We start from the raw sequence: 225432 nt of genomic DNA, 5'->3' as shown, positions 1-225432 counted from the left end.
TGAAGCCCCCGTCCGACAACACGGTCAGGTGTTTCTTGACGGCCGCTCGGGTCATGTCGAAGCAATCTGTCAGTTGCGCGATTGTCATATCCTGCGATGCAAGCATCTGAACGATGTCCCGGCGCGTGGGGTCCGCAAGCGCGCGAAACGCGTTTTGGATTTGGTCAGGCATCCGTTTCCCCATATTCGATACCATTTGGTTTCATATTTATTCAATACCATATGGTATCACGTCAACCGTAATCTCTCCCTTGCAATTTGTTCATGAATTGTTCACATTTTTCCAATGACATTGGATCTACAACCCGGCCAGAAGCTAGCACGCGGCGTGGCGCGTCATCTCAGCGCGCACGGTTTTGTTTCTGTTGAGGAATTCGTGCCGGCGCGCGGGTTGCGTGTGGACGTTATGGGGTTGGGCCCCAAGGGTGAATTGTGGGTAGTGGAATGCAAATCCAGCCGAGCCGATTACCAATCGGATTCCAAGTGGCAGGGCTATTTGGAGTGGTGTGATCGGTTTTTCTGGGCCGTGGATACAGATTTTCCGACCGAGCTGTTGCCGCCTGAGACGGGGCTAATTATCGCCGATGCCTACGATGCTGAAATAATTCGAATGGCACCCGAGGATAAGCTGGCACCAGCACGTCGCAAAAAGATGATCCAGAAATTCGCCACAGATGCGGCCCGAAGACTGCACGCGTTGCGCGACCCAAGGCTTTGATACTTCAGCCTTTAACAGCCAGAGCAGCCTGAGCAGCAGCACGGATTTCTTCCGCAATTTCTTCGGCTTCGTCCGGTTCAAAGTCCATCGGAATCTCGACGCCATCCGCCTCAATGAACAGGCGTACCATACCTCGATCGGTTGGGCCGATCTGCAGATTTGCCTGAATGTCACGTTCGGTGTTGATGCTCATTTGCGCCTCCGGGGATGAGGGTCTGTGCTAGCGCGCAAAGACTTGAGAATCAAGACAGAGATGCGCTCAGATACAGTATGAACGATGTAGCAATCAGACTCTTTCGCGCGTCAGATGTGCCTTGGTTGGTAGAGCAGCACGCAATCCTATACGAGCGCGATGAAGGGTTCGACAAAAGCTTTGCCCGGTTGGTGCGCAAGATACTTGACGAGTTCGTGGCCAGTCATGATCCCAAATGCGAACGTGGTTGGGTGGCCGAGCAGGCAGGTGATCGCCTTGGGAGTATTTTTTGTGTCCGGCTAGATGAGGACACAGCGAAACTGCGGCTTTTTTTCCTGGTGTCAAAGGCGAGGGGGAAGGGGCTTGGCAAACGCTTGTTGCGCACCTGTATGAACTACGCGCGTGCTGTTGGTTTCACGAAGATGTCACTATGGACCCATGAAAGCCATAGGGCGGCTTGCGCGCTTTACAAAACTGAAGGGTGGCATTTGACGGACAGCAAACCAGTGCATTCCTTTGGGGTCGATCTTGTCGAACAAAGCTGGAAAATTCGGCTTTAATCCTCTTGCATTCCCCCGGCGCGTTCGGTAAATCGCCCCTCACGAGTGCCGCCTTAGCTCAGTTGGTTAGAGCGCTGGATTGTGGATCCAGAGGTCCCCTGTTCAAGCCAGGGAGGCGGTACCATTTCCTCGAAAAACGCGAAAAAAGAAACGCACAGGGCAGAGCCGTGCGCGTGTTGTGTTGCGAAAAGGTGCGCCGGGGTCAGCGCACCAGATTCAGCCTCAGTTTCATTTTACTGCGTTTGGCAACCGGCAGATGCCGGTTCAGACGCTTGTTGACCATTCCAAATCCCCAGATCACGGCCAGAGTCAGCAAGATGAAATAAAAGGCCAGAATCGGGTAGGGGACAAACGGATTGAAAGTTTTGTCCGCGAAATATCCCGCGTAATACAGAGCGTCCCCGCGCTGCTGCCAGACCGGGAAGGCCGAGAAGAAGACCAGCGTAGTTGCGTGGAACAGAAAAATCGCCTCGTTGGTGTAGGCAGGCCAGGCCAGCCGCAGCATGGTGGGCCAGATGATGCGGCGGAACCGTGGCCAGCCGGTCATGCCATAGGCGTCTGCGGCCTCGATATCGCCCTTGGGGATCGAACGCAGCGCGCCATAGAAGATCTCGCCCGAATAGGCTGCCGTGTTGAAGAACAGCACGATCAGCGCGCCCAACCAAGCGGATGTCAGGGCGTCAAGGAAGGGAAAATTCTGTTTGAGCGAGAGGAAGAAGAAATAGGCAAAGAAAAACTGGATAAACAGTGGCGAGCCTCGGAAAAGGAAGATGAACCATTCCGAAGGTTTGCGCAGCCATTTCTTTGTCGACGCTTTTCCCATGGCCAGTGCAGTGGCCAGAAAGAACCCGGTGATCAGCGCCATGATGCCGAAATAGATATTCCAGATCATGCCCGAGCCGATCAGGGTGAAGTGTTCGCATAGCGTGAAACCATCGCGTGGCAGCAACCGCTCACCAATCCCGATCGAACGCAGGCCGTAATCCTGAATAGTCTGAAGACAACTCATGCCGTCGTCTCCTTACGCAGCAACTCTCCGCCTGAGGTGGCCTGACCGTGCGACAGTCGGCGCATCAGGCGTTCCAGGCCAATCTCGGACACACGGGTCATTCCAAGGTAGAACACCAGCAGAGCAAGGAAGTACCACATACGCCAGTCACCATGGGGGTATTGGGTGAATTTCGGGTTCTTGATCGCGCCCAGCTCACGTGCCCAGTACACGATATCTTCGATGCCCAGCAGGAACAGAAGCGGCGTGGCCTTTATCAACACCATCCAAAGGTTGGATAAGCCGGGCAGGGCGTAAACCCACATCTGAGGAACCAGAACGCGCCAAAAGGTCTGGCGATTTGTCATGCCATAAGCAGCGGCCGTCTCTAGTTGTGCATGGGGAACCGCGCGCATACCGCCAAACAAGACGTTCGCTGCAAAGGCACCAAAAACGATCGAAAAGGTAATAACGGCCAGAAAGAACCCATAGGTTTCGTGGACCCATTCAGGGGATGTGCCCAGCGGCAATTTCGCAGCCTGACAGACGATAAAATCATTGCCTTGCCTAACCGGGTCCGTCCATTCGGGGCACAGAACTTTGTGTCGCGTCCATTCGAACGCCTGATCCAAAGCGATTACGAAGAACATGAAAAAGGCAATGTCAGGGACACCGCGCACGACGGCGATGTAGCCTTTGCCAAGCCATGCCAGCGGCAAAAAATGAGATCGGGCCGCCATCGCCCCAAGAAAGCCAAACCCCAATGCCACAGGCGCGGTGATTGCCAGCAGCAGCAGAACCTTGAAGAAGGACAGGTAGAACAGCCAATGGACACCGTTGGTCAGGTAACAGGAGAACCAACGGACCGTGCCGAGCGTTTCGGGATCAGTGCAGAACGAGAAAATGGCGGGCCTCTTTGACTTGCAAGGGCTCAGATGCGGCGCGCCCTGTGATCGGGCGCTCCGCTGAGGTTTGGATTAGAAGGTCGAAGACACTTCCCATTTGGTGATAAGCGCGTTCAGGCTGCCGTCATCCTTCATGGATTGGATCGCCGTGTTGAACTTTTCTTTCAGCTCACCGTCGGATTCGCGGATGCCCATACCGACACCGCCACCCAGCGGCACTTCGTCACCAACGAATACCATGCCCGAGCCGTCTTCGGTGAAGGGCGCCAGGAAGGATTTATCCGCCAGGACTGCATCCGCCTCACCGTTCTGAACGGCTGCGATTGTTTCTTCGGGGCTGGCGAATTCGACCAGAGTCGCGCCGGAATCGGCGACATAGCCCGCCTGAATGGTGCCGGTCTGCGCAGCGATCACACCACCGGCAAGATCAACGCCATCGGACATCGCAACATAAGCAGACGGATCCGGCGGCGTGTAGTTTTGGGTGAAGTCGATGACTTCGTCACGTTCGTCGGTGATCGACATACCGGCGATGATGGCATCGTAGTTGCCCGACACCAGGTTCGGAATGATCGAATCCCAATCGTTCTTGACCCATTCACATTCCAGGTCGGCGCGTTTGCACAGCTCGTCGCCCAGCTCACGCTCAAACCCGTCGATTTCGCCTGCATCGTTGACGAAGTTCCACGGAGCATAGGCGCCTTCCGTGCCAAGACGGACGGTGTCCGCCATTGCCATACCAGCGCCGAGCGCCAGGGCTGCTGTGGTCAGAATCAGTTTTTTCATTGGTTACTCCCCAGTTTGGTCCTGTCCGTTTATTAGGCCGCCTGTGTGGCGGATAGAAAGCCCTGAAGTCTCTTGGATTCAGGGGTGGTGAAGATGTCCTCCGGCAGACCTTCTTCTTCGATGAGGCCCTGATGCAGAAAGACGACATGGCTTGAGATATCAGCCGCCATCTTCATGTCGTGGGTCACAATGATCATAGTACGCCCCTCGGCGGCGAGATCCTTGATCACCTTAATTACTTCTTGCTCCAACTCGGGGTCCAGCGCCGATGTCGGTTCGTCAAACAACAGGGCTTCAGGCTCCATGCATAGCCCGCGCGCGATAGCAGCGCGCTGTTGTTGGCCGCCAGAAAGCTGGGCCGGGTAGACGTCGCACTTGTCGCCAATGCCCACTTTTTCCAGATACTTGCGGGCGCTGTCCTCAACCTCGGCCTTGTCACGCCCCAAAACGGTAACAGGGGCTTCCATCACGTTTTGCAGAATGGTCATGTGAGACCACAGGTTGAACTGCTGGAAAACCATCGACAGGTTCGTGCGGATACGCAGAACCTGCTTAGGGTCTGCGGGTCGGCGGTGATGGTCGCTACCTGTCCAGCGCACGGGTTCGCCCTTGAACAGAATCTCACCCTGCTGACTGTCTTCCAACAGGTTGCAGCAGCGCAGCAAAGTGGACTTCCCGGACCCGGACGAACCGATAAGCGATACGACGTCGCCCCGTCTTGCCGTAATATCCACCCCTTTCAGCACCTCAAGATTGCCGAAACTCTTGTGTAGGTTTTTGATCTCGATGACCGGAGTGGAATCTGTCACGGGCGACCTGAGTGTTGTTGGTGTTGGTGCGGTACTAGGGCTTAAATTTCAGCTCAATGCAATGCGCAAATGACACGATTGGGGGGCGAAGCCGTCAAATTGACCAGACGTTCTGGTCAAATCGGTCAGGGAATAAGCTGCTTGACCATGTTCGGAGAGGGGTTTGGAATAGCAAGATAGTCTTGCGCAGGTATGGTGATCAGGTCCAGCAGATGCAGAGCATTGCGGTCGCGGGGCGGCAGAGCGTTGATTGCGTGTCGGACAGCTTTGGCGACAGCGGTCGCGTCCTGTGTGCCCGAGGTGACATAGGGCAAGGCAGGGGTTGGTTCTGTCGCGTCGACATCGCGCAGTTCCGTTCCCAGTTTTGTGTGTTCTTTCAGCATCAACCACGTGAGCGCATCCAGTGCCGCAAAATCGGCTTCGCCTTCAGCCACAGCGCGGGCCGACATGGCGTGAGATCCGGTTTCCAGACCGGACAGAGGACACAATCCCATTTTTTCAAGATGAACCAAGGGGCCTGCCCAACCGGACTGAGACGTCGTCTCGTTATAGGCAAAGGTACCTCGGGAAAGGTCAGCAAGCCCGCGTGAATCCCGTGCGCGTGCCACAAATACCGATCGATAATGACCCGGTGGACAGCCAGACAGACCATAATCGGGCGTACCAACCAACTGAACGTGACCATATAGCCGCGTGCGAAAAGGCATACCGCAGGCCTGCGCGAACAACAAGTCAGGGTTTAGCCAGATATCCCAGGGTTCCGCATCGCGCGTAAGTTCAACCGGGCCGTAACCCAAAGCTGAGCGAATCAACGACCAGTAGCGGTCGTTGGCCGGCCGCAAGCTGGGCAAGTCGTACATGCCCAGCGCAGCGATCACGACTTGGCAGCCTTCTGTCGGGCAAGCGCCGAGTCTACGTCACTGACGCCCAAAAGATTTACCACAAGCCGTAAGAGCGAATCTTCTTCACCCGTCCGGTGTCCATCCGCCAAAGCAACCGACCACAAGGCGTGAACGACCGCGAGCCGGTCATCATAGGCAACGGCTTCTTTAATGGCACGTGTAAAACGCACAGTGTCCGGTGCCTCGGCTTCAAGATCTTCGGCACGGGCGCGCAAACCGGCGGCCTCGAAAGGGGACAGGCCATAGCGTTCCATGGATATCCGGTCGATGCGGGACATCTCGCTATCGGCATAGTCATTGTCAGAACGTGCGATCCGCACCAAAAGGGCCGTAAGCGCCAGGCGCGCATCATGATCGGGCAGCGGATCGGGCTGCGGGTTTGTCAGGCGGGACAGAAAATCACTAAACATGCGCCAGATATAAAGCGCCGTCAGGTCTCTTCCAAGCGTCTTTGCACGCGGCCACGGGCGGCTTGGCTGTCATTATAGCTTAGACCCATCGCAATCCGGGCCTCTTCGACGATTTTCATTTCGCCTTCGTCCGAGCTGCCATCGGCCAAAACGACTTCCCATAGTGCGTCTAAGGCGGCGAGACGTTCATGCAGATCGGTGGTCTCACGGATCAGCTTGCCGAATGTGTCCGTCTCAGGAGCGGCGGCGTGCAGTTTCTCGCAAGTTGCGCGAACCTTGGCGGCCTCGATCGCGTTGTGCTGATATAACCGCGCCAGAATGCGGTCGATCAAGCTGATTTCTTCCAGCTTATAGTCCCTATCCGCCTGCGCTACGCGCACCATCAGCGCCCCTAGCGCAAGCTCTGCATCAGGGTCAGGCAAATTGTCGTGTTGTGGCGGTCGGAACGCCTGAAAAAACTTTTTCAACATATCGCGAGGTTATTCCATATTTGGTAGCCCGCCAAGCACGGACTACCTGTCATAGCCATCCGTGATCATCAGACCACCATTGACGATCACAATACGCGAAAAAGCGCCAACAAAGCTCGGTTTTCAGCCGCCTTGCTGTAATGCCGCGCTTGCTTGTTCCTGCAACCATCCCAGCATTTGGCGATAGGGCACGGGGCCATGGCTGATACGTGCCACACCAAGCGAGGACAGAGTCGCCGTATCAGGTGTTCCGGGCAATGCGATAATGTTCACCGGCAGTTCGGTCGATTCGCAAAGCCGAGCGATCAATCCTTCGTCCTTAAGACCCGGTGCGAAGAACCCGCTTGCCCCTGCATCTGCGAAGGCACTGGCCCGTGCAATGGCTTCATCCAACATCGCATTGTCATGCTCTTCTGGCTTGGCCTTCAAAAACAAATCTGTGCGGGCGTTGATGAAAGCCGGAACGCCTGCCACGTCGCTTCCTTCACGCATCGCAGCCACCCGCGCGGCCTGGGTTTCAATGTCATAAAGATCATTGGTTCCAACAATTTGATCTTCGAAGTTAAAGCCGACGATCCCAGTCTCCAATGCACGCTGGACGTTGGCCGCAATTGCTACAGGGCTTTCGGCATAGGCACCTTCGAAGTCCAAGGTCACAGGCAAATCGACAGCTGAGACGATGCGACTGACATTGTCCAGCGCAAAGTCCATCGGGATATTCTGACCATCGCCGAACCCTTGAGCCATTGCGACCGGTGCACTGCCTGTCGCAATTGCCTTGGCACCGGCATCGCGCACGGCACCGGCGCTACCAGCGTCCCAGATATTGTAAAGGATCACCGGTGTGCCTTTTTGGTGCAGGGCAGCGAAACGTTCCGCTTGTTTGATCTGATCGGTCATGGCCGGTCTCCTGTCTCGTGTTCCACGGACAGTTAACCCTGTAAACAGGTGTTTCGAACAGAAAAATCCGAAACACCCGTCACGTTAAGGTGACTTAAACCAAGCGAGAAGTGTCCTTGGCCGCGCGGACGAAATCGCGAAACAAAGGGTGCGGATCAAACGGCTTCGACTTGAGCTCGGGGTGATACTGAACGCCGATGAACCACGGGTGATCGGACCACTCGACAATCTCGGGCAGACGGCCATCGGGCGACATGCCCGAGAAGTTCAAGCCCGCTTTTTCAAGTTGTTCGCGATATTTGATGTCGACCTCATAGCGGTGACGGTGGCGCTCCTCGATATTTGTGCCGCCGTAGACTTCTGCTACCTTTGACCCCTCGGCCAGAACCGCATCATAAGCGCCCAGACGCATGGTGCCGCCCTTGTCGTCACCCACTTTGCGTTCGACCTTGTGGTTGCCCTGCACCCATTCTTTCAGGTGATAGACAACTGGCTCAAAACGCTTTTTCCCGGCCTCATGGTCGAATTCCTCGGACCCGGCTTCGGTGATGCCCGCAGCGTTGCGGGCGGCTTCGATCACGGCCATCTGCATTCCCAGACAGATACCCAGATAGGGGACTTTATGCTCGCGGGCATATTGCGCCGCTTTGATCTTGCCCTCGGTTCCACGTTCGCCAAAACCACCGGGCACGAGGATGGCGTGGAAGCCCTCAAGATGCGGGGCGGCGTCTTCAGTATCGAAGACCTCGGCATCGACCCATTCGACCTTGACCTTGACGCGGTTGGCCATGCCGCCGTGGGTCAGCGCCTCGGCGATCGACTTATAGGCGTCTTCCAACTGAGTGTATTTGCCGACGATGGCGACCTTGACCTCGCCCTCGGCGTTGTGGATGCGGTCGCTGACATCTTCCCACTTCGCCAGATCGGGCTTGGGGGCCGGGCTGATCTGGAATGCATCAAGAACCGCCTGATCCAGACCTTCGCGGTGATAGGCCAGCGGCGCATCATAAATGGTCGACAGATCCTGCGCTGCAATCACGCTGTCGGAGCGCACGTTGCAGAAAAGCGCCAGCTTTTCACGTTCTTTCTTCGGAATCGGGCCTTCCGAGCGGCAAACCAGAATGTCGGGGGCCAGACCGATCGAACGCAGTTCCTTGACCGAGTGCTGGGTCGGTTTGGTTTTCAACTCGCCCGAGGCCTTGATGTAGGGCAGCAGCGTCAGGTGCATAAACATGCACTGACCGCGCGGCTTGTCCTGACTGAACTGACGGATGGCCTCAAAGAAGGGCAGACCCTCGATATCGCCCACGGTGCCGCCGATTTCACAAAGCATGAAATCGACCTCATCCTCGCCAATGGCAATGAAATCCTTGATCTCATTGGTGACGTGCGGGATCACCTGAATGGTCTTGCCTAGGTAGTCTCCGCGGCGTTCTTTCTCGAGCACATTCGAATAAATCCGACCCGAGCTGACCGAGTCGGTCTTGCGAGCAGCAACACCTGTGAAACGTTCATAGTGGCCAAGGTCCAGATCGGTCTCGGCCCCGTCATCGGTGACGAACACTTCGCCATGTTCAAAGGGCGACATCGTGCCGGGGTCAACGTTCAGATAGGGGTCCAGCTTGCGCAGGCGAACCGAATAGCCTCGCGCCTGCAACAAAGCGCCCAAAGCCGCCGAAGCCAGCCCCTTGCCCAAGGACGAAACCACACCACCGGTGATGAAAATAAAACGCGCCATGTTGTTCGGCTAGCTCCCGTGAGACGTCAAAATCAGCTGCCCGACGGTTTACGAAAAACCGCTGCATCACGGGACTTCACACATAAAGGATTCGCGCCCAAAGCGCAAGAGAACCGCAAGATGCTGTTGCAGTTCTCTTTCAGATTTCTAGGTTTTGTGGATCAGTTCGCTTGCGGGATCAGCGGCGCGTTGTCGCCCTGCGCCGGAGGCAGCAGATCATCTGCCGACGGAACCGCCGGTGTGCTTTCCTCGACCGGGGCAGGCGCCGGAACGCCCAGACGGTCGATGACCGAGCTGCCCGAGGATTTTTGCGCGGCGAGAATGGTCAGCGTGATCGAGGTGACGATAAAACACGCTGCCAGAATCCATGTGACCTTGCCCAACGCGGTTGCTGCTGCGCGGCCGGTCATGGCGCCGCCACCGCCGCCACCCATACCCAGGCCACCGCCTTCGGACCGCTGCATCAGAACAACGGCGATCAGGCCCAGAGCCAGAAGAAGATGGATGATGAGAACGACGTTTTCCATGGTGGTCCTGTACAGCGTGGCGTGTATCGCGTGGTACTTATGCAAGTTTGGTTCCGGGGGCAAGTCAGGACTTTGCATCACACCCCATGATGTGTCCTATCACAGCAAAGGGACTGGACAGATCGGCGAAAGCTGGCGCACCCTGCCGCCATGCCTCATGACGATCACGACCACCCGCACGCCCTTTTGCCACCCGAACCCGCTCTGCGCGTCAAGGCGCTGGAGACGATTCTGACCCGCAAAGGGTTGATTGATCCGGAGGCGCTGGATGAGATCATTGATACCTACCAGAGTAAGATTGGCCCTCAGAACGGGGCACGGGTTGTTGCAAAGGCTTGGCTGGACTCGGATTTCAAACGTGCTTTGATTGAAGACGCCACGCCCGTTGTCGCCGATCTTGGGTTCTATGGCCGTCAGGGCGAGCATATCTTGGTGGTCGAAAACACGCCCAAACAGCACAACATGGTCGTTTGCACGCTTTGCAGTTGCTACCCTTGGCCGCTGCTGGGAATCCCTCCGGGCTGGTACAAGTCTGACGCTTACCGTGCCCGCGCTGTGCGCGAACCGCGTAAGGTGTTGGCCGAGTTTGGCGTTACCCTGTCGGCTGAGACAGCCGTGCGGGTTTGGGATTCAACGGCCGAGATTCGCTATCTGGTCCTGCCGATGCGCCCCGACGGCACCGAAGGGCTGGACGAGGATGCCCTTGCCGCGCTCGTGACCCGTGACAGCATGATCGGCACCGGCTTACCCAAGGTGTCCGCATGACCCGCGTGCACGACATGGGGGGCCGCTTTGGAGATGGTCCGATCAACCCCGAGCCTAACGATGCCCCGGTCTTTGCCGAGGATTGGCACGGCCGCGCGCTGGCGGTGACGCTGGCCGCCGGGTTTCTGGGTCAATGGAACATCGATACTTCTCGGCACGCGCGCGAGAGATTGTCGCCCAAGGATTATGCTCGGTTCTCCTACTACGAAAAGTGGATTTCCGGCCTTGCCGATCTGTTGGTGGAAAAGGCCGTTCTGACTCGCGAGGATTTGTCAGAGGCGGGCTCAAACGATCCGCACCCTCTGGCCGCACGGATGCTGAAGGCTGAGGCGGTGGCTACCGCGCTTGCTAAGGGCGGTCCGGCAGATCGCCCGTCGGACGTGCCGGTCGCGTTCGAGATCGGGCAACAGGTGCGCACCGCCCATCCTGCGGCCAATCGCAAGGTCGATGGCGGGCACACGCGCCTACCGATTTACGCCTCTGGCGCAACAGGGCGCATTCTGCGTCTGCATGGCACCCATGTTCTGCCGGATTCCAGCGCGCATGGTTTGGGCGAAGCGCCGGAACCTCTCTATGCGGTGGTTTTCTCGGCGTCAGAATTGTGGGCGGACCCGGAGAACCCAAGGGATGAGGTCGTACTGGACCTGTGGCAAAGCTATCTGGAGCCGGCATGACCAATTGCCCAAACCTCAGCGCCCCTGAACCTGTCTTCTCTGAGCCTTGGCACGCACAGGTTTTTGCCGTGACCGTAGCCCTGAACGAGGCCGGGCGACTCGACTGGCCCGATTGGGCAAGTATGTTCTCACGCACCCTCAAACAACACGGTCTTGAACGAGAGCTTGACGGGGGCGATGACTATTTCAACGCGTGGCTGGAGACGCTTGAGAACTTGCTTGCCGATCAGGGCACAGCGGCATTTGATGAGATATCGAACCTGCAGTCAGCATGGGAAGAAGCGTATCTGACAACGCCGCACGGGCAACCTGTGCATTTACGGCAAAGCGGGTAGGGGGCTCTGCCCCCGCCGCCCGTTCCGGGCGACTCCCCCGAGGTATTTGCGGCCAGATGAAGCAGGGGATCTGCTCTTCATCTGGCTAAAAATACCTCCGCCGGAGGCAGCGCGCGCAGCGCGGTTCAAAACTGCGGCGAATTATCGGTTTCCCTGCCGCGTTCTCCTCGCTATACGAGCGAGGTTTGATAATTCAGCGCAAAAGGACCGGGTATGGCCAATGTGGTTGTTGTCGGCGCCCAGTGGGGTGACGAAGGAAAAGGCAAGATCGTCGACTGGCTAAGCGAGCGGGCAGACGTGATCGCGCGTTTTCAGGGCGGGCACAATGCCGGGCATACTCTGGTCATCGAAGGCGAGGTCTATAAGCTGCACGCACTACCATCGGGCGTTGTGCGGGGCGGCAAGCTGAGCGTGATCGGTAATGGCGTGGTGCTGGACCCGTGGCATCTGCTCAAGGAAATTGGCACCATTCGCGCGCAAGGTGTCGAGATTTCGCCCGACACTCTGATGATTGCCGAAAATACTCCGCTGATCCTGCCGATTCATGGCGAGCTGGACCGGGCGCGCGAAGAAGCCGCCAGCAAAGGTACCAAGATCGGCACCACCGGCCGTGGTATCGGCCCAGCTTATGAAGACAAAGTGGGTCGCCGCTCTGTCCGTGTTGCTGATCTGGCCGATGAGGCGACGCTGGAGGCCCGAGTAGATCGTGCGCTACAGCATCATGATCCGTTGCGCAAAGGACTGGGTATCGAACCTGTGGACCGTGACGCGCTGATTGCGCAGTTGAAAGGGATCGCGGCGGAAATCCTGCCCTTTGCGGCTCCGGTCTGGAAAGTGCTGAATGAAAAGCGCAAAGCCGGCAAGCGCATTCTGTTCGAAGGTGCGCAGGGAGCCCTGCTGGATATCGACTTTGGCACCTATCCGTTTGTGACCTCTTCCAACGTGATTGCAGGGCAGGCCGCCACGGGTGTTGGTATCGGCCCGGGTTCGATCGACTTTGTTCTGGGCATCGTTAAAGCCTATACAACCCGCGTGGGCGAGGGTCCGTTCCCGACCGAGTTGGACGATGCAGATGGGCAGCGTCTGGGTGAGCGTGGACATGAGTTCGGCACCACCACCGGGCGTAAGCGCCGGTGCGGCTGGTTTGACGCCTGTCTGGTCCGCCAGACCTGCGCGACCAGCGGTGTGAACGGTATCTCGCTGACCAAGCTGGATGTTCTCGACGGGTTCGAGACGCTGAAAATCTGCGTCGGTTACGATTTGGATGGCGAACGTCTGGACTATCTACCCACTGCCGCGGATCAGCAGGCACGCTGCACACCGATTTACGAAGAAATGCCGGGTTGGAGCGAATCCACCGAAGGCGCGCGCAGCTGGGCCGACCTGCCAGCAAACGCGATCAAATATGTGCGCCGGGTCGAAGAACTGATCGAATGCCCGGTTGCCCTTTTGTCCACCAGCCCGGAGCGGGATGACACCATTCTGGTGACCGACCCGTTTGCCGACTGATGAGCGATAACGAGAAAACCGGCCTTAGCTATAAAGCCCGGCGGCGGTGGTCGCTGGTGCTTTTGCTGGTTGGGCTGCCACTGTACATCGTCGCAGTTGTGACTGTGGTCAACTGGTTGGACCGCCCACCGATTTGGCTGGAATTCCTGATCTACGTGGTGCTCGGTATTCTTTGGGCGTTGCCATTCAAATTCGTATTTAAGGGCGTCGGAAAAGAGGATCCGGATAATCCGTCTGAATAGGGCGGTTCTAACGGCCGCCCCTGACCTCAATTCTCGGCCAGGTCAGGATGGCCCGAGCGAGGGCGTGGTATTCGCCCGAGATTTCTTCGACCAGGCTGAAAGGCGTGGGCCATGGGGGGGTCAGGGTCGCCTCGACCTGACCCGTGACCAGTTTCAGATCGGCTTTGTGTTTAGACGCCAAGCGGCGCATTCTTTGGTTGGTCGCCAAACACATCATGTGAACTTCTCGAAACCCGCGATTTCGGGCGGCGGCAATGATCCGGGATAAAAGCGCGTCGCCGATGCCTCGGTCCTGCCAGGCGGTTTCTACGGTAAAGGCTAGCTCAGCCACCTGATTTTGGCGGTCTGGTACTGTTCGCAATTCCCCAACGCCGCGCAAACAGGAGTCGGGAAACGCACCGTACACCAAAGCACCGTCATCAAAGATCCGGCTTAGGTAAGCGTCCAGGAAGGTGCGGCTAACCGGAGCACCAAATCGCGATGCGAGTGCATCGGTGTCCAGGCTGTTGAAATGGCTTGTAACTTTCGGCGTATCGTAAATTCTTAGTCGTCGAATTGGTAGTTCATACATGGCTTAGCCTCTGCTTGAACAGTGTCTATAGGACTAGTTTCTACAGTTTCGATACTATCATTTTTCTGCACTGCAGCATAGCTGACGTTTCGTCATTCCCGCATTAATCCGCCGAGGATTGGAAAAGGCATAAAAAAGAGGCCCGAGAAAACTCGGACCTCTTTCATCTTTGTGTTTATTGGCCGTCAGCCCGCAGCGCGCTCGTCATCATCGGGTCGGAACCCGATCTGAGTAGAGGCCGCGAACCGACCACCCCCGGCTTTTTCGATTTTGCCGTCGCGCAAAAGCTGCCCAAACGAGCGTAGGCTCTCTTCTCGATTGAACTCATCCTGCTTCAATGAGCGGATTTTGTTCATAAGCTGCGGACGCGAGAATTGTTCCTGACCTTCGACAAAGGACAAGTAGGACGCTGCGGCCTCTAGAAGGTCCGGCAGGGATTGGGCACCCTGTTCCTGAGCATAAAGAGCAAATCCGCCTTCTTCGGTCGCGTTGTCTTGTTCCTGCGCTCGGACGCGGCGTGGGGTTACAGGGTCGTCAGATGATGCTTGTGTATCAACGCGCTGTTCAGCGACCAGTTTCAGTGGGGCCAGTGCCTCGGGCTGCGGACGTGTGCTTGTTACCTCAACCTCAGGGCGGCGGGGGCTGATGGACGAGGTCATATCCCGGTACTCGTCCTCATCGGCGTCCGCCAGAGTCCTTTCAGGTGCCTTGCCACTGCGTTCGGCTTCAGTCGCCGCGACGGCAGCGCGCAAATGCGAATAGGTCTCGCGCTGGTCGCTGGCTGCGGGGTCGTCCATTTGGACGTCGGCTTTGTCCATCAACCGCGACACGTCCTGGTCCATGCCGGATACGTCCGCGCCAGAGTCTGCAGCGCGCCGTGCCAGGAACTCTTCAACGTTCGAAATTTCGCTCAGCAGGTCTTCTTCGTCGTTTGCCGTCAGGAAACCTTCGGGAAGTACCTCTTCGTCTTCATCCTCATCCTCGGTCGCGGCCTCGTCATCCATGGCGCAATCGCTGAGGATGTTCACGATTTCTTCGTCTTCCTCAGGCGCATTGTCTTGAGAGGACGGTTCGTCCTGAAGATCAGTTTGTTCGAATCCGGCGGCTAGTTCGGTCTCTTCTTGTGCCTCCAGCGGTTCCTGCGCTACGGGCGGTTCGTTCACCCTCGCGGGTTCATCCATCGCAGGTTTCTGGTCTGGTTCCGCATGGTCTCCGAAGGCCGGTTCTTGTTGGAAAGCGGTGGGGTCTTCCTGTTTGGGTTCCTCCAGGGTTTCCTCGAAATCGGCACCTTGAAAATCAGGAGCTTCAGTCTCAAGAGTCGGGGTGCCTTGAGCCTCTTCTTCGAAATCCGAAGAGCTTAGGGTTCCAGCCGCAAACGCGGCCGCGACAGCGTCGCTGGGGCCGGCATCGGCATTCATCAGCGACGTTTCTTCGTCCTCGGCGTAGATGACTGTGTTTTCGTCGGTATGAGAAACCACGGCCCGAATGCGCTGAAGCTTGGCGGCAATACTGTCTGCTGCGAGTGGCTCTGCATTTGATGACGGGTCAGTTTCGGGCACAGTTGGTTCTTGCGCCCGTGCCGTGGGCGTTGGGAGCGGGGCAGAAGCGATGGGTGCGGGCGCGGGCTGATCTGTCGAGCGTAATACAAGCCCGTGATCGTCATGGCTGGCTTCGATCCGCCGCGCGGCATCACGCTGCGCAATACGCGCCAGCATTTCCGCATCCGGCTGAGGGGGCTCCGATCCGAAATAGCGATCTTCCGCAGCCAGATCGCGGAAGTACTCTGCAATCGCCTTCATCGTCTCGAAAGAGTCGTCGAAGCCTTCCAATGTGCATGAGAAGGTGCCGTAGGAAACGGTCAATACCTTGTTATTCTGTACCATCAGACGCACGTCCTTTACAAACTACGAGAGCCAACCCACCCGACAGAAGGTATAGCTGTTGACCCAGAACTATGCCCATGAACCTATCATTTTGTGGTCTCAATGTGTCCAAATCCGGGAAAAATGATCAATCTAGGAAAAAATATACCGATTGTGCGTACAAACGAGCCAGTTTTGTTGGTCGGCGGTGGACAAATCGGGCCGGAGGATCTGAATCAGACGCTGATTCGCGCCAAATGCGTCGTCGCTGCTGATGGTGGGGCAAATCATTTGATGCGATTTGGACTGGTTCCCGATGCCGTAGTTGGGGATTTTGATTCGCTTGAGGCCGTTGCAGAGGCTCAGATTCCACCAGATCGACTGTTTCGGATTTGTGAACAGGATAGCACGGATTTCGATAAGGCCCTGCGCAGCATAGATACGCCATTGGCGCTGGGCGTCGGCTTTCTGGGAGGGCGACTGGATCATCAGCTAGCGGTGCTTAACACTTTGTCTGTTAGACAAGATCGGCCTTGCATCTTGCTCGGATCGCATGAAGTCGTATTTCATGCGCCGCCTCAGATCTCGCTCAATTTAGGATCGGGCGATGTGGTTTCATTGTTTCCATTTCGGCATGTAACGGGGCGGAGTCAGGGGTTGGAATGGCCCATAGACGGTTTGCAGTTTGCTCCGAATGGGCAGATTGGGACGTCCAATCGTGCGGTGTCTGATGTGGAGTTGCAGATGGACGGGCCGGGTATGCTTGTGATGTTGCCGCGCGACGCTTTGGATCAGGTCATGCGGGCGTTTCTGTCGGGGCAGACCGGGCGCTGGCCCGCTCTCTTAGAATGACGTAAAGCCCCGAAGCGATCGTTATGGAGATGCCAACGGCGGCGATGCCGTTGGGCAGGTCACGGAAGATAAACCAGCCGAACAGGGTGGCCACCGGTATCTCAAGATATTGCATTGGGGCAAGTGTGGCCGAGGGCGCATAGCGCAGTGACCACGTCATGAACAGATGTGCCACCGTACCCAGCAGTCCAATGGCCCAAAGCAACACATACGTGTTGCCGGTCGGTGCGATCAAAGACAGTTCCCATGCACCCGCGGCGGTTCCGATCAGAAGAAACGGTAACATGATCACCGAGGCCATTACGCCAGATACCGCTTGCAGGGAAATCGGATCGGTCTGTTTGGCGATTTGCCGGGTGACCAGCATGAACAAGGCGAAAACAACAGCAACCACAAGCGGTAGCAAAGCCGCTGCGCCGACTTGCGCAAAGCTTGGCTGGATGACCAGCAAAGTACCAATGAACCCTACGATACACGCGATCAGGCGGCGCAGGCCCACTTCCTCTCCCAGCACGTATTTACCCAGCAAAAGCATGATGAAAGGCATAACAAAGACAATGGCGACCGCGTCCGCCAAAGGCAGGTATTGCAGAGACGTAAACATCGCGCTGATGCCGATGATGTGCAGAATTGTCCGCACAACCGTCAGCCGCAGCGCGCGGCCTTGCATCTTCCAAGCACGTCCAGTCAACGCAACCAGAGGTGCCAGTACCAACGCCTGAACGGCAAACCGGACGAACACCAACATGGCGACCGGTGTTGTCTCGCCCAGCTGTTTGGCCATCGCGTCGCCTGCGGGGGCGAGGATGCAAAAGCCAAGCATCAGCATGATGCCAAGAACGGGGCGATCGACTGTCATATCGATTACGCTAAGCCGTTTAAAGGGCCGATGAAAGCCGAAGCGTCAGCAGTTCGGTACGTTCACAGCAAGACCGCCCAACGAGGTCTCTTTGTATTTCTCGTGCATGTCATGGCCGGTTTGGCGCATGGTCTCGATCACCGCATCCAAGGGCACAAAGTGATGACCATCCCCGCGTAGCGCCAGTGAAGCTGCTGAGACTGCCTTGATCGCCCCAAGCCCGTTACGTTCGATGCACGGCACCTGCACCAATCCTGCAACCGGGTCACAGGTCATGCCCAAATGGTGCTCCAGTGCGATCTCGGCGGCGTTTTCTACCTGTTCGGGCGTTCCGCCCATAACCGCGCATAATCCGGCAGCGGCCATGGCGGACGCGCTGCCCACCTCGGCCTGGCATCCGGCTTCAGCCCCAGAAATCGAAGCGTTGAACTTAACCAGCCCTCCGATGGCCGCAGCAGTCAGAAGAAAGTCTTCGATGCGGCTTTCCGAGGCGCCGGGAACATGGTCAAGGTAATACCGCAATACGGCAGGTAGAACACCGGCAGCGCCATTGGTTGGGGCGGTGACTACCTGACCTCCGGCGGCGTTTTCCTCGTTCACGGCCATGGCGTAAACGCTCATCCAATCGTTGATTGTATGAGGCGCGTTCAGGTTCATGCCGCGTTCGGCCTGCAGCGCATCGTGGATACCCTTGGCCCGGCGACGCACATGAAGACCGCCGGGCAAAATGCCGTCGGTGGTCAGGCCGCGCTCGATGCAGTCATTCATCACTTGCCACAGCCGCGCAGTGCCTTTGGCAAAACTGTCTGCACAGCCGCGCGAGATTTCGTTGGCGCGCTTCATTTCGGCGATGCTTTTACCGCTGGCCTTGGCCATGTCCAGCATCTCGACCGCCGACTTGAACGGGAAGGGTACAGGAGCACCTTCGTCTGTCGCTTTGCCCTCTGCCAATTCTTCTTCGGTCAGAACAAAGCCGCCACCGATCGAGTAGAAGACCTGGCGTAGGATGACGTCGCCTTGTGCATCGGTGGCCATCAGGATCATACCATTTGCGTGGCCCGAAAGGTGATGTTCATAGTCAAAGATCAAGTCAGTCTTGGGATTGAACTCAAGCGTGGGCAGCCCCTCGGGGGAAACGCTGTGCGTTTCATGGATCTCGGCCAGCGCAGCCTCGGCCATGTCGTGGTCGTAGGTATCGGGCACAAATCCAGCGAGGCCCAGAATGGTTGCCCGGTCAGTTGCGTGCCCTACGCCGGTGAACGCCAACGAACCATGCAAAGACCCGCGCAGCCCTTTAAATTCGAAGGGCGACGCCCGCATCTGGTCTAGAAACCGCGCAGCGGCGACCATCGGCCCCATTGTGTGCGATGAAGACGGGCCGATGCCCACTTTGAACATATCGAAGACTGACAGGAACATATCAGATAGCAGAGCCTTCCGGAGGGTTAGCGTATGTGGGTGAGGTAAAGGGTGTGACCCCCAACCCCTCGGCCGCGATTGCGGCGCGCGTTGCAGGGCGGGTTTCCAAGTTCATCAGGATGTGTTGCAGGTGCGGTGTATCTGCCAGTTGGTACCAACTGTGATCCGAGCCCGTAGGATACAGCGCCATCCATCTCATCATACACGCAATGTAATAGGTCAAAGCAGATGGTGCGTCTGCCCGAAACCACTCGGGCGCGCCTTCGGCCACGGATTCAAGCAATTTCAGGTGATGGCGCAGGCGAGGCCGGATGCCTTCGCGCAGTGTTTCGGACTGAACTGCATCAATGTACTTGTCCGCGTAGAACAGAATCCGCATGTCGGCATGCAAGGTGTTCGAAGCGAAGAATAGCCATTTCAGAAACGCGGCGCGGTCCGGATTGTCGGCGGCGGGAGCCATCTGCTTGTGTGTGTCAGTTAACCAAAGCAGAATGGCGGCGGTTTCAAAAACCGGCCCTTGGGGCGTTTCAAGAACAGGGATCAACCCGTTGGGATTAAGCGCAAGATATGCGCTGCTGGCTTGCTGATTTCGGGCGCGGTCAACCAATACGGTATCGTAGGGCAGGCGCATCTCCTCCAGCACCAGCCGGATCACCAGCGAGGCGTTGTCAGGGGCGTAGTGAAGGCGATATCGCGTGTCCATGAAACCTATCTATACCGTACATCAATTCCCGAAAGTCTCGATTGCGACGTTTCCCATAGGAAACGCGTAGTTTGGCATTGGTTCGCTGAGGAATTGGCGGATTCGGTCTCGCAGTTGGTGCAGTCATTCCGTATAAGTTTCGGCAGCAAAACAGGGGGATGCTGCAATGACCGTAGGGATGTCACCCATCGACACGGCAAAATACGTCGCCGCGCGCCGTGCAGCCGACATGGTTCAGGATGGCATGCGGGTTGGGTTGGGCACCGGGTCGACAGCTGAATGGATGGTCCGCCGGTTGGGCGACAGGGTGCAGAAAGAGGGGTTGAAGATCAAAGGTGTTCCAACTTCGACCCGGACAGCCCAACTGGCGCGCGAGGTCGGGATCGAGGTTGTCTCGCTGGATCAGGCCGGATGGCTGGATATGACTATCGACGGTGCCGATGAGTTTGATCGGGAATTAAACCTAATAAAAGGCGGCGGTGGCGCGCATTTGCAGGAAAAGATCGTGGCGACTGCCAGCGATCAGATGGTGGTTATCGCGGATGCGGGCAAACAGGTCGAAACGCTGGGCGCTTTTCCTTTGCCCTTGGAAGTTATCCCCTTCGGCTGGCAAACGACCCGAACTTTGGTGGAGGAGGTTTTGGACACGATGGACGTCCTTGGAACCTCGACGACCCTGCGACTCAATGGTGAAGCTCCGTTTGTTACAGATGAAGGCAACCATATCCTTGATTTGCACCTGCAACGTATCGGAAACGCCCGACAGTTGGCGTTGGTTCTGAACCAGGTGCCGGGCGTCGTCGAGAACGGGTTGTTTATTGATATCTGCGACAAGGTTGTAATCGGGCATGGAAATGGTCGAGTAGAAATCCGGGATATCAATGAAGGAACGGTCGAGACCGAGCATTCGCCAGACAACAGCGAGAACTTATTTCTGGATATAGCGGACTAAACTTGGCCCGGTGATAGATTTTTTGGGCGACCAAGGGTTGGCAGTGCGGTATTCGACCCCAGATACTCAACGAATTTTGGCCTGACAAAAAGGAACTCAGGATGAGCTTTGACTATGATCTTTTCGTCATCGGAGGCGGCTCGGGCGGGGTCCGCGCAGCGCGTGTGGCGGCGGGCGAAAACGGGGCCAAAGTGGCCTTGGCCGAAGAAGATCGCTATGGCGGCACCTGTGTCATTCGGGGCTGTGTGCCCAAAAAGATGATGGTCTTCGCCAGCGAGTTTTCGAGCATGGTCGGCGACGCGCAGGCCTATGGTTGGGATATCCAACCCGGCGCGTTTGATTGGGATACGTTCCACGGCAAGCTGGTGACAGAACTGGACCGGCTGGAAGGTATCTACCGCAATATCCTGAAAAACAACGGCGTCGAAAGCTTTGACCAGCGCGCACATATCGTTGATGCACATACGGTTGAACTGGCCGACGGTACCCGCAAGACCGCCAAACACATCCTGATCGCCACCGGCGGTCGCCCGGTTGTGCCGGACTTCCCCGGGTCAGAGTTGGCGATCACATCGAACGAGATTTTCCACCTGCCGAAACTGCCCGAAAGCATTCTGATCGTTGGCGGCGGTTATATCGCCAGCGAATTTGCCGGGATCATGAACGGGTTGGGCGTGAAAACGACTCAGTTTTATCGCGGCGCGCAGATTCTGCGCGGCTTTGACGAAGAGGCGCGCGGTCTGATCTGTGAAGAGATGCGCCAGAACGGCATCGACGTGCGTCTGGGCACCAATGTGCTTGAGATGACGAAAGAGGGCGACAAGATCCGCGTCAAGGCCACCGACGGCACCGAGGATCAGTTCGACGTGGTCATGTACGCCACCGGTCGTGCGCCCAATGCAGATAACCTGGGGCTTGAGGCCGTAGGTGTTGAGCGTGGCCGTAAGGGTGAGATCATCGTTGATGAATACAGCCAGACCGGCGTGCCCTCGATTTATGCCATCGGGGATGTGACTGATCGTGTAAACCTGACCCCGGTTGCGATCCGCGAGGGCATGGCTTTTGTGGAAACCGTGTTCAAGGGCAACCCCACGCCCGTGGATCATGACCTCATCCCCACCGCCATTTTCACCCAGCCCGAAATGGGCACTGTGGGCCTGAGCGAGGAAGATGCCGCCGCGCAGGAGCCGATCGAGGTGTATGCTACTTCGTTCAAGCCAATGCAAAAGGCGTTTGCAGGTGGTACTCAGAGGGTTCTGATGAAGCTGATCGTGTCTCAGGCGACACGCAAGGTTCTGGGCTGTCACATTGTCGCCCCCGGCGCAGGTGAAATGATCCAGCTGGCCGGAATCGCCGTAAAAATGGGCGCGACCAAGGAAGATTTTGATCGGACGGTTGCGGTTCACCCAGTCATGGCCGAAGAGCTGGTGACAATGCGGCAACCTGTGCGCACTGCTTGATTTGCAACCGCGCGCACACAAGTTACAAGGGAACCCGTGATCACACGGTCCAACACAAGGGAATAGATACACATGGCGGGCAACAGCGGTGGCCCCTGGGGGGGCGGAGGCTCTTCTGGCGGCGGAGGAAATCGGGGTAACAACGGGAACGGGCAACGCCCGCCCGAAGGCGATGGCCCGCAGATCCCCGAGATCGACGAGCTGATGAAAAAAGGGCAAGAGCAACTGCGCGTTCTGATGGGCGGTCGTGGTGGCTCGGGCCGTGGCGGCAATGGTCAGGGCAGCGGGGGCGGCGGTCCCATCTTTACCAAAGGGACCATAGCAATTGGCGCGCTGGTCGCGGCCGGACTATGGGCGGCTGCAAGTTTTTACACAGTGAAACCAGAAGAGCAGTCGGTAGAACTTTTCCTGGGCGAGTTCTCCTCTGTCGGGAATCCTGGTCTTAACTTTGCCCCGTGGCCCTTTGTAACTGCAGAAGTCATCCCGGTTACGCGCGAACAGACCGAGGATATGGGCGGTGCACGCGGTAGCGATGATGGTCTTATGCTGACCGGCGACGAAAACGTGGTAGACATCGACTATCAGGTTGTCTGGAACATCAACGATCCGGCAAAATACCTGTTCAACCTGCGTGATCCGCGCCAAACCATCCAGGCTGTGTCGGAATCGGCGATGCGTGAGATTATTGCTCAAAGCGAGCTGGCGCCGATCCTGAACCGGGATCGTGGTATCATCGGTGAACGCCTGCAAGAGTTGATCCAGTCCACGATGGACAGCTACGATTCGGGCGTAAACATCATCCGTGTGAACTTTGACAAAGCCGACCCGCCGCAAGACGTGATCGCCGCCTTCCGTGACGTTCAGGCTGCCGCGCAAGAGCGGGATCGATTGCAGAACGTTGCTGACGCCTATGCCAACCAAGTTTTGGCGGAAGCCCGTGGTGAGGCTGCGCAGGTTCTGGAACAGGCCGAGGCGTATCGCGCTCAACAGATCAACAGCGCACAGGGTGAGGCCAGCCGTTTCAGTGCGGTTCTGGAAGAATACAGCAAGGCACCTGAAGTGACGCGCAAGCGCCTGTATCTGGAACGGATGGAGCAGGTTTTGGGAGATGTCGACAAGATCATCCTTGATGAGAACTCGACCGGTTCGGGGCAGGGAGTTGTACCTTACCTGCCGTTGAACGAACTGCGCCGCAATTCTGGGCAGGAGAGCAACTGATGCGTAAATCACCCATTATCCTCATCATCCTTGTAATTATCGGCGTCCTTGGACTGTCTTCGATCTTTATCGTCGATGAGCGCGAACGTGCTCTGGTTCTGCGGTTTGGCCGAGTTGTCGATGTCAAGGAAACGCCGGGCCTTGCCTTTAAACTGCCGATCTTTGATGAGGTCGTGCGCTATGACGACCGCATTCTGTCGATCGACGTACAACCGCTTGAAGTCACGCCTCTGGATGATCGACGTCTGGTGGTCGATGCCTTTGCCCGGTACCGGATCGCGGACCTGAACCAGTTCCGTCAGGCTGTTGGTACCGGTGGCATCCCGGTTGCCGAGAATCGTCTGGATAGCATCCTTCGTGCCGAGACCCGTGAGGTCCTGGGTTCGGTGTCGTCCCGCGATATTCTTAGTTCGGACCGGGCCGCACTGATGCTGCGCATTCGCAACAGCGCGATTGCTGAAGCACGCGCGCTGGGTGTGACTGTTATCGACGTACGTCTGAAAGCAACAGATCTGCCGCAGGCCAACCTTCAGGCGACCTTTGACCGGATGAAAGCCGAGCGGGAGCGTGAGGCCACCGATGAGCGCGCCCGTGGTAACGAGGCGGCGCAGCGTGTGCGGGCGCAGGCCGATCGTACTGTGGTTGAACTGGTCTCGGATGCAAACCGAGAGGCCGAGATCATTCGTGGTGAAGCCGACGCCGAACGCAACGCGATCTTTGCCGAAGCCTATGGTGCGGATCCTGAGTTCTTTGAGTTCTACCGTTCCCTGTCGGCCTATGAACAGGCGCTGCAGGGGGGCAACAGCTCGTTAGTTCTGAGTCCAGACTCTGAGTTCTTTAACTATCTGAAGTCGCCTTCCGGCCAAGGCGGTCGGTAATGGGCATGATCCTTCTGGCCTTCGGGCTGGTGTTGATTGTCGAGGGGCTGGCCTATGCGCTGGCCCCTTCGCTTATTGAGCGTATGCTCGAGGCGCTGCGTGCGTTGCCCGAACAAGCACGGCGACTGGCGGGGCTGCTTTGTGTGGTCAGTGGATTGGTGCTGCTGTGGGGCGCGCATCAGGTCGGGTTTTAACACAGGGTTTTCACTTGCCGGTGATTTCTCCGCGATCCTCAGTTGCGGGCTTGGCCAAACCGACTACATTGGTTGCCAAGGAGGAACGCCTAAGGGCGATCCAGTTAGAGTTGACGACAAGGAGTTCCCAAGTGCAGGCACAAGCGCGCAGTATTTCCGTCCGGCGGGACGAGGTTGTTGGTTTCACGCGGCTGATGTGGTTGGCCTTTGTCGGGATGCTGTTGGTTCTGGCGCAGACCGTCTCCGCGCAAGCACGGGGCGAAAGCCTTGCTCCTCTGGCCGAAAAGATCAGCCCGGCGGTGGTCAACATCACAACGTCAACTCTGATCGAAGGCCAATCCGGTCCTCAGGGGATCGTACCCGAAGGGTCTCCGTTTGAGGATTTTTTCCGCGAATTTCAAGACCGCGGGAATAATGGTCAGAACGCCCCGCGCCGCAGTAATGCGCTGGGCTCGGGATTTGTGATTTCTGAAGATGGGTTCATCGTAACCAACAATCACGTCATCGCAGAAGCCGATGAAATCCTAATCGAGTTCTTCCCCGGCGATGGCCAGCCTGTAAAAGAGCTGCCCGCCAAAGTGATTGGCACCGATGAGAAAACCGATATCGCGCTTCTTAAGGTCGAGGCGTCGGGGCCGCTGCAATATGTGCAGTTCGGTGACAGCGATGTGGCCCGCGTGGGCGATTGGGTGATTGCAATGGGTAATCCGTTGGGTCAGGGATTCTCGGTCTCGGCCGGTATCGTATCTGCGCGCAACCGGGCGCTCAGCGGATCGTATGATGACTACATTCAGACGGATGCCGCAATCAACCGGGGTAACTCGGGCGGTCCGCTTTTCAACATGGAGGGCGAGGTAATCGGAGTGAACACCGCGATCCTTTCCCCCAATGGCGGCTCGATCGGGATTGGTTTTTCGATGGCGTCAAACGTCGTGATCAAGGTCGTGGACCAGCTGCGCGAGTTCGGTGAAACGCGCCGTGGTTGGCTGGGTGTGCGCATTCAGGACGTGACCGAGGATATGGCCGAGGCGATGGGTCTGGACAAACCGGGCGGTGCGCTGATCAGTGACGTGCCGGATGGTCCGGCCAAGGACGCCGGGCTGCTGGCAGGCGACGTGATCCTCAGCTTTGATGGGGTCGAGGTCGAAGATACCCGTGGTCTGGTCCGTCAGGTTGGAGAGACCACAGTTGGCAAAGCAGTCCGTGTTGTGGTGCATCGCGACGGCGGAACGCAGACCGTTCTGGTGACGTTGGGCCGACGCGAAGACGCTGAGCGGTCTGAGAGCAGTGAAGAAGATGCGCCCGAAGCGCCGGTTGAAGAAAACGCCGATATTCTGGGCCTGACCATCTCACCACTGACGGATGAGCTACGGTCAGATTTGGCCTTGGATGCAGAGGCCGAAGGTCTTGTGGTGACCGAAGTTGATGAAGCGTCGGAAGCCTATGCCAAAGGTTTGCGCGCTGGTGACCTGATCACTGAGGCCGGGCAGCAAAAAGTGACATCGATCGAAGATTTCGAAACGCGCATGGTGGAAGCAGGCGAAGCAGGGCGCAAATCGTTGCTTCTGCTGGTACGTCGCGGCGGAGACCCTCGCTTTGTCGCGCTGAGTCTGGAACAGTAATCAACTTCCAAAAAACAGTGGAAGGCCAGAGCAAGCGCTCTGGCCTTTTGTTTTTCGCGCTTTTTTAAGACTGACCAATAGAAAGAGCCACGCGCCGGGGAAGGCACGTGGCTCTGATACAGGGAGAGGTCAGTGGACAGATATCGGGGATGATTCTCTGACCTCCTACGGTAACAGTTATTAAGATAGTCTTAACGAGTGGGAGAGTATGTGAAGCAGGTCACAGCCCGTCAGATCAAATCAGAATCTGCAAGTTCCCGCAGCGCGTCAAAGTCGTGGATCTTAAGGCCGCCGCGCGATGCCTCGACCACTTTGTCCCGCTTCCAGGTCGAGATCGTCTTTGACACTGCCTCTCGCGTTGCGCCAACGAATTCAGCCAGTTCGCTTTGCGACAGAGTGATGCGATTGCTTGCGTCGCCTTGCAGGTCAGACAGGTGCAGCAATTTACGTGCCAGACGGATCGGCATCGGCAAAAAGACCTGTTCGTTCAACTGAGAGCCCATCCAACGCATCCGCAATCCGGCCAGCCTGATCATATCAACGGCAAGGTCGGGGTGCTGACGAATCTGGTTCATGACGTCCTTGCGTCGGACTCGAAGAACGCGAGACGGTTCGGCGGCGGCAATGGTGGCGGTGCGTGGGCCGTTGTCGAACAGGCCGATCTCACCAAACACTTCTCCGGGTTTCATAAGGGTCAGAGACAGCTTGCGGCCGCTCATCGCCAGAAAGGAGACTTCAAGCGTTCCTTCAAGGATCGCATAGAGAGCGTCGCCCTCGTCCCCCTGTTCAAAAAGTACATCTCCTTGGGTCAAGGAGATCTCGGTCGCCTGAGCCGATAGCATGGTTCTCAGCCGGTCAGATGCCTCGGCCAGAAAGCCGGTGTTTGGAAAGGGCGTCATATTGGTGGTTTAACCCAAGGGATTGTGAGTGGTCCCACAACTTTTCACAGCAAACGCCTTTAGCCAAGGTTTTTGTGCACTTATTTTATATCAGAGCGACGTCCGCGACCTTCTGAACCTTCAGCCGTCCTGATTTTCATTTTGGTCGGGTTCTTCCATATACGTCTGCAACATGCTGAATTGCAGCATTAAAAACGCCATCAGCGCGATTGGAAACGCGAAGGTTTCGATTTTCACCCATAGATCAGTCGATAGGGTGCGCCACACCAGTTCATTCGCCACAGCAAGAACTGCGAAGCACCCGCACAGACGGCGGGTCAGTATCATCCACCCTTCGTGCCGCATCGGCAGCATCTCGTCCAGCACATAGGCCAAATAGGATTTGCCCTGCAGCAGGCCTATGCCAAGGATCGCGGAGAAGAACCCATAGACCAGCGTGGTTTTCATTTTGAAAAACCGCTCGTCGTTGAACCAGGCCGTCAAGCCACCGAAGAAGATCACCATGAACGCGGTGAATATCTGCATTCGGCTGAGTTTCCCGGTCAGTACCCAAAGAACAGCCATTGCCCCTAACATAAGCGGGACAAAGATAATGGTGGCCACGATGAACCCCGAGTATTCGGTTCCCGCGAATTCAAAGCTGTCGTCGCGCAGACGCAGGTAGATGAAAAAAAAGGCCAACGGAGGCCCAAGCTCCAGCGCCTGTTTCAGGAAAGGGTTGATCTCTTTTTTGCCTGTCATCACGGATTCCTGCTGCTTACCCGCCCATTTCAACTATTACGGCGCCAAGTGCAATCAATGCCATCAACGCAATCCGTCTGGGGCCGACGGTTTCTTTGAGGATCAACCAACCGATCAGTGCAGCAAATACCGTTGAGGTTTCACGCAGCACAGCGGCTTCGCCGACCTTGTCCAGTCGGGTGGCCAGCATGATCGAGCCAAATGACAGCGGCGCGATGATACCTCCGGCGAGTCCGCGCAGCATCAAAGGTCCAAGAGCCGGACGATGGATCATGGCCCGCCATCTGAGAAATGCGTAGAATGGCATCGCAGCCCCGTCGATCATGAAGAACCACGCCAGAAACGTGAAAGGATCCGCCGTGGCGCGGATGCCATAGGCGTCATAGGTTGTATACAGCGCCACGAACAGCCCCGTCGCGATGGCCAATGCAAGGGCAATGCCCAACGTCTCACGATTTGTTTCGAGAAATTTGAAGTTGTAGGCGGCCAGACCGAAGATACCGGCAAGAAGGACGGCGACTCCGAACCATTGGGTTCCGGTGAAGGTTTCACCGAACAAAAGATAAGCGCCGATGACGGTGAACAGTGGGCCGGTGCCACGTACCACAGGATAAACGACCGTGTACGATCCCTTGGTATAGGCCAACGCCTGAAGCGTTTTGTACAAGATATGGATCACCCACACGACGGCAAAGATGGGCCACATGTAGGGTTCAGGCCAGGGCACGACAAAAAGCGCAAAGGGGGCAGCCATCAGGCAATAGCAGGCGTCGATAGCCCCGCGCGACATCCAGGGGTCGTGGCGTCCCTTTTGTAACGCTCCGAAGGCTGCGTGCAGAAAGGCAGCCATAAGCGCCAGCGCCAGTGCCAACTGGTGACCTGCTTCGGTGCCTTCCAGTGATATCAGCCAGTCGCTCAATACAAGTGCTCTTTCACGGGTGGTGAGGCCGGGGGTTTTCCACCCCCGGACCCCCGAAGGATATTTTTAGCCAGATGAAGGGGCGGATCAGTTTTCCAGCCCAGTCAGGGCTGCGGCAAACTCTTCGGGATCGAAAGGCGCGAGGTCGTCGATCTGCTCACCAACTCCGATTGCGTGGATCGGAAGACCGAACTTGTCGGCCAGCGCGACCAAAACCCCGCCCTTGGCCGTTCCGTCGAGTTTCGTCATCACAAGCCCCGACACATCCGCCAGCTTGCGGAAGGTTTCAACTTGGCTGAGTGCGTTTTGCCCGGTGGTGGCGTCCAGTACCAGAAGGGTGTTATGCGGAGCGGTTTCGTCGACCTTGCGGATGACACGGACGATTTTGGCGAGTTCTTCCATCAGGTCTGTGCGGTTTTGCAAACGACCCGCCGTGTCGATCATCAGAAGATCCGCGCCTTCCTCTTGTGCTTTGGTGAGTGCGTCAAAGGCAAGAGAAGCAGGGTCCGAGCCTTCCGGAGCAGTCAGGACCGGCACTCCGGCGCGATCCCCCCAGACCTGCAGCTGTTCAACTGCGGCAGCGCGGAAGGTGTCTCCGGCGGCAATGACGACCTTTTTCCCGGCGGTTTTGAACTGGCTTGCGAGCTTGCCGATGGTTGTGGTCTTGCCGGATCCGTTAACGCCCACGACCAGCACCACCTGCGGGCGTTTTGGGTAAATAGGAAGGGGTTTCGCCACCGGCTCCATGACGCGGGCGACTTCTTGCGCCAGAAGCTGTTTGATTTCTTGCGTCGAGAGTTTGCGACCGTACCGCCCCTCGGCCATGTTCGAGGTTACGCGCAGGGCAGTGTCGACGCCCATATCCGAGGCGATCATCAGTTCCTCGAGCTGTTCCAGCATGTCGTCATCCAGCGCACGGCGGACAACGGTCTTTGGCTCACTTCGGCCAAACAGACGCCCCAGCACGCCTTTGGAAGACGTAGCTTCGGGAGGGGGTGGCGCTGGTTGTGGATCGGCAGGCGACGGGTCGGGCGTTTCGACCGGCTGCGGCGTGGGTACAGGGGCGGGTGTTGGTTGTGGTGCGGGTACTGGTTCCGGCGTTGGTTGAGGTACTTCCGGAACAGGTTCAGGCTGCGGTTCGGGCTCTGGTATGATCGGGTCCGGGGTTGTTGTTTCCTCGCCGCCATCCTCGACGATTGCGTCCAGCCCCTGTTCAAGGCGGGACGAGGATTTGAAAAGCTTGTTCTTTAGCTTTGAGAAAAACGCCATTTTTGGTCTCCGCAGGTGTTCCCCTCACCTAATGCGGATTCGCAGCGGTTGCAAAGGGTCAGGCAAACGCCAGCAGTAACCCCACCTGCGCCCCCCAGTACAATATCCAAATCGGATAGGGTGTAACTTTCCGAGATGGGTGGTTAGGGGGCAAAAGGAATTTCTCGGTGGCCAGGATCAGGTCTGAGGCGATGAAGGCAAGGGCAGCGGGCAAGGCCAACCACAGCGCGTCTGTATCCGGTAGGGTCAAAACCGCGATCCCCATCCCCAAAATGATCGGAATATAGGCAAGCACCGGGCCTTTCAGGTCACCTGCGCGCGGGGTCAGCAACGTGGCGGCAATAATACCCAAAACGATCAACGACCAGAACATGGCCGGTCGTTCCCAAATCAGGCCCGGGTCGCTGGACGGATGCGTGAGAAACAACGCAATATAGGCCAGATGCCCGGCGGCAAACGCTCCGATACCGGCCATGAAGGTCTGGTCCGTTTCGCGTGACAGTAACGCATCCCCGATTGCGCAAAGGGCAAGTGCCGTCGACAAGAGCAATGGCGCACCGCTGAAAACCGCAATGACGGCCAGTGTGCCAACTGAAGCGGTCTTAAAAAACGTTCTCGCCGTGCTGACAGGTTTTGGGGCCATTGGCATGTAAGCCAGCGCACAGGCGGATGCGAAAATCAGCAGAACAGTGGTCACGCGTTGGTCTCCGGGTTGGTGATCAAACCAGAACGCCATGATCATGCGGTCAATTCAACGGGTTACGTCAGGGCAGGGTGGTCTGACGCAATGGTAATTGGCCTTGTCTTCCGGCTTCTGACAGAATGACTGCATGCTGAGACACATCGTGATTCTTTTAGCCCTTTCCGCGCAGGCGGTCGGTGCCCAGACGGCCCTGTCCGGGTCCGAGTTCGATGACTATACACGCGGTAAAACCCTGTTTTACGGGTTTCAGGGCGAGGTTTACGGTGTCGAACGGTACCTGCCGAACCGTCGGGTGATTTGGTCCTTTTTGGATGGCGACTGCAAAGAGGGCGTCTGGTATGAGCAGGAGGATCAGATCTGTTTCCTCTATGAAGACAGGCTTGATCCACAATGCTGGCGCTTTACCCGGTCTGGCGCTGGGTTGATTGCTCAATTTGAAGGAAATCCCGACCAGACCGAATTGTATGAGGCCGAGGACATCGACGAAGAGATGATTTGCCTCGGGCCAGAGGTCGGAGTTTAAGTGTCACTTAGAACAATGAGCCTTGATCCGGTGCGTCTTTTTTAGGCGATTTTTTTGGTGCCGGTCGCGGCGCCTGCGGCTGTCCCGTGGTGAGCATACCATCGGCAAATTCAATCTCTAGTGCGTCGTGTTTTGCAGCCTGCTTCTTTGTGGTTATCACTTGATCGTCGGCTCGTACCACGGCGTAACCACGTTGCAACGTCGCCTTGTAGCTGAGCGTTTCGCGCAGGCGGTCCGTGGCCTCTAGCTGTTGCCGCATCCGGTCCAAACGCAGGGTGTGGGCCGCGCTCATCCGTTCGCTTAACCTCGAGAGAGTTTGGCGCTGCACCTCGATCTCGCGCTGGATGGGGCGCAGTGACAGGCGCGAGGACAGGTTGCGCGCCGCCTCTTGTCGGCTGCTTACAAGATTGCGCAGGGTTGAGGGCCGCAGATGGGCAGAGAGCCGCACCACTTGCAACTGGCGGTTTTGCACGCCGCGCTCCAGCGCTGGGGTTAAGCGATCTGCAATCAAATCAAGCCGTTGGCGCGGAGAGTTCAACAAGCTGTCCGGGCGCGGCAAGGCGCGGGACAAGTCGCGCAGGCGTTGGCTGCGGCGTTGCACGGCATCGGTCGCGGCGCGGGACAGGCGCGCGCTTTGCTCGCCGGTCCAGGCCAGTAGCTCCATTCGAACGGGCACAGCCAGTTCGGCGGCTGCAGTGGGTGTGGGCGCGCGACGGTCCGAGACGAAGTCGATCAGCGTTGTATCAGTTTCATGCCCCACAGCCGAGATCAGCGGGATCTCCGAGGCCGCAGCCGCCCGCGCGACCGCTTCTTCGTTGAAACCCCACAGGTCTTCGATCGATCCTCCGCCGCGGGCAACGATGATAAGGTCGGGGCGCGGCAGGGCACCTCCAGGCGAGAGTTGGTTGAAACCGTTGATCGCGTTGGCAACCTCGGGCGCGCAGTTCGATCCCTGCACGGCGACAGGCCAGATCAGCACCTTGCGCGGGAACCGGTCGCGCAGGCGGTGAAGGATATCGCGGATCACCGCGCCAGATGGTGATGTCACTACGCCGATGATCTGCGGTAGATAGGGCAGGGGTTTCTTGCGTTCAGGCGCGAACAGCCCTTCGGCCTCTAGCTGTTTCTTACGCTTTTCCAGCAACGCCATCAGTGCGCCTTGGCCTGCGACGGCGACCTCATCGACATTCAGGTTGTATTTCGATTGCGCGCCAAACGCGGTGAGACGCCCGGTTACAACGACCTCAAGCCCTTCTTCGGGCACCACGGACAGTCCCGAGATCTGACCCTTCCACGTGGTGCAAGCCAGCACGTTCCGGTCATCCTTGATATCATAGTAAAGATGGCCCGAGCGCGCCTTGAACACGCGCCCGACCTCACCACGCACACGGATTCGGCCAAAGGTGCTTTCCAGTGTGCGTTTTACCTCGCCGGAAATGTCGGAAACACTGTATTCAGGTGTGTTTTGGCCGGGAATGGGATCGTCAAGCAGGTCGGACATTTCAGCGCCTTGTGTCAAATGCCCACCCAGCTTAGAACGCGCGGAAGGCGAGGCCAAGCAGATCGGAGAGCAGTCATGAATATCCTCATTCTCGGGAGCGGTGGACGCGAACACAGCCTAGCCTGGGCGGTGATGCAGAACCCCAAGTGTGACCGTCTGATCGTCGCGCCGGGCAATGCCGGAATTGCTCAGATTGCCGATTGCGCGGCTCTGGACATCGAAAATGGCGGCGTTGTGGTCAGCTTTGCCGAAGACAACGCGATTGATTTTGTGATTGTCGGCCCTGAGGCCCCCTTGGCGGCTGGGGTTGCCGACCGCCTACGCGAAGCTGGTGTTCTTGTCTTTGGCCCCTCGGCTGCGGCGGCGCAGTTGGAGGCATCAAAGAGTTTTACCAAGGAAATCTGCGACGCCTCGGGCGCGCCGACGGCAGCCTATGGGCGCTTTACCGAGGCCGAGCCCGCCAAGGCCTATATCCGCGAACAAGGCGCGCCGATTGTGGTCAAGGCCGATGGTCTGGCCGCCGGCAAGGGCGTGATCGTGGCGATGGACGAAGCGACCGCGCTGGAGGCCATCGACGACATGTTTGGCGGGGCTTTTGGCGGGGCCGGGGCCGAGGTGGTGATCGAGGAATTCATGGAGGGCGAGGAGGCCTCGCTTTTCGTGCTGTGTGACGGAGAGGATATCCTGTCGGTCGGCACCGCGCAGGACCATAAGCGCGTAGGCGAGGGGGATACCGGGCTGAATACAGGCGGGATGGGAGCGTATTCTCCGGCTCCGGTCCTGAGCGCCGAGGTCGAAACCCGCGCGATGGAAGAGATCATCAAGCCGACCGTGGCCGAGATGAAAAAGCGCGGGATGCCGTTTCAGGGGGTTCTCTATGCGGGTTTGATGATCAAGGACGGGCAGCCGCGACTGGTGGAATACAATGTGCGCTTTGGCGATCCCGAATGTCAGGTGCTGATGATGCGCCTGGGCGCGCAGGCGATGGATCTGATGCATGCCGCAGCCGAGGGCCGTTTGCGTGAGGCGCAGGTGAACTGGGCCGATGATCATGCGCTGACCGTTGTGATGGCGGCTCAGGGATATCCGGGGTCTTACGAGAAGGGCAGTGTTATTGGCGGTCTGGACGGGCTGCCCGAGGACAGCAAGAACATGGTCTTTCATGCCGGGACCAAGGCTGCGGATGGGCAGGTATTGGCCACGGGTGGTCGGGTTCTGAACGTCACCGCTCGGGGCGAGACATTGCAGGAGGCGCGTGATCGGGCTTATGCGATGGTGGATGGGATTGACTGGCCCGGCGGGTTCTTCCGTCGTGATATCGGCTGGCGGGCTTTGTGATCTGATTTCCGGGCTGCGCCCGTCTCGGTTTTTTGGGGCGAGGGGCCAGCCCCTCGCGCTCCCCGGGATATTTGGGGTCAGATGAAGGACGGATCAGCAAGTGAGTGCGTTTGTTAGGTCACTGCGCTTCTTGAGGGGGCCAAGGTTGTTGGTTTGCCAGCCGTCTTGATAAGAAACGCCGACGATGGTGCTCCAGTCGGCGCTGGCGACGACCATCTCGAGGCCGGTGCCGCAAGCACGGATGGCGCTTGAGATGAAAGCCTCTCCAATTTTGTGGTTTGTCAGACCGCGCAGTGCCGCGATTTCGGTCAGAGCGCCATCTTTGAAGCGCCAGATGCGCAGGGTTTTGCTCAGGTGAGGGCGGTCGATATAGGCGATCTCGACGTAGCCGTCGCCGTCCAGATCGGCCGCGCCGATCGGTGCGAGCCAGCGGAAACGGGTGCCGATATGCGGGGTGGCGGCGATCTTTTCCCCGTGCGCGTTATAGATGGCGAGTTGTGCGCCTGTATCCTTCTGGGCTTCGACAACCAGAACTTCGAGCGTGCCGTTTTGATCAACGTCCGACAGCCGAGGCGCTAGATCTTCGAAAACACGGTCCTCGGGCAGGCGGATGGTCAGGGCAGATCGTTCCTTGGCGCCCGTCGAGCCTTGTGTGGCAGGCGTGTTTTCTATGGTAAGCTCAAGCGCTCCATATTCGATCTGATCCCCCAGGACGCCATGAGGATATCGGGTCGTGGGTTCGGTATAACGAGCCGCGACAATCGTATCTGCAATGGCAGGGGCTGTTGTGACCAACCACAAGCACATTGCCATAAGCGCGCCGCGAGACCTGCCTTGCCAGAGGCGAGAGAGTCGGCGCGGCGCTTTGGAGATCATCAGATCTGCTTCTCTGGCATCTGAACGACCAGACCGTCCAATGCGTCGGTGACTTTGATCTGGCAGGTCAGGCGGGACCGCGCTGGGTCGGGCTCAAACGCAAAGTCCAGCATGTCCTCTTCCATGTCGTCTTTGGCAGGCACTTTCTCGACCCAGTCAGGGTGGATATAAACATGACAGGTCGAGCAGGCGCAGGCGCCGCCGCAATCGGCCTCGATGCCGGGGATGTTGTTGTCACGGGCCCCTTCCATGACGGTCAGTCCGTTGGCGACCTCGACAGTGTGCTCGGTACCGCCATGCTCGACATAGGTGATCTTTGCCATTGCGTGCGTCTTCCTTTTACGATGTTCGAAACCTTCCTTAGTCAAGCCATTTAGGTCTTTCCACCCTCATTTGCGACTCGGGATGCCGCGACTGGACATTCCTGTGATATGTTCTATCTTTGTTCACATGCTTGTTGCCCCTGTTCGTCGTGCAGTTCCAAACCGAGACTGGCCGCGCCCACCGACCTGCCTGCCAGCCAATCGGCTGGACGATCCCCCCGATAACGCCCGTGTGACCGTGGCCGGGCTGGTGATCTTGCGGCAGAGACCGGGAACCGCCAAGGGCGTGATCTTTCTGACGCTTGAGGACGAGACCGGCATCGTGAACGTAGTGGTCTGGCGCGCGATGTACGAGGCGTTCCGTCGCGCGGTGATCTCGGGGCGGTTGTTGCGAGTTACAGGGCGGATGCAACGGGCGCATTCCGTGACCCATGTGATCGCGGAAGAGATCGAGGATATCTCGGGGATGTTGGACGTGTTGGTGCGGGGGGAGGGAGCCTAGGCGCTGCCATCCACTCCTGCCTTGTCCAAACGCCAGCGCTGATGCACAATTTCATCATTAGATGTTGGGCGCGCCGACAGACCACCACGTTACGCTTTGGGAGGAACGTGTCATGCCATCCAAAACCGCAGACTCCACACCGCCAGAGGACCTGACGCCCCAGCAGCAGGACAGGGCCGACGTCAATAAAATCACTGTCGACGATATAACCGCCTCGTTAAAAGCTGGCTTCTCTGACTTTCTGGCGCACCCGGTCATGAGCGGCTTTTTCGGTCTGTTCTATGCGGTGTTCGGAATTCTTCTGGTTTGGGTCATGGTCTGGCTGGGTAAGATCTGGATGATCATTCCGGCCATTGTCGGCTTTCCGTTGATTGCACCATTTGCGGCCGCTGGGCTGTACGAAATGTCACGCCGGCTGCAAAACAGAGAGGACTTCGGATGGTCTGAAATTCTGACCGTCATGGCCAATCAGCGAAAGCGTGAGATGGGCTGGATGGCCTTTGTTACCCTGTTCATATTCTGGGTGTGGGTTTACCAGATTCGGCTATGGCTGGCGATTATCCTACAGGACGCCTCTTTTTCGGACTTGGACGGGTTTCTGAACACCGTATTTTTCACTCCGCAGGGCTGGACGTTTCTTGCTGTGGGCACGGCCATAGGGGCATTTCTGTCAGCGGTCCTGTTCTCGACAACTGTCGTTGCCATGCCTATGCTGCTGGATCGCGAGACCAATTTCGTCTCTGCCATGCTCACATCAATCCGGGTTGTCACCGAGAACCCAGTGGTGATGCTGAGCTGGGCTGCGATCATCTCGGTCACGATGCTGCTGTCGCTGGTTCCGGCGTTTTTGGGCCTGATCTTTACACTACCGATCCTGGGGCACACGACGTGGCATCTGTACCAGCGGGCCGTCCCGCCGGTGGCGGATAATTCGCCCGCTGTCAGTACAAGCCACGCATCATCCGCAGGTTAGCAAGGCTTTTGGCCTAATTTACCGCTTGAACAAATTGCTCTGCGACTGCTTGTCTCGATGGTCCCCGCGCAATTCTGCATGTAGCGCCCGACCGGCCTGAACCCCGGGGCGGGCACTGACGGTTTCCAGCCAGCGGGTGAAATGTGGCTTGTCCTCCAGCACCTGTTGCTGGCCTTCCCACAGACTGGCCCAGCCCCAGATCGACATGTCTGCAATGGAGTAGAAATCGCCCGCGACATATTCGTTCTCGGCCAGCCGCCGATCGAGCACGCCGTAAAGCCTGCCAACCTCGGTGCGATAGCGATCCTTGGCATAGGGCAGGTCTTGTGGCGGGTTCAGTTGCGGGGCGTATTTCAAAAAGTGGTGCGCCTGACCGGCCATGGGTCCGACCCCGCCCATTTGCCACATCAGCCATTCCTCAACAGCGATCCGGTCACGCTCGGTCTTGCCGTAGAACCGCCCTGTCTTGCGTGCCAGATACATCAGGATGGCACCGCTTTCGAAAACCGAGATCGGCCTTCCATCCGGGCCGTCGGGGTCAACGATGGCCGGCATCCGGTTGTTGGGTGCGATTTTCAGGAATTCTGGGTCGAACTGGTCACCTTTGCCGATATTGATCAGGTGGGTGGTGTAGGGCAGGTCCATTTCTTCCAGCGCTATGGACGCCTTCCAGCCATTCGGCGTCGGCCAGAAATACAGATCGATCATAATGTCTCCTCAGCTTGAGGGGATCATGAGGCTTTCTGCGCAAAGGGCAAGAGGGCGTGTGGCCGGGGAAGCGCAAACAACCGTGACCAGCGTGGCGCTGGCAGGTCGGGCAGGCCAGTCTGCAGGCAACCCAGACACAAACGGTCGTCGTGGCGCAGCAACGTGTTATACAACCGCAAAACGCCCGGTCGAGTATAGCTTGACCAATGACAGATGCGACGCTGGGGCATGCCGACTGGCTGTACGACGCGGGACAGATGGGCCAAAGTTTGCGGACAATCCAGTTGTAGCGTGACAGCGTTTGGGGCTTGTAGCCCTGTTCCTATGCTACGGTCTCCACGTCGGGGTGGCTGGATCAGCCATTCATAAGCCATGTCAAACAGATCGTTTTCCCGGCTGGTCACATTAACGAATTCAGCAGATCGACCGGCCGGTGTGTCCAACGCACAAAGCGCTCGGCTTTGGTAGGCTGCCCCCGTCAACGAGATAATGCGGTTCAACGCCCCGGATCCAGAGTGGTGCAAAGCCTCAAGCGCCAGTTCGACACCCATTGAATGGCCGATGAAATGTATCGGTCTTCCCGGGTTCAACCGACGCAAATCGCGGATCAGCCCGGCCAATGCGCGACCGGCCTCGACGGCGCGACGACGCGCCGCCCATACTGGCCCCTGGGCGTTCCAGCCAAATGCGATCCCCAGCCCTTCATCAGCGAACCCCGCGCCGAACCCAAGCTGCTGTGGCCAGCTTGGACAACCAAAGTACGTACCATCCGGATTCAGGGCTAAAATATGTCGATGTGGGCAGGCTTTGGCGTCGTCGGGCCTGTATTTATACCCGTGGGTCATGATGACGACAGGGCCCGATACATCCCTTGTACGCCGCAGCACGCTATAGACGGGACGGGGGCTGCGATGGAGGGAAATCTGGTCGTCTTCGACGTTGATCCTGACTATTGGCATCTGCTCAGCCTCACACAAGATGTAGTGGTGCTCGTCTGTCATGACGCTATGACGATTGGGTGAAAGACAGGTTACAGAACCGTGACGTTGCACCGGTCAGGGTTGACGCCTTTGCAACTGCGGCGTAATGGCGTCAAGACCACGTGGCGATTTGATACCGGATTGCGGGCCACGCTAAACAACACCGCTAAAAGGTCAGGATGAAGGGCCCCTTTCGCTTGACCGCGTCTGGGGTTTTTTATTTGCGCGCCCAAACCGGGCCGAAAGGAATGACATGAGCGAGAACTGGAACAAACGCACACAAGCCGTCCATGGTGGCATCCGCCGCAGTCAGTATAACGAGGTGTCCGAGGCGATCTTTCTGACGCAGGGCTTTGTATATGATACCGCCGAGCAGGCCGAGGCCCGTTTTATCGAGACCGGCCCGGATGAGTTCATCTATGCCCGCTATGGCAACCCGACCGTGTCCATGTTTGAACAGCGTATTGCCGCTCTGGAAGGGGGCGAGGACGCCTTTGCCACCGCATCGGGCATGGCGGCTGTGAATGCGGCGCTGACCTCGATGCTGAAGGCGGGCGATCATGTGGTGTCGGCCAAGGCGCTGTTCGGCTCATGCCTTTATATTCTGGAAAACATCCTGACCCGTTTTGGGGTCGAAGTGAGTTTCGTAGACGGCACCGATCTGGACGCGTGGCAGGCTGCGATCCGTCCCGATACCAAGGCGGTGTTTTTCGAATCTATGTCGAACCCGACGCTTGAGGTGATCGACATCGAGGCCGTCGCCAAGCTGGCACATGCCGTTGGCGCGCTGGTGATTGTGGACAATGTATTCTCGACGCCCGTGTTCTCGCGCGCGATTCAGCAGGGTGCGGATGTGGTGGTCTATTCCGCGACCAAACATATCGACGGGCAGGGCAGGGCGCTGGGCGGCGTCATCATCGGCACCAAAGACTTCATCCGCGGCACCGTTGAACCTTATTTGAAACACACCGGCGGGGCGCTTAGCCCGTTTAACGCCTGGGTGATGCTGAAAGGGCTTGAGACGATGGCGCTGCGCGTCAACGCGCAGGCTGAATCCGCGCAGATCATCGCCGAGGCGCTTGAGGGGCATCCAGCGTTGGAACGCACTTTGTACCCTGGTTTGAAAACCCACGCGCAGAATGCGCTGGTACAGACGCAACTGGGGGGCAAGGGCGGCACGGTTCTGTCGCTGGATATCAAGGGCGGCAAGGACGCGGCCTTCAAGTTCCTGAACGCGCTGACGATCCCGGTGATCTCGAACAATCTGGGTGATGCCAAATCAATCTCTACGCACCCGGCGACGACCACGCATCAGCGTCTGAGCGATACGCAAAAGGACGAGTTGGGCATCACACCGGGTCTGATCCGTTTTTCGGTCGGGCTTGAGGATGCAGATGACCTGCTTGCCGATATCGGGCACGCATTGGACGTTTCTCAACAATAGCGGTGCGTCAAATCAGGTATTCCCGGGTCAAAGAAATGTGTGTGGGGTAGTAAATCGCTCATTCCGCACCAAAATTCGATCCGGGCTGTGTTTTCCGGCGTATACGGATAAACTGGAAAACGCGCCGAGCCCGTATATACTCCGGCGACCAACCCCGAGGAACTCTGATCGATGAACGTGCATCCCCGTGACATTGACGACGCCCCCAACCATGATCAGGCCGAAGCCGCGCTGAAAGTGCTGCGCAAATGGGCCGAAAGCGCGACAGAGGCCGAAATCAGCCAGCTTGATCCGGCGATCGCACGTCTGGTTCCGGGGCTGGTACCGGTGAACTATCCGTCGCTGTCACGTGAGTATCTCGAAGGGTTCGAAGTGGATGCTGCATATCGCGCCACGCTGCCCGACCTGCAAAACGGCCCCTCCAGCCTGATCCGGGGGGCAAAGCAGCAAATTCAGCATGTGGGCATTTCCAATTTCCGCCTGCCGATCCGCTTCCATCGCAAAGAAGGTGAGGATTTGACCCTTGAGACCTCGGTTACCGGGTCAGTCAGCCTTGAGGCGGAAAAGAAGGGCATCAACATGTCCCGCATCATGCGGTCCTTCTACAAACACGCCGAGCGCACCTTCAGCTTTGAGGTGATGGAAGCCGCGCTGGATGATTACATGACCGATCTGGACAGCTTTGATGCGCGCATCCAGATGCGGTTTTCCTTCCCTGATAAGGTGCAAAGCCTGCGCTCGGGTTTGGAAGGTTATCAATACTACGACATCGCGCTGGAACTGGTTGAACAGAACGGCGTGCGCCAGAAGATCATGCATCTGGACTATGTCTATTCCTCGACCTGCCCTTGTTCGCTGGAACTCAGCGAGCATGCGCGCTCGACGCGAGGGCAGTTGGCGACGCCTCATTCACAGCGCTCGGTCGCGCGGATTTCGGTCGTGGTGGACTGCGACGCCGATTGTCTTTGGTTCGAAGACCTGATCGCTCTGTGTCGTCGCGCAGTGCCCACGGAAACGCAAGTCATGGTTAAGCGCGAGGATGAACAGGCTTTTGCCGAGCTGAACGCCGCCAACCCGATCTTTGTCGAGGACGCCGCGCGTTTGTTCTGCGCCGAATTGCTGGCCGATCATCACGTCGGTGATTTCCGAGTGGTCGCCAGCCATCAGGAAAGCCTGCACAGCCACGATGCGGTTTCGGTCCTGACTGAAGGCCCGACCTTCGTATCCGCCAGCATTGACCCTAAATTGTTTGCGACCCTTTTCCACGTAGGGTGAGGTCAAAAAGTCTCAACTTCAAACTTACGGCACGTTTTGCCGCAGCGCAGCAAAAAATGCTGCAAGCGCACGGTCTTTCAAGTAGACTGAGGCCGAATGCAGCCGTGACTGCGCCGTTTGATTGCGGCAAAGGTCACTTCTGAAGGAAGCCGACACGTGCAACGCCTGAATCAGAGCGACACCGAAGGGTGCCCGAAACATCGCGACGTCTCTGGCTTCTTCCCGTCATGCAGGCTGCGTCGTTTTCAGAGGAGTAACTACGTATGAATCCGATTACCCAGCCGCTGGAATTTCAGGCTGCCGCCATTCGGATGGCGGGCTATGCGGTCAGCAACCAGATGAAAATCATGCACATTCTGGCGTGCTCGGCGATGGAGCTGCCTTTCGTTCCCGTTCAAGCATTGCATGCGTCTTCATCGGTGCCCGCACCTGTTGCGCCGAAATCTGCGACCAAGACCACAGCACCAGCTTCCAAGGCAACTACAGCTCCGGTTGCTAAGCCGAAACCGGCTGCAAAGGTCAAACCCGCAGCGAAGACAGCGACCGAATCACCGAAACGTGTTGTCTCAAAACCGGCCCCCGCCAAGGCGGTGAAACCCGCTCAGACACCGGTCAAGCCTGCGGTTGCGAAAACAGCTGCAACTAAGGCTCCTTCCGCCGCCAGACCTGCGACGAAATCTGTTGCGCCAAAACCTGCGACAGCGAAAGCGGCACCGAAACCGGCGGCTACCAAGCCTGCGGCTGCGGCATCCAAGCCGGCCGCGCCCAAAACAACAGCCAAAGCAGCGCCGGCCAAATCGACTCCGGTTAAAGCCCCGGCGCCCAAAACGGCCCCGACCAAAGCGGCGTCAGCCAAGCCGACTCCGACCAAAGTAGCCCCCAAAGCTGCGGCGCCTAAATCCGTGGCCGCAAAACCGGCTGCAGAGAAACCGGCGTCTGCGCCTGCTGCGCGCCGGCCTCGTGCCCCTTCGAAGCCGCCTGCGATGCCGGCTGCTGCCAATAAATCCGATAAGTAAATCGGGGCATCCGCTTGACACAGTCGTGCAGGCGCGCCAACGCTGCGCCTCATGACGGATATACGCCCGGTTGGATATGTGATTGGCCTGTTGGTCGCCATTCTTGGGGCGACCATGGTGCTGCCTTTGATCGCGGACCTGATTGAAGGGCGCGACGAATGGCATGTTTTCCTTGAAAGTGGGATCATTACGGTCCTGACCGGCGTTATTCTGGCGATGAGCTGCTCGAACGGTGTGGGCGAAGGTCTGACGATCCGTCAGACCTTTTTGCTGACAACAGGGGTTTGGGTCGCGCTGCCGTTCTTTGGTGCCATCCCATTTTTGTTTGGGGCGACCGAGCTTCGTTTCGTCGATGCTTATTTTGAGGCGATGTCGGGGCTGACGACCACCGGCTCGACCGTGATCACGGGGTTGGATGCTCTGCCGCAGGGATTGCTTTTGTGGCGCGGCGTCCTGCAATGGCTGGGTGGCATCGGGATTATCGTTGTGGCTATGGTGTTTTTGCCCGAGCTCCGGGTGGGCGGGATGCAGATTTTCCGCTCGGAAGGGTTTGAGACCATGGGGAAAATCCTGCCTCGCGCGCAGGAAATCGCTGGGCAGATATCACTGATTTATGTGTTTCTGACCTTTGTCTGCGTTTTGGTCTACGCCGGTTTTGGAATGAGCTTTTTTGACGCCGTTGTGCATTCGATGACAACGATCGCGACTGGCGGGTTCTCGAACTATGATGCGTCCTTTGCAACGTTTTCCGGGCCTACCGAATATGCAGCATCGGTATTCATGATTTTGGCAGCACTGCCGTTTGTGCGCTATGTCCAGCTGGCCAACGGCAATACAAGCTCATTGTGGAAAGACAGCCAGATACGCACATTTCTGGCAACCATTCTGGTGCTGGTTGCCGTGATGACGGTCTTTCTGCTTTTGGTCTTTCCGCATCATTGGGAACAGGCATTTCGCGAGTCCTTGTTCAACATCACCTCCATTATCTCGGGAACCGGATACGCCAGCGTCAACTACATGACATGGGGCAGCTTTCCGGTGATGGTGTTCTTTCTGATCGGTCTGATCGGGGGGTGTGCGGGTTCGACAGCCTGTTCGATCAAAGTCTTCCGCTATCAGTTGCTATTTGCATCCATCAAAACTCAGATTCGTCGGATCCGGTCTCCGCACGGGGTCTTTATGCCGTTATATGATGGGCGCCCCATCAGTACCGATGTTCTGACCTCGGTCATGAGCTTTTTCATGTTCTTTGTGCTGTCGATGGGCGTTCTGGCTTGGGCTTTGGCGCTGACGGGGCTGGACTTTATCACCTCGGTCTCGGGCGCGGCGACGGCGTTGGCCAATGTAGGGCCGGGGCTTGGCGATCAGATCGGCCCGGCGGGCAATTTCGCGGGGTTGAGCGATACGGCCAAGTGGTTGCTGTCCATCGGGATGCTGGTCGGGCGGCTTGAGCTGCTGGCTGTCTACGCTCTGTTCACTGTTCAATTCTGGAGAAGCTGATGAAAAGACCCCTCGGCGCGCAAATCTCGCATATGCTTCGGGATCGCGGTGTGGATGTGATTTTTGGCATTCCCGGTGTGCACAACCAGGAAATGTATCGTGGGATCGAAGAAGCAGGTATCACCCATGTTCTGGCCCGGCACGAGCAAGGCGCGGGCTTTATGGCTGACGGATATGCCCGTGCAACAGGCAAACCTGGGGTGGCTTATGTGATTACCGGGCCGGGCCTATGCAACATCATGACACCGATGGGGCAGGGATATTCGGATTCGGTGCCGATGCTGGTTCTGTCCTCATGTCTGGACGAGACCGAGGCGTCAAAGGGCCAGTTGCATCAGATGAAGGACCAGCGTGGGGCCGCCGATACGGTTGCGGATTGGTCGGTGCAGGCAAATTCGGCCCAAGCCGCTTACGGGCTGGTCGAGCGCGCCTTTGAGGAATTCGAACTGTCGCGCCCGCGTCCCAAGCATATTCAGGTGCCGATCAAAAAGCTTGAGGCCGAAGCAGATCCGGCCCCGTTTCCCAACCAACCGGGGCTGCGCACCAAGGCCGCGCCGCCGGACGTCGCGTCGGTTATGTCGATGCTGAATATCGCCCGCAGGCCCTTGTTCATCCTTGGGGGCGGGACGCGGTCCAACCTGTGGCGGCAGATCCTGACACAACTGGGGGCAGCCTGTTTCACCACCTATGCGGGGCGTGGCATGGCCGGGTTGAACTATGCGCTTGATTTTGGTGCCTATCTGCCCCGACCCAGCAGCGCCGAGGTCATTGCCTCGGCCGATCTGGTTGTCGTGGTTGGGGCCGAGCTGGGCGAGGTCGATCTGTGGCGCGACGATCTGGGGCATTCTGGCAATCTAGTGCGCGTCGACCTTGACCCTGCTGTCTTGTCCGACCGCCACCGGGCGGCGGTTAAGTTGCAAGTGGACGGGGAAAGTTTTGCTCACGCACTTTGGACCGCAATCGACCATGTGAAACCAGCAACCGGCTGGACCGAAGACGAGGTCGCCCAAGCCCGCGCGAAATGGCGGATCGAAGTGGACGCCGAACGCCCCGGCATTGTCCCCGTGCTGGACGCGCTGCGCGAGGCGATGCCGGCCGAGACAATGATCTATTCGGACATGACCCAGCTTGCCTATGTGGGCAAAGAGGTCTGGGATATGACTTTCCCTCACCACTGGCACCATCCCACCGGGTTTGGGACGCTGGGCTATGCCCTTCCCGCCGGGATCGGAGGCGCAGTGGCACGGCGCGGCAAACCTACGGCGGTACTCGCAGGAGATTACGGGTTTCATTACACGATGATGGAGTTGGGCGTTGCAGTCGAACTTGGCCTGTCTCTTCCCATTATCCTTTGGGACAATGGCAAGCTGAGAGAGATCGAAGACAGCATGGTTCGCAGTCAGATCGCGCCGAACGCGGTTGTGGCGCGGAACCCCGACTTTTGCAAGCTGACCGAAGCCTTCGGTGCCCGGTCCGCAGAGCCAGTCAGTCTTGAAGACATGCAGGCTGCCGTCCGCGCTGCTTTTGATGCGCAAGGCCCTACACTGATCCGGATCACGCCAGATATTTTGTAACTAAAAACGCCGCCCCCAAAGGCGGCGTTGAATTGATTGAGGCGGGATCAGTCCCAACAGTGGACCAGCACCGTCATTCCGGTTGCCCGACGGTTCAGTTCGTTAGGTGTGATCTGAGAGGACGGTTGACCGGATACGCCGGATACGCCCGCTTTGTCCAAAATCTGGTTCAGGCTGGTTACCGTCGCCGCCAGACTGACCGAAGCGGGCAGGGTGCGACCGTCGGATGGGGTCGGCAACAACATACCAACCACTTGACCGCTCCCGTCGAATACAGGGCCTCCGGCGTCACCGGGCTGAGCCGCGAGGGCTAGGCGCTTCACGCCTTCTTCCCCGTTCAGCCCGCGCACATCGGCGATCTGGCCGTAAGTCAGCGTGGGCGCGCCCAATGCGCCTTGGTATGAAAAGCCGGACACTGCTACTTCAGCCTGAATACGGGGGGCGTTTGCGCTGAATTCAGCAACGCTCAGCGGGGCCAATGCGCTGCGCGGTTGCAGAACTGCGATACCTAGGTCGGAATCCCGCCAGGCGACCTGAAGTTCCTGATCTCCGTCCAGAGTTACACGGGCGCAGCTGTCTGCCGCCTCGGCCACAGTAAGTACGGTGCCGTTGGTGTCGGCAAAGAACCCGGACCGTGACAGGCGAGGCTTGCGTATCTGAAGGCCAGATACAAGATCGATCCGCTGTTCAGCATCTGCGCCAGCCGCGGCGTCGAGAACGGCGTTGTTCGTTGCAAAGCTGGCTTTCATCGCGACCAGTACCCGCATCCGCCGGGCGTCATCTCCATCAGGCCAAACCAGCGTGAAGCCCTTGATCCGCCCATTGTCCAGACGCGCCTCGGTATAGGAAACAACATCGTTTCCACGTCCTTCAAGGGTAAAGCTATTGCCACTTAGTTGACGTGGCCCTTCCAATGGGACGATCTCTAGCGATTGCATGACTTCGTACAAAGCGCGCAGCGTGTTCTTGTCGCCGGTCTGGCTGATCAGCAGCGCCTTTGCGCCCAGATCGGTACTGTTCGTGAAATGCACGAATGGCGCCTCGTAGCGGTCAAACGAGACCACGCCCAACGGCAGATCCAGATCAATCCCCGCCTTCATATCCGAATGGCGCGCCATCCCGACGTTGATCAAAGGTGCGTTATAGGCGTCCATCAGGGCTGCGCGCTGTGCCGTGGTTAGAACGCCCGTCGCCTCGAAACCATTGAAACGCTGCCAATCGGCCATCGAACGCCGGGTGCCTTGCCCGAATGCGCCGTCGATTGTTGCGTTGTAGAAACCGGCGGCCTGCAAAGCGGTCTGCAGATTCCTGCGTTCCTGAGCCGTCAGACGGCGCTCTGATTGCAATGCCTGTGACCGTGTTTCGTCCGAGGCTTGCGGCGTCAGCCCGGCCACGGGCTGATCGGGCTGTTGTTCGACTGGTGGCGCTACAGTTTCCGGTTCTGACAGGGCCGCATCGGTGGGCCAGAACTGCTTCCCCAGAACGTTGGAGAACGTGATGTAACTGTCCGCGGGGATTTGCCCTTCGGAGCGGTAAACACTCAGAACCTGCTCGGCATCGCCGCGTAAATAAGGACCAATAACAATCGCATACCATCCAGAGTTCAAGCGAAAGCCGTTCACATCAGGTAATACTTCTGCGTACGCCCGCGCGCGCTCTTGTGCTGCGGCCAAAGTCGGGCGGGCTTCAACCTGAACCCAGACCCCAGTGTCTTGTTGCGCGTATGAGGCGCGAAGGCCGAAGAGAATTAGAAATAGAATTGCCGTAAATATGCGTGTCATTGTCTGCCTATGTCCGCAGTGTTTTTCTGCGGCGCAGACTACGCGATCAGGGGTGTGGATTGCCATGCCCCGAATACGGGGAATTTACAGTGTGGCCGCTCAGTGACAGGCGAGACCACTTGTGCCGTTGACGCCCCCCGGCCCCTTGCATAGGAAAGGAAAAACCCACCGGAACCGGCGCCCAAGCGTCCAAAGGGAATGTCATGACCGATCAGTCCAGTACACCTCGTTCTTTTCAAGAGATTATTCTGCGGCTTCAGACCTATTGGGCCTCGAAAGGCTGCGCGATCCTGCAGCCCTACGATATGGAGGTCGGTGCCGGCACCTTCCATCCGGCGACCACATTGCGCGCCTTGGGGTCCAAAGCTTGGGCGGCGGCCTATGTTCAACCTTCGCGCCGCCCGACCGACGGGCGATATGGAGAGAACCCCAATCGATTGCAGCACTACTATCAGTATCAGGTGTTGATCAAACCAAGCCCACCGGACCTGCAAGAGCTGTATCTGGGTTCGCTTGAGGCGATCGGTATCGACATGGAGCTGCACGACATCCGCTTTGTCGAGGATGACTGGGAAAGTCCCACCCTTGGGGCCTGGGGTCTGGGCTGGGAGGTTTGGTGCGACGGTATGGAGGTCAGCCAGTTCACCTATTTCCAACAGGTCGGCGGCCACGATTGCGCGCCTGTCTCGGGTGAGCTGACCTATGGGTTGGAGCGTCTGGCAATGTATGTGTTGGGCATCGACCATGTAATGGACATGCCCTTCAACGACCCTCAATCGCCCAGCCCGTTGAAATATGGCGATATCTTCAAACAGACCGAGGAAGAATACGCCCGCTGGAATTTTGACGTGGCCAACACCGAGGTCCTGCTGCGCCACTTTGAAGAGGCCGAGGCAGAATGCGCCACTATTCTGGCGCAAGAGCATGATGATCCAAAGACGGGCAAGCGCATCGTGATGGCGCATCCGGCTTATGATCAGTGCATCAAGGCCAGCCATATCTTCAACCTGTTGGACGCGCGTGGGGTGATTTCGGTCACCGAACGGCAGGCCTATATCGGGCGGGTGCGGGCGTTGGCCAAGCAATGCGCCGATGCGTTTGTCATGACCGAGGCTGCCGGGTACGAGGCTTGATGGCCAGATCACGCCAATCCGGGCAGCAAAACCTTGAGGCCATCGGCGATCATGCTGATGGCGATGGCCGACAGGATCATGCCCATGAAGCGGCTCATAATAACGCGCGCGTTTGCGGACAAGCGTTTGGCCAGCGCCGATGCGTTCCAGAAGGTAACGAACAGCAACAGCAGGACGACCAGAAATACGCCTGCATAAAGCATCGCATCCACTGGTTTGGTGATGTGATGAGCGTAGAGGATCAAAGTCGTGATCGTGCCCGGACCGACCAGAATGGGAAAGGCCAGCGGATAGAACGCAACGGTGTCGGGTTCGGGGTAGGACTGTTTTTCATCCTCGGTCCCATGATGTGTCGTGCTTTGGTTGCCGCTCAGCATGTTGAGGCCGATCATCAGAACGACCAGCCCACCCGCGACACGCAGGTCATCGACCGAAATGCCAAACAACCCCAACGCCTGATTGCCGATGGCTGCAAAGGCGCCACCAAGGATCAGGCAATAGACCGTCACTTTCGCGGCCACCTTACGCTGATCGGCGGGGGACAACCCTTCGGTCACGCTGAGGAAAACGGGCAGGTTGGTGATCGGGTTCATGATCGCGAACAAAGCGCCGAAGAATCCGACGGTAAGGGTGGAGTCCATTCGATAAGCCTCGTATCAACCTGTTACGTGCCGGACCCTGTCCGATTTCCCGCGCATTTGAAAGGGGTTGCGTAAACAATGACCGGAAAACTGCTTGCTCTTCTGTTGCTTGGCTCGGCTGTTTTGGCCGGTGTGGGAATGTATTATCTGCAGGTCTATGGGTTTTACTACACGGTCGAACCGCAGCCGGGGCGGGATGTCAATCTGATGGTCGTTGAGACCGATCAGCCAGAACCGATTACCTATTCTGCGTTTCAGGCGATTGATGCCGATAGCTCTCCGATCCGGTATCGAGCGTGTTTTGAAACCGATCTGAGCTTGGACCAGTTGTCAGGCTTCGTGGCGTTGGACAATGCCGAACCGTTGACCGCGCCAGGATGGTTCGACTGCTACAATGCCGTTGCCATCGCGGATGCGTTGAAGACCGGGCAGGCACAGGCATTCATGGGGCAAAAGAACATTCACTATGGCGTCGATCGTATCGTTGCAGTCTCACAGGACGGCAAGGGCTATGTTTGGCACGCGCTGAACAATTGCGGTGAAAAAGCCTATGACGGAACGGTCGTAGGCGAGGAATGCCCGCCGCGCCCGCAGGAGTGAAGCAATGATCCAGCAGATGTTGCAAGTTCCCGACTTTCTGACAGCTACGATGGGGTTTGCCGTTTATCTGATCGGGGCCGAGATCAACGCCCGTGTCGAGGTGTTGCGGCAGTTCAACATCCCCGAGCCTGTGACCGGAGGGTTGCTGGCCTCGGTCTTTCTGTTGGCGCTGTATCTGGTCTTCGGCATCGAGATGTCGTTCGGACTGGCTGCGCGCGATTTCTTGTTGGTTGTATTCTTTGCCGGAATTGGGCTGAACGCCAGACTTTCTGATTTGGTTGCTGGCGGTAAGCCGCTGTTTTTGCTTTTGATCCTGACGCTGATCACAATAGTTCTGCAAAACGGAATCGGCGCGGTTGGCGCAGCGATCTTCGGCTATCCGGTACAGGCCGGGGTCTTGTTCGGGTCGGCGGCATTGATTGGCGGGCATGGTACTGCCATCGCCTGGGCACCCGAGGTTGGCGCAGTGACCGGTTTGGAAGGTGCAACTGAACTGGGTGTTGCCGTGGCTACTCTGGGTCTTGTTCTGGCAGCTTTGGTCGGCGGTCCGATCGCGCGATTTCTGGTCGAGGGCAAGAACCTGACACCAGAACGTCCCGACGAAGAACATACGGTCGGTTTGCCCGACAAACCCACCGAGGCAGAGGCAAAGGTGGATCACCTGACCATCATGCGGGTGATGCTGTATCTGAACATCGCGATCGTTGCGGGGTACTTCCTGCACCAGGCGATCAGTGCGGCGGGGCTCAAGCTGCCTTTGTTCGTCCCCTGTCTGATCATGGGTATCGTCATTGCCAACTTACGCTCGGCGCTGTTTCCAAACGCGAATCCTGTTGCGCGTACGCCTTCGCTTGCTTTGCTTTCGGAATTCTCGCTGGGTGCGTTTCTGGCAATGTCATTGATGAGTCTGCAGTTATGGACGATCGCTGAGCTGGGGCTTGCGATTGTGGTGATCATGACGGCGCAGACGCTGCTGGCCGTTGTGTTTGTGATCTGGGTGCTGTTTCCGGTCATGGGTGGCAACTACCGGGCCGCTGTTCTGGCCGCCGGGTTCGGCGGGTTTGCCCTGGGTGCAACCCCCACAGCTATCGCGAATATGACCGCTGTCACCAAGCGATATGGCCCTTCGCCTATTGCCTTTATCGTGTTGCCCCTTGTATCCGCCTTCTTTGTGGATATTGCCAATGCCATCGTCATCCAGACGATCGTGAACTTCTAAGGACCGACCATGCCCGACCTGCTGATCGAACTGTTTTCCGAGGAAATCCCCGCCCGCATGCAAACCCGTGCCGGCGAAGATCTGAAAAAGCGGATCACCGATGGTTTGGTCGAGGCCGGTCTGACCTATGCCGGGGCTGCCGCTCTAACCACGCCGCGCCGCCTGACGCTGGCGATCGAGGGCCTGCTGGCGGAAAGCCCTACCATCCGCGAAGAACGCAAGGGCCCCAAGGTCGGCGCTCCCGACAAAGCCATCGAAGGCTTCCTGCGCGGTGCGGGACTGACGCGCGATCAGTTGGAAGAGCGCGAAACGCCAAAAGGCTCGGTTTATTTCGCCACTATCGAAAAAGCGGGCCGTCCAGCGGCCGAGATCGTGGCCGACGTGCTGGAGGCCACCATCCGTAACTTCCCCTGGCCCAAGTCGATGCGTTGGGGCAGCGGTCCGCTGCGTTGGGTGCGCCCTTTGCATTCAATCCTGTGCATCCTGTCGGATGAGACGGGCGCGCAGGTCGTACCGCTTGAGGTCGAGGGGGTCAAATCCGGGGATACTACCGGGGGGCACCGTTTCATGGCCCCGGATCGGTTTTCGGTCACGTCCTTCGAAGACTACGCCGCCAAGCTGAAAGCAGCTTTTGTAGACCTGAACCCTGTGGACCGGGCCGAGCATATCTGGAACGACGCGCAGAACATGGCGTTTGCCGCCGGTCTGGAAGTGGTCGAGGACAAGGGCCTGCTGGCCGAGGTCGCGGGTCTGGTCGAATGGCCCGTGGTGCTAATGGGCAAGATCGACGACGAATTCCTGAACCTGCCGCCCGAGGTGCTTCAAACCTCGATGAAAGAACATCAGAAGTTCTTTTCGGTGAAGAACCCCAAGACCGGCCGGATTGAACAGTTCGTAACCGTCGCCAACCGCGAAACCGCCGACAATGGCGCGACTATTCTGGCAGGGAACCAAAAGGTGCTGTCCGCCCGGCTGGCGGATGCGAAGTTCTTCTGGGAGAACGACCTGCGCATTGTCAAATCCGACGGGTTCGAGCCGTGGGTCGAGAAACTGAACTCGGTGACCTTCCACGCAGAACTGGGCTCGCAGGGCGAGCGGGTTCTGCGCATCGCCGCGCTGGCGCATGAACTGGCCTCTGCGACCGGTGCAACGCCAGCCTTGGCGATGATGGCGGCGCAAGGGTGCAAGGCGGACCTGTCATCCGAGATGGTGTTCGAATTCCCCGAATTGCAGGGCCTGATGGGCCGCTATTATGCCGATGCAGCCGAACTGCCTGCGGAAGTGGGGCAGGCAAGTGAGGAACATTACTCGCCGCTTGGCCCGTCGGATGATGTGCCGACCGCGCCGGTTTCCGTGGCTGTGGCGCTGGCCGACAAGCTGGACACGCTGACCGGATTCTGGGCGATTGACGAAAAGCCCACTGGCTCGAAAGACCCGTTTGCGCTGCGCCGTGCGGCCCTTGGGGTGATCCGGTTGGTCCTGACCAACAATCTGCGCCTTTCGCTGAATGACACCTTCGCATCGGCATTGGGAAGCCTGCTGAAACTGCCCGAATGGCAGGCAGCCCTGCTGGAAGCCAAGGCGAAACAAGCCAAGGCCGAGGATGCCGAGGCCGCCGCGCAAGAGGTTCACGGGCTCGCGCATCAGGTCGAAGCCGCGACTGCGATTGTCACCAACGCCCCGGCGGACCTGCTGTCCTTCTTCCACGACCGCCTTAAGGTGTTCCTGCGTGATGAAGGCATCCGCCACGACATCATCGACGCCTGTATCGCGATGGACGGCAATGATGACCTCAACCTTTTGGTCAAACGCGCTCGTGCTCTGAACGCAGTGATCGCGACCGAGGATGGTGAGAATCTTGTTCAGGGCTTCAAGCGCGCCAACAACATTCTGACTCAGGCCGAGGAAAAAGATGGGGTCGAATATTCCTACGGTGCGGATGTGAAGTTTGCCGAGACCGACAGCGAAAAGGCGCTGTTTGCGGCGCTGGAAAACGCGCAGGGCCAGATCGAAGCCGCGCAGAAGGCCGAGGATTTCCCCGCTGCAATGACCGCCATGGCCGCACTGCGCGGTCCGGTGGATGCGTTCTTCGAAGATGTTCAGGTCAATACCGACAATGACATCCTGCGGCGCAACCGTCTGAACCTGCTCAGCCAGATCCGTCAGGTTTGCGCGCGCGTGGCGGACCTCAGCAAGATCGAAGGCTAAGCCAGATGGCCCTTGCGCCATTGGTGCAGGGGCTTATGCTGCGGTCAAACCAAAAGGTGCCGCAGTGCAGAATAACCCGCATACCACGCTGATCACATCCACCGCGCCTGTCACCACGGCGTCGCATGGTGGCCGCGCGAAATGTCTACAACGGCTTGTCCGTCTGGAATTACCGGTGCCGCGCACAGTGGCGTTATCCTTTGATGCTGTTCAGGCAATCGCCAAGGGACAGGTCCCTGATATCGACGCTATTCTTGAGCAGTTCGACCAATCGACACTGTTGTGCGTGCGACCCAGCTCCGAGGACCCTGATTGGGGCGGTCCAGGTGCGATCCTGAATATCGGAATGAATGATGCGCGATATGTGGACCTGTCGGATTCGATGGGCGTCGAGGCTGCGGCCGCCCTGTATCTGCGTTTCGTGCAAAGCTACGCGGTTCACGTCGCGCGGTTGGATGCAGACGTGTTCGATGATATCGACGCCGATGGGCGCGAAGGTCTGCAACAATCGCTGCGTGCCTACGAAGATGAAACGGACGAAACCTTTCCGCAGGATCGCGGCGAGCAACTTGTCGCCGTTTTACGGTCGATGGCACGAGCATGGGATGGGACTTCGGCACGCCTTCTGCGACAGGCTAAAGGTGCGCCTGTGGATGCCGGATTGGGCCTCGTCATTCAGGAGATGATCCCGGGTGTCGGTCAGGGTGAGTGCGGCTCGGGTGTTTTGCAATTGGTGGAACCTACGACTGGGATGCCTCAGTTGACCGGGCGATACCTGAGCCAGAGCCAGGGCCGTGATGCGTTGGGCGAGGGTGTTGCTGCGCTCTATCTGGAAAAGGATCCGCGCGGTAAGTCGCTCGAAGAGGTGGCGCCCGAAGCCTTTGCGGAACTCAAGGCGCATGCCGCGCTGATGCGGATCAAGCTGCGCGAGGAAATGCAGGTCGAATTCGTGATCGAAAACGGCCATGTCCACATTTTGGACGGTGTTCGCGTGCAACGCAGCGCGCGGGCCGCGATGCGGATTGCAGTGCGACTGGCCGAAGACGGTATCATTCCACCGCAAGAGGCGGTGATGCGGGTTGATCCGCATTCGCTGAACGAATTACTGCACCGTCAGGTCCACCCCGAGGCGAAGCGAGATGTTCTGACGACCGGAATCGCCGCCAGCCCCGGTGCCGCGACTGGCAAAATGGTGTTTACCGCCGCCGAAGCGCAGGCCAGCGCTGCTCGTGGAGAGCCGTGTATCCTGGTGCGACGTGAAACCGCGCCCGAGGATGTGCGCGGGATGCACGCGGCCGTCGCGGTTCTGACTGAAAAAGGCGGGATGACCAGTCACGCGGCCGTTATTGGTCGGGGTCTCGGTCTGCCTTGTATTGTCGGTGCGTCCGAGATGCGTTTTCAAACCAAGAAACGGATGTTGACTGCACCTGACGGACGTGTGTTTAAAACCGGAGACACACTGACTATCGATGGCAGTTCAGGGCAAGTCCTTGCTGGGAAACCTGCGATGCTGGAAGCGGCGTTGGATGATTGTTTTCAGACACTTATGGCCTGGGCCGACGCTGAGCGCGACATTGCCATTCGCGCGAACGCCGATACGCCTGCCGACGCGCAGACGGCGCGGAACTTTTTGGCGCAGGGCATTGGGCTGTGCCGGACCGAGCATATGTTCTTTGATCCCGGCCGCCTGATTGTCATGCGCGAGATGATCTTTGCGCAAACCTCATCGGGTCGCGAGGCGGTTCTGGAACGTCTATTGCCGATGCAGCGCGAGGATTTTGTCGAACTGTTCCGGATTATGGAAGGGCAGCCCGTCTGTATCCGCCTGTTCGACCCGCCTTTGCATGAATTCCTGCCCACCACACGCGGCGGTCAACGCGAATTGGCCGAAGCGCTGGACCTCCCGGTCTCGGATGTTGAACGTCGCGTGGCGGCGATGACGGAATACAACCCCATGTTGGGGCTGCGCGGTGTCCGCTTGGGTGTCACTGTGCCCGAGATTTATGACATGCAGGCCCGCGCGATCTTTGAGGCGACGATCGAAGCCAGCAAAAATGGCGAACCTGTCGTGCCCGAGGTGATGATCCCGCTGGTTTCCGCGAAACGCGAAGTTGAGCTGGTCAAATCGCGGATCGACTCTGTTGCGGCTTCGGTTGCGGCCGAGCGCGGGCAGGAATTCGAATACAGGTTGGGTGTGATGGTCGAAACACCGCGCGCCTGCCTGCGCGCAGATGAGATCGCGCCACAGACCTCGTTTCTAAGTTTCGGAACCAACGATCTGACCCAGATGACCTACGGGCTGTCGCGGGATGACGCAGGGCGGTTTATGTCAGCCTATGTCCGGCAAGGTGTCTTTGCCGAAGATCCGTTCCATGTATTGGATGCGGACGGTGTTGGGGAACTGCTCAAGCTCGGGGCCGATAGGGGGCGGCAATCGCAACCTAACGTGACCTTGTCTGTGTGCGGTGAACACGGTGGAAACCCCGAATCAATCGCCGTTTGTCGAGATCTGGGATTCGACTATGTCTCATGTTCTCCCTTCAGGGTGCCTGTGGCTCGGCTGGCTGCCGCTCAACTGGCGATTTCGTCCAGACTTGGGGGTTGACAGCCTTCTGAAACCCTAAGAATAGTAGGAAACAACAAGCTTCGCCGTGGGTTATTTTTGACGTAACGGCGATTTTCCACTTGCTTTTTTCGACAAAACTGGACGTTTCCGATTCAATTCGGTATGAGCCTCGTCGCGCCCGCCGGGGGAGGGTTTGGCGCATCATGTGCCTATGCGAGGTTATCTGAATGCTACGTTACATAATGGCTGTTGCCACGATGGCAGCAACCGTGCTGCCAAGTGTTTCCGTCGCTGAGAGGGAAGCCACCGATACTGCAAAGCGTGAACTTGTGGCCCGGACTGAATTGCCCGGTCAAAACTTCCGCGAATACCTGAATTTGTTCAAGCCCCGAAAGGCGGCTGAACCACAAAAAATATCCTACTCAAAGAACTGGCTGGACCAACAGCCCAAGGCCACTGGGGACGAACACTTCAAGTGCCTGGCCGAAGCACTGTACTTCGAGGCGCGTGGCGAAAGTGTGCGCGGACAGTTTGCCGTGGCCGAGGTCATCCTGAACCGAGTCGACAGCGGACGTTTTCCCGATACGCTGTGCGGAGTGATCAAGCAGGGGACAGGTAAGAAATACCAGTGCCAGTTCACCTATACCTGTGATGGCCGCAAGGAAGTAATCCGCGAGAAAAGAGCCTATGAACGTGTTTCGAAAGTCGCACGTGCGGCCATCGACGGTGACGTGCCTGCGTTGACCGAAGGTGCCACTCACTACCACACAACAGCCGTTCGGCCCTCTTGGGCGCGTGTCTATACGGAAACCGCACGGATCGGCGTGCACATTTTCTACCGGCACAAACATCGCACGGCGAGTAACTAACTGACGCACCCGCGCTGGAAGCTGAATGGCGCGGGGCGTTTTTTGCTCTATGTTGCGCGCCAGGAGGCCCGCAATGCTGTTAAATCGTCGACAATTCCTGAGCGCGTCTGCCGCGCTATCTGTGTTTCCCAAAGTGGGTCTGGCCGCTTATCCCGAGCTGGTGGCGCGAGAGGTGGTGCAGCAGATCGCACCGGCTGAGTATCCTGAAACACCGGTTTGGAGCTTTGGCGGGACTGTACCGGGTACAGAAATCCGTGTGCCGCAGGGTGGGCGTGTGCAGCGCCAGCTTTCGAATGCTCTGCCTCAGGCCACGTCGGTACACTGGCACGGCATCCGGATTGAAAATTCGATGGATGGTGTGCCGGGCCTGACGCAGGACGTCATCGAGCCCGGATCCACGTTCGACTACGATTTCGCCGTGCCTGACGCCGGGACGTATTGGTATCATTCCCATAACCGCACAATCGAGCAGGTGGCGCGTGGACTTTATGGCCCGCTGATCATCGAGGAATCCGATAAACCCGACGTGGATCGTGATCTGACGCTGATGTTGGATGACTGGCGGCTGGACGCTGAAACAGCCCAGATCACCAATGATTTCGACAACGGGCATGATCTCAGCCATGCCGGACGATTGGGCAATATCGTTACGGTCAACGGTCAGTTCGACCCTTCGTATAAAGTCAGAGCTTCCGAGCGTCTGCGCCTGCGCCTGATCAATGCATCCAACGCCCGAATATTTAATCTGGGCATAGATGGGCTGACCGGTTGGATCGTGGCGCTAGACGGGATGCCGCTGGAAACTCCGCTGGAGATAACCGATCGTTTCCCACTGGGTCCGGCGCAACGGGCGGACATGATCGTGGACGTGCGTGCCTCCGCGTCCGAGACCGCCAGCCTTGTGAGTTTTGAGCGGGACGGGGGCTTTGGCCTTGTGCGTTTTGATGTATCTGGCCCAGGCCGGACGGTGCGAACCGGTATCGCGGCGCTACCACCCAATCCGCTGCCTGAAATCTCTGTCGAGGATACGCCTTTGCATAGGATGTCGATGCAAGGCGGCGCGATGCGTTGGTTAAGTTCAGCCAAACTGGGCGAGACCGAGTTGTCAGGGCAAGAACTGGCGCAGCTGGGTCGTTTCTGGGCACTGAACGGGTATGCCGAGCGCCCAAAGGATCCGTTTTTGGACGCGCGATTGGGCGAAACGCATCGGATTGAATTTGCCAACGAAACAGCCTTTCCTCATGCTATGCACATGCACGGTCATCACTTTCGCATCGTTCTGTCGGATGGCAGCCTAGGTCCGTGGCGCGATACGGTTCTTTTGGGGCGCGGGCAATCGCGCCAGGTTGTTCTGGTTGCAGACAATCCGGGCAGCTGGCTGTTGCATTGTCACATGCTGGGTCATGCCGCGTCGGGTATGATGAGTTGGTTCCGCGTGACCTGACGACGCATTCGATGGCTGGAAAGGCGTTTGTTGCGGTGCTATACGCGCCCGCAACGTCTAATTTGGGCAGATCAGTCCCAAAGCCCGAAAAGGTCCGACCTATGAGTTCTGAAATCCGCCTTGCCTTCGCGCATCCTTCGGAGCGTTCCGAGGCTACCGCGACCCGAGGTCCCTTGGATCGCATTTCGTTGCGGGATCATATTGTCGAGGTCGAGATCGGTGCCTTTCAGGCTGAACGCGGCACAACGCAGCGGGTTTGTTTTAACATTGTGGTTGAGGTGCGGCCACTGACAGACCCGATTGACGATGATGTTGACCGCATCTTGTCTTACGATCGTGTGACCGAGGCGATCGCCTTTGAACTGGCTGCTGAAAGGTTGAACCTTCTGGAAACACTGGCCGACCGGGTGGCAGAACGTATTTTGCTAGAGCCACAGGCTGTAAGGGCTTTTGTTCGCATCGAAAAACTGGATCGGGGTCCCGGTGCTTTGGGGGTCGAGATTGTGCGCGGCAAGGACGCAGTGCACCATGATGTGGTCGAAGAAGAACGCCCGCATCCCCGTCTGGTCTTTCTATCGAATGAGGCGATTGCGTCGGGCAACCTGACTGGATGGATCGATCAGTTGGAAAATCGTCAGCGCCCGCTGATCCTGTGTGTGGGTGCAGCTGACATGGCTGTTCCGCAAACGGGACATGCGATGACTCAACGCCGGATTGACTTGCTGGCGATCGAGCAAAACGCCTGGGTTCTGGCTGCACGGGATCACCGCTGCGTCGTCGTCTCGACGCGGACGGAATTGGATTGGGCAATGAAAAACGGGCAGATTTGCGTCTGGGCGCCGTCCAAGATTGTTCTGGATGCGGTTGACGGCCCTTCGGCTGCGCCATCGGACGCCGTGGCGCTGGCGGCTTGGTTTGCAGCGACGTTCGAAGCCAGTGAGATGTTGGTCATCGGTGGTGCGTTGCCGGGCGATCCTGAAACACCACTGCGAGCAATCTCTGTGGAGCAGGCGCAACTGTGACGACCTATTACCGTCCGCTGGTCCAGAACGGCGCGCGGCGTCCCGATGGCGCCGTGTCTTTGGCGGGGCAAGCGCTTTGGTTTACCCATGCGGAACGGCTGAGTCGCTCGGAATGCTCTTCCATTGTCGCGGCACAGGACATGCCCGACGATATCCTGGAACCTCTGTCCCATCCTCGCGCGCCGATAGCGGGGTTGGACATGAATCGGGCTCAGATCATGGGTATCCTCAATGCCACTCCGGACAGTTTCTCGGACGGTGGGATGCATAACTCAGTCCAGTCTGCACGCCGTGCGGCCGAACAGATGGTCGCGCAGGATGCGACGATCCTGGATATTGGTGGCGAATCTACCCGGCCCGGGGCTGCTTTCGTCCCGGAAGATGAAGAGATCGCCCGGACGGAGCCTCTGATCCAAGCGATCCGAGAACAAACGCAGGCACTGATCTCGATAGACACGCGCAAAGCGAGCGTTGCCAAAGCGGCGTGGCGGGCAGGCGCGGGGCTGATCAACGATGTCTCGGGCTTTACCTTCGATCCAGATCTGGCCCCGTTTTGTGCGCGGGTTGGCGCGCCGGTCTGTGTCATGCATATGCAGGGCGATCCCGCCACGATGCAGGATGAACCACGCTATGATGACGTGCTGCTGGACGTGTATGATTTTTTGGGCCAGCAGGTACAGAACCTCGAAGTCCTCGGGCTGCGTCGAGACCAAATCATCGTCGATCCCGGCATTGGTTTTGGTAAGACTGAGGCCCATAACCTGACGCTGCTGCGCAATCTCAGCCTGTTTCACGGGTTGGGCTGTCCGATACTACTGGGCGTATCGCGCAAGGGGTTCATCGGACAGATCGGCAAAGAGACGCGCAAGGACGCCCGTGCGCCGGGTTCGATTGCAGTCGGGTTGGCCGGTCTGGCACAAGGGGTGCAGATCCTGCGGGTTCACGACGTGGCTGAGACCGCTCAGGCCTTGCGTCTGTGGGCTGCCGTCCGGTAATCCGGTCGCAGGCAAGAAACGACGGAGACATATCAATGCGCAAGCTGTTCGGAACCGATGGGGTGCGGGGCACTGCCAATACTCATCCGATCACGGCCGAAATGGCCCTGCGCATTGGCGCAGCCGTAGGTCGGTATTTCCGTCGTGACCAGTCTGGCGCACATCGCGTCGTGATCGGCAAGGACACGCGTCTGTCAGGCTATATGCTGGAAAACGCGCTAACGGCGGGGCTGACTTCGACCGGTATGAACGTTTTGCTACTGGGGCCGGTTCCGACCCCTGCGGTCGGGTTGATGACCCGGTCGATGCGGGCGGATCTGGGCGTGATGATCTCGGCCAGCCACAACCCGGCCGAAGACAACGGGATCAAGTTTTTTGGCCCCGATGGGTTCAAGCTATCGGATCAGGCCGAGATTGAGATCGAGCGTCTGATTGAAGAAGGTGTCAAACCCGCTCAAGCCCAGAACATTGGCCGTGCGCGACGCGTTGATGATGCCCGCTTTCGATATGGCGAGCGAGTAAAGTCCTCTCTGTCCCGCGATCTGCGGCTGGACGGCCTCAAAGTGGTGGTCGATTGCGCCAATGGTGCGGCACACCGAACAGCCCCGGAAGTGTTGTGGGAATTGGGGGCGGACGTCATCCCTGTCGGGATTGCGCCAAACGGAAAGAACATCAACCTGAATTGCGGCTCGACCAAACCCCAGTTGGCGGCCGAGACTGTGGTGGCCCATGGCGCGGATGTTGGCATTTGTCTGGACGGCGATGCGGACCGTGTGGTGATGGTCGACGAACATGGCAAGGTGGCCGACGGCGACCAGTTGATGGCGCTGCTTGCTGGCAGTTGGTCAAAGGCGGGACGCTTGCAGGGCGGAGCGCTGGTTGCGACGGTTATGTCCAATCTGGGGCTGGAACGTCACTTGACCGCTTTGGGTCTGCGCCTTGAACGGACGGCGGTCGGCGACCGCTATGTTGTTGAGAGGATGCGTGAAGGCGGCTTCAACTTGGGCGGAGAACAATCGGGCCACATCGTCATGAGCGACTATGCCACCACGGGCGACGGGCTGATGGCCGGGCTGCATTTCCTGGCCGAGATGGTGCATTCCGGCCGTAAAGCTTCGGAATTGGCCGTACAGTTCGAATCGGTTCCGCAGCTGCTGAAGAATGTGCGCTATGGTGAAGGTCAAACTCCGCTGGAAGTAGCCAGCGTGCAGGCTGCCATTGCTGATGCCGAGGCGCGGCTCAACGGGCAGGGCCGTTTGCTGATCCGGAAATCGGGGACGGAACCCTTGATCCGTGTGATGGCCGAGTGCGAGGATGACGCGCTGCTGGCGCAGGTCGTCGACGTCATCGTGGCCGAGGTCGAGGCTGTGGCTGGTTAACGCCCGATCAGCATCCGGCGCAGGCTGAACCATTGGCTGATGGCCAACCCGGTGAGGATCATGGCCAGCGCTATGAAGAATCTCAGTGGCAACGCCTCGGACAGAATCCACGCACCAAAGACCATCGACCAAATGGGCACCTGATAGTTGACCAGCGTCAGGAACACTGACCCCGCGCTGCGGATGATGGACACGCGTAAAAGGGTGGCGAAGGCGGTGGGTAGCAGACCAAGCGCGATGATTGCCAGGCCAGGGCGCGTGCCCTGCCATTGCGGGACGCCCTCGGTCAGTAGCATGACGGGCAACAATAAAACCGCCCCGACCATCAGCGACAACGCCGCCAACGCGACCGGATCAATCGGTGGACAACGTCGGGTGAAGATCGACGCGCAGGAATAGCAGAGTGCTGCCCCGATACAGGCCAGTTGCGCCAGTGGTTCAGCCCCTTGTCCGATCTGCGCCAGACCTGGGCCGATCAGCACCAAAGCCCCGGAAAAACCCAGCGATACGCCCAGAAATCTGCGCAGATTTAACGGCTCGTCCGAGAAGAAATGCGCCAGTGGCAATACCATTAGCGGGATCGCTGCCATCGACAGCCCTGCAAAGGCCGAAGGTACATATTGCTGCCCCCAACTCAGCAGCAGAAAGGGCAACGCGGTCGATAACAGGCCGATGATCGCAATAAAGAACCACAGCTTGGCATCGCCCGCAGGCAGTTTTCGACCGGTCAAAGCCATCATTGCCAACAAAGTGACTGCCCCCAAAGTGGTTCGCGCGGTTGCAACCGTGACGGGGCCGTACCCTTCCAACGCCATAGACACGACCATGAAGGTGCCACCCCATATCAGGCCAAGTGCGATGACGCCGCTCCAGTCGCGGGATGTGGGTTGATCGACCATGCGCGGCCTCCGATTGGGACAAAAAAGGCGACCCGAAGGCCGCCCTTTCGCGTGATCCCGTGGGGATCAGTTCTTTTCTTTGTCGACCATTTTGCCGGCCGAGATCCAGGGCATCATAGCGCGCAGTTTGGCACCGGTTTCCTCGATCATGTGCTCGTCATTGGCGCGGCGCGACGCTTTGATGGTTGGCTGGCCAACTGCGTTTTCCAGCATGAAGTCGCGAACGAATTTACCCTGTTGGATGTCGTTCAGAACTTCTTTCATACGCGCTTTGGTCTCGTCGTATTTCAGGATGCGCGGGCCGGTGACGTACTGGCCGTACTCAGCCGTGTTCGAGATCGAGTAATCCATGTTCGCGATGCCGCCTTCATAGATCAGGTCCACGATCAACTTCACTTCGTGCAGACACTCGAAATAGGCCATCTCGGGCGCGTAACCGGCTTCGACCAGAGTTTCAAAGCCGCAGCGGATCAGTTCGACCAGACCACCGCACAGAACGGCCTGCTCACCGAACAGGTCGGTTTCGCATTCTTCGCGGAAGTTGGTCTCGATGATGCCCGAGCGACCGCCGCCGATGGCCGAGCAATAGGACAGACCGATTTCCAGGGCCTTGCCGGTTTCGTCTTTGTCGACGGCTACCAGACAGGGCACGCCGCCGCCTTTGACGTATTCGCCGCGCACGGTGTGGCCGGGCCCTTTGGGGGCCATCATAATGACGTCGACGCCTTCTTTCGGCTCAATCAGTCCAAAGTGGACGTTCAGGCCGTGGGCGAACGCGATGGCCGCGCCGGGCTTGATGTTGTCATGCACGTATTTCTTGTAGGTTTCGGCCTGCAGTTCATCAGGCATGGTGAACATGATCAGGTCACACCAGGCGGCGGCTTCGGCGATACCCATCACGGTAAGACCTTCGGCTTCGGCTTTCTTGGCCGAGGCCGAGCCTTCGCGCAGCGCCACAACAAGGTTCTTCGCACCCGAGTCGCGCAGGTTCAGCGCGTGGGCGTGGCCCTGCGAGCCATAGCCCAGGATTGCCACTTTCTTGTCTTTGATCAGGTTGATGTCGCAATCGCGATCGTAATAGACGCGCATGTCGCCGGTCCTTTCTGTTTTCGATTGCGGATGGTTCTACTGGCTTGCGATGGGGAATGCGATGGCATTTTTCTTGAAATTCGCACACTCAGATGAGAATTTATTCGTAATCAGTCAGATAATGGAAAAAATCATGCTCGACGATATTGACCGGCGTCTTCTGCGTCACTTGCAGGCGAACCCCAGTCTGGCGACTTCGGAATTGGCCGAGCGAAGCCGGATCAGCGCCAGCCTCTGCTGGCGACGTCTGGAAAAAATGCACGAGGCCGGGATAATTCAAGGGCAAGAGGCCGTGATCGACTGGGCCGCGCTTGGATATGCAGTTGAAGTGTCTTTGCGGGTTACTCTGGACAAGACGCAATCCCGCGCCTTTGATGAATTCACTGCGGCAGCTCGAGGTGTGGCAGAGGTCATCGAGATACAGACCTTTCTGGGGCGCGTTGATGTACGGCTCTCGGTTCTGGCGCGGGACATGTCGCATTACCAGCAGGTCTATCGGGAACAGATTCTGACGCTGCCGCATATCGCGGATATTGAAGCGCTGATGCATATAGCGCGCGTCAAAAGTGATCTGGTGTTGCCGGTATGATTGAACTGGACGAACTTGACCGCAAAATCCTGCGGGCACTGGTGCAGGATGCCGGTCAGAGCGCCGGAGCCCTGGGGCGAAAGCTGGGCCTGTCTCAGCCAGCGACGTGGCGCCGCATTAGACGACTGGAGCAGGCCGGTGTGATCAAGGGGCGTCGGCTACGCCTGAACGCCGAAGCCCTTGGGTTCGGGGTTACGGTTTTTCTTGGGGTAAAGCTGGCTCGGAAAGGGCAAATCAGCTTGGAAGACTTCGAACGTGCCGTCAGCGCCATCCCCGAAGTGCAAACGGTCGAGCATGTGCTGGGGCTTTACGACTATCGCCTTCGAGTTGTCGCGCGCGATCTTGCCGATTTCGAACGCGTGCTGCGTCGCCGTATTATGACTCTGCCGGGCGCCGGGGATGTCGAGGCCAACGTTCTGCTCAGCGAAGAAAGGTTGCCGGGTCCGATTGGCTGATCAGTATTTGGTACGGATGCAATAGCCGGGATGATGCGTCATGCGCGCAAAAGTCATCGGTTGACCATCTCGCCATGTCGTACGCTCAAGCTGTATCATTGACGCCCCGGTCGTGGTCCCCATGAATTCGGCAAGGCGACCATCCGCCGAGACGGCGCAAAAGGCGACCTCGGCCTCGGTAAACGGGGCGGCCTTCAACAGCCATTCATGCGGGCCATGCTCATTCAGGTCTGCAAACTCGACCTCTGGTACCGCGGCGATATTGATCCAGCGTTCCTCTAGCTGAAAGGGACGGTTGTCGGCGTAATGCATACAGATCACGTGCAGAACGCGTGCATCGTGAGCCACGCTCATTTGCGATGCCAGCCAACCCGGGCTATCGACCACGTTTCGTTCTACCAGCGAATACCTGTAAGTGGAGTTTTGTCTTTCGACCGTTTGGCGGGCCAGTGAAAACTCCAGTTTGGCATGTTTGCTGGGTTCTTTCTTAACCCGCGTTCCGCTTTTGCGCTTGCGCTCTACAAAGCCTTGATCGGCCAGTTCTCGCAACGCGCGGTTGACGGTCGCGCGCGCGCAGTTGAATTCCTCGGCAAGCTGCGTTTCGGTGGGCAGCAACGCTCCCTGCGGCCAGATGCGGGTTTCTATCCTCCGCTTCACCTCGTCCCGAACAACTTGAAAACTGATCCGCTTAGGCGCCGTCACGTTAGGAAATACCTTTCTTCCGTAAAGTGAATGTATCTGGTCAGAAACACGTATGAGTGTAAAGAGCTGGTGACACTAATTGGCGTCATTTATTGATCTATTGCCACCCAAAAAAGTAAATTTTTTGTTGAAGTTACTGGGTTCCCTTGGGTCAATTTTGAAGGTTACATTGCCGCTGATCCGAACTGGCCCAACTGGTTGGTCAGCTGGTTTATTTGAAAGGAACACTCATGGCAGCGCTTTTGGACACAGTTGACCCAGATGGGTTTGAAGAGTTTTCAGTGGTATTCACCGATCGTTCGCTGAACCATATGTCGGCTAAGTTTCAACGGGTCATGCTGGATATTTCTGACATGCTGAGGAACGTCTACAATGCAGATGGTGTGGCTGTCATACCCGGCGGCGGCACCTATGGGATGGAGGCTGTCGCACGGCAGTTTGCCCGCAACGCCGATGTGGTCGTCGTACGTAACGGCTGGTTCTCGTATCGCTGGAGCCAGATCATCGAGGCCGGAGGGTTGACGGCCTCGGCCACCGTGCTCAAGGCGCGGCAAACCGGGAATTCCAGCCCATCCCCTTTCGCACCTGCACCGATAGACGAGGTTGTGGCGACCATTCGTGATCAACGCCCGGATGTGGTTTTTGCCCCGCATGTGGAAACCTCGGCGGGGGTTATTCTGCCGGACGATTATGTGAAGGCCATGGCTGAGGCGGCGCATGAGGTCGGTGCTTTGATGGTGCTTGATTGCATCGCTTCTGGGTGTGCTTGGGTCGATATGAAAGCGACGGGCGTGGATGTATTGATCTCGGCTCCGCAAAAAGGATGGAGCGCGTCGCCCTGTGCGGGTCTGGTCATGCTGTCCGAGCGCGCCGAGGCGCGACTGGAGGAAACAAGTTCTGACAGTTTTGCCGTGGACCTCAAGAAATGGCGGCAGATCATGCAAGCGTACGAGGCGGGCGGGCACGCCTATCACGCCACCATGCCCACCGATGCGCTGAAGGAATTCCGCGACACGATGGTCGAGACCCGCGACTATGGGTTTGAAAAACTGCGCGAGGCTCAATGGGCACTAGGAAATGGTGTTCGGGCGATGCTGAAGGACAAGGGCATTGTCTCGGTCGCGGTTGATGGGTTCGGAGCGCCGGGCGTTGTTGTCAGCTACACTGACGATGCCGAAGTGCAGAACGGCAAGAAATTTGCGGCTTTGGGGATGCAGATTGCGGCGGGCGTGCCCCTGCAGTGTGATGAGCCCGAGGGGTTCAGTACTTTCCGTCTGGGCTTGTTCGGGCTGGACAAGCTCTATGATGTGGATGGCACGATCGCGCGTTTGAAGCGGGTGCTGGATCAGGTGATCTAGGTGCTGATCAGCGCACACCCAGGCCCATCTGCATAAGCGTCTTGCGCACCGGCGGCAGGGAATAAAGCGCATTCAACCCCATCGCCCGCGCATCACGCAGCGGTCGTGCCTCGATCATCGAGGCGCGGTTAAGTAGATCGATGCCTTTAACACGCATCTCTATCTCGGCGTGGCGGGACTTGTGATAGGCGTCCAGCATCTGCGCGTCGCCCAGCCCCTCGGGGCGGGCTGTCGCGAGATCCAACAGGCTGCGCAGATCACCCAGTGACATGTTCAATCCTTGCGCGCCGATGGGTGGCACCACATGGGCGGCCTCGGCCATCAGGGCGATGCGTTCGCCCGACAGACGCTCGGCCGATTGGCTGATGATCGGCCAGATCGTCCGGCGCGAAGCCAGTTTCAACTGCCCGAACAATCCGCACGAACGCTCGGTCATCAGCGCCTCGAACGCGTCGGGATCAGAGTTCAGTAATTCAACTGCGCGCGGCCCGCGCTCCATCCACACAATCGCTGACGAAGGCTGACCCTGCCAGTCGGGCAGGGGGACCAGCGTGAACGGCCCGCCCGAGCGGTGGATCTCGGTCGAGACATTTTCGTGCGGGACTGGATGCGTGACGGCAAAGGCCAGCGCCTTTTGGCCATAGCGGGTGGTGTGGACACCGATCCCCGCCGCCTCGCGCATGGGGGAGCTGCGCCCGTCTGCGGCGACCACCAGCTTGCATCGGATGCGGCTGCCGTCGCTCAGGCCCACGCGCGCCTCATTGGTGCGAGTGAACAGGCTGACCGTGCCAGTGCCGGGACGGAAATCCACGTTGGGTAGTTCGGCCAAACGCGCCACCATCTCGCGCCGCAGCAACCAGTTGGGCAGGTTCCACCCGAAGGGCTGGTCGGAGATATCGGCGGCGTTGAAATCACGCACGACGCGAGGTTCGGGCAAATCTCCGCCCGCGTCCACGATGCGCATGATCTGCAGCGGGGCTGCGTGCTCGTCCAGCCGCGCCCAAAGCCCGCATTGATCCAAAAGACCGTGCGCCGGTTGCAGAAAGGCCGTGGTCCGCATGTCGGAGCCATCCACATCGCGTTCCGTCACCGGAGTGGTGGGGTCGACGCAGATCACGTCGAACCCGGCTGTTCCGAATGCCGCCGCAGCGGTCAACCCGGCGATTCCGCCGCCGGAAATCAGGATGTCACAGCTATCTGTCATGGGCTTGGCCTCCGTTTGGGCAGAACCTAGTGCGGTTCCACGCGGCGTGCCAAGTGACATCCTGTCCCGTATGTCACCCGCGTGAAATCAGGATGAGGATCAGGAACATCACCGGCACCATCATCACGGCAGGGATGTAGAGACCCGGCAGGCCGAAAAGCAGGATGGAACACCCCCACATGCTGAAGATCGCCAGGGCTGTGTAACCCCAATCGTCGCCGTCGCTCTGGGCGACGTCCTTGGCCATCCAGCCAAACAGGGGAATTGCAAACAACAGGCGCTGCCAGATGGGCAGGCGCCGAGGGGCCTCGATCGCGCTCATGGGTTTCTCCGATTCTGTTCGTCGCTGAGGCGCATATAGGGGCGATGCTGCACCCGCGAAATACACAGATGGTCGCAGTGTGACAGCCTATCGCAGGCGGGCCAGAAATGACGTCAGGTCGTCGGTGTGGTGGTGGATGTGATCGGCCCTGTGCGGCTCGGGCGCGACGTGGACAGTGCGCATTCCCATCGCGTGCGGCGCGGCCAGATTGCGTGGGTCATCTTCGAACATGGCGGCTTGCTTGGCGTCGATTCCGTCTTGGGCAAAAATCGCCTCGAACGCGGCCTGTTCGGGTTTGGGGCGATAGCCCGCATGTTCTACCCCGTAGATCGCATCGAACAATCCGCTGAGGCCGCGCGCTGCCAAAACGCGCTCGGCATAAGGTGCGCTGCCGTTGGTATAGACGATCCGGCGGCCGGGCAGGGACCGAATGTGATCAGCCAGCTCGGCGTCGGGGTCCATATGGCTTAGGTCAACTTGATGAACCGCGTGCAGATAAGGGTCGGGGTCCAGATCATGCTCGGCCATCAACCCGGCCAGCGTGGTGCCGTATGCGCGCCAGTAGTGCGACCGCAGCCGATCCGCCTCAGCCCGGTCGACGCCGATGGCCTGCACCACGTAGTCGGTCATCAGCACCTCGATCTGATCGAACAGGCGCATGTGAGGCGGGTAAAGCGTATTGTCCAGATCGAACACCCATTGGGTGACGTGGGAAAAGGCGGGATTGACCATGGGGTTGGGTTTAGGGCGTGGCGAGTTGGTTTTCAATGCCGCACTTGATCCGAAGGGCCGGAGGCGGATAGACATGTTCGAACCAGGAGATGAACCACCCGATGCCACAATCCAGACAGCCGTCCAAAGACGCCTATAGCCTGATACTCGAAGCGATTGATGTGGGCGTTTACAAGCCTGGCGACCGGCTGGTGGAAAGCGAGCTTGCCGAACGGTTTGGCGTGTCGCGCACCCCCATCCGTGAGGCATTGCAGCGGCTAGAGACGCAATCGCTATTGGAACGGGACGGGCGTTCACTGATCGTAGCTTCGCTGGACCATAACCAGATGGCTGAACTTTATGTGGTGCGACGCGAGTTGGAAGGGCTGGCCGCAAGCCTGGCCGCCAAGCATGCGACCGAAGAGGAAATCCGGGTACTACAGGATATGGTCGCCGCCGATGATGCGCTGGTCGATGATCCCACCGCACTGTCGCGCGCCAACCGTCGGTTTCATGAGCAGATCCATTTGGCCTCGCATAACCGCTATCTGGTGCAGCAGTTGGACCTGGTGCATCGCACTATGGCGTTGATGGCAACGACCTCGCTGGCTGTTCGCGGGCGCGGAGAGATTGCCCAAAGTGAACACAAGGCAATCGTCGAGGCTATCGCTGCACGCGACGAAGAGGCTGCCGCACGCGCGTTGAAAGAACATATCTCGGTCGCCTTCATGACTCGTCTGAAACAGGATGCCGTTCGGCGCGAAGCCTAAGCGTCAGGGCAGTTTCACGTCTTCTCCTGCCTGTCCGTGCTGTGTTTTGTCCCAGAAGAAAGGATTGTTGACCAACTCCCACAAGGCTTTGTAGGCCGCCAGAACGCCCAGCGGAAAATACAAGGGCATGGTGGGAACCCAGGGCAGCAGAAAACGTCTTTCCTTGGCTGCTACAGCCAGAATTCCGACGACCAGATTGGTGATCTCGGCGGCGACGAAAAGACAAATAAGACCGAAAATGACATTGTTTGACAGGATCTGATCCAGCGGGCCGGGCTGACCCAGGGTTGTCAGCCAGAACAACCACAGGACCGGGGCCAGTAGAAACTGTCCGACTGTACCCAGAAAGAACGCCTGCACGCCCAGAAACCGTTTTAAACCCAGATCTTTGAGCAGGCGCAACGGCGCGCGCATGTGCACAAGATAAGTGACCATGAACCCCTTGAGCCAACGCGACCTTTGCTTGACCCAGGGCCAGGCGCGGAAATTCGCTTCTTCAAACGTGGTGGTGTCGACCATCTCGGTCCGGTATCCAGCGCGGCTGAGCCTTACTCCAAGGTCGGCATCCTCGGTGACGTTGTGTGCGTCCCACCCACCCAGTTCGACCAGCTTGTCGCGTCGAAAGAAAAAGGTTGTGCCCCCCAACGGAACGACCAGACCCATACGGGCAATCCCTGGCAATATAACGCGGAACCAACTGCTGTATTCGATCGTAAAACAGCGCGAGCGCCAGTTTGTTCTGGGATTATAATAATCCAGTACGCCCTGAAGGCAGACTACGTCCTCGTCCATGCGCGCGAATGTGGAAACGACGCGTTCAAGTTGATCGGGCTGCGGTGCATCTTCGGCGTCCCAAACCCCTAGGATTTCACCTCTGCAAAAATCCAGCGCGTAGTTCATGGCGCGAGGCTTTGTCGTCAGCCCGTTCAACGCGGGGACTTCAACTATCCGGATCCAACTGGGCAGGTCGACACTGGAAAGCGCAGTACGCGTGACCTCGTCGGATTCCTCTAGCACAAGAATGACGTCCAGCAGCGCTTTGGGATAGGTCAGGCGATGCAACCGTTTGATCAGAGCGTTAGCGATTTCGCGCTCCTTGTACAGAGGGACTAGGATCGAGACGCACGGCCGTTTGCCAACTGACGTATGTTTGTCGTCAATGTCGTGGTCGTTTTGAGGTTTCGTTAGAAAGGCTATCAATCCCGCGACGCGAAGCACCATGAACAAGATTAGCGAGAGCGTCGCTAAGGTGACTAGAAGTGCTAATCCACTAGCGGGGAAGACTGTGAACAGGAACGCAATGGTGATCACGCCGACAACAGGCCTCATCCGCGCGTTTAGCGTCCATGAACGGCAGCTTTGTTCAGCGGGGACACGAACCTCTGCGGCTTGTGCAAGGTGGCTTGAATGTACACGAGCGATTTCCCGGTCAATGTGTTCGGCCGGCGCTAGGACAGGTATTACGGTGTAATCTGTGTTTTTGAATGCAGCGCGTACCGTATCAAAATGGTCGGGCCGAGATGTCGCTATCAAAAGGATCGGACCAACGTGTTTCCATGGGACGACATTGTTCTGTAGCCAGAAATCCACGGGTTTCAGGCGGCACGCGTCACTTTCCGCGGGAAAAAGATCCAAATCCGCGATTTGCAGCCCGGACTGTTCCGCCAGTGCATGTAGGACATCTTGCCTGTCCACCCAACCTTCGCCAACCAGTATTTCGCCCAGTGGAGCGTTCTGCCGGGTCTGAAGGTGCAACGCTTTTTCCAACTGATTGTGGGTAATCAACCCACGATCCAACAGGCAGGCGCCCAAGGGTTTCCTGACCTTTGGCGGTATCGGTCTTGCCCGCGCAAAATGCTGCCGGTTCAGTACGACCATGAAAAAACCCTGACACGTTTGACCGTTGTCAGGGTTCATCTATTAAGGTTAACAACCGGTTAACCTTGTTCAATGCAGGCTTATGCCTGCGCTTTTTTGTCCGCCATTGCCGTGGCGAAGCGCTCGAACAGGTAAAAGCTGTCCTGCGGCCCAGGCGAGGCTTCGGGGTGGTATTGCACCGAATAGACAGGCCGGTTGGTCATGCGGATACCACAGTTGGAGCCGTCGAACAGCGAGCGATGCGTTTCAACCACGCCCTCTGGCAGTGTCTGCGCGTCAACAGCAAAGCCGTGGTTCATCGAGGTAATCTCGACCTTGCCGGTTTCCAAATCCTTGACCGGGTGGTTTGCGCCGTGGTGGCCGTGGTTCATTTTGACCGTTTCACCGCCCAGTGCGAGGGCCAGCATCTGGTGACCCAGGCATATGCCGAAAACTGGTAGATCTGTGGTGTCCAGAACCTCTTTGATCATTGGTACAGCATATTCGCCCGTCGCTGCCGGGTCGCCTGGGCCGTTGGACAGGAACACACCGTCAGGATTGTGGGCCAGTACTTCGGCAGCAGTGGCTGTAGCGGGCAAAACAGTCACGTCACAACCGGCCGAGGCCAGACACCGCAGGATGTTGCGCTTGGCACCAAAATCCAGCGCCACGACCTTATGGGCAGGCGCTTCTTGCCGTGTGTAGCCATCGGGCCAAGCCCAACGCATTTCGTCCCAACGATAGCTTTGGGCGCAGGTGACATCTTTGGCCAGGTCCATTCCTTCCAGCCCGGCAAAGCCACGGGCAGCAGAGACTAGTGCTTCAATATCGAAATTGCCGTCGGGATCATGCGCCAACGCAACATGAGGGGCGCCTTGCTGCCGGATTGCGCGGGTCAGGCGGCGGGTATCTACGCCACCGATTGCGATGCGTCCACGGCGCGCCAACCATGTCTTCAACTCTTCCGCCGAACGCCAGTTCGATGGTTCGGTCGGATCCCACTTTACCACCATGCCAGCGGCGACAGGATCGCCGGTTTCGTCATCCTCGGGGTTCACGCCGACATTGCCGATATGCGGGAAGGTGAAGGTAACGACCTGACCTGCGTAAGATGGGTCGGTCATAATCTCCTGATACCCGGTCATGGCGGTGTTAAAGCACAGCTCAGCCACGGTTTGACCTGTGGCACCGAAACCCATCCCGTAGAACAGTGTTCCGTCGGCCAAAGCCAGACATGCGGTGGGCTTGGACGGGGCGTTCTGGGCCATGGCGCGACTCTCCTGCAAGGTAAACCGGCGCATACCTAAGAGGGTTAAGCGCTTGGGTCAAGCCTGTTCAAATTTTGGGCTATATATAAAAATCAATAACTTAGCGATATTCACCTCCTGTTGTATCACGCTTTTTGTTTCGATATGGTCGGGGTTCCTTTTCCATGGGGATGGACAGATCATATGGATATGCGATCACGGGTGAACTCTGCCCTGAAGCAAGCAATGAAAGACAAGGAGGCCGAGCGTCTGTCGACGCTGCGGCTGATCAATGCTGCAATCAAGGACCGCGATATCGCATCGCGCGCCTCGGACAACGAAGAGGTCAAGGGCTGCGGTGATGCCGAGGTTCTTGAAATCCTTGGAAAAATGACCAAGCAGCGCAAGGAAAGCGCCCGTGCCTATGAAGAGGGTGGGCGGCTAGACCTGGCTGAACGTGAACTGCGTGAGGTTGAAGTCATCGAAGAATTCCTACCCAAGCAGTTGGATGATGATGAGGTCTCTCAGGCGATTCAGACGGCCATTACGACCACAGGTGCTGGCTCGATCCGGGACATGGGTAAGGTGATGGGCGAGCTCAAGACGCGTTACACCGGCCAGATGGATTTCGGAAAGGTCGGACCGATGGTCAAAGACCATCTTTGTGCGGCATCAAGCAACGGCTGCTGATCTTTTTCTGGCAAAGAGCAACAATTACTGCGCGACAGGTTCGCGCAGTTTTTGCGTCAGATCACCGTACAACGCTATGCGCTCTTCTTCTGAGAGAAACGCGCCGATTTCCACTTCTCTACCGTCGCCTGTCAGGGTTACGTAGTTCGGAACCGGGCCGCCGTGTTTGTGCATCTCTGGCCGGGCCCAATACCGGTTGCAAACCCATTCCTGCTGGCCGGTGCGGGGGTTGTGGTGCACAAGACGCGCCTGAGTTCCCGTCAGAGTGAATACTTCGAACACACTGCGAGATCTGTAGTTCGCCTGAATAGCCAGCCAAAGCCCCAAAACCGTCACCAATAGGAACGGCAACAAGCCCCACAGCACCGCTGAACCAAGCACAGCCATCAGCGGAAGCAGTCCGAATATAAAAAGCGAAAACACAACTCGGATCGCCCAGCGAGGCGGCAAAGAGTTATGCGGCCAAAGTCGCAGCTCTTGTTCGGTATTTGAGGTTTGATTCCACTGGTAAGGCATAGATCGAAAATAGCGCGGCAGCTTTTGGTGTCGACGGAAAATGCTCAGGTCACGTGCCCGACGCGGGCCCATGACAAAGCGTCGTCCAGGCGATCATCACCCCAGAAAACCTCACCGCGGACGACGAGGCTTGGGGCACCGAAAATGCCGAGCCGAAGGGCCTGATCCGTTTCAACTTCTAGCGCGGACACGATGTCCGGACTGCGCGCACGGGCCAGAACGATGCGAGGATCCTGCTGGCATCTGTGCAGGGCTTCGGTCATTGCGGCTTCGCTGCCAGCTTCGATTCCGTCCTCGAACCAGATACGGTAGATGTTCTGTGCAAAGGACTTACCCCAACCATCACGCATTCCCAGCAACGCAACCTGATTGGCCAGCGCCAGATCGGACACGGGATAGGGCGCGGGCAGGTTGGCATGCAAACGGTACTTGGCTGCACGACGCTCGATATCGCGCCACATATAGGCGGATTTTGCAGGTTTCCCGGCGAACGGGATGTTCTTCTGTTCGGACATAATGGCGCGTACATTGAATGGACGCCAATTGACTGTTGTGTTGTTTTCAACGCACCAGTCATCCATCCGCATGATGGTTAGAAAGCTATATGTACTGCCAATCGAAAACCAGAAATCAATCTTGGACATTGGATTCCTCCGGACCTGTTGGATAAGGAGTTGCCCCTAGAATAGCCTGTCCTGCAGGTTCTGGCGAATATTCTGAAAACAAGGGAATGCAAAATGAAAAGCCCCGCCAATTTGGCGGGGCTTTCTTTAGATCTTATGGGATCAGTGGGCGTGGCCCTTGTCCCAGTCTTCCTGCTTCGGCAGCTGTTCGAACGTGTGTTCGGGCGGAGGGGTGGGCAGGGTCCATTCCAGCGTATCCGCATATTCGTTCCACGGGTTGTTCCGCGTTTCCTTAGCGCCACGGAACAGGGCGTAGAACACGATGCCGAAGAACAGCAGGAACGAGGCGAACGAGATGAACGCACCAATCGACGATACAAAGTTCCACTGGGCGAATGCCTCGGGATAGTCGATATAGCGACGCGGCATGCCCTGACGACCCAGGAAGTGCTGCGGGAAGAACGTCAGGTTAGCGCCGATGAAGAACATCCAGAAGTGGATCTTGCCCCAAAACTCGGAATACTGACGACCGGTCATCTTGCTGAAGTAGAAGTACACGCCTGCAAAGATCGCGAACACGGCCCCCAGCGACATCACGTAGTGGAAGTGAGCAACCACGTAGTAGGTGTCGTGATAGGCGCGGTCGATACCGGCCTGCGACAGAACCACACCGGTCACACCGCCGACGGTGAACAGGAACAGGAAGCCAAACGCGAACAGCATCGGTGTCTTGAACTCGATGGAACCGCCCCACATGGTCGCAATCCACGAGAAGACCTTAACGCCTGTCGGAACCGCGATGACCATCGTGGCCAGCATGAAGTAGGCCTGCTGACGCAGCGACATGCCGACGGTGTACATGTGGTGCGCCCACACGACAAAGCCCAGAACACCGATCGCGATAATCGCCCAGACCATCGGCAGATAGCCGAAGATCGGTTTGCGTGCGAAGGTCGCAATCACGTGGCTGATGATGCCGAAACCGGGCAGGATCACGATATACACTTCCGGGTGGCCGAAGAACCACAGAATGTGTTGATACAGGATCGGATCGCCGCCACCGGCCGGATCAAAGAAGGTGAAGCCAAAGTTGCGGTCCATCAGCAGCATGGTGATCGCGCCTGCCAGAACCGGCAGGGACAACAGAATCAGCCACGAGGTGACGAAGATCGACCAGCTGAACAGCGGCACCTTGAACAGTGTCATGCCCGGGGCACGCATGTTCAGGAAGGTGGTGATCATGTTGATCGCGCCGAGGATCGAGGAGGCGCCCGATACGTGTACGGCAAAGATCGCAAGGTCCATGGACATGCCGCCCTCGGTCGTGGACAGCGGCGGGTAGAGAACCCAGCCAACACCCGAACCGAGCTGATCGTTGCCACCTGGGCTGAGCAGCGAAGCCACACCCAGCGACGTACCAGCGACGTACAGCCAGAAGGACAGGTTGTTCATCCGCGGGAACGCCATATCAGGCGCGCCGATCTGCAACGGCATGAAATAGTTGCCAAATCCGCCGAACAGGGCCGGGATGACTACGAAGAACATCATCAGAACACCATGGTAGGTGATCATCACGTTCCACAGGTGACCATTCGGGGTACACGGATCAGCCATGAACCCTTCGAGGCACATATACTGCACACCGGGGTGCATCAGCTCGAGCCGCATATAGACAGTCATCAAAACCGAAATCAAACCGGCCAAAGCCGAGAAGATCAGGTAAAGAATCCCGATATCCTTGTGGTTGGTCGACATGAACCAGCGCTGGAAAAAGCTGCGCTCGTCTTCATGATCATGACCATGAATGGCTGCGTCTGCCATTAGGTGCCTCCTGTTACAATTCTACCGCGCAGCCGAAAGTCTCCGACGCGCGGGATTCCTGCTGGTTTTAGATTGCGAATGGGGCGCCTTCAATGGTCGAGTTTGATCTGGATCAAGAATAATTGTCGCGGGTCGCGGGGCCACTCGCTTATTTTCGACCAAAATCAGCTGTTAGCTGGGTATCACGTCAGGATTTTCAAGGGCTCGGCCTTGGGTTTCAATTCGTCGCTTGACCCGCGCTGGGGCGCACAGCAGAACTGGTGTCGATATCGCGCTTGGAGAACAAACATGACCGCTTACGATACCGACAACATCTTCGCCATGATCTTGCGTGGGGAAATCCCTTCGACACGTGTGTACGAGGATGACGAGAGTTTGGCGTTCATGGATATCATGCCTCGGTCTGACGGGCATTTGCTGGTGATACCGAAAACTCCGTGCCGCAATCTTCTTGACGCGACGCCTCAGCAACTGGCGGCAGTCATCGCAACAGTTCAAAAGCTATCAAAAGCTGTGGTGAACGCATTTGAGGCTGATGGCGTCACCGTACAGCAATTCAACGAAGCCGCCGGAGGGCAGGAAGTCTTTCACCTGCATTTCCACGTTCTGCCACGTCACGAAGCCGTGCCGTTGCGTGCACCGGGAAAAATGGGGGATTTTGATCTGATCGCCCAGCATGCCGAAAAGATCAAAGCCGCATTGGGTCAATAAATCGACCGAGCAACTGCAAGTGTCTGACCGTAGAACAAAACCGTCTCTGGAATAGAATTGCCGTTCCGATTTGGGGTCGGAACGGCAGACTCGTTACCAAAAACTTTTCCGATGCACTGGGGGCTTCCGGTGCTGACCGGTTAACACACCACTCACTCTAGAACGGTGAATACATCTTACTCTTGAAACGGTCTGTTGTATTCATTTGAGTGGTTTTTGGGTAAATTTTAGCTTTTGCACCGGGCTACGCCCTAAAGATCAAACCCCTTTTGGAAACAGTGACTCTGTCACGAAGCGAATTGTTCGTGATTTTCCCGAGTGTTGCGCGATTCGGGTCTCTATGGGATTGGCGCGATCGGCTCGAACACGCGAGAAAAGGTTTTTTGCAGCGCAATGTCCACGTCAGCTGTTGTAACGGGCAGCCCTAGATCGACCAGCGAGGTGACGCCGTGTTCACTGATGCCGCAGGGAACGATGCCTGAGAAGTGTTCGAGGTCGGGTTCGACGTTAATCGAAATACCGTGAAAGCTAACCCATTTGCGCAGGCGCAACCCAATGGCGGCAACCTTATCTTCGGCAGGTTGACCAGTCGGGGTCAGCGGTTTGTCATCCCGACGCACCCAGACACCAACACGCCCGTCGCGGATTTCCCCGGTGACATTAAACTCGGCCAAGGACGCGATAACCCATTCCTCAAGCTGCTTTACAAAGCGCCGCACGTCCTTGCCGCGCTTGTTCAGGTCAAGCATCACATAAGCAACCCGTTGGCCAGGGCCATGATAGGTATATTCGCCGCCCCGCTTTGCCTCGTAGACAGGGAACCGGTCGGGATCGGTCAGATCACTTGCTTTGGCCGAGGTGCCAGCCGTGTAAAGCGGCGGGTGTTCCAGAAGCCAGATACACTCATCCGCGTCGCCGGCTGCGATAGCCGCAACGCGCTTTTCCATAAAGGACAAAGCCTCGTCATAGTCGGTCAAACCGTCTGTGATCTTCCATTCCATGAGGGCCTCATACCCCGCAGACGAAGCGTTGAAAAGAGGTCAGGCGGCCTCGGTCAGGCACCGCTGTAGTAATTGGGAATAGGTCTCGGAGCCCTGAGCGCCTGTTAGCAAGTATTTGCCCCCAAAGACCATGGATGGCACGCCCGAGATTCCACGGCTGGTCCAAAACTGCTGCTTTTCGCGTACCGGCCCTACATGCGCACCCGATTCAAGCGCTGCCTGTGCTGCGTCACGATCCAACCCTGCAGCTTGCACCGCATTCAGCAGTACCTCGGTGTCTGATACATCCAGGCCATCCGTGAAATAAGTTTTGAACAGCGTTAGTTTCAGCGGGTGTTGTTTGCCCTGTGACTCAGCCCAATCCAAGAGTTGGTGAGCTGCGAATGTGTTAACGATCCGGCTGTCGTCGTTGAAGTTAAAGGTAAAGCCAAGTTCGCCGCCGATTTGAACCAAGCGCTCGCGGGCCTGTTGGCTTTGTTCCGCCGTCGAGCCGTATTTCTCGGTTATGTGCTCCCGCAGGTTTTGGCCCTCGGGTGGCATATTCGGGTTTAATTCGAACGGGTGCCACCGGAGGCGTGCCAGAACGTTTTCCTGTTGCAACGCGATGTCCAATTGCCGAAATCCCACGATGCACCAGGGGCAGACCACATCTGATACGATATCCACCTGAATGACGGGGCGTGGGTCTGGTGTGGTCATGTCGGAGGGCTCCTGTTCAGGGCGGTAAGCAAAGAATTCACCGGTACAGATATGAGCAGAAAAAAGGAATTCAATCCGGCGTGTTTTTGAGTCTTCACATCCCGTTCCGCACCGTCTATACGCCCCTCTACCAAGTCACATACAGTGCGGTCGTGGCGGAATTGGTAGACGCGCAGCGTTGAGGTCGCTGTGGGGTAACACCCGTGGAAGTTCGAGTCTTCTCGACCGCACCATCTCCCACTCAGATGTAAGTCGTTTCTTAAGGAAATCTTGTGTAGAGATGCACCAGTTCGGACCGGACTGTGCAAACCTCTATTTCCTGTCTCGCCCGTGCGGTTAGGGATGTGTATGAGTCGGAGGCAAGACCATTCGGGAAAGGTGCAGATGTCTCAGGCCATTACCGTCTTCACGACAATGAAAAACGAAGGCCCCTATATGTTAGAGTGGGTGGCCTTCCATAAATCCCTTGGGGTGGAACACTTTGTGATCTTCACCAACGCTTGTGAAGATGGCACGGACGACATCGCGCGCAGGCTTCAGGATATGGGCGTTGCCACACACGTTCCCAACGAAGTGAAAGAAGGCGGGAATCCTCAGCATCAGATGTTGCGACGTGCACGGCGGCAACCCAAAGTCAAAGAGGCTGATTGGCTGTTATGCCTCGACGTGGACGAGTTCTGGAACATCAGATGCGGTGATAATGGATTCGGGGCTTTGATCGCCGAGGTTGAGGACCGGGCTGGTCAGCCCGTCGATGCTATTTCGTTTGCCTGGAAGCTATTCGGCAGTTCAGGGAATATCAGCTTCGAAGATAAACCGGTGACCGAGGCGTTCTCGATGGCGGATCAGCCTTATCCGTACCATTCGGGTCGGGCGTATGGCCTGAAAACCCTGTTTCGAAACAATGGAAAATTCACGCGTTTCGGGCCGCACCGCCCAAAAGGGTTCGAAGACGAAGCGGCGGCCGACATTGCGTGGTCGGATGCTGGCGGCAAACTGTTTCCAGCGGATAAGGTGGGGTGGCGGGCCTGGCGGGGGTTTGACCATTCGCTTGGGCGTTTGCACCATTATTCGGTTCGGTCTTTGGACGGGTTCCTGATCAAGCGTGATCGGGGAAGAACCAACCATATCCGCGTGGACCAAGGGCAATCCTATTGGACGGACATGAATGCCAATAAAGAGGTCGACCAATCGATCCTGCCTGCCGCTCGCAAGGCTGCTCCGGTTCTTGAGCAACTGAAAGCGGATCCTGAATTGAACAGGCTGCACCAACAGGCCTGCGACTGGCATCGGGCCAAGATCGCGGAAATCAAGCTGCGCCCCGACTGGGTCGAGTTTCGCGGCTGGCTGGCTGAGAACCTGATCTGATAGCCATGGCGGACGACCTTTCAAAAGAACAGCTTCAACCCGAGCATCCCGAGCGTAAGACGGGGTATGAGCGGATCCTTACAGATCCGCCGCCACCGTGGTTTGTCGAGCTTTACCCGGGTGGCGACGGAACGGGGTTCTTGCAGAAACTCGACCGTCATTCGATCCTGTTTCACCAACGCTCGGCGTCACAACTGGTGATCAGCTTTGACAATATCGCTAACGCCAACGACCTGTCTTTTGCGCGCGAACCCTGGGGTTGGAAGTTCTTCCGGGATGAAGGGTGGTCGCATATGGGTGTCTTTGCGCGCTCTAAGGCGTGGTACCGCGATCCTGAAATCATCTCATATTTTCAGGGTAAGGCGGCCGAGGGGTTCTTTGACAGGTTCGACAAAGTTGTATTTGCCGGGGCGTCAATGGGCGGGTTCGGGGCGCTGACCTTTTCCGCACTGGTGCCCGGTGCGACGGTTATTGCCTTCAATCCTCAGACCACGTTGGATGAACGTCTTGTGCCTTGGGAAACCCGATACCGGTTTGGTCAGGTTCAGGATTGGGATTTGCCACTGGGGGATGCTGCGCAAACGGTAGTAAGTGCAGGTCGGGCCTACGTTTTCTATGATCCGTTCTTTGACCTTGACCGACGGCAGGTCGAACGGCTGCAGGGCGACAGTGTTTTTCTATTAAAAACGTGGTTTTCAAACCATTTTGCCGCGCCGATGTTGCGCAAGTTGGACATCCTGAAACCTGTTATGCTGGGGGCGATGGATGGATCGTTAGAGCCGGCGGCTTTTTACAAGATGATGCGCGCGCGTCGCAGGCTACCGATGTTTATGCGGGGCATCGAGGGTATGGCGGGCGACCGTCATGACATGTTGGTTCGGCAAGCGCGTCAGCGGTTTCGCAGTTTGCGCCGGGCTGCAATGGCTGCGGCAGACGACGCATCATGAGCGCTGCGCGTGGTGTCTTCATCGGTCAGCGCCGCGACCGTATGGGGGCGCGCTTACTTATGATGCTGACCTGTATCCGCCTGGCCGAGGATTATGGTACCGACTACCGTGTCAACTGGTTCCCGCAGGGGGCGGACGCGCCAGAGTTGGACCACCCGCACGAGCTGTTCACGCAACAATGGATGGATGTTCATTTTGCAAACGCCGACGACTTTGACGCGCTGAGCAAAGACGCCAAACCGATCTGGGCATTTCAAGGCGATGCAACCCCGGACAAGTTGATCGCGCATCTCGACGCAGGCCGCTCGGTGCTTGTGGAAGAAGGGTTTGAGGTGCTCGCCTTCCCGTGGGAGGATATCGAAGCGATCCGCCCTCGCTATCGTGACTTCATTCACCGGATTGGCTTCACGGATGAACTCCGTTTGATTATGAACCGCGCAGATGAGCGGTTATCGGGGCAGGGGGTTTCAGCCTATCATATCCGGCGTGGTGATATCCTGAATGGCCTACCGTGGAAGCACACGACCTGGCCTGCCAAGATCGAACCTGAGGAGTTCTACGAGGCGCATCTTGAAAAAGCGGCTGGTCGTGCGGCGATCATGTTCTCGGACCAGCCAGAACTGATCACGCGGTTTCAAAGGCGGTTTCCGAACCTGTTGCAAATGTCGGATATCGCGGACGTCTCGGGCATGACACGGGCACAGCGCGACTTTCTCGAGCTTTACACGATGTCGCGCGCAGATCAGGTGGTCGCACCCGTAATCAGCGCCTTCTCAATGGCGGCCGCGCGCATTTCAGGGCGACAGCGCAAAGTGTTTCGCGACGTCCTGACCGAGGACGAGATGTCCGAAGCCTATGAGGCCGTGATCACCCGATTGAACGGCCCCTTGGATAAGTTTTTGAACCCGTCTGAGGCGGCGCATATCTATTCCAAAGTGTTATTCCACTTTAATCGCCTGAATGCCGAAGATCGTACCGAAGAGGCGTCCAGCTTGGGTGATAAGCTGTTACACGCAGGCGCCGATAACGCATTCCTACCGCTTTTGCAGGCCCTGAACCTGTTCTACCAAGGACAATGGGATGCCGCTTTAGGACTTGTGGACGCTGTCTTGCAGGATCCTAATGTGTGGCCCGAAGACCATGCCGTTCTGTGCGCTCTTAAGGCTGCTGCGTTGGGCGAAAAACGCAAGCGCTGGCAGGCGGCGCAAGCGTTCAGCCAGGGATTTTGGGCAAAGCCGATCCGGCCCGATGTTTTGGTCTTTGGGTCGAGGGTGGTGTATCGGGATCACATTTCACTTCGGCTGTTCCCTCCGACCGATTGGGAGTTGCAAAAGGTTATTCGCAGGCCATGGTTCAACTTCAACGCTCACGTTGCACAACGAAAAGTTCTTGTACGGCTGCCATGTAACTTCGATTTTCTGCTTATGGACTGGTGGGATTTGTCGCTGGACCAGAAAGCCCGCAGATTGTTCAGCAGCACACCGCGGTTGCAGCGCCTTGTGGATGGTCTTGCCCGCATGACGGATTTTCCGAACACAGATGTCCGAGTGCAGAGCTTTCACACCGTGCTGAGCGTGCATACAGGGGAAATCACGGCAACCAAAGCGGTCGACTTGATGCGTCGCGTTGTTGCCGAAGCGCCCGAGAACCCTTTGTATCACAAACGACTGGCCGGGCTCTTTGAAGCCGAAGGAGACGCGACCAACGCACGTCTCGCAATGGCAGATGCATTAGCTTGTGATCCAGGTAACCCATTTCTTGTCTTTGCGATGGGGCGCTGCCTTCAACGGATTGGTGCAACAGAACAGGGGCACAAGCAGATTATTCAAGCCGCGGGCATGGACAAGAACACGGCAGCTATTCAGGGCGAAGCCGGGCGCATTCTTCTGCAAAGGGGCGACAGGAAAGCGGCCCGGCTTTATTTGCGGGCTGCGAAAGACTTGTGTCCGACATATCAACGCTTTTCCAACCAACTGCAGCGCGCAGGAGGAGGAGCATCTTGATTTTGCTTGGTTACATTCGGAATTGAACGTAGGAAGTTTGAAAGATCAAAAATGATATGTTCAGCCAGAACAAGGTATCGACAGGGCGATTGGGGCACCCAGGAATGAGCGACGAAAAATCACGGTTTATCAGCATCACCCCCATGAAAAACGAGGGGCCCTTCGTGCTGGAATGGGTGGCGCATAATCGGGCGATTGGCGTTGATCAGATGGTCGTGATGACCAATGATTGCACCGACGGTACAGATGCTTTGTTACAGAGGCTTGATGAGATGGGTGTGGTGACCCATGTCGACAACAACTCTCGTCGCCGGACAAGCCCGCAAAAGCGCGCTTATAACGCGTTTCTTAAGATGGAGATTGCGCGCCCGCAGGACTGGGTGATCGTGATCGACGCGGATGAACATATCAACGTCAAGACGGGCGACAACACTCTGCGTGCGCTGACACAGGCTATTCCGGATGCCAAAACGATTTCGATGACGTGGCGGTTGTTCGGAAATGCGGGAATTGTCCGATATGAGGATCGGTTCCTGTCCGACCAGTTCCGCAAAGCCGCGCCCGAAAGGATTATTCGCCCGCCACAGGCATGGGGCTTCAAGACGATGTTCCAGCGCGGGCTATGGGACGCGCTGGGCGTCCACCGGCCGAAACGCGCGACCGTCGAAACGATGGAAGAGTGTCACTGGTACAACGGTTCTGGCCAGGAAATGCCCGAGCATTACTATGACAAAAGCTGGCGGTCGACACGCGCGTCGGTTGGGTATGAATATGTTCAACTCAACCATTATGCCCTTAAATCCTGTGAAAGTTATCTGGTCAAAAAGATGCGCGGACGGGCGCACCACTTGGGCGAGAGTCTGGGTCTGGAATATTGGAACATGATGAACCAGAACGCGACGACCTGCACATCCATTGACGCTGTTCTGGAGCGTAAGCGCGCGCTGTATTACGAGATGCTGGCTGACCCGGAAATCGCGCGATTGCACCACATGTCTTGTGATCTCCACAGGCAGCAGATCGCGCAGCTACGCGAGCAGCCTGAAATGCAAGAGTTGATGCAGCAAATGACGTCTGTTTCGGCCGAGAATACGGCCTCATGATGCAGTTGTATCCTGACGTCGGAGACATATGATGCTGTGGCTGCATTTGGGTATGCCCAAAACCGGAACAACAGCGCTGCAGGGGTTCTTGCGCGGCAACCAGCCCGTCCTTGATCAGATCGGCTTGCGTTACATGGAAACCGGCCGACGCAGGCTGGACGGTAATCCTCGACTTGCGATCAGCCATAACATCATCGCGTTCCACATGAACCAAAGCGATCAGCCAATGGATCCATTCCGGGCAGGGATGACCTCGGAATTTGATACGCATTCAGGGCAAACCTGTGTCGTGTCATCTGAGATGTTCTATTCCTGCGATTTCGAGAAGCTGGCGCAGGTATTTGCTGAAATTCCGGCGCGCGACCTGCGAATTGCATTTTACTGCCGCCGGTACTCGGATTTTTTCGAAGCCGATTACAAACAACGCGCCAAGAACGGACGCTTACCCGTTGTTGGTACTGATTACATCCGTTCCCAATTGTCCCGAATTGAAGCGGACCCAGCAGCCTTTAGCTTCACGTCACGGGTCGAGCAAATCCGAAAGGCGTTTCCGGGCGTGACGATTGTTCCCTCGGTTTATGAGCGCGAACAGATGACCAATGGCCATGTCGTGGACGATTTTCTGTCGCGGATCGGAACGCCATTGCCAGAAGGATATGTTACAGGGGCACCATCCAACCCGTCGCAATCGCGTGCCGCCAGCGAGGCCTTTGGGGTTGTCACGCGAGCGCTGGGGCGCAAGAAAAGTCGCCAGCTCAGACGATTGATATCCGAAGACCCCGTCATGGTGCGCCGCCACGACGTTTTGGAGCCGGACGAACGGGAATGGTTGGATACCCTTATGTCAAAGCAGGATGTTGCGTTTCAGCAGGAGTTCTTTCCGGATGCGTCGCAGGTGTTCGCACCGAAACAGCTCAACGCGAGCGAACTTGAGTTCCGCCGGGACACTCCGCAGGAATATCAGGCGTTCAGCAAAGCGTCCGAAATCGTCTTTCGAATGGCGCTGGAGAGCTGATCGCGACCTAATCTAGCTTGATTTCCTGACGCTGGCGTCCGGTCGTCTTGTCAAAAATCAGAATGCGGTTGTCATTTGTAACGACGGCGTACCAGTTGCTGCCGATTGTCAAAGCTTGGGCCTTGGCACCATCGGGCAAGGCGATCTCGTCAGGAAGGGTGGGGGTTCTGTCCGTTAGCCGGATGACAATCAGTGCGAATGTCACTAGAACGCCGCCAATCATCACCGCGGTCAGCAGCATGACCATCCGCCGCAGCAGTCGAATCTGCGGCGTTTCCAGCGGTTCTTGAGGTTCGGAAGGGACAGTCATGGGCACTCGCCAGATTGAATTTCACATCGCGGACGATCCGCCGCCTCGTCTTGATAAGGCGCTTTCGCGTGATGTTCCACCCGAGGAAAACCTGTCTCGCACCCGTTTGGGCAAATTGATCGAAGAGGGCGCTGTCCTGATCAACGGGTCCGAGGTGCGCGACCCCAAGGCCAAGGTGTCCGCCGAGGCGGTTGTGGTGATCACAGTAGCCGAAGCCGAAGACAGCCATATCGGCCCCGAGGATATCCCGCTGGATGTCGTTTACGAAGACGCCGATTTGATTGTTGTGAACAAGCCCGCAGGCATGGTGGTGCATCCGGCCCCGGGATCGCCCAGCGGAACTTTGGTCAATGCGCTGCTGCATCATTGTGGCGATGACTTGTCCGGTGTCGGCGGGGTAAAGCGCCCGGGGATCGTACACCGGATAGATAAGGAAACCAGCGGCTTGCTGGTTGTTGCTAAATCGGATGCTGCACATCATGGGTTGGCGACCCAGTTCGAAGCCCACAGCGTCGAGCGTTATTATCGTGCGGTGTGTTACGGTGTACCCGACGCAAACGACCCGCGCTTGCGTGGCGTAAAGGGCGTGAGTTTCGAGCCCGGCAATGTCATGCGTCTGACCACGCAACTGGCGCGACACAAAACCGACCGTCAGAAACAGGCCGTGCTGTTCCACGGAGGCCGCCATGCGGTGACGCGGGCGCGGCTGGTTGAAACTTTTGGCACTCCGGCGGGTTTGGCGTTGATTGAGTGCTGGTTGGAAACGGGTCGTACGCACCAGATTCGCGTGCACATGGCCCATGCGGGCCACGGTCTGGTTGGCGATCCGGTCTATGGCGGTAAGCGAAAACTGGCCGCTAAGGCGTTCAGCATGGAAACCGCAGAGCTTGTTCGTGCATTCCCACGTCAAGCGCTGCACGCCGCTGTTTTGGGTTTCGAACACCCGGTTTCGGGCGAAAACCTGCGGTTTGAAGCGGATCTGCCCACCGATATGGAAAATCTGATTGAACAGCTGCGCAAGCCATTGTCATAATGCGCAAACACTTGTGAGTAACACGTTCTTATCTTTCCTTTATCAATCGTTAATCCCAAACTGTTAACGGTACCTCTTGAACGGATGGGGATGACCTCCCATATCCTATGTTAACAACTTAAACATTTGTCGGAGGGACATGAATTATGGCAAATTACGCAAATCTCCCCGCGCCGACGCCGGAAGGCGGACTGAACCGCTATATGCAGGAAATTCGCAAGTTTCCCCTGCTTGAGCCAGAAGAAGAGTACATGCTCGCCAAGCGCTGGGTTGAAGAGCAAGATACTGAATCGGCTCATAAAATGGTCACGTCGCACCTGCGTCTGGCGGCCAAGATCGCCATGGGCTATCGCGGCTATGGTCTGCCGCAGGCCGAGGTGATTTCCGAGGCCAATGTCGGCCTGATGCAGGCCGTCAAACGGTTCGACCCGGAAAAAGGGTTCCGTCTGGCGACCTATGCGATGTGGTGGATTCGCGCCTCGATTCAGGAATACATCTTGCGGTCTTGGTCGCTGGTGAAACTGGGCACGACCTCGGCGCAGAAAAAGCTGTTTTTCAACCTGCGCAAGGCCAAGGCGCGTATCGGCGCGTTGGAAGAGGGTGACTTGCGCCCCGAGAATGTCGCTCAGATCGCCAATGATCTTGGTGTGACCGAAGAAGAAGTCATCAGCATGAACCGCCGGATGTCCGGTGGCGATGCCTCGCTTAACGCGACCGTCGGTTCCGAAGGCGAAGGCACCATGCAGTGGCAGGACTGGCTTGAGGATGAAGACGCTGATCAGGCAGGCGACTATGAGGCGCGCGACGAGCTGGACGCTCGGCGTGAACTGCTGGCGGCCGCGCTGGAGGTTCTGAACGACCGCGAGAAGGACATTCTGACCCAGCGCCGCCTGATGGATCAGCCTGTGACGCTGGAAGAACTGAGCACGCAGTATAACGTCAGCCGCGAACGTATTCGTCAGATCGAAGTACGAGCGTTCGAAAAGCTGCAAAAGAAAATGCGCGATCTCGCGCGTGAGAAGGGAATGCTGGGCCAGATGTAATCAGGCCGGTGTGATTAAAAGCCCGCCTGTCTCGGCGGGCTTTTTTTATTGGGTCAACTGCTGGCGAAACACGCGAACCATGTTCTCGCCCATAACCTTGCGGATTTGCGCCTCGGTCAGACCTTCGCTCAACAGGCCCGAGGTCAGCGCCGCAAGTTCAGATGTGTCAAACGCGGTCTCGACCGACCCGTCGTAATCCGACCCAAGCGAGACGTGATCTTCCCCAACAGTATCGACTGCCGCCTTGATCATCTTGGCCACGCCTGCAGGGGTGATATCTCCGCAGGTTACGTCGGCCCAGTATCCCATGCCTATTACGCCTCCGGTGGCCGCGATCTCTTGCATCAGATCATCGGGAAAGTTCCGTTTGACGGCGCAGAAGCCGTGTAGCCCGCCATGGCTGACTATCAGTGGAACGTCCGTCATCGCGATCACATCCCGTGCGACCAGAGGGCTGGAATGGGCAAGGTCGATGACGACGGGCATTTCGGCCAATTGGGCAACAACGTCGCGACCGAATTCCGTCAGTCCGGTGTTCGCCTGTCCGTGCAAAGATGCGCCCAATTCATTGTCAAAGAAGTGCTGAAGGCCAAACACCCGATGTCCGGCTTCAAACAGGGTATCCAGATTTGTCAAATCCCCCTCAAGCGCGTGGGCCCCTTCGATGCCGAGGATACCCCCAACAACGGCTTGGCCGCTCGCACGAGCGGCCAGCACGTCCTCTAGATCACTACGGGATTTGACAACTTTCAGCTTTCCATCCGAGGCCGCCTCGAACTGATGCAGCTTTTCAGCTTGATAGACTGCGCGCTGCATGAGGCTGTCCCAGGTTCGAAGCGGCCAAAGCTGCCCGATCGCCAGGAGGGTGATATTGTCGAACGCATCGGCCGAGTTGGCCTCATAGTTCTGACCAGCAGGGGATTTCGTGACCGCGGTGAAGACCTGCAGGGCGACGTTTCCTTCGATCAGTCGGGGGATGTCCACCTGTCCTCGCGTACCGCGTTCGGTCAGGTCGCGACTCCATAGCAGGGGGTCAGCGTGCAGGTCGCCTACGATTAAAGTTTCGTGCAACGCGGCGGCTGAATCTGTCACTGGGTACGGCGCGTGGTCGATGACGTTGTTGCGTTTGCCTTCGATATAGGGTGGCAAAAAAACAAAGAAAATCAACAAGCCAGCGGCCATTGCTGTTCCTGTCAGCCCGCCGACCCATTTAAGAAATCTGCGCATTCCCGGTTCCTTTCAGTATGCGATGTCAGCTTACGTTCGTTTGAAGCAGATAAAAGCCTGACTTCGCGTCCAGACGTTGCTAGAACAGCAGAGATTTTGCCGTTAGCGATAACGATGTTGCGAGAATGTGGGAGGGATCAATGCAAAAACCTGTTCAATGGGGTGTACTGGGCGCCGCGAATTTCGCGCGTCGGTTCATGGCACCGGCCATTCACGCAGCGGACGGGGCGCGGTTTGCCGGATTGGCGACGTCCAGCCCGGAAAAGGCCGAACCTTTTCAGGCGTTTTGCCCGGACCTGACCGTTTACGACAGTTATGATGCGATGCTGGCTGATCCGCAGATCGAGGCGGTTTATATTCCATTGCCGAACCACATGCATGTAGATTGGTCTTTGAAGGCGCTGGACGCTGGCAAACATGTGTTGTGCGAAAAACCGATGACCATGCAGGCACATGAGTTTGACGCCTTGATCGCTAAACGGGATGAAACCGGGTTGCTGGCGGCCGAGGCTTATATGATCGTGCATCATCCACAGTGGCAGTTCGCGCGCAAGCTGATCGCAGATGGCGCGATTGGTAAGCTCGTGCATGTGACGGGGGCGTTCAGTTTTGACAATCGTGCAGAAACCGAAAACATCCGCAATCGTGCGGAAACCGGTGGCGGAGGGCTGCGCGACATTGGTGTCTATGTGATTGGCAGCGCACGGTTCGCTACCGGGCAGGAACCGGTGTCGGTACAATCTGCAATCCGGTGGGAGAACGGTATTGATGCCTTCACCGAAATTCGTGCTCAGTTCCCTGATTTTACATATTCCAGTTACGTTTCGATCCGTATGCATCCCCATCAAGAGATGGTCTTTCACGGCGAGGGCGGCGTTATCCGACTGACGACACCGTTCAACGCGCGAGTCTTTGGCGAAGCACGCGTCGAACTGCATCGTCCGGGGCTTGAGGTTCAGGTCACACGGTTCCCCGGTGATGATCACTATAAACTGCAGGTCGAGGCATTCTGTCGTTCAGTGCGTGAAAGGGCGGATTATCCTTGCTCACTTGAGTTTTCACGAGGGACGCAAGAGGTGATTGACCGCGTGTTTGAAGGTGCATTGCCGCTCTGACTTGCCACACATGGGCCCCGTGACTTAATCTGGTCGCCACCCAAACAGGAGGCGACCAATGGCTGGCGGCTGGGCGCGTGACGGCGCGGTAAGTGAACAGATCGAGGCGTCGATATCCGACGAACTGGCCCGGATGCAGGCGCAAAAGCGCCACCAGGGCGAAAGCCTGACCCATTGCGCAGAATGCGAAGAGCCGATCCCCGAGAAACGCAGACTTGCCTTGCCGGGGGTGAAACTCTGTCTGGATTGCCAGCAGGATAGGGACGGTGCGTTCAAAGCGCGGTCCGGGATCAATCGGCGCGGGTCCAAGGACAGTCAGTTGAAATAGTCCATGCCTGAGCCCATGCCAAAACAGCCCCTGTTGCAGAATGGATTGGTTCTTGGATTCCTGGCTGCGTTCTTGTGGGGTACGCATAGCGTAATCGTGCGCTATCTGACCAGCGATCTGGGCGGGTTGCAAATCGCGGTCTCGCGCCTGTTCATCGCGGCGTTGGCGATTTATTGCATGTTGCGTCTGATGCGGGTTTCCGCCTCGATCCGGTTGAGTGACTGGAATTTCCGTCTGGCCGTATTGTCGACCGTTGTGAACTATATCCTGTTCCACATCGGGCTTGAACATACCGGCGCGGCCAATGCGATGGTTTTGGAGAACACAGCGCCCTTTTTCGTGCTGGTTTTCCTTTATTTCTTTGCGGATACACCGGTCACGCGAACCGATGTTCTGGCCACAGTTTTGGCAATTCTGGGCGTTTTTCTGACCGTTTTCCGGGACTTTCAAGGAGGTGGAGAGCCCCTATTCGGGGATCTTCTTGAAATCGGAGCCGGGCTAAGCTGGGCGGTCTTCCTGATCTCAAGCAGTCGGGCTATGCGCAATTCGAAATCGACCGGAGAGCGGCTGAACTTCCTGTTCGGCATCTTCTTGTGTTCCGGGGTTCTTCTGCTGCCGCTTGCCGCGTTTTCGATGCAGGTTCCAACGGTGAATGACGTCGTGTTCCTGATCCTGCTGGGCGTGCTGCCGACCGCCTGCGCCTATTACCTGTGGTACGAGGCTGCTGCGCGGGTTTCGACCTTGACCGCAACCTTGATGTTTGCGGCCTCGGTCGTGTTCACCTTTGTCAATTCGGCGCTGTTTCTGGGGGCCGCAATCACGCCGATTGCGACCCTTGGGGGTGTGCTGATCGTGCTGGCCGTGTTTCTGACCACCAAAAACCAGAAATGATCAGCCCTCCATCGCTTCCAATTCGTCGATAAAGCCCGAGATCATCGACAGGCCCTTATCCCAGAACTTGGGATCGCTCGCGTCCAACCCGAACGGGGCCAGCAGTTCCTTGTGGTGCATCGAACCACCGGCGCGCAGCATGTCGAAATACTTGTCCTCGAACCCATCGGACCCGCTTGCGTAAACGGAATAGAGGGCGTTCACCAAGCCATCGCCAAACGCGTAGGCGTAGACGTAGAAGGGCGAGTGGACGAAGTGTGGGATATAGGCCCAGAAGGTCTCGTACCCGTCCATGAATTCGAACGCGGGGCCAAGGCTTTCGGCCTGAACGCTCATCCACAGGGAGTTGATGTCGTCGGGCGTTAACTCACCTTCGCGGCGGGCGGCGTGGAGTTTGCATTCGAAATCATAGAACGCAATCTGGCGGACGACCGTGTTGATCATGTCCTCGACCTTGCCCGCCAATAGCACTTTGCGCTGTTCGGGGGTTTCGGCCTGATCCAGCATCTTGCGGAAGGTCAACATCTCACCAAAGACCGAGGCCGTTTCGGCCAGTGTCAGCGGGGTAGAGGACAGCATCTCGCCCTGACCGGCGGCCAGTACTTGGTGGACACCATGACCCAGCTCGTGCGCCAGGGTCATCACGTCGCGCGGTTTGCCCAGATAGTTGAGCATCACGTAGGGGTGCACGTCGGTGACGGTCGGGTGGGCAAATGCACCCGGTGCCTTGCCCGGCTTCACCGCGGCATCAATCCAGCCTTTGCTGAAGAAGGGGGCGGCGATATCGCCCATGCGCGGGTCAAACGCGTTATAGGCATCCATTACGGTCTTTTCGGCCTCGTCCCAACCGACGATGCGTGTGTCTTCCATCGGCAAGGGCGCGTTGCGGTCCCAGACCTGCATCACGTCCAGCCCCAGCCATTTGCGCTTGAGCTCGTAGTAGCGGTGACTCAGTTTAGGATAGGCGGCGACGACGGCTTCGCGCAGAGCCTCAACCACTTCGGGTTCCACGTCGTTTGACAGGTGGCGACCGGTTTGAGCGGTTGGCATATTGCGCCAGCGGTCTACGATTTCTTTCTCTTTGGCCTGTGTGTTGTGAACACGGGCAAAGGTTTTGACGTTGTCCTGAAACACCCGCGCCAATTCCCGAGCAGCGGTTTCGCGTTTGCTCCGGTCCTGCTCGGTCAGCAGGTTCAGGGTGCCTTCGATGTTCAGCTCTTCGCCTTCGATGTCAAAGGTCAGGCCGGCGATGGTTTCGTCAAACAGACGTTCCCATGCATCGCCGACAACGCCCAGATCGTGCAGGAATTTCTCCAGCTCATCAGACAGTTGATAGGGCTTCATCGCGCGGATGCGGCGAAAGACGGGTTCGTACCGGCCCAGATCCGCGTTGGCGTCGAACAGGGCTTTCAGCGCGTCATCGTCGATACGATTGATCTCAAGCGTGAAGAACACCAGCGGCGTGGTGAAGATGGTAATCTTTTCCTGCATATCCGATAGGAACTTGGCGCGGTCCGCATCGGTGGTCAGCTGGTAGTACCGCAGACCGGCGAAGGACATGATCCGCCCGGCAATGGCGTTGATCTTTTCGTTTCGCAGGACGCATTGCAGCAGTCCATCGGCATCCAGATCGGCCAGCTTGCCCTCGTAGTCTGCGGCAAAGGACGCACATTCGCCTTCCAGCCAGTCCAGATCGCGCGACAGTTCCGGCGCCTCTTCCGAGCTGTACAGATCCGTCAGGTCCCATTCCGGTAGGTTGCCAAGATTGTCGGACCCGCCGACTGCGTTTGCGTCACGGACGGGGAAGGGAAGGTCGCGCATAGATCACCTCGAAATAACAGCTTTTGCCAACATCTAGGCGTGCCGGGCAGGGATCACAAGCGGGGTGTTAGTCAGACAGGGCCGGTTCGCGTTCGGCGGGCATGAAATGCGCCGCCAACTGATCGAAAACGGGGCCGCGGACCTCAGGCGCTTCCATCAAAACCTCGTGTTCCCCATCGGGGATTTCCACCAGCGTGCCGCTGGGCCAGTTGGCCATGCGGGCGCGGATCGCCTTGCGGTCGACGATCTGTTCATGGGTTCCAAGGAAAGTCAGACACGGAATGGTGGGGGCGGTCTGCTCCATCAACCAAGCGCATTCGTCCAGCGCCTCGCGCAGCCAGATTGTTGAGGGTGCGCCTAGCACCAACTCGGGATGGACGTTGAGCTGATCCTGCATCATCTGATACATCGCTGGATCACGCGTTAGCACGTTGCCTTCAAACGGTTGCGACAGGACGTAGCTTTCCAAAGATGTCGTGGGCGGGGTTTTCTCACCCAGCCCGAACCGAGGGCCCCAATAGGCGGTCAACCTGCTCAGCGGTTTCATCAATGGGGTGAAGAATATTCCCCACATTGGCCCGGTAAACGCGCAGGTGGCAAACTTGTCAGTTTCAAGTACAGCCCGCAGGCCAATGGCACCGCCCATCGAGTGACCGATGACGTGCCACGGTTTGGGTAGATCCAGCTCTGTGGCCAGCGCAAAAGCGGCCTGAGCATCCATCTGATAATCCGGTATCGTATCGACATGTCCGACACGCGGGTCGTCCAGAGGGCGATCGGCCAGCCCCTGACCACGCCAGTCGATCGCCAGAAATGCAAATCCACGCCCGACAAACTCAGTCGCGGCATTGCCGTACTTCTCGATATATTCTGTACGGCCGGGAAACATGAACACAGTCCCGACCGCATCACCCTGTGGCAGCCAATGAGCCACTCGGATGCGAACCCCGTCAGAGGTCGTCAGCCAATGGGCCTGTCCACCGGCGGGTGCGCCGGCCACGTCTTCGAACAAAGGGGCCGACGACATTTCCATCAGGCCAGCGCCGATGCCAGTTGCATGGCGACACCCATGTCACCATCGACGGTCAGCTTGCCGGACATGAAAGCACCGGTCGGGTTCAGCTCACCGCTAAGGATTTGTTCGAACGTGTCGACATCAGCGTTCATGGTGACGTCAGCTTCTTCGTCGCTGACACGCGCGCCGCTGCCGTCCAGAACAATCGAACCCACACCTTCAATGGCGAACTTGGCGGATGCGCCAAAGCCGCTGTCGGCCAGTTTTTCGTTCAGCGCCGCTGCGGCTTTTTCCAGAGTGTCGCTCATGGTTCTCCTCACTTTGATTTGAGCACAGGGAATGGACATCCTCCTGCGCTACGCTACACTGACCGTTGTTATGAGCATTGCAAGCACCAATCTCAAAGGTATCGTCGCGGCAACCGCGCTGCTAGTCACGTTTTCCATCCCTTGTCTTGCACAGCAGGCAGATTCACGGGATGAAGCCGAGTTATTGCAGCAATTGGCGCAATCAACACCCGATCAAGCGATTGGCATTGATCGTCAACTCAAGTCTCTGTGGTCGTTATCGGGTTCAGCCTCGGCTGATCTTTTGCTGGAACGGGGACGTGAGGCGCTGGATGACGGTGATACAAAGGCGGCTATCGAACATCTGACGGCGCTGACCGATCATGCGCCTGACTTTGCAGAAGGGTGGCACGTACGCGCGTCGGCATTTTTTGGGGTTGAACGGTTTGGCTTGGCAGCCGCTGATTTGGAATATGCGCTGACACTTAACCCGAACCATTACGAAGCGATCTACGGTCTTGGCCTGATCTTTGAGATTATTGGCCAACCGGACAAAGCGCTGGCTGTCTACGAGCGTGCATTGGCTATACATCCCCATCATGAAGAAGTAACCAATGCGGTGAATCGACTGAAGCCTCAGGTCGAGGGCTCGTCCCTCTAAGGGGCAGGGGGCAAGAGTGAGCGGGTCATCCCGAATCGTGGCCGTACTGGGCCCAACCAATACAGGCAAAACTCATTACGCGATCGAGCGGATGCTGGGCCACCGGACAGGTGTTATCGGCCTGCCGCTGCGTCTGCTGGCGCGCGAGGTTTATGACAAGATCGTCGCCATTCGCGGGCCGTCCGTCGTGGCGCTTGTTACGGGCGAAGAACGGATCGTGCCGCCGCGCACCCAATACTGGGTCTGCACGGTCGAGGCGATGCCCGAGGGTATGGGCGCCGATTTCGTGGCCATCGACGAAATCCAGCTGTGTACCGACCCTGAACGCGGCCATGTTTTCACCGATCGTCTGCTGCGGTCTCGCGGTACAAGCGAGACGCTGTTCCTAGGCTCGGACACCATGCGTGGTCCCATATCAGCGCTGGTGCCCGAGGCACAGTTTGTGCGGCGCGAACGGATGTCTCAACTGGTCTATGCCGGGTCGAAAAAGATCAGCCGGATGCCTCCACGCAGCGCCATCGTCGGGTTCTCGGTTGATAACGTCTATGCCATCGCGGAACTGCTGCGTCGTCAAAAGGGAGGGGCGGCCGTGGTCATGGGTGCGCTCAGCCCGCGCACCCGTAATGCGCAGGTGGACCTCTATCAGAATGGAGAAGTTGATTATCTGGTCGCCACCGACGCCATCGGTATGGGCTTGAATCTGGACGTGAATCACGTGGCTTTTTCTTCGCTGACCAAGTTTGACGGTCGGCGGATGCGGCCCTTGGCCCCAAACGAACTGGCCCAGATCGCAGGCCGGGCCGGGCGTGGGATGTCGGATGGCACGTTTGGCGTCACGGGCGAGGCCCCGCCGTTGGACGAAGGCACAGCACAAGCGATCATGGACAGCCGCTTCACGCCGATGAAAAAGCTGAACTGGCGGAATGCTGCCTTGCGGTTCGGATCCATCGAGGCACTGATCGACTCGCTAGAAGTCAGTCCCGACAACGAAAACCTGCTCAAAGCACGGCCCGCCGACGATCTGAACGTGCTGAAATCGCTGTCACAAGTGACCGAGGTCATGGCCCGCGCCAGCGATCCTCAATCCGTGCGCCTGCTGTGGGATGTGTGCCGAATCCCCGATTTTCGCGGCATCAGCCATTCGGAACATGCCAGCCTGCTCGAGGTGATCTACGGGCATCTGCACGAACGCCAGTCGATCCCTGATGACTTCATGGCGCGGCAAATCCGCCGGATTGATCGGACGGACGGAGATATTGATGCGCTCTCCAAACGGCTAGCATATATTCGCACCTGGACATATGTTGCGCAACGAAACGGATGGGTTCGTGACGAATCCCATTGGCGTGAGGAAACGCGCGCTGTAGAAGACAGGCTGTCAGATGCATTACATGACCGTCTGACCCAACGATTTGTGGACCGGCGCACATCCGTTTTGCTGCGGCGGCTCAAACAGAAGGAGGCCCTTTTGGCCGAAGTAAATGACAAGGGTGAAGTGACCGTCGAAGGCGAATTCGTCGGTCGTTTGGAAGGGTTCCGGTTTAGCCCGGACAAGGCTGCGCAGGGGACCGAGGCGAAAGCTTTGAAATCGGCGTCCTTGCAGGCCCTCGCGCCGCAATTCCATCTGCGCGCCGATCGCTTCTACAACGCGCCCGATACCGAAATTGATTTCACCGAACAAGGTGGCCTGATGTGGGGCGAATATGCCGTCGGCAAGCTGGTTGCCGGGGCAGAACCGCTCAAGCCCATGGTCGAGGTCTTCGTGGATGAAGCCGCAGGCCCCGACGTCGAACAAAAAGTGCAGCGCCGCTTGCAGCACTTCATCGACCGCAAGGTGGCCGCGCTGTTTGAACCGCTGCTGAACTTGTCACGGGACGAGGAGCTGAGCGGTCTGGCCAAGGGCTTTGCCTTCCGCATGGTCGAGGCATTGGGCATTCTGCCTCGCGCGCAGGTCGCGCAAGACGTGAAGGATCTGGATCAGGACGCCCGCGGAGCGCTGCGCAAGCACGGTATCCGGTTTGGCCAGTTTACCATCTTCATGCCGCTGCTGCTGAAACCTGCGCCGACGCGCCTACGTCTTGTTCTGTGGGCGCTTGCGGGTGGCTTGCAGGAATTTCCCGAAGCGCCACCTCCGGGCCTGGTCACGGTGCCCGTCGCCAAGGACGCGCCGCGGGGCTATGACACAATGTGCGGTTACCGCGATGCCGGTGAGCGTTCGATCCGTATCGATATGCTGGAACGTCTGGCCGACATGCTGCGGTCTGAGGACAGTCGTGGTGGGTTCGAAGCCAAGCCCGACATGCTCTCGATCACCGGTATGACGCTCGAGCAATTCGCCGACCTGATGCAAGGCTTGGGTTACAAGGCCGAGCGTGGCGAGCGTGAAAAGGTCAAAGCCGCTCCTGCTGAACAACCTGCGGCAGAAGCGTCCGAGCAACCTGTGACTGAGGAAACCCCGGCAGACGCAGGTGCGACGAATGAGGCCGCCGCACCCGCCGAGGCGCCAGCCGAGGCCACCGAAAGCACCGAGGCGGCAGCCGAGGCTCCGGTCGTAGAACCCGCAAGTGATGAGCCCGAGGTCGAGGTGTTCTATACCTTCACGTGGGGCCGTCAGCGTCAGCAAAATCGTGGCCCGCGCCGCGAGCAGGGGCAGGGCAAGGGCAAACCGCGTGGCAAACCTCAGGACAACCGCCGCCCGCAGGGCAAAAAGGGTGGCAAGCCGCAAGGCGCGAAATCTTTCTCGGCCCGTCCGCCCAAGAAAGAGAAAGCCATTGATCCCGACAACCCCTTCGCCGCTGCGTTGATGGGGCTGAAGGACGGCAACTAAACGCGCATGTCCGAGGCCAAGCTGCGGATCGACAAATGGCTGTGGCAGGCGCGGTTCTTCAAGACTCGCAGCCTGTCGGCCAAACAGGTCAGCGGCGGCCATGTGCGCTTGAACGGCAACCGGGTGCTGAAACCGGCGACAGCCATCAGCCCCGGAGACGTTCTGACCTTTCCGCAGGGCCGCATTGTGCGTGTTGTGCGGGTGGAAAAACTGGGTGAACGCCGCGGCCCGGCCCCCGAGGCACAAACGCTATATACGGATTTGACCGAAAAGCAGGACAAGCCGCCGCGAAATCCAAGCTTTGAAGGAAAAGGTCGTCCAACCAAGAAAGATCGGCGCGCGCTTGATCTTTCTCGCAATCTCGATAGCTGATCCTATCTTGAAGCTGACGCCATACTGATTTAGCTAGACGTCCAAAGCGCAAACGGGAATCCGAACATGACCTACGTTGTCACTGAAAACTGCATTGGCTGCAAATACACCGACTGTGTCGAAGTGTGCCCGGTGGATTGTTTCTATGAAGGTGAAAACACGCTGGTCATTCATCCGGACGAATGCATTGACTGTGGCGTTTGCGAACCCGAATGCCCCGCCGACGCCATCCGCCCCGACACCGAGCCGGGCATGGACCAATGGGTCGAGTTCAACCGGAAATACTCGGAAATGTGGCCGGTTATCATTACCAAAAAAGACCCGCTGCCCGAAGCCGAAGAACGCGACGGTGAAGAGGGTAAAATGGAGAAGTATTTCTCGGAAGCACCGGGTGAAGGCGGTTAAGCGATTCGCCGCCTAAACTCTTTAGTTTAAGAGCAAGAAATCCTCTTAACATTTTGTTTTTATTTAATTTTAATGCTTTGTCTATCCGCGCTGCTTTCGTGTGTCGCATTTTTGTGATATACTTGGTAGCTGAATGATGACTGAGCTGGGGATGACTCCGTAAGTATGTACGCTTTGGAGTTTTGATTTTTAGACAAACAAACCGCCTGACCGGGCCAGAGTGGCGCGGGTTGGGGCGTATTGTTGTCTGTTGTCCAGCTCATTTAACCAAGGATGAACCTGTATGTCTAAGTCGAAAAAGCTTGAGTTCCGCCCGAACGATTATGTTGTCTACCCAGCCCATGGCGTGGGACAGATCATCTCGATCGAGGAGCAGGAAGTCGCGGGATATTCGCTCGAGCTGTTCGTGATTTCTTTTGAAAAAGACAAGATGACCTTGCGCGTTCCGACCAACAAGGCAACAGAATCTGGCCTTCGGTCGCTGAGTTCACCGGACGTCATTAGCCAAGCGATGAAAACCTTGAAGGGTAAGGCCAAGGTCAAGCGCGCAATGTGGTCGCGTCGGGCGCAGGAATATGAACAGAAAATCAACTCAGGCGACCTGATCTCGATCGCCGAAGTTGTCCGCGATCTGCACCGCACCGATGATCAGCGCGAACAAAGCTATTCCGAACGTCAGCTGTACGAGGCTGCGCTTGAGCGTCTGACCCGTGAAGTTGCCGCCGTTTCAGGGGCAGGCGAGGTGTCTGCGGCCAAACAAGTGGACGAAGTCCTCACATCGCGCGCCGCCTAATCGACCTACTACAAATTTCGATGGGCCGCCCGTATCACAGGCGGCCTTTTCCGTTTGACGGGCTTGGTGAACTGAGGAAAATCCGCTAATTTCCGTTTTGGTAGAGGCGGATAGATGGCAAGGATAAAGAAAACTCTCAGGTATCTATATATCGGCCACGATCCGGTGTCGGTCTGGTTCCGATATTGTCTGATCCTGTTCGACGCCGGAACTATCGTTTTCTTTATTGCCACGGCGCATATTCCTCATGGTCCCGGAATTTCAGCCGCCAGCATGATCGTGGGCTTTTTGATCCTGTTGGATTTTTCTGCCCGTCTGTGGATCGCAAAGAAACCCTGGCAGCTTTTCTTCAAGGTTTACACACTGGCGGATGTGGTAGTCATTCTGTCTTTGATGCTTGACCCCCTGATCACTGGTAATCTGGCGTTTTTGCGTATTCTCAGGGCTTTGCGCTTGATTCATTCGTATCACTTGCTGCGAGACCTGCGCCGTGACAGCTCGTTTTTCCGCACACATGAAGATGCGGTGATCGCGGCGATCAACCTTTTGGTTTTTGTGTTCGTGACCTCGACAGCTGTTTTGGTATTCTTCATCCCTGAGAACAGCCAGACAGCCTATATCGACGCGCTGTATTTTACGATGGCGACGCTGACCACCACTGGCTTCGGGGACATCACATTGGCCACTCCGGGTGGTAAACTCTTTTCAGTTTTCATTATGGTGGTCGGTGTTGCGCTATTTGTGCGTCTCGCGCAGGCAATTTTCATGCCGCAGAAGGTGCGCTACAAATGCCCGAGTTGCGGCCTATTCCGTCACGACCCCGATGCAGTTCATTGCAAACACTGCGGCGAGGTGCTGCGGATTGAGACAGGTGGCTCGTCCTAAAGCAAAGTAACCAATGTCAGCAGCATAGCGATTTCAGAGATTTGCTGAGTCGCGCCCAGTACGTCGCCTGTCTGACCGCCGATCTTGGACCTTGCGACCATTGCCAGAGCAAAAACTGCCAGCGCGCTCAACAGAACGGCCGCTAAAGCGGAAATCCCGATCAGAACTGCGCAAATCCCGAACGCCAATCCGACGCCGCCCGCGACAATAGATATCTTTGGGGCGCCAACCGATTGGCTCAGCCCCGACCCTCGTGCATTCGGTAAGCTGGCCATAACAGGAGGCATCATCGCGCGCGACCAGACACTTGCGGCCAAAATTGCCGAGAAATACTGGGCCGCGAGCAGCGTCTCGATCAAGGTGACGCGTAAGAAAAGTGACATGATCAACGCCAAAACGCCATACGTGCCAATGTGGCTGTCCTTCATGATCTCCAGCCGACGTTCGGGGGTGAAGCCGCCCCAAAACCCGTCAACTGTATCTGCCAGGCCATCCTCGTGCATGGCGCCAGTGGACAGAATTAGTGCGGTTACCACCAAAATGGCGCTGGCCGTGGCGTTCAGCCCGATCGACATCGCAGCCCAACCTACACAGCAGGCCAAAGCGCCAAGAATAGCTCCGACGAAAGGAAAGGCCCATGCAGCGCTGGCCTGTCGCGCAAATACCTGCGAAGGCAGTTTGGGGACGGGCAAACGCGTCAACAGGACCAAAGCCAGCGGAATATCCCACAAGGAAATGGGCACCGTGTCGTTTTTTGCCATTTCCACGCCTTTCAGGGTCTTGTTGGATGGATTGCTTCGGTTAAACACACAGGACCACTCTGATGCAACGAGGCTTTGGATGCTGCCTGAACTAAAAGACCTAAATTCCTTTCGAGATGCCCTTCTTCGTGCGCCTGGCCCTGATCAGGACGCTGTGAACGGAGCCGCAGACCGAAATGGGCAACTGACCAAGCCACCCGGCGCATTGGGGCGGCTTGAGGATCTGGCCATCTGGTATGCGGGTTGGCGCGGGGATGCGCGGCCACAGATTTCGGCACCGCAGGTGATTGTTTTCGCCGGAAACCATGGCGTAACGGCGCAAGGTGTGTCTGCATTTCCACCGGAAGTCACCGTTCAGATGGTGATGAACTTTGAGCATGGCGGAGCGGCCATCAACCAGCTTGCCAAGTCGGCTGGAGCGACCATGGATGTACATGCGCTTGAGTTGGACCGTCCAACAGCAGATTTCACCGCGGGTCCTGCGATGTCTGAGGCCGAGGTGTTGGCCGCACTTCGCACGGGGTGGGACGCGGTAGACGCAACCGCCGATCTGTTGGTGGTGGGCGAGATGGGAATTGGCAACACCACCCCGGCTGCCGCAATTGCCTGCACCTTGTTTGGCGGTGACGCCGCGGACTGGACGGGCCGGGGCACCGGTGTAGACGACGCTGGTCTTGCGAATAAAACCCGTGTTGTGGCCGAAGGCGTTGCGCTGCATGGCGGCACGGGTGATGGGATCGAAATTCTGCGCCGTCTGGGCGGACGCGAGATCGCCGCCATGGCTGGAGCGATCGCGGCAGCGCGGGTATTGCGCATCCCGGTCATCTTGGATGGTTTCATCTGCTCCGCCGCCGCTGCGTGCTTGGCGGATATCGCCGACGGCGCGTTGGATCATTCCGTCGCTGGACATCAAAGCGCCGAAGGTGCCCATGGCGCGGTTTTGGCAAAGCTGGGCAAACAGCCGCTGCTGAACCTTGGTTTGCGACTGGGCGAGGGGTCGGGCGGCACTCTGGCGATCAATATCCTCAAAAGCGCAGTGGCCTGTCATTCCGGCATGGCAACTTTTGCCGAGGCGGGCGTGTCAGACGGTTGATCTGATGGCCTGACCCTTTGGGTCAGGCTGACTTTTTGGCGTGTTTTTCGGCCAGTTCCAACAGCTCGGTTTCGAGATCCTTTTCGAACTGGCGGGCCCGTTCAATGTATTTCTTGTTCTCGGCTGTCGGCATTCCGGGAATCCAAAGCTCGGCCAACTCGCGTACCGACATCCTGTCGTGATGATAGAAGGTCTGTTCGGCCTGCGCGGCCTCGTATTCGCTCAGGCCGATGTTTTCCAGAACATACCGACCGGCGCGCAGTGATCCGTCAAACATCTCGCGCACGATATCATTGGCGCCAGCCTGATACAGTTCATAGACATGGGTTCTGTCCCGGGCGCGGGCGATAATGTGCAAATCGGGTCGCTGACGACGTGCGAACCCCACCAGACGAGTAACCTGTTTGGGATCGTCCATTGCGGCCACCAAAACAGCAGCTTTTTCCAGGCCAGCGGCGCGCAGCAGTTCAGGACGGGTGGGGTCGCCCAGAAACCCTTTGACGCCGAACCGACGCATCAGTTGGACCGTCTCAATGTCGTGGTCCAAAACGACCGTCTTGGTTCCACTGGCCTGAACCAGCCGGTTGACGATCTGACCGAAACGGCCAATCCCGGCAATTATCACAGGGCCTTTTTCATCTATCTCATCGGGTTCGGGTGTCGGAGCGCCGTCGCTCATCCGGCGCGACAACAGATCATAGATGATGAACAGAAGCGGCGTGATCAACATGGTCAAAGCGATGATCATCAGCAGCTTTTGTGACAAATCGGGAGGGATGACGTTCTGCTGGGTCGAAAAGGCAAGTAGAACAAACCCAAACTCGCCCGCTTGCGCCAGCCCCAGCGTGAACAGCCAATGATCGCGACCACGTAATTTAAACGCGCGGCCGACCAGAAACAGAATGATCCCTTTGACGAGGATGACTAAAAGGGCCAGCCCGATCAGATCGAACGGATCATTGAAGAAATAGGCGACGTCAATTCCGGCCCCGACGGTGATGAAGAACAGGCCCAGAAACAAACCCTTAAAGGGTTCCAGATCGCTTTCCATCTCATGCCGGAATTCCGAGCTGGCCAGCACTACCCCCGCCAGAAACGCACCGAGGGCCGGGGAAAGGCCAACCAACGTCATCAAAAAGGAAATCCCGACAACGATCATCAATGCCAATGCTGTATACATCTCGCGTAGGCGCGTGGCGTGGATAAAGCGGAATAGGGGGCGGGTCAGGTAGACACCAGCCAGAATAACAAAGGCAATGGCACCGATAGTGACCAATGTGACGGCCCAGCCCGGCAGGCCTTCGACCAGTGACAAGCTGTGATGCGCCTTGTCGTGAAGGTCCGTTGCGGCCCTGTTTATGGAACCGTCATTCTGAATTTGCGGAATCGCCGGCAGGGCCAGCAACGGTAGCAGCGCAAGGATCGGGATCACTGCAATGTCTTGCGTCAAAAGCACCGAGAAAGTCGCGCGCCCTCCGTTCGTTTGCATCAAGCCTTTTTCGGACAAGGTTTGCAAAACGATCGCTGTTGAGGACAAAGACAAGGTCAAACCGACTGCCAGTGCCACGGACCACGGATGATTGGCGTAGATGGCAACGCCCGCGATCACTCCGGTAGACAGCAAAACCTGAAGGCCACCCAATCCCAGCAAGCGCTCGCGCATGTCCCACAAAGCGCGGGGTTCCAGTTCCAGCCCGATCAGGAACAGCATCATGACCACGCCGAACTCGGCCACATGCTGCAGGCTTTCGGTTTCGGCGCCGACCAGTCCAAACATGGGCCCTATGACGATCCCTGCGGCCAGGTATCCCAAGACCGAACCAAGCCCCAGGCGCGCCGACAGCGGCACAGCGATCACGGCGGCAGCCAGATAGATCGAAGCCTGGTAAAGGAAATCGTCCATATTATCCTCTTTGGGTCAGGTAGGCAGGGGCGCGTCGCGCTTGAGTTGGTCCATAACGATCTGGCTTTGCACACGTGCTACCGCAGGATGCGGCAGTATCACCTGATGAAGCAAGCGATTGAGGGCGGATAGATCGTCGCAATAGACATGAAGCAGGTAATCTGCCTCACCTGTCATCGTCCAGGCGCTGGTGATTTCGGGCCGGGTGTCGACCATGCGGGCAAAGCTTTCGGATTGTTCCGGACCGTGAGTGCCGAGATGGACCTGAACAAAGCCTTGTACCTGCAGCCCCAGCTTCAGCGGGTCCAGACGCGCGGCGTAGCCGGTGATGTATCCTTCAGCCTCCAGCCTTTGACGACGGCGGCCGGCTTGACTGGGCGACAGGTTCAGCATCTCACCCAGCTGATGCGCCGTCAGATGCGCATTTGTCTGAAGTGCTGATAAGAGTCGCGTATCGGTGGAATCCAGCATATGCGGACTTCTTTCGTAAAAATCTGTTTTGGTGCGGACATCGCGCGTTTCCACCTAGTTTACTCGAAAACAATGCGCAGAAACAGCGCCGAATAAGGCGTATTTTGGAATCAGCAAAGAAATTCCTGTTTTCACGGAGACGCGCCATGGGACCCTTCCCGCATAACGCCCCGAAATCCGCCATCAGCAACGAAAACCCCGCCGGAACCGACGGTTTCGAATTTGTCGAATTTGCCCATCCCAACCCGCAAGAGCTGCGTGATCTTTTCACCAAGATGGGCTTTGAGTTGGTCGGTCACCATAAGACGAAGCCATCGGTGGAACTTTGGCAGCAAGGCGATGTGACTTACATCCTCAATGCGGATGCGGACAGTTTTGCAGCTAAGTTTGTTACAGAACATGGCCCTTGTGCACCGGCGATGGGGTGGCGCGTCGTGGATGCGCAAAAAGCCTATGAACACGCGGTCAGCAAGGGCGCCGAGCCCTATGATGCTGCGGACAAAACGATGGACGTACCTGCGATCAAAGGGATCGGCGGGTCTTTGATCTATTTCATCGACCAATATTATGAGACGTCTCCCTACAACCAAGAGTTCAAGTGGACCGAACAGTCCAAGCCGCGGGGTGACGGGTTTTATTACCTCGATCACCTCACCCACAACGTCTACAAGGGAAATATGGACAAGTGGTTCAAGTTTTACGGCGATTTGTTCAACTTCCGTGAGATCCGCTTTTTCGATATTCAGGGTAAGTTCACAGGGCTTTACAGCCGCGCGCTGACATCGCCCTGTGGCCGTATTCGCATCCCGATCAACGAAGATCGCGGCGAGACCGGGCAGATCGTCTCTTATCTGAAAAAGTACAAGGGTGAAGGCATCCAGCATATCGCCGTCGGCAGCGAGGATATCTATGCGTCGACGGATGCGATTGCCGAAAAGGGTTTGAAATTCATGCCCGGCCCAAACGAAGCGTATTACCATATGTCCAAAGACCGCGTGGTCGACCACGAAGAGCCACTGGATCGGATGATGAAACACGGCATTCTGATCGACGGCGAAGGCGTTCTGGACGGTGGCGAAACGCGGATCTTGCTTCAGATTTTCTCAAAAACAGTGATTGGGCCGATATTCTTCGAGTTCATCCAGCGCAAAGGTGACGATGGATTTGGCGAGGGCAACTTTCAGGCGCTGTTCGAATCCATCGAGCGCGAGCAGATCGAAAGTGGTGAAATATCAGCGGCTTGAGCTGGTTATCAAATGCGTAAATTGGGCGGCGCATCACCTGTGCCGCCTTTAACTTCTGGGCATTTTCAGCGTAACGTTCTGACCGCGTTTTTGATATCGCAATTCGCTGTCACTGATCGCGACAACGTTGCCGCCATCAAGACGATCCCCAACCTTCAGCTTTTTGTAGCGCCCGCTGGGCAACCGCACCAACGCTCGACGGTTTGCTGGGGTGCCATACACGCCTATGAGATTCAGTTTTCGCAGGTTGATTGCGTTGTCGATGGTTGCCTGCCGCGCAACCGACGCCGATGACGGAATTTTCGGGGCCACCGCCCGCGGTTGGAAAGTGTCAGGTTCGTTGGTGCTGCGCTCTATCGCGGCGGTCGACCCAAGACTGACTGCGGTGGTGCTTGCAGGTCGGTTAACACCGGCAGGGCGCGGTTTCGGGCGTGGGACGCGAACAACCGCCAGCGCGGTTGGTGTTTCGTCTACCTGTGGGCTTTGTTGCAACGACGCCGGACGTAGCTTGGGCCGAAGAACCGCCAATTCGGCAAGAGTTCGACCGCCAAGTTGCTGCCGTTCGAACCGGTCTATCAGGTCGGATGGGCGAGGGTTGGGCCGCAGCTCTGCCAGTCTGGTCGTTGGGTCTTCTTCAATTGGTTCCTGTTCGAAACGGACTGGTACTTCTGGCGGGACTTTTGACGGTCGGCCAAGGAAAACTAGAACACCGTCCGGATTCAGCGTGCCTTCTGCTGTTGCGCTCACAAGTCCGCGTTCGTCCAGATCAAACCGCGTCCCTGAGGCGCTGGGTTCGCTGGGTTGGGAGTATACGTCTCCCATCGCAAAGCTGGTCACCAATGGCGGAGCCACGGCATCGCGCGACAGGTCTGATCGATCGGTTGACGCTATAAATTGGGCATCAGGCGATTCCGACGCAGGACCAGACAGAGGCTCAACCGAGCCTATTTGCGCGCCAGCATGCAGCTGCTCTGGTTCGGGGGTTGTTTCAATCGGCTCGACTTCGGTGGGTGCAATCTTCAAAGCCTCAAGAATGGCGGCATCGGTCGGAGAAACCTTGGGCGCTTTGGGATCGGTGTCTTCAACTGAGGTTTCTGGTGCCGGTTCGACAACGGTCAATTCAGTTGGCTTTTCAGCTGGTTCGGTTTCGGCTGTGATCGGGGACGATTCCGGTGTTTCTGCTTCCGACACGGCGGTTTTGGATGGTGCCTCCTGCGCTGCTTCTTCGACAAGTGCAGTTTCCGGTAGAGTGACATCATCATCACCCGACCCAAGGAAGGCCCACATCAAAACGGCGGCGATACCCAGAGCAGCCGCGGCGCTGATAGATATACCGTATCCTTCTAGACGGTTTGAAAGTGACGCCTCGTGGTGCTCTGCAGCCGCAGCTGCGCGGAATTCCGTTGGCTTTTCTTCGGCCGCGATCGCGTGCACCGGAAGCGCCGAAACGGGAGTCTCTTCTACGGGGGCCGGGTTTCTTGGTGCCAGGAATTGAGGCTCGGACGGGTAGTCCTGCTCGTCGGTGTTGGTCGTGACCTGGGTCGGAACAAAGCCGTAGTCGTTGGCGAATGCCAATGCCTCATCCAGCGTCTGCCGGGCGATCGCTGCCACATGTATCAGCGCGCCGTCGGTTGCGGTGTCGAATCTCAGGTCTTCAAGCGTATAGGGCGTCGCATCCGTTAACGCGGTCTGAACCAATAGGCTCTGTCCTTCGGCATCTTCATCGCCGGTTCCAAGGCTAAGGAACCGAACCTGATCGGCCGGCAGGACCAGCTTGCAATTCAGGTCATTTTCCAGCGCGAATCCTTTGTCGCGCAGTGTTTTGACCTGATCCGAAAAATCCGGGGCATCCAGCGAAACATCACCAACGCAGAACCAGTCACCATCCGAAAAGTGGTGCAAAGAAATTCCGGCAGTAGAAAAAGACAGCGCAAAAGCGGGTTTCATAATCCGGAAGAACCATAATTGTCATCGTCTAAGCAGACAGTCATTCTGTCCGCAGACTGACATTAAAGCAGGATCTTGCCGAGGGAAAGAAAAAGCCGGGTTTCCCCCTTGTTCGGCAGACCGTTGCCACCCCATGTTTATGACAAAGAAATCGGAGGGAAGACCTTGAAGAAATACGCTTTTTTAGCGGCTTTGATGGCTGCAACGGCGGCAGGGATGGCCCATGCGGAAGAACGTCGCATTGCTGTCGACGCCCTTGGGACCGCTCTGGCGGTGCCCGATATGGCGACCATAACACTAGGAGTGACACATGAGGATGCCGAGGCCGCAAACGCGATGCAGGCCACGTCCGACGCGGTGTCGGCAATATTGGCGCGTCTAGAGCAGATGGGCATTGAAGCACGGGATGTCCAAACAAGGGATCTGTCGCTCTCGCCGGTTTGGTCGGGCCGAAATAACCCCAACGGCGACCGACCCGAGATTTCGGGCTTTTCGGCATCAAACCGAGTATTCGTACGGGTTCGTGACCTAACACAACTGGGTGCCGTAATGGATGCCGTCATCCAAGATGGCGCAAATGACTTCGGGGGGCTGAGCTTTGGTGTTCAGGACCCTAAACCGCTTGAGGCGCAAGCCCGCGCCAAAGCTGTGGCCGAAGCAACTGCCAAGGCAGAGCAACTGGCGCAGGCTGCCTCGCTGACTTTGGGACCTGTGCAACAAATCAACGAGCATGTCGGAGGTATCCGCCCTGCCGCGCAGATGCGCGAATTCAAAGTTGCGGATTCGGCGGGGGTTCCGGTGGCAGGCGGTGAGATTTCAGTCTCGGTCAATGTCACGATGGAATTTGCGATATCCGAATAAATACTACTCAGCCGCTCGGGCCTGCAGTGTGTGACGCTGCTGGCCCGATTGGTCGAAGTTTTCTGGCGATAGCCATGTTTCGAACGCAGTCTGGATGCGTGGCCATTCACTATCCAGAATTGAATACCACGCGGTGTCCCGGTTGCGCCCTTTATAGTGGGTTGCCTGGCGAAAAATGCCTTCGAAGGTAAAGCCCAACCGCTCGGCCGCGCTACGTGAGGGGGCATTCAGGGCGTCGCATTTCCACTCATAGCGCCGATAGCCAAGCTCATCAAAGACGCGGCGCATCATCAGATACATGGCCTCGGTGGCCAGAGGGGTGCGCTGCAACAAGGGTGAGAAATGAATGTACCCGACCTCGATGACCCCGGCGTCGGGCTGAATGCGCAGATATGTGGCATGCCCAACCGGAGCTCCATCGCCGTCAAGCACCGTGTGAAACAACGGGTCTGCGCTGTTCTCAGCCCAAACCATCCAATCTGCGAAAGCCACTTCAGATGTTATTGGTTCTTCGGGCAGATAGGTCCAGTTTCGACCGTCCTTGTCTTCGGCAAACGCCCGGTACAGACCGGACGTATGCTGTTTCGCGTCCAAAGGCACCACTGAACAGAACCGACCCTGCATGCCCGTGCGAGCTGGCGTCGGGCGAGGAAACTCACCCGAGACCGGCATGCCCACGGGTTGGCCAAGTGAGTTCATCGTGTGCCGTGGCATGATTTAGGCAGTCGCCTTTGCCAAAGCCTGGTCCAGATCCGCGATCAGGTCATTGACGTCTTCGATCCCGATCGAAACGCGAACAACCCCCGGACCGGCCCCTGCGGCCTCTTGCTGTTCGGGTGTCAGCTGACGGTGCGTGGTCGAGGCCGAGTGGATGATCAGCGACCGCGCATCGCCAAGGTTCGCGACGTGGCTGAAGATTTCCAGTGCGTTCACAAGTTTGACGCAGGCGTCATAGCCGCCCTTTACAGCAAAGGTGAACAGGGCACCGGCACCCTTGGTGTATTGTGCCTTGACCCGGTCGTGATAGGGCGACGAGGGCAGGCCCGCATAGGTCACATAATCGACGCGGTCGTCCGCCTCGAGCCAGGCCGCGATCTTTTGTGCGTTCTCGACATGACGCTCCATCCGCAGCGACAGGGTCTCGATCCCCATCAGCGTGTAGTGGGCGGCTTGCGGGTTCATGGTCATGCCAAGATCGCGCAGACCGATGGCGATGCCGTGGAAGGTAAAGGCGAGCGGGCCAAAGGTCTCGTGGAATTTCAACCCGTGATAGGCTGGCTCGGGCTCGCTGAGCGAGGGGAACTTGTCATTCGCTGACCAGTCGAATTTGCCCGAATCCACGATGCAGCCGCCGGTGACGGTGCCGTTCCCGGTCAGGTATTTGGTGGTCGAGTGCACCACCAATGTCGCGCCCTGTTCAATGGGGCGGCACAGGTAAGGTGTTGCCGAAGTGTTGTCGACAATCAGCGGTACGCCGGCTTCGTCGGCGATGTCAGCCATCGCCCGAATATCGGTCACATAGCCGCCGGGGTTCGAAATGGATTCACAGAACACCGCACGGGTGTTGTCATCAATCGCGGCTTTTACCGCCTCGGGATCGTCCATGTCGACGAATTTGGCGGACCAGCCAAAGCGTTTGATGGTCTGGCTGAACTGAGTGACCGTGCCGCCATAAAGGCGGGTCGAGGCAATGACGTTACACCCCGGTCCCATCAGAGGGAACAGCGCCATGATCTGCGCGGCGTGACCCGAGGAACAACACACAGCCCCAACGCCGCCTTCCAGCGTGGCGACGCGTTCTTGCAGAACGGCCACGGTCGGGTTGGTCAGGCGGGAGTATATGAAGCCCACTTCTTGCAGGTTGAACAGCGCAGCGGCGTGATCGGCGTCGCGGAACACGTAAGCGGTGGTTTGGTAGATTGGCGTTTGGCGCGCACCTGTCGCCGGATCGGGACGTGCGCCCGCATGAATCTGAAGCGTGTCGAAACCGTAGCTTGGGCCGTCAGACATTCTGGAAATCTCCCGTTGATTTTTTGGTTGCAGACTCTGTAGGCGATTGACGGGCTGCGCACAACAATCCTGTCAGCGCATCCATAGGCCCTTTGCCTTGATTTTGTTACGTATAGCCTGCTCGCGTTGGGGCAGGTTGTCTCGGTCGAACATCTCGCGGATCTTGTGACCCTTTCGCTGAATGACCAGCTTTCGGATCGGCTCATACCCTTTGAGCACTTTTTTGATGCGGTTTGGCGCTACCACCGTCTCCAGCAGCTCGACCACATGGTCGCTTTCACGTGCGTAAAGCAGTGGGAACAGGCGATAGTGACAGCTCACGGTGCCATCCAACAGGCCGTGGGGCAGGGCGTCTCGCCCCCCGCCAAGGGAATGGATCACCAAGGGCAGAGCGATCTGGTCAAGCCAGGGGTCCAATGTCTGGCCGGCCAGCTCTGGGATATCTTCATCCCGGATAGTGCGCGCATAGTCACGGAACCTGTCGCCAAAGATGCGGGGGCAAGAATGGAAGAAATAGCCAGCGTTAAAGTACAAATACCGCCGCCAATAATCATGCGGTTGGCTCGTGTCGACCGAACTTTCGAAATCAAGATTGAACCTGTGATAAAGCGCCTTCCAGATACCATCATATCCGGGCCCATATAGCGTTGGGCGTGGCCATGTCCCCTCGACTTTCAGCGATGCACCGGGGTGGGCAAAGTCGAAGGGAACAGCGTGCAAATCTCCGGTGATCAGCGTGTCACTGTCGAAGAACACAAACGGCTCGCCTTCTGGCAAAGCCGACAACGCCTCAATCTTGTTCCCATGCGGGTAAGTCTGGCCAAAGACCTGATTTTCAAAAGGCAGCAGCTCGGCATCCAATTGGCGCAGCGCTTTAAGGATATCTTCGTCCTGGATGCTGGGATCTTGTGACCAACGTTGGCTGGGTTGTGGAACAGCGATAAACAGGCGGCCGGCGAAATTGGGGCTGCTGTGGCGCAAAGAGGCGGCAAACAGCAATGCCTCGTATTGCAGCCGGTTGTTCTGGCCAATGATGACAATATTGAATTTCGAAGGGGTGGCCTGCATCGGTCGGTGGTCGTCGCTCGTATTATCTATTGGTTATCTATTGGCGGCACAGTACGCAGGGTATGCAGACAAAACCAGATGTGAAGACGATCGCATGATGCAAAAATTGAAAACCGGCGTGATGCCCCCATCTTAGGCTGAGATGTCCAGAAGGAGATACCGCATGAGGGTCAACGCAGATTTCACAAAGCGCGTCGCCGTCCACTTTGATCAGAACGAATGGGTCGCGTCCCCCGCAGCCGGGGTCGAGCGAAAAATGCTGGACCGTATCGGTGAAGAAGTTGCCCGCGCCACTACAATCGTACGATTTGCGCCGGGCAGCGCGTTCGCTGCGCATACCCATGATGGCGGCGAGGAATACCTGGTTCTGGATGGAGTGTTTCAGGACGAAACAGGCGACTTTCCGGTCGGCAGCTATGTGCGCAACCCGCCGACGTCCTCTCATACGCCCTCGGCCAAGAACGGCGCGACGATTCTGGTCAAGCTGCATCAGTTCGACCCTGCAGACAGAACCGAAGTGCGCCGGTCAATCGAGGGGGCAGAAAAACTCCAGCTGTTCAAGGATGACCTTGAGGACGTGCGGGTTCTCAGTTTGGCGCCGAATGAAGCGCTGGATTTGAATGCCGAAAAGGGGCTCGAGCTGTTTGTCATCGAAGGCACTGTTCGGGAATCGGATGAGGCGTTTTCCGATTGGGATTGGCTTCGCTTGCCGCCCGGCACCCACTCCGTCGCCACGGCAGGAGAGGCCGGCGCACGGGTCTGGATCAAGTCTGGGCATCTATCGCAGATGGTTTGAATTTCGCCGCTGCATCAAAAACAGGCATATTTTTCCGAAAACCGGGCCGCTGAGCCCGGTTTTTTGATTTTTTGACCATTTGGCAAATTTTACCAATTGATAAAATTTCAGACTGTGGCAAGCTGATCCCATAACAACCATATCTACAGGGAGTAGAGCGATGGCACAGGGCCAGATGGCCCCCGGCATTGTCTCCGGGCGGCTTTCCAGCGATGAGCTGACCTCGAATTTCACGGATCTGCATCCACCACTGGCCCCGCACGAGGCTGCCGTGGCTGCTGATCGGTGCTATTTCTGCTATGACGCGCCGTGTGTGGCGGCTTGTCCGACCGAGATCGATATCCCGCTGTTCATGCGGCATATTCAGGCCGGGCAGCCCGAAGCAGCGGGCGAGACCATTTTGGCGCAAAACATTCTGGGCGGTATGTGCGCCCGCGTATGTCCGACCGAGACACTGTGTGAAGAAGCCTGTGTACGCGAGGCTGCCGAAGGGGCTCCGGTCGAGATTGGGCGCTTGCAGCGTTATGCGACCGATAGTGTAATGGCGGGCGGGGCGCATCCGTTCGACCGTGCCGCGCCGACCGGAAAGACCGTCGCGGTGATCGGGGCAGGGCCCGCTGGGCTGGCCTGCGCGCATCGGCTGGCGATGCTGGGGCATGACGTTGTCATTCACGAAAGCAAGCCCAAGCCCGGCGGCCTGAACGAGTACGGGATCGCAGCCTATAAATCGACCAACAACTTCGCGCAGGCCGAGGTGGATTGGCTGATGCAGATCGGTGGTATCACGATTGAGACGGGATCGGTTCTGGGCGAGACGATCTCGCTGGATGGGCTGTCCACGAATTACGACGCGGTGTTCCTGTCGATCGGTCTGGCAGGGGTGAATGCCCTGCGCGCCGGTGGCGTCGACAAAGACGGCGTGCGCCCGGCGGTCGAGTTCATCTCGGACGTGCGGCAGGCCAGTGATCTGGCGGCATTGCCCGTGGGGCGCAATGTCGTTGTCATCGGAGGTGGCATGACCGCTGTTGACGCGGCGGTAAAGTCCAAGCTGCTGGGGGCCGAGCATGTGACCATCGCTTATCGCCGGGGCCGCGACGCCATGGGTGCCAGCCGGTACGAGCAGGACTTGGCGGCTTCGCATGGGGTCAAGATCATGACCAATGTGCAACCCGTGGCTGTGCATGGGAACGGCGCAGCGGCTGAGATTGAGCTGGAGTATACATCTAGCGAAGGTGAGCAACTGACCGGCACAGGCGAGGTAATCCGCCTGCCTGCAGATCAGGTGTTGAAAGCGATTGGTCAGACGCTGGAGGGCGCGCCCGAAGGGCTGAAACTCGACGGTAACAAGATCGCTGTCACGGGCGCAGGGCGTACCTCGATCACGGGTGTCTGGGCCGGAGGCGACTGCGCTGCCGGCGGCGAAGACCTGACCGTGACCGCTGTAGCCGAGGGCCGCGATGCGGCAATGGACATCCACGCCGCACTGACGGCGTGAAATTGTGATTTTGGATGCTGATCAGCATCAGGAGGGCCGGATAAATGGCTGATTTAAAAACTAACTTTCTGGGAATTGAAAGCCCGAACCCGTACTGGCTGGCCTCGGCGCCGCCGACCGACAAGGAATACAATGTCCGCCGCGCGTTCGAGGCCGGATGGGGCGGTGTGGTCTGGAAAACGCTGGGGTCCGAGGGGCCTCCGGTGGTGAACGTAAACGGGCCTCGCTACGGTGCAATCTATGGCGCGGATCGGCGGTTGCTGGGTCTGAACAATATCGAGTTGATCACCGATCGTCCGCTTGAGGTGAACCTTGAAGAGATGGCGCGGGTCAAGGCCGATTACCCGGATCGCGCGCTGATCGCTTCGATCATGGTTCCGTGCGAGGAAGAGGCGTGGAAAGCTATTCTACCACGGGTCGCTGAAACCGGGGCAGATGGGATCGAGCTGAACTTTGGCTGTCCGCATGGCATGAGCGAGCGTGGCATGGGATCTGCTGTCGGCCAGGTGCCGGAATATATCGAGATGGTCACCCGGTGGTGCAAAAAATACTATGACCGCCCGGTGATCGTGAAGCTGACGCCAAACATCACGGATATTCGCAAACCTGCCGAAGCCGCAAAGAATGGCGGCGCTGATGCGGTGTCGCTGATCAACACGATTAACTCGATCACCAGCGTCAATCTGGACACGTTCAGCCCTGAACCCTCGATCGACGGCAAAGGCAGCCACGGAGGGTATTGCGGTCCGGCGGTGAAACCGATTGCCCTGTCTATGGTGTCCGAGATTTCGCGGGCTCAAGCGACGCATGGCCTGCCGATTTCCGGCATCGGGGGCGTGACTACATGGCGCGATGCGGCCGAGTTTATGGCGTTGGGTTGTGGTACAGTTCAGGTCTGCACTGCTGCGATGACCTATGGCTTTAAAATCATCGACGAACTGACCGCCGGGCTGTCGAAATGGATGGATGAGAAGGGGTACAAAGACGTCTCTGAAATTGTTGGTCTGGCTGTGCCAAACGTGACGGATTGGCAGTATTTGAACCTCAACTACGTCGCAAAAGCAAAGATCGATCAGGACCAGTGCATCAAATGCGGCCGTTGCTACGCTGCGTGCGAAGACACCAGCCATCAGGCGATTTCAATGTCTGAAGACCGTGTTTTTGAGGTGATGGACGATGAATGCGTTGCCTGCAACCTGTGTGTGGATGTGTGTCCCGTAGATGGGTGTATTTCCATGGAGCCGATGGCCGCGGGAGAGGTAGACCCACGCACTGGCCGCGAAGTGCAGCCCAACTATGCGAACTGGACGACGCACCCGAACAACCCGATGGCCAAAGCGGCTGAGTAATCACAAAAAAGGGGCCGGCAATCGGCCCCTTTTATCAGGGCGTCAGAAGTTTGCGATACAGTGTATCGATAAAGGGTTCAGCGCCTTCGAACGGGTCTTCATTAGCTAGTATCGCGCGGACCTGAACATCAAAATCCGCATAATGCTGCGTCAGTGCCCAGATCGAAAAGATCAGGTGATAAGGATGCAGTTTTGCAATTTTACCCTGATCCATCCATCTGATCAGAATAGCGGTCTTTTCATCGACCAGCGACTTGAGGTCACTCGACAGAGCCGCATGAATTCTGGGGGCACCCTGAACCAGTTCGTTGGCAAACAAGCGGCTTTCTCGCGGCAGGTCACGGCTCATTTCCAGCTTGCGGTGGATGTACGAGAGAATCTCTTGCATCGGATCGCCCGCTTCGTCCAAATCGTGCAAAGGGGCCAGCCAGACGTCTAGCAGGCCGGACAGAAGGGCGGTATGAATCGCTTCTTTCGAAGGGAAGTAATATAGCAGGTTTGGCTTGCTCAGACCCGCTTCGGCCGCGATTTGATCCACGGTTGCACCCCGGAATCCGTGCGCTGAAAACACGTTTAATGCGGCCTCGAGAATCGCGGCGCGGTTCTTTTTCTGAATACGGGTCGGGGCGCGGTCTTTAGGCATGTTTTCAGGCTGTCTCTTTTTCCGGCATTCGGGCGTGAAATAGGTCAAAAAATCTGGCGGTGTCCTGCAATTTCTTGACTGATCTCGAACCCGTGATAGCGTGAGTTTGACCAGATGGTCAAATCAAGACACCAAAAGCGAGCCAAATCGCAAGCGACAGGGAAGAACAAGATGGCAGCTCCGGCGCAGAACCTACGGATTAATGGCGACAGGTTGTGGGACAGCCTGATGGAGATGGCCAAAATCGGCCCCGGCGTAGCCGGTGGCAACAATCGTCAAACCTTGACGGATGAGGATGCCGAAGGCCGCGCCTTGTTTCAAAAATGGTGCGAGGATGCGGGCTGTTCGATGGGGCTCGATCAGATGGGCAACATGTTCGCCCGGCGCGAAGGGACAGACCCGGACGCGCTGCCGGTTTACGTAGGCTCGCACCTGGATACGCAGCCGACGGGCGGCAAGTATGACGGTGTGCTGGGGGTTCTGGGCGGGCTGGAGGTCATCCGCACGCTGAATGATTTGGGGATCAAGACGAAACACCCCATTGTTGCAACCAACTGGACCAACGAAGAGGGTACCCGGTACGCGCCAGCCATGCTGTCATCGGGCGTGTTTGCCGGAGTGCATACGCAGGATTGGGCGTATGCGCGCGAAGATGCCGAAGGCAAGGCTTTTGGTGATGAGCTTCAACGGATTGGCTGGCGTGGAGACGAAGAGGTTGGCGCGCGCAAGATGCATGCGTTCTTTGAGCTGCATATCGAACAGGGCCCGATCCTTGAGGCCGAGGGCAAGGATATCGGTGTGGTCACTCATGGTCAGGGCCTCAGCTGGACGCAGATCACGGTGACGGGCAAGGATGCACATACCGGTTCGACTCCGATGCCCATGCGCAAGAATGCCGGGCTGGCGATGGCGCGCATACTTGAGAAAGTGGATGAGATCGCATGGTCCCATGCGCCTCATGCAGTTGGGGCGGCGGGGCATATCGATGTGTTCCCGAACTCGCGCAATGTGATTCCGGGCAAAGTAGTGTTCACGGTCGATTTCCGCTCGCCCGATCTGGAGGTGATCAAGGATATGGAGGCGCGTCTGCGGGTCGCGGCTGAGGATATCGTGGATGAAATGGGCCTGCAGATCGAGTTCGAGAAGGTGGGTGGGTTCGATCCGGTGCAATTCGACGAAGGGTGCGTGGCCGCAGTGCGCGATGCGGCTGAGCGGCTGGGCTATTCGCACACGGATATCATCTCGGGCGCGGGGCATGATGCGTGTTGGATCAATCGTGTGGCACCGACGGCCATGGTGATGTGTCCGTGCGTGGATGGGTTGAGCCATAACGAGGCCGAAGAGATCAGCAAGGACTGGGCAGCAGCCGGGACGGATGTTCTGTTTCATGCGGTCGTTGAGACGGCGGAGATCGTGGAGTAGGGGGCGCTGCCCCCGTCGCCCGCTGGGCGACTCCCCCGAGGTATTTTTAGCCAGATGAAGCAAGCGGCGCAGACCGCGTCAGGGAGATTAAAATGAGCACTGTTATCAAGAATGGGACCGTCGTAACCGCGGATCTTTCCTATAAAGCAGACGTCATGGTCGAGGACGGGGTGATCACCGAAATCGGCTTGGATCTGAAGGGCGACAAAGAGCTTGATGCGACTGGCTGCTATGTCATGCCGGGTGGGATTGATCCGCATACCCATCTTGAGATGCCGTTCATGGGCACCTATTCCAGCGACGACTTCGAAAGCGGGACGCGGGCGGCTTTGGCCGGAGGCACCACGATGGTGGTGGATTTCGCGCTGCCCAATCCGGGTGAGAGCCTGCTGGATGCGTTGAAACGTTGGGACAACAAATCGACGCGGGCGAATTGCGATTATTCGTTCCACATGGCCGTCACCTGGTGGGGTGAGCAGGTGTTCGACGACATCAAGACCGTGATCGAGACGCGCGGGATCAACACGTTTAAGCATTTCATGGCCTATAAAGGCGCGTTGATGGTGAATGATGATGAGCTGTTTGCCTCGTTCAAACGTCTGGCCGAGCTGGGCGGGATCGCCATGGTTCATGCCGAGAACGGCGATGTGGTGGCTGAGCTCAGCGCCAAGCTGCTGGCCGAAGGCAATACAGGGCCCGAGGCGCATGCCTATTCCCGCCCGCCTCAAGTTGAGGGCGAGGCCACGAACAGGGCCATCATGATCGCCGACATGGCAGGTGTGCCTTTGTATGTAGTGCATACCTCGTGTGAAGAGGCGCATGAGGCCATTCGTAGGGCCAAGATGAATGGCAAGCGGGTGTGGGGCGAGCCTCTGATCCAGCACCTGACCCTGGATGAAAGCGAGTATTTCCATCAGGATTGGGACCACGCGGCGCGTCGGGTCATGAGCCCTCCGTTCCGGAACAAGCAGCATCAGGACAGCCTGTGGAACGGGCTGCATTCAGGAACGCTGAGCGTGGTGGCCACCGACCATTGCGCCTTTACGACCGATCAGAAACGCTATGGCGTGGGTGATTTCACCAAGATCCCCAACGGGACCGGCGGGTTGGAAGATCGGATGCCAATGCTGTGGACCTATGGTGTAAACACCGGGCGTCTGACGATGAACGAATTCGTGGCTGTCACTTCAACAAACATCGCTAAGATCATGAATTGTTATCCGAAAAAGGGTGCGATTCTGGTTGGGGCTGACGCGGATATCGTTGTTTGGGATCCCGAAAAAACCAAGACGATCAGCGCCGAGACGCAGCAGTCCTCGATCGACTACAACGTGTTCGAAGGCAAAGAGGTCAAGGGCTTGCCACGCTTTACCCTGACACGCGGTCAGGTGGCCGTACATGACGGGGAAATCCGTACGCAGGAAGGTCATGGCGACTTCGTAGCGCGCGAGCCGAACGGGCATGTGAACCGGGCGCTGAGCACTTGGAAAGAGTTGACCGCACCGCGTCCGGTCGAGCGGACGGGTATTCCGGCGACGGGGGTTTAAGAGTTGACGCAAAGCACAGAATACCCAACTGCGATTCAGTTTATTGCGTTCGCGGTTCTCGCCACGCTAATCGCTGTGCTCGCGTTTTGGGTAATTGGTGCAATGCTCGCACTGCCCAAAATTGGTCTAGCGAACTTGCTTCCCAGCCTGCTGTCGATGTTAACGCTTACTTTGCTGCTCGGATGGCCAATATGGGGTCCGATACTGCTTTGCGCGCTATTTCCGGGTTGCGTTGTTTTTGTGGCGATGCGTCGCGTCGTCACCAGACTTCCAATCGGTCGCCGCGGGCCTACACTGATCGCGGCAGTAGCTGTATCCGTGTTTTCCTGGACTGGCGCTGGCATACTGTTTTGGGCTTTCAGTTCAGCTAGTCAGCCCTTTGGGAATGCCTTCCTGTTAATTTTCGGAGTCCCTGCCGCAATGATTGCGGCGTGTGTCACACTGCCTATTCCTGAGTAAGAAATGCCAACCGATCCAAACAACAATTCCGCAGTCGTAGAAGCTGCCAATCTCGACCTCACCTTCCAAACCAATGATGGCCCGGTTCACGCGTTGAAAGATGTGAACTTGACCATCGACAAGGGCGATTTCGTCAGTTTTATCGGCCCCTCGGGCTGTGGCAAGACCACCTTCCTGCGCTGTATTGCGGCGCTTGAGACGCCAACCGGGGGAACACTGACCGTCAACGGCATGACCCCGGATGAGGCGCGGCGGAAACGGGCCTATGGCTATGTGTTTCAGGCCGCTGGGCTGTATCCGTGGCGGACCATCGCCAAGAACATCAAACTGCCGCTTGAGATCATGGGCTATTCGGCGGCCGAACAGGAAGAACGGGTCAGCAAGGTTCTGGAACTGGTCGATCTGGCGGGCTTTGGTGGCAAATTCCCGTGGCAGCTGTCGGGCGGGATGCAGCAGCGGGCCAGTATCGCGCGGGCGCTGGCCTTTGACGCCGATATCCTGCTGATGGATGAACCCTTTGGCGCGCTCGACGAAATCGTGCGCGATCACCTGAATGAACAGCTTTTGGCGCTGTGGGCGCGGACGGGCAAGACCATCGGATTCGTGACGCATTCGATCCCGGAGGCGGTCTATCTCAGCACCAAGATCGTGGTGATGAGCCCTCGGCCCGGGCGGATTACGGATGTGATCGACAGCCCTCTGCCAAAGGAAAGGCCTTTGGATATCCGCGACACGCCCGAGTTTATTGAGGTCGCTCATCGCGTGCGTGAAGGGCTGCGGGCGGGGCATTCGGATGACTAGCGGCCTGAAAGCCTTTTGGGCGGTGCTGACCGTCCTGACCGTGATCGTTGCGTTCTGGTACGCGGCCTGCGTGCCGATGAACATCAAGGGCGTGCTGACCGAACAAGAGCGGGCAGGGGCCGAGGTGCAGCCGCCCTCGGCCAAGGATCGGCGCGACATGTCCGAGTTCGGCCTGGTGCTGAACAACAGCTTTGCCATCCCCGCCACGTGGGAGCAGGACCGCCCCCGTCTTCCTGCGCCACATCAGGTCGCCATTGAAATGTGGGAGACGACGGTGCAGAAAAAGATCACCTCGAAACGGTCGCTGATCTATCATGGCTGGGTGACGCTGAGTGCGACGATGCTGGGATTTGCCATCGGCACCGGGTTGGGCATTTTGCTGGCGGTGGGGATTGTGCATAGCCGGGTGATGGACCTGTCGGTGATGCCATGGGCCATTGTCAGCCAGACCATCCCGATCATCGCGCTGGCGCCCATGATTATCGTGGTGCTGTATTCGGTGGGCATTCAGGGCATCATTCCCAAGGCGGTGATCTCGGCCTATCTCAGCTTTTTCCCGGTGGTCGTAGGTATGGTCAAAGGTCTGCGCAGCCCCGACGCGATGCAGCTGGACCTGCTCCGCACCTATGGTGCCAGTCGGTCGCAAGGCTTCTGGAAACTGCGCCTGCCAGCCTCGATGCCGTATCTGTTCACTTCGCTGAAAATCGGCATCGCTGCTTCGCTGGTCGGGGCCATCGTTGGTGAGCTGCCGACCGGGGCCGTCGCTGGCCTGGGCGCGCGTCTGCTGGCGGGCAGTTATTATGGTCAGACGGTGCAAATCTGGTCGGCCCTGTTTGCGGCGGCCATTCTGGCGGCCGGTCTTGTGGCGCTGCTGGGCTTGATCGAACGGACGGTGCTGAAACGAATGGGAATGGCGCAATGATCTTGGTTATTGGTGCAATCCTTCTGTGGCTGCTGGGCTGGTGGGTGAATGGCCGTCTGGCCAGCGGGCCTTATGCTGACACGCGAATGGTGGGCGTTCTGGCCCCGCTGATCTTTGGCCTTACGATCATCGGTATGTGGGAGCTGCTGGTGCGTGGGCTCGAAGTGCCGCTGGTCATCCTGCCCGCGCCCTCGGTGATTGCGGTGCGCTTTGCGGACAGTCTGCCGATCCTGTGGGCGGACTTCGTGCAGACCATCGTCAAAGGGGCGCTTAGCGGCTACATCATCGGGTGTGGTGCCGCGTTTCTGATGGCGATCGCCGTGGACCGCTGGGATTTCCTGCGTCTGGGTCTGCTGCCCGTGGGGAATTTCGTTGCCGCTCTGCCCATCGTCGGCACGGCCCCCATTCTTGTGATGTGGTTTGGGTTCGACTGGCATTCCAAGGCCGCAGTCGTCGTTGTGATGGTGTTCTTTCCGATGCTGGTGAACACCGTGGCCGGCCTGCGCGAGGCCACGGCGATGCAGCGCGACCTGATGGAGACCTATGCCGCAACCTATTGGCAGAGCTTTCTGAAACTGCGCCTGCCTGCGGCGATGCCGTTTGTGTTCAACGGGTTGAAGATTTCCACCACATTGGCGCTGATCGGCGCTATCGTGGCCGAGTTCTTTGGCTCTCCGACCCTGGGTATGGGCTTTCGGATTTCCACCAGCGTCGGTCAGCTTTCGCTGGATATGGTCTGGGCCGAGATCGTGGTAGCCGCACTAGCCGGAACCGCATTCTATGGCGCGGTCGCGATGATCGAAAAGGCGGTGACCTTCTGGCACCCGTCACAAAGAGGATAACACTTCAACAGACCCCGAAAACGGGGCACCAACAGCAACTAGGAGACATGAAGATGAATAAGCTACTTAGCGGGGCGCTTGCTGCCTTTGGACTTACAGCCGGTGCGGCATGGTCGGCGGATGAGGTGACATTGCAGCTGAAATGGGTCACGCAGGCGCAGTTTGCGGGTTACTACGTGGCGGCAGACAAAGGGTTCTACGAGGAAGAGGGGCTGGACGTCACCATCCTGCCCGGCGGCCCCGATATCGCACCCACGCAGGTGATCGCAGGGGGCGGCGCGGATGTAACCGTTGAGTGGATGCCCGCCGCGCTGGCCGCGCGCGAAAAGGGGCTTCCGCTGGTCAATATCGCCCAGCCCTTCAAAAGCTCGGGCATGATGCTGACCTGCTGGAAGGATGCGGGGATCACTTCGCCCGAGGATCTGAAGAACCGTACGCTAGGTGTCTGGTTCTTTGGCAACGAATTTCCGTTCATGAGCTGGATGAGCCAGCTGGGCATCGACACCAGTGGCAAGAGCGAAAGCGGAGTTGAGGTTCTGAAACAGGGCTTTAACGTGGACCCTCTGTTGCAGCGTCAGGCCGATTGCATCAGCACCATGACCTACAACGAGTATTGGCAGGTGATCGACGCAGGCGTTAGCCCTGATGAGCTGGTGACGTTCAAATACGAAGATCAGGGCGTCGCCACGTTGGAAGACGGTCTCTATGTGCTTGAGGAAAACCTCAGTGATGCGGCCTTTACGGACAAGATGGAACGCTTTGTGCGCGCATCGATGAAAGGCTGGAAATACGCCGAGGAAAACCCGGATGAGGCGGCCGAAATCGTGCTGGAAAACGACGCGACCGGTGCCCAGACTGAAGAGCACCAAAAGCGCATGATGGGTGAAATCGCCAAGCTGACCGCTGGTTCGAACGGTGCGCTGGACCCTGCGGATTTTGAACGCACGGTGGGCACACTGCTGGCTGGCGGGTCGGATCCAGTGATCACCAAGCAGCCTGAGGGCGCTTGGACACATCAGATCACGGATGCAGCCCTGAACTAAGTCGTCTGTCAGACGCATTTGACGCGGTCCCTTCGGGGGCCGCGTTTTGCGTTTGAGATGCCGGAAAAGTGTGTGCCATTCGTTGAAAAATGCCTTAGTATTACTATGAAATTAAACGCATTTGGTTCCGATTGCGTGGATATGGGGAGATTATGCAGGGATTTGCAGCAGAATTTACATCGGCTTTGGCTCTGATCCTGAACGGGGATGCCGAGTTGTGGGCGATTGTTCTGTTGTCCCTGAAAGTTTCGATTTTTGCCGTGCTGATCGCTGCATTGATCGGGATGCCTGTTGGGGCAGCGCTGGCCGTTGCGCGCTTTCCGGGGCGGCGGGCGATGATCGTGTTGATGAATGCTTTGATGGGGTTCCCTCCGGTCGTTGTGGGGCTGTTGGTTTATCTGATGCTGTCGCGCTCAGGGCCATTGGGTGTGCTGGAACTGCTGTATACGCCCACGGCCATGATCATCGCACAGGTCGTGCTGGTGACACCGATCGTAGCTGCTCTGACACGACAGGTGATTGAGATGCTAGCCGAGGAATATTCGGAACAGTTGCGATCGCTGGGCGTGTCGCGTCTGGCCTCGGTCCCGGTGCTGCTATGGGACGCGCGGCTGGCGTTGATCACGGCGCTGCTGGCCGGGTTTGGCCGCGCTATCGCCGAGGTGGGCGCGGTGATCATCGTGGGCGGCAACATCAATCACGTGACGCGGGTGATGACCACGACCATCGCGCTTGAGACCTCCAAGGGCAATCTGGCGCTGGCATTGGCGTTGGGCGCGATCCTGATCGGAATTGCAATCGCGGTAAACGCTATGGTCAGCGCAGTCAGCCTGCGCGCTGAACAGGAAGGGCTGAGTCATGCGTGATATGCTATGTGATACAGCCAGCAGCCTGTTGGTGCGAAATTTGCGCGTTGTTCGAAACGGCAAAGCGCTGCTTAATGTTTCGCGCCTTTCGCTGGACGGGCCGGGTCCGACACTGATCCTGGGGCCGAACGGGGCTGGCAAAAGCCTGCTTTTGCGTTGTTTGCATGGCTTGATCGAACCGGATCAGGGGCGGGTTGAGCAGGATGGGTCACGGCTGACCGATAGGCACAAAGCGCAACAGGCGATGGTGTTTCAACAACCTGTGCTGCTGCGCCGCTCGGTTGCGGCCAATCTTGATTTCGTTCTGAAACGTCAGGGGCTGCCGCGCGGTGCCCGCAAGCTACGGATCGAAAGCCTGTTGGCTGAGGGCGGGCTGGAAGGCAAGGCGCGTCAGCCCGCGCGATCCTTGTCCGGGGGCGAGGCTCAACGGCTGGCCATCCTGCGCGCGCTGGCGCTGGACCCCGAGACGCTGTTTCTGGACGAACCCACCAGCGCGCTGGACCCAAGCGCGACCCAGATGATCGAGCGGATGATCCTGAGGGCATCAAGTCGCGGCGTGCGGATTGTCATGGTGACCCATGACATTGGGCAGGCTCGCCGACTGGCTGCGGATATCGTCATGATGCAGGGTGGGCATGTGGTTGAACATGGGTTGGCTAAACAGGTCTTAACCGCGCCTCAAAGTGATGCCGCACGCCGCTATCTGGCGGGCGGGCTTGTGACTTAATCAATAAGACGGAGATCGAAATGATCCGGAATTTTCTTCGGGCAGCATTGCTTTCGCTTGGCCTGGCCGCACCTGCGTTCGCCGAAGAGCCGTTTATCGTCGTGCAATCGACCACATCCACGCAGAACTCGGGGCTTCTGGACTATATCCTGCCGGGGTTCGAGGCCGAAACTGGGATAGACGTGCGTGTGGTGGCTGTTGGCACCGGGCAGGCGATCCGCAATGCGGTCAACGGGGACGGAGACGTGCTGCTGGTCCATGCCAAACAGGCCGAGGATCAGTTCGTCGCCGATGGTTGGGGCGTCGAACGCTTTGACGTCATGTATAACGATTTTGTTCTGGTTGGGCCGAAATCCGACCTGGCCAAGGTGAAAGGCGGCGCGGATATCGTGGCGGCTTTGACCGCTGTGGCCGAGGCCGAGGCCCCCTTTGCCTCGCGCGGGGATGACAGCGGCACGCATAAGGCCGAGATGCGCCATTGGACTGCGGCCGAGGTTGATCCCACGGCTGCATCGGGCGCATGGTATCGCGAGACGGGCTCGGGTATGGGGGCGACCCTGAATGTGGCCAGCGGGATGGATGCCTATGTGCTGACTGACCGCGCCACGTGGCAATCCTTTGGCAACAGGGGCAATCTTGAGGTGATGGTCGAGGGCGACCCGCGTCTGTTCAACCAATATGGCGTTATTCTGGTGAACCCGGACAAGCATCCACGTGTTCGGGCTGCAGCGGGCCAGCGGTTCATCGATTGGCTGACCGGGCCGGACGGGCAAGCGGCGATTGCGTCTTACAAGCTGGATGGCCAGCAGTTGTTCTTTCCCAACGCCAGCGGGTCTTAACCGCTGGCTCCGTTGTGATGGATCGTGCCCAGATGGCTTAGGTCATAGCCGCCAAACTCTGCGGCGCGGGCGGCAAATCGGTCGGATTGCACAAAGGCCAGCAGTTTCAGCATCGGTTCGTCGAAATAGGCCCGCCGCCAGATGGCCAGGTCCAACCGTTCAGCATGGGTCGGACAGAAGCCCAGATCATATAGCCCCGCCAGCGCGCCCAGACCAAACCCGGCCTCGGCCTTGCCGTCATGCAGCGCGATGGCCAGCTCTTCCTCGGTACGGGCGCAGGTGGGCAGGGCGTCCAGATCCGCGCGGGTGAGGCCATGTGCCTCCAGTTGCCCGTCAAACAGGCGCTGGCTGGCGGCCGACTCCTGCCGCAGGATCACGCGGCGGCCTTTCAGGTCGGCAAATCCTGAGATGTCACTCACACCCGGAGCCAACAGCAAACCACGCTGACGCTGTGCAACTTCGAACAAAACCACCGGCGCCTCGCCCAACGCACCGCGCAGAGCCCCAAGGTTGAACCCGCCGTCTTCGTGAATATGCAGCGCGGCGGCCTGCGCAGTCCGGTCTTTCAACCGGTTCAGGCCATCGAACGAGCCGTCATAGTACGTCGCCAACCCCGAACCGCTTTCGCGCAGCGCCCAATCCAGAAGTGGATCATGGCTGCCCGCGACAATCGGGGGTAGGGGCGGTTCGGCCACCTGCGGGCCACTGCGCGACGCGTTCAGCCAGGCGATGACCTCGGCGCGGGGAAACAGCAGCTTTCCCATGGCGCGTACGCAGGGTACCTCGCCTGACGAGGCCAGATCATAGGCTTTACGCTCGCCGATACGCAGCAGGTCGGCCAGTTCCTTTGTGGTCAGGAATTCAGGCATTCAGTCGAGGCGCACCGCTGAACCGGTTCCAGCATCGGCGGCACTGAATCCGATCTGATTCAGCACAAAAGGCGCTGCTATTGCAATGACGACCATGGCGGCCACGGCGGCAAGGAAGGCTTTCATCTGTCTCCTCCGGTTTTCAGTTTTCCGGTGCCGTGGCGCGGCGCAGAAAGGCGATCAAATCGTCCCGGTCGCTGGGCTGCGTGATCCGCTGCATCGGCATCTTCGACCCCGGAATGTAGTGGTCTGGCCCCTCGTCGAAAAGGGCATTTATGGTCTCGTCATTCCAAATGATATCAGAGTCTTGCAGCGTATCCGAGTAGAAATATCCCGGCAGTGACCCGGCCTTGCGTCCGAACACCCCATGCAGCGTCGGCCCGGCGCGGCGCTGGCCGTCTGGTGTCAGGCTATGACAGATTGAGCATTTACGGGCAAACTGCCGCTCACCATTGCTCATCTGATCGGGGTTTTTCAGGAAACTGGGCTCTACGGCGGCCATCTGTTCCTGTTCGCGGAGGGTGGTGATGGGCCAGCTATACATAGCCTCGTCAATCCCGCCTGCATGGATGTTCTGGCCGTCCGGCGAAAAGGCCAGCGCCCAAACTGGCCCGCGCAACGTGGCGCGGAAATCCTGTGCGATGCGCCAATCGACCGTGTCGATGAGCATGATATAGCCTTCGCCATCCCCGACCGCCAACAAGCTGCGATCCGGGCTGAGCGCCAGCGCCAGAATAGGACGGCGGTCGAGGGTGAAATCTCGTTCCTCACCCGTGGTCAGATCGCGAATGCGGGTCACGCCATCGACCGCGCCATAGGCGATCCAGGTGTCTTGCGCGTTTAGGACCAGCTCATTGATGCCAAAGCCATGCTCGACCACACGCAGAGTTTCCTGCCCGCTTGCGACATCCCACAGGCGCAACGCCCCGTCGACCCCGGCGGAATAGAGCTGTGATCCGTCGGGCGTAAACACAACCGCATTGACACCGCCGCCCGTAAACAAAACCGTTGGGTCCGACCCATCCGCCGGCCAAAGGCCAATTGTGCCGTCCCAACTGGCCGTCGCCACATGGGTTTTTGAGGCTGCGATATGGACGATCTTGCCCCTGTGCTGGCCAACGACCTCTCCGCCCGGCCAGCGGCGCAGGGTGAAATCATCACCTGCGGAATAGATCGCGGTGCCGTTGAAGGCGACTGCGTTTACCGCCGCCTCGTGGCCTTCCAGCCATTCGGGCATCTGGTCGAACCAGAGGCCGACCGAGTTGTCGAAGCTTGCCGTGGCGATCCGCCCATCCGGGGCCGTCGCGATCCCCATGATCGGCCCGCCATGGCCTTTTAGCGTAAAGAACTCGGACCACGCGGGCAGGGGGATCAGCGCAAGGATCAGCGCCAGTACGCGCATCTATTCGGCAGGCGAGGCTGCGCCCTTGGCAGCCTCTTTTTCCTGCACCTCTGCCAGCCACAGCGAATGGTGTTCACGCGCCCACTGTTCTTCGACCTCGCCGGTTCCCATGGCGTCGAACGCGCCCTCCATCCCCACCGAGCCCAGATAGATATGCGCGATAATGATGGCGATAAAGACATAGGCGATCATCACGTGCCAGACTTGGGCGTATTGCATTTCCTCTTGCGGCGACATTTGCACCGGCAGATTCAGTCCCATTGCCTGAGGCAAACCGGTTGCATTGGCGATCTGGAAAGTTTTGGCAAACAGGGGCATCTCGAACGGAAACAACAGGGACAAACCCGACAGGCTGATCGACACGCCCAGTAAAATGCAGGCCCAGAAAATGACCTTTTGCCCTGCATTGAATTTCTTGGCTGGAGGATGACTGTTTTTGGTGAAAAGCCCACCGCCAGCGGCTAACCACTTTAGGTCAGTACGGTTTGGGATGTTATGGGCGATCCAGTTTACAGTGACGATGACGAGGCCCAGCATGAAGGCCCATGCCAAGTTGTTATGAAGCCATTTGCAGGCTTGCGCGATCGTCGCAAAGCCTTCTTTTCCAAAGATTGGGATTAGAAAGTCTCGACCGTAAAGCGTCAGCAATCCAGTGAGCCCGAGGATCAAAAACGATCCAGCAAAAAGCCAGTGGCCAAACCGTTCGAAACCGTTGAAACGCGTGACTGTGCGCCCAGTTTTCTCACCATCAATGCGGATTTTGCCGCGGATCAGGAAGAACAACAGGATCACGGCGGCCATGCCGGCAATGATGTAGGTGCCGTATTCGCGCAACGGTCCGGTGCGGAAAGCCCACCACCACATGCCGCCATCCTGGATCAGAACACTGGCCGCGGGCCCCTGAGACGACACGGTAACATCCGCCGACCCATAGCGTAGCGCGCGATAGACATCACTGTCCGAAGCCACACCGGTAGTGCCAAACTGCCCCAGCAAACCTTCGACATTGCCTTGGCCAGTGTTTTCCGAGCGATAAGTGTTGTCCACTTTCTCGCCCCGTTGACGGGCCAGAATATCCTCAAGCGTCGTGGCACCTCCGGTGGCCGAGCGATCCGGTGCCGGGGATTCCGGGGCGTCCTGCGCCCATGCGGCTCCGGTCAGGAAGAGCGAGAAGAGCAGAAATTGGATCAGGCGCATGGGTTCTCTCCCTATTCTTGGTCGTGTCAGCGGTCAAAGCCGCCGATCTGCTTGTGAAAAACGGCTCCGACAGGGGACAGGGCCGTCTGAAGGTCGTCTTTCGCGGGGCCGTAGACATCAAACTGAACCGGCGTAAGTAAGGACATAAACCGATCCGCGAAATTTGCCCCAAAATTCTGCATATGAATCATCGCATCATCTGAACTTGCGTAACGTTCATAGATGTGAATGCCGCTGTCGCTTTGGTGCCACTCATAGGTTTTGGCACCTGTTTCCTCGAGGGTCGCGGCGACCATTTCGGCCATCAGGGCCTCGAACTCGGACTGTTTTTCTGGGTTCAGGTCCAGCTTCAACAGCCAGTAGATATCATCGGTCATGAGCGTCCCACCTTCGACAGGAAAGGCGGCGACCGACAGGCGGCCACCGGCAAGAGTAAGACAGCCCCCGACCTAGCGCAGGGGGCTGTCGAGCTTCGGTTAGACCTTAGCCGTCTTTCTGGTCGTAGGCGGTGCCCCAACCCCACGCGCCCGAGCCAAACCCGCGCGCCACAACACGTTCGCGGTAGATGGCCGAGACCACGTCACCGTCACCGGCAAGCAGGGCCTTGGTGGAACACATCTCGGCGCAGATGGGCAGTTTGCCCTCGGCGATCCGGTTGCGACCATATTTGGCAAACTCTGCGGTCGAGTGCGTTTCCTCGGGACCGCCGGCGCAGAAGGTACATTTGTCCATCTTGCCGCGCGATCCGAAGTTGCCCGCCTGCGGGTATTGCGGCGCACCGAAGGGGCACGCGTAGAAGCAATAGCCACAGCCAATGCACAGGTCTTTGGAGTGCAGGACGACCCCTTCTTCGTTCTGATAGAAGCAGTCGACCGGGCACACCGCCATGCAAGGCGCATCCGAACAATGCATACAGGCCACCGAGATCGAGCGTTCGCCCGGGTTGCCGTCATTGATCGTCACCACCCTGCGGCGGTTGATGCCCCATGGCACCTCGTGTTCGTTCTTACACGCGGTGACACAGGCGTTGCACTCGATGCAGCGTTCAGCGTCGCAGAGAAACTTTGCTCTAGCCATTTTCGTCCTCCTTTACGCTGCCGAGATCTTGCAGAGAGTACACTTGGTCTCCTGCATCTGGGTTACTGAGTCGTAGCCATAGGTCTGGGCGGTGTTAGAACTTTCACCCAAGACATAGGGGTCTGCACCTGCGGGGTATTTGTGCCGCTGGTCCTCGCCCTGGAAATGGCCGCCAAAGTGGAACGGCATAAAGGCCACGCCGGCGCCAACCCTGTTGGTCAGCATCGCCATCACCTTGACCTTTCCGCCCTCAGGACCTTCGACCCAGACCTGTGATCCGTCACGAATACCAAGGTTGTTGGCATCGCGGGGGTTGATCTCGACGAACATGTCCTGCTGAAGCTCGGCCAGCCACGGGTTCGACCGGGTTTCATCACCACCACCTTCATATTCGACCAGACGACCTGACGTCAGGATTATCGGATAATCCTTTGAAAAGTCGTTCTTTTGGATCGAAGCATAAAGGGTGGGTAGACGATAAGCCTGACGGTCCTCGTAGGTCGGATAGTCCTCCACCAGATCGCGCCGGTTGGTATATAGCGGCTCGCGGTGCAGTGGGATCGGATCCGGGAAGGTCCAGACGACCGCGCGGGCTTTGGCGTTCCCGAAGGGCGCACAGCCATGCTTGATCGCAACCCGCTGGATACCGCCGGAGAGGTCGGTCTTCCAATTGGTTTCAGGACCCGCAACAGCGTCAATCGCCGCGCGTTCCTCGGCTGTCAGATCGCCATCCCAGCCAAGATCCATCAGCATCTGCATCGTGAATTCCGGATAACCATCCTGAATTTCCGATCCAACGCTATAGACCCCTTCGGCCAGCAGGTTGTCACCATCGCGTTCCACACCGAAACGGGCGCGGAAAGTCAGGCCGCCTTCGGCCACCGGTTTGGACATGTCATAGAGGTTCGGTGTCCCCGTATGACCCATCTCCGGCGTGCCCCAGCAGGGCCACGGAAGGCCGTAGTATTCGCCGTCGTTGGGTCCACCGATGGCTTGCAGCGTGGTTCTGTCGAACGTGTGCTGGTTGGCCATGTGGCTTTTCAGACGTTCCGGCGACTGCCCGGTATAGCCGATGGTCCAGAGGCCCGAGTTGAATTCACGCGTGATGCTTTCAACATTCGGGGTCTCGGCATCTTCCATCTCGATATTACGGAAGAAGCGGTCCGCCCAGCCGAACTTGTTGGCGAACTTGGCCATGATGACCTCGTCCGGCAAGCTTTCGAACAGCGGATCAACCACCTTGTCGCGCCACTGCAGCGACCGGTTCGATGCCGTGGCCGAGCCACGTGTTTCGAACTGCGTACAGGCAGGCAACAGGTAGACGCCGTCGGTGCGGTCATGCAGCACGGCCGAGACGGTGGGGTACGGGTCGATCACGACCAGCATGTCCAGCTTCTCCATCGCCGTCTTCATTTCCGTCATCCGGGTCTGCGAGTTGGGCGCGTGGCCCCACAGAACCATGGCACGGACATTATTGTCCTGATCCATGTTGGCTGGGTCTTCCAGAACACCATCGATCCAACGGGAGACCGGGATGCCGCGCTCGTTCTGAAGCGGCTTGTCCTTGCCTTCCTTGTCCTTGATCGTGGCGAACTGACCCGCTAGCCATTCAGGGTCTTCACCCCAGACACGCGCCCAGTGGCCCCAAGCACCCTTGGACAGGCCATAGTAGCCGGGCAGGGTGTGGGACAGAACACCAAGGTCTGTTGCGCCCTGCACGTTGTCGTGGCCGCGGAAGATGTTGGTGCCACCACCCGAAGTGCCCATGTTGCCAAGCGCAAGCTGCAGCACGCAGTAGGCGCGGGTGTTGTTGTTGCCGTTGGTGTGCTGTGTACCACCCATGCACCATACGACGGTACCAGGACGGTTGTTCACCATGGTCCGGGCTACGCGGCGCAGCTGCGAGCCGGGCGTACCGGTGACGCGTTCAACCTCGTCGGGGTTCCACTTGGCAACCTCTTCGCGGATCTGGTCCATACCCCAGACACGGGTGCGGATGAACTCTTTGTCCTCCCAGCCGTTGTCGAAGATGTGCCACAGGATGCCCCAGACCAGTGCAACGTCGGTGCCGGGGCGGAAACGGACATATTCATCCGCGTGGGCCGCGGTGCGCGTAAAGCGCGGGTCGCAGACGATCAGGGGCGCGTTGTTTTGCTCTTTCGCACGCAGGATATGCAGCAGCGAGACGGGGTGCGCCTCGGCCGGGTTACCACCGATGATAAAGATGGCCCGGCTGTTGTGCATGTCGTTGTACGAGTTGGTCATGGCGCCATAGCCCCATGTGTTCGCAACGCCCGCAACAGTGGTTGAGTGGCAGATACGGGCCTGATGGTCCACGTTGTTCGTGCCCCAGTAGGCGGCGAACTTGCGGAACAGATAAGCCTGTTCGTTATTGTGTTTCGCAGAACCCAGCCAGTACACGCTGTCCGGCCCGGATTCCTGGCGGATGTTCATCATGCCGTCGCCGATCTCGTCGATCGCCTGTTCCCAGCTGATGCGCTTCCACTCTCCGCCTTCCTTTTTCATCGGGTACTTAAGGCGGCGTTCGCCATGAGCGTGCTCGCGGACCGAGGCCCCCTTGGCGCAGTGCGCACCCAGGTTGAACGGGCTGTCCCAGCCGGGTTCCTGCCCGATCCAGACGCCATTCTGCACTTCGGCAACGACGGTACAGCCAACCGAGCAGTGGGTGCATACGGATTTGATGTTTTCAACGGCCGTGTTCGCCGCTGTCTGGGCACTGGCTGGCGTCACGGTTCCACCCGTGGCGCTGATCGCGGCAAGGCCGCCGATCGTCAGGCCCGAGCCACGCAGAAATGCGCGGCGATCGACGGTTTTCTCGCCGACCTGGGACAGGATACTTGTCCGCTGGGGGCGTCTCGCAACCCCGTTGGTCTTTTTCCTAAGCATTACTTTCCTCCCTTGCGTGCCGTGTCAGCCACGGCTGCTTGGTACTTCGCAAAACCGACGTCAGGGCCAATCGCAACCGTCTGTCGGGTGGTGAAAACGTCCGATCCTAGAACCGGGTGCTTTCCAGATATGCGCGTGTATGCGCGGTGTCCTGCATCCGGGTTTCGTCCGTGGGCAGCTCGGCTGCTTCGGCCTGTCCGGTCAGGCTGGCTGCGGCGACAGCAGCGGGTGCTGCGGTTCCGGCCAGTTTGAGGAAGTCGCGGCGCGTTGCACCTTCTTCCTTGGTCTTGCTCATGGGGTTCTCCTTTCCCATTTGCAGTTTAACGCCCCGCAAGGGACGCTGGCGAATGACAACGTCTCACGCTGCCGACATTCGGAAAGCTTCGCGCTCGATCTCCATGAAGACCCGACCGGCAGTGCCGACCGAGGCATAGAGGACCGAGTTCTCGGCGCCTTCCAAATCCGAATAGAAATGCGTGGCCCAAGGGCCGATATGTTTGTTCCAGAACGCTTTCTGGTCTTCCAAAGACGCGGGCGTGCCGAACCGGCCGACGATCATCCCCGCCATCGTCTCCATCAACGAGGCGATGTTGTCTTCAGGTTCATAGACGTTTTGCGCCCGGGTAATACCGCGCACGGCCATGTCATTGCGCAGCTGAGCCAATGGTTTCTCGTTCAGGAATCCGGTCAGGTAAAAGCTGGCATAGGGCAGAAGCTCTCCGCGTCCCAACCCAATGAACAGTGCGTTGAACTCACGTTCAGCAGCCGCAGGTTTGGTGACTTTGGCCACCCGCGCCATCGCTTGGATGGCCTGACCCAGATCGCTGTCATCGCCGCTGAGGCTCACCATCTGGTCCAGCAGCATCTGATCTGGCGGACCGGCCAACAGCAGGCCCAGAAAGTTATAGAAATCCGCGCGCAGGCGATCCTCGGCCGAGACATCCATCTGTTGCGCTTCACTTGCGGTCATTCGGTTATCCTTCGAATTCAAATTTCATGCGGCGCGGGGCAGGGGCGACTTCCGCCTCCTCCGGCGCGTCTGGTTCTATTTCAGCCAAGAGAACGGGCTCTGGGTCCGGGGTGTCGATCTCTTCGGGTTCAGGCTGAGGCTCCTCGGCCTCGACCTCGATATCGGAGTCTTCCGCCTCGACTTCGGCCTTGGCGGCCAGCGCTTCGACATGAGCCAACATGCCCTTGCCGACCTGATAGGCGGTCTGCAGGTTTTCGATCACACAGGCCGCGTCGGTATAGTCTTCGCCATAATCGACCAGCCCATCGACATTGGCCAACACCGGGTTCAGCCGCCACAACCTGCGCAGGGCGCGGCGGCGCAGACGATCGGGAACGGCTTTGGCCATAAAGCCCGAGACGTCATCGCCCGCTTGTAACTGATCGGGATCGGGGAGGTTAAGCTCGGCCAGAATCTCGACGTCGGTCTTTTCCTCAAGCTCGGCGCGCTGGTCTGCGATCACCTGTTCTTCGGCTGCGATTACTTCGGCCTGAGCCTCGGCCTGAACGGCGGCTTTGCGGCGGGACCAGAAATCGCGGGCTTCAGTCATTGGATGATCCTCCGCGGGGCGCGGTAAACATCGGACTCTTGCCGTATGCGCGCATCGCCTTTGCCATCTTCGACCAGATCAGTGCGTTTCTTGTCGCGCTTGCGTTTAACGAAGACTTCATCGCGGTGATGTTCCAACGCAAAATCCCGTACCCAGGCGATCAGCCCGTCGGTCATTGGAATTTTCTCGACAATCTCTTCACCGGTATCCGCGTAATCCTGCCCTTCATAGGGTGAGGCAGTAACCAGCACAGCATCCATCGGGCGCTGCCCGTCCAGCGCATCGCGCAGCACAAGGTATATCGAGGGCGTGCCGTCGGACAGGTTGACCATATACGCCTCGGTCTCATCCGCCCACAAAGTGAGGGGCAGGGTGGCCGCGTGGTATTCCACAGCTTCGCCTTCCCGGCGCATTTCGTGCCAATCGGCAGGGCCCGCACCGGGCAACACCGCAATCGCACGCCAGTTCCATTTCGCCCAGCGAGTGACACCGGGTGTTTTGCGCACAACAACGCCTATCGGCATTTCAATCTGAGTAGCGGCCTTCGCCACGTAAATCCTCCCCGGAAGGCTCTCCCCTGCCTTCCCCGTGTCCACTATGGTACACAAAATGATCTTCTGCCAAGTCCAAGCACTACGACTTTAGTCGCATACGTCGATAGCGAGTTCGTGAGGGGCCTTGTTCCCGGGTAGAAAAACAGGGTTGTGTAGCGCGTCCGGGGGTTGGATTTGGCGTGTTTGCGATGGGGTTTACATTGCCGTCCCTCGAATACAGCCTACTGTGCTGTGAGATGGCGCGACATCCGGGGAGGGGATATGAGCACCAAACTACTATTATGCGACTGCGCGGGCACTCAGCGCGTGGACGCAGACAAGATGGCATCCGCCTGCGATGCGACATGTTCCAAGGTCCACACGGCGCTGTGTACGCGCGAGTTGGAGACAGCTGCGAATTTTATGCAAGACGGTGACGTGATCGTCGCCTGTGGGCAAGAGCAGGAAGTTTTTCGCAACTTGGCCGATGAGCTTGGGGTCGAGGCACCTGGTTTCGTCGATCTACGTGACCGCGCGGGATGGTCGGATGAGGGCGCGGATGCCGCCCCCAAGATGGCTGCGCTGGCGGCCGAGGCGCTGTTGCCGCAGCCGATCACGCCCAGCGTGGATGTCGTCAGCGAAGGCACGTGTTTTATCATCGGCCCCGGCGCGGTGGCGTTTGATCTGGCCGAGCGTCTTTCGCCGACCTTGGCCGTCACGGTCCTGAGCACCGACGATAGCGAGCCGATTTCGCGCGCCTATGATGTGGTGCGCGGGCGCGTTCGGTCGCTGACCGGTGCTTTGGGCGGATTTTCCCTGCGGCTGGATGCGCTACAACAGTTAGAACCCGGCGGGCGCGGGGCGTTTGCATGGTCTGAACCGCGCGACGGGGCGGGCTCCTCCTGCGATATCGTGCTGGATCTGACCGTTGATACGCCTTTCGTGCAGGCCCCTTCCAAGCGCGAGGGGTATCTGAGGGCCGATCCCAAGGATACGGTCGCTGTTGAACGTCTGGCCTTTGAGGCCGCGCAACTGGTCGGCACCTTTGAAAAACCTCTTTATGTGCGGATGGAGGAAACCCTCTGCGCCCATTCCCGCGCCGAACAGGTAGGGTGTTCGAACTGTCTGGACATCTGCCCGACTGGAGCGATCACCTCTGCGGGTGAACATGTGGCGATCGATCCTATGATCTGCGCCGGATGCGGAGAATGCGCGGCGGTTTGCCCCTCGACGGCGATCACCTACGAAGACCCGCCGGTTGCAGCACTTTTGTCCCGGATGCACATTCTGGCGCGCACTTATCGACGGGCCGAGGGACAAGCGCCCCGGCTGCTGGTTCATGATGCCCACGGGGCTGAAATGATCCGGCTGTCCGCCCGCTTTGGTCGTGGTTTGCCTGCCGACGTGATCCCATTGGAACTGAACGTGATCTCGGGGTTTGGCCATTCCGAAATGCTGGCCGCGCTGGCCCATGGGTTTGCTCGTGTGGATGTCTTGCTGGCACCAACGACCGAGCGGGACGCGTTGGATCGTGAACTGGCACTGGCCGAGGCCATAGCAGGCGCGGGGAAGCTGGGCCTGATTGATCAGGCTGATCCGGATGCGATGTCTGACGAACTATACGCACAGGACGTACCAGAGCCTTTGGCCGATCCGGTGCTTCCCTTGGGAAACCGGCGTCAAATCGCACGCTTGGCCGCGCAGGCGCTCAACCCTCAGGCCGAAGCTCCGTTGCCATTGCCCGAAGATGCGCCTTACGGAGCGGTGGCGGTGAACACCGACAGTTGCACGCTGTGCCTAAGCTGCGTGTCGCTCTGCCCGTCGGGGGCGTTGATCGACAACCCCGACATGCCGCAGTTGAACTTCCAGCAGGATGCCTGCCTGCAATGCGGTATGTGCCGAACAATCTGCCCCGAGGACGCGATCACGCTGGTCCCGCAACTGGACCTGAGCGATGCCGCCCTGTCTCAGCAGGTGTTGAACGAGGAAGAGCCCTTTGCATGCGTCGAATGTGGCGCGCTGTTCGGTGTGAAATCCACAGTTGAAAGGATCATGGAGAAGCTGTCGGGCACACATCCGATGTTTGCCACCTCGGACAAGGCGCGGATGATCCAGATGTGCGACAACTGCCGTGTGAACGCACAGTTCCAGCAACAGGACAACCCGTTCCAGTCTGCGCCGCGTCCCAAGGTTGTTACGACCGAGGATTATTTCTCAAAGCGCAAGGATCACTGAAGCTGCAACGGTGCGCCCAGATCCGCGGCTTTGATGACCGAAACAAAGGCCAGTATCGCCTCCAACTCGTCCAGCGTCATCTGGACGGGGTGGATGGGCGAGGGGCGTTCGGGGTCAAAAGGCAACGTCAGCCCGTCGATCTGGGTAAAGGCGGGGTGTGGGTTAAGGGCAAAGAACGCCTCGAACCGTTCCGACCAGTCGGGCATGGCGCGCAGGACGGCAAAGGATGGCGTCGAGCCCAGCCCATTCATGCGGTTTTGCGGGCCGATCACGTGGCACCGCCCGCAATGAGTCATCGACAGCTCTTCTCCCCATGCGGCGTCGCCATCAACAACCACCTCTTCCTGCACCGCGGCAACTTCGAACTCGGCCGAGAAGGGCGCGCCGGTTTCCGGAGCAAACCCTTCAACCGTGCGCTTGCCGATATCGGACAGCAGCCAGTCGCGGAAACGTTCGTGTTTGGCATCCTCGCCGATCCTGAGGTGATAGATCACACCGTCGCGGGCAAAGACCGGATCACCCGGTGGGCCGCTTTCCAACACCAAAACGCCGGTATCATCCGCAATAACGCGTATCCCGGTCTTGAGCGAGAAGCGCGGAAGAATATGTTGCAACAGACCAGAGTCGGCAACCTCGGGCGGGGCAGCCAGTCCCAGCGCCTCTTGCGACCAAGAGGGGGTGGCGGAGAGCGTCAGGCTCAGGCACAAAAGGATAACGCGCATGGGGTCAGCCTAACGGCAGCGCCCCGATTGCGTCAAATAAACTGAATGAGACGGAGACACATGCAATGAAAATCAACCACTTGGTTGGGTCGACACACGGAGAAAAGGCATGAGTGTTCGTGACGCAGTTCTGGCGAACCTGAAAAAAATCACCGATCCCATGTCCGGACAAGACATTGTCAGCGCCGGGATCGTGCGTGCCCTGAATGTCGAAGGTGACACCGTACGCTTCGTGATGGAGATCGACCCTAAGAACGCCGACAAGATGGAACCCGTGCGCGCAGCGGCCGAGCAGGCCGCGCAGATGGTGGATGGTGTGTCCAAGGTCTCGGCCATGCTGACGGCGCATTCCGACAAGGCACCGCCGGATCTGAAGCCGAAACCCAAACCCTCGCAAACCGGGCCACAGCCGGTGGCGGGTGTGGATCGCATCATCGCCGTGGCCTCGGGCAAGGGGGGTGTCGGTAAATCGACCGTTTCCGCGAACCTCGCCTGTGCGCTGGCCGCCGAGGGGCGGCGCGTGGGTCTGTTGGATGCGGATGTCTATGGTCCGTCGCAGCCCCGGATGCTGGGTGTCTCAGGGCGTCCGGCCAGCCCGGATGGCAAAACGATCCTGCCGCTGCGCAATCACGGCGTCACCATGATGTCGATGGGGCTGATGACCAACGAAGGGCAAGCGGTTGTCTGGCGAGGCCCGATGCTGATGGGCGCGTTGCAGCAGATGATGAACCAGGTGCAATGGGGCGCGCTGGATGTGCTGATCGTAGACCTGCCGCCCGGCACCGGTGACGTGCAACTGACGCTGAGCCAAAAGTTCCAGGTGGATGGCGCGATTGTTGTGTCGACCCCGCAGGACGTAGCCCTGATCGATGCCCGCAAGGGGATCGACATGTTCAACCAGTTGAAAACGCCCATCGCCGGCATGATCGAGAACATGTCCACCCATATCTGTTCGAATTGCGGGCATGAGGAACATGTGTTCGGCCATGGTGGCGTGAAATCCGAGGCTGAATCGCTGGGTGTACCGCTGCTGGGGGAAATCCCGTTGCATCTGGACATTCGCGTGGCCGCTGATGGGGGTGCGCCCATCGTGGTCAGCAAACCCGACAGCCCGCAGGCCGACGCGTTCCGCAAAATCGCCCGCGACTTGATCGCCAAGGGCAACGCATGAGCGAGCCGGTTTTTCCCCCTCTGTTGGTCGGTCACCCGGTGCAGGGGGGACAAGATCCGTTTCAGCGCGCGCAAGCCATGGCCGCGCTGGGATGCGATGCGGGCACCGTGGTTTACAACATTCAGGCTGACCGCTTACGCGTGGCTATCGTCTTTGCACCCGAAGTTCCGCTGCAGGACGCGATGGCGATGTTGCCGCTCTGTGCCGTGGGGTTTCAGAACGCACTGGGCGCGCTGGCCCCGCCCGAAGTGGCGGTCCATCTGGACTGGGACGGCCCGATCTGTGTGAACGGGGCTAAATGTGGGATGTTTCAGGTCACGGCCTCAAGCACCGCGCCCGAGGAAGAGCCCGATTGGCTGATCGTCGGCTGGGAACTGGCACTGCTGCAAATCAGCGATGCGCCCGGCGAAAACCCAGATATTACAGCGCTTTATGATGAGGGCTGTGCTGAGGTGTCGCCGACTCAACTGGTTGAAAGCTGGTCGAGGCATATGCTGACATGGCTCAACCGCTGGCAAGAGGACGGAAATGCGCCGCTTCATGCCGAATGGATGGGGCTGCTACGCGGGGTGGGCGAACCCTATGACACAGGTGTCTTTCTGGGCGCCGACGAGCGGTTCGGAATGCTGATCCGCGACGGTGCCGAAACAACCCTGCGCCCCTTGACGGATCTACTGGAGAACTAAAGATGAAACTGGCCCGCGCGATCCATTTCGACGAAAGCGACATGAACGTATTTCATTCCCCGGCCCGCACGGGCGAGTGGTGCATCTCTGGCGGGTTCGAGTTTTCGAACTGGGGCGAGGGCGATCTTGAGGGCAAGGCCCGGCAGGCTTTCGCGAACGGATGGCTGGGTGTCGAGACCTTTGGCCGGGTGACATTCGTGGCAGTGACGCAAGTGGAACCAGCCGAGATCGACCAGATTGCGCAGAACCTGGCCGAGCATTTCGTACAAATCTACGGCGCGCCTTCGGTTGAGGCGGCGATGGGCGTCGCGCAAGCCGAAATCACTCATATGTCCGAGCTATGCGAAGAACATGCGCCCAACACCCTGCTGACCGTCGCGCGTGAACTATCCGAGACGGGTTTGCATGAGGCTTTCCGCATCATCACCCCGCAGGAAACCCAACTTGAGGCACTGGCCGTGCATGGGTCGCTGGACGAGTGACTAAATTGGTTTCAGCTTAGGGTGCTTCAGCAACTCCATCTGGTCTATGGATTGGTTATTCGGATCAGTGCTGTAGCCTAGTAAGTTGAAATCCGCGCGGAACGTTTCGACGACAATATCTATCATCTCGGAGTTGTAGTGATCCGCAACTACCCTTGATCTATTGGACTTGTTTTGGTGGCTTAAACTGGCTTGGATGTCGACTTTCGCACAAAAACTCTGGAAGTTGGTGCCTAGGTTTTCCATTCGGCCAACATAGCTGACAAGACATCGGTTCTGTTCGTCCAACAGAAAACTTGTTTGTCTGTAAGGTGAAAGCTCGCCTCCGCAGCGCGTCAATATAAACTCTTCAAAAGAAATACCTTTGACCGCCTGGTGGTCATGATGAATTTCGGTTTGTTGGATGTAGCTATAAAGTGAAATCAACAAGTCGAATGGATTACGAACGAATGCAACCGAGCGCATTGTCCAATACACTGGGCCCAAGCGTTCCAGATAGTCTATCGCCTTGGCATGATCTGGAAGCGGCTGGAACCGCGACTTTTGGTAGATGCCCCTGTTTATCGTTCGACCGTCCAAGCTTTTTAACATCCGCTGCAACGGATTCGGCCGATCAAATTCCTTACGTAACGCCCATGCGACCGAGCTTCCGCCGGTTTTGGGTATGTGGACGAAGACTATTTTATTCCTGGTGCCGATCATCGCACTACATTGCTATATTATTCAGATATAGCAATGTAATTTGGGCTTATTGATCTATATTAGATCGGCAAATCCCCCAAATTGTCCACGCTTGAAAATCAACCCCTTGCCTGTGCGGTACATCACCTTTTCGACCTGGCCAATCAGGATAAGGTGATCTCCGGCATCGTGTTGGGCGTTTAGCGTGCAATCAAACCGAGCAAGGCAATCAGACAGGTGCGGACGCTTGGCATGGTCAGCTATCCAATCTGCGTGCGAGAAGTCTTCGCCATTTTCGGCAAACTTCAGTGCTTGATCCTGCTGATCTTCGGCCATGACATGGATCGAATAATGCTGGCAGTTATGGAACGCGCCGAACCGGTTTGAGTCCTTTGCAAGGCACCAAAGAACCAGAGGTGGGTCCAGCGAGACCGACGAAAACGAATTCACCGTGATCGCCCGCGGCCCCATTTCGGTATGCGTTGTCACAACGGTGACCCCTGTTCCGAAACAGCCCAACGCTTCGCGGAAAGCGATGCTTTGGTCGGGGGATGGGGTGAAAGTGGTCTCGGTCATCACGCGCTCATTAAGTGGCCGCGCCTCAGGTGCCACGGCCCAGTGAAATTGTCCACGAAAAGCTGCGCTTGAAACTGTATTTTTCCAGCCTAGTTCAGATCTTCCAGTAAGCGTCCGTGCTGACGGGTCGCCTCGATCACCGCGCCAAAGTTGGTCATGCCACGCGCCTCAAGCATCGGTAACATACGAACCAGCGCCTCGGCCGTTGCGACCGCATCCCCCAGCGCCGTATGGCGCAACTCTGGCGGGATAGTGATGTCGAGCCTGTCACACACGGCGTCCAGTGTGTGTGTGTCACTGGCGCCGAACAGAACGGCGGACAGCAGGACAGTATCCAGAATGGGGTGGTTCCATTCAACGCCCATCCGGTTCGCATGACGGCGCAGAAAAGCCATGTCGAATGGCGCATTATGGGCCACGATCACCGCGTCCTGCGCAAATTGATGAAAGACCTTGCCAGCCTCGGCGATTCCAGGCGCGCCCGAGACCATATTGTCTGTGATTTTGTGAACCTTGGTCGAGGCAGCAGGGATTGGCATACCGGGGTTGACCAATACATCCAGCCGTTCGCCTTCAATGATCCGGCCATTTACGACACGCACTGCTCCGATCTGCACAATTTCGTCCTTGTGTGGCAGCAGCCCCGTAGTTTCGGTATCGAACACAACAAAGCAAAGCTCGCGCAGGTCAAGTGTACGCAGTTCCTTATTGGCAGCCGAGTTCAATAGGGCAAAGTCATAGACCAGCGGCCGCGCGGCCTCGGGCGCGATGTTTGTGGCACTGTCGTCAAAAATCAGCATGTAACCTGGTGCGTCGCCCAAGGGTTTCATACGCGTCATATAGTTTTGTGTGCCGTCGATACTTGTAAGAGTGCAACCGACCTCAAGCCCTGTTTTGGTAAGTTTGGCAAAGGCTTGTTCCAAGGGACCCATCTGAAAATACTCGGACATCGACGCATTCAGGCGGGGATGTGAAATCTGCGCCAGAACTTCGGCCGCCTGACCATCATAGAGCACGATCTTATGCGTCGGGCTGGCCAGCAGCATGGCCACCGGAATGTCGGTCAGCAAGGCTGTCAGCCTCTGCTTTTCGGCAGCAAGATGGGCGGTTTCAGCAGCGACGGCTTCGGCTACGCTCATAGTCTTCTCTGACAGCTGGTCGGCCAGACCAGCCGCAGCAGGGGCCAGATCACCCAGGTAACGCGCGGCCTGAACATCCATTTCCCGGTTGACGCCTGCGTGTGCGCGCGCGCGCAGCTCAGCCGAAAGACGCTCGATCGGCTTGGCGACGTTGTCATCAAACAGCAACCAAACGGCGACTATCAGCGCCACAAAGCCAAAAGCCATAAGGATTTCAGCAAAGATGAAGGCGTTGACCAATTCAGGATCTGCAACGCGCCGATAACTGATCCACAAGGCGAGAGAACTGACAGCTAACCCGCCTACAGCCAGCAGGCAAAAAAACAGGAAGATGCGTAAGCGCAGGCTTAACCGGGTCAGCATGTTACACTCCGCAGGTGGCCTCGATGATGGGGTCGTTGGTTTCTGCGTTGATCCAGTCGGCGTTCAGCAGCTGACCTTCGGATCCGAATTCGGCCCCGTCCGCCAGATTGGCGCGCTGGTTTTGTGCGCAATCCACAGCGATCGGCAGCTTGGAAACCGGGGACCAGCGCCCAAAAAAGTAAAGGTCTACCAACCGTTGCTCGGGCACCTGTTCGTTGGTCCGAACCGAGGCTGTGTCAATCGCGGCAAAACGTTCAACAAAGGGGACCGCATAGGTCCAGGGGCGATAAAAAGCGCGACTTTCGATTTCTTGAATAATCGCCATGCCTTCAGGCAGCGTATCTTTGGTGCGGTCATACCAGGAATATTCGCTGGAAATGGTCATTCCGATCATCCCCAAACCGGCTGCAACAGGGGCAGCCCACCTTGGCAAGCGACCGCCCGTCATCTTGTTCACCAGCATCACGACGCCTGCAAATGCAACGCCTGCGAAGAGTGTGGCGATCAGTTCCAGGAACATTGCGTTTCTCCCAATTTCGGCCGGTTCAACCCAGCATACCTTTTCCGTGGCCCGCCGCCGATTGCATCGTCTTGATCACGACGAACGCGTCCCGAAGATGGCTGCGTTCGAAATCGGACAGGGCCGTGGGTGGCATGAAGTTGTCCGGCTTTTCGCCACTTTTTACAAGCCGCACCTGGTGTTCCAGACGGGTTTCAGCAATCAGATCGTATGCATCCAGCAGGTCCCGCGCTCCGGACTCGCTTAGGATACCAGCCGCTCCAGCCGCCCGTAAACGCGCGCGCGTGTTCGCCTCGGGAAGCTCGCCCTGCAAACTGTAAATCCGGGCCAGATCGACGACGGGAACGACACCGTTGTGCTTTAAATCCAGTGTATTGCGGTGTTCACCTGACCGGATCGTCGCAAATCCCCGTAACAAACCAAGCGGAGGCGTATGTTTCAACGAGTTTGAAATCATGTGCGCCACAAAGATCGAATTCGCCCGGGCTGCAGCCAGCGTATCGGCTTGCAGCTTGTCGAACAGCTCGAATGCGCCACCGATCGGGCGTAAGTCAAACATGACGGATGCCAGCATTTGTGCTTCGGGGTTCGGCTTGGCGATCCAACCTTTGAAATAGTCGCGCCACACGTGTACCGGTTGGCACCAGCGCGGGTTTGTCGCCATCATGTCGCCGGGGCAATAGAAGTACCCGCATGTGTCCAGCCCGTCCGATACAAACTGTGCCATCGCATGAAAATAGGGCATGTCACCGTCGGTCACGCTGTCATCCAGCATCAAGCAATTGTCCTGATCAGAGACACCAGTCTGTTCCTGCCGCCCTTGCGATCCGCAAGCCAGCCACAGATAGGGTACGGGGGGCGGGCCAAGCTTGGCTTCGGCCAAGGCTAACAGTCGACGGGTGGCTGTGTCAGCGATATCCGTGATCAGGCGCGTGACGATCTCGTGCCGGTTTCCAGCGGCAACAAGCTGTACCAGAAGCTGAGGAATTTCATCGGTCACAGTCGCCATTTGTTGAGCTGTCTGCGCGGCTGCAATCTGGCGCACAAGTTCGGCCGAATTGACGGCCTGATAATGGGTCAGGTCGGTTTGAGTAACGATACCGACTAACCGCCCACCTTCGGAGATTGGAACATGGCCAATCCCCCGTTCCATCATGATATGCAGAACATCCGAGCCGATATCGGAAGGTGACAGGGTAATCGGGTTAGCGGTCATGATCGCGGCAACGGGCGTGTCCGCTGGCATTTCGTCCGCGACAAACTTGCCGGACACGTCGCGCAGGGTCGCGATGCCAAGAAGAGTTTCCTGATCCGTTACGCACAGCGATGAGATATGCTTGTCACGCATCAGCTGCGCGGCTTCGCGGACCGGTGTATCAGGCGGGCAGGTGGCTGGGTTGCGCGCCATCAGAACGTCGATCGAACTGGTGGCCAGACTCTGTGGTCCCGCGCGTGTGGTGCGGCTGCGGTTGAAGAACTTTGCGACGACTTCATGTCCGGCGATCAATTCGCGCACCAGATCCGGAGGCAAAAGCAACAGCACCGATGAGGCGTCGGCGCGTGCCTTGGTGATTGCCTTGCCATCCTTCAAAAGCCCGCGTTCACCGAATGAGTTTCGTAGACCAAGATGCGAAACGACGACATCGTTCCGGTCTTTGATCTCAATCTGTCCCTCATAGATCACAAAAACACCGGGTAAAGAATGACCCAATTTGTAGACCGTGAAGTCCTCTTCGACCTCCCACACCTCGATCTGGTGTGCGATGGCATCCAAGACATTCGCTGGCAGGGCGTCATAAGGGTGTACGGATTTCAGAAACCGGGTGATCTCATCATGGGACAGGGGCATGGAATACTCCTCGGTTTCCGGTTTAAAAATCCCGCCCGGTGGAGTGCCGGGCGGGAGTAGTCAGTCGAAAGACGCGGCCTTTGGCAAGTAGGCTTTGGGCCGCATCATGCTCATTTATTCTGAGCTGCACCCGCGCCACGGGGAATGCGGACGCTTTCGACCAGATCTTTGATCTCCTGCGGAGTTTCCTTGGTCGCACCGGCCACGAAGTAGGCGACGGCAAAGTTGACCATGGCACCGATCGCCCCGAACGAGGTCGACTTGATCGGACCCAGCAGCGGATCAGCATCAGAGAAAGAGTTGGTGCCCGGAATGAACAGCCAGCCCTTGTGCAGGAAGATGTAGATCAGTGTTACAACCAGACCAGCCAGCATACCCGCGACCGCACCGGTGTTGTTGATGCGGGTCGAGAAGATACCCATCATCAGCGCCGGGAAGATCGAGGCTGCCGCCAGGCCGAAGGCCAAGGCCACCGTCTGCGCCGCGAAGCCCGGAGGATTCAGGCCCAGCCACGTTGCTACAGCGATGGCTACAGCCATTGCAATACGCGCCGACAAAAGCTCGCCTTTTTCCGAGATCTGCGGGTTGATCGCGCCCTTGATCAGGTCGTGGGACACTGCCGACGAGATCGCCAGCAACAAGCCCGCAGCGGTCGACAGCGCGGCCGCAAGACCACCAGCCGCGACCAGACCGATCACCCAACCCGGCAGGTTGGCAATTTCGGGGTTGGCCAGAACCAGGATGTCACGGTTGAACTTGGTCAGCTCGTTTCCAACCCAGCCTTTTTCCTCGGCAATTGCCTGCAAGTCGGCGTTTGCGTCGTTATAGTACTGGATTTTACCGTCACCGTTCTTGTCTTCCCAGTCCAGCAGACCGGTTTTCTGCCACGTGGCCATCCAGTCGTAACGCGGGTCGGTGTCGATTGCTTCGACAGAAACAGCGCCGCCCTCGATGCCACCATTAGGCCACATCATGTCGGTGATGTTCAGACGAGCCATTGCGCCAACCGCAGGGGCGGTCAGGTACAGCAGTGCGATGAACACCAGCGTCCAGCCAGCGGACCAGCGGGCGTCAGACACTTTGGGAACGGTGAAGAAGCGCATGATGACGTGCGGCAGACCCGCAGTACCGATCATCAGCGACAGGGTGAACAGAACCATGTTCAGCGTGTTCGAGTGGTGGGCTGTATATTCGTTAAAGCCCAGCTCGGTCACGATGGCATCCAGCTTGGTCAGCAGAGGCTCACCGCTTGCGGTGTCACCAAACAATCCCAGCGCCGGAACAGGGGTGCCGGTCAGCTGCAGCGAGATGAAGATGGCCGGGATGGTGTAGGCGGTGATCAGCACGCAGTACTGAGCAACCTGAGTGTAGGTCACACCCTTCATCCCACCAAACACCGCGTATGCAAACACCACACAGGCACCGATCAGCAGACCGGATGTGTTCGACACCTCAAGGAAACGACCAAAGGCCACGCCAACGCCGGTCATCTGACCGATCACGTAGGTCACCGATGCAACGATCAGACAGATCACGGCAACGACACGTGCGGTCTGGCTGTAAAAACGGTCGCCGATGAATTCCGAGACAGTGTATTTGCCGAACTTACGCAGGTACGGCGCAAGCAGCAGAGCCAGCAGCACGTAGCCACCGGTCCACCCCATCAGGAAGGTCGAGTTGTCATAGCCGGTGAAGGCAATCAGGCCTGCCATCGAGATGAACGAGGCCGCTGACATCCAGTCCGCTGCTGTCGCCATACCGTTGGTGACCGGGTGAACGCCGCGACCGGCGGCGTAGAATTCCGATGTGGAACCCGCCCGGGCCCAGATCGCGATGCCGATGTACAGCGCAAAAGACGCGCCGACAAACAGCAGGTTGATGGTAAACTGGTCCATGCTGTTACTCCTCGTCCACGCCGTATTCAGCGTCCAGCTTGTTCATGCGCCAGGCGTAGTTGAAGATCAGCACCAGAAAGACCAGGATCGAACCCTGCTGTGCGAACCAAAAGCCCAGATCTGTACCGCCCACGGAAATACCCGACAGCAGCGGACGCAGCAGAATGCCGAATCCAAACGACACCAGCGCCCAGATCACAAGGCTGATGTAAATTAGGCGCAGGTTGGCCTGCCAATAGCCCTTGTCGGACTCGGCAGCCTGCGCGGAGTTTGATGATTGATCCGCCATTGCGGGTTCCTCCTTCGCTTTTTCGCCGTACGGCCTGGCACACAACTCCTCATGCGCGTCAGGTCGCTTTGCGATTGTGCCCAACGCCCCGTGACGTCAGGTAAAACTTCTCGGTTCTGCCAAGGCAGTTCCTTCGAAGTATTCTGATTTAGGATTAAAGCCCTGCGCTTTGATCCACCCTTTAAGTCATGACCTCTTGCACATACCCTTGCAGGTCGATTGAGATGTCATCTATCTGGCCCATTGCGTCGATACCCTTCAGCACTCCCTGGGCCTGATAGTAGTCAATCAGCGGTGCCGTCTGCGCGTGATAGGCCGTCAGCCGGGACGCAACAGTTTCAGCGTTATCATCTGCGCGCCGTTTGAACTCTGAGCTGCCGCATTTGTCGCATTTTCCTTCAACCGCGGGCAGCTTGAACGTGTCGTGGTAGCCTTCACCGCACATGCCGCAGGTGTAGCGACCCGAAATCCGGATCACCATTTCAGCGTCTTCTACCTCGAGGCTGATGGCCGAATTGATCTTTTGCCCAGATTCGGCCAACAAAGTGTCCAGCGCCTGTGCCTGAACCGTGGTGCGGGGAAAGCCGTCAAGGATGATTCCTTTCGCGCAGTCCGGCTCGGCCAGTCGATCGCGCAGGATCGCGATGACAATATCGTCGCTGACCAGATCTCCGGCCTCCATCACGGCTTTGGCGGCCAAACCTGCTTCAGTCCCGGCCGCGACGGCGGCACGCAGCAAGTCTCCGGTGCTGAGTTGAACCAACCCGAACTTCTGTTCAAGCATACGAGCCTGTGTACCCTTCCCGGCACCCGGAGGGCCGAGAAGGATCAGGACGACGGGTGTGGTGATCGTGGCAGCGTCCATCACATCCTCACTTGTTCGCGCGGTTTTCAATCAGGTCTTCGACCACCGACGGATCGGCAAGCGTCGAAGTGTCCCCTAGCGCGCCAAAGTCATCCTCGGCGATTTTGCGCAGGATGCGGCGCATGATCTTGCCCGAGCGCGTTTTCGGCAAGCCCGGTGCCCACTGGATCACATCCGGCGAGGCAATCGGTCCAATCTCGGTCCGCACCCAGGTGCGCAGTTCTTTCAGCAGCTCATCCGAGGGGGTGCGATCATTCATCAAGGTGACATAACAATAGATGCCTTGTCCTTTGATTTCATGCGGATATCCCACCACGGCGGCTTCGGCCACAGCGGCGTGGGCGACAAGCGCGCTTTCGACCTCGGCGGTTCCCATGCGGTGCCCGGATACGTTGATCACATCATCTACGCGGCCAGTAATCCAGTAGTCGCCATCTTCATCCCGACGGCACCCATCACCTGTGAAATAGTAGCCTTTGTAATCCGAGAAATAGGTCTTTTCGAACCGCTCATGATCACCCCAAACGGTACGCATCTGACCGGGCCAGCTATCCTTGATGCACAGCACGCCTTCGACCCCGTTGCCGCTGATTTCCACACCCGATTGCGGGTCCAGAACCACTGGCTGAATGCCAAAGAACGGCTTCATTGCCGCGCCGGGCTTCATAGCGTGCGCACCGGGCAGGGGGGTCATCAGATGACCGCCGGTTTCGGTTTGCCACCAAGTGTCCACGATAGGGCATTTGCCCTTGCCGATCACCTCATTATACCAGTTCCAGGCTTCTGGGTTGATCGGTTCGCCGACAGTGCCCAGAAGGCGCAGGTCGCTCAGGTCGTGCTTCTCGACAAACTCGTTGCCCTGACCCATCAGCGCGCGGATCGCGGTGGGGGCTGTATAGAATTGGTTGACCTTGTGCTTCGCGCAAACCTCCCAGAAACGGCCTGCATCGGGGTATGTTGGGACGCCTTCAAACATCAGCGTTGTAGCGCCATTGGCCAGCGGACCGTAAACGATGTAGCTGTGGCCTGTGACCCAGCCGACGTCCGCAGTACACCAGTAAACATCACCCTCGTGATAGTCGAATGTTACCTCATGGGTCAGCGCGGCGTAGACCAGATAACCGCCGGTCGTGTGAACGACGCCTTTGGGCTGGCCGGTCGAGCCAGAGGTGTAAAGAATGAACAGCGGGTCTTCGGCATTCATCTCGGTGGGGGCGCAATAGTCGTCGGCCTCCAGCGCCATTTCGTTGTAGTCGTAGTCGCGACCGTTGATCCATGTGGTTTGACCGTTAGTCCGCTTGACGACGAGGCATTTCACCGTGTCCTTACAATGCAGCAGCGCCGCATCTGCGTTGGATTTCAGCGGGGTCTTGCGGCCGCCACGCGGGGCTTCGTCCGCTGTGATGATGACCTTGGCGTCACAGCCATTGACCCGTGCCGCCAGCGCATCGGGCGAGAAGCCGGCAAACACGATCGAATGAATTGCGCCGATACGGGCACAGGCCAGCATTGCGTAAGCAGCCTCGGGGATCATCGGGAGGTAGATGACAACTCGATCACCTTTGCGCACACCCATTGATTCCAGGATGTTGGCCATTCGGCAGGTGCGACGGTGCAGCTCGGCATATGTAATGTGCTGAGCGGGATCAGTTGGATCATCTGGCTCCCAGATGATCGCGGTTTGATCTCCACGGGTTTTCAGATGGCGATCCAGACAGTTGGACGAAACATTCAGAGTACCGTCGGCGTACCAGTTAATACCGACCGAGCCGAAATCGAAGCTGACGTCCTTGACTTGGGTATAGGGTTTGATCCAGTCGATACGCTTGCCCTGTTCGTCCCAGAAGGCAACAGGATCGTTGACGGAGGCTGCATACATCTCGTTGTATTTGTCGGCATCGACATGTGCACGGGCAACAGTGTCTGCTGATGGCGGATAGGTTTTGGCATCTGCCTGGGCAGCGGTTGTCATTCTGAGGCTCCTCCCTCTGGACTAAATTTCGTGGGGCCGAATTTTGCCTGCTAAACTGACAATGTCGACCCGCTTCCTCCCCATACCGAATAATACGGAGAACAGAAAACAAGGGAATAAATTACCGGAAACTATGGATTAGTTTGTAAAAAAATTTCTCTAAATGCCGTTGAGATGAAAACATTTTTGGATCATGTTGATAATAATCTATTAATAACAAAATGATAATTGTAACGGATTTCCATCCTCGTGTTTGCGTTGGTTGGGCCCAAAAATTGCATCGGAAATTCATCTTTAGCGTGTTAGCGGTCACTTGATCTGATGATCTTGGTTCCGTGAAATCTTCCGGGGGTTGGCACACTCAGATGTTGGCGCTAGCTTTGACATCAAGCGCTTCGACAAGGGGCGCAGATAAGGGAGAGATCATAATGAAAAAGATGCTGAGCGGTGCCGCTGTCGCCGCCCTGACCGTTGCCTTCGTATCCGAGGCCGCGGCAACCGAATGGAGCGCCTCGGTCTGGGGTAAACGCCGCGCCTTTACCGAGCACGTTGAAAAGCTGGCCGAGCTGGTCAGTGAAAAAACCGGCGGTGAATTCACCATCAATGTAAGTTACGGGGGCTTGTCCAAGCCGCGAGAGAATCTGGACGGCATTGAAATCGGCGCGTTCGAGATGGCGCAGTTCTGCGCGGGCTATCACCGGGACAAAAACCGCGCCATCACTGTGCTCGAACTCCCATTTCTGGGTGTAAGCAACCTTGAAGAAGAGGTTGCCGTTAGCCACGCGGTTTACGATCACCCGGCGGTGAAAGATGAGATGGCACAGTGGAATGCGCGTATCATCATGACCTCACCCATGCCACAGTATAATCTTGTCGGCACAGGTGACCCGCGCGACGAGCTGGCCGATTTTGACGGTATGCGTGTGCGCGCCACCGGCGGTCTGGGGCAGGCGTTTGAAGCGGTTGGGGGTGTCCCGACCTCGGTTCCTGCGACTGAGGCGTTCAATGCGATGGAATCGGGTGTTGTGGATACTGTGGCTTTCGCCCAGCACGCTCATCTGTCGTTCGGCACCATCAACGAGGCGGATTGGTGGACCGCGAACCTCAATCCCGGCACGGTGAACTGCCCGGTCGTGGTGAATATCGACGCTTATGAAGCGCTGCCTGCCGAGCACCGCGAGGCGCTGAACAGCTCGATTGATGAGGCGATTGACCATTACCTCGCCAACTATGGCGGCCTACTGGAGCAATGGGACAGCGTCCTGTCCGAGAAAGGCGTCGCCAAAGTTGAAATCGACGATGCCGTAATCGAGGAGTTCCGCACAAAAGCCGCGGATCCGATCCGCGAGCAGTGGATTGCGGATATGTCAGCACAGGGTCTGCCTGCGCAAGACCTCTATGATCTGGTTCAGGCAACGCTGAAGCAACAGCGCGGCGGTAACTGATCACTAAGTCCGGGTGCCTGTTCGGCGCCCGGACACCTATAAAGACAACAGGGGATCACCGGCATGGCAGGACAGGCCACGGTGCTTGAAGACGGCAGCCGTCTCAGCCGTCTGGATCATCATCTATTGCGATTGGAGAAGTTCCTAGCGCTCATCAGCGGGATTGCTGTCTTTGGGCTGATGGTTCTGGCGGTGGTATCCGTCAGTGGGCGCAATGCGTTAAACGCGCCTTTGCCGGGCTATGTGGATTGGATCGAACAAGCCATGCCGCTGATCGCGTTCCTTGGCATTTCCTTTGTCCAACGGGATGGAGGTCACATCCGAATGGATATCGTCATCTCACGCCTGCACGGGCGTGCGCTGTGGCTGTTCGAGCTGATCTCGGTCGTGTTGATCCTTGTGCTTATGCTGGCGCTGGTTTGGGGCAGCTGGTCCCATTTCGACCGCTCATTCGATTTCGGCGCACCGTTGTGGAGCCGCGACAGCTCAATCGACATTGGTATCCCGCTGTGGCCTGCGAAACTGTTGGCTCCGGTTGCGTTTTCGGTCCTGTGTCTGCGGCTGATCCTACAAATCTGGGGCTATGGTCGCGCTTTTGTATTGGGGCTGGAAAACCCCGTAGCTGTACCTCTGATACAGGATGTCGCCGCCCAGGCGGCTGCCGAGGCCGAGCAATTCGAAGGGCAGGACTAGATGGACACGATTGATATCGGCCTGTGGGTCACAGGCGGCCTTCTGGTTCTGGTCGTCACTGGAATGCGCGTGGCCTTTGCAGCAGGTTTGGCAGGTCTGGTTGGGTTGGTTTGGATTTTCTGGGCCAAGTTCGGCTATGACCCCGACCGCTTTGGCAAAGCACTGACCGTGGCGGTCAAAACGGCGGGGCAGGTGCCGCATTCCAAGGTTGCAGCCCATACGCTCAGCCTGATTCCGACCTTTATCTTGATCGGATATCTGGCTTATTACGCAGGCCTGACCCGCGCGCTGTTCGAAGCTGCCAAGCGCTGGGTCGCGTGGGTGCCGGGCGGGTTGGCGGTGTCCACCGTCTTCGCCACGGCTGGCTTTGCGGCAGTGTCGGGCGCTTCGGTCGCCACTTCTGCCGTGTTTGCGCGCATCGCCATCCCCGAGATGCTGAAGGTCGGCTACAACAAGCAATTCGCGGCAGGCGTCGTCGCTGCTGGCGGAACGCTGGCCTCGCTGATCCCGCCCTCTGCGATTCTGGTGATCTACGCGATCATCGTCGAACAGGATGTGGGGAAATTGCTGTTGGCGGGTTTCATTCCGGGCGCATTCTCGGCAGTCATATACGGCCTGTTGATTGTGGGTATCGCGGTTGTTTTCAAATCTGTCGGTCCGCCCGTAACCGGGTTCACCTGGAAACAGCGCTTTGCCGCTTTGCCCGGCGCGTTCCCCATCGTCGCCGTGATCCTCATCATCATCTGCTTCGTCTACAACCCGTTCGGAGATAAGGCTTGGGGCACCCCCACCGAAGGCGGCGCTATCGGAGCCTTCATCGTCTTCTGTTTTGCCCTGTTTCACGGAATGCGTTGGACTGAACTGAAATCCGCTCTGCTGGAAACAGCCAAACTGACGGCGATGATCTTCTCGATCATCTGGGGGGTTTTGATCTACGTGCGGTTCCTCGGTTTCGCTGATCTGCCCGGCGCATTCTCGCATTGGATCACATCGCTTGAGATGTCGCCCATGCTGATCCTAATCTGCATCCTGTTGGCCTATGCGGTTTTGGGAATGTTCATGGACGCCATAGGGATGCTTCTGTTGACCTTGCCGGTGGTTTACCCTGCGGTGATGGCCTTGAACGGGGGCGAGACAGTCAGCGCGGCTGACAGCGCTTTTGGTATGTCTGGTCCAATGTGCGCGATCTGGTTCGGGATACTGGTTGTAAAAATGGCAGAGTTCTGTCTGATCACGCCGCCCATTGGTCTCAACTGTTTTGTTGTCGCCGGAGTACGTCCAGATTTAAGCGTTCAGGATGTATTCAAGGGCGTGACACCGTTTTTTATCGCGGACGCAGTCACTATCGCGCTTCTGGTCGCGTTTCCCGGTATCGTGCTCTACTTACCATCGTTGGCGGGATAGAGAGCTCTTTGCGAGGCTCTGCCTCGCGCTTCGGGATATTTGCTGCCAGATGAAAATAGGATCCCTAGCTTCATCTGGCCAAAAATATCTCGGGGGAGTCGCCCGCAGGGCAGCGGGGGCAGCGCCCCCGGTTTAGCCGGCACGCATCAACATGCCGAACAGATCTCTGGGGTCGTCCGGGTCCGCCAACATGTCCAACGGTTCATAGAAATTCGTGCCTTCGATGGCAGTTTTGATAAACCGTAGCGCCGAGAAATCCTCGATTGCGAAGCCAACACTGTCAAACAGGGTAATCTGCCGGTCGTCTTTACGGCCTGTGGCTTGGCCTGTCATGACCTGCCACATCTCTGTCACGGGATGATCCGAGGCCAAGGCCTGTATTTCGCCTTCAACCCTTGTCTGCTCAGGATACTCGACAAAAATCTCGGAGCGGAGAAGGATGTCCCGGTGGAGTTCGGTTTTTCCGGGGCAATCTCCTCCGATTGCGTTTATGTGAACGCCGGGCCCAACCATGTTATCTGTCAGTATGGTCGCGTATTTCTTGTCTGCTGTGCAGGTCGTAATAATCTGCGCGCCTTCGATAGCATCCTCGGGCGTTTTGCAGAGAACAACAGTCAGTCCTGAATTCTTGAGGTTCGCGGCGCATTTTTCGGTGGCGTTGGCGTCAGTGTCGTACAGGCGAACGGTGTTGATGTTGCACATCGCCTTGAAGGCTAGGCATTGGAACTCGGATTGCGCACCGTTTCCAATCATGGCCATCGTTGTGGCGGATTTGGGGGCAAGGTAGCGACCCACAAGGGCCGACGTGGCCGCTGTTCGCAAGGCTGTCAGCAATGTCATTTCCGTCAGCAGGGTAGGGTACCCGGTGTAGACATCTGCCAGCAGTCCAAATGCTGTGACGGTCTGAAGGCCCTCAGATGTGTTTTTGGGATGGCCGTTGACGTATTTGAACCCATAAGCCTCGCCGTCGGAGGTGGGCATCAACTCAATAACCCCATGCGGAGAATGGGCGGGAATGCGCGGGGTCTTGTCGAAGCTTTCCCACCTTTTGAAATCAGCTTCGATCTGCGCCGCGATCTGAGTGATCATGTGTTTCACGCCGATGTGGTGCACCAGTCGCATCATGTTGTCGACAGATACAAATGGAACGAGGGCTTTATCGGACGGTTGGGTCATCAGAAACTCCGGGTCGGTCGGTCGAAGATGCGCCGCCCCAGAAGGGACGCGGCCAGATCGACCATCAATTTTGCAGTGCGGCCGCGCTCATCAAGAAACGGGTTGAGCTCGACCAGATCAAGCGAACAGACAAGGCCGCTTTCGTGCAGCAGCTCCATGACCAGATGCGCTTCGCGTTCGGTCGCTCCACCGGGTACGGTCGTTCCAACAGCTGGTGCGATGGAAGGGTCCAGAAAGTCGACGTCCAGTGACACGTGCAGCATCCCGTTTGCTGCGCGAACGCGTTCGAGAAAGGCCATAAGTGGTGCTTTGATGCCGTGTTCGTCGATGCTGCGCATGTCTGCCAACATGACGTGATCTTTTTCCAACTGGGCCCGTTCGGCAGGGTCGACCGAGCGCAGCCCAATCATGCCAACTCGGTCCGTCGGGACTGTCGCAGTGATCGGTGGGAAAGCCTCAAAACCCGATTGGCCGGTGAAATAGGCAACAGGTGTTCCATGCAGGTTGCCACTGTCGGTACTCTGCGGTGTGTGAAAATCGCTATGTGCGTCAAGCCACAGTACAAACAGGGGGCGGCCAAGCTTCTGTGCGTGTTCGGCCATACCAGAAACGGTCCCCATCGACAGGGCGTGATCTCCGCCCATGAATATCGGCATGCCCTTTTGCGCCGCCTCCTGAGCGGCCCGGTTCAATGCACGGGTCCAACCGATACATTCAGGCAGCGCGAATAGGTGCGAGTGTTCAGCCACATCCAATTGGTCGGGGACGACGTCGCCAATATCCTGTACAGCATGCCCAAGACTGTTGAGAGCGGTCTGCAACCCTGCGACCCGATAGGCGTCGGGGCCCATCCGACAGCCCTGCCGGCGTTTTCCCGAATCCATGGGGCTGCCAACCAGTATGATATTTGTGTTTTTCATGTGCTTATTTACGCAGTCATAGTGGGTTGCGAAAAGTCATAAAAATGCTCAAAAAGAACTTTGATATCTCGAAATGGGAAGTTGATATGGACGAACTGGACAATCGGTTGTTAAGTGCACTGCATCGCGATGCGCGCGCATCCTTGTCTGAACTTGCTGAAACGCTTGGGGTAACACGCACGACTGTTCGCAGTCGATTGCAGCGGCTCAAGCAATCGGGCGAGATCGTGGGTTTCACAGTCCTGACCCGACAGGATGTGGCCCAAAGTCCGGTTCGCGGGTTAATGATGCTTGAGATCGAGGGCCGCGGCACCGAGCGTACGATGGCCCGTATTTCAGCCATGCCCGAAGTGCGCGCCGTTCATTCAACCAACGGTAGCTGGGACCTCATAGCTGAGATCAGCACAGATACGTTGGCCGAGTTGGACGAAGTCCTGTTTCAAATCCGCCGGATGGAGGGGATCACCCGATCGGAAACCAATCTGCTTTTGTCCACACGTAAGGGCCGGATGTAAGAGCCGTAGTGCTTTGAGGTTCAACGAATTTGTGTAAAACTGCTACAGCACGCAAGCAACCAAAACCTCAAGAGCAGAGAACAGATATGACCGATCAGGATACCGGCCACGACCTCTGGGCTGTTCGTTTGGCTGAACGTGTGGCCGGGTTTCTGGAACGTCCCTGGATTAAAATCCTGGTCCCCGTTCTGGTTATGCTGGTGGCTTTGACTGTCCTGCACGAGTTGTCTTCGCACGTAAAATGGTCCGATGTGCAGTCGGACGTAGCTAACACTTCTTGGAAATTGATGTTTTTTGCGCTGTGCTGGACGATGGTCAGCTTCCTGTCGCTGTCGCTCTATGACGTGTTTGCTGTGCAAAGCGTAGCGGATGGCGAAGTGCCGTTGCCAGTGGCGGGAATGGCCGGGGCTTGCGGATACGCAGTGTCGAACTGCCTAGGGTTCTCTTATATTACAGGGACCGCGATCCGGTATCGGATTTATGCATCTTTGGGTCTGGATCTGAGCAGGGTTGCGGGGGTCATCGCGACCTCGTGGATCGCCTTCTGGTCAGGCATGGTGCTTCTTCTGGGCATCCTTTTGACACTGCATCCTGATGGGATATCCAAGGTTATTCCGATAAGTGACACAACCGAAACGGTGATCGGCCTGTGTATGCTTGCCGCATTGCTGGGTCTGTTCCTGTGGCTTGCCAATGGTGGGCGACGTCTGGCCTATGGGGGCGTAGGCTTCAACCTGCCCAACGGCAAATTGGCCAGTCTTCTGACGCTTGCTGCGCTGGGGGATTTGTTTGGTGCGTCGATGGTGCTTTATACGTTGATGCCCAGTGATCTGGGCGTCGGTTTTCCGTATTTTTTCACCATATTCATTGCGGCAATCGCAGTCGGGATTGTCAGCCACGCTCCCGGCGGTATCGGCGCGTTTGAGGCCACCATGATCGCGGGTTTGGGGGCCTCGGGTCGTTCGGATGTGATCGCCGCATTGCTGCTGTACCGTCTGGTTTACACGTTTCTGCCCTTCGTGATCGCCAGCCTCTCGATTGCGGTCGCCTCGGCTCTGAGCTACCGGCACCACATCACAGGTGCCGCCACGTGGGTGTATCGCGTTATCCGACCCATCGTTCCAATGGTCGCAGCCGGCGTTGCTGCGGTTGCAGGTGTCATTTTGCTGGTGTCTGGTGCTCTGCCAGCCAGCAGTGAGAACCTTGGGGTTTTGCGGGATGTCCTGCCGCTGTCATTTGTTGAGGCATCGCATCTGGTCGGTAGCGCGGTGGGCGTATTGCTTTTGCTGGTGTCGCGCGGCCTGTTCCGCAAGCTGTACCGCGCGTGGGTGGTTGCGATGTTGCTTATGGTGGCCGGCTTTGGGGCCTCGATTGCGAAAGGGTTGGATACGCATGAAGCGATCAGCATGTTGGCCACGATTGGGGTGCTGGCCATGTTCCGCGATGCCTTTTATCGGGTAAGCGGCGCGTCGATTTTTCGTTTGAATATTCCGTGGCTGGTCAGCGTCATGGCCCTGTTGGCCGTGATTTTCTGGATCGGTCTGTTTGCCTATTCCCATGTCGAATATCAGAATGCCCTATGGTGGGAATTCGCGTGGAACGGCGACGCCTCGCGGTTTTTGCGCTCTAGTCTTGTGGTGGCATTAATCCTTGGGGTCGTGGCCGTGACCTCTCTGTTCGGACGCGAAATTCCTGTGCCGGAACGCACCGAGATCCCCGCAGTTGTTGAACGGTTGGTGATGGAGAGCGAGGATACCGAGGCGCAGATTTCCCTGACCGGGGACAAGCAGTTCCTGATCGCCCCCGATGACAGCGCGTTTCTGGCCTATGCCGATACCGGCAACGCACTGATAACCAAGGGCGAGCCGGTGGGCGATGAAAAAGCCGGACAGCAACTGATCTGGCAGTTGCGCGAAATGGCCGACCGCGAGGGCAAGCTGTGCGCATTTTACAGTGTGTCCACGAAATACCTGCCGACCTTTCTGGACCTTGGCCTGTCGATCCTGAAAATAGGTGAGGTCGCGCGCGTCTCGCTCAAGGATTTCTCGCTGGATGGTAAATCGCGCAAACGGTTCCGGCAGGCGAAAAACCGAGCTGAGCGTGAGGGCTATGTCTTTGAGATCATTCGCAGGGAAGACCTTGCGCCGATTCTGCCAGAGCTGCGGAAAATCTCGGATGACTGGCTGGCCCAGAAGGCCGGAGAGGAGAAGGGGTTCGCGCTTGGCGGGTTCGATGACGACTATCTGTCCTATTTTGACCACGCCGTGCTGCGTGAAAGCGAAGGCGGGCCGATCGTGGCCTTCGCCAACCTGTTTCAGGGCGGCCATAAATCGGAGCTGTCGCTGGACCTGATGCGATATGAACCTGACAGCGCCAGCTTCGTCATGGACGCGCTATTTGCCGAGATGATGGCATGGGGTGCCGAGCAGGGGTTCCAGTGGTTCTCATTGGGCGCTGCACCGTTTTCAGGGATCGAGAACCGGCAACTGGCGGCATTCTGGAATCGCGTCGGTGGGTTTGTCTATGAACATGGTGAGCAATTCTATCACTTCGAAGGGTTGCGCAGTTTCAAACAGAAATTTGACCCGGAATGGAGCCCGAATTATCTGGCCAGCCCCGGTGGGCTGGCGGCTCCGCGCATCTTGTACGAAGTGAACATCCTGATCTCGGGCGGGTTGCGAGGGCTGACGAAATAGCCCTTAGTTCAGGCTGGCGCGCGTCGGGTCTTGTTCCAGCAGGTCGCCCCAATCGGTGCGATAGGCCATTTCAGCTAGTACCGTTTCAGGCAGGAATTCCTGAGTTTGCCGGATCTGCCAGCCGCCGCCCAGACCTTTGTAAACGGCGACCAGATTGCTGGACACCTGCTGGCGCGCCTCGATCAGATTGGCTTGCGAATTCAGCAATGCCGTCTGCGTGTTCAGGATGCGGGAATAATCCACGATGCCGTCCCGGTATTGGTCGACCGCAATCTCGGCCGCGCGGCGCGAGGCGGCGACGCTGTTTTCATAAAACTCTACCTGCTTGCGCGATTGGGTATAAGCGACCATGGCGCTTTCAACCTCGGAATAGGCGGTCAGTACGGTGTTCTGATAATTCGCGATCAACGCTTGATAGGCGGCGTCCTGCGCGCGGACATTGTTCTTGATCCGCCCATAGTTCAGCACGTTCCAGACCACGCCCGCATTGGCCAGTCCTGTGGAGCTGGCCGAGGTGAACAGGTCACGCCCACCGGACGCCTGCACGCCGATCGAGCCTGACAGGATAAATTGCGGATACAGGTCTGCGATCGCGATCCCAACCTGCGCCGATTGTGTGGCTGCGGCCAGTTCCGCTGCGCGCACATCGGGACGGCGGCGTAGCAGTTCGGCCGGAACACCTACGGCGACGTTTGACCGGGCCGAGGGTATACGCCCGGAATTGCCCAACAGACTGGTCATACGCGACGGTGTCGTGCCCAGCAGAACCGCCAGCGCATTCTTGGTCTGTTGCAGATCGCTTTCCAGCGCGGGCACCAGCGCCTTGGTGTTGTTCAAAAGGGCCGTGGATTCCTGGACGTCCAATTCGGTCGTGACGCCATTGTTGAAGCGCAACTGGGTCAGGTCGGCCGATTCCTGTTGAAGCTGGATATTGTCCCGTGCGACCGCCAACGACTCCTGCAGGGCGCGAATATTGACATAGAGCGCGGCCACATCGCCCGTCAGCGTCACCAGCGCATCATCGTAATTGGCCACCTGCAACGCAAGATTGGACCGCGCCGCCTGCACGCCGCGCCGTTGCTGGCCCCAGACGTCCAGTTCCCACTGCGCGTCAAACCCGGCTTGCGATGTTGAAAATTCGGTGTCCAGCGGGATGATCTCGCGAATATCGGCAATCGGGCCGAGGTTTTCGCTGACCTGGCGCCGCTCGATCGAGGCGCCGATGGCTTGTGATTGCGGGTACAACTCGCCAAATGCGATGCCCAACTGCGCTCGGGCTTGCAACACGCGAGCCCCGGCAACCTGCAGGTCGAGGTTTTGGGCATAGGCCTCGTTGATCAACCTGTTGAGAGTGGGGTCATTGAATGTCTCCCACCATTTGACCACGGGCGCGCTGCGCGAGGTCAAACCGCTGGGGCCGACACTGGGGCTGTTAACCTCGATCCATTCCTTCACGACCGGAGAGTTCGGGCGCACAAAATCCGGCCCCACCGGTGCGCATCCGACCAAAAGGGCGGCGCATAGCGCGGTGCCCATCATCTGGCGGGTCAGGCGGGTTCGTTTCATGCGCTATGTCCTCAGATATCCAGCGGGCGAATGAAGTTCGCAAATGAGTATAGGCGAATGTTGATGCGTCGCAGGAACTCAAAGCTTTTGCCCTGACCGGTATAGATCGCGACCGCCGCGTGGCCGCCTGCGGGGAAGGTGTGACCATCAGGAATATCGACCGAGATTTGCACCGCAATGCGGCCCGGCAGCTTGGGCAGCTCAAAGCCGGGCAGGCGGCCCGAAGGTAGGTATTGCCCCTGACGAGTGGCCCACCAGATCGCCTCGACCTTGCCGGTGAGGACTTCACCGGGATAAAGGTCCAGTGCCACCTCAACCTCTTGCCCCGGTTCAACGAATTTCAGGTTCTGTTGGCGGTAAGTGGCCAAGATATAAGGATTATCCGTGGTGACGAAACTGGCAATAGCGCCCAGCCGGATTTCCCCCACAACCATGCCAGGACGTGCCTGCTGCGAGACGATCATGCCGTCTTCAGGGGCGTAAATCGTCGTGTTGTCCAAGAAATACTGCGCTTTGTCCAGCTGCGCTTGCGCTTGCAGAATGCCTGTGTTGACCCCGTTAATTTGGGAATCCAGCGCCAGTTGGGCTTTTTCCAGATTGGCCTCGGCCTCTTTGATCTGGGCCTGATCCTCGGTCACCTGTTCATTCCAGCGGTCCAGCTCATCCTGCCGTGCGCCACCTGCGGGCACCAGGTTTTCATAGCGGGTCTGCTGCGTCAGTGCATAAGCCAGCTGCGCGTTTGCGCGCTCGACATTTTCGGCGGCGACGATCACGTCCTGTTCCAAAATTTTCGCGTTTTGCTGGGCAGCGACCAACTGCGCTTTGGCTTCATCGACCTCAAGCGAAAAGACAGTATCGTCAAAGCGATAGAGTGGATCGCCTTTTTTGACCTGCGTATTCGGCTCGACCAGTACCTCGGTCAGGATGGTCGGTTGCGTCAGGCGGGGGACGATCTGAATGGTCGAGCGGATCACATGGCTGTCGATGGAAAACGGCTGAAAGAACCGCAGGGCCACCAGAAAGATCAACAGCAGATGCGCCCCTACCCAGAACGAGACGATACCCCAGGCGATATTGAATTTGAGCCATTGCAGTTTGAAAAAGATCAGCCAAACAAAAATGAGGTAAAAAAGCGTAATGCCCAGGGCGACAAACATAGTGTGAGAGTTCCTTTGGCCTTAGCTTTTCTGACTGTCTTCAGGATCCAGCATGTCGCGGTATTCTTCGGTCAGAGTTCCGCCTAACCGTTTGATTTCCTTGCGCACCGCATCGCGTTCGTCGTCGGGCATACGGCGGATATCGACAGTGGTGCCATCGTGGAAGGCCCAGATAAACGCGTGAACCCAAGGCACGATCGCCAGAAACCCCATCCACCCCATGATCTTAACGGCCTCGGCATGGGGGTGGTTGCGCTTGATAGCAATGCGCCCTGGCAGTCCCATGATGAACAAAAACAGTGCCATCACTGCAGCCAGCAGCAAAATGAGCGCGACAAATGTCAGGTAGTCATAGTAGCCTAGTGGCTGCCCCAATAATCCCATGCTCGTGCCTCCTTATGGGAAGGTTGACCCATCCTCATTTGTTAGCATCCACTTCGTCAATCAATTTATAGCTTGTCGGAGGGTCAGCGCAGATACCGGGACCACATTCCAGCAGGGCCGACACTGTGTTTAGAGCTCCGAGGCCCAATAGGGTAAAGAACGCGACTTTTGCCAGTATATTGCCGCCAAATCGGGGTTGCTCATTTGAAACGTCGGTGTATTGGCGCGAAAACAACAGCATAATGGCGGTTCCCAGCAGGATCAGGAAAAAGCAGATCGCGGCCCAGGTGTAGTAGTGATAGCCGAGAACCGGCGACCCGTAATGGCCGGTTCCCGGTACGATGTGCAGAAAGATCTGTCGGATCGAAACACTGATCCCAAACAGCGCCGAGATCAGCATTAGCGCATAATGTTGCGGTTGCGCGCCGTGTATCAGGTTTAGCGCTAATCCGACCCCGACCGCCATGAAACCCACGCGCTGCAACAGGCATAAAGGGCAGGGCAGTTCGTACAAGGCTAACTGATAAACGAAAGCCAGCAACAGTATCAGGCTAACCGCTAGGGCCCCAATCGCGTTTAGGCTGCGAGACAGTTCGGGTGTCACTGCCGTCTCCTAAAGCTGAATGGTCAGTTGACTGGTCGCGTGATAACGGAACCAGTAGACGCTCAGCGCCAGGGTTACGAAAAAAACCGCGTTGGCAGCCTTTTTCATCCGATAGTAGATCAGCCCTATAGCTGTTGTAAGCAGCGCGAATAGTAGTGCGATCATGTCTCGCACCTCTCTAATCATAAGAATTGCAATATGTTTAAATATTGTCAGCTTAGCTCGCGTCTGGCAAGAACTTGACGGTCAAAGTTCGCCTAAAGTGGAGGTCAGGTGCAGATTTCCAATCGCGTGCCCCAGTCAGCGCATTTCTGGACCAAACTGCGTTGTAGCTGAGCATCGGTATAGAAGACATCCACATCAGACAGGGATGCGATGCGCGCTGGTGCTGAGCGCTGGAATTTCGAACTGTCTGCCGCAAGCATGACATGCCGCGCCTGTGCTATGATCGTTTGACTGACATGGACCTCTTGAAAGTCGAAATCCAGCAAGTCGCCCTCGGCGTCCAGCGCAGAGCAACTGATCACAGCGTAGTCAAATTTGAATTGCCCGATCGTGGAGGTCGTAAGGTTGCCAATCAGCCCTCCGTCCGACCGGCGCAGCACGCCACCTGCAACCACGATCTGACAGTGCGGGTTTTCGACAAGTATGTTTGCCACGTTCATGTTGTTCGTCACCACCATGAGGTCTTTGTGAGACAAAAGTTGGCGCGCGACCGCCTCGGTCGAGGTTCCGATGTTCATGAATACCGATGCACCGTCTGGAATGTCGCGCGCGCAGGCCTGCGCGATCCGGATCTTGATCTCGGCATTTAGGGCGCGTCGATCCTCGTAGCCGATGTTTGACACGCCGGACCGTAACACGGCACCACCGTGAACGCGGTCCAGTTTTCCCATGTCCGCAAGATCGGACAGGTCACGTCGGATGGTCTGAACAGTAACCTCAAAACGCGCGGCAAGGTCTTCAACCGCGACACGGCCATCTTGCTTGGCGATTTCCAGAATATCGGATTGTCGAAATGAAAGGGACACGTGATCCTCCGGTTGGAATGCTTTTTCGGTTTTCTTCTCTTTTTGAAAAATATCAACCTTTGAAACAGGTGAACGTACAATTTGTACAGAAATGCGACAAATAGGAGCGAGCTAAAACGAACATAAACGAAAAATATCGTTGACGACCCAAGGTCCCACCGGGTTAATGGCGGCAGATTTTCAACATCGGGACTCACCGGGTATGACAGTGCAAACAGACGATGTGGCCGATCTTTTCATTATCGGCGGAGGGATCAACGGTTGTGGCATTGCCCGCGACGCGGCCGGGCGCGGATTGTCGGTTACCTTGGCCGAGATGAACGATCTGGCGTCGGCCACCTCGTCGGCCTCGACCAAGCTGTTTCATGGTGGTTTGCGATATTTGGAGTACTTCGAATTCCGCCTTGTACGCGAGGCACTGATTGAACGCGAAACACTGCTGCGCGCGATGCCGCATATCAGTTGGCCGATGCGCTTCGTCCTGCCGTATCACGAGGACATGCGGTTCGATTCGGATACGCCGACTTCGAGGCTGTTAAGCACCGTAATGCCATGGATGCGGGGGCGTCGTCCGGCCTGGCTGATCCGGCTAGGCTTGTTCATGTATGATCACCTTGGAGGGCGCAAGATATTGCCCGGTACCTCCTCATTGGATCTGCGATCTGCGCCTGAAGGTGCCCCGCTGAAAAACAAGTTTGAAACGGCCTATGAATACTCGGACTGCTGGATCGAAGATTCCCGGCTGGTTGTATTGAACGCCCGCGACGCCGAAGCCCGAGGTGCAAATATCATGGTGCGGACCGAGGTTCTTTCGGCCGAACGTGTTGCGGACCTTTGGCACGTCACGATCCGCGAAACAGGGACCGATGAAACCCGCGTCGTCCGCGCGAAGATGTTGATCAATGCGGGTGGGCCGTGGGTCGGGGATATCATACAGACCAAGATACGTGTGAACTCTCGCGAGGGGGTTCGTCTGGTCCGAGGTAGTCATATTGTAACGCGCAGGCTGTTTGACCACGATAAATGTTACTTCTTTCAGGGCGAAGATGGCCGCATCATCTTTGCCATACCGTATGAGAGGGATTTTACCCTGATTGGAACCACTGATCAGGACCACCCCAATCCATCAGAGCCGCCAGTCTGCACCGAGGTCGAGCAAGAATACCTCTGCACCTTCGCGACGAAGTATTTCGAGCAGCCGATCACGCGTGACGACATCGTCTGGACCTATTCCGGCGTGCGGCCATTGTATGACGATGGGGCCAGCAGCGCCACTGCTGCGACCCGTGATTATACGCTTAAGGTCGATGCGACAGGTGGTGCCCCGGTTTTGAACGTGTTCGGGGGAAAAATCACCACCTATCGACGGCTGGCTGAAAGCGCGATGGAGAAGGTGGCAGAGCATTTCTCTGATCTGCCGGGGCCATGGACGGCTGGTGTGTCCCTGCCAGGAGGTGACTTTCCCGTTAATGGTGTGCAGGATGTGATAGCAGGTTTGGAAGCTGATTATGCCTTTCTAGACAGGGCATGGGCAGAACGCTTGGTTCGCGCGTATGGCACTGAGGCTCGTACAATTCTGGGTGACGCGCAAATCGCCGAGGATTTGGGAGAAGATTTCGGCGCGAATCTGACCTCGAAAGAGCTGGAGTGGCTGGTCGAGAAGGAATACGCGCGCAGCGCCGAAGACATCGTTTGGCGGCGCAATAAACTGGGCCTAAGACTGACGCAGGATCAGATCGCCCATATCCAAGACTGGATCGAAAACCGCTAGAAAAAAAGCCCCGCTCAAATGGCGGGGCTTTTGGGTTCAGGCGGTTTCCTCAGCGGGGCCAGGATCATCCTTGGTGCCCTTTAACCATTCTCGCAAGCCTTGCAGCAGGGCGTAGAGAACTGGAACGAGGATCACGCCGATCAGGGTAGCGGCCAGCATTCCGCCGAACACAGCCACACCAATCGCTTTCTGGCTGGCTGCACCTGCTCCGTTAGCGGCCAAGAGTGGAACGACCCCCAAAAGGAAAGACAGCGCTGTCATCATCACCGCGCGGAAACGCTGATGCGCAGCTTCAGCGGCGGCTTCTTTGACTGATAGTCCTTTGGCGCGCTGTTCCATCGCGAATTCCACGATGAGGATGCCGTTCTTAGACGCCAGCCCCACAAGCATGATCATCCCGATCTGCGTATATAGGTTGATGTCGCTGCCAACGATAGCCACGGCAGCAACCGCTCCGAAAAGCGCGACAATCACAGACAGCAGAATGGAAACTGGAAGCGACCAGCTTTCGTATTGTCCGACAAGGAACAGGTATCCGAACAAGATCGCCAGTCCAAGGATCACGATCACCAGACCGCCCGAGGCCAGCTGCTGCTGGGCCGTACCGGTCCATTCAAACGCGTATCCGGGGGGCAGGGCGCTCGCAGATTCTTCGGTCATGACAGAGATGGCGTCGCCGGTCGATAGCCCCTCGGCCGGGACAGCCGTGACCGTGGCCGAACGGAACAAGTTGTGACGTTTCAGCAAAACCGGGCCCAGTACGTTTTCAACGTCGATCAGAGTGCCCAGAGGAACCATTTCGCCTTTTTGCGACCGCACATACAGGTTCGAGATATCGTCGACATTGTCCCGATACGTCCCATCGGCTTGGATCATCACACGATACACCCGTCCGAACAGGTTGAAGTCATTGACGTAGTAGGATCCCAATTGTGCTTGCATGGTCTGGAACACTTCGGCGACTGACACTTGCAGTGTCTTAGCCTTTTCACGGTCCAGATCGACGAACAGCTGCGGCACGTTCGCCCGGAAGGTCGTGTAGGCTTGCCCAATCTCGGGGCGCTGGTTCGCGGCATAGACAAACGATCCAACGGCCGAGGCCAAGTCCTGTGGGGTACCCCCACCGGTTTGCTGGACTTCCATCTCGACCCCGGCCGAGTTGCCAAGGCCCTGAATGGGGGGCGGGTTAAAGGCCACTATGGATGCAGCGGTCTCGCCATATGCAATGGCCAAAACCTTTTCCAGAATGGCATTTGCGCTCAGGTCGTCTTCCTGACGCTCGTCCCAGTTGTCGAGGTTCACAAAGATCGCGGCACCGTTGGTCGACGTCCCATTCAGGATAGAGAAGCCGTTAATCAGAACCGTGTTGGCCACACCCGGAATTTCCCGGATTTGGTCATCCACGCGCTTGGTGACAACTTCGGTACGTTCCAGAGTTGCCGCATCGGGCAATTGCACATCGACGAACAAGTAGCCGTTATCTTCAAGCGGCAGGAACCCGCTGGAGGTTTTGGACATGATTGTCCCGGTCCCCATCGCCAAAGCTACGATGATCCCCAGCGCAACAATCGGCAGGATCAGTAACCGGCGCACGATGGCGACATAGCCTGAACGCACTGAACCGATGAACCGCTCGAACACAGCCAGCAACCCTGTCGGTGGACCAGATCGTGCGCGCAGCACAAGACCACAAAGCGCGGGCGACAGCGTCAATGCGTTGATCGATGAGATCACAACCGCGGTCGAGATCGTCACGGCGAACTGCGAGTAGAGCCGCCCCGAGATGCCGGGCATGAAGGTCACGGGGACGAAAACCGCCAAAAGAACCAGCGTTGTCGCGATGACGGGACCGGTGATCTGGCCCATCGCCTTGCGGGTCGCCTCGGCCGGAGGCAGGCCTTCTTCTGCGATGATACGCTCGACGTTTTCGACCACCACAATGGCGTCATCGACCACGATCCCGATGGCCAAAACCAAGGCGAACAGCGAAATCGTGTTCAGGGACATTCCAAATAGGAGTAAGAAGGCAAAGGTCCCGATCAAAGACACGGGGATTGCGACCGCTGGAATGATGGTTGCTCGCCAACTGCCAAGAAAGACAAACACCACCGAGATCACCAAAATGAATGTCAGGATCAGGGTGGAAACCACATCGTTCAGCGATTGTTCAACAAAGTCGGTGGTATTGAACGGCACAGCATATTCTACATCTGTCGGGAATGACCGAGACAGCCGGTCAAGTTCAGCCTGCACCCGTTCCGAAACAGCCAGCGCATTTGCGCCCGGCGCCTGATATATGCCGATGACCGTCGCAGGTACGCTTTGGAAATAGCCCGAAGCGGCGTAGTACTGTGCCCCAAGCTCGACCCGGGCGATGTCTTTGACACGCACGATGGCGCCTGCATCTCCGGTGCGAATGACAATCTCACCGAATTCGTTGGCGGATGTCAGGCGTCCCTTGGTTTTGATGGTATATTGAAACGTTTGCCCTTCAGGCACCGGAGGTGCGCCGATTGAGCCTGCCGAAACCTCGACGTTTTGTTCACGAATGGCGCTGATCACATCGCCGGGTGTGATGGACAGGCCGGCCATTTTGTCAGGGTCCATCCAGATCCGCATCGCGTATTCCAGATTGGTCAGAACATCCGCCTTACCGACCCCCTGAACCCGCGCCAGCGCGTCTTTGAGATTGATTGAGGCATAGTTGGAGAGGAAAACACTGTCATATGTCCCGTTTGGCGACGTTAGCGTCACCAACAGCAGCATATTGGTGGATGCTTTTTGGGTCACCACACCGGACGCGGTCACTTCCGTCGGCAACGACGACATCGCTTGCGCCACGCGGTTCTGCACGTTGACAGATGCGATATCGGGGTCGGTGCCGACCTCGAACGTGACATTCAACGAGTAGGAGCCGTTATCCGATGAAGTCGACGTCATATAGATCATGTCGTCCACACCATTGACCTGAGCCTCGATCGGCGCGGCGACGGTGTTTTCTACGGTTTCGGCATTGGCGCCGGTGTACGTGGTCGAAACGCTGACGACGGGCGGTGTGATGTCAGGAAATTGCGCAACCGGCAGAACCAGATAGCCGATACCGCCCATGATGGTCAGCACCAACGAAATAACAAGTGCCAGCTTGGGCCGGCTAATGAACAGGGCAGAGAACATTCTTTATTCTCCCGGCTGCTGAGAGGCGACTACAGCATCTACAGCCACGCCGGGACGCACCCGCTGGAGGCCCTCAACGATCACGCTTTCGCCTTCACGCAGACCATCCTTTACAATGATCGCTGTCTCTACGGTCGTGCCTGTGGTGATGTAGCGCTGTTCAACCATCTGCTGGTCATTCACCACCAGAACAAAGTCACCACGCTGATCGCGCTGCAAAGCGGCTTGCGGGATCAACACCTCAGTCGTTGGTTTCAATGCCTCGATCTGTACGCTTAAGAATGCACCATCGACGATCAGACGCTTGGCGTTGTCGAATTGAGCGCGCACCCTGATCGCCCCGGTCAGCGGGTCTATTCGGTTGTCGACAAAGACGATTGTACCTTCCTCATCCAGTTCGGTCCCGTTGGGCAGGACAACTTTCACCACTGGGCTTTTATTGCTTTCCGCAAGCGAGGCGGCGTTTTCACCCACCGCTTGCAGAACCGACGTGAATTCCTTTTCGTTCAGCGAAAAATTCACATAGATCGGGGCTTCGCTGACGATATTCACTAGCGGCGGGTTATTCGGCCCAACAACATCCCCGACACTTGTCGTAGCGCGACCGATACGTCCGTCAAAGGGAGCGTGGATTTCCGTATAGCTGAGATCAAGTTTGGCTTGTTTAATCGCGGCCTGCGCGGACTTGACCTCGGCTTCGGCCACCAGTTCGTTGGCGCGGGCAATGTCGCGTTCAGATTCCGGGGTCGCGTCACGCTCGTACAATTCCTGTTTACGTGCGAGCTCCACCTTGGCCAGTTCCAGATTGGCCTGCGCCCGGTCCAGATCGGCATTTCTGGCATCCAATGTCGCTTGGTAAAGGTCGGGTTCAATAGTGAACAGCAGATCGCCTTCGTTTACCAAAGCCCCGTCTTCGACGTTCTGGCTGTCCAGAAAACCACCGACGCGAGCAACAATATCGGCTTTGTCCAGCGCCTCGGCGCGGCCGATAAACGTCGCTTCTTCGGTTATCTCCTGAGTGTAGGCCGCAGCAATAGAAACCTTGGGCGGCGGGGCTTCGCTTTGGTCTTGCGCCGTGGCTGTTGATGCCACCCCGATCAAAGCCGCCGCGGTCGCGCGCCGCACGAAAGCCGGCATCACGCTGGATAGGCAGAGTCTGGAAATCGTCTGTGAAAGGGGCATTGCAATCGCCTCACTGAAGTAAAACTGTACGCGCCTCGGCACTTGCAGGGCGGCCGAGTCGACTAAACTCTCTGTGAGGATGGCGGTTTTAAGTTGATTTCTCAAGCATGTTGAACGCTGCGACCCGGCTTTTGGTTGCGGAAATTATGCTGATGATCCTTATATTTACTCACTGATGCGCTGAATTGAGGCGACCCTAAACGAAAAAGGGGCCACCAAGGCCCCCTGTGTTCTTGTGATGTGGTGAACCGTCAGTCGCGGGTGCCAGCAAAACGAGTTTGCCAGTCTTCGCGCTGTTCATCCGTAATCTTGGCGAAAAGAACATCTGGAACAGCAAATTCATGACCAGCGGGCAGGGCGTTCAACGCGGCTGCGATGTCTTCTGGCCAATCGGTGTCCAGCGTGTTCATCGCGCTCAGCATCCGAGCCGAGGTGATCGGGATGAACGGTGCGCTTAACACGGCGTACAGTCGGATCAGGTTCAGACCAAGGCGTACTTGTGCGGCAGCCTGTGCCGGGTCTTCCTTGAAGGTTGACCACGGCGCTGCGGATTGCAGGTATTCGTTGCCCGCGACCCAAATCGCACGCAGTTCTTGCGCTGATTTGCGGACCTCCATTGATTCCATAAAGCCTTCATAGGCGCGCACCCGGCGGGTGAGCTCAGCGATAAGCTCTTGTTCACGCTCACCAAAAACGCCACCCTCAGGCACGGCCTCACCAAATTTCGAACGGCAGAACTTGGTGATCCGACTGACAAAGTTGCCCAGCACGTCGGCCAGGTCTTTGTTCACCGACTGCTGGAAATTTTCCCATGTGAACTCGCTGTCGCTGCTTTCGGGCGCATGGCTCAGCAGCCACCAGCGCCAGTAATCGGCGGGCAGGATCTCAAGAGCCTGATCCATAAACACGCCACGACCCTGAGAGGTCGAGAACTGGCCGCCATCATAGTTCAGATAGTTGAAGGATTTCAGGTGATCGACCATCTTCCACGGCTCGCCTGATCCCAGAATGGTGGCCGGGAAGCTGAGCGTATGGAAAGGCACGTTATCTTTGCCCATGAACTGCACATAGCGCACGTCATCTGCGCCTTTGTCGGTGCGCCACCAGCGTTCCCACTCGGCATCCGGTTTTCCACTGGCATCGGCCCATTCCTTGGCACAGGCGATATATTCGATCGGCGCGTCGAACCAGACATAGAAGACTTTGCCTTCCATTCCCGGCCAGTCCTGATCGCCTTTCTTGACCGGAACGCCCCAGTCCAGATCGCGGGTGATACCACGATCCTGCAGGCCGTCTCCGTCATGCAACCATTTCTTGGCAATCGAGGTGGTCAGGATTGGCCAGTCAGCTTTGCCGTCGATCCACGCATCCAGCTGATCTTTCATCGCGGATTGACGCAGATACAGGTGCTTGGTCTCGCGGACCTCAAGATCAGTCGAACCGCTGATCGCGCTGCGCGGCTCGATCAGGTCGGTGGGGTCCAACTGTTTGGTACAGTTCTCACACTGATCGCCGCGTGCGCGGTCATAGCCGCAATTGGGGCAGGTGCCCTCGATATAGCGGTCGGGCAGGAACCGGCCATCGGCGTTGGAATAGACCTGTTTTTCGCTGACCTCACGGATCAGCCCGGCCTCGTCCAGTTTGCCCGCGAAATGCTGGGTCAGGTGCTTGTTCTGATCGCTGGACGACCGGCCAAAGTGATCAAAGCTCAGTCCGAACCGGTTTGCGATATCGGCCTGAACGCCATGCATCTCGGCGCAGTATTCGGCCACAGGCTTACCCGCCTTGGCGGCGGCGAGTTCCGCCGGGGTTCCGTGTTCGTCGGTGGCACACAGGAACATCACCTCATTCCCGCGGCCACGCTGATAGCGCGCGTACAGATCAGCCGGCAGCTGCGAGCCGATCAGGTTGCCGAGGTGCTTGATCCCGTTGATGTAGGGTATCGCCGAGGTGATGAGAATCCGAGCCATTTTGCGTGTCCACGTAACTGTCTGCGCGCCCGTCTACCTTATGTAACCGGGCAGCAAAAGCCCGGCTTTTGCGTGTGTTGTTATTTGTTAACTCAATTCGACCGGTTCAGGGGCTGTTTTTGTCGGCCTCACGTGACCGTTTCAACAGCCGCCCAATCGTGAAGGATGTTCGCGGAGCGTAGACATAGTTTGTTCGCTCATCCGGTGTCGGACGCGACCGCATTCGTGCCAGGCCAAACGCGATCAGGAATACATGACCCAAAGCAACAAAAGCAAACAACGCGCCGGGGCCGAACTGCTGAATCAGGTTAGACGATACATAGGGTGACGCAATCGCACCCAGCGCAAACCAGAACATCAATGCGGCAGAAAGCTCGACCCGTTCTTCGGTTGTGGCAAAGTCGTTTGCGTGCGCAGACGAGACGGAAAAGATCGGGAAAGTCGTTAATCCAAAGATCCCCGCAGCCAGCATCACGCCTATTGTTCCTGCCCCACCGGCTGCCATTGTGATGCCGCAACTCAGGACCGCTGCGGCAGACAGCCAGATCAACACCCAGCGACGGTCATACTTGTCTGCCAACCAACCTACCGGGTATTGCGCCAGTGCCCCGCCCAGAACGAAGGACGCCAGAAAGAAAGCAATCTGGTCGACGCCAAGTCCGACCTCTTGCCCATAGACCGGCCCGACCATGCGGAAGGATGCCGAACTGAGCGCCGCGACGATCACGCCCGCCACAGCCAGTGGTGAACTGCGCCATGCCAGTTTAGGACGCAGGCGAGGCGCGTCGGGCGTTTTAGGTTGGCTGGCCTTGGTCAAGGTCAGCGGCAACAGCGAGGCACAGCATAAAATGGCCAGCAAGTTGTATGAGACATAAGATGCGGGCGGCAGCACGGCGATGATCAACTGGGCACAGAGCGACGCGCCCAGATCGGCGATGCGGTAACTGCCCATGACACGGCCACGCGACTCGTTGGTGACCTTGGCGTTCAGCCAGGCCTCGATCACTGTATAGCACCCAGCGACACAGGTGCCTGACGCGATCCGTAGCACGGCCCAGACGTTCGGGTTTTCTGTCAGAGTATGCCCCAGCAACCCCATCGCGCCCAATGCCGTACAGACAGCAAAGGCGCGGGAATGCCCCACGCTGCCCATCAGACGAGGCGCCCACCAGCAACCCACAAAAAAGCCAATGAAATGCGACGATCCGAGCATACCAATCTGCTCGGTTGAAAAGTCCAGCGTCAGTCCCGAGATGGCGTCAAGCGGCCCCACGCCGCCGGTCGATAACTGCAGCAGAATTACCGAAAGAAACAGGGCGGCAAAAGAAATCATCGTGCGCATAACGACACCACCTTGGGACATCCGCAGCGAGATGCGCGCAGCTTATCGACCTTGACGCGTCGTTTTTTTGCTATTGTGAGCGTTGGATTTCCGCCCGGATGTCCAAGCCTACGGTGTCCTGTACCAGATCAGCATAGCCTGACGCTCCGAAATCGTGCCGGTTCAACTCTCCGGTCAGGCGGATGGACAGATCGTCCAGATTGTCAGCGGCACTGCCCGGAGGTCGGAATAAATCAGCTTTCAACTCGATTGGGCGGGTGACGCCACGAACGGTCAAATCCCCGCTGATCTTGGCGCCCTGAGAGATGCGGCCGCTTTCACCAAGTTGTACGCTTGTTGACACAAAATGGATGGTCGGAAACCCTTCGGCATCCAGGACGCTCTCGCTCAGCATGGGTTTGCGGGCGAATGGCAGCTTGGTCCGCGCTTTGGCGACGTTCAGGATCACGTCCACACGGCTGTTCAGCAGGTCGTTCAGGTCGATCCGAATGTCGGCGGATTCGATGGGCATGGTGCCGGATTGTGAGATGCCGGAAAGGTCAAAGGTGAAATCGACCGATGTTCCATCCGGCACCAATTGGTACGTGCGCGGCGCAGCCAGTGCTGAACCCGCAAGGGTCAGTACAGCCAAACCTGCCAGTACGGCGCGTCGTGTTACTTGGGTCATGCCATGACCTCCTGCCTGCGGGGGCGCGAGCGCTTCAGCAACATCAGCAGGATTGCGATGTTCAGCCCGTTCCAGAGAATGCCGTTGATAAAGGCCAATTGATAATTTCCGGTTACGTCGAAAATCCAGCCCGACATCCAGCCGCCCAGAGCCATCCCCATGATGGTCATCATCATGACAAAGCCCACGCGGGCTCCGGCCTCTTGCGGAGGCATGTATTCGCGCACAACCAGCGCATAGCTGGGTACGATCCCACCCTGTGCCAGCCCGAACATGAGGCTGATGATGTAAAGCGAAACCATCCCGTCATAGGGCAGGAACAGAAACAGAGCGATGCATTGCAGTATTGACCCGATCAGTAGGGTCATCAGCCCGCCCAGCTTGTCGGCCACCATCCCGGAAATCACGCGGCTGACCACGCCGCCTAGCAACATCAGTGACAGCATCTCGGCCCCGACGGCGGGCCCATAGCCCAGCCCGACGCAATACGAGACGATATGGACCTGCGGCATCGACATCGCAACGCAACACCCGATCCCGGCCAGACCCAGAATGTATTGCAACGCGCGCGGCGAGATCCCGACGCTGCTTGCCTTGATGCTGGCGCTCGCGGCTGCGGTCTGATGCGCCTCGGCCGGAACCTGACGTCGCAGCAAAAGGGACAGGGGGATGACGATCACCGGAGTTATTAGAGCCAGCGTCAGATAGACCTGCTGCCAGCCGTCGCGCGCAAGAATATCGGACAGAAGGGTGGGCCAGATCGCGCCCGACAAGTAGTTGCCGCTGGCCACCAGTGCCACGGCAATGCCGCGCCGCTTCATGAACCAGTGCGAGATATCGGCGATTAGCGGACCAAACCCGATCGAGGTGCCTAGTCCCACTAACAGATGTGCCAGCGACAGCATGACCATGTTCGGCGCTAGGGTTGCCAGCACATAGCTGACGGTGCTGAGCACGGCCGCTCCGATCAACGCTTTGGTCACACCCAGCCGATCGACCAGTTGCCCCAGCCACATGTTCCCCAGCGCAAAGCCGATCATGGTCAGAACGTAAGGCAGCGAGGCTTCGGCCCGCCCCGCATCGAACTGTGTCTCAATCGCGGGCATGACCACGATGACCGCCCACATGCCCACATTCGCCACCATCGCGATGGCAAGCGTGATTGCAAGGCGTAGCCAAGAATAGCGGCTGTCGTGGATTGCGTGGCTCATTCCCGGAACGCTAGGGCGCAGGATAGGGGTTGGCTAGTCACTTCTTTCGTGATCACGCTGTGGTGTCACGCCGATACCTCGTCGGTTGCCGTTCTTTGCAGGTTCAATCCCGCGCGCGGTTTGGTCTGGGTGGCCTGCCATGTGACCGGAGGCAGGGCGCGGGCACGGCGGCGGGTTAGGGTCCAGCGGCGGGCCTCTTGAGTATGGTTCGCGGCCATGTGCCAGCGCGTCTCAACCCCCTGCGCGCCGCCATCACCCGGTGTCAGCAACAGCCCCAGCGGAGCCCGCCCCAGCGTGCCCCCCTGTTCGGCGGCCAGATGCATTCGGCGCACGGGCGTCAGGCTGGGCGCACCAGGCAGGTCACCGATGATCAGCGGGATCGCCCCGCTGCGCAGGGCCTCTTCTAGACACCATAAAATATCCTCGGCGCGGGTTGGGTGGACAAAGATGAAGCGGCCGGGATCGACAAAGGGCATCATGCCGTCAGGGTTCAACTGGCCCGGCTCCCACGCGGGGGAAATCCACAGCACGGGACCTTGCGTCTGACCGGCCAGCCAGGTGGCGAAACTGCGTCGAGCAGGGCCACAGGCTTCGTGCACGCGGCCCAGTTGTAAGGTGATCTGAGGATGCAGTGCAAGGCCCGCTGCTGTGCGTTTGGCTTTACGATCAAGAAGATGTGCAGACATGCATTCATGTTAGCATGTTCTTATTTTGTTCTCAATGGTGGATTGAAGTCAGCGAGACAGGATCATGCGCCCATCCGCAAACTGGATGTTCGAGAAAAGATGCAGATAGTCCATGCCCAGCAGCGACTGGAACAGCTCTCCTTCATTTACCCAGGCCGAGACATTGCGATCTGTAACCGGGCCCAGCGTCAGCGTATCCAGACGCACCGGTGCCGTCCGGACCTCGCCATTCGCCGTTGCGGCGCGGCCGATATAGTTCAACTGATCAGTATCAATGCCCAGACGTTCGGCGTCGCGCTGGGCCAGCACAATCTGGCTGGCTCCTGTATCAACAAGAAAGGTGATCGACTGGCCGTTAACCTCGACCGGCAGATAGTAGTGACCATCATACGCACGGGGGACCTCGATCACCTCGCCGGTTACGGTCATCTGAGGAGACGGACCAACAGTTGAGCGGATATCTTCCCATAGGCCGACCACGGCGATAACGCCAATGAAAATGAACACCCAGGCCATCGCCTGTTGCAAGGTTTTGTTCAGGGATTGCCGGTTTTGCGAAAAAAACCACGCCACAACAGCCGCGCCAAGCAGGCTCAAATATGCCAAACGTGCAAAGCTGTCGCCGTCCATACCATCATCCTATCCAATTCTATTGAAAGATATATGGGGGTCAGGACGCAAAACCAAAGGCTTTGAGACCATCCAATATGAACTGAACAGACAGAGCCGCCAGCAGCATTCCCAACAAACGGGTCAGCACGTTCAAACCGGTTTTGCCCAGAATGCGCGCGATCACGCCACCCGACAGGAAAAAAATGAAAACAACGGCCATGACGGCCAGCATGACGATGCAAGCTTCGACGATACCCAAAACGCCGGGGTGCTGCCCGGCCAGCAGAATGATCGTGGCAATCGAGCCTGGCCCCGCGATCAACGGAATGGCCAACGGGAACACGGACGGGTCGGGGTGTTCCTCTTCCTCGGCCCGGTCCTCGCGCCGTTTGGTACGGCGGTCAAACAGCATGTCCAGCGCGGTCAGGAACAGCAATGCGCCACCAGCGACGCGGAACGCCTCCATCGAGATGCCAACAAAGCCCAGCACCGCCTCGCCAAAGGCCGCAAAGGCGATCAGGATGCAAACGGCGGTCAGGCAGCTACGGATCGCGGTTTTGCGGCGGGTTGCGGCATCCATATCCTGTGTCAGCGCCACGAAGATGGGCGTGGTGCCAAAGGGGTCGATCACCACGAACAGGGTGGTGAATGCGGTGACGAAAAAGGCTAGGTCGATCATTCTGTGGCACCGCCCTGAAGTTCTGTCAGGATTGCCACGGCCTTATCGGCCTGATCGCTGGGAACATAAACATGGTCATGGTGATACCCCGCAACCATGTTTGCCGGAATGTCAGCTTGCGCAAGCGCACTTGAGACGGCAGCGGCTAGGCCGACACCTTCAAGCGAGGAATGCACCTGCAGGGTAATGCAGCGCATAGGTACAGCGCCGTTCTGCGCTGCCTCGAAGGGAACGATCAGCGAAAGGCCCTCGGCCTCGATACAGCTGGCCCGTGTGCCCATTGGCCATTCTGCGTCGGGCGGCCAGACAACAAAGGCATATTCACCGGGCTGAAGCGCGGGGCGCATACCGGCAATCATATCTTTAGTTTCGGTGACTGGGGAAGTCATGACGCTTCGGCTTCCTCCAGACGTTCTGCGGCGGACACCCAAAGGGCTTCGGCTTTTTGCATCGCTTCAACCACCTCAGCGAATTTGCGATTCCAGGTTTCCAGATCGTTGATCCGATCGTCTTCATACAAGGCCGGATCGGCAAGTTTTGCAGACAGCTTTTCATGCATATCCGTCAGCTTCTCAATCCGGTCTTCGCATTTGCGCAGATCGGCGCGAAGGGCCAGCATCGCATCCCGCGAGGGGCGTTTTGGTTTCGCGGCGGCAGGCTTTTCCTTGACCGGCTTGTCGCGGGCCAGCAGCAGGGCACGATAGGCCTCCAAATCGCCCTCGAACGGTTTTACCGACCCGTCCGATACAAGCCACAGCCGATCCGCAACCAGCGACAGCAGGTGCATGTCGTGGCTGACCAGAACCACCGCGCCGGAATAGGCGGTCAACGCTTCGACCAGCGCTTCGCGGCTTTCGATATCCAGATGGTTGGTGGGTTCGTCCAGAATCAGCATATGCGGCGCGTCGATCGTGGCCAGCAGCAGCGACAGGCGTGCTTTCTGGCCGCCCGACAGACGCCCGACCTCTGTATCCGCCTGGTCGGCATTCAGGCCAAACCCGGCCAGACGGGATCGCCACTTGCCCGGTGCCTCATCCGGGCGCAGGCGGCGCAGGTGGTCCAGAGGAGTTTCGTCCACATACAGCTCATCCACCTGATGCTGCGCGAAATAGCCGATGCGCAGCTTGGAACTGCGGGTCATCTTGCCTGCCATCAGGGGCAGGCGGTCGGACAGCAGTTTGGACAAGGTCGATTTGCCCTGACCGTTCTTACCCAGTAGGGCGATGCGATCATCCTGATCAATGCGCAGGTTCAGACGGCGCAGCACTTCGGTGTCGCCATAGCCTGTGATACCGCCCTCAAGGTGAATGATCGGGGGCGACAGTTCCTCGGGCTCGGGGAAGGAAAACGCGCGCAGGGCGGCCTCTTGCGGGGTCGAGACCAGCTGAATGCGCTCGATCATCTTCAGGCGCGACTGGGCCTGCACGGCCTTGGTGGCCTTGGCGCGGAACCGGTCCACGAAGCTCTGCAGATGAGCGATGCGGGCCTTGGCCTTGGCATTTTCCGATTCCGCCTGCGCAATGCGTTCGGCGCGGCGTTCGGCGAATTTGTCGTAAGGCACGGCGTAGTAGGTCAGCTTGCGATCTTCCAGATGCAGGATCGACCCCACCGCGCGGTTCAACAGCCCTCGGTCGTGGCTGATGATGATGACTGTATGCGGGTATTTGGCCAGATAGCTCTCCAGCCACAGCGCGCCTTCAAGGTCCAGATAGTTGGTCGGTTCGTCCAGCAGCAGCAGGTCGGGCTGCGAAAAAAGCACCGCTGCCAGCGCGACACGCATCCGCCACCCGCCCGAGAAATCCGAGCAGGGTTTCAGCTGATCCTCGTCGTCAAACCCCAGACCTTTCAGGATCGAGGCCGCGCGCGCTTCGGCCGACCAAGCGTCGATATCGGCCAGCCGGGTCTGAATGTCAGCGATGCGGGCAGGGTCGGTGGCGCTGTCGGCCTCGGCCATCAGGGAACTGCGTTCGGTATCGGCGGCCAGAACGGTATTGATCAGCGAGACATCGGAGGAGGGTACCTCTTGCGCCACACCGCCGATCCGCGCGCGTTTGGGCAGCAGGATATTGCCCGATTCCAGCGCCAATTCCCCCCGGATCAGGCGGAACAGGGTGGTCTTGCCGGTGCCATTGCGGCCCACAAGCCCAACCTTGTGCCCATCGGGAATGGTGGCACTGGCCGCATCGAACAAAGGGCGGCCTTCGACGGCGTAATTGATGTCTTCGATCCGTAGCATGGGCCGCTCTTAGCAGAGCCGTGATGCCGCCGCCAGCGGCTTGGCATGTTCATCATGCGATCAGTGTGATAGCGCTGACATGTTTGAATGAACTGGAACCCTCGATGAAGCCCGCGCAGACACCACCGTCGATGATCACACTGGTCCTGCTGACCGGGTTGTCAGTGCTGTCGCTGAACATGTTCCTACCGTCTCTGCCCGCCATAGGCGTATCGCTAGAGGCGGACTATGCGTTGGTGAACTTGTCGGTCGCGGGTTATCTGGCGCTGTCGGCGGTGCTGCAGTTGATCATGGGACCTTTGTCCGACCGCTTCGGGCGCAGGCCGGTTTTGCTGGTCTGCATGGTTATCTTCGTGGTGGCCTCAATCGGCTGTGCGTTGGCAAATTCGATCTGGGCGTTTCTTGGGTTCCGAATGCTGCAGGGCGCGGTGATCGCGGGGCAGGTGCTGGCCCGCGCTGCGATCCGCGACATGCACACACCGAATGAGGCTGCCGCCAAACTAGGCTATGTCTCGATGGCCATGGCGCTGGCCCCGATGCTGGGGCCGATGCTGGGCGGTCTGCTCGAGATGCTGTTTGGCTGGCGCGCGGGGTTTGTTTTGTATGTTCTTCTGGGCACGGGCCTCTTGGCGTTGATCTGGGTCGATCTGGGCGAGACCAACACAAACACAACTGCCACTTTCGCCGCGCAGATGAGGCTTTATCCGCAGCTCTTCAACTCACGCCGGTTCTGGGGCTATTCCTTCTGCGCCGCGTTTTCGATTGGCGGGTTCTACGCCTTCATCACCGGCGCGCCCTTAGTTGCGGCGACGTGGTTCGACCTGAACCCCGCGCTTCTCGGGCTGGGGATCGGGATCATTACGCTGGGGTTCATGGCGGGCAGCTACCTGACCGGGCGTCTAGCGGCGCGGATCCGGTTGAACTCCATGATTTTGACGGGGCGGGTGATAGCCTCGGTCGGGCCCTTGATGGGGTTCGTGGTTTTCGCGGCCGAAGGCGGCAGCGTCTGGACCTTTTTCGGCTCGGCTATTCTGGTTGGGTTCGGCAACGGGTTGACGTTGGCCAATGCGACTGCCGGGCTGATGTCGGTGCGTCCGCAACTGGCGGGCAGCGCGGCGGGATTGTCGGGCGCGATGACCGTGGCGTTGGGAGCCGTCCTGACCATGGCCACTGGGGCCTTGGTTACTGCCGAGAATGGTCCTTATCTCGTTCTCGGCATGATGTGTCTCAGCAGTTTCGCCGGGCTTCTGTCCATCCTCTATGTTCGCAGGGTCGACCAGTTGGACCCATTGCCGGACACGATCTGAGTGCCGCGCCATATAACACTTTTCTTGGGCCACATACCGTGCTAGGCGGCGCGCGATGGATTTCGGCGCACACCACGCGCCACATTGTAAGGAGAGGCCGATATGGCACTGGAACGCACATTCTCGATCATCAAACCCGATGCAACCCGCCGCAACCTGACTGGCAAGATCAACGCCAAGTTTGAAGACGCAGGCCTGCGCATCGTTGCGCAAAAGCGCATCCACATGACCAAAGAGCAAGCTGGCAAGTTCTACGAAGTTCACGCCGAGCGTCCGTTCTATGACGAGCTGTGCGAATTCATGTCGTCGGCTCCGGTCGTTGTTCAGGTTCTGGAAGGCGAAGGCGCCATTGCCAAGAACCGCGAAGTCATGGGCGCAACCAACCCTGCAGACGCAGCGGCCGGCACCATCCGTGCCGAGTTTGCTGAATCGGTTGGCGAAAACTCTGTCCACGGTTCCGACGCACCTGAGACCGCAGCGGTAGAAATCGCCTATTTCTTCTCGGGCATTGAACTGGTCGGCTAAACCTTAGCCACAGTAGAATTCAAGGCCGCTCCCGTCACCGGGGGCGGCCTTTTTCATTCGGGTTTGAGGTCCGCAGCCGAGACCCGCACGCCGATCACATCCAGATCAGCGATGATCTGCATCTCAGGCGCGGTACTGACCCCGGCCTTGATCGCATCGAACCGTTTGCGCAGCGCCTTCTTCTCCTCGCCTTTGCAGTCGTTCCATGGACGCCCCTGCAGCCCCATCACCAGCACGTAATAGCCGATGAAATGTGGGCGCGAGCCACTGCGCAGCAGGCGCGTATAAGCTGCATCCGCACCCAGATCGCGCAACTGCTGTGCCGAATGGATGCCGGCGCGGGCACAGGCTTGTTCGAATGCAGGGCCAAGGTTTCGGATCGAGGAAACAGGATCAGACATAGTCTCGTCTTAGCCCGATGCGCCCGCTCTGTCATCGGCAAGTTCGTCAAGCCCAGTGCAGTCGTGAGAAAGGGTTGATTTCGGGGCGGAATCGCCATCTCCTGACAGTGTCTTGTCTCATCGGGCAGGGGTTGTTTGCGATGACGGATACTGACGCTGTTTTCATTTTGGCAGGCGGCTTCGACGCGCGGCGTATTTCGTCACGCCTAAAAGGGTATGTTTTATCGGTCGAAAAAGGGCTTTCGCACCAGCCTTTTCATGTCTTGGATTGCCACGACCAGTCAATCCGGGCCACGGGTCGCGTACTTTTCCAGATATCCGACGAACTGAAATTGGTCGGCGACGGTATGGTCTTGGCGCAGAAAGGTCGGGCAGAAGGCTGTTTTCTAAGCGATCTTACTGCTGGCCCCGTTCGCGATGCACTGGGTGATTTTCCGAAACTGCGAGCGTTTATGCGCATCGGATCAGGTGTGATGTCGACCCAAGATTTATCTGTCTTAGACGACCTGCAAAAAACGCAGGTACGGGGGGTGTTGACAACGTTGACGTCGGAGCGCGGCCAAGCCTGTATTCTGACATTTGGGCGCATGAAAGGCTATGATCGAACATTTCAATTATTGCGTAATAACATAGATTTGGACGTGAATGTTGGACTGGAAACTCTGTGCGTTACCCTCTTTCCAGACGCTGTTACTTACCGGGCAAAGCCAGAAATAAGACTGGGAAAGACCGAGCCTTCGGTCGAGGTGGCGACTGACCTGATCCATACCTTCCTGACCGTCGCGCGGCAGAATGAGGCGGGGTTGCTTGCGGACATCGACACCGAGTTTCTTCACGACTACCGCGTGTCCCTGCGGCGCGTGCGGTCAGTTCTCAGCCTGTTTAAAGGCGTGTTTTCCGAGCGGCAAACCATCAAGTTGAAACGAACGTTTTCTGATCTTATGGCGCCAACCGGACGGGTGCGGGATCTGGATGTCTATCTGCTAGAGAAAAATAATTATTTCAAATTGTTACCGCCAAGTCTTCATGAGGGTGCGGGTATCATGTTTACAATGCTCGAAGACGAGAGAAAGCAGGTACAGGCCGCGTTGTGTAGGCGTTTGCGATCAGCGAAATACAATAAACACGTCAGCGCGACTTTGAAGCTGTTTTCAGATGCATCCAACTTCGAGCCCGGTCCCAACGCGCAGCTCGGCGCTTACGATTACGCCTGTGCGTTGATTTGGAAGCGTTATCGTAAAGTCTGTAAACGCGCGCGCATGATCACTCGGGAAACACCAGATGCTTTGGTTCATGACCTTAGGATTGACTGCAAAAAGTTACGCTACCTGATGGAGTTTTTTGGCCCACTCTTTGACCAAAGTGCTTTCAAAAGAATCCTCAAGCCTCTGAAAAAATTGCAAGATAACCTTGGGTTTTTCAATGACGCCGCGGTTCAGCAAGAGGCGTTAATTGACTTTATCCAGCAGCGGACAAACACCCAGCACCGAGCGGATGCGCAATTGGCAATGGCAGTCGGAGGCCTTGTTGCGGTCTTGGATCAAAGGCAAAAAGTCGAGCGCGCGCGTGTGATTGCTAACTTCCAGAACTTCGATAGCCCACAAGTCAGAAACACGTTTCGCAGCCTGTTTCACCAAAAGGAGGATTAGGGCGTGAAAATCATTGCCTGTTACAGCAATAAGGGCGGGGTTGGTAAGACCGCGACGTCAGTTAACCTAGCTTACGCTTTTGCCAAGGACGGGAACACTGTTCTTTTGTGTGATCTTGATCCGCAGGGGGCATCCAGCTTTTATCTGCGCGTCAAACCGTCCAAAAAGCTGACTGAGGCCACGTTCTTCGAAGACGTTGAGAGGTTTACAAAATCCATCCGTGCCAGCGACTTCGACGGGCTTGATGTTCTGCCTGCCAACATGACATTTAGGGACTTCGACGTGTTTCTGTCGCGTATGCGCAACAAGCGCTCGCGGTTGAAAAAGGCCTTGGTTGGTGCAGGGAGCGACTACGACGTAATCATACTGGATTGCCCACCGAACTTTTCGACCCTGTCCGAGAACATTTTCAAGGCAGCGGATCAGATCGTCGTGCCCGTTATACCCACTACTTTGTCTGAACGAACTTTCGATCAGTTGGTTGGCTTCTTTGAGCAAAAGAAGTTGCCCAGAAAGAAGATAAAGGCTTTCTTTTCGATGGTTCAGCAACGCAAGTCCTTGCACCAAGAAACGATGGAAAGCATGCGCAAACAGTACCGTAAAAGGTTTTTGCAGACCGTAATTCCGTTTGCCGCAGATATTGAACGCATGGGCCAGAACCGCGCACCGATCAGTATCTACGCTCCGCGCAGTCAAGCCTGTGCAGCTTATCAGGCATTGTTCGATGAACTGGAAGATGTATTGGTTTCAAAAAGATGAGCGCCGAGATTGAACGTAAATTCCTGGTGGCGGAACTGCCCGATCTGAGCAGGGCTGAAAGGGCAGTGGTGCGTCAGGGTTATTTGACTGCACCTGATGATTCCACCGAGCTGCGCCTGCGGCAAAAAGGCGACCGCTACTACCTGACGTTAAAGGGCGCCGGGTCATTGGTACGGATCGAACGTGAGGCAGAGATATCGGCAGAGCAATTTGAGACCTTCTGGCCTGAAACTGACGGACGTCGGGTCGAAAAAGAGCGGTACACGGGCCGCATGGAAGATGGTCGGGTGTTCGAGTTGGATATCTTCTTCGGCGATCTCGCCCCGTTGCGCCTGGTCGAGGTGGAATTCCCTTCTGAACCCGAGGCGCTAGCCTATGTGCCTCCGGACTGGTTTGGCGCGGATGTCACGGAGGATAAACGCTACAAGAACAAAATAATGGCGATTAATGGCGTGCCAGTTTGATTGTCGCCTCAAGGCCGGGGTTGCAATTACGCGCAGTGAAGGCACCGCCATGCATATGTGAAATCGCGGCGACAAGGGCCAATCCAAGCCCTGCGTTACGCTCGGTACGGGCAGGATCCAGCGTGACAAATGGCACCTGCAAGCGCGGCAGATCTTCTGGTGGAACTCCGGGGCCGTGGTCACGAACGCTAAGGATGGCGTTAGGGCCATCTTCGCTGACTGTTACAGTTATCGCTGTGTGTTCAGGAGCATATCGCAGGGCGTTCTCGAGCAAGTTGGACAGCGCCTGAGACAACAGTGGACGGTGACCCTGTATCGGAGCGACCGACCCCACAACTTCAAGATTTGACCCCTGATCAGCGGCGACCGGTTCATAGAGTTCCACAACATCTCCGACAAGCTGCTGCAGATCGACGGTTTCGAACTGTTCACGACCGACACCGGCTTCGGCGCGTGAAATCTCGGTCAATTGACCCAGCACACGTAAAACATGGTCGATTTCAACGGACGCACGGGCGACATCGATTTCTCTTTCGTGATCGGTTTTGGCGGGGTCCGACAACGCCTCGACCCTTTGTTTGAGACGCGACAGAGGGGAGCGGAGGTCATGAGCAATGGAATTCGAAGTCGTGCGCAGATTGCCAATCAATTCCTCGATGCGGTCCAGCATCGTGTTCAGTGTTCCAGCCACCTGATCGAACTCGTCTCCGGTCCCGCGCATTGGCATTCTGCGGGACAAGTCCCCAGAGACTATGTTTTCCGCGGTGCTGGCAATGTCGGACAGGCGCGAAAAGACCAACCTGGTAAATAACCATCCGGTCAAAACACTCAGCGCCAGGGCAATTCCCAGCGCTATTCCAACCGAACGTAACAAAACCCGGTCAAATTGTTGCCGCGCCAACGCGTCTCGACCGACCAAGAGTCGTTCTCCACCAGGTAGGCGGATCGAAGCCGCCGAAATCGGTACCAACTGGTCATTATCCGCCCGGTGGAGCTCAAGTTCGACCCAACCGCTGCCCGCGGTGATGTCGACTGGCCACTGTTTCAGGTTACCAGCAAGTTTCGCGCCAAATCGGTCAGTTAGCAGGTAAAGCGCATCTCGTTCTGAGGCCGATGGCAGACGGCGCTCAATGGCCGTTAATAATCCGATCAATCCCCGACGTTCGTACTCATCCGCCAAGCCAGTCAATTCTGCAGACACAACCGACCGCGTTTCGCCCTCGATGCTGCGATTTGCTGTCACATAGACCAGCGCAAGCACCGTCGCCGTCAGCAATGTGCTGAGGATCATACTGGCCAAGACAAGGCGCGTCCTGGAATTGTTGAACGAAAGCCGTATGTTATCCATCAGATATCATGTAACCCGCACCGCGGACGGTTTCAATCAATGGTGTCCGACCGTCCTCATCCAACTGCCTCCGCAGTTTTGAGATATGGACGTCCACAACATTGGTGTTCGGGTCGAAATGATAATCCCACACACCTTCTAGCAACATGGTGCGGGACACCACCCTGTTCTTGCGTCGCAGGAAGTATTCGAGGATCTGAAATTCGCGCGGTGTCAGCGTGATCTCGTGTCCTTCGCGCGTTACTTTGCGGGTCAGCAGATCCATTTCGAGATCGCGACAGGTCAGTGTCGCGCTTTCCTCAGATTCCTGTGGTCGCCTTAAAAGTGCTTCAATACGGGCGTGTAACTCTTGAAACGAAAAAGGTTTTACCAGATAGTCATCTGCGCCCGACCGCAGCCCTTTGACCCGCTCATCCACGGCGCTCATTGCGGTGAGCATCAACACCGGGGTTTTCATTCCGGCAGCCCGAAGGGAACGGATCAGAGATAATCCGTCCAGTCCCGGCAACATTCTGTCCAGCACGATGGCATCGAACCCGCCATCGGTGGCATGGTACAGGCCCTCGCGGCCATCTGCGGCCTGTTCGACCACATAGCCCTCCTCGCCAAAGCCTTTGGCGATGAACTCGCGGGTGTCTGCGTCATCTTCGACGATCAACAGGCGACGGCTCATGATGCGAACTCCTTTCACTTTGAATTTAACCACAGAATGTCGGGTCACGCACTGTGTTTGGAGAAAAACGTGCCGGGTGCGTCGTTGCGCACCCGGCAGTCCCGGCGGAGAGCGGACAAATCAACCCGCCGGGGAGGCGCACGCCAGATATTCCCCATCACGTGGCGCGCGCGGGTGTCAGATCAGGCGATTTCCACCGCAACAAAGATCTGGTTGCCTGCTCGGTTGATCAGAACCAACGCAGGGCCGGTTTTTTCGCTGTCCAGTGCAGCCTTCAACGCATCCGGTGTGGTTGTGCTCTGACTGCCCAGTTTTACGATCACGTCGCCACGTTGCAGTCCGGCTTTGGCGGCTGGACTACCGGATTCAAGCGCGGTGACCACAACACCGCTGACGTTTTCGCTTAATCCCATCTCGGTGCGGTTGGCATCGGTCAGTGGGGCAACCGTCACACCCAGAGCGGTGCCTTCGATCGCATCGTCTACAGACGTGTCGATGTTGGCCGAGGCGCTTTGATACTGGCCGACGGTCAGCTCAAGCTGCTGTTCCTTGCCGTCACGCAGAACGGTCAGAGTGCTGTCGGTACCAACCTTGGTTGTTCCAACAAGAATTGGCAGGTCGCTGCTGGATTCGACGGTTTCGTCGTTGAACGTCAGAATAACGTCGCCTTGCTTGAGGATACCCTCTGACGGGCTGCCATCAACCACGTCAGACACCAGCGCGCCGGTTGAAGCATCGATACCCATCGCGGCGGCGATTTCGGGGCTGACATTCTGGATCGAGACACCCAACCAGCCGCGGCTAACCTGACCGTCATCGCGCAGATCAGAGGCGATGTGGTCCACGATGTTGGACGTTACTGCAAAGCCCAAGCCCACCGATCCGCCGGTTGGCGAGTAAATGGCCGAGTTCACCCCAATGACCTCTCCATCCATGTTGAACAAAGGTCCACCCGAGTTACCCTTGTTGATCGCGGCATCCGTCTGGATGAATTCGGCGTATGGCCCCTGCGAGATGTTGCGACCCTTGGCCGAAACGATCCCCGTAGTCACGGTCGAGTTGAGCCCAAACGGGTTTCCGATGGCGACAACATCTTCGCCCACACGGATAATATCGCTGTCGCCCAGTTCGACGGCTTGCAGGTCCTCACCCGCGTCGATTTTGAGCACGGCGATATCCGTCAAAGGGTCGGTCCCGATGACTTCGGCTTCGAACGTGCGGTCGTCGCTTAGGCGGACGGTCACAGACTCGGCATTGTCGACGACATGGTGGTTGGTGATAATGTAGCCTGCCTCATCAAGTACAAATCCCGATCCCAGACCCTGTGCCGGACCGCGTTGCGGAGCATCGAAGCCTTCAGGCGCGCCGAAACGTTTGAAAAATTCACCGAACGGATGTCCTTCAAAATCAAAGTTCTGTCCCTGGGTCGGGATCTGGCGCGCTTTCTGTTCCGCGACAATGGTCACGACTGACGGCGATACGCTCTCGACCAGATCCGCCAGCGCTTCGTCTGCCTTGGAGGGCAGGGCGGTCGTCGCAAGAAGCGCGGCGCTTAAGGCGCTGACGCCAACCCAACTGGTTGTGCGCGGCATGAGAAGAGAAGATTTTCGGATGCTCATTTTGGTCTCCTGTTTATATCACGCGGATGCGGTCGCGCGTTAAGACAGCAGATGCGGCACCAGTCTGATCATTTCCTTTAACAAAGGTTAAGAAATCTTAATTTTGCCACAAATCGGATGTCTTATTCGCCGATCTGAATGGATGGAAGGTGCAAAACGGGACGAATCAAACCAGCGAATCTTCCAAATTGTTTCCTAATGAGGGGCCAGAAAGAGAAAAGTGAAGAATTGAGACAAATTCGATAACAAATGATGCAAGGGGGTTTTTACATTCCCTAAGATCGCCTTTAGGTTGTGGTCTGTTCTGGTGAAAAGACCACTTAACCGCAAACAACCATGAACAACATAAATCAATTTTCATATAGATCTGATCATATTCGAATTTCCCTGCATTCATCGGGGGTTAATAAACATCTTTAGGTAGATTGCCGATTTCAGAGATGTTGCGGAAAAACCATTCTGATATGTCGAAAATTAACCGAAATTCCTGTTTTAGCGTTGTTTGCGCGGGGCGGATCGGTGACGATAGGCATGCCCAAGCGAGGGGAAGCTGATGGCACTAGGGGGTGCCAAAAGCTCGTCACTGTTACCAGAAGCGCTCAGCGGCATGTTAACGAGGGGGTCTTGTTTAGGTTCGGCAGCGGAATAACCAAGGTGCTACAGGCATTTTTGGCTGCGCTTATGGAACGTGTGAAACGTGGTAGTCCCGCTTTGGGTACCGGCCCGGTCTGGAAAGACCGGGCCGTGTTACTTTTGACTTAACGTTGATTGCGCCAACTTGCCCAATCCTCGGGTGTGTCCAAATCCAGTAACGCATGTTCGCCGGGCAGGGGCAGCAAGAAAACCTTGTCCAAATGGGCACGCACAACGGATTGGGCTCCTTCATCACCGGACAGGGAGCTAAGCTCGGAAAACAGACTTTGGTCAAAAACCACCGGATGACCGGGCTTACCCGAGGCTGTGGCTCCGCGCCAAATCAGGTGGTCAGGGTGATCGATCACGGCGGACAAGACTGCGGTTATGTCCTGCGCCGTGATCTCGGGCAGATCGGCCAATAAAACCATGACCGCCGGGACATCGTTTGGGATTTGAGCCAATGCACGGCGTAAACTGGCATTCATCCCTTCCGCGGCATCGACAACCTCGACCCTGTGCAGGTCCAGCCCGTCCAATGCGGCATACCGATCATGTGGCCTTGGGGGCAGCGCGACGAACACCTCTCCGGCATCCATTGCAGTTAGCGCAGATCGGCGCATCAGGGTCATGCCGTCCACTTGTTGCAGCAATTTGTCCTGTCCAAGCATGCGCTTGGACTGACCGGCAGCCAGCAAGATAATTGGTATTTTTTTCATGTGCCTAGAATGACGTTCTGGCTGGCTGATGTCATCCCCGCATTCGGGTTCCGTCACCATCAAACAAAGGCGTCGACACCATCCGGGCCTTACGCATTTGACCAAGAATTTCGATCTCGACCTCTGTTCCCTCCGCGATGTGTTCAACAGGAAGGAAACCCAAAGCAACCGATTGTTGCGCATGGTGGGAATACCCACCCGAGGTGCAGAAGCCCACAACCTCACCCTGTAGCCAAATCGGTTCATAAGCATTCACGTCGGCGTCTTCGGCATCAACGATGAAGGAAACCAACCTGCGCGCAGGTTTTTCCGAGCGCTCTAGCTCTGCGGCGGCACGTCCGATGAAATCATCAGGTTTCGAGAATGAAATGAACCGATCCAACCCGGTTTCACCTGGGGTGTAGTCGGGCGAATATTCTCGCATCCATGACCCAAAGAACTTGTCCAGACGCAGGCTCATCATGGCCCGCATACCGAAAGGGGTCATACCGAGCGGCTCTCCGGCTTGCCAGAGCGTCCACCAAAGCTGCCGCTGCGCCATCGGATCGCAGTAGATCTCGTAACCCAGATCTCCGGTGTAGCTTACACGTTGCACGATACAGTCAGTCATACCGAAGGTCATTCGGCGGACATCCATGAAACGCAGGTCCGAGAGGTCGTCTCGGGTACACGCCGCTAGAACTTCCGTGGCCTTGGGGCCAGCAATCTGAAACCCGTTCAGGCGATCGCTGATGTTTTCGATGTGAACATCGCCTTTCTGACGCTGCAGGAACCACCGCATATGAAATGCTTGCGCGCCATAAGATGCGGTCAGGCGGAACTCGGTCTCATCCAGGCAAGATACGGTGAAATCCCCGATCAGCTTGCCTTTGGGTGACAGCATCGGCGTCAGTGACAGGCGACCAGGCTGCGGGATACGCCCGGCCATGATCCGATTAAGCCATGTTCGCGCATCAGGACCGGTGATACGGTATTTGCCGAAGTTGTGGACCTCGTTGATACCCACTGCATTGCGCACCGCATGCACCTCACGTCCAGTGGCCGCAAATGCGTCAGACCGGCGGAATGAAGGTGTTTCGTATTCGGGCTCACCATGCTGGGCGAAATAGTTTGGAACCTCCAGCCCGTATTGCTGACCCCAGACCGCACCCAGATCGGTGAAGATGTCATACATCGGCGTGGTTCGATTTGGGCGCGCGGCGGGCAGTTCCTCGTTCGGGTAGGAAACGCTAAAGCGTTTCTGATAGTTCTCGATCACCTTGGGGCGAGTATAGCCGGGGCTGATCCAGTCGCCGAACCGGGCCACGTCCATGGCAAAGACATCGCGCTCGGGCTCGCCTTCGATCATCCATTGCGCCAGCGTCAGACCCACGCCACCGCCCTGGCTGAAGCCCGCCATTACACCACAGGCAGACCAGTAGTTGCGCAACCCGGGGACGGGGCCGACCAGAGGGTTCCCGTCCGGCGCAAAGGTGAAAGGTCCGTGGATTACCGACTTCACCCCGGCTTCGGCTAGGACCGGGAAGCGGCGATATGCGAACTCGATACTATCGGTGATCTTGTCATAGTCGTCGGGCAGTAATTCATGCCCGAACTCCCAAGGCGTCCCATTCACGGCCCAAGGCTTGCAGGGTTGTTCATAAAACCCGATGCAAAGCCCGCGCCCTTCCTGTCGCAAATAGCTTTCTCCGGCTGGGTCCATCACATGCGGATGCTCTCCGCCCGCATCAATAATAGCTTCTATCTGAGGGATCGTGTCGGTGACCAGATACTGATGCTCCATCGGGTGCAGCGGGAAATAAACGCCCGCCATCGCCCCGACCTCGCGCGCCCATAGGCCGCCTGCATTCACCACGTGCTCCGCGTGAATGATGCCCTTGTCGGTGACCACATCCCAAGTGCCATCCCGCCGTTGCAGGGTTTCGTGCACCATGCAATGGGTTTCAATCGTGGCCCCACCCATGCGCGCAGCCTTGGCATAGGCATGAGTTGTGCCGGATGGGTCCAGATGCCCGTCCAGGGGATCATAAAGCGCGCCTATGATGCCGTCCGTATTGGTAATTGGCGCAATTTTCCTGATTTGATCCGGTCCGACGATCTCGGTTTCCAGCCCCATGAAGCGGTGCTTGGCGCGTTCGGCCAACAACATGTCGAACCGATCCTGATTGTCCGCCAAAGTGATCCCGCCAACATGGTGCAGGCCACATGACATGCCGGTAATCTCTTCCAGTTCTTTGTACAGGCGGATCGTATAGCCCTGCAGCGCGGCCATATTGGTGTCGCCGTTCAGCGTGTGAAACCCGCCCGCCGCGTGCCACGTGGACCCGCTGGTAAGTTCCGAGCGTTCCAATAGCATAACGTCGGACCATCCCAGCTTGGTCAGGTGATAAAGGACTGAACAGCCGACGACGCCGCCGCCGATAACTGCCACTTGCGTTGTCGTCTTCACGTCCTCGCCTCCATCCGCATTTACCCGAACCTGCAAGGGCGGGTGCGGGTTTACTGTTCCGTTCCCGACACCAGGTGTCGCGGATTGTTCGTTACAACGGTCGGATTTTGAGCTCGGTGATCCGATTGCCCTCGCGTGCGGTGACCTCGAAACGGAAGCCGTGGAAGGAAAAGACCTGACCTACAATGGGGATCATCTGCGCCTCGTGAATGACAAGACCCGCGACGGTGTTTGCCTCTTCGTCCGGCAGGGACCATTCCATTGCCCGGTTCACGTCACGGATCGTCATCGCGCCTTCAACCAGATATTGACCATCATCTGTGCGCGTGACGGGGACATCTTCTTCCAGATCAAACTCGTCCGCGATCTCACCAACGATCTCTTCCAGAATATCCTCGAGCGTGATCAATCCGCGCAGCGAACCATACTCATCCACGACCAGCGCAAAATGGCTGTGCATCCGCAGGAATTCTCGCATCTGATCGTCAAGAGTGGTGGTTTCGGGCACGAAATACGGATCGTTGGCCACCTTCGAGATATCGAAACTCTCCAACTGGTTCGGCTGGCTTTCGCGATCCCCGGCGTGGGCATACATGGCACGAAACAGGTCCTTGGCGTGGACGACGCCTACGATGTTCTCGGGTTCGTCCCGAAAGACGGGCAGGCGGGTGTGAGGACTTTTAAGACATTGTTGAAGGATCGCCTCAGGCGCGTCGTCTGCGTCAATCATCTCGATGTTCGAGCGGTGCAGCATGATCTCTTCAACTGCGCGGTCACCCAGATCGAGCGCGCCAAGAATTCGGTCGCGGTCTTCCTTTTCGACCACACCTTCCGAGTGTCCCAGTTGCAATGCACCGGCGATCTCTTCCCGGACAGCCAGAATGTTGCTGTCGGGATCGATCCGAACGCCGAAGAGGCGCAAAACGCCGCGCACCAACAGACGTACTGCTGCCACAACAGGCGAGAATACGGTGACAACGACACTGATAATGGGTGCCACCAAAGATGCCGCTTTTTCCGCGTTTGTGATGGCATAGGTTTTTGGCAGCACCTCGGCAAAAATCAGCACCAGCAGGGTCATCACCAGCGTCGCCAAAGCCACGCCACTTTCCCCGAACAGTTTGGTGAACAAAGCAGTCGCCAAAGATGCCGCCAGGATGTTGACCAGGTTGTTGCCAAGCAGGACCGAGCCGATGAGACGTTCGTTGTCGTCGGTGATATCCAGCGCCTTTTGTGCGCCGCGAGACCCTTTGTCGGCCTGCGCCCGCAACTTACCGCGCGATGAGGCAGTCAATGCTGTTTCAGAACCCGAGAAAAAGCCCGACAGGACAAGCAAAAGCAGAATAGCGCTTGTGGTAAACCAGAATGCGCCGTCGATCATAGAGGGTGAGGGTTCCATTGGTCCTTGTGGGTTGGTGTTGCTTCATTCGTTATGGGGGCGCGGCCCCGGCGGATCAAGGGGTTAGCCTTTGTCCTGCGGCTCTTTGGCAAGCGGGTGATGCTCCAACACCAACTCGGCAAGGCGTTCGTCCAATACATGCGTGTAGATTTCCGTGGTCGCGACATCGGCGTGACCCAGTAACGTCTGGATCGATCGCAGATCGGCCCCGTTTGCCAAAAGATGCGTGGCAAACGCATGACGCAGAGTGTGCGGAGTGACTTTTTCTGGCGACACGCCGCCCTGAACCGCAAGCTCTTTGATCAGGTGAAAGAACATGTGCCTCGTCAGATGACCCGATTTGCCGCGCGAGGGAAACAGGAACCGCGACCTTTGCCCGCCATCGGCCACCAATTGATCTTCGGCCTCGTCCCGCGTTTTCAGCCATAGCGCCAGCGCCTCGCGGGCTGGGGGCGACAGCGGCACCATCCTCTCTTTCCCGCCTTTACCCAGAACCAACAACATTCGTGGGTCACCTCGTGCGGAAGACACCGGCAGCGAGACTAACTCGGTCACGCGCATGCCGGTTGCATAAAGAACTTCCATCAAACAAGTGTTGCGGATGCGGTCGGTTTCGGTACGACCAGTTTCACGCGCGGCTTGCAGCAAACGGTCAACTTCCGGCACGTCCAGAGTTTTCGGTAGGCGTTTTTGGCGACCCGGTCCTTTTATTTGGATGGCGGGGTTGGTCTCACGCCAGCTTTCCTCGAATGCAAAACGGTAAAGCTGCTTGATCGCGGACAGCCGTCTTGCGCGGGTGGATTGGGACAATCCCTGCGCGTCACAATCGATCAGATAACGTTCGATTCTGTCTCGGTCCGCCTGATCAAAGGTGGTTTTTCGTCGCTCGAGCCAGGCGGCGAAGTCTTTCAGGTCGCGCCCATAGGCCAGCAGTGTATTGGGTGACGCCCCAAGCTCGGCCGCTTGCGCCTGAAGGAAGGTTGAAATCCAAAGGTCGTGCGAGGCCGGGGCTACCATGGTCACGTGCCCTGTAGGATCAAAAGGTTCAGCGCAGCGCGACGGGCAGTGTCTTCAAGACCAACCCTCCGCAGGGTTGCGATGGCGGCTGAAAGGTCCACGAGGTTGCCGCGTGACCCATGTGCGAACAACTCCATCGTCTCAAGGACGGCTTCACCCAATTGTCCGTCGCTTAGCAAACGGTCGATATCGGCGGGAACGGGTGCGGCCCAGGCAAAACCCTGCGCGACAGCATCTGCCAATGGCGATGGAGAGCGCGCGCGCCCGGGATCACCCTGAGCCAAAGCGGCGAGGAATTGGTTCTCTTCCCCTTGGTCAGGAACAGTCAGGGCAGCGGTTTCGTAAAGATCAGACAGCAACAGAATACGCCAGCGCAATTCCTCGGCGGCTGGGTCGGTCAATGTGACTTTTGACAGCCGGTTCGCAAAAAGCTCGGCGAATGGAACTTCAAGCCCCACGCTGCGCATCTGCGCCCACACGGTGGGCAGGGACTGCGCGATCGCGCCGATTTTTCCGGAGTCCAACGCACTTTCGAAACGTTGAACGGCGGCGACGCGGTCCCAGACCGCTCCGGATGCAGCCGGAGAGCGTTCTGTATATAGCCCAAGCAACTGGTTGGGCGTCAAAGCACCGACGCGAGTCAGTCGTTCGGCTGCTTCGATCTGTGCTTTCCATCCGGCCACATCTCGCAGATCGGCATTGGCAAAGGCGCGCGGCAGCGAAGTCGAGGGCAAGCGCTCGCCAATTGCTTCATACAGTCGGAATGTAAGCGGGTCGGGGCGCTCGGGTTGCGGTAGGTATTCGGCGTCTTCGAACAGCTCGGGGCTGAGGAACCTGTCCAGCAAGGCGAGGTCCATTTCCGGAAGAATCTGCAACGCGTGAGCTGCCTCTAACGTCAGCGCGGCTGAGGTCCAATCGCCACGCCGGGCCTTGCAGAATATCTGGGCTTCGTAGTCCTGAGACAGATGCGGTTGCGCGATCAGCGCTGTGCAACTTCTATCTTCGTCTCCGGTCAGAAGGGTCGCATCAAACCAGCGTTGGAACCGGTCGCGGCTGTCCGTCGGACCGGCAAGTTGCACCAGAGACTGCGCGGGATCAGCTGCGCCAAGCTGCATCAACCGGTCCAGCCGCGCCAGCAGCAAGGTCTCCTCGGCATCGGGTCCGGATGGCGCACGAGCTTCGGTAAGCAACAGAGTGAAAAGCAGGCGTTGCATGGCCGGGTTGTATTTGACCGGCACGTGACCGATCAGTTCCGCCAACCGTGCGGGATCGCTGTTTTGCCACACATCCACCGGAAGGCCTGTCACCGACGACGACACCAATCCCAAGGGCTGGGACAACGCCTCAAGCGGAGTGACTTCCACACCCGGTTGCAACCCGGAATCCGATACAGGCGGTTCCAGCAGAACAGTGCCGGGCAGGTTGTCCGGTGGCTGGCTCAGCCAGTCGATCACAGATAAAGGTTCCTGCTGCGCCTGTGCCGCACTGGCCAGCAGCATCGCAGCCGCTGCGGCCTTAATCCACATTCAGAATGACCGGCTCGCGCACTTCTTCCTGCGGGGCCGAAAAATCAACGCCAAAGAAAGGACCTAGATACGCGTAGCCCACCAACCCGATAAAACACAGGCAGATCAGATATATCAGGAATTTTATCAGACGGCCCATCGCTCAACATCGCCTCATTTTTCTGTTTTGTCCCAGTTATAGCTGGCATTTTTCTTAAGATCACGTCATTCACGTTGAAATGAGCGAAATTAAGCATAATACCGATGCGAAAGTCCGTGCTCCGGGCCTTCTATTGCACAAAACGGTTGTTCTGGTGGGCATGATGGGGGCGGGAAAGACCGCGGTAGGCCGCGCTTTGGCGGCGCGATTGGCGGTTCCGTTCCTCGACAGTGATGCCGAAATCGAATCGGCGGCTAACATGACCATCCCCGAAATTTTCGAACGCGACGGCGAGCCGTTCTTTCGTGACAAGGAAAGTCAGGTGATCGGGCGGCTTCTGGACGAGGAAAAAGGCATCCTTTCAACGGGCGGGGGGGCGTTCTTGGCCGGGCATAACCGCCAGATGATCACAGAGCGGGGCGTATCGGTCTGGCTCAGGGCCGATCTGAACGTGCTGTGGAACAGGGTCAAGCACAAGGACACGCGCCCATTGCTGCGCACGGCAGACCCTTATGCGACATTGCGCGCCCTCTATGAGGATCGCGTGCCGGTTTATGCGCAAGCGGATCTGACGGTTACGTCGGACGGAGAAATCTCGATAGATAATATGGTGGACCGGGTTGTGGACGCATTGCTGACGCGACCCGATGTTTTGGAACGGACTTAAATGCACCAAACCGTACATGTTGAACTGGGCGAGCGCTCGTATGACGTCGAAATAGGGCCGGATCTGCTGGCGAAATCCGGGACACGGATCGCTCCGCTGCTGCACAGGCCCAAGGTCGCCGTTTTGACCGATGAAAATGTGGCTGCCTTGCATCTGGATGCCCTGCGCGATGGGTTGGCCTCGGCGGGGATCGAGATGTCGGCATTGGCCCTGCCTGCGGGTGAGGCAACCAAAAGCTGGCCTCATTTTGAACGCGCGGTCGAGTGGCTGCTGGCCGAGAAGGTCGAGCGCCGGGATGTTGTCATCGCGTTTGGCGGCGGCGTGATCGGCGACCTTGCAGGCTTTGCCGCAGCCGTTTTGCGGCGCGGTGTTCGGTTCGTGCAAATCCCGACCTCGCTGCTGGCGCAGGTGGACAGTTCGGTCGGCGGCAAGACCGGCATAAACGCGCCACAGGGTAAGAACCTAATCGGGGCGTTCCATCAGCCTTCGCTGGTGTTGGCCGACACCTCGGTTCTGAGCACAATGACGGATCGGGATTTCTTGTCCGGATATGGCGAGGTGGTCAAATACGGGCTGCTGGGTGACGCCGATTTCTTCGAGTGGCTTGAAGAAAGCGGGACCAAGGTCTCGGGTGGTGATATGGCAGCACGTGTGCGTGCTGTGACCCGTTCAGTGCAAATGAAAGCTGATATCGTGGAAAGGGATGAGACCGAGCAGGGCGATCGCGCCTTGCTCAATCTGGGTCACACTTTCTGTCATGCGCTTGAGGCTGCGACTGGGTATTCGGACCGCCTGTTGCATGGAGAAGGCGTGGCCATCGGCTGCGCGCTGGCCTTTGAGCTGTCCTCTCGTTTGGGCCTCTGTTCGCAAGAAGACCCAAGCCGCGTGCGGGCGCATCTGCGCGCGATGGGGATGAAGACCGACTTGGCCGACATTCCCGGAGAGCTTCCGGGGGCCGAGGCATTGGTCAATCTGATGGCGCAGGACAAGAAGGTCATAGACGGCCAGTTGCGATTCATTCTGGCGCGCGGGATTGGTCAGGCTTTCGTTACGTCGGATGTGCCGCGCGACGCCGTGTTGTCGGTGCTTCAGGACGCGCTGGCAACAGCCTGATCAGCGGCTTCGGATCACCATCAACTCGCCGATATTTTCGCGCGTGATATATCCGACCATTGCTCCCGTCTGTGTACAGACCGCAATGGCCGGAGCACCTTTGTGCAGCCCATCCAACACTGCCTCAAGCCCGTCGGTCAGGCGGACTGTTGGAACGTCCGTCTCCATGATTGACGTTGCTGGGTTGGACCGGGGCGTTTCATCAGCAAGCGCGGCAAACAATCGGTTGCGAGTGACAAAGCCGAGTAATTCGCCGACGTCAGACAGTACCGGAAATTCGTGTTGCGTCGTGTGGATGACAGCTTGGGCGGCGGTCGCTAGCGTGTCGTTTGGTGATAGCGCGTGGAACTCGGTAATCATGGCGTCGCGCGCCTGTACCTGCCGCGCGACTGCTCGCATGGTCACATCCTGACTTTCTGCATTGGCGGCAACGAAGACGAACACTGCGATCAAGACCAGCAGTGGATTGCCTGTGCTCAGACCCAGAAAGCCAAACCCTACCGCAACCGCCTGACCAGCTAACGCAGCGACCCTTGTGGCTTTGACCCGGTCCATTTTTAGGCACAACAAAGCGCGGAAAACGCGCCCGCCATCCATTGGAAAGGCGGGGATCATGTTGAACACAGCCAGCAGCAGGTTCACATAGGCCAGACGGTTCATCAGACCCGGCGTCGTGCTGTCAATCTGCGCCATCGTTTCAATCGGCATGTTGGCACCAAGCAAGACCAAAACGATCCAGATCACGATATTCACCGCGGGGCCTGCCAAAGCGACCCAGACCTCTTGAAACGGGTTTTCCGGCATCCTCTCGAGACGCGCCAAACCGCCGATCGGTAACAGAGTGATGTCCGGAGTCTTGATCCCGTACCGCCTTGCCATCAGGGCGTGGCCAAATTCATGAGCGACCACACAGGCAAACAACGCCAACACGAAAATCAGGTTTTCAACGGCCGCCTCGAGACCTCCGTTGGAGTAGGCGGCGAAACCGACCCAGGCGAGCAGTAGGAAAAAGGTGACATGGACCCTCAATTCCGACCCCAATATCCGGCCGAGTGAGAAGGACCATGTCATGATATGTCTCCGTTTTACTTAGAACGGGATCTCGTCGTCGTCGATTCCGCTAGAGGCCGGGGCAGGAGCGCTGGATGGTGCGCCGTAGGGATCACCATAGCCGCCGCCAGCCTGACCGCCGCCGTATCCACCTGACTGGCCACCACCATAGCCGCCGCCACCGCCACCTTCGCCTCGGGCATCAAGCAGGGTCAGCTCGCCCCGGTAGGGACGCAAGACAACTTCGGTCGAGTAGCGATCCTGACCCGATTGGTCCTGCCACTTCCGGGTTTCCAGTTGGCCTTCGATATACACTTTGCTGCCTTTACGCAGATATTGCTCGGCAATCCGTGCCAGAGGCTCCGAGAAAATGGCGACCGAGTGCCACTCGGTACGCTCGCGGCGTTCGCCGGTGTTGCGGTCTTTCCAGGTCTCTGAGGTGGCGATACGCAGGTTACACACTTTGCCACCATTCTGGAATGAGCGCACTTCAGGATCGCGACCTAGATTTCCTACCAGAATGACCTTGTTGACTGAGCCTGCCATATACGTCCCCGTTCTTTATCTAACAGTATGCGTCCGAATCTGACGCCAATTCTCACTGCGACCCTATACGGCCTGCGTCATGGTTAAAACACAGTTGATGGGTATTGAGATAAGCAGGAATTTACCAAGGCTGGATTAACCATGCTTTCATTATTGGCTGAAATACCTATACTCAATCGGGTTCGTGAAAATGCAGGACTGGCGTTAATGCGGTTTTTGGTGATTGGTTTTTCAGTTCTTTTTCTGGCGCTGGTTTCCGTTTCAGCATCGGCTGACACGTTGTCAACCAAGAGCCGGAAAGACATTTTTCTGAAACAATCCAAGGTTTTGGATACACGCGCCGCGACACAGTACCGAGATTCAGAGCGTCTAAAGCCCAAAAGGCCCAAAGGCCAGTTCAATCAGCGTTATACCGGAAAATACAAAGGTGAATTTGTGTCACTCGCACGGCAAGCTGCGCGAAAGCATAACGTTCCGGAGGATCTGTTCCTACGGCTTGTTCAGCAGGAAAGCGGGTGGAACCCCCAAGCAGTGTCGCACAAAGGCGCGCTGGGGTTGGCCCAACTTATGCCCGGAACAGCACGGTTGTTGGGCGTAAATCCTCACGACCCGAAACAGAATTTGGAAGGCGGTGCGCGCTATCTGTCTTGGCAATACCGCAAGTTTAAATCCTGGCGCCTTGCGTTGGCGGCGTATAATGCCGGACCAAAAGCCGTTGAAAAACATGGTGGTGTGCCGCCTTACAAAGAGACGCAGAACTACGTTCGTGTAATCTGGGGAAGTTAACCTTACTTCTCTATCCTAGCCTAGACCGGCATTGCTGCCGGTCCAATTGGGTTTATGATTTACTCCGCCGCAACTTTGATGACGGGTTCCATCCGCGCCAGAATATCTTCCGCCAGGTGACATTTGACCTGATGGCCTTCGGCCAGAGTTTTCACAGGCGGTACTTTTTCTTCGCACAAGCCACCGGGTACTTCGGATTTCCAACGACACCGCGTTTGGAATGGGCAACCGGGGGGTGGGTTCATGGCTGACGGGATGTCGCCCTCCAACACGATATGCTGCTTTTCGACCGAGGTGTCCGCAATCGGAACCGCGCTCAGCAGCGCCTCGGTATAGGGGTGGTAGGGAGGAGCAAAAACCTGATCTGTAGTGCCCAACTCGACCACATGGCCCAGATACATCACCATCACCCGGTCGCTGAGATAGCGTACAATCGACAGGTCATGGCTGATGAACAGCAGGGTGGTTTTGTGTTCGCGCTGAATCTCCATCAACAGGTCTGTCACTGCTGCCTGCACCGAGACATCCAGCGCCGAGACCGGCTCATCTGCCACAACAATCCGCGCATCTCCGGCAAAGGCCCGGGCAATGCCCACGCGCTGTTTTTGTCCTCCTGACAACTGGCGCGGCATCCGATCTGCAAATGCGCGTGGCAGTTTCACAAGATCCAGAAGCTCGAGCATCCGCTTCTTGCGTTCAGCCTCCGAGTTGCCAACACCGAAAATCTCAAGCGCCCGAATGATCTGGCGACCAACAGTCATTGAGGGATTCAGCGTGTCGAACGGGTTCTGGAAGACCATTTGAACCTCGCCAACGGTCTTGGCATCGCGTTCCTCGATGGGCACGGCCTCGATATTGCGGTTGTCCAGAAGGATCTGCCCATCCGTCGCGGTTTCCAACCCCATCAGAACCTTGGCAAAGGTGGACTTACCGCAACCGGATTCTCCAACAATGGCAAGTGTCTCGGATTCATGTGCTTCGAAGCTGAGCGTTTCATTGGCTTTAACCACCTTTGTGGCGCCACCACCAAACAGCGCGTTCGCCGCAACTTCATAGTATTTCTTGAGGTTGTCCATCTTCAGAACGGTCCGACCGATTTCGGCCTTTTCCTTCTGCTCAGACACGGTGATCGGCGCGTTCCAGTCGATTTCTTTGAACTTTAGGCAACGTGTGTGATGGCGATCATTGCCGGGTACGGCCTCCATCAGAATGTCTTGTGCGTCGCAACGACCTTCTTCGAAATAATCGCAACGTGGTCCAAAGTTACATCCCGGAGGACGCTCATGCGGCAACGGGAAGTTCCCGGGGATCGCCACCAAAGGCCGCGCGTTCTTGTCTGCACCTGGCAGGGGGATCGACCGGAACAGCGCCTGCGTATACGGGTGCTGCATCTCGTCGAACACGTCATGGATTGAGCCGCGTTCAACCGCCTCGCCGGAATACATCACGCACAGACGGTCACAGGTCTCAAGCACCAGTCCCAGATTGTGCGAGATAAATAGCATCGAAGTGCCATATTTCTTGCCCAGATCCTTGACCAATTCGACTACGGCGGCCTCGACGGTCACGTCCAGTGCTGTTGTTGGTTCGTCCAGTATCAGCAAAGCCGGTTTAGACATCAGCGCCATCGCAATAACGATCCGCTGCTGCTGACCGCCTGAAAGCTGATGTGGAAAAGAGTTCAGCATCCGTTCAGGGTCGGGAAGGCGTACATCTGTTACCACTTCAAGCGCTCGGGCATAGGCCTCATCCGTGCTCACGCCTTCGTGGATCATCGGCACTTCCATCAACTGCTTGCCGATCTTCATGGCCGGGTTCAGCGACGCCATTGGTTCCTGATAAATCATCGCGATCTCATTGCCGCGAATGTCGCGTAACTCGTCCGAGCTCATCTCGGCTAGATCACGTCCCTTGAACTTGATCGTTCCACCCACGATCCGCCCGTTCTTGCCAAGGTCCTGCATAACGCCCAGAGCCACAGTAGATTTGCCGCAGCCGGATTCGCCGACCAGACCAACCGCTTCGCCGGGCTGCACACTGACCGAGAAGTCCATGACAGCGGGGATTTCCCTCAGACGGGTGAAAAACGAAATCGACAACTTATCGATCTCGAGAATTGGCCCATCATAATCCGCCAGTTTGTTCATCTTGTTTTCTCCTCGCGAGAGTCAGGGGATCCCCTTCATCTGGCTGAAAATATCTCGGGGGGTCCGGGGGGCAGGCCCCCCGGCCGCTTTCACATCAATCCTTCAGACTTTCTTCGCGCAGACCGTCTGCCAGCAGGTTCAAACCGAGAACCAATGACAACAGCGCCAACGCCGGAGGAAGGGCAGGGTGCAGATAGACCGACAACAGCTTGCGCCCTTCATTGATGGTCGACCCCCAATCCGGGCTTTCTGGCGGCAGACCCAGGCCAAAGAAGCCCAAGGTACCCAAAAGGATCGTCGTATATCCTATCCGCAGACAGAAATCGACGATCAGAGGGCCGCGCGCGTTGGGCAGGATTTCCCACAGCATAATGTACCATGGTCCTTCACCCCGCGTCTGAGCCGCGGCCACATAGTCGCGTGTTTTGATGTCCATCGCCAAACCACGCACGATGCGAAACACCGTAGGTGAGTTCACGAAGACCACCGAAACGAAGACCACAAGGATGCCAGCGGGAACATCGAAAAGGTCCAGAAAGGTTGGCAGACCCCAAATGCCGTAGGCGTCGGTGTTAACCACATACCCACCTGTCGAAATCAGCGATAGGTACAGCCAGAGCGCGACACCCAGAACACCAATCAAAAGAGGCGTTCGGAACGTCGGCCGTGTGTAATAACGCGAGTTCAACAGCACCCCAAGAAAGATGATCGGAAAGATGAACAGAACGGCGGCCATGTAGTTTGGAACACCCGTTGCCACGATCTCGGGCGTCACCAGCAAGTAGAACAGCAAAATGACCGGGAAGGCGAGGATCAGGTTGGCAAGGAAAGACAGCAATGTGTCCAGTCGCCCACCGTAGTAACCTGCAGGCAAGCCCAGCGTGATCCCGACCATGAAGGCAAACATGGTCGCCAGAGGCGCGATCTGCACCACAATCCACGCGCCCTTGACCATTCGGCTAAAGACGTCGCGGGCCAGGTTATCGCCCCCCAGCAGGTACCACGCATATTCTCCGTCCTCCACGCTGGGCAAAGGCGTTCCGGGCACTTTGTTCTTCATCCCTGAGACTTGTGATAGCGAGTCATGCGTCACGATCAGGTCAAGCGCGCCAAAAATCCCGGTGAAAACCCAGAACATCACAAGGCCAAAGCCGATCATGCCAATCGGACTGTCAAACAGCTTGCCATAGAGTCCCAATTTGCGTTTGAACGCGATGGACATTGCGTACAGCAGGATCAACGAAAACCAGACGGGCAGGAATTGCTGCATCATTGCGCCGATGATTCCTGCGCTGGTTCCCATCAAAATGCCCAAGACTATATAGGCAACAGCAAGCCCGACACTTGCCAGAAAGCTGTATCGCATCAGGACTTGGATCAGGTTTCGTATGCCAGATCCCGATGTAAGCGTCCCGTCGGGGTTCACCGTCATCTGAGGTTCGGGCAGAACGATACTGGCCAATATCCAAGCCAGGATCGATGCGGCCATGAGAACGAGCGCAATCGCCAAAAGCGGGTTCAGGAAGGCAATAGAGCCGGTCCAGGTTAATGGTTCCATGATCTCTGCCTCCTCACGAAATACGAATACGCGGGTTCAGGTAGACGTAGCCGATATCCGATATCAGCTGGGTCACCAGCACCACAAAGACTGACACGACCGAGATCGCCAGCAGCAATTGGATGTCGTTGTTGCCTGCTGCCTGAACCAACGCCCAGCCAAAGCCCTTGTAGTTGAACAAGGTCTCGACGATCACCACACCGTTCAGCAGCCATGGGAACTGCAGCATGATGACGGTGAAGGGGGCGATCAGCGCATTGCGCAACGCATGTTTCATCACGATGTTCGGGAACGAGACACCCTTCAGGCGCGCGGTTCGGATGTACTGCGCCGTCATCACCTCGGTCATCGAGGCGCGGGTCATCCGGGCGATATAGCCCATCCCATAAAGCGCGATTGTCAGCACGGGTAAGAAGAAATTCTCAAACGTCGGATTCTCCATCGCCTGTGTGGCCGTGCCCTTGAACCACTTTAGCCCCACGGCAGAGGACGTGAAGATCGCGATGAAGATCACGCCTGATACGTATTCCGGCGTTGCCGTTGTTGTGATGGCAAAGGTCGAAAGCGTTCGGTCGGTGGCCGAGCCTTCCTTCATACCCGCCAAAATACCCAAGATCAGAGCTGACGGCACCATTAGCAGCATCACCCAGAACATCAGCCGTCCGGTCAGGGCAAGACGTGTCCCGACAACGGTCGAGACCTCTTCTTTGAACACGGTGGAATAGCCCCAGTACCCCTGCAGAATACCACAGAAATTCGGAGACTCTTCGGCAGTCTTGCCGGGCAAGATACATCTGCCCTGAACTGTGCCGTCTTCATTCGTGTGCCGATAAGATGGCAGGATTCCCAACCATTCACCGTATTTCACGGGGGTTGACTGCAGATACCCACCTTTTTCCAGAAAGCTCTCGACCTGCTCGTCGGACATACGGAAGTTGCCCTGCGTCTTCGCAAGTTTTTCGAGGTTCGGATAAAGGTTTGTCAGGTAGAAGACCAGAAAGGTAAGGCACAGCGCTGTCAAAAGCATGATGCCGACGCGCCTTAAGATGAATAATCCCATGTTAGCCCCTGTTGGTAGGCTCGCGCATCGGTCGCCGGACCGTGCGCATCGCTGTTGTTTTGGTCGCCGTCGTCAGGATGAAAAGGCCGCGCCCGTCAGGCGCGGCCTTGTGTTGTTCGGCTTAGGAAACGAGGCCGAATTTATAAAGCTGCGGAAGGTCCGCGATGTGTTTTTCGACACCGACCATGTTGTCGCGATGGTGACGCATCGCTGTGCGCCAGTAAGGCTGGATGGTCACGCCTTCTTCGATCATGATCGCCTGCAGCTTGGCCATCACTTCGCGGCGTTTGTCCACATCTGCGATCGAGTTCGCCTCGGCCAGCAATTTGTCGAACTCTTCGTTGGCGAAACCGGATTCGTTCCACGCAACACCCGACTTGTAGGCCAATGCCAGAACCTGCGTGCCCAGAGGACGGTGGTTCCAGTTGGTCGAGGAGAATGCGTATTTCGTCCAGTCGTTCCAGAAGGTCGAGCCCGGAAGGATCGTGTGTTTGGCCTTGATCCCGGCATCATTAAGTTGTGCAACAACAGCCGCAGTGGTGTTCCGGCGCCAGTCATCGTCGATGGATTGAACTTCGTGCTCGAAATCAGCCATTCCCGCTTCTTCCATCAGGGCTTTTGCCCCTGCCGGATCATACGGGATACGGGTCACGGCCGAGTCGTACTCGGGGTGCATCGGACCCACGTGGCAGTTTTCCGCGGGAATACCATAGCCAGACATGCCCAGCTCTAGGCAGACCTCATTGTTGACGGCCATTGCCAGCGCCTGACGAACCCGCTTGTCGCCGTAGATCTTGTTGCCGCTATCGTCCTCGGCCAGCTGGTTCGGGCGGATGACGATGGTAAAGCCAGACGGGATTTCCGAGCGCACCAGGCCGATACCATCAAAGATGTCGACGAATTCGCCCACCGACTCCCAATTCATGTCGATTTCTTCGGCTTCGTATGCAGCTAGAAACGCGGCAGGGTCGGTGCCGTAGTCGATGAACTCGATCCGGTCGATATAGCCGCCTTTGCCGGCCTCATATCCCCACCAGTCAAAGCCTTCGTTACGCACCAGCACGCCCTTAACGCCAACTTCGTGGCTTTCCGGGATCATAAATCCAGTACCGATCGGGTTGGCCAGCATGTTGTTTGCGTCAAAGCTGCTGTGAACAATGGCACCCGGATAGTCTGCCATGCCTGGGATGATGGTAATATCCGGGGTGTTGCATTTCAGTTTAACAGTGTGCGAGTCGACCACGGTGATGGCACCGTCCGCCGCCTTTTGGGTGGCTTCATCGACCAAAGACGCCATGCGTGACGCCATGGAATTGCCCTCTAGGGTCGCATCGCACCAGCCGGTGATATTGCGCGCGACGTCTTCGGCGGTGAAATCGTCACCGTTGTTCCACTTGACGCCTTTACGCACGTTCAGCGTGTATTCGGTCGCGTCAGCATTGGCTTCCCAGCTTTCCAGCAACATGGGTTTGAATGAGCCGTCATTGTTGTATTCAACCAGATATTCAAGCCAACCTGCGGTGAAGGTGGCAATCTGTGTCCAGTCGTAGGTGCGCGGATCTTTCAGCGCACGCACTTCCATCTGGTAGCGGATCGTGCCGCCGCGCTGTGGTTCTTGCGCGACTGCGGGTGAGCTTAGGCCGATCATTCCATAGGCGGCAGGAACAGCGACACCCAATGCCGTGGCGCGTGCCATGAACTCACGCCGGCTGAGCTTGCCGTCACGAAATTCCTGTGCATGCATTTCCGCCGCCCAGTGCATCGGTGCTCCGGTCAAGGTTTGCTTTGTCATTAATGTCTCTCCCTGTGACATAGATTTTTATGATTGAATGTAGAACCGCTCAGGCCCGGCAGGCGCGGGTGGCAGGCTCTCGGGTTTCCGTTTTTGTGATACTGAACATCCCCATGCGTTCATTCGGCACCAGAAATCGGGTCAGGTCAACGTTCGAAATCGTCATTCAGGGTACAAAAACGACATTCGTCGGGGTCGGTTGCCGCTAACACCGATCGAGTCTGGACCTGCGTTACATTGGCTGATCGGTCTGAAGGCAGGGGATTCGACATATTCGCGCGGGGCACAAAACACGCCTGAGTAGTCAATCAAAAAAATGTGGTATCACTTTGAGAAATCAACGCGATTCCAGTCTTTCATGCGCGCACGGAACCATGTCCGCTGACGTTTGGCAAATTGTCGGGTCGAGATTGTGGCGCGTTCACGGGCGGCCTCGAGTGTCATGTTGCCGTCAAGGTAGGCCATAAGCTCGGGAACTCCGATGGCCTTGAAAGCAGAAAGCGACGCATCGTAGTGCGCACGCATGGCTTTGACCTCTTGCAATGCGCCGGTTTCCAGCATCAGATCAAATCGCAGGTTGATCCGGTTCAGCAACCACTGTTTGTCCACGTCGAAAACGATGGGCACTGTATCCGCGATGTTCAAAACCGGAGGCGGTGTGTCGTTCTGCCAGTCGCGTAGGCCGCGACCGGTCGCGCGCAGAACCTCCCACGCGCGCTGAACTCGTGCGCGGTTCTGCGTGTCGATCCCCGCCAGAGTTTCGCGGTCAACGCCACGGATCAGATCGGGTAGGGTAAGCTGATCCGCCTCGGTCCTGATGTCGGATGGGGTTGCCGGTATGTCAGCCATACCTTCTGTCAGAGCGGAGAAATAGAGCCCGGTTCCACCCACTATGATGGGGCGTTGAGGTCCGCTCAAAAATGGTTTGACCTCGCGTAGCCAATGGCCGGTGGAATAGTCCTGATCATAGGCGATATGCCCATACAAGTGATGGGGTGCGCGCGCTTCGTCGTCGGCGGATGGCCGGGCTGAAATTACCTGCCAGCACGCATAGACCTGACTGGCATCGGCATTCACGATGACACCGCCGAAGGTTTCAGCGATCCGCAACGCCAGTTCGGATTTGCCCGAGGCTGTGGGCCCGGCAATTAGCACAGGTTTATCGGTGGGAATGGGGGGCAGGCGGTCCCAAATCTGCGATGTGTTCGTGTTGGCCATCCAAGAGTGCCTTGTTCCTCATGATCCGCATTGAACCCGCAGAGGTTTTGCTTCATTTTGCGGCGAAATAAAACCCGTGCCAGCCCGGAGCGCAACATGAGCCTTTCCCCCGAAACCGACACCCCGAAAACCAAATACAGTCGCGTGATGCTGAAAATTTCAGGCGAGGCGCTTATGGGCGATCAGGGCTTTGGCCTGCACCCGCCGACGGTTCAGCGCATCGCGCAAGAGGTGAAATCCGTGCACGATCTGGGGGTCGAAATCTGCATGGTCATCGGCGGAGGTAACATTTTCCGCGGTCTGAGCGGCTCGGCGCAAGGGATGGAACGGACGACCGCTGACTATATGGGGATGCTGGCGACGGTTATGAACGCGCTTGGGATGCAGTCAGCACTTGAGGAAGTTGGGGTTTTCACGCGTGTGATTTCGGCCATTCGCATGGATGAGGTTTGTGAGCCCTATATCCGCCGCCGCGCTGTACGCCACCTTGAAAAAAAGCGTGTGTGCATCTTTGCTGCCGGAACGGGTAACCCTTATTTCACGACAGATACCGCCGCCACGCTACGCGCGAATGAAATGGCCTGTGAGGCGATATTCATGGGCAAGAACGGTGTGGATGGGGTGTATGACAAGGACCCCAAGGAACACGCGGATGCAGTGCGCTATGACACGGTCAGTTATGATGATGTTCTGGCAAAGCGTCTGCGGGTCATGGATGCCTCGGCTATTGCGCTGGCGCGTGACAATAACCTGCCGCTGATCGTGTTCGGCCTGGATGAACCGGGCGGGTTCCGCGGTATTCTTGCAGGTGAAGGTACCTATACCAAAGTTCAGGGATAAGCCTCGTCCCCAAAGACCGGGCTTCTGTATTCAAGTGCTTGACGCGGACGCGAACGCTGGGCAACTTGGCCCGGTCTTTGCGACCGCAGGGGCTGCCATCGCAAACGCGAAGGCTTGGCTGGAAGACCCGCCATGATTTCCGAGGGACCCGGAATCATGCACCGGTGTCCTCATGGATTGACGTGCATGATCTAAGGAGCCTCGTGCCATGAGCACTCTCGATATCGATTTCGTTCGGTCGCAGTTTCCGGCCTTTTCCGAACCTAGCCTTCAAGGGCAGGCGTTTTTTGAGAATGCAGGCGGATCCTATACCTGCAAACCGGTTTTGGATCGCCTGTTTCGTTTTTACACCCAGCGCAAAGTGCAACCCTACGGTCCTTACGAAGCAAGTCGGCTGGCGGGTGAGGAAATGGACGAAGCCCGCGTCCGCATGGCAGCGATTCTGGGGGTCGATACTGACGAGCTGAGCTTTGGTCCCTCCACGACTCAAAACACCTATGTATTGGCACAGGCGTTCCGGCGCTGGATGCAACCCGGAGAGGCGATCATTGTGACCAATCAGGATCACGAGGCCAACTCAGGTCCCTGGCGCCGCCTTGCTGAGGAGGGTATCGAGGTCCGGGAATGGCAGATCGACCCCGAGACCGGATCGCTGAACCCGCATGATCTTGAAAACCTGTTAGATGAAAAGGTGCGTCTGGTCTGTTTTCCGCATTGTTCGAATGTGATCGGAGAGATCAATCCGGTAACCGAGATCACTGCGATCGCTCATGCCGCTGGCGCATTCGTGTGTGTGGATGGTGTTTCTTACGCGCCGCATGGGTTCCCCAATGTCGGAGATATGGGGCCGGATATCTATCTGTTCTCGGCCTACAAAACCTATGGCCCTCATCAGGGTTGTATGGTCATGCGACGGTCGCTGGGTGAGTTGCTGCCAAACCAGGCGCATTATTTCAATGCGGACAGTTTGTACAAAAGGTTTACGCCTGCGGGGCCGGATCACGCTCAGATCGCGGCCTGCGCGGGGATGGCGGATTACGTCGACCTTCTGTGCGATCATCATGGCGGCCCCCAAAGCGGCGCGACCGAGCGGGGTGCGTTTGTGCACAACTTGATGCGAGGGCAAGAGGTTGCAATGCTGCAACCTGTTTTGGACGCCGTGAAGGATCGCAATTCGGTCCGGCTGATCGGGACCTCTGACGCGGCCCGTCGTGCGCCAACCGTAGCTTTGGCGTTGGAACAAAATGCCGAAGATGTGGCAAGCAATCTGGTCAAGCACGGGATCATGGCCGGGGGCGGAGATTTCTACGCAGTTCGCCCACTTGAAGCGATGGGTGTCGATCTGACCCGCGGTGTGCTGCGTGTCAGTTTCACTCATTACACGTCTGAGAACGAAATCAACCGGTTATTGGAAAGTCTTGACACCGTTTTGTGATCCGGTTTTCGCCCTGTTTCGTATAAAGAAAATACAAAGGGCGATCATGGAAAACGAGCAGTCACCGATCATCATTTGGTACCGGCGGGACTTGCGCCTGTCGGATCACCCAGCTTTGAACGCAGCAGTTCAAAGCGATCGTTCTGTCATTCCCGTTTACATACTCGACAATCTTGCTCAGACGCTGGGTGCTGCGCCTAAATGGCGACTGTCGCTAGGGCTGGAAGCGCTGCAGCAGCGTTTGACGCAAGTTGGCAGTCGGTTGATCCTGCGGCAGGGAAACGCCATCGAGGTTTTGCAACAGCTTGTCCGCGAAACCGGAGCATCTGCAGTGTACTGGACCCGCGCTTATGATCCGGACTCCATTGAGCGGGACAGCAGCATCAAGACAACGCTGAAGGACCAAGGGGTCGAGGCAAAGTCGTTTTCCGGCCATCTGCTGTTCGAACCCTGGACAATAGCGACGAAGAGTGGACAACCTTTCCGCGTGTTCACGCCGATGTGGAGAGCTGTGCAACACAGGGACGTTGACCCACCGGTGCCAACTCCGAACCGCCTGATTGCGCCGCCAGCTTGGCCAAAGTCGGATGACATTGGGAGTTGGGCCATGGGGGCGGCAATGAACCGAGGCGCCGGAGTGGTCGCGCAGCATGTGCGCGCAGGTGAAGAGGCCGCCTTTGACGTTCTCGAAGCGTTTGTTGGTCGTGTTTCTGACTATTCCAACGATAGAGACCGGTTGGATTACAACGGAACATCGGCCTTGGCCGAATATCTCTCACTGGGTGAGATAAGCCCACGGTCGATCTGGCATCGTGTTAGGATCTCTGAGATGAATGGCGTGTCGGGTGCGGATGCGTATCTACGCCAACTTGTGTGGCGCGAATTCGCGTATCACCTGATGTTTCACACTCCACACTTGCTTGGCGACAACTGGAAGCTAGAGTGGGACGCATTTCCGTGGCGTTTCGATGAAGATAACCCAAAGGTAATTGCTTGGAAAACAGCAAGAACGGGTATTCCCGTCGTAGATGCCGGCCTCCGTGAGATGTACGTAACCGGGCGGATGCACAACCGGGCACGGATGATCGTCGCAAGCTATCTGACCAAGCATCTGATGACTCACTGGAAAGTCGGCCTGAGGTGGTTCGAGGATTGTTTGGTGGACTGGGATCCTGCATCGAATGCGATGGGATGGCAGTGGGTGGCAGGCTCGGGGCCTGACGCGTCGCCGTTCTTTCGGATTTTTAACCCCGTGACACAACAAGAGAAATTTGACCCATCATCCGCCTATGTGCGCAAATGGGTGGCCGAGGGCCAGACTGCTCCGCCCGATACCGCCTTGGCGTATTTCGAAGCGATCCCTCGGGCCTGGGGCCTGGAGCCAACGGATAACTATCCGGCTCCTATCGTTTCATTGTCCGAAGGACGAGCACAGGCACTGGCCGCCTATGAGCACCGGAAAACCCAGTAAGGAACTGAAAACTTGCCAGAAACACAAACTCGGCCTAGCCTGAAACAACAACCGCACAGGGGGGAGCGGATGATCCTGACCACCACAGACGGACAGAAAGGCCTGCCACGCTATTTTGGGCAGGTTGTAAAAATGCTGAACAAGATGGAATACGGCCGCCTGGATATCGCGCTGCCGGATGGCCGTGTTTTCCGAGCCGAAGGTACAAAGCCCGGGCCAATTGCGCGGGTCGATATTCACAACCCGGACGTCTTTGCCCGGCTGATCCGAGAGGGCGAATTGGGGTTCTCGGACGCCTATTTGGAAGGCGACTGGAGCACACCGGATTTGCGGTCTTTCATGGATTTGGTCCATTTGGGAACCGAGACCGTTTACGACGATTTCACCGGTAAGTTTCTGGTTCAATCCTATGAGAGGCTTCGCTTTTGGTTGAACGGAAATAGCCGTAAGCAAGCCAAAAAGAATATCTCTTATCACTACGATTTGGGCAATGAATTCTATGCCATGTGGCTGGATGATACGATGACCTATTCCAGCGCGCTGTTTGAGACTGGGCAGGAAAGTCTTGAGAAGGCTCAAACCGCCAAATACGCCAGTATGGTTGATGAGATGGGGGCAAAGCCCGGTGATCACATCCTTGAAATCGGCTGTGGCTGGGGGGGATTTGCTGAATATGCAGCAAAAGAGCGTGGCCTACGGGTCACAGGCCTGACGATCAGCGAGGAGCAGTTGAAGTATGCCCGGCAACGCATTGATAAAGCGGGATTGTCCGATATGGTCGAGTTCAAGTTGCAGGACTACCGTGATGAGCGTGGCCAGTATGACGGCATCGCATCAATTGAGATGTTCGAGGCGGTTGGTCAAAAATACTGGCCAGTCTATTTCGAAGTTGTGCGCGAACGTTTGAAGCCGGGTGCTCAGGCGACTTTACAAATTATCACCGTGGCAGATCATCGTTGGGAGATTTACCGCAATGGTGTTGATTTCATTCAGAAATATATCTTTCCCGGCGGTATGCTGCCTGCACCTTCGGTGCTAAAAGAGCAGGTCGCTCAGGCAGGTTTGAACGTGGTGACGTCCAAGGAATTCGGCAAAAGCTACGATCTGACTCTGCGCCGCTGGTATGACACGTTCAATGATAAATGGGACGTCATTTCTGAGATGGGCTTTGATGAGCGTTTTCGCCGCATGTGGAATTATTATTTGACTGCCTGCGGCGCAGCCTTTGACACCGGCAATTGCGATGTGACACAGATTACTGTAGCAAAACCAACGTAATGAACGGACCCACCTGATGCCCACTGCTGCGCGACTTGTAGCCTCCATTTGTCTTTTGGTGGTGGCCTTTTTAGTTTCGAGCATGATCATCGCTAATGGAGAAGATGGTAAGGACTACGGTATCTTTACCTACGTGAACATGATCATTGCGGTTGCGTGCGGCTGGAAAATCATGGGAAAGCGGGCTGGCAAAGGGTGGACGTCCGGATTGAACAACGGTTTGACCGGGGTTGTCTCATTGGTTTTCTGGGGTCTGTTTGTTCAAGGCTGCAACGAAATGTTCCGATTGGCTATGCGCCATCGGTACGACGGACCATTTGAGGCACTGTTGGCCATTTTCCAGATTGGCATTGAATTTGGTCAGCAGTTGTTAGCACCAGAAATCCTGTGGACGCTAGGGATCGGTGCTGTGATCGCGGGTCTCGCCACGGAAGAGGCCAGTCGCCGCTGGCGGTGAGGGCTACTGGCACTACGAGGGTAATTTTGTGTCCGCATTGTTTTTCTATGGAACGCTTCGCCATCTGCCTTTGTTGGAGACCGTTCTGGATCGACCGCTCTCCGACTTGCAGATAAGAGACGCAGTTCTGCCAGACCACGCGGTCTATGATGTTCGGGACGAGCATTTTCCGATGATTTGCTCTGAAACAGGCCAAAATGCCCCGGGGCTGGTGGTTGAAGGGCTCGGGCCAGAAGACCTGAAGCGGTTAAAGTTTTATGAGGCCGGTTTCGACTTTGATATGGAGCCTCACACTTTGAACCTCACTGATGGTTCTCGCATTTTGGCAAGCGTGTTCTACCCGCAGCCGGACTTGTGGACCTCTGACGGTCCCTGGTCCTTGCAGGATTGGGTGGATGACTGGGCGGAAATGTCGGTGTCAGCGGCACAAGAGGTGATGGGCTACTATGGCAAGGTCGACGCTGACCAGATTTCCCGCAGCTTTCCTGCCATTCGTACGCGGGCTTGGGCAAGGCTCGCCGCGCGCAAGCGGCACACTGGCGATCCGCGCGATGTGCGCAAAGACGTGGTCCTGCAACAACACGCGCGAGAGTATGTCGACTATTTCGGGATGGAAAGAATCGAGCTGCAGCATCGGCTGTATGATGGCTCGATGGGGCCGGTCGTACATCGTAGCGGGCTGATGCAGGGCAGTGCGGTTGTCGTTCTGCCCTACGATCCGATCCGCGATGCAGTCCTATTGGTCGAACAATTCCGGGCACCGGTCTTCATGGCCGAAGATCCGGAGCCTTGGATGTGGGAACCCGTCGCTGGAATGATTGACCCCGGCGAAACGCCGAAACAGGCGGCTCGGCGCGAGACACTTGAAGAGGCTCATGTAAATCTGTTGGTTCTGGAAAGCGCGGGATCAGCCTATTCGTCAAGCGGGTCATCCACCGAATACCTTCATCTCTATGTCGGGCTGGCTGACCTTAATCAGACAGTCAACAATGGTGGCCTTGCTTCCGAGGGCGAGGACATTCGCACACAAATCCTGCCGTTTGTGGACTTCATGGACAGAGTTGATGCCCATGGGTTTAAAGATTTGCCGTTGTTGGCGCTGGCTCATTGGCTCGCGCGACATCGGAACCGTCTGCGCTCGTGATGATCGCTGCTTGTGGTTGGCGCGCAGCAACTGTAAATCTGCCTTGATCCGTAATGAAATGAGGGCGCCATGCGCATTGCGAAAGACCTTGCCGACGCAGTCGGAAAAACCCCGCTGATCCGATTGAAGCGCATTAGCGAGGAAACCGGATGCGAAATCCTTGGAAAGGCCGAGTTTATGAACCCCGGCCAATCGGTCAAGGACCGCGCGGCGCTCTATATCATCAAAGACGCCATCGCGCGGGGCGAGTTGAAACCCGGTGGTACGATCGTTGAAGGAACTGCGGGCAACACAGGTATCGGTCTGGCTTTGGTCGGAGCTTCTATGGGCTTCAAAACCGTGATCGTGATCCCGGAAACTCAGTCCGAAGAGAAAAAGGACATGCTGCGCCTTGCCGGTGCGCAATTGGTGCAGGTGCCAGCCGCGCCTTATCGCAACCCTAACAACTTTGTCCACTACTCCCGCCGTCTGGCCGAGGAGCTGGCGCAGACTGAACCCAATGGCGCGATCTGGGCAAACCAGTTTGATAACGTGGCCAACCGTCAGGCGCATGTGGAAACTACGGGCCCCGAGATTTGGGAGCAAACCGGGGGCAAAGTGGATGGCTTTGTCTGCGCCGTGGGTTCTGGCGGAACGCTGGCCGGCGTGGCGGATGCTTTGCAGCCCAAGGGCGTTAAGATCGGTCTGGTCGATCCGATGGGGGCGGGACTTTATTCCTATTACACCACTGGCGAAATCGCGATGGAGGGCAGCTCGATCGCCGAAGGCATCGGGCAGGTGCGCATTACTAAGAACCTCGAAGGGTTCAAGCCCGATTACGCCTATCAGATGACCGACAATGAGGCGCTGCCGCTCATCTTCGACCTGCTGCGCGAAGAGGGGCTGGTCATGGGCGGTTCGACCGCGATCAACATGGCGGGTGCTGTGCGTTTGGCCAAAGACCTTGGGCCGGGCCATACTATCGTGACAATCCTGTGCGACTATGGAACGCGCTATCAGTCCAAGCTGTTCAACCCGGAATTCCTGCGTGAAAAAGAGCTGCCGGTGCCCGATTGGATGACCGAAGCCCCGCGCAGCATACCCGGCGTGTTCGAGGACGTGTGATGCTGCGACAGGTCCGCCTGCTCCTAGCGCTTGTCTCAATTTGTCTGGCGGTTCTCTGCGGCCCTGCGGCTGCTCAGCTTTCCGACCGACAGAGCGAGTACTATCAGGGTTGGGTCAAAACGGCGGACCGAGCAGAAGTAGTGATCGAGGCCGACCGGGCCTCGAATGCTTCGCTTGAAAACCTACGTTCGGAAATTCATGCCTATCGCGATGATTTCAATCGTGCGCGTGGTGCAAATACCGAACGCATTCAGACGCTTGACGCTCAGATCGAGGCGCTTGGGCCGAAGCCCGAAGGGGATGCGAGCGAACCCAAAGACATTGCCGCCCTGCGCGCGCATCTTGAAGAGCAACTGAATGCGCTTCAGGTTCCTAGGATTATCTCGGAAGAAGCGTTCAGCCGCGCCAACGGTTTGATCGCAGAAATCGATCAGCTTCTGCGTAACCGCCAGACCAAAGAGCTGTTAGAGCGCGGTCCGTCTCCGATTAACCCAATCTATTGGGGGCCAGCATGGACAGATGTTACCGAAGCAGCCCGCGGCCTGTTCAACGAAGCCCGAAGGAATCTGCAAACTGATGTAGCCCACGAGAAGTTGCGCAATCAGGGCTTGGGTATTTTTGTACTGGTGGTTCTCGCCGGGGTACTGTTGTTCTACGGCAAGCATTGGTCCGAGCTTGCAGGGAGCTACTTGCGTAAGCTGGGCGGCCGAGGCAGTGGTGTTTGGACGTTCCTGACTTCACTACTGCGTATTATTTTACCCTGGCTTGGGGTCTGGTTGATCGTCAAGGCGATCGTAATGACCGGGGTGCCGGGCTTGCGTGGCACTTTGCTGTTGGAAAACATCCCGTATTGGGCTGCGATTATCCTCTATTATGACTGGATTGGCCGACAGGTTTATGTCCTGCAAGAGGCGCAGGGATTTAAGCGTCTGACCGCGAAGCGGGTGGCCGAACTGCGGGTCTATCTCGATCTGCTTGCAGTCCTTTTGATCCTGCACGAATTGGTGAATCTATTCGAGCAGATCGAGAATATCTCGGACGCGACGCGCGCGGTTGTCGGTTTCCCTGTGACAATCATTACGGCACTGGTTCTATTACGCGTGCGTCAGGTGCGCAGCACCGAGGTTGTCGTCGACTCGGATGAGCCCGGCGCGACCCGAGGCGCGGGTTTGGCGCAGTTGATAGAATTCCTGCGTCGTGCCCTATTTCTGCTGGGTATTGCCAGCCCGGTGCTGGCAGTGGTCGGTTATACCAACGCCGCTGAGGCGATCGTTTATCCTGCTGTCAAATCCCTTGTTCTCATTGCGGCTCTGGTCATCGTTCAGCGGTTCCTGACTGCTGTTTACGGGTGGGTCACGCGACAGGGCGACGCGGCCAAGGATTCCCTGTTTTCCGTCTTGATCGGCTTTGCGATGGCCATTTTCGCCATCCCTGTTCTGGCAATCTACTGGGGCGCGCGCCAGACGGATTTACTTGAGGTTTGGTCGCGTGTCCTGCTGGGATTCGATGTCGGTGGCGTGACAGTTTCACCGAAGAATTTCTTTACCTTCCTGATCGTCTTCTTGATGGGGTATGGCCTGACACGGATGCTTCAAGGGGGGCTGCGCAGCTCTTTGTTGCCAAAAACCAAGATCGATCCCGGCGGCCAAAACGCGATTGTCGCGGGGACAGGCTATGTCGGCATATTCCTTGCCGCCCTTTGCGCCATCATGGTCGCCGGGTTCGACCTTTCTTCGTTGGCCATTGTGGCCGGTGCGCTGTCGGTCGGAATTGGTTTCGGCCTGCAGACCATCGTGTCTAACTTTGTCTCGGGTATCATCCTGCTTGTCGAGCGTCCGATCTCGAAAGGCGATTGGATCGACGTCAACGGGATGATGGGCTATGTGCGCGATATTTCGGTTAGGTCGACACGGATCGAGACCTTCGACCGATCCGATGTGATCGTCCCCAATTCGGATCTGATTAGCGGTGTGGTGACCAACTACACCCGCGGCAACACAATCGGGCGGGTGATTGTTCCTGTCGGCGTTGCCTACGGAACCGATACTCGCAAGGTCGAGAAAATCCTGGGCGAAATTGCAAATGCGAACCCGATGGTTCTTGCCAACCCTGCTCCCAGTGTTGTGTTCCAAGGCTTCGGCGCGGATTCTCTGGATTTTGAAATCCGTGCTATTCTGAGGGATGTTAATTGGATGCTGTCTGTAAAGTCAGACATGAACCATGAGATTAACCGTCGCTTTGTTGAAGAGGGCATCGAGATCCCGTTCGCGCAGCGTGACGTGTGGTTGCGCAACCCTGAAACTCTGCGCAACACCGGTCCAGAGGTGAAGGCTACCCCCAATTCCGAAGAGGGCTCCGCAGCCAAACCTGCGCCGATTAAAATGACGGAAGCCGACATGTCGGATAGCGACGGGGACGAGATTTGATCGGTTTTCCGGTCCCGCTCAGGAAGGTTGAATTTTCACCCTATTGGGGCCTTGCAAATCTGCAAGCGATAGTCCAAATATCGCCCGCACGGAGAGGTGGCCGAGTGGTCGAAGGCGCACGCCTGGAAAGTGTGTAGGCGGGAAACCGTCTCCAGGGTTCGAATCCCTGTCTCTCCGCCACATACCTCAAAAGTTGATTGGCGATGCTTGGTCTAACAAGTTTAGACACCTATGTGCTTTTCGCTCACCTCGGGCGCCAAGTCGGACATGGCGCCACTCCAGACTGTGCGCCCGCGTGCTAGGATGGTTGCGGTGTCTGATACAGTGGCTAATTCTTTCAAGGACTTGTCGATCAAAAGGATTGCGACGCTGGTGTTCTGCTTTAACTGCCGCATTGCAGCCCAGATTTCCTGTCGTATGATGGGTGCGAGACCCTCGGTTGCTTCATCCAGAACAAGAAGACGTGGGTTCGTCATCAATGCACGACCGATAGCCAGCATTTGCTGTTCACCGCCAGACAATGAGGCGGCTCGCTGGTTTCCACGTTCATCCAGCCTTGGGAACAGACTTGCGACCCTGCGCAGATCCCATTCTCCGGGGCGGGCTGCAGCGATTAGGTTTTCGTGCACGGTTAAGTCCATGAAACACCTGCGCCCTTCGGGAACCAGACCTACACCGCTCCGCGCAACTTTGTGACTGGGTAGACCCTGCAAGTTCTTGCCATCTAAGGTGATCGTGCCTGAGGAACGGATCATCTGACAGATCGCCTTGACGGTGGTTGTCTTGCCCATGCCATTCCGCCCCAGCAATGCGGTAACTTCGCCCTCAGCCACGCGCAGATCGACACCGAAAAGCGCTTGGCTTGGACCATAGGCTGCCTGAAGGTTCTCGACCGTGAGAAAACTCATACTTCTTCTCCCAGGTAGGCCTCTCGGACATCCGCGCTTTGGCGGATGTCATCTGCTGATCCTGTGGCGATCACCGCGCCATAAACCATCACGCTGATGCGGTCTGCCAAAGCAAAAACGGCATCCATATCGTGTTCGACCAGCAGTATTGGGGCTTCGACGCGAAGTCCGTCGAGTAGAGCAGTCAGGTTCCGGGACCCCTCTGCTCCGAGACCGGCCATGGGTTCATCCATGACAAACGCGCGGGGTGAAAGCGTAAGCGCAACGGCGACTTCCAACTGTCGTCGCTGCCCGTGACTGAGGCTGGAGCACTGTGTGTCGCGAAAATTCGCAAGGCCGACACGATCCAATGCACCTTCTGCACGGGACCGTAAAGTTTTTGATTTTTGAGCGGCCCCCCAGAACCGCCATGAGGCCCCTTCGATTGCCAGACAGCCTAAAATCGCGTTTTCTAAAACAGTGTCTTCCATGCATAAGTCGGAAATCTGGAACGTCCGACCCAAGCCAGCGCGTGCGCGAATGTGGGGGGGCAGGGCCGAAACATCCCGATCATCCAACAACACACGACCGGAATCGGGGTGGATTTCACCGCATATCTGTTTGATCAGCGTGGACTTGCCCGCTCCGTTCGGGCCAATGATCGCGTGGATTTCCCCTGGGTTGAGGTCGATTGACACATCGTGTGTCGCTGTCAACGCGCCGAACCGTTTGCTAAGTGCATCAGTGGCAAGGATGGGCTTAGACATGCGCACCTTCTTTCCCCGTAAGTAGGCCGATCAGCCCACCACGCCCGAACAGGACAATGCACAACAGGACGACTCCAAGGTAAACATGCCAATAATCGGTCAATGCTCCTAAAAAATGCTCGAGTGCCACAAAGACACAAGCCCCGATTACCGGTCCCATCAGCCGTCCAACGCCGCCAATCACGATCAATACGATAAGCTCTCCGGACAATTGCCAGCTAAACATTGTGGGCGACACAAACCGGTTGAGGTCAGCGAAGAGCGCGCCCGCCAATCCAGTTATTGCGCCTGAAAGAACAAAGGCTAGCAAACGAATTCGCGTAGGGTTCAGACCGACTGCCTGAACACGTGATCTGGTTTGGCGCGTGGCGTTCAGTGCCAAACCGAAGGGTGACGCCTGAAGGCGGGCTAACAGGAACAACACGATGCAAAGAAGAGTGAAACAGATGCCGAAGAACTGAATTGGCACCAGCGTGTTTAAGCCGGGAAAACCGTTGCGCACATAAATGGACAGTCCGTCCTCGCCGCCATATTGCGCCCATGAGATGGCAAAGTAGAAAAACATCTGGCCAAATGCGAGGGTGATCATGATGAAATAAACCCCGGTTGTGCGCAGTGACAGCATGCCGATGAAAAACGCGGCCAGCGCCGAGATGACCATAGCCGACAGCCAGATCAACGGCATCGATGTTGTCCCATCAGTGCTGAACAGACCAAGGTTTAGGGTTGAATACGTCTGCGCGTGATAGGCAAGAATACCCATGGTATAGCCGCCAAGGCCAAAGAACGCAGCGTGGCCCAAGCTGACCATTCCGCCCAGGCCCAATGCAAGGTTCAACCCGACGGCTGCCAGTGCAAGGACAACCGCTCGGGTGGCTAACGTGATCGTGAAAGGCTCGTCCATCGCCAATGCCCAAATGGGTAATAGAAGCAGGCCAGTCAGAACGACGCCATTGATGTATCTTTCCTTAACTCTCATGCGCGGGCTCCGAACAAACCAGTAGGGCGCCAGATCAGAACAAGCCCCATCAGTATGTAAATCCCCATCGAGGCAATGGCTGACCCGCTTTTTTGCGCTGCACCGTGCTCCATGAACAAGCCAAGGAATTCAGGAAGGAAAACGCCGCCCAACGTGTCGGTCAAACCGACCAGCAATGCACCAATGAACGCCCCTCGGATCGACCCGATACCGCCGATTACGATAACCACAAAGGCAAGGATCAGAACGGGTTCACCCATGCCTACCTGCACCGATTGAATTGCTCCAACCAAAGCGCCGGCCAGCCCGGCCAGAGCAGCTCCTAGGGCAAAAACGAGGGTGTAGAGTTTTGAGATATCAACGCCAAGTACCGCGATCATCTCTCGGTCGTTTTCACCGGCCCTGATCTGAATGCCTATGCGTGTACGTTCGATGAACAGCCATAATCCGCCCGCGATTGCCACACCGATGACGATCAGGCTTAGACGGTAAAGGGGGTATTCGATGCCGCCGGGCAGGGTGACAGGCCCCGAAAGAGCTTGCGGGATATTTAAAAACAAGGGGAAAGACCCGAAAAACCAGCGGGTTCCCTCCGAAAATATAAGTATCAGGGCAAAGGTAGCTAGAACCTGATCCAGATGAGGTGCATCGTATAGCCTTCGTATGACAACAATTTCAATCATCGCGCCGGCAAGCGCAGCTGAGGCGAGCGCCGCAACTAGACCCAGAAAGAACGATCCCGTGGCACCGGCCACAGCGGCTGCTGCGAAAGCCCCGACCATGTAAAGCGAACCGTGGGCAAGATTTATCAACCCCATGACGCCAAAGATAAGTGTCAGGCCCGCAGCCATCAGAAATAACATGACGCCAAATTGCAGACCATTGAGGATCTGCTCGACAATCAGGATCGAGGACATGGGAACTCCGGTGGTCTGCCTGCCGTCTGGTTGACGGCGGGCAGCAGTCGTTTCTTACATTTTGCACTCAGCGGCGTAGGCATCCGAATGAGCTTCAAGCGCGGTGCCGATGATCTTGTTGGTAAAAACATCACCTTCCTTGATCACTTCACGCGCATAGATCGTTTGTACCGGGTGGTGGTTCGGGCCGAATGCAAACTCCCCGCGCGTACTGTCGAACTCAGCGGCTCGCAGGGCTTCGCGGAAAGCATTTGCGTCCGACGGATCGGCTTTTTCCAATGCGGATAAAAGCAGGTTAGCGGTGTCGAAGCCCTGGCTGGCATAAAGCGACGGCAGGCGGCCGTATTCGGCCTTGAAGCTATCGACAAAAGCCTTGTTGGTCGGATTGTCGATATCCTTGTTCCATTGCGAGGTGTTCACAACACCCAAGGCTGCGTCACCCACTGCCTGCAAGATACCCTGATCAAAGCTAAAGGCCGGGCCGACGACAGGCAGATCGATTCCGCTGTCGGCATATTGCTTGAGAAAGGAAATCCCCATCCCGCCGGGCAGAAAGAAAAAGACACTGTCGGCGTCACTCGCGCGGATTTGGGCGAGCTCGGCGGCATAGTCCGTTTGACCAAGCTGGGTGTAAATCTCTCCGGCCAGGTCGCCATCGAAGAAACGTTTGTACCCGGTCAGTGCATCCGTACCCGCCGGGTAATTCGGAGCCAGAATGAAAGATTTCTTGTAGCCAGCATCATTTGCGTATGCTCCAGCCGCTTCGTGCAGGTTGTCATTCTGCCATGCCACGTTGAAATAATTCTGATGGCATCCTTTTCCCGCCAAGGCCGAAGGGCCTGCGTTGGGGGATAAATAGAACACATTCCGGTTCACCGCTGCTGGAACGACGGCCATGGCAAGGTTCGACCAAATAATGCCTGTCATGACGTCGACGCGTTCTGATTGAATCATCTTGTCTGACAGTTGCACCGCAATGTCGGGCTTGCGCTGGTCGTCCTCGATCACGACTTCGATGTCGTCACGTCCTGACTGTTCAATCGCCAAAAGGAACCCGTCGCGCACGTCAAGACCCAGGCCGGCGCCGCCGCCCGAAAGGGTAGTGATCATCCCGACCTTGACCTCAGCGAATGCTGATGTGGCTAGCAGCGATGCAGCTGATGCAGCCAGCAATAGCTTTTTCATTTTTCTCTCCCTCGTTGGTTAGCCACAGTTGATACTAAAAACGCGGGTCATGACCAGCCGAAGGTTTGAATTTCGTTGGAAAAACTGTTCAGACCTGCAATCAAGTTGCGGTTTTGGATCATCAGACAACGCTTTGTCTTAAGATGGGCTCATTGCTGCCACATCGTACAGGCAAGAACGGCGCGAATATTTTGCGTGCAGCCCGTCTGAACGGGTGATTGAATGTGTCGCTTTGGTAACTACGGTCTGAAAACTGGAACTTACCGATTAGCGGCGACCGGGTGTTAAGATATCAAGGGTTCCGACCCAATACGAAGAAGCTAAACCAAAGCGACGTGTTCCAACAGAAGCGAAATATTCGCCACAAAATCGAGCAGGACAGATCGCGTTCGGAGGTTAAATGTTACTGTCTGTAGTCGTTCCATGTATGAACGAAGAGGACTCATTACCAGCTCTGGTAGAGCGCTTGATCGCAGCAACAGACGCATGGTCTGACGACACCGAGATTCTGTTGGTCGACGATGGTTCGACCGACGACACCTGGGATGGGATTTGTTTGCAAAGCCAGAAGCATCCGCGAGTGCGTGGTCTTAAACTGTCCACGAACAGGGGGCATCAGGTGGCTTTGACAGCCGGGTTGATGGCCGCAACGGGTGAGCGCATCTTTATGTTGGATGCGGACCTGCAAGACCCGCCCGAATTGTTGTCTGACATGATGGCGATGATGGATCGCGGATACGATGTGGTGTACGGCCGCCGCAGCGAGCGCAAAGGAGAAAGCTGGTTCAAAAAGCTGACCGCTCATGGGTTCTATCGCATTCTCAACCGGTTGTCGGATGTCCCGATCCCGAATGACACAGGTGACTTCCGATTGGTCAGCCGCCGGGTGCTGAACGCGGTGTTGGATATGCCCGAACGTGCACGTTTCATCCGCGGGATGTTCGCCTGGGCTGGGTTCCGGCAGATTGGTATCGAATACGTGCGGGATCCGCGCGTAGCTGGTGAAACCAAGTACCCAATGTCCAAGATGATCCGCCTGGCCTTTGATGCATTGTCCAGTTTTTCGATCAAACCGTTGCAGATTGCCACGCGCCTTGCATTCTTAACCCTGATCGTTGCGGCGCTGATGCTGGTTTACGTATTCTGGTCGCTGATCCTGTACAACACCGTTGCTGGTTGGGCCTCAACGGTTTTGGTGATCAGCTTTTTCTCGGGTATCCAGTTGCTGACATTGGGAATTATGGGCGAATACCTCGGACGGCTTTACATCGAAGCCAAAGGGCGCCCCTTGTTTTTCATCGATGAACAAGTCGGCGGCGTGGTTGAGAACACGCCGGAAACAATGAGCAAACAAGCATGAGCGAACGCCGCCGGATAGTCCGCTTTGCTGTCGTGGGAGTAGGTGTGGCCGTCTACTATATCCTGGCGTATCTGGGGTTGCTCAGGTTGTTCGGATCGTCTTGGGTTGCCAACTTTCTGGCGTTTGGGTCGGCCATCCTTATCCAGTATGTCGGCCAAACCAGTTGGACCTTTGAAAAGAAGCTGGCCGTTCCGGCTCAGTTTGGCCGATTTATGTGCATGATCGGCATCGGATTGAGCGTGTCTTCGGTTCTGACTTCGGTTCTCGGCCCCAGACTGAACATGTCCGAGCTTGCAACGGCTGGGGTGGTGGTCGTCGTTCTACCTGTCATCAATTTCGTGATCCTGCGGCTGTGGGTCTATCGCGAAGAGAATTCAATTTAGAGAGTTGAGATGTCACATATCTATTCCAACGAGTTCTTCGACTATATCGACCGCGGCGCAAGGCAGTCGGCTGTTCGGTTGATTAAGTGCCTGCACGCTTGGGTTAAACCAGAAAGCGTCGTGGATTTCGGATGTGGACGAGGTGTATGGTTGTCCGAATGGGCAGCTGCCGGTTGCCCGGATGTTGCCGGGGTCGATGGTGACTACGTTGACCGGGATCGGTTGGCTATAGCGCCCGAGTCTTTTTTTGCTGAAGACCTGAGCAAGCCCGTTGATCTGGGGCGAAAGTTTGGTTTGGCGCAATCGCTTGAAGTCGGAGAGCACCTTCCTAATGCGGCGTCCGCCAGCCTTGTGCAAAGCCTGACAACCCACAGCGATCTCGTACTTTTTTCGGCGGCAGTGCCCGGGCAGGGAGGGGAGTTCCACGTCAACGAGCAGCCTTTGGCATTCTGGCAGGGCCTGTTCGCCGAGCGTGGTTACACTGCCTATGACTGCTTGCGCCCCGTTCTGTTCAATGACAGCTCGATTGAGCCTTGGTATCGCTACAACAGCGTTCTTTATGCCAGTGAGGCAGGAGCCGAAACTCTGCCGTCCGAGGTTTTGAACACTAAAGTCGCAGCAGGTGCTCTGAAAGAGGTCGGCAGCTTCGGATGGAACCTGCGCAAGATGATCGTTCGCCAATTGCCGCAAAAAACCGTTACCTCGATCGCGCAGGCTCGCGCCTCGGTCATCGCCCGCGCTCACCGGAGTAAATGATGAGTACACAGTCTTTGGGACGCGATGTCATCCGGTTTTCGTTGCTGGGACTGGCAGCGCTTGTTCTGGTTTACGCGCCTTTACTGTTCGATCCGCTGGTGCGGCATGATGACTTCCCGGCTTTGCTGGGAACCAAAGAAATGGCGTATATAAAAGCGCTGGATGAAGGGCGCTGGTTAAATTACTGGTGGCAGTTTCGCCCGTATTTTTGGCCTGCACCCGTCAGTTTTGCACTCTACCTGATCGCCAGTGCCGTTTTTGCGGCATCGACAGCCTTGATCGTTTTTGGTCGGGATGCTCCGGGTTGGTACCGCGGCTACTTTACCTTGTTCGTGGTGCTATCGATCCCGACATTTTTGATCAGCTTTTGGTTCAACACGTTGTTGCCTGGGGCATGGGTTATTGCGCTTTTTGCGCTTGCGGTCGTGTTTTTGCCTCATCGGATCGCGCTGGCCTTGATGTTGATCGCAGTGCCGCTGTCCTTCATGGCCTATACGACCTATCCGTTTCTGTTGCTGACGCTGCTGTTATTGTCGCACAAAGCGCCACAGACTTACAAAAGCATGGTCACCACACTGCTTGTCTTCTTTGTCAGTCTCGTCCTG

216 protein-coding genes, 3 tRNA genes, 1 pseudogene and 1 riboswitch (2 of these 221 only partly in view) are annotated in these 225432 nt (G+C 57.5%); of the genes and pseudogenes, 102 read left to right on the top strand and 118 right to left on the bottom strand.

The features are described from left to right. A protein-coding gene (locus AC2FNR_RS06845) for an ArsR/SmtB family transcription factor (RefSeq protein ID WP_496848490.1) crosses the window boundary here: on the bottom strand, window positions 1-172 show its 5' portion. Its footprint begins 149 nt before the window's first position; only the first 172 of its 321 coding nucleotides appear in the window; it begins with the start codon at window positions 170-172; the stop codon falls past the left edge of the window. A gap of 114 nt (window positions 173-286) precedes the next feature. Here AC2FNR_RS06845 and AC2FNR_RS06840 point away from each other — a divergent pair, with 114 nt between their 5' ends. Next, complete coding sequence (locus AC2FNR_RS06840) at window positions 287-718, top strand: MmcB family DNA repair protein (RefSeq protein ID WP_480496355.1); 432 nt, start codon at window positions 287-289, stop codon at window positions 716-718. Between the two features lie 4 nt (window positions 719-722). Here the strand turns inward: AC2FNR_RS06840 and AC2FNR_RS06835 are convergent, their stop codons facing one another. After that, a complete protein-coding gene (locus AC2FNR_RS06835) occupies window positions 723-911 on the bottom strand; it encodes a DUF6324 family protein (RefSeq protein ID WP_170352754.1) in 189 nt (62 codons plus the stop codon). A gap of 77 nt (window positions 912-988) precedes the next feature. Here AC2FNR_RS06835 and AC2FNR_RS06830 point away from each other — a divergent pair, with 77 nt between their 5' ends. Together AC2FNR_RS06830 and AC2FNR_RS06825 are read left to right on the top strand one after the other, a co-directional pair. Further along, window positions 989-1471: a GNAT family N-acetyltransferase gene (locus tag AC2FNR_RS06830; RefSeq protein WP_496848489.1), complete on the top strand. Its 483-nt coding sequence runs from the start codon at window positions 989-991 to the stop codon at window positions 1469-1471. Between the two features lie 47 nt (window positions 1472-1518). Next, window positions 1519-1595, top strand: a tRNA-His gene (locus tag AC2FNR_RS06825). A gap of 78 nt (window positions 1596-1673) precedes the next feature. On the opposite strand, the gene AC2FNR_RS06820 is transcribed toward AC2FNR_RS06825, so the two are convergent. The 10 genes from AC2FNR_RS06820 to secG form a co-directional block, all read right to left on the bottom strand. Continuing rightward, window positions 1674-2480 carry an ABC transporter permease gene (locus tag AC2FNR_RS06820; protein ID WP_353393264.1) on the bottom strand — a complete coding sequence of 269 codons (807 nt, stop codon included), beginning with the start codon at window positions 2478-2480 and terminating at the stop codon, window positions 1674-1676. Beyond that, complete coding sequence (locus AC2FNR_RS06815; RefSeq protein ID WP_170751365.1) at window positions 2477-3364, bottom strand: ABC transporter permease; 888 nt, start codon at window positions 3362-3364, stop codon at window positions 2477-2479. Before AC2FNR_RS06815 ends, AC2FNR_RS06820 begins: the two co-directional genes overlap by 4 nt. Window positions 3365-3436: 72 nt before the next feature. Continuing rightward, window positions 3437-4150: a transporter substrate-binding domain-containing protein gene (locus tag AC2FNR_RS06810; protein ID WP_496848488.1), complete on the bottom strand. Its 714-nt coding sequence runs from the start codon at window positions 4148-4150 to the stop codon at window positions 3437-3439. 32 nt (window positions 4151-4182) lie between these two features. Next, a complete protein-coding gene (locus tag AC2FNR_RS06805; RefSeq protein WP_170750574.1) occupies window positions 4183-4959 on the bottom strand; it encodes an ABC transporter ATP-binding protein in 777 nt (258 codons plus the stop codon). 125 nt (window positions 4960-5084) lie between these two features. After that, window positions 5085-5837, bottom strand: coding sequence for a phosphate/phosphite/phosphonate ABC transporter substrate-binding protein (locus AC2FNR_RS06800; RefSeq protein WP_480845172.1), 753 nt, complete (start codon window positions 5835-5837; stop codon window positions 5085-5087). Continuing rightward, entirely contained in the window at window positions 5834-6271 is a 438-nt protein-coding gene (locus AC2FNR_RS06795; protein WP_496848487.1) for a tellurite resistance TerB family protein, read from the bottom strand. Before AC2FNR_RS06795 ends, AC2FNR_RS06800 begins: the two co-directional genes overlap by 4 nt. A 20-nt stretch (window positions 6272-6291) precedes the next feature. After that, entirely contained in the window at window positions 6292-6741 is a 450-nt protein-coding gene (locus tag AC2FNR_RS06790; RefSeq protein ID WP_170352760.1) for a tellurite resistance TerB family protein, read from the bottom strand. Between the two features lie 123 nt (window positions 6742-6864). Further along, on the bottom strand, window positions 6865-7641 hold the full coding sequence (locus tag AC2FNR_RS06785) for an isocitrate lyase/PEP mutase family protein (RefSeq protein WP_496848486.1): 777 nt from the start codon (window positions 7639-7641) through the stop codon (window positions 6865-6867). Window positions 7642-7735: 94 nt separating this feature from the next. Then, window positions 7736-9379, bottom strand: a complete 1644-nt coding sequence (gene pyrG / locus AC2FNR_RS06780) for a CTP synthase (RefSeq protein ID WP_480867258.1) — start codon at window positions 9377-9379, stop codon at window positions 7736-7738. A 161-nt stretch (window positions 9380-9540) separates the two neighbouring features. Next, a complete protein-coding gene (gene secG / locus AC2FNR_RS06775; protein WP_170353144.1) occupies window positions 9541-9906 on the bottom strand; it encodes a preprotein translocase subunit SecG in 366 nt (121 codons plus the stop codon). A gap of 150 nt (window positions 9907-10056) precedes the next feature. Between secG and nthA the strand changes: the two genes are divergently transcribed. From nthA to AC2FNR_RS06750, 5 genes are all read left to right on the top strand, one after another. Then, a complete protein-coding gene (nthA, locus tag AC2FNR_RS06770; RefSeq protein ID WP_496848485.1) occupies window positions 10057-10671 on the top strand; it encodes a nitrile hydratase subunit alpha in 615 nt (204 codons plus the stop codon). Then, the gene (gene nthB, locus AC2FNR_RS06765) at window positions 10668-11345 is read left to right on the top strand and encodes a nitrile hydratase subunit beta (RefSeq protein ID WP_496848484.1); all 678 of its coding nucleotides are present in this window, start codon (window positions 10668-10670) and stop codon (window positions 11343-11345) included. The genes nthA and nthB overlap by 4 nt, the downstream gene beginning before the upstream one ends. Further along, the gene (locus AC2FNR_RS06760) at window positions 11342-11680 is read left to right on the top strand and encodes a nitrile hydratase accessory protein (RefSeq protein WP_496848483.1); all 339 of its coding nucleotides are present in this window, start codon (window positions 11342-11344) and stop codon (window positions 11678-11680) included. The genes nthB and AC2FNR_RS06760 overlap by 4 nt, the downstream gene beginning before the upstream one ends. A gap of 213 nt (window positions 11681-11893) precedes the next feature. Continuing rightward, on the top strand, window positions 11894-13189 hold the full coding sequence (locus AC2FNR_RS06755) for an adenylosuccinate synthase (protein WP_496848482.1): 1296 nt from the start codon (window positions 11894-11896) through the stop codon (window positions 13187-13189). Further along, a complete protein-coding gene (locus tag AC2FNR_RS06750; RefSeq protein ID WP_170352767.1) occupies window positions 13189-13431 on the top strand; it encodes a DUF2842 domain-containing protein in 243 nt (80 codons plus the stop codon). Before AC2FNR_RS06755 ends, AC2FNR_RS06750 begins: the two co-directional genes overlap by 1 nt. 7 nt (window positions 13432-13438) lie before the next feature. Here AC2FNR_RS06750 and AC2FNR_RS06745 read toward each other — a convergent pair whose 3' ends face one another. Both AC2FNR_RS06745 and AC2FNR_RS06740 read right to left on the bottom strand, forming a co-directional pair. Continuing rightward, window positions 13439-14002: a GNAT family N-acetyltransferase gene (locus tag AC2FNR_RS06745; RefSeq protein WP_170750590.1), complete on the bottom strand. Its 564-nt coding sequence runs from the start codon at window positions 14000-14002 to the stop codon at window positions 13439-13441. A gap of 185 nt (window positions 14003-14187) precedes the next feature. Then, window positions 14188-15885 (bottom strand): hypothetical protein, encoded by a 1698-nt coding sequence (locus AC2FNR_RS06740; protein WP_496848481.1) that lies wholly within the window; start codon window positions 15883-15885, stop codon window positions 14188-14190. Window positions 15886-16038: 153 nt separating this feature from the next. Between AC2FNR_RS06740 and AC2FNR_RS06735 the strand changes: the two genes are divergently transcribed. After that, window positions 16039-16716 (top strand): thiamine diphosphokinase, encoded by a 678-nt coding sequence (locus AC2FNR_RS06735; RefSeq protein ID WP_496848480.1) that lies wholly within the window; start codon window positions 16039-16041, stop codon window positions 16714-16716. Here the strand turns inward: AC2FNR_RS06735 and AC2FNR_RS06730 are convergent. From AC2FNR_RS06730 to AC2FNR_RS06720, 3 genes are read right to left on the bottom strand one after another with little or no spacing between them, the layout of a single operon-like run. Beyond that, window positions 16661-17575, bottom strand: a complete 915-nt coding sequence (locus AC2FNR_RS06730) for a DMT family transporter (protein WP_496848479.1) — start codon at window positions 17573-17575, stop codon at window positions 16661-16663. The two genes, AC2FNR_RS06735 and AC2FNR_RS06730, sit on opposite strands and share 56 nt — an antisense overlap. A gap of 45 nt (window positions 17576-17620) precedes the next feature. Next, the gene (locus AC2FNR_RS06725; protein WP_496848478.1) at window positions 17621-18994 is read right to left on the bottom strand and encodes an L-serine ammonia-lyase; all 1374 of its coding nucleotides are present in this window, start codon (window positions 18992-18994) and stop codon (window positions 17621-17623) included. A 1-nt stretch (window position 18995) separates the two neighbouring features. Continuing rightward, window positions 18996-19697, bottom strand: coding sequence for a glutathione S-transferase family protein (locus AC2FNR_RS06720; protein WP_496848477.1), 702 nt, complete (start codon window positions 19695-19697; stop codon window positions 18996-18998). Window positions 19698-19863: 166 nt separating this feature from the next. On the opposite strand from AC2FNR_RS06720, the gene rpiA reads away from it, so the two are divergent. From rpiA to AC2FNR_RS06690, 6 genes are all read left to right on the top strand, one after another. Further along, window positions 19864-20649, top strand: coding sequence for a ribose-5-phosphate isomerase RpiA (gene rpiA, locus AC2FNR_RS06715; protein WP_170750602.1), 786 nt, complete (start codon window positions 19864-19866; stop codon window positions 20647-20649). Between the two features lie 101 nt (window positions 20650-20750). Next, entirely contained in the window at window positions 20751-22109 is a 1359-nt protein-coding gene (gene gor, locus AC2FNR_RS06710; protein WP_496848476.1) for a glutathione-disulfide reductase, read from the top strand. Window positions 22110-22181: 72 nt separating this feature from the next. Then, a complete protein-coding gene (gene hflK / locus AC2FNR_RS06705; protein ID WP_170352776.1) occupies window positions 22182-23327 on the top strand; it encodes an FtsH protease activity modulator HflK in 1146 nt (381 codons plus the stop codon). Beyond that, window positions 23327-24205, top strand: a complete 879-nt coding sequence (gene hflC, locus AC2FNR_RS06700; RefSeq protein ID WP_170352777.1) for a protease modulator HflC — start codon at window positions 23327-23329, stop codon at window positions 24203-24205. The genes hflK and hflC overlap by 1 nt, the downstream gene beginning before the upstream one ends. Beyond that, window positions 24205-24399 carry a DUF2065 domain-containing protein gene (locus AC2FNR_RS06695; protein ID WP_170352778.1) on the top strand — a complete coding sequence of 65 codons (195 nt, stop codon included), beginning with the start codon at window positions 24205-24207 and terminating at the stop codon, window positions 24397-24399. The genes hflC and AC2FNR_RS06695 overlap by 1 nt, the downstream gene beginning before the upstream one ends. A gap of 131 nt (window positions 24400-24530) precedes the next feature. Beyond that, window positions 24531-26021: a Do family serine endopeptidase gene (locus AC2FNR_RS06690; protein ID WP_414478912.1), complete on the top strand. Its 1491-nt coding sequence runs from the start codon at window positions 24531-24533 to the stop codon at window positions 26019-26021. 230 nt (window positions 26022-26251) lie between these two features. Here the strand turns inward: AC2FNR_RS06690 and AC2FNR_RS06685 are convergent, their stop codons facing one another. From AC2FNR_RS06685 to AC2FNR_RS06665, 5 genes are all read right to left on the bottom strand, one after another. After that, window positions 26252-26920 carry a Crp/Fnr family transcriptional regulator gene (locus tag AC2FNR_RS06685; protein WP_170750606.1) on the bottom strand — a complete coding sequence of 223 codons (669 nt, stop codon included), beginning with the start codon at window positions 26918-26920 and terminating at the stop codon, window positions 26252-26254. A gap of 120 nt (window positions 26921-27040) precedes the next feature. Beyond that, window positions 27041-27661, bottom strand: a complete 621-nt coding sequence (locus AC2FNR_RS06680; RefSeq protein WP_170750608.1) for an inner membrane-spanning protein YciB — start codon at window positions 27659-27661, stop codon at window positions 27041-27043. Between the two features lie 16 nt (window positions 27662-27677). Continuing rightward, the gene (locus tag AC2FNR_RS06675) at window positions 27678-28580 is read right to left on the bottom strand and encodes an EamA family transporter (RefSeq protein ID WP_170352781.1); all 903 of its coding nucleotides are present in this window, start codon (window positions 28578-28580) and stop codon (window positions 27678-27680) included. Window positions 28581-28667: 87 nt separating this feature from the next. Further along, window positions 28668-29849: a signal recognition particle-docking protein FtsY gene (gene ftsY, locus AC2FNR_RS06670; RefSeq protein ID WP_496848475.1), complete on the bottom strand. Its 1182-nt coding sequence runs from the start codon at window positions 29847-29849 to the stop codon at window positions 28668-28670. Window positions 29850-29907: 58 nt separating this feature from the next. Further along, window positions 29908-30546, bottom strand: a complete 639-nt coding sequence (locus AC2FNR_RS06665; protein ID WP_331251860.1) for a lysoplasmalogenase family protein — start codon at window positions 30544-30546, stop codon at window positions 29908-29910. A 133-nt stretch (window positions 30547-30679) separates the two neighbouring features. On the opposite strand from AC2FNR_RS06665, the gene AC2FNR_RS06660 reads away from it, so the two are divergent. Next, window positions 30680-31075, top strand: coding sequence for a hypothetical protein (locus tag AC2FNR_RS06660; RefSeq protein WP_170352784.1), 396 nt, complete (start codon window positions 30680-30682; stop codon window positions 31073-31075). A gap of 7 nt (window positions 31076-31082) precedes the next feature. Here AC2FNR_RS06660 and xseA read toward each other — a convergent pair whose 3' ends face one another. After that, the gene (gene xseA / locus AC2FNR_RS06655) at window positions 31083-32576 is read right to left on the bottom strand and encodes an exodeoxyribonuclease VII large subunit (RefSeq protein WP_496848474.1); all 1494 of its coding nucleotides are present in this window, start codon (window positions 32574-32576) and stop codon (window positions 31083-31085) included. Between the two features lie 75 nt (window positions 32577-32651). On the opposite strand from xseA, the gene purD reads away from it, so the two are divergent. Next, window positions 32652-33914, top strand: coding sequence for a phosphoribosylamine--glycine ligase (purD, locus tag AC2FNR_RS06650; protein ID WP_496848473.1), 1263 nt, complete (start codon window positions 32652-32654; stop codon window positions 33912-33914). Window positions 33915-34007: 93 nt separating this feature from the next. On the opposite strand, the gene AC2FNR_RS06645 is transcribed toward purD, so the two are convergent. Both AC2FNR_RS06645 and AC2FNR_RS06640 read right to left on the bottom strand, forming a co-directional pair. After that, window positions 34008-34727, bottom strand: coding sequence for an FG-GAP repeat domain-containing protein (locus AC2FNR_RS06645; RefSeq protein ID WP_496848472.1), 720 nt, complete (start codon window positions 34725-34727; stop codon window positions 34008-34010). A 62-nt stretch (window positions 34728-34789) separates the two neighbouring features. Next, window positions 34790-35113: a 2Fe-2S iron-sulfur cluster-binding protein gene (locus AC2FNR_RS06640; RefSeq protein ID WP_170482635.1), complete on the bottom strand. Its 324-nt coding sequence runs from the start codon at window positions 35111-35113 to the stop codon at window positions 34790-34792. Window positions 35114-35240: 127 nt separating this feature from the next. Here AC2FNR_RS06640 and AC2FNR_RS06635 point away from each other — a divergent pair, with 127 nt between their 5' ends. Both AC2FNR_RS06635 and AC2FNR_RS06630 read left to right on the top strand, forming a co-directional pair. Next, a complete protein-coding gene (locus AC2FNR_RS06635) occupies window positions 35241-35615 on the top strand; it encodes an OB-fold nucleic acid binding domain-containing protein (protein ID WP_496848567.1) in 375 nt (124 codons plus the stop codon). A gap of 112 nt (window positions 35616-35727) precedes the next feature. Further along, window positions 35728-36588 (top strand): DUF2189 domain-containing protein, encoded by an 861-nt coding sequence (locus AC2FNR_RS06630; protein ID WP_496848471.1) that lies wholly within the window; start codon window positions 35728-35730, stop codon window positions 36586-36588. A gap of 18 nt (window positions 36589-36606) precedes the next feature. Here the strand turns inward: AC2FNR_RS06630 and AC2FNR_RS06625 are convergent, their stop codons facing one another. Both AC2FNR_RS06625 and AC2FNR_RS06620 read right to left on the bottom strand, forming a co-directional pair. Beyond that, window positions 36607-37296, bottom strand: coding sequence for a glutathione S-transferase N-terminal domain-containing protein (locus AC2FNR_RS06625; RefSeq protein ID WP_496848470.1), 690 nt, complete (start codon window positions 37294-37296; stop codon window positions 36607-36609). A 23-nt stretch (window positions 37297-37319) separates the two neighbouring features. Beyond that, window positions 37320-38297: an alpha/beta hydrolase gene (locus tag AC2FNR_RS06620; RefSeq protein ID WP_496848469.1), complete on the bottom strand. Its 978-nt coding sequence runs from the start codon at window positions 38295-38297 to the stop codon at window positions 37320-37322. Between the two features lie 91 nt (window positions 38298-38388). Next, a riboswitch (SAM riboswitch) is annotated at window positions 38389-38466 on the top strand. A 63-nt stretch (window positions 38467-38529) separates the two neighbouring features. Here AC2FNR_RS06620 and metZ point away from each other — a divergent pair. After that, on the top strand, window positions 38530-39720 hold the full coding sequence (gene metZ / locus AC2FNR_RS06615; RefSeq protein WP_170750626.1) for an O-succinylhomoserine sulfhydrylase: 1191 nt from the start codon (window positions 38530-38532) through the stop codon (window positions 39718-39720). 171 nt (window positions 39721-39891) lie between these two features. Then, complete coding sequence (gene folE2, locus AC2FNR_RS06610) at window positions 39892-40995, top strand: GTP cyclohydrolase FolE2 (protein WP_170750628.1); 1104 nt, start codon at window positions 39892-39894, stop codon at window positions 40993-40995. Between the two features lie 601 nt (window positions 40996-41596). Here the strand turns inward: folE2 and AC2FNR_RS06605 are convergent. Continuing rightward, complete coding sequence (locus AC2FNR_RS06605) at window positions 41597-42064, bottom strand: hypothetical protein (protein WP_496848468.1); 468 nt, start codon at window positions 42062-42064, stop codon at window positions 41597-41599. On the opposite strand from AC2FNR_RS06605, the gene AC2FNR_RS06600 reads away from it, so the two are divergent. Then, on the top strand, window positions 42063-43511 hold the full coding sequence (locus AC2FNR_RS06600; protein WP_170750632.1) for a TrkH family potassium uptake protein: 1449 nt from the start codon (window positions 42063-42065) through the stop codon (window positions 43509-43511). The genes AC2FNR_RS06605 and AC2FNR_RS06600 overlap by 2 nt on opposite strands. Further along, the gene (locus AC2FNR_RS06595; RefSeq protein WP_496848467.1) at window positions 43511-45085 is read left to right on the top strand and encodes a thiamine pyrophosphate-binding protein; all 1575 of its coding nucleotides are present in this window, start codon (window positions 43511-43513) and stop codon (window positions 45083-45085) included. Before AC2FNR_RS06600 ends, AC2FNR_RS06595 begins: the two co-directional genes overlap by 1 nt. A 47-nt stretch (window positions 45086-45132) precedes the next feature. Here AC2FNR_RS06595 and AC2FNR_RS06590 read toward each other — a convergent pair whose 3' ends face one another. Further along, entirely contained in the window at window positions 45133-46866 is a 1734-nt protein-coding gene (locus tag AC2FNR_RS06590; protein WP_496848466.1) for a serine protease, read from the bottom strand. Window positions 46867-47069: 203 nt separating this feature from the next. Here AC2FNR_RS06590 and AC2FNR_RS06585 point away from each other — a divergent pair, with 203 nt between their 5' ends. Continuing rightward, on the top strand, window positions 47070-47999 hold the full coding sequence (locus AC2FNR_RS06585; RefSeq protein WP_170352797.1) for a glycine--tRNA ligase subunit alpha: 930 nt from the start codon (window positions 47070-47072) through the stop codon (window positions 47997-47999). 8 nt (window positions 48000-48007) lie between these two features. Here AC2FNR_RS06585 and AC2FNR_RS06580 read toward each other — a convergent pair whose 3' ends face one another. After that, on the bottom strand, window positions 48008-48640 hold the full coding sequence (locus AC2FNR_RS06580; RefSeq protein WP_170750638.1) for a MarC family protein: 633 nt from the start codon (window positions 48638-48640) through the stop codon (window positions 48008-48010). 78 nt (window positions 48641-48718) lie between these two features. Between AC2FNR_RS06580 and AC2FNR_RS06575 the strand changes: the two genes are divergently transcribed. The 9 genes from AC2FNR_RS06575 to glmM all read left to right on the top strand — a co-directional run bounded on the left by AC2FNR_RS06575 (window position 48719) and on the right by glmM (window position 60942). Beyond that, window positions 48719-49240, top strand: coding sequence for a DUF6446 family protein (locus AC2FNR_RS06575; RefSeq protein ID WP_496848465.1), 522 nt, complete (start codon window positions 48719-48721; stop codon window positions 49238-49240). Window positions 49241-49244: 4 nt separating this feature from the next. Then, entirely contained in the window at window positions 49245-50459 is a 1215-nt protein-coding gene (gltS, locus tag AC2FNR_RS06570; protein WP_480867341.1) for a sodium/glutamate symporter, read from the top strand. Window positions 50460-50468: 9 nt separating this feature from the next. Further along, window positions 50469-52667 (top strand): glycine--tRNA ligase subunit beta, encoded by a 2199-nt coding sequence (gene glyS / locus AC2FNR_RS06565; RefSeq protein WP_496848464.1) that lies wholly within the window; start codon window positions 50469-50471, stop codon window positions 52665-52667. A 64-nt stretch (window positions 52668-52731) separates the two neighbouring features. Beyond that, window positions 52732-55272, top strand: a complete 2541-nt coding sequence (locus AC2FNR_RS06560; RefSeq protein WP_496848463.1) for a putative PEP-binding protein — start codon at window positions 52732-52734, stop codon at window positions 55270-55272. 188 nt (window positions 55273-55460) lie between these two features. Further along, window positions 55461-56102 carry a cell wall hydrolase gene (locus tag AC2FNR_RS06555; RefSeq protein WP_170352802.1) on the top strand — a complete coding sequence of 214 codons (642 nt, stop codon included), beginning with the start codon at window positions 55461-55463 and terminating at the stop codon, window positions 56100-56102. A 73-nt stretch (window positions 56103-56175) separates the two neighbouring features. Continuing rightward, the gene (locus tag AC2FNR_RS06550) at window positions 56176-57546 is read left to right on the top strand and encodes a multicopper oxidase family protein (RefSeq protein ID WP_496848462.1); all 1371 of its coding nucleotides are present in this window, start codon (window positions 56176-56178) and stop codon (window positions 57544-57546) included. 101 nt (window positions 57547-57647) lie between these two features. Next, the gene (locus tag AC2FNR_RS06545) at window positions 57648-58568 is read left to right on the top strand and encodes a dihydroneopterin aldolase (RefSeq protein ID WP_170750649.1); all 921 of its coding nucleotides are present in this window, start codon (window positions 57648-57650) and stop codon (window positions 58566-58568) included. Then, window positions 58565-59563, top strand: coding sequence for a dihydropteroate synthase (gene folP / locus AC2FNR_RS06540; protein WP_496848461.1), 999 nt, complete (start codon window positions 58565-58567; stop codon window positions 59561-59563). Before AC2FNR_RS06545 ends, folP begins: the two co-directional genes overlap by 4 nt. Before the next feature lie 35 nt (window positions 59564-59598). Further along, complete coding sequence (glmM, locus tag AC2FNR_RS06535; protein WP_496848460.1) at window positions 59599-60942, top strand: phosphoglucosamine mutase; 1344 nt, start codon at window positions 59599-59601, stop codon at window positions 60940-60942. Here the strand turns inward: glmM and AC2FNR_RS06530 are convergent. Continuing rightward, the gene (locus AC2FNR_RS06530) at window positions 60939-61841 is read right to left on the bottom strand and encodes a DMT family transporter (RefSeq protein WP_496848459.1); all 903 of its coding nucleotides are present in this window, start codon (window positions 61839-61841) and stop codon (window positions 60939-60941) included. The two genes, glmM and AC2FNR_RS06530, sit on opposite strands and share 4 nt — an antisense overlap. Window positions 61842-61907: 66 nt before the next feature. Further along, window positions 61908-62930: a ketol-acid reductoisomerase gene (ilvC, locus tag AC2FNR_RS06525; protein WP_170352808.1), complete on the bottom strand. Its 1023-nt coding sequence runs from the start codon at window positions 62928-62930 to the stop codon at window positions 61908-61910. Between the two features lie 133 nt (window positions 62931-63063). Here ilvC and AC2FNR_RS06520 point away from each other — a divergent pair, with 133 nt between their 5' ends. Together AC2FNR_RS06520 and AC2FNR_RS06515 are read left to right on the top strand one after the other, a co-directional pair. Then, the gene (locus AC2FNR_RS06520; RefSeq protein ID WP_496848458.1) at window positions 63064-63519 is read left to right on the top strand and encodes an Lrp/AsnC family transcriptional regulator; all 456 of its coding nucleotides are present in this window, start codon (window positions 63064-63066) and stop codon (window positions 63517-63519) included. Then, window positions 63516-63974 carry an Lrp/AsnC family transcriptional regulator gene (locus tag AC2FNR_RS06515; RefSeq protein WP_170352810.1) on the top strand — a complete coding sequence of 153 codons (459 nt, stop codon included), beginning with the start codon at window positions 63516-63518 and terminating at the stop codon, window positions 63972-63974. Before AC2FNR_RS06520 ends, AC2FNR_RS06515 begins: the two co-directional genes overlap by 4 nt. Here AC2FNR_RS06515 and hutC read toward each other — a convergent pair whose 3' ends face one another. Continuing rightward, window positions 63975-64676, bottom strand: a complete 702-nt coding sequence (gene hutC / locus AC2FNR_RS06510) for a histidine utilization transcriptional repressor HutC (protein WP_170352811.1) — start codon at window positions 64674-64676, stop codon at window positions 63975-63977. A gap of 230 nt (window positions 64677-64906) precedes the next feature. Between hutC and AC2FNR_RS06505 the strand changes: the two genes are divergently transcribed. Beyond that, window positions 64907-66034 carry an aminotransferase class V-fold PLP-dependent enzyme gene (locus AC2FNR_RS06505; RefSeq protein WP_496848457.1) on the top strand — a complete coding sequence of 376 codons (1128 nt, stop codon included), beginning with the start codon at window positions 64907-64909 and terminating at the stop codon, window positions 66032-66034. A 7-nt stretch (window positions 66035-66041) separates the two neighbouring features. On the opposite strand, the gene AC2FNR_RS06500 is transcribed toward AC2FNR_RS06505, so the two are convergent. The 3 genes from AC2FNR_RS06500 to AC2FNR_RS06490 form a co-directional block, all read right to left on the bottom strand. Next, window positions 66042-67238, bottom strand: coding sequence for a UbiH/UbiF family hydroxylase (locus AC2FNR_RS06500; protein ID WP_496848456.1), 1197 nt, complete (start codon window positions 67236-67238; stop codon window positions 66042-66044). Window positions 67239-67311: 73 nt separating this feature from the next. Beyond that, window positions 67312-67560 (bottom strand): hypothetical protein, encoded by a 249-nt coding sequence (locus AC2FNR_RS06495; protein WP_170352814.1) that lies wholly within the window; start codon window positions 67558-67560, stop codon window positions 67312-67314. A gap of 87 nt (window positions 67561-67647) precedes the next feature. Beyond that, window positions 67648-68292, bottom strand: a complete 645-nt coding sequence (locus AC2FNR_RS06490; RefSeq protein WP_496848566.1) for a pyrimidine 5'-nucleotidase — start codon at window positions 68290-68292, stop codon at window positions 67648-67650. Between the two features lie 101 nt (window positions 68293-68393). Here AC2FNR_RS06490 and AC2FNR_RS06485 point away from each other — a divergent pair, with 101 nt between their 5' ends. Then, window positions 68394-69041, top strand: coding sequence for a GntR family transcriptional regulator (locus AC2FNR_RS06485; RefSeq protein ID WP_170352816.1), 648 nt, complete (start codon window positions 68394-68396; stop codon window positions 69039-69041). Between the two features lie 3 nt (window positions 69042-69044). On the opposite strand, the gene AC2FNR_RS06480 is transcribed toward AC2FNR_RS06485, so the two are convergent. Both AC2FNR_RS06480 and carA read right to left on the bottom strand, forming a co-directional pair. Next, complete coding sequence (locus AC2FNR_RS06480) at window positions 69045-70919, bottom strand: glycosyltransferase (protein ID WP_496848455.1); 1875 nt, start codon at window positions 70917-70919, stop codon at window positions 69045-69047. Between the two features lie 80 nt (window positions 70920-70999). Further along, window positions 71000-72166 carry a glutamine-hydrolyzing carbamoyl-phosphate synthase small subunit gene (gene carA, locus AC2FNR_RS06475; protein ID WP_170352818.1) on the bottom strand — a complete coding sequence of 389 codons (1167 nt, stop codon included), beginning with the start codon at window positions 72164-72166 and terminating at the stop codon, window positions 71000-71002. Between the two features lie 183 nt (window positions 72167-72349). Between carA and AC2FNR_RS06470 the strand changes: the two genes are divergently transcribed. Then, complete coding sequence (locus tag AC2FNR_RS06470; protein ID WP_170352819.1) at window positions 72350-72835, top strand: GatB/YqeY domain-containing protein; 486 nt, start codon at window positions 72350-72352, stop codon at window positions 72833-72835. A gap of 24 nt (window positions 72836-72859) precedes the next feature. Here AC2FNR_RS06470 and AC2FNR_RS06465 read toward each other — a convergent pair whose 3' ends face one another. From AC2FNR_RS06465 to ctaD, 3 genes are all read right to left on the bottom strand, one after another. Next, window positions 72860-73351: a DUF2244 domain-containing protein gene (locus tag AC2FNR_RS06465; protein WP_170352820.1), complete on the bottom strand. Its 492-nt coding sequence runs from the start codon at window positions 73349-73351 to the stop codon at window positions 72860-72862. Window positions 73352-73395: 44 nt separating this feature from the next. After that, window positions 73396-73995, bottom strand: a complete 600-nt coding sequence (locus tag AC2FNR_RS06460; protein ID WP_480867354.1) for a 2-hydroxychromene-2-carboxylate isomerase — start codon at window positions 73993-73995, stop codon at window positions 73396-73398. 141 nt (window positions 73996-74136) lie between these two features. After that, entirely contained in the window at window positions 74137-75795 is a 1659-nt protein-coding gene (gene ctaD, locus AC2FNR_RS06455; protein ID WP_170352822.1) for a cytochrome c oxidase subunit I, read from the bottom strand. A gap of 288 nt (window positions 75796-76083) precedes the next feature. Here ctaD and AC2FNR_RS06450 point away from each other — a divergent pair, with 288 nt between their 5' ends. Beyond that, window positions 76084-76506, top strand: coding sequence for an HIT family protein (locus tag AC2FNR_RS06450; RefSeq protein ID WP_496848454.1), 423 nt, complete (start codon window positions 76084-76086; stop codon window positions 76504-76506). 338 nt (window positions 76507-76844) lie between these two features. Here the strand turns inward: AC2FNR_RS06450 and lipB are convergent, their stop codons facing one another. Together lipB and AC2FNR_RS06440 are read right to left on the bottom strand one after the other, a co-directional pair. Next, complete coding sequence (lipB, locus tag AC2FNR_RS06445) at window positions 76845-77507, bottom strand: lipoyl(octanoyl) transferase LipB (protein ID WP_496848453.1); 663 nt, start codon at window positions 77505-77507, stop codon at window positions 76845-76847. Between the two features lie 39 nt (window positions 77508-77546). Then, window positions 77547-78206, bottom strand: a complete 660-nt coding sequence (locus AC2FNR_RS06440) for a DsbA family oxidoreductase (RefSeq protein ID WP_496848452.1) — start codon at window positions 78204-78206, stop codon at window positions 77547-77549. A gap of 146 nt (window positions 78207-78352) precedes the next feature. Between AC2FNR_RS06440 and AC2FNR_RS06435 the strand changes: the two genes are divergently transcribed. The 6 genes from AC2FNR_RS06435 (at window position 78353) to AC2FNR_RS06410 (ending at window position 84642) form a co-directional block, all read left to right on the top strand. Continuing rightward, window positions 78353-78439 (top strand) — tRNA-Leu (locus AC2FNR_RS06435). A 151-nt stretch (window positions 78440-78590) separates the two neighbouring features. After that, on the top strand, window positions 78591-79574 hold the full coding sequence (locus tag AC2FNR_RS06430) for a glycosyltransferase family 2 protein (RefSeq protein ID WP_496848451.1): 984 nt from the start codon (window positions 78591-78593) through the stop codon (window positions 79572-79574). A gap of 5 nt (window positions 79575-79579) precedes the next feature. Then, window positions 79580-80521 (top strand): hypothetical protein, encoded by a 942-nt coding sequence (locus AC2FNR_RS06425; protein ID WP_496848450.1) that lies wholly within the window; start codon window positions 79580-79582, stop codon window positions 80519-80521. Further along, window positions 80518-82524, top strand: a complete 2007-nt coding sequence (locus AC2FNR_RS06420) for a tetratricopeptide repeat protein (RefSeq protein WP_496848449.1) — start codon at window positions 80518-80520, stop codon at window positions 82522-82524. The genes AC2FNR_RS06425 and AC2FNR_RS06420 overlap by 4 nt, the downstream gene beginning before the upstream one ends. Window positions 82525-82628: 104 nt before the next feature. Beyond that, on the top strand, window positions 82629-83627 hold the full coding sequence (locus tag AC2FNR_RS06415; RefSeq protein ID WP_496848448.1) for a glycosyltransferase family 2 protein: 999 nt from the start codon (window positions 82629-82631) through the stop codon (window positions 83625-83627). Window positions 83628-83658: 31 nt separating this feature from the next. Further along, window positions 83659-84642 (top strand): hypothetical protein, encoded by a 984-nt coding sequence (locus AC2FNR_RS06410; protein WP_496848447.1) that lies wholly within the window; start codon window positions 83659-83661, stop codon window positions 84640-84642. A 7-nt stretch (window positions 84643-84649) separates the two neighbouring features. Here the strand turns inward: AC2FNR_RS06410 and AC2FNR_RS06405 are convergent, their stop codons facing one another. Next, entirely contained in the window at window positions 84650-84952 is a 303-nt protein-coding gene (locus AC2FNR_RS06405) for a DUF6476 family protein (protein ID WP_170352830.1), read from the bottom strand. Here AC2FNR_RS06405 and AC2FNR_RS06400 point away from each other — a divergent pair. Together AC2FNR_RS06400 and rpoH are read left to right on the top strand one after the other, a co-directional pair. Beyond that, on the top strand, window positions 84951-85985 hold the full coding sequence (locus AC2FNR_RS06400; protein WP_496848446.1) for an RluA family pseudouridine synthase: 1035 nt from the start codon (window positions 84951-84953) through the stop codon (window positions 85983-85985). The two genes, AC2FNR_RS06405 and AC2FNR_RS06400, sit on opposite strands and share 2 nt — an antisense overlap. A 146-nt stretch (window positions 85986-86131) precedes the next feature. After that, window positions 86132-87028, top strand: coding sequence for an RNA polymerase sigma factor RpoH (gene rpoH, locus AC2FNR_RS06395; protein ID WP_170750687.1), 897 nt, complete (start codon window positions 86132-86134; stop codon window positions 87026-87028). 45 nt (window positions 87029-87073) lie between these two features. On the opposite strand, the gene AC2FNR_RS06390 is transcribed toward rpoH, so the two are convergent. Further along, entirely contained in the window at window positions 87074-88255 is a 1182-nt protein-coding gene (locus AC2FNR_RS06390) for a dipeptidase (RefSeq protein WP_496848445.1), read from the bottom strand. Between the two features lie 140 nt (window positions 88256-88395). On the opposite strand from AC2FNR_RS06390, the gene AC2FNR_RS06385 reads away from it, so the two are divergent. The 3 genes from AC2FNR_RS06385 to AC2FNR_RS06375 are packed head-to-tail and all read left to right on the top strand — an operon-like array spanning window position 88396 to window position 90589. Then, window positions 88396-89370, top strand: coding sequence for a Gfo/Idh/MocA family protein (locus AC2FNR_RS06385; protein WP_496848444.1), 975 nt, complete (start codon window positions 88396-88398; stop codon window positions 89368-89370). Between the two features lie 58 nt (window positions 89371-89428). Further along, complete coding sequence (locus AC2FNR_RS06380; RefSeq protein WP_480867370.1) at window positions 89429-89698, top strand: DksA/TraR family C4-type zinc finger protein; 270 nt, start codon at window positions 89429-89431, stop codon at window positions 89696-89698. Between the two features lie 3 nt (window positions 89699-89701). Then, complete coding sequence (locus tag AC2FNR_RS06375; RefSeq protein WP_496848443.1) at window positions 89702-90589, top strand: DMT family transporter; 888 nt, start codon at window positions 89702-89704, stop codon at window positions 90587-90589. On the opposite strand, the gene AC2FNR_RS06370 is transcribed toward AC2FNR_RS06375, so the two are convergent. The 3 genes from AC2FNR_RS06370 to AC2FNR_RS06360 form a co-directional block, all read right to left on the bottom strand. Next, a complete protein-coding gene (locus AC2FNR_RS06370; protein ID WP_496848442.1) occupies window positions 90590-92410 on the bottom strand; it encodes a M3 family oligoendopeptidase in 1821 nt (606 codons plus the stop codon). 67 nt (window positions 92411-92477) lie between these two features. Further along, the gene (locus AC2FNR_RS06365; protein ID WP_496848441.1) at window positions 92478-93443 is read right to left on the bottom strand and encodes an alpha/beta fold hydrolase; all 966 of its coding nucleotides are present in this window, start codon (window positions 93441-93443) and stop codon (window positions 92478-92480) included. Beyond that, on the bottom strand, window positions 93443-93733 hold the full coding sequence (locus tag AC2FNR_RS06360; protein WP_170750697.1) for an SCP2 sterol-binding domain-containing protein: 291 nt from the start codon (window positions 93731-93733) through the stop codon (window positions 93443-93445). The genes AC2FNR_RS06365 and AC2FNR_RS06360 overlap by 1 nt, the downstream gene beginning before the upstream one ends. Window positions 93734-93764: 31 nt before the next feature. Between AC2FNR_RS06360 and AC2FNR_RS06355 the strand changes: the two genes are divergently transcribed. The 6 genes from AC2FNR_RS06355 (at window position 93765) to AC2FNR_RS06330 (ending at window position 99655) form a co-directional block, all read left to right on the top strand. Continuing rightward, window positions 93765-94373, top strand: coding sequence for a tetratricopeptide repeat protein (locus AC2FNR_RS06355; protein ID WP_170352840.1), 609 nt, complete (start codon window positions 93765-93767; stop codon window positions 94371-94373). A gap of 16 nt (window positions 94374-94389) precedes the next feature. Continuing rightward, the gene (locus AC2FNR_RS06350) at window positions 94390-97200 is read left to right on the top strand and encodes a helicase-related protein (protein ID WP_496848440.1); all 2811 of its coding nucleotides are present in this window, start codon (window positions 94390-94392) and stop codon (window positions 97198-97200) included. Window positions 97201-97206: 6 nt separating this feature from the next. Continuing rightward, the gene (locus AC2FNR_RS06345; protein WP_496848439.1) at window positions 97207-97572 is read left to right on the top strand and encodes an RNA-binding S4 domain-containing protein; all 366 of its coding nucleotides are present in this window, start codon (window positions 97207-97209) and stop codon (window positions 97570-97572) included. 66 nt (window positions 97573-97638) lie between these two features. Next, entirely contained in the window at window positions 97639-97977 is a 339-nt protein-coding gene (fdxA, locus tag AC2FNR_RS06340; RefSeq protein ID WP_170352843.1) for a ferredoxin FdxA, read from the top strand. A 283-nt stretch (window positions 97978-98260) separates the two neighbouring features. Then, the gene (locus AC2FNR_RS06335; protein WP_170352844.1) at window positions 98261-98770 is read left to right on the top strand and encodes a CarD family transcriptional regulator; all 510 of its coding nucleotides are present in this window, start codon (window positions 98261-98263) and stop codon (window positions 98768-98770) included. Between the two features lie 114 nt (window positions 98771-98884). Beyond that, entirely contained in the window at window positions 98885-99655 is a 771-nt protein-coding gene (locus tag AC2FNR_RS06330) for an ion channel (RefSeq protein ID WP_170750707.1), read from the top strand. Here AC2FNR_RS06330 and cobS read toward each other — a convergent pair. Beyond that, entirely contained in the window at window positions 99652-100416 is a 765-nt protein-coding gene (cobS, locus tag AC2FNR_RS06325) for an adenosylcobinamide-GDP ribazoletransferase (RefSeq protein ID WP_480867381.1), read from the bottom strand. The two genes, AC2FNR_RS06330 and cobS, sit on opposite strands and share 4 nt — an antisense overlap. A gap of 79 nt (window positions 100417-100495) precedes the next feature. Between cobS and cobT the strand changes: the two genes are divergently transcribed. Further along, window positions 100496-101509: a nicotinate-nucleotide--dimethylbenzimidazole phosphoribosyltransferase gene (gene cobT / locus AC2FNR_RS06320; RefSeq protein WP_496848438.1), complete on the top strand. Its 1014-nt coding sequence runs from the start codon at window positions 100496-100498 to the stop codon at window positions 101507-101509. 22 nt (window positions 101510-101531) lie between these two features. Here cobT and AC2FNR_RS06315 read toward each other — a convergent pair whose 3' ends face one another. Together AC2FNR_RS06315 and AC2FNR_RS06310 are read right to left on the bottom strand one after the other, a co-directional pair. Continuing rightward, window positions 101532-103412 carry a monovalent cation:proton antiporter-2 (CPA2) family protein gene (locus AC2FNR_RS06315; protein ID WP_170352848.1) on the bottom strand — a complete coding sequence of 627 codons (1881 nt, stop codon included), beginning with the start codon at window positions 103410-103412 and terminating at the stop codon, window positions 101532-101534. Between the two features lie 15 nt (window positions 103413-103427). Further along, the gene (locus tag AC2FNR_RS06310) at window positions 103428-103883 is read right to left on the bottom strand and encodes an Lrp/AsnC family transcriptional regulator (protein WP_170352849.1); all 456 of its coding nucleotides are present in this window, start codon (window positions 103881-103883) and stop codon (window positions 103428-103430) included. Between the two features lie 146 nt (window positions 103884-104029). Between AC2FNR_RS06310 and hppD the strand changes: the two genes are divergently transcribed. Next, entirely contained in the window at window positions 104030-105127 is a 1098-nt protein-coding gene (gene hppD, locus AC2FNR_RS06305; RefSeq protein WP_170750713.1) for a 4-hydroxyphenylpyruvate dioxygenase, read from the top strand. Window positions 105128-105175: 48 nt separating this feature from the next. Here hppD and AC2FNR_RS06300 read toward each other — a convergent pair whose 3' ends face one another. Next, window positions 105176-107074: a hypothetical protein gene (locus tag AC2FNR_RS06300; protein ID WP_496848437.1), complete on the bottom strand. Its 1899-nt coding sequence runs from the start codon at window positions 107072-107074 to the stop codon at window positions 105176-105178. A gap of 165 nt (window positions 107075-107239) precedes the next feature. On the opposite strand from AC2FNR_RS06300, the gene AC2FNR_RS06295 reads away from it, so the two are divergent. Continuing rightward, the gene (locus AC2FNR_RS06295; protein ID WP_496848436.1) at window positions 107240-107935 is read left to right on the top strand and encodes an SIMPL domain-containing protein; all 696 of its coding nucleotides are present in this window, start codon (window positions 107240-107242) and stop codon (window positions 107933-107935) included. A gap of 3 nt (window positions 107936-107938) precedes the next feature. Here the strand turns inward: AC2FNR_RS06295 and AC2FNR_RS06290 are convergent, their stop codons facing one another. The 3 genes from AC2FNR_RS06290 to AC2FNR_RS06280 all read right to left on the bottom strand — a co-directional run bounded on the left by AC2FNR_RS06290 (window position 107939) and on the right by AC2FNR_RS06280 (window position 111013). Beyond that, window positions 107939-108649 carry a GNAT family N-acetyltransferase gene (locus AC2FNR_RS06290; RefSeq protein WP_480867388.1) on the bottom strand — a complete coding sequence of 237 codons (711 nt, stop codon included), beginning with the start codon at window positions 108647-108649 and terminating at the stop codon, window positions 107939-107941. Between the two features lie 3 nt (window positions 108650-108652). Continuing rightward, complete coding sequence (locus AC2FNR_RS06285; RefSeq protein WP_480867389.1) at window positions 108653-109945, bottom strand: O-acetylhomoserine aminocarboxypropyltransferase/cysteine synthase family protein; 1293 nt, start codon at window positions 109943-109945, stop codon at window positions 108653-108655. A 72-nt stretch (window positions 109946-110017) separates the two neighbouring features. Next, window positions 110018-111013 (bottom strand): GT-B fold glycosyltransferase domain-containing protein, encoded by a 996-nt coding sequence (locus tag AC2FNR_RS06280; RefSeq protein WP_496848435.1) that lies wholly within the window; start codon window positions 111011-111013, stop codon window positions 110018-110020. A gap of 163 nt (window positions 111014-111176) precedes the next feature. Between AC2FNR_RS06280 and AC2FNR_RS06275 the strand changes: the two genes are divergently transcribed. From AC2FNR_RS06275 to preA, 3 genes are all read left to right on the top strand, one after another. Then, entirely contained in the window at window positions 111177-111809 is a 633-nt protein-coding gene (locus AC2FNR_RS06275; protein WP_480867392.1) for a cupin domain-containing protein, read from the top strand. Between the two features lie 160 nt (window positions 111810-111969). After that, the gene (locus AC2FNR_RS06270) at window positions 111970-113304 is read left to right on the top strand and encodes an NAD(P)-dependent oxidoreductase (protein WP_496848434.1); all 1335 of its coding nucleotides are present in this window, start codon (window positions 111970-111972) and stop codon (window positions 113302-113304) included. Between the two features lie 44 nt (window positions 113305-113348). Beyond that, window positions 113349-114653: an NAD-dependent dihydropyrimidine dehydrogenase subunit PreA gene (gene preA / locus AC2FNR_RS06265; protein WP_170750731.1), complete on the top strand. Its 1305-nt coding sequence runs from the start codon at window positions 113349-113351 to the stop codon at window positions 114651-114653. Between the two features lie 34 nt (window positions 114654-114687). Here the strand turns inward: preA and AC2FNR_RS06260 are convergent, their stop codons facing one another. Then, a complete protein-coding gene (locus AC2FNR_RS06260; protein WP_496848433.1) occupies window positions 114688-115296 on the bottom strand; it encodes a TetR family transcriptional regulator C-terminal domain-containing protein in 609 nt (202 codons plus the stop codon). Between the two features lie 171 nt (window positions 115297-115467). On the opposite strand from AC2FNR_RS06260, the gene AC2FNR_RS06255 reads away from it, so the two are divergent. From AC2FNR_RS06255 to AC2FNR_RS06215, 9 genes are all read left to right on the top strand, one after another. Continuing rightward, window positions 115468-116718, top strand: a complete 1251-nt coding sequence (locus AC2FNR_RS06255) for a Zn-dependent hydrolase (protein ID WP_496848432.1) — start codon at window positions 115468-115470, stop codon at window positions 116716-116718. Window positions 116719-116810: 92 nt separating this feature from the next. Continuing rightward, complete coding sequence (gene hydA, locus AC2FNR_RS06250; protein ID WP_170352863.1) at window positions 116811-118265, top strand: dihydropyrimidinase; 1455 nt, start codon at window positions 116811-116813, stop codon at window positions 118263-118265. Window positions 118266-118727: 462 nt separating this feature from the next. Then, window positions 118728-119525: an ABC transporter ATP-binding protein gene (locus AC2FNR_RS06245; RefSeq protein ID WP_170750737.1), complete on the top strand. Its 798-nt coding sequence runs from the start codon at window positions 118728-118730 to the stop codon at window positions 119523-119525. A gap of 4 nt (window positions 119526-119529) precedes the next feature. Then, window positions 119530-120447, top strand: a complete 918-nt coding sequence (locus tag AC2FNR_RS06240) for an ABC transporter permease (RefSeq protein ID WP_170353150.1) — start codon at window positions 119530-119532, stop codon at window positions 120445-120447. Beyond that, window positions 120444-121289 carry an ABC transporter permease gene (locus AC2FNR_RS06235; RefSeq protein WP_170352867.1) on the top strand — a complete coding sequence of 282 codons (846 nt, stop codon included), beginning with the start codon at window positions 120444-120446 and terminating at the stop codon, window positions 121287-121289. Before AC2FNR_RS06240 ends, AC2FNR_RS06235 begins: the two co-directional genes overlap by 4 nt. Before the next feature lie 53 nt (window positions 121290-121342). Continuing rightward, on the top strand, window positions 121343-122332 hold the full coding sequence (locus AC2FNR_RS06230; protein ID WP_170750741.1) for an ABC transporter substrate-binding protein: 990 nt from the start codon (window positions 121343-121345) through the stop codon (window positions 122330-122332). A 152-nt stretch (window positions 122333-122484) separates the two neighbouring features. After that, window positions 122485-123198: an ABC transporter permease gene (locus AC2FNR_RS06225; protein ID WP_496848431.1), complete on the top strand. Its 714-nt coding sequence runs from the start codon at window positions 122485-122487 to the stop codon at window positions 123196-123198. Further along, the gene (locus AC2FNR_RS06220) at window positions 123191-123925 is read left to right on the top strand and encodes an ATP-binding cassette domain-containing protein (RefSeq protein ID WP_496848430.1); all 735 of its coding nucleotides are present in this window, start codon (window positions 123191-123193) and stop codon (window positions 123923-123925) included. The genes AC2FNR_RS06225 and AC2FNR_RS06220 overlap by 8 nt, the downstream gene beginning before the upstream one ends. A 20-nt stretch (window positions 123926-123945) precedes the next feature. Then, complete coding sequence (locus tag AC2FNR_RS06215) at window positions 123946-124764, top strand: ABC transporter substrate-binding protein (RefSeq protein ID WP_496848429.1); 819 nt, start codon at window positions 123946-123948, stop codon at window positions 124762-124764. Here AC2FNR_RS06215 and AC2FNR_RS06210 read toward each other — a convergent pair. The 11 genes and pseudogenes from AC2FNR_RS06210 to AC2FNR_RS06160 all read right to left on the bottom strand — a co-directional run bounded on the left by AC2FNR_RS06210 (window position 124761) and on the right by AC2FNR_RS06160 (window position 134326). Continuing rightward, on the bottom strand, window positions 124761-125633 hold the full coding sequence (locus AC2FNR_RS06210) for a substrate-binding domain-containing protein (protein ID WP_496848428.1): 873 nt from the start codon (window positions 125631-125633) through the stop codon (window positions 124761-124763). The two genes, AC2FNR_RS06215 and AC2FNR_RS06210, sit on opposite strands and share 4 nt — an antisense overlap. After that, window positions 125634-125759 carry a hypothetical protein gene (locus AC2FNR_RS06205; RefSeq protein WP_269149587.1) on the bottom strand — a complete coding sequence of 42 codons (126 nt, stop codon included), beginning with the start codon at window positions 125757-125759 and terminating at the stop codon, window positions 125634-125636. A 16-nt stretch (window positions 125760-125775) separates the two neighbouring features. Then, entirely contained in the window at window positions 125776-127035 is a 1260-nt protein-coding gene (locus AC2FNR_RS06200; protein WP_496848427.1) for a c-type cytochrome, read from the bottom strand. Next, complete coding sequence (locus AC2FNR_RS06195; protein WP_496848426.1) at window positions 127036-128232, bottom strand: formate dehydrogenase subunit gamma; 1197 nt, start codon at window positions 128230-128232, stop codon at window positions 127036-127038. Between the two features lie 26 nt (window positions 128233-128258). Further along, a complete protein-coding gene (locus AC2FNR_RS06190; RefSeq protein WP_496848425.1) occupies window positions 128259-128609 on the bottom strand; it encodes a putative quinol monooxygenase in 351 nt (116 codons plus the stop codon). A 106-nt stretch (window positions 128610-128715) separates the two neighbouring features. Then, window positions 128716-129309: a formate dehydrogenase FDH3 subunit beta gene (gene fdh3B / locus AC2FNR_RS06185; RefSeq protein WP_037307340.1), complete on the bottom strand. Its 594-nt coding sequence runs from the start codon at window positions 129307-129309 to the stop codon at window positions 128716-128718. A 12-nt stretch (window positions 129310-129321) separates the two neighbouring features. Then, a complete protein-coding gene (locus tag AC2FNR_RS06180) occupies window positions 129322-132216 on the bottom strand; it encodes a formate dehydrogenase subunit alpha (protein WP_496848424.1) in 2895 nt (964 codons plus the stop codon). Window positions 132217-132322: 106 nt separating this feature from the next. Beyond that, a complete protein-coding gene (locus tag AC2FNR_RS06175; protein ID WP_170352882.1) occupies window positions 132323-132511 on the bottom strand; it encodes a ubiquinol-cytochrome c reductase iron-sulfur subunit N-terminal domain-containing protein in 189 nt (62 codons plus the stop codon). Window positions 132512-132574: 63 nt separating this feature from the next. Beyond that, window positions 132575-133186 (bottom strand): TorD/DmsD family molecular chaperone, encoded by a 612-nt coding sequence (locus AC2FNR_RS06170; RefSeq protein ID WP_496848423.1) that lies wholly within the window; start codon window positions 133184-133186, stop codon window positions 132575-132577. Window positions 133187-133190: 4 nt separating this feature from the next. After that, a pseudogene (locus AC2FNR_RS06165) lies at window positions 133191-133784 on the bottom strand (DUF3306 domain-containing protein); the annotation flags it as partial. Then, entirely contained in the window at window positions 133772-134326 is a 555-nt protein-coding gene (locus AC2FNR_RS06160) for a DUF3305 domain-containing protein (RefSeq protein ID WP_170352885.1), read from the bottom strand. The pseudogene AC2FNR_RS06165 and the gene AC2FNR_RS06160, both read right to left, overlap by 13 nt. A 264-nt stretch (window positions 134327-134590) precedes the next feature. Between AC2FNR_RS06160 and AC2FNR_RS06155 the strand changes: the two genes are divergently transcribed. Beyond that, a complete protein-coding gene (locus AC2FNR_RS06155; RefSeq protein WP_496848422.1) occupies window positions 134591-136543 on the top strand; it encodes a 4Fe-4S binding protein in 1953 nt (650 codons plus the stop codon). Here the strand turns inward: AC2FNR_RS06155 and AC2FNR_RS06150 are convergent. Continuing rightward, entirely contained in the window at window positions 136537-137265 is a 729-nt protein-coding gene (locus tag AC2FNR_RS06150; RefSeq protein WP_170352887.1) for a hypothetical protein, read from the bottom strand. The genes AC2FNR_RS06155 and AC2FNR_RS06150 overlap by 7 nt on opposite strands. A 109-nt stretch (window positions 137266-137374) precedes the next feature. On the opposite strand from AC2FNR_RS06150, the gene AC2FNR_RS06145 reads away from it, so the two are divergent. Genes AC2FNR_RS06145 through AC2FNR_RS06135 form a run of 3 tightly spaced genes read left to right on the top strand, consistent with a single transcriptional unit; the run spans window position 137375 to window position 139604 of the window. Beyond that, window positions 137375-138436, top strand: coding sequence for an Mrp/NBP35 family ATP-binding protein (locus AC2FNR_RS06145; protein WP_496848421.1), 1062 nt, complete (start codon window positions 137375-137377; stop codon window positions 138434-138436). Further along, a complete protein-coding gene (locus AC2FNR_RS06140) occupies window positions 138433-139122 on the top strand; it encodes a biotin/lipoate--protein ligase family protein (protein WP_496848420.1) in 690 nt (229 codons plus the stop codon). Before AC2FNR_RS06145 ends, AC2FNR_RS06140 begins: the two co-directional genes overlap by 4 nt. 2 nt (window positions 139123-139124) lie before the next feature. After that, window positions 139125-139604 (top strand): DUF6505 family protein, encoded by a 480-nt coding sequence (locus AC2FNR_RS06135; protein ID WP_496848419.1) that lies wholly within the window; start codon window positions 139125-139127, stop codon window positions 139602-139604. On the opposite strand, the gene AC2FNR_RS06130 is transcribed toward AC2FNR_RS06135, so the two are convergent. The 9 genes from AC2FNR_RS06130 to acs all read right to left on the bottom strand — a co-directional run bounded on the left by AC2FNR_RS06130 (window position 139605) and on the right by acs (window position 149753). Beyond that, a complete protein-coding gene (locus AC2FNR_RS06130) occupies window positions 139605-140306 on the bottom strand; it encodes a sulfotransferase family 2 domain-containing protein (protein WP_496848418.1) in 702 nt (233 codons plus the stop codon). A 54-nt stretch (window positions 140307-140360) separates the two neighbouring features. Continuing rightward, window positions 140361-140861 (bottom strand): flavin reductase family protein, encoded by a 501-nt coding sequence (locus AC2FNR_RS06125; protein WP_209196525.1) that lies wholly within the window; start codon window positions 140859-140861, stop codon window positions 140361-140363. Window positions 140862-140950: 89 nt separating this feature from the next. Next, a complete protein-coding gene (locus tag AC2FNR_RS06120; RefSeq protein ID WP_496848417.1) occupies window positions 140951-142363 on the bottom strand; it encodes a 3'-5' exonuclease in 1413 nt (470 codons plus the stop codon). Between the two features lies 1 nt (window position 142364). Further along, complete coding sequence (locus AC2FNR_RS06115; protein WP_496848416.1) at window positions 142365-142883, bottom strand: hypothetical protein; 519 nt, start codon at window positions 142881-142883, stop codon at window positions 142365-142367. Between the two features lie 25 nt (window positions 142884-142908). Beyond that, window positions 142909-144732, bottom strand: a complete 1824-nt coding sequence (locus AC2FNR_RS06110; protein ID WP_496848415.1) for a DUF294 nucleotidyltransferase-like domain-containing protein — start codon at window positions 144730-144732, stop codon at window positions 142909-142911. 110 nt (window positions 144733-144842) lie between these two features. Beyond that, window positions 144843-146627 (bottom strand): sodium:solute symporter family protein, encoded by a 1785-nt coding sequence (locus AC2FNR_RS06105; RefSeq protein ID WP_496848414.1) that lies wholly within the window; start codon window positions 146625-146627, stop codon window positions 144843-144845. A 4-nt stretch (window positions 146628-146631) separates the two neighbouring features. Further along, window positions 146632-146916 (bottom strand): DUF4212 domain-containing protein, encoded by a 285-nt coding sequence (locus AC2FNR_RS06100; protein WP_170352909.1) that lies wholly within the window; start codon window positions 146914-146916, stop codon window positions 146632-146634. 181 nt (window positions 146917-147097) lie between these two features. Beyond that, a complete protein-coding gene (locus AC2FNR_RS06095) occupies window positions 147098-147781 on the bottom strand; it encodes an adenylate kinase (RefSeq protein ID WP_170750782.1) in 684 nt (227 codons plus the stop codon). Between the two features lie 7 nt (window positions 147782-147788). Further along, a complete protein-coding gene (gene acs, locus AC2FNR_RS06090) occupies window positions 147789-149753 on the bottom strand; it encodes an acetate--CoA ligase (protein WP_170352913.1) in 1965 nt (654 codons plus the stop codon). 428 nt (window positions 149754-150181) lie between these two features. Here acs and dctP point away from each other — a divergent pair, with 428 nt between their 5' ends. The 3 genes from dctP (at window position 150182) to AC2FNR_RS06075 (ending at window position 153295) form a co-directional block, all read left to right on the top strand. Continuing rightward, the gene (gene dctP / locus AC2FNR_RS06085) at window positions 150182-151198 is read left to right on the top strand and encodes a TRAP transporter substrate-binding protein DctP (protein WP_170352915.1); all 1017 of its coding nucleotides are present in this window, start codon (window positions 150182-150184) and stop codon (window positions 151196-151198) included. 63 nt (window positions 151199-151261) lie between these two features. Continuing rightward, window positions 151262-151891, top strand: a complete 630-nt coding sequence (locus tag AC2FNR_RS06080) for a TRAP transporter small permease (protein ID WP_496848413.1) — start codon at window positions 151262-151264, stop codon at window positions 151889-151891. Further along, a complete protein-coding gene (locus AC2FNR_RS06075; RefSeq protein ID WP_496848412.1) occupies window positions 151892-153295 on the top strand; it encodes a TRAP transporter large permease in 1404 nt (467 codons plus the stop codon). It begins immediately after the preceding gene. A 132-nt stretch (window positions 153296-153427) separates the two neighbouring features. On the opposite strand, the gene ocd is transcribed toward AC2FNR_RS06075, so the two are convergent. Together ocd and rocF are read right to left on the bottom strand one after the other, a co-directional pair. Further along, window positions 153428-154471: an ornithine cyclodeaminase gene (gene ocd, locus AC2FNR_RS06070; protein ID WP_496848411.1), complete on the bottom strand. Its 1044-nt coding sequence runs from the start codon at window positions 154469-154471 to the stop codon at window positions 153428-153430. Then, window positions 154471-155391, bottom strand: a complete 921-nt coding sequence (gene rocF / locus AC2FNR_RS06065; RefSeq protein WP_480867433.1) for an arginase — start codon at window positions 155389-155391, stop codon at window positions 154471-154473. The genes ocd and rocF overlap by 1 nt, the downstream gene beginning before the upstream one ends. Window positions 155392-155477: 86 nt before the next feature. On the opposite strand from rocF, the gene AC2FNR_RS06060 reads away from it, so the two are divergent. Together AC2FNR_RS06060 and mprF are read left to right on the top strand one after the other, a co-directional pair. Next, on the top strand, window positions 155478-155906 hold the full coding sequence (locus tag AC2FNR_RS06060) for an Lrp/AsnC family transcriptional regulator (protein ID WP_170751380.1): 429 nt from the start codon (window positions 155478-155480) through the stop codon (window positions 155904-155906). An 86-nt stretch (window positions 155907-155992) separates the two neighbouring features. Beyond that, complete coding sequence (gene mprF, locus AC2FNR_RS06055) at window positions 155993-158602, top strand: bifunctional lysylphosphatidylglycerol flippase/synthetase MprF (protein ID WP_496848410.1); 2610 nt, start codon at window positions 155993-155995, stop codon at window positions 158600-158602. A gap of 3 nt (window positions 158603-158605) precedes the next feature. Here mprF and AC2FNR_RS06050 read toward each other — a convergent pair whose 3' ends face one another. The 6 genes from AC2FNR_RS06050 to AC2FNR_RS06025 form a co-directional block, all read right to left on the bottom strand. After that, window positions 158606-160168 carry an efflux transporter outer membrane subunit gene (locus AC2FNR_RS06050; RefSeq protein WP_496848409.1) on the bottom strand — a complete coding sequence of 521 codons (1563 nt, stop codon included), beginning with the start codon at window positions 160166-160168 and terminating at the stop codon, window positions 158606-158608. Between the two features lie 11 nt (window positions 160169-160179). Further along, a complete protein-coding gene (locus tag AC2FNR_RS06045; protein ID WP_496848408.1) occupies window positions 160180-161325 on the bottom strand; it encodes an HlyD family secretion protein in 1146 nt (381 codons plus the stop codon). 21 nt (window positions 161326-161346) lie between these two features. After that, window positions 161347-161709: a DUF3302 domain-containing protein gene (locus AC2FNR_RS06040; RefSeq protein WP_496848407.1), complete on the bottom strand. Its 363-nt coding sequence runs from the start codon at window positions 161707-161709 to the stop codon at window positions 161347-161349. Window positions 161710-161743: 34 nt separating this feature from the next. Next, window positions 161744-162313, bottom strand: a complete 570-nt coding sequence (locus AC2FNR_RS06035) for a disulfide bond formation protein B (protein ID WP_480867440.1) — start codon at window positions 162311-162313, stop codon at window positions 161744-161746. A gap of 9 nt (window positions 162314-162322) precedes the next feature. Then, a complete protein-coding gene (locus AC2FNR_RS06030) occupies window positions 162323-162478 on the bottom strand; it encodes a DUF5993 family protein (protein WP_170352935.1) in 156 nt (51 codons plus the stop codon). A gap of 104 nt (window positions 162479-162582) precedes the next feature. Then, window positions 162583-163344: a DeoR/GlpR family DNA-binding transcription regulator gene (locus tag AC2FNR_RS06025; protein WP_496848406.1), complete on the bottom strand. Its 762-nt coding sequence runs from the start codon at window positions 163342-163344 to the stop codon at window positions 162583-162585. Window positions 163345-163546: 202 nt separating this feature from the next. On the opposite strand from AC2FNR_RS06025, the gene glpD reads away from it, so the two are divergent. Continuing rightward, a complete protein-coding gene (gene glpD / locus AC2FNR_RS06020) occupies window positions 163547-165115 on the top strand; it encodes a glycerol-3-phosphate dehydrogenase (protein ID WP_496848405.1) in 1569 nt (522 codons plus the stop codon). A gap of 36 nt (window positions 165116-165151) precedes the next feature. Here glpD and AC2FNR_RS06015 read toward each other — a convergent pair whose 3' ends face one another. From AC2FNR_RS06015 to AC2FNR_RS05965, 11 genes are all read right to left on the bottom strand, one after another. Further along, complete coding sequence (locus AC2FNR_RS06015) at window positions 165152-168289, bottom strand: efflux RND transporter permease subunit (protein ID WP_170352941.1); 3138 nt, start codon at window positions 168287-168289, stop codon at window positions 165152-165154. A 3-nt stretch (window positions 168290-168292) separates the two neighbouring features. Next, a complete protein-coding gene (locus AC2FNR_RS06010) occupies window positions 168293-169471 on the bottom strand; it encodes an efflux RND transporter periplasmic adaptor subunit (RefSeq protein ID WP_496848404.1) in 1179 nt (392 codons plus the stop codon). Window positions 169472-169722: 251 nt separating this feature from the next. Then, window positions 169723-171441, bottom strand: a complete 1719-nt coding sequence (gene metG, locus AC2FNR_RS06005) for a methionine--tRNA ligase (RefSeq protein WP_496848403.1) — start codon at window positions 171439-171441, stop codon at window positions 169723-169725. A gap of 106 nt (window positions 171442-171547) precedes the next feature. Then, entirely contained in the window at window positions 171548-172783 is a 1236-nt protein-coding gene (locus AC2FNR_RS06000; RefSeq protein WP_480867449.1) for an MFS transporter, read from the bottom strand. 70 nt (window positions 172784-172853) lie between these two features. Continuing rightward, the gene (locus tag AC2FNR_RS05995) at window positions 172854-173450 is read right to left on the bottom strand and encodes a YceI family protein (protein WP_480867451.1); all 597 of its coding nucleotides are present in this window, start codon (window positions 173448-173450) and stop codon (window positions 172854-172856) included. Beyond that, on the bottom strand, window positions 173447-174661 hold the full coding sequence (locus tag AC2FNR_RS05990; protein WP_496848402.1) for an MFS transporter: 1215 nt from the start codon (window positions 174659-174661) through the stop codon (window positions 173447-173449). Before AC2FNR_RS05990 ends, AC2FNR_RS05995 begins: the two co-directional genes overlap by 4 nt. A 65-nt stretch (window positions 174662-174726) precedes the next feature. Beyond that, window positions 174727-175347 (bottom strand): ImuA family protein, encoded by a 621-nt coding sequence (locus tag AC2FNR_RS05985; RefSeq protein ID WP_170352953.1) that lies wholly within the window; start codon window positions 175345-175347, stop codon window positions 174727-174729. Between the two features lie 48 nt (window positions 175348-175395). Continuing rightward, window positions 175396-175977 (bottom strand): retropepsin-like aspartic protease family protein, encoded by a 582-nt coding sequence (locus AC2FNR_RS05980; RefSeq protein ID WP_170352955.1) that lies wholly within the window; start codon window positions 175975-175977, stop codon window positions 175396-175398. Between the two features lie 40 nt (window positions 175978-176017). Beyond that, a complete protein-coding gene (locus tag AC2FNR_RS05975; RefSeq protein ID WP_170352956.1) occupies window positions 176018-176638 on the bottom strand; it encodes a MarC family protein in 621 nt (206 codons plus the stop codon). Then, window positions 176635-177027: an ACT domain-containing protein gene (locus AC2FNR_RS05970; RefSeq protein ID WP_496848401.1), complete on the bottom strand. Its 393-nt coding sequence runs from the start codon at window positions 177025-177027 to the stop codon at window positions 176635-176637. The genes AC2FNR_RS05975 and AC2FNR_RS05970 overlap by 4 nt, the downstream gene beginning before the upstream one ends. After that, on the bottom strand, window positions 177024-178874 hold the full coding sequence (locus AC2FNR_RS05965; protein WP_496848400.1) for an ABC-F family ATP-binding cassette domain-containing protein: 1851 nt from the start codon (window positions 178872-178874) through the stop codon (window positions 177024-177026). Before AC2FNR_RS05965 ends, AC2FNR_RS05970 begins: the two co-directional genes overlap by 4 nt. A 104-nt stretch (window positions 178875-178978) precedes the next feature. Here AC2FNR_RS05965 and AC2FNR_RS05960 point away from each other — a divergent pair, with 104 nt between their 5' ends. Continuing rightward, complete coding sequence (locus AC2FNR_RS05960; protein WP_496848565.1) at window positions 178979-180181, top strand: multidrug effflux MFS transporter; 1203 nt, start codon at window positions 178979-178981, stop codon at window positions 180179-180181. A gap of 102 nt (window positions 180182-180283) precedes the next feature. Further along, entirely contained in the window at window positions 180284-180706 is a 423-nt protein-coding gene (gene ndk / locus AC2FNR_RS05955; protein ID WP_170352964.1) for a nucleoside-diphosphate kinase, read from the top strand. Window positions 180707-180759: 53 nt separating this feature from the next. Here ndk and AC2FNR_RS05950 read toward each other — a convergent pair whose 3' ends face one another. Then, on the bottom strand, window positions 180760-181107 hold the full coding sequence (locus AC2FNR_RS05950; RefSeq protein WP_496848399.1) for a TfoX/Sxy family protein: 348 nt from the start codon (window positions 181105-181107) through the stop codon (window positions 180760-180762). A gap of 140 nt (window positions 181108-181247) precedes the next feature. Here AC2FNR_RS05950 and AC2FNR_RS05945 point away from each other — a divergent pair, with 140 nt between their 5' ends. Genes AC2FNR_RS05945 through AC2FNR_RS05935 form a run of 3 tightly spaced genes read left to right on the top strand, consistent with a single transcriptional unit; the run spans window position 181248 to window position 183979 of the window. Next, a complete protein-coding gene (locus AC2FNR_RS05945) occupies window positions 181248-182756 on the top strand; it encodes a CHAD domain-containing protein (protein WP_496848398.1) in 1509 nt (502 codons plus the stop codon). A gap of 3 nt (window positions 182757-182759) precedes the next feature. Continuing rightward, window positions 182760-183515, top strand: coding sequence for a ParA family protein (locus AC2FNR_RS05940; RefSeq protein WP_170756390.1), 756 nt, complete (start codon window positions 182760-182762; stop codon window positions 183513-183515). Then, a complete protein-coding gene (locus AC2FNR_RS05935; RefSeq protein ID WP_496848397.1) occupies window positions 183512-183979 on the top strand; it encodes a CYTH domain-containing protein in 468 nt (155 codons plus the stop codon). The genes AC2FNR_RS05940 and AC2FNR_RS05935 overlap by 4 nt, the downstream gene beginning before the upstream one ends. On the opposite strand, the gene AC2FNR_RS05930 is transcribed toward AC2FNR_RS05935, so the two are convergent. The 9 genes from AC2FNR_RS05930 to AC2FNR_RS05890 all read right to left on the bottom strand — a co-directional run bounded on the left by AC2FNR_RS05930 (window position 183960) and on the right by AC2FNR_RS05890 (window position 195501). Further along, window positions 183960-185327 (bottom strand): sensor histidine kinase, encoded by a 1368-nt coding sequence (locus tag AC2FNR_RS05930; protein WP_496848396.1) that lies wholly within the window; start codon window positions 185325-185327, stop codon window positions 183960-183962. The genes AC2FNR_RS05935 and AC2FNR_RS05930 overlap by 20 nt on opposite strands. Next, the gene (locus AC2FNR_RS05925; protein WP_170352976.1) at window positions 185320-186000 is read right to left on the bottom strand and encodes a response regulator transcription factor; all 681 of its coding nucleotides are present in this window, start codon (window positions 185998-186000) and stop codon (window positions 185320-185322) included. Before AC2FNR_RS05925 ends, AC2FNR_RS05930 begins: the two co-directional genes overlap by 8 nt. A 182-nt stretch (window positions 186001-186182) precedes the next feature. Next, on the bottom strand, window positions 186183-187619 hold the full coding sequence (locus AC2FNR_RS05920) for a Do family serine endopeptidase (protein ID WP_496848395.1): 1437 nt from the start codon (window positions 187617-187619) through the stop codon (window positions 186183-186185). A gap of 758 nt (window positions 187620-188377) precedes the next feature. Then, entirely contained in the window at window positions 188378-188971 is a 594-nt protein-coding gene (locus tag AC2FNR_RS05915) for a nucleotidyltransferase family protein (protein ID WP_496848394.1), read from the bottom strand. Window positions 188972-189002: 31 nt separating this feature from the next. Beyond that, on the bottom strand, window positions 189003-191420 hold the full coding sequence (locus tag AC2FNR_RS05910) for a GcvT family protein (RefSeq protein ID WP_496848393.1): 2418 nt from the start codon (window positions 191418-191420) through the stop codon (window positions 189003-189005). Between the two features lie 91 nt (window positions 191421-191511). Next, the gene (locus tag AC2FNR_RS05905) at window positions 191512-192819 is read right to left on the bottom strand and encodes an HlyC/CorC family transporter (RefSeq protein ID WP_170352984.1); all 1308 of its coding nucleotides are present in this window, start codon (window positions 192817-192819) and stop codon (window positions 191512-191514) included. Between the two features lie 63 nt (window positions 192820-192882). Beyond that, complete coding sequence (locus AC2FNR_RS05900) at window positions 192883-193836, bottom strand: tyrosine recombinase (RefSeq protein ID WP_353393442.1); 954 nt, start codon at window positions 193834-193836, stop codon at window positions 192883-192885. Between the two features lie 2 nt (window positions 193837-193838). Further along, window positions 193839-195362, bottom strand: a complete 1524-nt coding sequence (locus tag AC2FNR_RS05895) for a hypothetical protein (protein ID WP_496848392.1) — start codon at window positions 195360-195362, stop codon at window positions 193839-193841. Continuing rightward, window positions 195352-195501, bottom strand: coding sequence for a hypothetical protein (locus AC2FNR_RS05890; protein WP_170352987.1), 150 nt, complete (start codon window positions 195499-195501; stop codon window positions 195352-195354). Before AC2FNR_RS05890 ends, AC2FNR_RS05895 begins: the two co-directional genes overlap by 11 nt. 79 nt (window positions 195502-195580) lie before the next feature. Here AC2FNR_RS05890 and AC2FNR_RS05885 point away from each other — a divergent pair, with 79 nt between their 5' ends. After that, window positions 195581-196168: a shikimate kinase gene (locus AC2FNR_RS05885; protein WP_170352989.1), complete on the top strand. Its 588-nt coding sequence runs from the start codon at window positions 195581-195583 to the stop codon at window positions 196166-196168. Continuing rightward, on the top strand, window positions 196169-197281 hold the full coding sequence (aroB, locus tag AC2FNR_RS05880; protein ID WP_496848391.1) for a 3-dehydroquinate synthase: 1113 nt from the start codon (window positions 196169-196171) through the stop codon (window positions 197279-197281). It abuts the gene before it with no gap. Here aroB and AC2FNR_RS05875 read toward each other — a convergent pair whose 3' ends face one another. Together AC2FNR_RS05875 and ssb are read right to left on the bottom strand one after the other, a co-directional pair. Beyond that, entirely contained in the window at window positions 197282-198352 is a 1071-nt protein-coding gene (locus AC2FNR_RS05875) for a site-2 protease family protein (protein ID WP_496848390.1), read from the bottom strand. It abuts the gene before it with no gap. A gap of 18 nt (window positions 198353-198370) precedes the next feature. Then, complete coding sequence (gene ssb / locus AC2FNR_RS05870; protein ID WP_353393025.1) at window positions 198371-198877, bottom strand: single-stranded DNA-binding protein; 507 nt, start codon at window positions 198875-198877, stop codon at window positions 198371-198373. Window positions 198878-199084: 207 nt separating this feature from the next. On the opposite strand from ssb, the gene AC2FNR_RS05865 reads away from it, so the two are divergent. Continuing rightward, on the top strand, window positions 199085-199663 hold the full coding sequence (locus tag AC2FNR_RS05865; protein WP_496848389.1) for a lytic transglycosylase domain-containing protein: 579 nt from the start codon (window positions 199085-199087) through the stop codon (window positions 199661-199663). Window positions 199664-199722: 59 nt separating this feature from the next. Here AC2FNR_RS05865 and AC2FNR_RS05860 read toward each other — a convergent pair whose 3' ends face one another. From AC2FNR_RS05860 to miaA, 5 genes are all read right to left on the bottom strand, one after another. Then, the gene (locus AC2FNR_RS05860) at window positions 199723-201810 is read right to left on the bottom strand and encodes a dipeptide ABC transporter ATP-binding protein (protein ID WP_170750854.1); all 2088 of its coding nucleotides are present in this window, start codon (window positions 201808-201810) and stop codon (window positions 199723-199725) included. 94 nt (window positions 201811-201904) lie between these two features. Continuing rightward, entirely contained in the window at window positions 201905-203368 is a 1464-nt protein-coding gene (locus tag AC2FNR_RS05855) for an ABC transporter permease (RefSeq protein ID WP_496848388.1), read from the bottom strand. Between the two features lie 13 nt (window positions 203369-203381). Continuing rightward, the gene (locus tag AC2FNR_RS05850) at window positions 203382-204428 is read right to left on the bottom strand and encodes an ABC transporter permease (protein WP_170353001.1); all 1047 of its coding nucleotides are present in this window, start codon (window positions 204426-204428) and stop codon (window positions 203382-203384) included. Window positions 204429-204549: 121 nt separating this feature from the next. Beyond that, entirely contained in the window at window positions 204550-206220 is a 1671-nt protein-coding gene (locus AC2FNR_RS05845) for an ABC transporter substrate-binding protein (protein WP_496848387.1), read from the bottom strand. Between the two features lie 324 nt (window positions 206221-206544). Further along, the gene (miaA, locus tag AC2FNR_RS05840) at window positions 206545-207438 is read right to left on the bottom strand and encodes a tRNA (adenosine(37)-N6)-dimethylallyltransferase MiaA (protein ID WP_496848386.1); all 894 of its coding nucleotides are present in this window, start codon (window positions 207436-207438) and stop codon (window positions 206545-206547) included. Between the two features lie 96 nt (window positions 207439-207534). On the opposite strand from miaA, the gene pyrH reads away from it, so the two are divergent. The 9 genes from pyrH to AC2FNR_RS05795 all read left to right on the top strand — a co-directional run bounded on the left by pyrH (window position 207535) and on the right by AC2FNR_RS05795 (window position 217773). Beyond that, window positions 207535-208278: a UMP kinase gene (gene pyrH, locus AC2FNR_RS05835; protein WP_170353007.1), complete on the top strand. Its 744-nt coding sequence runs from the start codon at window positions 207535-207537 to the stop codon at window positions 208276-208278. A gap of 208 nt (window positions 208279-208486) precedes the next feature. Beyond that, window positions 208487-209713, top strand: a complete 1227-nt coding sequence (locus AC2FNR_RS05830; RefSeq protein ID WP_496848385.1) for an aminotransferase class V-fold PLP-dependent enzyme — start codon at window positions 208487-208489, stop codon at window positions 209711-209713. A gap of 46 nt (window positions 209714-209759) precedes the next feature. Next, window positions 209760-211184, top strand: coding sequence for a cryptochrome/photolyase family protein (locus AC2FNR_RS05825; RefSeq protein ID WP_496848384.1), 1425 nt, complete (start codon window positions 209760-209762; stop codon window positions 211182-211184). A 69-nt stretch (window positions 211185-211253) separates the two neighbouring features. Next, on the top strand, window positions 211254-212462 hold the full coding sequence (locus tag AC2FNR_RS05820; protein WP_496848383.1) for a class I SAM-dependent methyltransferase: 1209 nt from the start codon (window positions 211254-211256) through the stop codon (window positions 212460-212462). A gap of 16 nt (window positions 212463-212478) precedes the next feature. After that, window positions 212479-212919 (top strand): TrgA family protein, encoded by a 441-nt coding sequence (locus AC2FNR_RS05815; protein ID WP_170353015.1) that lies wholly within the window; start codon window positions 212479-212481, stop codon window positions 212917-212919. Window positions 212920-212947: 28 nt separating this feature from the next. Then, complete coding sequence (locus AC2FNR_RS05810) at window positions 212948-214063, top strand: NUDIX domain-containing protein (protein WP_496848382.1); 1116 nt, start codon at window positions 212948-212950, stop codon at window positions 214061-214063. A gap of 69 nt (window positions 214064-214132) precedes the next feature. Further along, the gene (locus AC2FNR_RS05805; RefSeq protein WP_170353019.1) at window positions 214133-215167 is read left to right on the top strand and encodes a cysteine synthase A; all 1035 of its coding nucleotides are present in this window, start codon (window positions 214133-214135) and stop codon (window positions 215165-215167) included. Continuing rightward, entirely contained in the window at window positions 215167-217593 is a 2427-nt protein-coding gene (locus tag AC2FNR_RS05800; protein WP_496848381.1) for a DUF3772 domain-containing protein, read from the top strand. Before AC2FNR_RS05805 ends, AC2FNR_RS05800 begins: the two co-directional genes overlap by 1 nt. Before the next feature lie 90 nt (window positions 217594-217683). Continuing rightward, a tRNA-Ser gene (locus AC2FNR_RS05795) sits at window positions 217684-217773 on the top strand. A 41-nt stretch (window positions 217774-217814) separates the two neighbouring features. Here the strand turns inward: AC2FNR_RS05795 and AC2FNR_RS05790 are convergent. Genes AC2FNR_RS05790 through AC2FNR_RS05770 form a run of 5 tightly spaced genes read right to left on the bottom strand, consistent with a single transcriptional unit; the run spans window position 217815 to window position 222328 of the window. Beyond that, window positions 217815-218501 carry an ABC transporter ATP-binding protein gene (locus AC2FNR_RS05790; RefSeq protein ID WP_496848380.1) on the bottom strand — a complete coding sequence of 229 codons (687 nt, stop codon included), beginning with the start codon at window positions 218499-218501 and terminating at the stop codon, window positions 217815-217817. Beyond that, window positions 218498-219247 carry an ABC transporter ATP-binding protein gene (locus AC2FNR_RS05785; protein ID WP_496848379.1) on the bottom strand — a complete coding sequence of 250 codons (750 nt, stop codon included), beginning with the start codon at window positions 219245-219247 and terminating at the stop codon, window positions 218498-218500. The genes AC2FNR_RS05790 and AC2FNR_RS05785 overlap by 4 nt, the downstream gene beginning before the upstream one ends. Beyond that, on the bottom strand, window positions 219240-220226 hold the full coding sequence (locus AC2FNR_RS05780) for a branched-chain amino acid ABC transporter permease (RefSeq protein WP_496848378.1): 987 nt from the start codon (window positions 220224-220226) through the stop codon (window positions 219240-219242). The genes AC2FNR_RS05785 and AC2FNR_RS05780 overlap by 8 nt, the downstream gene beginning before the upstream one ends. Then, the gene (locus tag AC2FNR_RS05775; RefSeq protein ID WP_496848377.1) at window positions 220223-221143 is read right to left on the bottom strand and encodes a branched-chain amino acid ABC transporter permease; all 921 of its coding nucleotides are present in this window, start codon (window positions 221141-221143) and stop codon (window positions 220223-220225) included. The genes AC2FNR_RS05780 and AC2FNR_RS05775 overlap by 4 nt, the downstream gene beginning before the upstream one ends. Before the next feature lie 54 nt (window positions 221144-221197). Continuing rightward, window positions 221198-222328, bottom strand: a complete 1131-nt coding sequence (locus tag AC2FNR_RS05770) for an ABC transporter substrate-binding protein (protein WP_496848376.1) — start codon at window positions 222326-222328, stop codon at window positions 221198-221200. A gap of 400 nt (window positions 222329-222728) precedes the next feature. On the opposite strand from AC2FNR_RS05770, the gene AC2FNR_RS05765 reads away from it, so the two are divergent. The 4 genes in view from AC2FNR_RS05765 to AC2FNR_RS05750 are tightly spaced (at most 9 nt apart) and all read left to right on the top strand, a layout consistent with a single transcriptional unit that may run on beyond the window. After that, window positions 222729-223688, top strand: a complete 960-nt coding sequence (locus AC2FNR_RS05765; RefSeq protein ID WP_170353032.1) for a glycosyltransferase family 2 protein — start codon at window positions 222729-222731, stop codon at window positions 223686-223688. After that, window positions 223685-224071 carry a GtrA family protein gene (locus AC2FNR_RS05760; RefSeq protein WP_496848375.1) on the top strand — a complete coding sequence of 129 codons (387 nt, stop codon included), beginning with the start codon at window positions 223685-223687 and terminating at the stop codon, window positions 224069-224071. The genes AC2FNR_RS05765 and AC2FNR_RS05760 overlap by 4 nt, the downstream gene beginning before the upstream one ends. Window positions 224072-224080: 9 nt before the next feature. Further along, on the top strand, window positions 224081-224827 hold the full coding sequence (locus AC2FNR_RS05755) for a methyltransferase domain-containing protein (RefSeq protein WP_496848374.1): 747 nt from the start codon (window positions 224081-224083) through the stop codon (window positions 224825-224827). Beyond that, a protein-coding gene (locus tag AC2FNR_RS05750) for a hypothetical protein (protein WP_496848373.1) crosses the window boundary here: on the top strand, window positions 224827-225432 show its 5' end (the start). Its footprint extends 804 nt past the window's final position; only the first 606 of its 1410 coding nucleotides appear in the window; it begins with the start codon at window positions 224827-224829; its stop codon lies beyond the right edge, outside the window. Before AC2FNR_RS05755 ends, AC2FNR_RS05750 begins: the two co-directional genes overlap by 1 nt.

The organism is Ruegeria sp. SATB045 (genome assembly GCF_059613525.1).
This window is presented reverse-complemented; position numbering and strand designations above follow the sequence as displayed.

What these genes read in the sequence shown, in the direction of transcription:
- AC2FNR_RS05920 (WP_496848395.1), bottom strand. Translation starts at nt 187,619, where the DNA reads ATGAGCATCCGAAAATCTTCTCTTCTCATGCCGCGCACAACCAGTTGG.
- AC2FNR_RS06075 (WP_496848412.1), top strand. Translation starts at nt 151,892, where the DNA reads ATGGACACGATTGATATCGGCCTGTGGGTCACAGGCGGCCTTCTGGTT.
- AC2FNR_RS06260 (WP_496848433.1), bottom strand. Translation starts at nt 115,296, where the DNA reads ATGCCTAAAGACCGCGCCCCGACCCGTATTCAGAAAAAGAACCGCGCC.
- hflK (WP_170352776.1), top strand. Translation starts at nt 22,182, where the DNA reads ATGGCGGGCAACAGCGGTGGCCCCTGGGGGGGCGGAGGCTCTTCTGGC.
- AC2FNR_RS06695 (WP_170352778.1), top strand. Translation starts at nt 24,205, where the DNA reads ATGGGCATGATCCTTCTGGCCTTCGGGCTGGTGTTGATTGTCGAGGGG.
- AC2FNR_RS06635 (WP_496848567.1), top strand. Translation starts at nt 35,241, where the DNA reads ATGCTTGTTGCCCCTGTTCGTCGTGCAGTTCCAAACCGAGACTGGCCG.
- folE2 (WP_170750628.1), top strand. Translation starts at nt 39,892, where the DNA reads ATGAACGTGCATCCCCGTGACATTGACGACGCCCCCAACCATGATCAG.
- AC2FNR_RS06470 (WP_170352819.1), top strand. Translation starts at nt 72,350, where the DNA reads ATGGATATGCGATCACGGGTGAACTCTGCCCTGAAGCAAGCAATGAAA.
- AC2FNR_RS05875 (WP_496848390.1), bottom strand. Translation starts at nt 198,352, where the DNA reads ATGACATGGTCCTTCTCACTCGGCCGGATATTGGGGTCGGAATTGAGG.
- mprF (WP_496848410.1), top strand. Translation starts at nt 155,993, where the DNA reads ATGACCGATCAGGATACCGGCCACGACCTCTGGGCTGTTCGTTTGGCT.
- AC2FNR_RS06840 (WP_480496355.1), top strand. Translation starts at nt 287, where the DNA reads ATGACATTGGATCTACAACCCGGCCAGAAGCTAGCACGCGGCGTGGCG.
- AC2FNR_RS05930 (WP_496848396.1), bottom strand. Translation starts at nt 185,327, where the DNA reads ATGGATAACATACGGCTTTCGTTCAACAATTCCAGGACGCGCCTTGTC.
- AC2FNR_RS06115 (WP_496848416.1), bottom strand. Translation starts at nt 142,883, where the DNA reads ATGTTCCTGGAACTGATCGCCACACTCTTCGCAGGCGTTGCATTTGCA.
- AC2FNR_RS06750 (WP_170352767.1), top strand. Translation starts at nt 13,189, where the DNA reads ATGAGCGATAACGAGAAAACCGGCCTTAGCTATAAAGCCCGGCGGCGG.
- AC2FNR_RS05935 (WP_496848397.1), top strand. Translation starts at nt 183,512, where the DNA reads ATGAGCGCCGAGATTGAACGTAAATTCCTGGTGGCGGAACTGCCCGAT.
- gor (WP_496848476.1), top strand. Translation starts at nt 20,751, where the DNA reads ATGAGCTTTGACTATGATCTTTTCGTCATCGGAGGCGGCTCGGGCGGG.
- fdh3B (WP_037307340.1), bottom strand. Translation starts at nt 129,309, where the DNA reads ATGGCTAGAGCAAAGTTTCTCTGCGACGCTGAACGCTGCATCGAGTGC.
- ndk (WP_170352964.1), top strand. Translation starts at nt 180,284, where the DNA reads ATGGCACTGGAACGCACATTCTCGATCATCAAACCCGATGCAACCCGC.
- AC2FNR_RS05800 (WP_496848381.1), top strand. Translation starts at nt 215,167, where the DNA reads ATGCTGCGACAGGTCCGCCTGCTCCTAGCGCTTGTCTCAATTTGTCTG.
- pyrH (WP_170353007.1), top strand. Translation starts at nt 207,535, where the DNA reads ATGAGCCTTTCCCCCGAAACCGACACCCCGAAAACCAAATACAGTCGC.
- gltS (WP_480867341.1), top strand. Translation starts at nt 49,245, where the DNA reads ATGATCCAGCAGATGTTGCAAGTTCCCGACTTTCTGACAGCTACGATG.
- AC2FNR_RS06390 (WP_496848445.1), bottom strand. Translation starts at nt 88,255, where the DNA reads ATGCGCAGATTTCTTAAATGGGTCGGCGGGCTGACAGGAACAGCAATG.
- ilvC (WP_170352808.1), bottom strand. Translation starts at nt 62,930, where the DNA reads ATGCGCGTCTATTACGATCGCGATTGCGACATCAACCTGATCAAAGAC.
- AC2FNR_RS06360 (WP_170750697.1), bottom strand. Translation starts at nt 93,733, where the DNA reads ATGAGCGACACTCTGGAAAAAGCCGCAGCGGCGCTGAACGAAAAACTG.
- carA (WP_170352818.1), bottom strand. Translation starts at nt 72,166, where the DNA reads ATGGCCCAGAACGCCCCGTCCAAGCCCACCGCATGTCTGGCTTTGGCC.
- AC2FNR_RS06500 (WP_496848456.1), bottom strand. Translation starts at nt 67,238, where the DNA reads ATGACAGATAGCTGTGACATCCTGATTTCCGGCGGCGGAATCGCCGGG.
- AC2FNR_RS06080 (WP_496848413.1), top strand. Translation starts at nt 151,262, where the DNA reads ATGGCAGGACAGGCCACGGTGCTTGAAGACGGCAGCCGTCTCAGCCGT.
- AC2FNR_RS05770 (WP_496848376.1), bottom strand. Translation starts at nt 222,328, where the DNA reads ATGAAAAAGCTATTGCTGGCTGCATCAGCTGCATCGCTGCTAGCCACA.
- AC2FNR_RS06210 (WP_496848428.1), bottom strand. Translation starts at nt 125,633, where the DNA reads ATGCCTGAATTCCTGACCACAAAGGAACTGGCCGACCTGCTGCGTATC.
- AC2FNR_RS06010 (WP_496848404.1), bottom strand. Translation starts at nt 169,471, where the DNA reads ATGCCCCTTTCACAGACGATTTCCAGACTCTGCCTATCCAGCGTGATG.
- AC2FNR_RS06375 (WP_496848443.1), top strand. Translation starts at nt 89,702, where the DNA reads ATGCCTGAGCCCATGCCAAAACAGCCCCTGTTGCAGAATGGATTGGTT.
- AC2FNR_RS06245 (WP_170750737.1), top strand. Translation starts at nt 118,728, where the DNA reads ATGCCAACCGATCCAAACAACAATTCCGCAGTCGTAGAAGCTGCCAAT.
- purD (WP_496848473.1), top strand. Translation starts at nt 32,652, where the DNA reads ATGAATATCCTCATTCTCGGGAGCGGTGGACGCGAACACAGCCTAGCC.
- AC2FNR_RS06290 (WP_480867388.1), bottom strand. Translation starts at nt 108,649, where the DNA reads ATGCCACGGCACACGATGAACTCACTTGGCCAACCCGTGGGCATGCCG.
- metG (WP_496848403.1), bottom strand. Translation starts at nt 171,441, where the DNA reads ATGGCTCGGATTCTCATCACCTCGGCGATACCCTACATCAACGGGATC.
- rpiA (WP_170750602.1), top strand. Translation starts at nt 19,864, where the DNA reads ATGACCGTAGGGATGTCACCCATCGACACGGCAAAATACGTCGCCGCG.
- hflC (WP_170352777.1), top strand. Translation starts at nt 23,327, where the DNA reads ATGCGTAAATCACCCATTATCCTCATCATCCTTGTAATTATCGGCGTC.
- AC2FNR_RS06425 (WP_496848450.1), top strand. Translation starts at nt 79,580, where the DNA reads ATGGCGGACGACCTTTCAAAAGAACAGCTTCAACCCGAGCATCCCGAG.
- AC2FNR_RS06195 (WP_496848426.1), bottom strand. Translation starts at nt 128,232, where the DNA reads ATGCGCCTGATCCAATTTCTGCTCTTCTCGCTCTTCCTGACCGGAGCC.
- miaA (WP_496848386.1), bottom strand. Translation starts at nt 207,438, where the DNA reads ATGGCCAACACGAACACATCGCAGATTTGGGACCGCCTGCCCCCCATT.
- AC2FNR_RS05760 (WP_496848375.1), top strand. Translation starts at nt 223,685, where the DNA reads ATGAGCGAACGCCGCCGGATAGTCCGCTTTGCTGTCGTGGGAGTAGGT.
- pyrG (WP_480867258.1), bottom strand. Translation starts at nt 9,379, where the DNA reads ATGGCGCGTTTTATTTTCATCACCGGTGGTGTGGTTTCGTCCTTGGGC.
- AC2FNR_RS06125 (WP_209196525.1), bottom strand. Translation starts at nt 140,861, where the DNA reads ATGACCGAGACCACTTTCACCCCATCCCCCGACCAAAGCATCGCTTTC.
- dctP (WP_170352915.1), top strand. Translation starts at nt 150,182, where the DNA reads ATGAAAAAGATGCTGAGCGGTGCCGCTGTCGCCGCCCTGACCGTTGCC.
- AC2FNR_RS06405 (WP_170352830.1), bottom strand. Translation starts at nt 84,952, where the DNA reads ATGACTGTCCCTTCCGAACCTCAAGAACCGCTGGAAACGCCGCAGATT.
- AC2FNR_RS06110 (WP_496848415.1), bottom strand. Translation starts at nt 144,732, where the DNA reads ATGCCCCTGTCCCATGATGAGATCACCCGGTTTCTGAAATCCGTACAC.
- AC2FNR_RS05950 (WP_496848399.1), bottom strand. Translation starts at nt 181,107, where the DNA reads ATGTCTGATCCTGTTTCCTCGATCCGAAACCTTGGCCCTGCATTCGAA.
- rocF (WP_480867433.1), bottom strand. Translation starts at nt 155,391, where the DNA reads ATGAAAAACACAAATATCATACTGGTTGGCAGCCCCATGGATTCGGGA.
- nthB (WP_496848484.1), top strand. Translation starts at nt 10,668, where the DNA reads ATGACCCGCGTGCACGACATGGGGGGCCGCTTTGGAGATGGTCCGATC.
- AC2FNR_RS05970 (WP_496848401.1), bottom strand. Translation starts at nt 177,027, where the DNA reads ATGACTTCCCCAGTCACCGAAACTAAAGATATGATTGCCGGTATGCGC.
- acs (WP_170352913.1), bottom strand. Translation starts at nt 149,753, where the DNA reads ATGACAACCGCTGCCCAGGCAGATGCCAAAACCTATCCGCCATCAGCA.
- AC2FNR_RS06590 (WP_496848466.1), bottom strand. Translation starts at nt 46,866, where the DNA reads ATGACACGCATATTTACGGCAATTCTATTTCTAATTCTCTTCGGCCTT.
- AC2FNR_RS06625 (WP_496848470.1), bottom strand. Translation starts at nt 37,296, where the DNA reads ATGATCGATCTGTATTTCTGGCCGACGCCGAATGGCTGGAAGGCGTCC.
- AC2FNR_RS05805 (WP_170353019.1), top strand. Translation starts at nt 214,133, where the DNA reads ATGCGCATTGCGAAAGACCTTGCCGACGCAGTCGGAAAAACCCCGCTG.
- AC2FNR_RS06050 (WP_496848409.1), bottom strand. Translation starts at nt 160,168, where the DNA reads ATGAAACGAACCCGCCTGACCCGCCAGATGATGGGCACCGCGCTATGC.
- AC2FNR_RS06600 (WP_170750632.1), top strand. Translation starts at nt 42,063, where the DNA reads ATGACGGATATACGCCCGGTTGGATATGTGATTGGCCTGTTGGTCGCC.
- AC2FNR_RS06585 (WP_170352797.1), top strand. Translation starts at nt 47,070, where the DNA reads ATGACCGATCAGTCCAGTACACCTCGTTCTTTTCAAGAGATTATTCTG.
- AC2FNR_RS06120 (WP_496848417.1), bottom strand. Translation starts at nt 142,363, where the DNA reads ATGCTGACCCGGTTAAGCCTGCGCTTACGCATCTTCCTGTTTTTTTGC.
- AC2FNR_RS06355 (WP_170352840.1), top strand. Translation starts at nt 93,765, where the DNA reads ATGGACATCCTCCTGCGCTACGCTACACTGACCGTTGTTATGAGCATT.
- AC2FNR_RS06365 (WP_496848441.1), bottom strand. Translation starts at nt 93,443, where the DNA reads ATGGAAATGTCGTCGGCCCCTTTGTTCGAAGACGTGGCCGGCGCACCC.
- AC2FNR_RS06030 (WP_170352935.1), bottom strand. Translation starts at nt 162,478, where the DNA reads ATGATCGCACTACTATTCGCGCTGCTTACAACAGCTATAGGGCTGATC.
- AC2FNR_RS06130 (WP_496848418.1), bottom strand. Translation starts at nt 140,306, where the DNA reads ATGATCGGCACCAGGAATAAAATAGTCTTCGTCCACATACCCAAAACC.
- AC2FNR_RS05915 (WP_496848394.1), bottom strand. Translation starts at nt 188,971, where the DNA reads ATGAAAAAAATACCAATTATCTTGCTGGCTGCCGGTCAGTCCAAGCGC.
- AC2FNR_RS06495 (WP_170352814.1), bottom strand. Translation starts at nt 67,560, where the DNA reads ATGAGCGCGATCGAGGCCCCTCGGCGCCTGCCCATCTGGCAGCGCCTG.
- AC2FNR_RS06660 (WP_170352784.1), top strand. Translation starts at nt 30,680, where the DNA reads ATGCTGAGACACATCGTGATTCTTTTAGCCCTTTCCGCGCAGGCGGTC.
- AC2FNR_RS05860 (WP_170750854.1), bottom strand. Translation starts at nt 201,810, where the DNA reads ATGAACAAACTGGCGGATTATGATGGGCCAATTCTCGAGATCGATAAG.
- AC2FNR_RS06275 (WP_480867392.1), top strand. Translation starts at nt 111,177, where the DNA reads ATGAGGGTCAACGCAGATTTCACAAAGCGCGTCGCCGTCCACTTTGAT.
- hydA (WP_170352863.1), top strand. Translation starts at nt 116,811, where the DNA reads ATGAGCACTGTTATCAAGAATGGGACCGTCGTAACCGCGGATCTTTCC.
- AC2FNR_RS05765 (WP_170353032.1), top strand. Translation starts at nt 222,729, where the DNA reads ATGTTACTGTCTGTAGTCGTTCCATGTATGAACGAAGAGGACTCATTA.
- AC2FNR_RS05885 (WP_170352989.1), top strand. Translation starts at nt 195,581, where the DNA reads ATGAGCGAAATTAAGCATAATACCGATGCGAAAGTCCGTGCTCCGGGC.
- AC2FNR_RS06040 (WP_496848407.1), bottom strand. Translation starts at nt 161,709, where the DNA reads ATGGGATTATTGGGGCAGCCACTAGGCTACTATGACTACCTGACATTT.
- AC2FNR_RS06810 (WP_496848488.1), bottom strand. Translation starts at nt 4,150, where the DNA reads ATGAAAAAACTGATTCTGACCACAGCAGCCCTGGCGCTCGGCGCTGGT.
- AC2FNR_RS05905 (WP_170352984.1), bottom strand. Translation starts at nt 192,819, where the DNA reads ATGGAACCCTCACCCTCTATGATCGACGGCGCATTCTGGTTTACCACA.
- AC2FNR_RS06095 (WP_170750782.1), bottom strand. Translation starts at nt 147,781, where the DNA reads ATGGACGCTGCCACGATCACCACACCCGTCGTCCTGATCCTTCTCGGC.
- ssb (WP_353393025.1), bottom strand. Translation starts at nt 198,877, where the DNA reads ATGGCAGGCTCAGTCAACAAGGTCATTCTGGTAGGAAATCTAGGTCGC.
- AC2FNR_RS06605 (WP_496848468.1), bottom strand. Translation starts at nt 42,064, where the DNA reads ATGAGGCGCAGCGTTGGCGCGCCTGCACGACTGTGTCAAGCGGATGCC.
- nthA (WP_496848485.1), top strand. Translation starts at nt 10,057, where the DNA reads ATGCCTCATGACGATCACGACCACCCGCACGCCCTTTTGCCACCCGAA.
- AC2FNR_RS06740 (WP_496848481.1), bottom strand. Translation starts at nt 15,885, where the DNA reads ATGGTACAGAATAACAAGGTATTGACCGTTTCCTACGGCACCTTCTCA.
- AC2FNR_RS06415 (WP_496848448.1), top strand. Translation starts at nt 82,629, where the DNA reads ATGAGCGACGAAAAATCACGGTTTATCAGCATCACCCCCATGAAAAAC.
- AC2FNR_RS05890 (WP_170352987.1), bottom strand. Translation starts at nt 195,501, where the DNA reads ATGGGCCGTCTGATAAAATTCCTGATATATCTGATCTGCCTGTGTTTT.
- AC2FNR_RS06545 (WP_170750649.1), top strand. Translation starts at nt 57,648, where the DNA reads ATGAGTTCTGAAATCCGCCTTGCCTTCGCGCATCCTTCGGAGCGTTCC.
- AC2FNR_RS06190 (WP_496848425.1), bottom strand. Translation starts at nt 128,609, where the DNA reads ATGACCGATGATATCTACTGGCTGTTGAAGCTGGACCTGAACCCAGAA.
- lipB (WP_496848453.1), bottom strand. Translation starts at nt 77,507, where the DNA reads ATGGAATGGAAGATCACAGACGGTTTGACCGACTATGACGAGGCTTTG.
- AC2FNR_RS06000 (WP_480867449.1), bottom strand. Translation starts at nt 172,783, where the DNA reads ATGCGCACGATGATTTCTTTTGCCGCCCTGTTTCTTTCGGTAATTCTG.
- AC2FNR_RS05830 (WP_496848385.1), top strand. Translation starts at nt 208,487, where the DNA reads ATGAGCACTCTCGATATCGATTTCGTTCGGTCGCAGTTTCCGGCCTTT.
- AC2FNR_RS05815 (WP_170353015.1), top strand. Translation starts at nt 212,479, where the DNA reads ATGCCCACTGCTGCGCGACTTGTAGCCTCCATTTGTCTTTTGGTGGTG.
- AC2FNR_RS06105 (WP_496848414.1), bottom strand. Translation starts at nt 146,627, where the DNA reads ATGGACCAGTTTACCATCAACCTGCTGTTTGTCGGCGCGTCTTTTGCG.
- AC2FNR_RS06200 (WP_496848427.1), bottom strand. Translation starts at nt 127,035, where the DNA reads ATGCGCGTACTGGCGCTGATCCTTGCGCTGATCCCCCTGCCCGCGTGG.
- cobS (WP_480867381.1), bottom strand. Translation starts at nt 100,416, where the DNA reads ATGGCAAAAAACGACACGGTGCCCATTTCCTTGTGGGATATTCCGCTG.
- AC2FNR_RS06830 (WP_496848489.1), top strand. Translation starts at nt 989, where the DNA reads ATGAACGATGTAGCAATCAGACTCTTTCGCGCGTCAGATGTGCCTTGG.
- AC2FNR_RS06430 (WP_496848451.1), top strand. Translation starts at nt 78,591, where the DNA reads ATGTCTCAGGCCATTACCGTCTTCACGACAATGAAAAACGAAGGCCCC.
- AC2FNR_RS06255 (WP_496848432.1), top strand. Translation starts at nt 115,468, where the DNA reads ATGGCAGCTCCGGCGCAGAACCTACGGATTAATGGCGACAGGTTGTGG.
- AC2FNR_RS06380 (WP_480867370.1), top strand. Translation starts at nt 89,429, where the DNA reads ATGGCTGGCGGCTGGGCGCGTGACGGCGCGGTAAGTGAACAGATCGAG.
- AC2FNR_RS06335 (WP_170352844.1), top strand. Translation starts at nt 98,261, where the DNA reads ATGTCTAAGTCGAAAAAGCTTGAGTTCCGCCCGAACGATTATGTTGTC.
- AC2FNR_RS06450 (WP_496848454.1), top strand. Translation starts at nt 76,084, where the DNA reads ATGACCGCTTACGATACCGACAACATCTTCGCCATGATCTTGCGTGGG.
- AC2FNR_RS06100 (WP_170352909.1), bottom strand. Translation starts at nt 146,916, where the DNA reads ATGGCGGATCAATCATCAAACTCCGCGCAGGCTGCCGAGTCCGACAAG.
- AC2FNR_RS05850 (WP_170353001.1), bottom strand. Translation starts at nt 204,428, where the DNA reads ATGGGATTATTCATCTTAAGGCGCGTCGGCATCATGCTTTTGACAGCG.
- AC2FNR_RS06755 (WP_496848482.1), top strand. Translation starts at nt 11,894, where the DNA reads ATGGCCAATGTGGTTGTTGTCGGCGCCCAGTGGGGTGACGAAGGAAAA.
- AC2FNR_RS06480 (WP_496848455.1), bottom strand. Translation starts at nt 70,919, where the DNA reads ATGGTCGTACTGAACCGGCAGCATTTTGCGCGGGCAAGACCGATACCG.
- ocd (WP_496848411.1), bottom strand. Translation starts at nt 154,471, where the DNA reads ATGACCCAACCGTCCGATAAAGCCCTCGTTCCATTTGTATCTGTCGAC.
- AC2FNR_RS05985 (WP_170352953.1), bottom strand. Translation starts at nt 175,347, where the DNA reads ATGTCTGCACATCTTCTTGATCGTAAAGCCAAACGCACAGCAGCGGGC.
- AC2FNR_RS06505 (WP_496848457.1), top strand. Translation starts at nt 64,907, where the DNA reads ATGGCAGCGCTTTTGGACACAGTTGACCCAGATGGGTTTGAAGAGTTT.
- AC2FNR_RS06460 (WP_480867354.1), bottom strand. Translation starts at nt 73,995, where the DNA reads ATGTCCAAGATTGATTTCTGGTTTTCGATTGGCAGTACATATAGCTTT.
- AC2FNR_RS06465 (WP_170352820.1), bottom strand. Translation starts at nt 73,351, where the DNA reads ATGCCTTACCAGTGGAATCAAACCTCAAATACCGAACAAGAGCTGCGA.
- AC2FNR_RS06345 (WP_496848439.1), top strand. Translation starts at nt 97,207, where the DNA reads ATGTCCGAGGCCAAGCTGCGGATCGACAAATGGCTGTGGCAGGCGCGG.
- AC2FNR_RS06720 (WP_496848477.1), bottom strand. Translation starts at nt 19,697, where the DNA reads ATGGACACGCGATATCGCCTTCACTACGCCCCTGACAACGCCTCGCTG.
- AC2FNR_RS05965 (WP_496848400.1), bottom strand. Translation starts at nt 178,874, where the DNA reads ATGCTACGGATCGAAGACATCAATTACGCCGTCGAAGGCCGCCCTTTG.
- AC2FNR_RS06760 (WP_496848483.1), top strand. Translation starts at nt 11,342, where the DNA reads ATGACCAATTGCCCAAACCTCAGCGCCCCTGAACCTGTCTTCTCTGAG.
- AC2FNR_RS06315 (WP_170352848.1), bottom strand. Translation starts at nt 103,412, where the DNA reads ATGGACGATTTCCTTTACCAGGCTTCGATCTATCTGGCTGCCGCCGTG.
- glmM (WP_496848460.1), top strand. Translation starts at nt 59,599, where the DNA reads ATGCGCAAGCTGTTCGGAACCGATGGGGTGCGGGGCACTGCCAATACT.
- AC2FNR_RS05785 (WP_496848379.1), bottom strand. Translation starts at nt 219,247, where the DNA reads ATGTCTAAGCCCATCCTTGCCACTGATGCACTTAGCAAACGGTTCGGC.
- ctaD (WP_170352822.1), bottom strand. Translation starts at nt 75,795, where the DNA reads ATGGCAGACGCAGCCATTCATGGTCATGATCATGAAGACGAGCGCAGC.
- AC2FNR_RS05975 (WP_170352956.1), bottom strand. Translation starts at nt 176,638, where the DNA reads ATGATCGACCTAGCCTTTTTCGTCACCGCATTCACCACCCTGTTCGTG.
- AC2FNR_RS06550 (WP_496848462.1), top strand. Translation starts at nt 56,176, where the DNA reads ATGCTGTTAAATCGTCGACAATTCCTGAGCGCGTCTGCCGCGCTATCT.
- glyS (WP_496848464.1), top strand. Translation starts at nt 50,469, where the DNA reads ATGCCCGACCTGCTGATCGAACTGTTTTCCGAGGAAATCCCCGCCCGC.
- AC2FNR_RS06015 (WP_170352941.1), bottom strand. Translation starts at nt 168,289, where the DNA reads ATGTTCTCTGCCCTGTTCATTAGCCGGCCCAAGCTGGCACTTGTTATT.
- AC2FNR_RS06645 (WP_496848472.1), bottom strand. Translation starts at nt 34,727, where the DNA reads ATGGCAATGTGCTTGTGGTTGGTCACAACAGCCCCTGCCATTGCAGAT.
- AC2FNR_RS05960 (WP_496848565.1), top strand. Translation starts at nt 178,979, where the DNA reads ATGAAGCCCGCGCAGACACCACCGTCGATGATCACACTGGTCCTGCTG.
- hppD (WP_170750713.1), top strand. Translation starts at nt 104,030, where the DNA reads ATGGGACCCTTCCCGCATAACGCCCCGAAATCCGCCATCAGCAACGAA.
- AC2FNR_RS06285 (WP_480867389.1), bottom strand. Translation starts at nt 109,945, where the DNA reads ATGTCTGACGGCCCAAGCTACGGTTTCGACACGCTTCAGATTCATGCG.
- AC2FNR_RS06730 (WP_496848479.1), bottom strand. Translation starts at nt 17,575, where the DNA reads ATGACAGTCGATCGCCCCGTTCTTGGCATCATGCTGATGCTTGGCTTT.
- rpoH (WP_170750687.1), top strand. Translation starts at nt 86,132, where the DNA reads ATGGCAAATTACGCAAATCTCCCCGCGCCGACGCCGGAAGGCGGACTG.
- AC2FNR_RS06485 (WP_170352816.1), top strand. Translation starts at nt 68,394, where the DNA reads ATGCCACAATCCAGACAGCCGTCCAAAGACGCCTATAGCCTGATACTC.
- AC2FNR_RS06175 (WP_170352882.1), bottom strand. Translation starts at nt 132,511, where the DNA reads ATGAGCAAGACCAAGGAAGAAGGTGCAACGCGCCGCGACTTCCTCAAA.
- AC2FNR_RS06170 (WP_496848423.1), bottom strand. Translation starts at nt 133,186, where the DNA reads ATGACCGCAAGTGAAGCGCAACAGATGGATGTCTCGGCCGAGGATCGC.
- AC2FNR_RS05895 (WP_496848392.1), bottom strand. Translation starts at nt 195,362, where the DNA reads ATGTGGATTAAGGCCGCAGCGGCTGCGATGCTGCTGGCCAGTGCGGCA.
- secG (WP_170353144.1), bottom strand. Translation starts at nt 9,906, where the DNA reads ATGGAAAACGTCGTTCTCATCATCCATCTTCTTCTGGCTCTGGGCCTG.
- AC2FNR_RS06630 (WP_496848471.1), top strand. Translation starts at nt 35,728, where the DNA reads ATGCCATCCAAAACCGCAGACTCCACACCGCCAGAGGACCTGACGCCC.
- AC2FNR_RS06835 (WP_170352754.1), bottom strand. Translation starts at nt 911, where the DNA reads ATGAGCATCAACACCGAACGTGACATTCAGGCAAATCTGCAGATCGGC.
- AC2FNR_RS06330 (WP_170750707.1), top strand. Translation starts at nt 98,885, where the DNA reads ATGGCAAGGATAAAGAAAACTCTCAGGTATCTATATATCGGCCACGAT.
- AC2FNR_RS06530 (WP_496848459.1), bottom strand. Translation starts at nt 61,841, where the DNA reads ATGGTCGATCAACCCACATCCCGCGACTGGAGCGGCGTCATCGCACTT.
- AC2FNR_RS06680 (WP_170750608.1), bottom strand. Translation starts at nt 27,661, where the DNA reads ATGACAGGCAAAAAAGAGATCAACCCTTTCCTGAAACAGGCGCTGGAG.
- AC2FNR_RS05995 (WP_480867451.1), bottom strand. Translation starts at nt 173,450, where the DNA reads ATGACCCAAGTAACACGACGCGCCGTACTGGCAGGTTTGGCTGTACTG.
- AC2FNR_RS05925 (WP_170352976.1), bottom strand. Translation starts at nt 186,000, where the DNA reads ATGAGCCGTCGCCTGTTGATCGTCGAAGATGACGCAGACACCCGCGAG.
- AC2FNR_RS05900 (WP_353393442.1), bottom strand. Translation starts at nt 193,836, where the DNA reads ATGGTAGCCCCGGCCTCGCACGACCTTTGGATTTCAACCTTCCTTCAG.
- cobT (WP_496848438.1), top strand. Translation starts at nt 100,496, where the DNA reads ATGCTGCCTGAACTAAAAGACCTAAATTCCTTTCGAGATGCCCTTCTT.
- AC2FNR_RS05790 (WP_496848380.1), bottom strand. Translation starts at nt 218,501, where the DNA reads ATGAGTTTTCTCACGGTCGAGAACCTTCAGGCAGCCTATGGTCCAAGC.
- AC2FNR_RS06725 (WP_496848478.1), bottom strand. Translation starts at nt 18,994, where the DNA reads ATGTTCCTGTCAGTCTTCGATATGTTCAAAGTGGGCATCGGCCCGTCT.
- AC2FNR_RS06490 (WP_496848566.1), bottom strand. Translation starts at nt 68,292, where the DNA reads ATGGTCAATCCCGCCTTTTCCCACGTCACCCAATGGGTGTTCGATCTG.
- AC2FNR_RS06620 (WP_496848469.1), bottom strand. Translation starts at nt 38,297, where the DNA reads ATGACAGACGAGCACCACTACATCTTGTGTGAGGCTGAGCAGATGCCA.
- AC2FNR_RS06140 (WP_496848420.1), top strand. Translation starts at nt 138,433, where the DNA reads ATGAGCGAGCCGGTTTTTCCCCCTCTGTTGGTCGGTCACCCGGTGCAG.
- AC2FNR_RS05945 (WP_496848398.1), top strand. Translation starts at nt 181,248, where the DNA reads ATGACGGATACTGACGCTGTTTTCATTTTGGCAGGCGGCTTCGACGCG.
- AC2FNR_RS06230 (WP_170750741.1), top strand. Translation starts at nt 121,343, where the DNA reads ATGAATAAGCTACTTAGCGGGGCGCTTGCTGCCTTTGGACTTACAGCC.
- AC2FNR_RS06400 (WP_496848446.1), top strand. Translation starts at nt 84,951, where the DNA reads ATGGGCACTCGCCAGATTGAATTTCACATCGCGGACGATCCGCCGCCT.
- AC2FNR_RS06440 (WP_496848452.1), bottom strand. Translation starts at nt 78,206, where the DNA reads ATGACCACACCAGACCCACGCCCCGTCATTCAGGTGGATATCGTATCA.
- AC2FNR_RS05775 (WP_496848377.1), bottom strand. Translation starts at nt 221,143, where the DNA reads ATGTCCTCGATCCTGATTGTCGAGCAGATCCTCAATGGTCTGCAATTT.
- AC2FNR_RS05825 (WP_496848384.1), top strand. Translation starts at nt 209,760, where the DNA reads ATGGAAAACGAGCAGTCACCGATCATCATTTGGTACCGGCGGGACTTG.
- AC2FNR_RS06785 (WP_496848486.1), bottom strand. Translation starts at nt 7,641, where the DNA reads ATGACCGATCAGATCAAACAAGCGGAACGTTTCGCTGCCCTGCACCAA.
- AC2FNR_RS06180 (WP_496848424.1), bottom strand. Translation starts at nt 132,216, where the DNA reads ATGCTTAGGAAAAAGACCAACGGGGTTGCGAGACGCCCCCAGCGGACA.
- AC2FNR_RS06060 (WP_170751380.1), top strand. Translation starts at nt 155,478, where the DNA reads ATGGACGAACTGGACAATCGGTTGTTAAGTGCACTGCATCGCGATGCG.
- AC2FNR_RS06225 (WP_496848431.1), top strand. Translation starts at nt 122,485, where the DNA reads ATGCAGGGATTTGCAGCAGAATTTACATCGGCTTTGGCTCTGATCCTG.
- AC2FNR_RS06575 (WP_496848465.1), top strand. Translation starts at nt 48,719, where the DNA reads ATGACCGGAAAACTGCTTGCTCTTCTGTTGCTTGGCTCGGCTGTTTTG.
- AC2FNR_RS06235 (WP_170352867.1), top strand. Translation starts at nt 120,444, where the DNA reads ATGATCTTGGTTATTGGTGCAATCCTTCTGTGGCTGCTGGGCTGGTGG.
- AC2FNR_RS06420 (WP_496848449.1), top strand. Translation starts at nt 80,518, where the DNA reads ATGAGCGCTGCGCGTGGTGTCTTCATCGGTCAGCGCCGCGACCGTATG.
- AC2FNR_RS06555 (WP_170352802.1), top strand. Translation starts at nt 55,461, where the DNA reads ATGCTACGTTACATAATGGCTGTTGCCACGATGGCAGCAACCGTGCTG.
- AC2FNR_RS06220 (WP_496848430.1), top strand. Translation starts at nt 123,191, where the DNA reads ATGCGTGATATGCTATGTGATACAGCCAGCAGCCTGTTGGTGCGAAAT.
- AC2FNR_RS06580 (WP_170750638.1), bottom strand. Translation starts at nt 48,640, where the DNA reads ATGGACTCCACCCTTACCGTCGGATTCTTCGGCGCTTTGTTCGCGATC.
- AC2FNR_RS06310 (WP_170352849.1), bottom strand. Translation starts at nt 103,883, where the DNA reads ATGCTGGATTCCACCGATACGCGACTCTTATCAGCACTTCAGACAAAT.
- AC2FNR_RS06520 (WP_496848458.1), top strand. Translation starts at nt 63,064, where the DNA reads ATGCTCGACGATATTGACCGGCGTCTTCTGCGTCACTTGCAGGCGAAC.
- AC2FNR_RS06215 (WP_496848429.1), top strand. Translation starts at nt 123,946, where the DNA reads ATGATCCGGAATTTTCTTCGGGCAGCATTGCTTTCGCTTGGCCTGGCC.
- AC2FNR_RS06790 (WP_170352760.1), bottom strand. Translation starts at nt 6,741, where the DNA reads ATGTTGAAAAAGTTTTTTCAGGCGTTCCGACCGCCACAACACGACAAT.
- AC2FNR_RS06155 (WP_496848422.1), top strand. Translation starts at nt 134,591, where the DNA reads ATGAGCACCAAACTACTATTATGCGACTGCGCGGGCACTCAGCGCGTG.
- ftsY (WP_496848475.1), bottom strand. Translation starts at nt 29,849, where the DNA reads ATGGCGTTTTTCTCAAAGCTAAAGAACAAGCTTTTCAAATCCTCGTCC.
- AC2FNR_RS06410 (WP_496848447.1), top strand. Translation starts at nt 83,659, where the DNA reads ATGCTGTGGCTGCATTTGGGTATGCCCAAAACCGGAACAACAGCGCTG.
- AC2FNR_RS06595 (WP_496848467.1), top strand. Translation starts at nt 43,511, where the DNA reads ATGAAAAGACCCCTCGGCGCGCAAATCTCGCATATGCTTCGGGATCGC.
- AC2FNR_RS06820 (WP_353393264.1), bottom strand. Translation starts at nt 2,480, where the DNA reads ATGAGTTGTCTTCAGACTATTCAGGATTACGGCCTGCGTTCGATCGGG.
- AC2FNR_RS06145 (WP_496848421.1), top strand. Translation starts at nt 137,375, where the DNA reads ATGAGTGTTCGTGACGCAGTTCTGGCGAACCTGAAAAAAATCACCGAT.
- AC2FNR_RS06135 (WP_496848419.1), top strand. Translation starts at nt 139,125, where the DNA reads ATGAAACTGGCCCGCGCGATCCATTTCGACGAAAGCGACATGAACGTA.
- AC2FNR_RS06685 (WP_170750606.1), bottom strand. Translation starts at nt 26,920, where the DNA reads ATGACGCCCTTTCCAAACACCGGCTTTCTGGCCGAGGCATCTGACCGG.
- AC2FNR_RS06745 (WP_170750590.1), bottom strand. Translation starts at nt 14,002, where the DNA reads ATGTATGAACTACCAATTCGACGACTAAGAATTTACGATACGCCGAAA.
- AC2FNR_RS06370 (WP_496848442.1), bottom strand. Translation starts at nt 92,410, where the DNA reads ATGCGCGACCTTCCCTTCCCCGTCCGTGACGCAAACGCAGTCGGCGGG.
- AC2FNR_RS06280 (WP_496848435.1), bottom strand. Translation starts at nt 111,013, where the DNA reads ATGCAGGCCACCCCTTCGAAATTCAATATTGTCATCATTGGCCAGAAC.
- AC2FNR_RS05820 (WP_496848383.1), top strand. Translation starts at nt 211,254, where the DNA reads ATGATCCTGACCACCACAGACGGACAGAAAGGCCTGCCACGCTATTTT.
- AC2FNR_RS05980 (WP_170352955.1), bottom strand. Translation starts at nt 175,977, where the DNA reads ATGGACGGCGACAGCTTTGCACGTTTGGCATATTTGAGCCTGCTTGGC.
- AC2FNR_RS06795 (WP_496848487.1), bottom strand. Translation starts at nt 6,271, where the DNA reads ATGTTTAGTGATTTTCTGTCCCGCCTGACAAACCCGCAGCCCGATCCG.
- glpD (WP_496848405.1), top strand. Translation starts at nt 163,547, where the DNA reads ATGACAGTGCAAACAGACGATGTGGCCGATCTTTTCATTATCGGCGGA.
- AC2FNR_RS06045 (WP_496848408.1), bottom strand. Translation starts at nt 161,325, where the DNA reads ATGTTTGTCGCCCTGGGCATTACGCTTTTTTACCTCATTTTTGTTTGG.
- preA (WP_170750731.1), top strand. Translation starts at nt 113,349, where the DNA reads ATGGCTGATTTAAAAACTAACTTTCTGGGAATTGAAAGCCCGAACCCG.
- AC2FNR_RS06385 (WP_496848444.1), top strand. Translation starts at nt 88,396, where the DNA reads ATGCAAAAACCTGTTCAATGGGGTGTACTGGGCGCCGCGAATTTCGCG.
- AC2FNR_RS05780 (WP_496848378.1), bottom strand. Translation starts at nt 220,226, where the DNA reads ATGAGAGTTAAGGAAAGATACATCAATGGCGTCGTTCTGACTGGCCTG.
- AC2FNR_RS05755 (WP_496848374.1), top strand. Translation starts at nt 224,081, where the DNA reads ATGTCACATATCTATTCCAACGAGTTCTTCGACTATATCGACCGCGGC.
- xseA (WP_496848474.1), bottom strand. Translation starts at nt 32,576, where the DNA reads ATGTCCGACCTGCTTGACGATCCCATTCCCGGCCAAAACACACCTGAA.
- AC2FNR_RS06270 (WP_496848434.1), top strand. Translation starts at nt 111,970, where the DNA reads ATGGCACAGGGCCAGATGGCCCCCGGCATTGTCTCCGGGCGGCTTTCC.
- AC2FNR_RS05855 (WP_496848388.1), bottom strand. Translation starts at nt 203,368, where the DNA reads ATGGAACCATTAACCTGGACCGGCTCTATTGCCTTCCTGAACCCGCTT.
- AC2FNR_RS06515 (WP_170352810.1), top strand. Translation starts at nt 63,516, where the DNA reads ATGATTGAACTGGACGAACTTGACCGCAAAATCCTGCGGGCACTGGTG.
- fdxA (WP_170352843.1), top strand. Translation starts at nt 97,639, where the DNA reads ATGACCTACGTTGTCACTGAAAACTGCATTGGCTGCAAATACACCGAC.
- AC2FNR_RS06205 (WP_269149587.1), bottom strand. Translation starts at nt 125,759, where the DNA reads ATGAAAGCCTTCCTTGCCGCCGTGGCCGCCATGGTCGTCATTGCAATA.
- AC2FNR_RS05845 (WP_496848387.1), bottom strand. Translation starts at nt 206,220, where the DNA reads ATGACAAAGCAAACCTTGACCGGAGCACCGATGCACTGGGCGGCGGAA.
- aroB (WP_496848391.1), top strand. Translation starts at nt 196,169, where the DNA reads ATGCACCAAACCGTACATGTTGAACTGGGCGAGCGCTCGTATGACGTC.
- AC2FNR_RS05990 (WP_496848402.1), bottom strand. Translation starts at nt 174,661, where the DNA reads ATGAGCCACGCAATCCACGACAGCCGCTATTCTTGGCTACGCCTTGCA.
- AC2FNR_RS06640 (WP_170482635.1), bottom strand. Translation starts at nt 35,113, where the DNA reads ATGGCAAAGATCACCTATGTCGAGCATGGCGGTACCGAGCACACTGTC.
- AC2FNR_RS05865 (WP_496848389.1), top strand. Translation starts at nt 199,085, where the DNA reads ATGCGGTTTTTGGTGATTGGTTTTTCAGTTCTTTTTCTGGCGCTGGTT.
- AC2FNR_RS06150 (WP_170352887.1), bottom strand. Translation starts at nt 137,265, where the DNA reads ATGCGCGTTATCCTTTTGTGCCTGAGCCTGACGCTCTCCGCCACCCCC.
- metZ (WP_170750626.1), top strand. Translation starts at nt 38,530, where the DNA reads ATGAGCGAGAACTGGAACAAACGCACACAAGCCGTCCATGGTGGCATC.
- AC2FNR_RS06300 (WP_496848437.1), bottom strand. Translation starts at nt 107,074, where the DNA reads ATGAAACCCGCTTTTGCGCTGTCTTTTTCTACTGCCGGAATTTCTTTG.